Raw genomic sequence first — 196,012 nt, 5'->3', positions numbered from 1 at the left:
TGGTTTTATGGCGCAAGACTGCCCGGCGGCAGAAAATGCGGCGTTAATTTGTTCCATAATATTATCGCGCTAAGGCGCTAAGGCGCAAGGAGGGCTGGAAATACTTGTATATATATGGAGGGCGAACGAATATTTTTGGGCACTAGGGATTATCTGTACCTGCCCCTATTAAAGCGGCATGCTCTTAAGGCCTGCTTCCTGAAGCCCCAAATACCTATCTGGTCGATATCTGGGCAGGCCTTCCAATGGCCTGGGCTGAAAACGGACTTTGGCGGACTGAAACGCGTTAGGGATAGAAACGGCATCCTTTGTGCGAAGCTTAAGATGTGATAATTTATAATTTAGCAAAATGTTCATTGATTGGAGAGATCCCGAAACAGGTTCGGGACTGCTTCGCAGAAAGATATAGTGGATAGCCCGACCCTTTTTGGGGAACGCCCTAAAAATCATATTACAGAAAGAAATCCCAAACTACTCCGAATCTTATCGTGAAATCTCTATATGGTGTGTTTGGTGCGGCATAGTAATCGTAGCCTGTGAACGCGGAATTGAAATGTTCTGCTTTAAAAAAAATGCGTGTTTGCCTGATTTTGGCGTTCAGGAAGAAATCTAATCTTGGGAAACCCCCATATTCTCTGTCGGTTTGCACATAAAACTCTGCCAATACTGGATTATATGCATCCATATAATACTTTGTGAAGTAGTTTAGGGTTACTCCTGTTTGCAAATACATGGCTTTTTGAAATATTTGCGAACTGTAATAGAGGGTGTTCCTTGTGGTTAATTGAGGTACGTTGAGAACATTATTATCGTCTTGTACGTTTTGATATAATATGGTGTTGTTTAGTGCAAATTTCCCGACGCTGATTTCGTTTTCTAGTTTGGCTCTTAAATAACTGATGGTTTTATTGTTTTGAAACGCTTTTATGGATTGTGTTGCAGTTTCGTTTTCGTCTTGCTTGAAATAAACATGGTCTGATATTGTGGAATAGTCTATCGTGAGGTCTGCTATTTTTTTATACTTGATTTGAAATGCCAATTGTTGCGTTTCTATATTATTGAATTTATTTTGCCAATTGTAATTTTGATAATTACTTTGATAGAGCTGCGCGTTAAAATTTGGTGCTCTTGAACTGTGATTAATTGCCGCTTTTGCTAGAATGTCTTCGGTAAAATTGAATGATGCATCTGCCTTAAAGTAATTACCCGAAAAATCTCCCGTTACATTGACACCTAATTCGCCTTCTAAATTAAAACCCCTGTAATATTTATGGTATTTTCCGCCTGTGCTATAAATATTGCCTTTTAATCTGTTTACAACGGTATTATTGGTTAACACAACTACCTTATTATAACCATAGTTGTAATGGGTATTGCTTGCATTAACATAAAAGTCTCCCAATGCATTATTTAAATAGTGCAGTTCGAACTGGTTGTATAATTTTTCTAGTGTCACACGATCTCTAAAGCCCGAACTAGAAAATGCATCGCCAAAAAAGGAGGCGTTTGCACTACTACTCTCGTCGTACTGAAAGGATTTATCTTCAAATGATATGATATGCTTAAGTTCGAGTTTACTTTTTGATGTTGAGTCGTTTAGTGTTTTTGCTAGTGATTTCTTAACCACTCTATTAAAGAAGCTATAACTATGGTCCAGGTGAAACCGCTTTCCTTTTAAGATACTTTCCGCATTTTCAAAATTCACTTCTAATATGGAACGGTCTAAAAATTCGTCTACACCTAGTTCAAAATTTTCGGCGGAATCGGCCTGGAGTCCGCCATTTTCTTGATTTAGCAAATCTTGCATGACAATATGCCCTCGCATTTGATAGCGGTTATCTTTAGTTTTATAATTTGTAGTAAACCTAAAATTACCTGTGCTGGTTAAAATGTGCTGGTATTGTCCTAAGGAACGCATCCCTTTGTAGGCTATTGAAAAATTAAACTGGGGTGATGTGTTTACGGTAAAGAAGGAGTCGGCTAATTGTCCTTGTTCGAAGGCTGTTTTAAAAAACAATTCTGTTAATGGTGTTGGGACATTGTAATAATAAATGTCTTCAACTTCCATGTAGTTGAAATGCCTTGCCCTTGCTCCAAAACTTGGTAGAAGCTGAGTGTTTTCGAAGTTATGGGTTAAGCTATTATAGGTTTGCCCTAGATTTGAGAATGGCATTAAGCCGAAATTATCCCGTCTTAAATAATTGAACTTGTATTCCTTTTGGATGGTTAATGTAGTATCAACATGGGTGGTATCGTTTTTATGTGATATAATGAGGTAGTCCTTTATATTGGCTTTTTTACCTTGGGCTCCTTCGGGATCTAATCGGTCTAGTAGGTTTTTTTTTGGTTTTTGCCCTCTGGAATTAACGGCAATACTATCTTGGGCAGTAATTGAAACGGTATCTGCTTCCTTGATTTGCTGCTGCTTTTCAGTAATAGTTTGCCCAAATACAACCGATGAGAAACACACACAAAATAAAACGTAAACTAACTTCTGCATAAAATTTTAAAACGTTGCAAATGTAAATACAAAATATGATAACGTTGTAAAATGAGAAAATTATTTATTTTAAAAAATTTAACTAGATATTCAAATTGATGCAAACAAAAAAGTTCGTAATTTTTTACGAACTTTTTTTGTACTATAATTTAAACCATAAATTACTCATCCCAATAATTTATTTCTATGGTTGGATCTGCAACATTAATCATTGAGAATGTTCTATTGGCAAAACCTTCTAAGCTACCTGTATTATTTAAGTAAAAGCCTTCAGGACCTCCCATATAAAGATCTATCAAAGGTTGAAATATAGCTTTTGTACCTGGAGTTACGCCATTTGACAGGCCGTTATCAGTAATTACTACTATACCATCAGTAACAACAAAATCTACTCCAAATAAAAATGCACCAAAATTTGTTCCGAAGAAAAGCACAGGAACGTTTCCATCATTTAAATTATTATAAAGAATAAAGTCTATGGTAAGTCCATATGTGGTTTCTAAAAACGATGTATAATCTGCATAGAAACTATGATACGCTGTGCTCGATTTAAGTGGTTCCTCAAAATTAACCCAAGCTCTATTTCTTCTAACTCCAAAATCATAAGGATCGAGAGGTGTTACTGGGGTGCTACCATAACCTATTTTAGCAGTAACGCCATCAACAACAGAAACATATTCAAAGCCTGAAGAATCGTCAAACACAAAATCTTCAATTAAAACACCATTAACCTCTAAGGCAGGACTTATAGTTAATCCATCCTCGGTAAATGCGATTCCGAATTCTTCATCAGAAACAGTTCCATCATCAGCTTGTGTTGTTGGGTTTGCAAATAATTTTATATTGTCATAATTGAGGGCATATCTTTTAACAGAAGAACCATCATCAACACTCATAAAAGGGAAAGAGGTAACACTATCAGAATCTACAAATTCGTTCCTTCTATTTAATGACTTTTCTGCGCTAGCAATACTTTCACTTTCAAAATCAGAAAACCCAGTTGGCTCTAGCACAAGAAACCCTGTATCTCTACTTCTGATATCACGAAAGGTTAACACACCACTATCATTTGAAAAAAATTGAAAAACAGAAGTACCTTTAAAACCTGTACCAACTAATCCTGTAATTTCTGGATTACTTACTTTTTGAATATGGTTTCTTGTTGTGAAAACCAACTCTGTCGCGCTCCCTAGCCTAACATCATATGACGAAGTCTCGATATCTAGATTTTCATCAAAATCAGATGTCATTTCTACAGTACCGTCTTCATTGAACTTCATGTAGAATGTAAAACCACCAAATTCGTCATTTTTCGTGAAATAAACCCCTTTAAAACCACTTGTTTCAGATAACAACGAGTTTAAAAGTTCAGCATTTCTTTGAGTAGCCCGATCAGCTGGGGCTTCGTCAAATACAGACTCAGCTCTATCGACGTTGCTACAGGAATTTAGGATCACAAACAGCAGTCCAACAAACCAATATTTAATATTTATCTTTTTCATAGTTTTTAATTTACAAGTTCTAATGTTGCAGCTTCTGTTAAAGCCTGCAGCTCGTATATATCTATATTAAAATTAACTTTGTAATATTCTACAACCATAGACTCTTTAAGTCGTATTATTTCTTTAGCTCTTTCACTAGTGATACTTTCTATAATAGCATCAAAGTTTTCTTTAGAATTAGTTAACATTTCTGAAACCATTTCAACAAAATCTTCCCCAGCCTGACTTGATCCATAAGCTGTTATATAACCTAATTCCCTGGCTTCTTCATCCGTTCGGTTAAACCATTGTGCTGTATAATCAGCAGGATTAATTAATCCATAGTTTATATCGAATGGAATATTCTGGTTTAAGATATGCCCATACTCATGCTGAACTGTCTTTAGAGGTCTCTTAATATCATCTGCATTAGTGAAATCAAGAAAATCAATATTAAAAAGTGTGATTTTAGTACCTGCCTCAGCAACTCCAAGTGTTATGGTAGGACTATTTGGGTTATAATTAAAGCTACCTACAAAATTAAACTGTCTTGGCGCAATTTTCTTTATAAAATCTGCACCTCCAACTTGGGTGTATGGCTCTATCCAAACTTTTTGTAAAGCTTCTGCCACTGGTTGCACACTAGATTCTAAAGGCGGGTGCAAATATCGGGCAACATCAGTATCATTAATATCCCATTTGTACAGAACTTCTATATTATAGGGTGCCACAAAGTTTTGACGTAACCATATATCCAAATCATTAAGAATTGGCGGATTAGTATCTATTTGACTTTCGCCAACAGCATCAGAGCCATCATTACAAGATATTGCGAACAGCAAAATTGTGCTTGATAAAGCTATGTATATGTATTTTTTCATTTTGATAAAATTTATTTTTATTATCTAGGGTTTTGTTGAATTCCGAAAGACTGAGCAGATTCAGGAATTTGCAACTGTCTTCTGTTATCACCTTTTGGCAATGTGACTACATTTCCAAAAAAATCACGATGGTTTATGACCATATTGTGTCGTTTATTATCAAACCACCTTAACCCTTCAGCATAAAAAATTGTTCTTCTAATGGTTAAAACAGCATTAACGAATGCTAGAGATTCCGTTGGTATGGTGTAAAATGGCGTGTACAAACTAGTATCGGCAACAGCAAAACGAGTTTGCACGTCAGTAGGGTCTAATTCATCAAAAGCAGCAATATACTCTCTTGTTTTAACAGAATAGGATAAGTTAATATCATCTGTAGCTTTATCTAATTCGCCCAACATAGCATAAGCTTCTGCTCTGTTTAAAAGTGCTTCATCTGTTGAAAATAGCACATATCCTGTATAGTAAGTACCAATGTTTGCAGCCTGGTTTGTAACTTTAAAAAAGTCTTGAAATTTAGGAATATTGTTAACCAAATCCCCACTTCCATAAATAACATAGGACCAAGGTTGCCCGGTTCCATTCGCCGCTGGAAAAATCACATCCACTAAGGCTTCGCTTAACTGGTATCTCGATGTGGCGTAAGCATTAACTGAATAAATAGATACAGCAGATACCAATAGTAGATTAGCAGGTTCTTGTGTAGAAGAAGCAAATCTTAATTGTTGTTCTGAGTAGGTTCTTGGTCTATATTCGTTTTCCCAATCTCTAAGAACGCTTGCATCTCCAACACCTAAAGCTAAAGTACTATGATCTATAACTTTTTGCCATTCGGCAGTATTAAGGTAAAAACGAGATGCAAAGGCATGTGCTGCTCTTTTAGTGAAATGAAAGGCTGGCACATCATAATCATCTTTAATTAAAGGTAGGCCAACTTCTAAATCTTCTCGAATATTTGCATATACATTTTCTACAGTACCTCTTTCATAATCTCCCAACAAAACTGTTTCAGGCTCTGTAACATAAGGTATACCCAAGTCTGAACCTGCAGTAGATGGATTATAAGCTTTAGAAAATATATTAACCAACATATAATGTGCATATGCACGACAAATTAGAGCTTCACCTTTTAGATGATTTAATGCCTCACCCCCACCTAATTCTTCTATTGAAGCTAGAGCTTGATTAGCCTGTGCAATCGCTTTATATGCTCTATTCCAGTAATATGTAGGCGTTTCTGTATCTGTATCGTTAATGTCATTCCAAAAATACATCTCTTCATTGACTCTAATATTTTCGGCACTAGGCCCTTTATCATCAGCATTATCGCTCATGGGCTCCAAGAAAGGAACATAAGCAGCATCTGGATAAGCCCCTACCAATAATTCGCCTATTTTTTCAGCAGAATCTATTGTTGTTCTATTGTCTGGCGTTTCATCTAAAATATCGTTACACGACGACACTAATAAAACAAAAACCAGAAGTTTAATTAAATTAAAATTTATTTTTTTCATAGTATTCATTTATTAAAAACCAACATTAAGAGAGAACGTAAATAACCTTGAAATAGGATAAGCCACACCACCAGATCTGAAAAACTCTGGATCTTGACCTCCCAATTTAGAATCTGAATAGATTAGAAATGGGTTGGTACTTTGTAAACTTGCTCTCATACTAGAAATACCTAACCTATCAGTAACTTTTTTATCTAAAGTGTACCCTACTGTAATATTCTTCATTCTTACAAAACCACCATCGGCCACTCGTTCTGTAGAATAATTGTAGGCATTATATGCTCTACGTAAATCGTTGGGTTGATATGATTGCAATACACTTTGAGAAGGTATTACTGGAACATTAGTTATATTTTCGTCTCCGGGAAATAACCAACGGTTTACAAATTCCCTTGGAAATACACTTAAGTCATCATACCGTGAACTATAAGTTGGTGCCAATCTTATTTTATTCCCTGCGGAGAATGACACAAAGAAACTAAAATCCCAATTTTTATATTTAAAGTTGTTTGCCAGGCCTCCCGTTAAATTAGGTTCTGTTGAGCCTTCGTGCTTTAAATAATCCAACACATCTTCTGTATCTTGAAAATCTATCAAAGCGTAAGGATCGTTAGACTCAAACTCTGGATCTTGAGTTAAGAACTTAGGTAAACCAAATTCATCCAATCCTTCAAACCGAAATGAAAACAATGAACCTTTAGGAAAGCCAACAGCATTACCTCTACCAGTTCCTGTTACTAAATCAAAAACGTTAGCTTCTTGCTTAAGCGAAGTCACTTTTTGGTTAAAGTGCGAAATATTAAAACCAGATTTCCAAGAAAAGTTATCTGTGTCAACGTTTACGGTATTTAGCTGAAACTCTATACCATTGGTTTCCATTTCAGAATTATTACCTAGTTTGATAGATTCCCCACCAATCCCCGTAGTTCTTATTAAATCTATTAAATCTAGACCTTTTCTGAAATAGGCATCAAAATTCATCATGATGCGATTGTTAAAAAACCCAATATCCAAACCTAAATTTAGTTCTAGAGTTTTTTCCCAAGTCAACTCGCTGTTTTGTAAATCTTCGATGTTGATAAAGTTTTCTCTATCATCATTATCAAATCTATCCGTGATTTGATTTCTAAATACGGCTAAATTATTAGTTGCATTATCAGCCAATAGGGCAACTAAACCATAACTTGGTCTGAATGCCATACTTGAGATAACATCTGAATTTTGAATAAAATCTTCTTTATCAATGTTCCACTTTGCACCAATAGTATATGTTGGCAACCATCTAGACTCTCTCGATTTTCCAGCTCTATTAGACCCTTCGTAATTACCTGTTACATTCAATACGTATTTCTTATTATAATCATAAGTTACATTTGCGAAAAATGATGCTTCTCTTTGTCTGGTTTCTTGAGAAGAAAAATATGGATTACCCTCTAAAATAGCTTTCCTTAAAATATCCGGATCTGTAAACACTGTACCTCCACGAGTAAATTGGTAACCATATCCTGTATTACTGCTTGATGAACGGTCCGTATACCTATACTCTTGACCTCCATAAATTCTCAATCCGTGTACATCATCGTTAAAACGTTTTGTCCAGTCCAATGTGTTTCTTAAGGTATATGTAACAAGGGTATTTTTAGCGGTAATTAAAATACCTCCAACTGGTAATACTACTCTTGGTAATGCATTAGGAGTGTCTGGATCACTAAACAAAAAGGTATTCGCATTTCTTACAATAGTAGTTTCAGCAGACCTGTATGCCGCTGCAACATTAGAATTTTCAGTAATGGCATGCTCACCGTTTGATGTTACATAACGTGCAGAACCTAAAAAGCTGTAATTTAAATTATCGTTGAGCTTGTATTCAGCTTGTCCCTGAAACTTTATATCAGCAACATTCAATTCTATATTATTGTTCTCTAATTCATTTAAAATATTAAAGGGTGCCCAATTGTAACGCGAATATTCTAAATTACCATCATTGTCCCTTGGTCTTAGTGCTCTACTAGTATTCAATGAGTAGCTAAATGGGTTGATGTCAAACTCTCTGGTAAATGAACCACCAACCACATCTTCCTGTCTTGCAAAAGTACCAGGCGCTAACTGATTTCTGATAGAACCCTGTAATTGCGTGGTTATCTTTAATTTGTTATCGTTTAAGAAAAATGTATTCCTTAAATTTCCCGTAATTCTTCTCACTCTATCGGCAACTGTCCATCCAGCATCAGTATAATATCCTAAAGACGCATAAGTAGTAGAAGTTTCAGAACCACTTGAAAAACTCACAGTATGCGTTTGAGTAGGCGTTGCTCTAAATAAGGTTTTAAACCAATCTGTATTTGCCAATTCAAATTGTTGTAAAAATCTTGCACGAGCTTCTGGCGTATTTTCCAATTGGTAAGTACCAGTAGTTTCGTCAAAATTATTGATGGCTCTGTACATTATATTATAGATACCTCCATATCTTCCTTGAAAAGAAGTCGGTAAATCTAAAAACCCTTTAGATTCCAATTCTCTGTAAACAGAAACAGTTTCTTGAGAATTTAACAAATCATAATTGGTATATCTTGGGATGTCTCTAACGGCATACTCCGATTGATAATTAAACGTAGGTTTTTGATTCTTTTTACCAGACTTGGTAGTAATTACAATTACACCATTTAGTGCACGTGCTCCATATAAAGCAGAAGCCGAAGCATCTCTAAGAATTTCAAAACTCTGGATATCTGAAGCATTTAAACCTGCAACAGCTGAACTTAATAGTGTGGCAGGATCTCCTGAAACCAAATCTGAGACAGATAAGTTTACAATTTCCTCCTGAATAACCCCATCAATAATCCAAATAGGCTTAGTGTCTCCTAATATAGAAGATGAACCACGAATGGTAATTCTAGGCGCTGCCCCAAAAGTTCCGGTAACGTTTTGCACACTTACACCAGCTGCCCTACCCTCTAAAGCCCTGGAGATATCTGCAACACCATCTAGCTTAATTTCTTCAGCCTTAATGGTTTGCGATGCGCCTGTAAAAAGCTCTCGCTTTACGTTTTGATACCCAGTAATTACTACGGTATCTAAACTTTCAAGATCTTCTTTTAAAGTTACGTTTATGGTATTACTATCACCCACCGTAACCAGTTGCGTTTCCATACCGATAAAACTAAATTTTAGTGTCTCGCCAGATTTGGCATTAATGGTATAGTTTCCGTCAAAATCTGAAACTACACCTCTACGGGTACCATCAATAATAACGGTCACACCGTCTAATGGCAAACCATTTGCATCTGTAATTGTTCCCGTAACCCGGTTTTCTTGAGCATTGGACAATTGAATTGAAAACGCCAGTAAAAACGTCATCAACCAGGTCAACTTTAATTTCATATAAATAATTATTTGAGTTAGTCTTTGACGAATTTCTTAATATTATCTTAAAGAAACAAAGAATTAGTTTAAAAGTTATTATTTAAAATGAATTTTTAACATTTAAATCATTGAATTTTATTAGAAATAGCTTTAATCTATTAGTGAAAGTTTAATAAAAAAGCGGAATATGTAATTATTCCGCAATGCAAATTGAATATTCCTCATAAAAAACTTAAAAAATACTATGTATGCATAATATTTTTGATTTGTGTCTATTTTTATACTTTTGACGCATGCTTAAGATAAAAAAAACGGAATACGCCTACGAATGCGGCACAGACGAAGCTGGCCGAGGTTGTTTAGCCGGTCCTGTTACCGCTGCCGCCGTAATTCTACCTGATACTTTTAAGAACGCTATACTGAACGACTCTAAGCAATTAAGCGAGTTAAAACGTGATGTGTTAAAGCCCATTATTGAAAATGAAGCGGTAACTTTTGCGTTTTCACACGTGTTTCAAGAGGAAATTGACGAGATAAATATTTTGAATGCTTCCATTTTAGCGATGCACCAAGCTATAGAAAAGTTAAATCCTAAGCCAGGATTTATTATTGTAGATGGCAATAGATTTAAACCTTATCTCAAAATACCGCATGAAACCATCATAAAAGGAGATAGCAAATTTTTAAGTATTGCCGCGGCATCTATTTTGGCAAAAACGTCTCGTGATGCTTATATGAATAGGATTCATGAGGAATTCCCAATGTATAACTGGAAACAAAACAAAGGCTATCCAACAAAAGAACATAGAGAGGCCATTAGGACATATGGTATTACAAAATACCACAGAAAATCGTTTAGATTATTACCAGAACAACTGAAGTTAAAGTTTTAAGTTTTATATTTTTGCATAAATTGCTTCATCCATGAGATTTTTTTCTTGTTCCCTCCTACTTATCCTGTTTTTTAGTTGTTCTAAGGCTAAAGATAAGCGCAACCAACTTATAGATTTTGTGCCTAAAAGTTCTCAAATAATCGTAAAAACCACTCATCTCGAAAGTCTTAAAAACAACTTGGAAAACAATGCATTTTTAAATACCCTTTCTAAAACTTCAAATTATAAAGATTTAGAACGTCGTTTGAGACCTTTATCAAATTTTAATGCAGATGGCGAAGCCCTAATTTGTCTTTCAAAGTCTCAAAACGATAGTCTTCAATATACCTTCATCACTAAATATTCAAAAACACTTTTTCAAACAGATTCGTTGCAAAATTATATTGAAGAAACCCTTAAGTATAAAAACAAAAGCATCACAAAATCTAAATTGGAAAGTGATGAGTTCTACAGCACCATTATAGATAGTGTGTTTATAGTATCTTCCTCTAAAAACAGTATTGATAGTCTTTATATATCTTCTGAAAAAAATTCCGAATTTGAAAAGATGTATGCTGTATCTGGTAAAAACGAAAATGTATCTGTTCTCCTAAAAACGAATAACTCATTTACACCTTCTTTTTTTATTGAAGACGCATTAAAAACGAGTGAACTGACTGATTTTTTGACACTAGATACCGAAATCATTCAGGATGACATCCTTATTAATGGTATTGCAAAATCAGCGGATTCCTCAAAAAAGATTCTTGACATTTTTAAAAATACCGTTCCTCAAGAAAATCAAACACAACATATTGCACCATCCAATAGTGACGGTTTCCTAAGTTTTACATTCGATAATTTTGAAGTTTTTAATTCTAATCTTAAACATTATCATCATCGAGATTCAATAACAACTCAAACTCAATTGTTTGATAATATTATTGAAGTTGGTTTAATTTATGAAGACAATCAACGTGCCGTAGTATTAAACTCAGTTGACGTTATTGCTACCCAGGATGCACTACTTTCAGAACAAAATAAAATAGAAACTTACAGGGATATTGATATTTTTAATTTCTCCAAGACAAATTTATTTACGGATACTTTTAAACCGCTAATAAGCACTATAGAAACTTCTAAATACTGCACAATAGACAGTTATTTTGTGTTTGCAAATTCTATCGAGCAATTACAGAATATCATTGCCAATTATCAAAATAAAACGACACTAAGTTCTCGAACCCATTATACAGAACTCAGCAAAAATTTAAGTAGTGCCAGCTCATTGCTATTAGTTTCTAAACCAGATTTTCTTGAAAAAATATCATCTAAAAACCTGAAAGGAAACCATAACCTAAATTTAAATAGTTATGCGCTTTCTGCAACTCAGTTTATATACGACTCTAATTTTGCACATGTTCATGGTGCTCTTATAAAAAGTAAAAAGAGGGGCGTTCAAAATTCAGTCTCTGAAACTTTCAATATTAAACTTGATGCAGATCTCTTAAACACGCCCCAGTTCGTAACAAATCATGTTAGCAAACAAAAAGAAATTGTTGTTCAAGATATCAATAACAATCTCTATTTAATTTCGAATAAGGGAAAAGTGCTTTGGAAAAAACGACTTAACGGTGCTATTCTAGGTCCTATTGCACAAATTGACATGTACAAAAATGGAAGATTACAACTGGCGTTCACAACACCCCATAGTCTTTATGTACTAGACCGAAAAGGAAGGACGGTGTCTCCGTTTCCAATGAAATTTAATGATGAAATCACGCAACCACTTTCAGTTTTCGATTACGATAAAAACAAAAAATACCGTCTGCTAATTACTCAAGGGAAAAACGTTTTAATGTACGATGCCAGAGGACAAATTGTAAAAGGATTTACATTTAAAACCGCGAATGGCGACATTTTAAGTCCCCCAAAACATTTCAGAATTGGCTCAAAAGATTATTTAGCGTTAAAAACTAAAAACAAACTTTATATTTTAGATAGAACAGGAAAAATGCGTTTATCTCCGAAAATTAAAAGTGACTTATCTAAAGAGCCCATTTTTCTACATCAAAATAAATTCACTACTACAACTAGTAACGGAAAATTAATTAGTGTTGATACTAGGGGAAACACCTCGGAAGTGAATCTCAACCTGACCTCAAATCATAATTTAGAGACTACAAGTAAAACTCGCGTTACGTTTCATGACAACAAATTGGGCATAAAAAGTAGAGTTTTAGAGTTGGATTATGGCAACTATTCAAGACCGCGTATTTTCTACATCAATGATAAAATTTACGTTGCTATAACAGATTTACAGGCTAAAAAAGTGTACCTCTATGATAGCCAAGGACAATTAAGACCAAATTTCCCTGTTTATGGTAATTCCGCTATTCATATGGAAAATATTGATGCTGACAGTAATTTGGAATTTGTTGTAAAAGGGGATAATAATATCGTTTTACTCTATCAAATCAATTAGTTTAATTGTAATTAACATCTTAATGTTGATTAAAACATGAGAAGCTTTTTGTCGATAAAAAACTAATCTCTATCTTTAGCTCGCTATTAATCAAAAAATTAGAAATGACATTTCCAAAAAATGCGCAAAGCATCTTAGTTTTTGGGATATTACTATTATTCTTAACACCAAACATTTACGCTCAAACCAAAAGACTTAAACGCCCCAGTAGCCGGGTAGGCATCTATAGTGTAGATCAATTTGTAAGGGAGTCTTTCGATATATACGATAAGGTTTACAAATATGATGGTTATGCCGAAGCTGGAACACCACTTGACGATGAAGATATTGATGTCTTGGAAGATGCGCTGAATGATTTGGAAGGTTTAAGCGATAGTGCCCCAAATATTTTGGGCGATGTAGATAAGGGCAACGCTTTTAAAAAAGCAAAGGCTACATTGCAGATGAACAAGGCGCAAAAAGCCCTAAAATACAGTATTAAAACAACTAAGGAACTACTAACGAATCAACGTGAGCGGGATAAAAAAGATGACGATTCTGATGAAACAACTTCAAAAGACGACAATTCTGAAGATACTAATTCTACCGGTAGAGATACCGATGGTAAAACTGAAGACACGAAAGAAGACTCAAACATCTCTGACAACTTAGAAGTTTACAGCAAATATGATTTTGTGCCAGGAGACAAATTGTTGTTCTTTGATGATTTTGCCAAAGATTTTATAGGCGATTTTCCGAGTAAATGGAACACCAACGCATCGGGCGAGGTCGTAAAAATTGGTGATAAAGGGAAATGGTTTGAGTTGAAGACCGGTTATGGTGTTTATTATGTCCCGGATGTTGAAGATTTACCAGAAGATTACACCATTGAATTTGATATCCTAACAAAAGGTATTGGCCAGCAAACCTCATCAACAGCAAGGCTTCATGTTATTTTAAGCGATAACAATAAATTTAATGACGGAACTGCACATTACGCAAACGTTTCACTTCCGTTAGGGCAATATGGAGCGTTCTCGATTAGGGCAAAAAATTATTTTAACAGAGGCGGCGGCGCCGTTAACACCGACATAAAAGCAGATCTTAGAAAAGCCATACTAAATCAACCGCACATCGCTATTTCTGTTACTGAAAAACGTTATAGACTTTGGGTAAATGAAACTAAATACATTGATATCCCTAGATTTATAGAAGTAGAAAACGTTCTTAAATATTTAAAATTCCATCTTAATAATTTAAAGGATAACGAAGAGCATCTTTATATTTCTAATTTAAAAGTGGCTGAAGGCGGTGTAGATTTAAGACGTAAATTACTTTCCGAAGGAAAAATATCTACCAATGGTATTTTATTTGATTCTGGTTCGGCAAATATCCAACCCCAATCTTTGGGGATTGTGCGCCAGATTTCCCAGGTTTTAATGCAAGATGAAACTATTAGATTAAATATTGTTGGACATACCGATGCAGATGGGGCTGATGAGGCCAATTTAAAACTCTCTAAAGCGCGAGCTGCTGCGGTTAAGGATGCATTGGTCAACATTTACAAAATTGCTCCAGACCGACTTGAAACTGATGGTAAAGGTGAAAGTATGCCAATAGGCGACAACAGCACCAGCGATGGAAAAGCACAAAACAGACGCGTAGAATTTATAAAAATATAACCTTATGAAAACGAAACTATTAGTTTTAATCTGTGCTTTATTGCTAAGCTTTTCTGGTGTGGGCCAAAATGCCTGTAGTGTTTATTATCCATTTAAGGAAGGTGCTAAATTTGAAATGACCAACTACAGCAAAAAGGGCAAAAAAGAAGGTCTTGTAAAATACCATGTCTCTAAAATTGACGGCGATACTGCTACAATTGAAACAACAGTTTTAGATGATAAAGACAAGGAAATTACAACCACTTCATATGAAATAACATGTGTTGGCAATAACATTTCCATCGATTTTAAATCTATGATAAATCCAGATATGTTGAAGCAATATAAAGATATGGACATGGATATTTCTGGTTCTAATATCGAATTGCCAAACAATTTAGATGTTGGTCAAAAATTAAAGGATGCAAATCTCGTTATGGCAATAAACATGGGAGGCATGAAAATGAACATGACAATAGACATGGTAAATAGAACTGTTGATGCAAAAGAATCTATTACCACGCCTGCTGGCACCTATAATTGCTTTGCTTTGAGTTATGATTCACAAATGAAAATGGGTATAAAAACGTCTTTTACAATTAAAGAATGGATTGCCGAAGGTGTAGGCGTTGTAAAAACCGAAACTTACAATAAAAAAGGAAAACTACAGGGATACTCAGAGCTTACAAGCTTTAGTAACTAATTTTAATACCAAGATTCAAGTCCCCGAATTCTAGAGCGTCAAAGTTTTACTTTGGCGTTCTTTTTTTGTGCTAAATTTAAAAAACTCTAAACTTCTCGATAAAATTTTTCATCAAAAATCACTCGAAGTGACATAAGATTTAATAGTATTGTAGTCTCAATAAAAAACACATGATTTCAAGAAAAAACGCCTCCATTTCAAAATTCATCATCCACAAAGTTGGAAATAAGTTTAACGACACAAAAAATGCATTTTCGGAAAAGTTAGTCGATTTTGATGAAGCCAGTTATGATTTAATGCTGCCATTTTTATTAAAACCTTTTGGAAGCCTGGTGCAAAGCCATCGTTTTAATCATCATGCCAATGTTGCGCTTAATGAAATTAATAGTTATGCAGCGCAATTGTTTGATGCCGATAGTGACGCTTCTTTTATTGAAGTTTCAAAACATATCGTGATGCATTTATACGAGCAGTCCAGCTCTGCCCAGATAAAAACTGGTGATGTTTTAATCGTGCAATTTGAAGGCATTGAATTTAGGGACATGACAACCAATGCTATTGGCATTTTCAAAATAGAAAGCAAGGTCAACTTCTTTCAAACCTATTTAGAAAACAACAGTTACGATGTTTTGGTCCAAAAAGGCATCAATTCTAAAAAAGTAGATAAAGGCTGTTTAATTTTAAATCAAAGTGACGCAGAAGGCAATATTATTTTTACTGTGGACAATAATAGTTATGATGCGCAATATTGGATCAATCATTTTTTAAATATTAAATATGCAGATGATGCCAACAACCACACACAACAATACATAGAGCTGTGTAAGGACTTTTCAACCGAAATCTTAAAAACCAGTTATGGCGCACAAGAACAAAATATATTTTTAGCCAAAACCATCGACTTTTTTAAAGAAAATGAAATTGTAAATGTAGCACGTTTTAAGGATGAATTATTTGAAGACGAAAAACATATTAGAGAGTTTGAAAATTATAAAAAGGAATTTGAAGGCGAACAAAATTTAGTCATTCGCAATCAGTTTGATGTTGCCGAAGCGGTTGTCACTAAAGAAAAGCGAAAGATTAAAACTGATATTAAACTAGATACCAATATTCAAATTAAATTAGATATTGATGCGCCTGATGCTTCCTCAGAATATTTAGAACGTGGTTATGACGATGAAAAGAAAATGCATTATTATAAGGTGTTTTTTAATGCTGAGGCTTAGCTTGGGTTTGTAGAAATTTTCGATTAAATCTGCTTAAAAAAGATAAACTACCAGAATGATTTCACGTACGCATAATTTAAAATCAATTTAAGACATAGACATATTTAAAGAATTTTCCAATAAATACAATAAAAATGAGGATATAAAAAAAGCCTCAGAATCAGATATTAAAAATCTTGAATCAGAATTTAGTATTTACTTACCAAGTGATTTTAAAACATTCATTTTAAATTTTGGAGATTTATGGACGCCAGATATTCTTGATCTAGTTGTTGATAATGAAATAGATTTGAATGATGTTCAACAATTTTGGAATATTGAAAGCATCATATTTGATAAAAAAAACGAATGGACTTCGCAAATTTCAACTGACATAATTCCATTTGCTTCAGATTGTATGGGAAGTATTTTCGGATTCTTAACCTCTGACTTAAACGAAAGAAAAGAAAGTGTTTCAGTTTACTTTTTTGACCATGATTTCAATACGGTTGAGAAAAAATCTGATTCTTTTTCTGAATGGATTGATAATTTTAATCGGATATAAAAAACTTGCTTTTTTAGCTTAGCAAATAATCTGGGGTACTTCATTTTCTAAATATTTTCTTGTTTTATTTAGAAATTCACTCTTACAACTAAATTATTTATACGAAAGACTCTGGCAAAACAGGCCCCTACTCCTTAATTACCTTTTCACAAACCTATAAATCTTCAGCACTTTCAATCGTTGAATCAAATAAGCCAAAAGGAAATTATCGACAACTTAAAAAAACCCCACCATTATTTTGAGATTAAAACAATTTAAGATACATTTATAACCGAATGAACATTCAGTCTTAAATGAAAGCACAAACTATTGATAAAAGAAGTGAGGTATTAACAACTGCTTTAGAATTATTTGTAAAACAAGGTTTGCAACAAACATCTATGGCACAAATATCTAAAGAAAGTGGTGTTGCCGTTGGCACGATGTACCATCATTTTTCCAGTAAGGATGTATTGATAAATGGTTTATTTCTTGAGATTGAACAAAATTTAGGGAATGCCGTTCAGTTTTCTGATGTAGAAAAACAACTCTCCATTAAAAAAAGGTTTGAAATTTTATGGAGAAAGGCATACAATTTTTACGATCATAATCCGCAGCAGTTCATTTTTCAAGACACGCACAATTATTCACCATTAATTTCGAATGAAACTCGTGAAATTGCACGTGAAAATTATACAGATGCCATTGCTTTTATACAAGAAGCAATTGACAAAAATGTTTTTATAAAAACCGATATTCTGATTTTGATACGATGGTATTACAACTCTGTTGTGACACTAATTCAAATAAAATTATCACAAGAAGTTGAGATAACAGAAGATATGATAAATACCGCCATAAAAATGACTTGGAATAGCATGTCAAACAATTAAAAAAATTTGATCATAAAACCGAATGAACATTCATTTAACATAAAAACTAGATACTATGAAATTTATAGACTACACCAATCAATGGATTAAGGGCGAGTTATTTGAAGCAAGACTTATTGTTGCCTTCGCATTCATAATTATCGTAATAGCATTGCTCTTCTACTATTTAGGTTCTACACCAAGTGCTAAGGCATTAGTATTCCCTTTACTACTTGTTGGGATTTTATTCCTAGGAATTGGAGGTGGCATGTTATACTCAAACCCTAAACGTTCTACCGAATATGCTCAATTGTTCGGACAAAATGAAACTGAGTTTATTAAAACCGAAAAAGAAAGAGTTGAAAAATTCTCGAGTTGGTATCCAATTACAAGATGGATTATGGCTGGTTTGGGGGTTTTAGGTATTGGCATCTTCATATTTTGGGAAACACCAATAGGTAGAGCAATAGGGATTGCCCTAATTCTAACAATGTTGGCTACTTATGTAGTTGACCATTTTTCAGAAGAACGCGCAAACATGTATTATCAACATATAATTAATCATTAAATCCATATAAAAATGAGCAACAAAAATTTCAACACAGGAAAAAATACGGTTACCTATATGAGTGATGGTTTAAAACTGACAGCAAACCTTTTTATGCCTTCTGATTATCAAGAGGGACAAAAAAGACCAGCCCTAGTATTCACGCGCCCAGGCTCTGGAGTAAAAGAACAAACGGCAGGAATTTATGCCGAAGAACTCTGCAAACACGGTTTTGTAACCTTAGCTTTTGATGCAAGAGGCTACGGCGAGAGCGAAGGACACCAAGGCGTTGAAGATCCTTTTAACATTTGTGAAGACACCAAAAATTCTGTCAGCTATATGAGAACTCTAGACTGCGTGGATATAAACAATGTTTTTAGCGTTGGAGTTTGTATGGGCGCAGGATATGCAAGTTATGCAACTGCACTTGATGGCAGGGTAAGAGGTATTGGAATGATAGGTCCGTATTTGAACGCCGCACAACAGAATATAGATGCTGCTGGTGGGGTTGGTATGATTAGGAACACACTTTTACAAATGACGGGAAATGCCAGACAACAGTATTTTGAAAATGGCGAGGACATCATAATGCAACCCGTACCAAAAGATGCAAAAGAAGCGGAGCAACCAGGCACATTGCCAATTCAACACGGCATGATGACGTATTATCTTCCCGGAAAACCTGGAGGAACACAAAATTGTCCAAACTGGAAAAACGGACTTTCGCTTTACAATTTTGAAGCCTTGATTAGTTTTTCAGCATTTAATGTGTTGCATCTCATGGAGAATATTCCATTTTTTATGGCATTGGGAAGCGAAGCTTATACTGTAGAAAACAGTAAGGACTTTTACGAAAAAGTTCCTGGCCCAAAAGAATTAGAGTTTATTGAAGGCGCAGGACATTTCGACTTGTATTGGAAACCTGAGCACGTAAAACCAATTGGAGAAAAAATGAGCAAATTTTTTAAGAGCCATAGCGTTGAACCACAAGCCTAAAAAGCTGCATTTAAGAAAGATGTATAAAAGCAAAAATAGTTTGGTTAATGTCCAAACTATTTTTGCTTTTTAAGCATATAAATTTCTAAAAACTAAACACTTACTCCTTAACAACCTTTTTATAAGCCTGTAAACCTTCAGCACTTTCAATTTTTATAATATATAAGCCTGCAGCAAGTTGTTTTGTAGAAATAGTATGCGCCAATTGATTAATACCTTCTTTAGCAACTATTCTAGTACCGTCAATACTATATACTTCAACCTTGTTTAATACCACATCTGCCTTAATTTGAATAGCATCCTGAAATGGATTTGGAGATACCTTAAGATTGCTTGTAAACCAGTCATCAACTGATGCCACATCTACAGGTTTATAAACTCTTATCCAATCTACACTAAATGTATGATTTGCTGTATTTGCTAATTCGGCGTCTGTTGGTGTAAATGTATCAGACTGTTGCCCTGAACCTGGATTTGATCTCCAGTCTTGATCTTCAACACTAAAAATTATATCCATCGGCTTACTTAATCCAGTTCTTGTATCATTACTTGTATCTCCTTGAGTCCCAGAATTTGTGTAATATAAAGGATCAATTTCTTCCATGCCTTCTCGATACGTCACCATTACTCCATCTATGTAATAATATAAATGCGTTGGGTCTTTCCAATACACGCCATAGCGATGATAATCGTCTTTCCAATTGATATAACCAGCACCATCATCTCTCAGTATCCAAGTGGGTTGATTAGAATCAACGGGGTTACTTCCAAAACTATTATACTCACTAGGTTGCCAATCTTGGAAATTAGGAGGTCTAATAAAAACGTGGTGGCTCTGATGCATACGTTTTGCATAAAAATTATGATTTCCTGGCGAGCCTCCTGCACTTCCAGAAGTTACAGCTCCATAAGCTTCCATAAAATCAATTTCTTGGGTATTATCTGGACTTAACATCCAGCCACCATTAGCCAAAACGGAGTTCATGATTTTTGCACTAATTTCTATATAAGCTGGATATACCACAGTTTCATTAGAACTTATAACACCTGCATATACTTTATTTGGTAATTTTCTTGAAGCTATAAGTTTTAATTCATCCCCGTCAACAAAAGAATGATCTTCTTCCCAATCAGTAAGTCCTGGACCTTGCCAATTTTCATGATAAAATTCAATCCATTTGGACTCAAAAGTAGCGCCTTTGTTAGCTGCGGGTGCTACATAGCTAAAATCATCTGACACGTTATCCTGTAAATCCCATTCTTTTCCTATTCCAGGATCTGCAGGTACCGGTATTGCGCTCCATTCTTGTGAAGAACATACAAAAATTGAACAACAGAATAATAGAGTAAATATCTTTTTCATAGTAAAAGCAGTTACGTTGATTTATAAAAATAACTCTTTTTTAACATCTCTTTGGTAAAAAGTGTCAATGTCAAGTTATATTCTAGTCATTTTAATCAAAAACTTAGCTGAAATCAGTTTTCTTAAAAACCAATCCTAAATAAATATATTTATTTTATACATTTGAGTAGCAAAAATTGATTAAAAATGAGCAAAAACATATCGGTTTCAGACTACGAAAGTGCATTAAAGGAATTACATACAGATTTAGTACACCTTCAAGAATGGGTTAAAAAACAAGGATTAAAAGTGGTCATTGTTTTTGAAGGAAGGGATGCTTCTGGAAAAGGGGGCACCATAAAGCGTTTTACCGAACCTTTAAATCCACGTGTTTGTAAAGTTGTAGCATTGGGCGTGCCTACCGAAAAAGAAAAAACACAATGGTACTTTCAGCGGTATGTAGAACATTTACCATCTGCTGGACATATTGTGTTATTTGACAGAAGTTGGTACAATAGAGCTGGCGTGGAAAAAGTAATGGGCTTTTGTACTGAGGAAGAACACCGAGAATTTTTAAGATCCTGTCCTGAATTCGAGCGAATGTTGGTACGCTCTGGAATTGTAGTTTTAAAATATTGGTTTTCGGTAAGTGACGAAGAACAGGAAAAACGTTTTAAAAACCGTATTAAAAACCCATTAAAACGATGGAAATTTAGCCCGATGGATTTAGAGTCCCGTTCCAGATGGCTTGAATATTCTAAGGCGAAAGACACGATGTTTGCACATACCGATACCAAACAAGTGCCATGGTACGTAGTGAATTCAGATAATAAAAAGAAAGCACGTTTAAACTGTATTAGCCATGTTTTAAGTATGATTCCACACGAGAAAATGGACATAAAATCTGTGGAGCTTCCTGAGTTACCAGATTATAAAGCCTATGTGCGCCCACCTATGAATTATCAGACTTTTGTGCCTGAGAAGTATTAGGGAAATTTTATTAAATTTCACTCAAAATCACCTTTTTGATGCCCCTTTATATCATCAATTGAATCCACAAATTGTTGTTCTTTATAATTCTGAATGTACTTATAAAGCGCACTTTCTTCCAAAGCTAAAAACACTCCTAATAATAAAGTAAAGGCACAAATGCCGAATGGAAGCAAATAATCTAAATTTACTGGATCTCTTAAAGTATCGATTATGAGGTAAAAAGAGTAAAGCATGTATAGAGAAAAACAGAACAATACTATTGAAAACACTATATTTCCTATCCAAAACAATGAACCGCTAAATGCTTCAAAAGTAGATGTCGTCCTATAATATTTTAAAGTTTTGATATGGTAGATAATACTCAATATTCCTGAAAGCACAACAGCATAAACCATAAGCATACTATATTCAAATTTTTGATCTTCAATTATTACCAAAGAATAAAGTGCCGCCATTAAAAGCCCTACAACACTTACGCTACAAATTAAAAGCACTATTTTTAAACCTTGTTTTATTTTCATATCTCAAAATCACGCTGTTATTTTACTTTTTCTTGGGGTTATACATAATAATTATTTGAATGATGATCGCAAGAAAAATAAGAAGATAGATTTCTATATGCGTAAACAACTCTACAGTTTCTAAGGCTTTTTTACTGATTGACATCTGTCTTCTGCCTTCATTCAACTGAATTTTAGACAATTCAGAAAGGTTTTCCTTAACTTCGGAAATTTGTTCAACCAGGTTATTTTCATCCTTTGGATAAGACGCAATGTAACTGCCTTCAGCAATTTTTAAAGATTGAAAGTTGTCTTTTAAATCTTCAAAAACGCTGCTTTCCTCACTCGTAAGTTTTGTTTGCTCATATCTAGATATCAGACTTTGGACATCATTGTTGATCTTGTCGTTTTCTTGTAAAAAAAACAATGAATCTGATAAGGCCACCGCAACTTCTTTTTCATGAACCGCTTTTAACATTTCAAATATTAAATCTTTGGCTATTAATCTGTCCTCATAAATAGTTACCACAGCATCTCTTACTCTAGTGAAATTGTTTTTATCCACTAAGTTTGTAGTAATGATTAAGACAAAAACTATTAAAATACCAAGTATCCACTTAATTTTGTTATAGAACTTCATAATTATTGATGTTAATTTAAAAAACAAATTTTTGTAAAAATAATAAAGCTTTTATAAGAACTTTAAAACGAGTTTTTTTATCCCTCAACCATCTCCAAAAAACTTAGCCTCAAAAAGTTCCGAAAAATGTTTCAACAACTTTTCTTTAACTTCAGCTTCATCAACTTTTTCCAAACCTAATTCAACATTTAAAGATGTGACTGCCTTTCCACGAATTCCACATGGAATAATATGATCAAAATAACCTAAATCTGCATTTACATTCAATGCAAAACCGTGCATCGTAACCCATCGGCTAGCACGAACGCCCATAGCGCAAATTTTTCGAGCAAATGGCGTTCCTACATCCAGCCAAACTCCTGTTTCTCCTGGGCTTCTTTCGGCTTTTAAACCGTATTCCGCAAGGGTAAGAATTATCATTTCCTCTAAAAATCGTAGATATTTATGTATATCGGTAAAAAAATTATCCAAATCTAAAATAGGATAACCTACAATTTGTCCTGGGCCATGATAGGTAATATCTCCACCTCTATTTATTTTGTAAAATGTCGCGCCCTTTGCTTTAAGCTGTGCTTCATTCAACAGTAAGTTAGAGACATCGCCACTTTTGCCTAACGTATAAACATGTGGATGTTCCACAAACAAAAAATAATTTTTGGTTTCAAGATGCGCTTCTTCTCTCCTATTCTTGATTTTGGTAGCAACAATAGCTTTGAATAATGCTTCTTGGTAATCCCAAGTAGCTTTGTAGTCTTTAAATCCTAAATCTTGCAGCTCGATGTTCTTATTCATAGGGGTAAAATTACGGTATTTTTTTTTCTCGCAAAGTCGCAGAGACGCAAAGAATTATAGCTGAAAATGAAATTGCTTGTCTATAAATTTATAAATGCTAATTGAAGAAATAGTAGTACTTAAAATAGTCGCATAGAGGCACAAAGTTTTGAATACTTTTAACTGTAAACTACTCCTCCAATTTCAACAAAATTATAAATCTATCAATGTAAACAAATTTCCGCAACTGTTTACTGAGACTGTTTACTGAGACTGCGACTGTTTACTGAATACTGAATTACTGAAAACTGAAAACTAGCCCCTCGGATTATTAAGTATAACCAAAGCAGCAATAACACCCGGAACCCAGCCACAAAGCCATAGTAGAAAAACGATGATTATAGAGCCACAGCCTTTATCGATGACGGCAAGGGGCGGACAAATAATAGAAAGTAAAACTCTCCAAATACTCATAATTTTGTATTTAATTTACTTGTTTGACGTTTCAAAAACTTATTTGTTACATTTTAATAACTACCTCATCAAATTTATTTTTAAAAGAAATTATAGTAGTTTAGTACTGTGAGATATTTAGGTTACGTTTTTAGTGTTATGTTTTGTGGAAGCTATGCTTATGCGCAACATAATTTTAATGGTTATATTGATAATGAACGTTGGCAGAGTGATGTTTATCTATCTGTGATTGATGATTATCGCACACTTGAAAGCATCAATAATGAACAAATTATCTCCAAAGCCTCTCCAGATGATGAAGGCTATTTTCAATTTACAGGAAACCAATTAGAAGCTGAACAAAAAATTTATAAGCTCCATGTTGATAATTGTGCTTCTATAAATCAAGAAAGCAATCATTTTGAAGGGCATTGTCTCGATAGTAAAGACATTCTATTTATTGCAAAAAACACCGACACTATTAGCTTCCCGCTGTCTTTTGATGCACAAATGTTTTGTGATATCAATTCTACAAATCAAAAAACTGCTGCGTTTATAAAAATAGATTCACTAAAAGAAGACATGAAATTTGCCTATTCTGAATTCAGAAGTAAAGCAAATAGGGAGTTAAACAATAAAAAATGGTTTAAAAAGCTTCAAGATTTTGGGGAAAGTCTAAATGAACCACTTGCAGAATTATATATTTATGCGTTTTTATCAGAAAGAAGCAGCCAGTTTCACAATTATTATATTGAAGATTTACAAAACAGTACCTATTACGATGATTTGTTAGTGCGGTTGAAAACGAAGTATCCTAATGCTTCTTACACAAAACAATACGCATCAGAAATTGCTTCAGATAAATATATGGTTGCTTCTTCCGCTGAAACTTCGGGTTTTAATTGGACGTATGTATTAGTTGGATTATTAGCAATTTCATTCTTATTGAATCTTTGGTTTGTTCTAAATTCAAAAAAAAGAAAGGCTAAACGAAAAGCTGATGCCAAAGCGCAATTAACCAAGCAAGAGCAAAATGTATTGGAGCTTATTTTAGAGGATAAAACAAATAAAGAGCTTGCTGAAACACTTTTTGTAAGTGTAAGTACCGTAAAAACCCATGTAAACAATGTTTACAAAAAACTAGAAGTGAATTCCAGAGAAGAACTAAAATCCCTGTTTAACAAGTAGTTACAAAATTCAACCTAGGGACTAGTACCGATTTCAACCCATGTATTTCACGTTTTCTTCAATCTTATGCTGATGTTTGTAGCTGTATTAATCATTTAAAATTTACAACTATGAAGTATCAAATCATCAAACAAAAAAACAGTTTATCAGTAGTAGCTTTAGTATTCAGCTTATTGTTTTGCACCACTATTTATGCACAAGACGCTAAGGTTGGTAAACTCACATTTCAAACGGAAGTTATTGATTATGGCGAAATTGTACAAAACGCAGATGGCGAACGTATTTTTAAGTTTACCAATACTGGAGATGCTCCGGTAGTTATCTCGAAAGTAAAAACCACATGCGGATGTACAGTTCCAGAATATCCAAAAACGGCAATTCTACCAGGAGATTCTGGAGAAATCAAAATAAAATATGCTACAAGTAGAATTGGAGCATTTACAAAAGGAATTACTGTATTCTCCAATGCCAGTAACAAAAGTCAGACTTTGAAAATAAAAGGCGAGGTTTTAAAAGGTCCTCTTTAAGCAAAAAAAAGAGATATTCAAAACCCTATTTTATAACTCAATTTTCAATATAAGGCTTGAATAAATAGCATTTACACCTCCCTTAATCCCTCCTTATTAGGAGGGAAACTGTTACGCATGAGTTTCCACTCTAAAAAGAGGGGACTAAGGGGTGTGTTGTTAAAAGCCACAAAAACCTCATTTAATTCTAGTAATTGAAATTATAGTATGTGTTTCATTTTTATTTGAAGTCAGTCAAAAAACGAACTAAACGCTATAATTTACTTTCCCTTGTGTTAAATTGCAGGAGATAACAATTACTAGAAAGTAAACGAATTCTCCGTACATTCTATAACGGAGAATTCTTTTTATACAAATTCAACATTAAAGTTACCTGCTAATTTTTTCAAATAATGTAATTTTGCAGCTTCCTACCTAAAAAAAAAGGAAGGTATTAAAAATAGACATTAGCATGCAGCTTTCAGAACAAGAATTAGTAAGACGCGAAAAACTCGCAAAATTAAGAGCCTTAGGCATAAACCCTTATCCGGCAGATTTATTTCCTGTAAAACAAACTTCAAAGGATATTAAAACTAATTTTGAAGAGCAAAAAAAGGTGGTTATAGCTGGTCGATTAATGTCGCGCCGAATTCAAGGAAATGCTAGTTTTGCTGAACTTCAAGATAGCGAAGGACGCATACAGGTCTATTTTAACAGAGATGAAATTTGTACGGGAGATGATAAAAGCAAATACAACGATGTTTACAAAAAGCTTTTGGATATCGGCGATTTTGTGGGTATTGAAGGCGAATTATTCACGACCAAAGTAGGTGCTAAAACCGTGATGGTTAAAGATTTTACATTGTTAAGTAAAGCACTTAGGCCATTACCGCTTCCAAAAACCGATGCCGACGGCAATATCTATGATGAGTTTAACGACCCCGAATTACGTTACAGACAGCGTTATGCAGATTTGGTGGTAAACCCAAAAGTTAAAAACGTATTTGTTAAACGTACCAAGTTGTTCAATGCGATGCGCCAGTTTTTTAACGACGCTGGTTATTTTGAAGTAGAAACCCCTGTGTTACAGCCTATTGCCGGTGGTGCTGCTGCGCGTCCGTTTGTAACGCATCACAATGCTTTGGATATGCCATTATACATGCGAATTGCCAATGAATTGTACTTAAAACGCTTAATTGTTGGTGGTTTTGATGGCGTTTATGAGTTTTCTAAAAACTTTAGAAACGAAGGGATGGACAGAACCCATAATCCTGAGTTTACAGCTATGGAAATTTATGTGGCTTATAAAGATTACAATTGGATGATGGATTTCTGTGAGCAATTATTGGAACATTGTGCTATGGCAGTAAATGGCACTACAACAGCCACTTTCGGCAAACACAAGATAGATTTTAAAGCACCATACGCCCGAGTAACCATGGCAGATTCGATAAAGCATTTTACAGGTTTTGATATTACAAATAAATCTGAAGATGAAATTAGACAAGCTGCTAAAGATTTAGGTATCGAAGTTGATGCCACCATGGGCAAAGGAAAATTAATTGATGAGATTTTTGGTGAAAAATGTGAGGGTAATTACATCCAACCCACATTTATTACGGATTATCCGAAAGAGATGAGTCCGTTATGTAAAGAACACCGTGAGAACCCAGAATTAACCGAGCGTTTTGAGTTGATGGTCTGCGGAAAAGAAATTGCAAATGCTTATAGTGAATTAAATGACCCTATCGATCAACGCGAACGTTTTGAACATCAATTAGAATTGGCTAAAAAAGGGGACGACGAAGCTACGGCAACTATTGATGACGATTTTTTACGTGCTTTAGAATACGGAATGCCACCAACATCAGGCATGGGCATTGGGATGGATCGGTTAATCATGTTTTTAACCAATAATCAATCTATACAGGAAGTATTGTTCTTCCCTCAAATGAAACCAGAGAAAAAACCTTTAGCGATTAGTGATGATGCCAAAGCTATTCTTGAAATATTGACCAAAGCTGAAAAATTAGAATTGGCAGCTTTAAAAGGACAATCGGGTCTATCCAATAAAAAATGGGATAAGTCTATTAAGGAATTGACTAAAAACAGTTTAGCAAAGGTTGAAAAGACTGACGAGGGGTTGTTTGTGGAAATTGTTTAAATTATAAACTTTTTGATGTCAAATATATTTTTATTTAAAGATTAATCAATACTTGTTTATGATTTGGCTCCAGTTTCATCAATCTGTTTCTATTGGAAAACGAATATTTACATCCTTAAATTCAACTAATAAATACAACTTTTAGCTATGTGCTTCCAATTCGTAAACTATTTAAGATATATTTTTTGTGCTATAATAATACTTCTATCTACATCATGTACTAATGACAAAACACCAATAGCTGATCCGCTATCTGGAATTAGAATCAATGACTCTGAAAATAAATGGAAAAATAAAATTGATTCACTCGTTGATCAAAAAATATTAACGAATAAATATGAATTTAAAGAAGACAAATTTAGATTCAGAGAAGAATTAATTTATAGATACTACTTCAAAATCGGTCAAGATAGTATTCAATCAGACATCACTTATAATGCTGATGAATATACTTTTGGCAATCTTAGATCGGTAAAATTTGATCTCAGAAAAGACACAACCTACCTATATGATGGCACTAAATATTTTAATAGAAGCTATGGAGCAACTCCTGTAACTGACGTTCTCAACTTAAAAGAATGTTTAATCCAATTATATGGAAAACCTGATGACACCTTTGGCATATTTATTATTCCCAAAAATTTAAAAGACCCCATTAATAATGCTAATTATAAAGTTAAGGACACAAGTCGAATGGGTACTTTCTTAAATTTAGAAAAATTCATTAATAATGAAGGTGATTTTGACAGAAAACATCCAGAAAATGATTTCTTAAAATATTATAATTTAAAGAAAAAGCCTGGTTCCATAGTTTGGAATAAAGATGATTATACGATTGAGTTATATACTAAATTAGAAAAAGACACAAAAAAAAATGATTCTTTAATAAATGAATATGAGGAAGCCTATTTGTTGTTTAGATCTAATTCACTAATTAATAATATAAAGCTAATTAGTGATTCAATACAAAAATTATTGACCCCAAATGATATATTAAAATTAAAAATACACAACCCTTCTTGGAAGAATTTTCATGAAAACAATAGTACTTATGACACAAATATGTCTATAGAAATAAAAAGAATTATTTCTAAGACTAGAGAGGAATTAAGGTCAATTACCAACTTTCAATTTGACATCATAGTCTCAGATATATTTAATGATGAAATTTTTAGATTGAAGAATCTTAAAATCAAATTAAACCCGCCTGTTGAATTTCAAAACAGCATCTTCGTTAAAACTTATTCTAGTAATGAATTCAATTACAATTTAACCTACAACAAATATTCTTCTGAAAATTATAAGTTTGAAAAGGCTCGAAATTCAAAGAATCAACTAAAAATGAGCTATGATATAACAGCAATTGTCTTCAAAGATGGCACAGTTCTAAAAAGCAAAAAAAACTGATGAAGGATTGTTTGTGGAAATTGTTTAAATAAAAAAGTTACATTTGTTTTATGCAAAGAGCAAAACTGATAGTCAAAAATTTTGGTCCTTTAAAAGACATTAATATTGAAGTACGCGAAACTGTCTGTTTTATTGGAAAACAAGCTACAGGAAAAAGTACTTTGGCTAAACTATTGGCCATTTTTGAAGATGAAAATTTTAGAAAAAACAGAAACTCAAAGTTTATTTCAGAATTAAGCAAATATAATTTAAGAGCTTTTTTAAGTCCCGAAACATCTATTTACTACAAGCGAGACAATTATGAAGTATCATATTCCAAAAACAATTTGGAAAGATTGTCTAAAATGAAATTTGGCATACCTTTTAGCGATGATTCTTTATACATTCCCTCTGAAAGAAACTTTCTTCATTTAATTGCTGAAAACACTTTAGGCTTAATTAATAATGAAGTTTCAATTCCCAAACATATTTTGGACATAGGTCAAGAATACGAAAAAGCTATTAGTACCATAAAAGAACTTCCTTTAAAATTAATTGATAAAAACTACACATACAAAAGAGAAGGAAAAACGTCATACATCTATCATAATAATGATGAAAAGGTAAATCTCTTAGAATCTGCTTCTGGGCTTCAAAGTATTCTTCCAATATTATTGTTGGTTGAATATGCTAAATCAAAAACTGAAACACACAACTATAATTTTGTTATAGAAGAACCCGAATTAAATATTTATCCAGAAACACAGCACGAATTAATCAAGTATTTAATAAAGAATTGTCAGGATAACCAACAAAATCATATCCATAGAAAAAACTTAATTCTAACAACCCACAGTCCATATGTTCTTGCTTCAATAAATAATTTATTATTGGCTTTTGAAAAGGGTAAAACCTTCAATAAAGAGGTTCAGCGAATAATTCCAAAAGGTTCGTGGTTGAACCCAAATAATTTCATTGCTTACGAACTTAAAAATGGAAAAGCGAGAAAGATAATGGATGATAAACTTGGGCAAATAAAGAATAACATGATAGACAACGCATCTGAAAATTTCGCTGATGAGTTCGATAAAATTTTGTCTTTATGATTCAAGAAATTGGAGACAATATTCCTAATACTATTGAAAACAAATGTATTTCTGAATTAAATGAAAAACACAACTTTTTACTTGACACGGAAAACGGTGTTCTTATAGTGAATGCTACAGATTTTTATCATTTATATGTTGAAAAAACTAACAAAACAGTTGTCTATTCTATACAAAATGATAATTGTGTGATGATTAATTCAGAAGGTGGTCAATGTGATTTACTAATTCTAAATGAAGAAAAGCTATATTTCGTAGAAATTAAAGGCACTCAAGATAATAGAAGCAATCATAGAAAAACAGCATACAAACAAATAGAAAACACCTTTAAATATTATTCAAATTATATAGAATTCCCTAAAGATTACAAATTAAATGCGCTTGTTTGTTTTAAACATAAGCGACGAATTGTTCAAGCTAGTGCTTCTACTAAAAAGAAAGAATTCAAAGTAAAATACAATATAAATTTAGAAGAAGGTAATTATATAAATTTTGATTAATTTGAAAATTCCACAAAAAAGATAAAGCCAGCAATCAATCGATTACTGGCTTTTGTCTTTAACTAAACTAACCAAACTAAACTTTAATTTAAATCTATGTAAATCTAAATTCTATACAAATAGACGGTAATTAACCCAAATCATTACATCAATTTAGAAATGTTTAACAGCGCGAACTATTTTTTTATAGTTTCTTTAAGAGATGATGCCCCAGTATGTTAATTTTTTAAGAGAAAAGCTTATCGAGTTGGGTGTGGTAGTCTTCAAAATTAATTAAATCGTTATGGTTGCCTCCTTTAATAGTTATAAAAGTTGTGCTTGGTTTTGGAGCTACTTCGTATAGTTTTTTTGCTGAATTATAAGGTACCACCAAATCGTTTGTCCCATGAAAAATTGTAATTGGACAATCCACTTTTTCAATAAACTGATAAGTAGGAAACTTATATTTCAATAACTGTGCTACTGGTAATATTGGAAATCGAGATTTACCAACATCTGAAATACTGTGATAGGGTGTTTCTAAAATAAGTTGTTCTGGATTGTTTTTAGACGCTACATAGGTTGCAATTCCTGTCCCAAGAGAACGTCCGTATATTATGATGTCGTTTTCATCATAATGCTTTTTTAAATAATTATAAAACAGTTGCGCATCACTATAAAATACAGCTTCACTTAATTTCCCTGTACTTTTACCATAAGTGCGGTAATCCATAACCAAAACGTCATATTGCTTTTCAACAAAAAACTCGGCTACAGTTCCCCAGCGCGACAAATCGCCTGCATTGCCGTGAAAATATAAAATGACACCTTTCGGGTTTTCAACTTTAAAATGAATGGCGCTTAGCTTTGCACCATCATCTGTTTCAAAATTTAATTCTTCAAAATTATGGTTGAATTGAAACTCATAATTCTGTTCTAAAACCGTTGGAAAAAACAACAGTTTTTCTTGCATAAAATATAATGCGGCTGTAATCATAACATAAAGGCTTATTAAAACGAGACCTAACTTTTTAAGTCTTCGCTTTATCGGGTTTTGAACTGTGTTTAACATGTATGCTGGTAGTGGATAAATCTATATCCTGGGGTTTACTGTTTATTATCTCATGAATCATTTTATGATAGGATTCAAAGGTATTTAAGTTTTTATGTCCGCCACCAATAACGGTATGTAATTTGGTGAGTTTCGGATTTACTTTTGATAATTTCACACTTGTTTTATAAGGAATCAGCTTATCATTTGTACCATGGATAATATGAATGGGACATTGCACATATTTTAGCCATTTATAAGTTGGCAACGGATATTTTATCAAAATTGACAATGGCATAAAGGGCGCATAACGTTTGGTTACTTTTGTTAAACTATAGTATGGCGCATCCAAAATCAATAGTTTTGGTTGGTTCATAGAAGCCAGTTTTGATGCAAAACCAGAACCTAGCGAACGCCCGTATAATATAATTCTATCTTCGGTAGTATGCTCCTTAATTTTATTGTACACTACCTGTAAATCGCGCTTTATGGCTTTTTGTGAACGCTTGCCCGTGCTTTTTCCAAAGCCTCGATAATCTACCATCAATACGTTGTAATTATGGCGCGTAAAATCTACCGCAAATTTCCCCCAGCCTTTAATACTCTTTGAATTTCCTTTGAGATATAATACAATCCCTTTTGATGGTCCCTTAGGTTTAAAAAGCAATCCGTTAATAACGGCCCCATCTCTGGTTTCTAAATTATGCTCTTCTATATTTTGGTTTTCATAGTGGAACTCAAAATCTTTATGGAGCTTTTCTGGCTTAAACAACATATAATCTTGTAAATAATACAATGCAATACTAGTTGTTACGTAAATAACAAGTGCAATTATCAGGATGTATAACCAATATGGCATTTTAAAAGTAGTTTGAATACTAAAATACGATAAATACTGAAACTTAATTCCAATAGATACTTTACAAAAATTTAAAACCCCGCAACCAATATAGTCACGAGGTTTTGGGTTACTAACCAACCATCAAAACAACCCTTTTTTTTTGTTTTGATTTAATTTTAAGCCTATTTATCTTCTTCTACATTTCTATCTATATACTGCACATCCCTAGTGTTTTTCTGTACCGCAATAGCCGAAAATAAACTGAGCAGAAAAGACATGCCATAAAACCCTTTTTCGCTTAATAACAAATCTGCATTCCAAAGTCCGATAACCAACAATACAATTGATGCTAATGTCGTAAACCAACTGATACTATAATAAATATCGGTTACTGGAATATCCTCCATTTTATCCCGTACCGCTTTTTGAACGGAGATTACTGAAAAGAGCCCAAAGAGCAAAATTGTAAAATAATAGCCTTTTTCGTTTAATAGCATATCGGCATTCCATAAACCAATACAATAAGACGTCATCCCTATTAATAAGGCAGACCAAGAAGCTCCAATAAATGCAGCTGTTGGTTTTTGGTCGTAAACTTTAACTTCTTTCTTGGTATCGGTTTTTTTTATTTTGTCATCTACCGAAACTGTTGTTTGATAATTCATAATTTTTGTTTTAATGATTATGAGGCAAAACTCCGAAACTTTTAGTGTTGCCAAAACACAACTTTTAACTAAAACTGACGATATATTTTATACCATTAATTCTATTATTACTATTTTTATTGGATTATTAAATATTTTAATGACGATTAAATGAATGATTTAAACAGTATCGTTTCTGCGTTTTCAAAAGAAGAACAGCAGCGTTTTATTACATATCTAGAAAAAAAGAACAAACGCTCGGATACTAAAAACACGCAATTATTCAAACTTTTAAAAGATGGTAATTTAAATTCGGAAGACATTTGTTTTAAGCTTTACGGAAGCCCTAACAAAGCAGCATACCATGCGTTAAGAAAGCGGTTGTTTCAATCCATTATCAGTTTTTCTGCCAATTCTAGTTTAGAAGATGAAAATTCCATTCACATGGAAATTATAAAATACATTTTAGCAGCCCGAAATTATTTACAACAGAAACATTACAAAACCGCCTATAAAATTTTAAATAAAGCTGAAGGAATTGCTCTGGAGCATCATTTATTTGCGCTACTTAATGAAATTTATCACACTCAAATCCAGTTTGCGCATGCATGCCCTTCAATTGATTTAGATGAACTCATTTCTAAATTCAACAGTAATAAAGAAAAACATCAATTAGAAGCGCATTTAAATATTGCGTATTCCAAAATAAAACACAGATTAGCACATGATGACACATCCGATTTTCAGACGATTCTAAAAAATACACTTGAGGAATTCAATTTGGACATCATTGATAAATTATCATTTAAAGCCTTATATCAGCTCATAAGTATTGTTAGTGTTTCCGCTTTTGCGACTAATGGTTATCTTAAAATTGAATCGTTTTTAATCAGTTCTTATACCTCTATTGCATCCTATAAAGACAGGGAAAAACAACCTTTTTATCATATTCAAATTTTATATCTCATTGCGAACACATTATTCAGAAATAAAAAATTTGACGATTCCCAGTTCTATTTAAAGTTGATGAACGAACAGATGTTACAACAAAAAGGCAAGTATCAAAATACATTCCAATTAAAATATCATTTATTGCTCAGTTTAAATTACAATTTCACGAATAAACAGGATACAGCTATCTCATTAATTCGGCCTTTCTTAAAAACAAAACATCCCGATATTGAATCGCTTTTAGACCTTCATCTAAGTTTAGTCATGTTTTATTTTCAAAAGGAAGATTTTAAAAGCGCACATCACATCCTTTCAAAGTTTTATCATAGTGATAATTGGTACACCGAAAAAGCAGGCGTAGAATGGGTTATAAAAAAGAATTTGATAGAATTATTATTACACATAGAATTAGGGAATATTGACTTGGTAGCATCTAAACTTTTGAGTTTTAAAAGAAATCATTACAACTATCTGAAATCCATTGACCAACATCGAGTTATCACCTTTTTAGAGCTTGTAAACGTTTATTATAAGAATCCGGAAAACGTCGGTTTAATTGAATTTCAAACTTTAGTGGAAACATCATTTGATTGGATTGAACCACAGCAGGAAGATATATTCGTAATGAGTTTTTATGCATGGTTAAAAAGCAAAATGCATAAGGAATCCATATATTTTACGACTATGGAACTTATAAAAAGCACAAGAACACATGAAAAAAATAATTTAAATATTTCAAAAAAATGATAGTCAACACCATAATTGTAAATAAAAATCAGACCTACAAGGTTTTCAAAACCTCGCAGGTCTCATAAAAATGACACAGCTCCAAAATTAAAAATAGCATATATTTGCTCCATGCCCAGAAAAACCCTTTTTCTTCTTACCTGCTTATGCTTCAGCATTTTTTTAAATGCACAGGAAAAAGACAGTATTCCTTTTAAAAACGGCATAGACAGACCCAGTATTTTAGCGACCCACCATTTTGGGGTTTTTAGCTCTAGAATTAATCAGAATTTTAAATTAGCACCTCCTAAGCACAAAACCTTTTCTGTAAATTATACTAGCGGAAACAATTTCCATCCATTTGTTGAGTCCTATTTCCCCAAAGACCCCATAGTCAGGGAAGAATTGAGCAAGGTGATCTGGTACGCCAGAAATTATACGTTTATTGACCAAGAAACAACACCTGCCGATTATATGAACATTGTTATTGACGCAGTGATTAAAGAATTTCGTATTAATTATAATATCCCAATTAATAAAGAGCATGAACTTGGTTTTACAATCAGGTCTTATACTATCTCAAGGGGAAAATATCCGTTTTCTTTTTTCACCAGCGATGAAAGTATTGAGTATTTCCACACCAATGTCGCTGGTGGCGAAGACCCATATGGCAGACGGTATTATGGGCTTAATCAAGTTAATTTTAAATATACCGACAGAAACGGAAGAACTCTGGAACTGGATGAAAATGATTTTTTTATCGGAGGTTTTGAGTTCAACCATTTCTATTATCCTTCATTTTTAAAAAATGAAGACAGACATATTTACGCGAATTTTGGAAGTCATCTAGGGATAAACACTTCCAAATTTAATAAGTCACTCGATTATGGCGTATCCTTAAACGCCGTGAAGCGCATGATCCTAAAAAATAAAAATGAATTTAATGTCGGTCTTGGCACAAGTATTCTTCATAAAAACTTTATTGCTTCCAAAAATAATATTGACTTAGGAAACAATCCGTATTTGGGAACTTTTGAAGCAAATTTAGAATTTACGAAATATACCAAAAAAGGGAATTACCATGCTTTTAGCGTAAATTATCATCTGCAAACGCGTTACAACAAAAAAGAAGAAGCAGATTATTTTAAGCTCTTAGGCAAGTGGCGTGAAATAAATGGCGGTTGGCAAAATGGTGTCGCAACATTATCTGCAACTTTAACAGATTGGAATTTTATTTATACTTACGGAAGACCTAACTACAAAATATCGCTGTTCTTTAAAGAGGATTTAGTGGTAAATAATGCTCCAGATTTCCAGACAGGAATTAATCTTGAGGTTCCTGTTTTTAAAAAATAAATCCCAGTAGAAATGAAACAGCTACGTATCAGTTTCCATTCGCCTGCCTGCCAGGCCGGAGGGGATTAAGAGGCGGGTTATTCAATTATTTTACAGCACTATCCATATTACCCATTTGTTAATTTCCCGTTAAAAACATAAACGGTTTTAAACCATTCTTTTTTTTGCCTGTCCTAGCATAAAGAAACTTAAAATTTAAAACCATGAAAAAAATATTAATGATTGCGTTGGCAATTTGCGCCATTCAAATTACATCGGCCCAAGCGAACAACAGAGGTCAAAAGGCTATGGATTTAGCTCCTGAGGAAATGGCAACCTTACAGACCAAGAAAATGACCTTGCTTTTAGATTTAAACCAGTCTCAACAAGACGACATCTATAAGATAAATTTAGAGAACGCCAAATTGAGAAAAGCTCACATGGCAGAAAGAAAAGCCAAAAGAGAGCATGCAGAAGCTACAAAACCTTCTAAAGAACAACGTTTAGAAATGGCCAATAAAATGCTGGACCACAAAATTGCCATGAAAGCAAAGATGAAAAACATATTAAATGATGAACAATATGCCAAATGGGAAAAAGCCCAAGCCAAAAGACATGCTAAAATGAAAGGTAAAGCCAAGAAAAAGCATGCCGGCAAAAGAGATAAATAGATTGAGTTTTATTTAGTTTAGTGATTTTTATTTAGTTGAAAAGCATCTCTTGTGATTAGAGATGCTTTTTTTTATTGAACTCATTTACATCGTTTTAGCAAACTTATGTACCGCATTTATGGTAAAATCCAAATCCTCATAAGATAATGCATCTGTGATGAACCAAGTTTCAAAAGCACTTGGCGCAATATAAACGCCATTGCTTAACATACTATGAAAAAAAGTTTTAAACGTCCCGTTATTTCCTTTGGCTGCGGTTGCAAAATCAATCACTTCGCCTTCATCAAAATGAACGGATATCATGGAGCCTACACGGTTAATGGTATGAACCACTTCATTTTCAATTAAAACTTTAGAAATGCCCTTATGTAAATATGCTGTTTTCTCAGCTAAACGCTTAAATACTTTTACATCGTTGTTTAATTCTGTCAACATCGCTAAACCAGCTGCCATAGCCAACGGATTCCCACTTAAAGTCCCTGCTTGATAAACTGGCCCTAAAGGTGCTAAATGGTTCATAATTTCGTTTCTCGCAGCAAAAGCACCAACTGGCAAACCGCCACCAATTACTTTTCCAAAACAAACAATATCGGCATTGATACCGTACAATTCTTGAGCACCGCCTTTTGCCAATCTAAAGCCAGTCATTACCTCATCAAAAACAAGCAATATCCCATTAGCATCACACAAGTTTCGCAATGCTTTTAAAAAACCTTCTTTTGGAGGAATGCAGCCCATATTACCCGCAACAGGCTCTATAATGATACATGCAATTTCATTTTTATTAGCTTCTATAAGTTGCTTAACATTTTCAATATCATTATAATTTGCCAACAAGGTATCTTTTGCAGTTCCCTTAGTAACACCAGGACTATTGGGCGTTCCAAAGGTACTTGCACCACTTCCTGCTTGAATTAAAAACGAATCTGAATGGCCGTGATAGCACCCTGCAAATTTTATAATCTTGTCTTTTCCTGTAAAACCACGTGCTAAACGAACGGCACTCATACAGGCTTCCGTTCCAGAATTCACAAAACGGATTTTATCAATATTTGGCACCATCGCAACTGCCAATTCAGCAATTTGAGTTTCAATTTCCGTAGGCATTCCAAAAGAGGTTCCTTTTTGTGCTTTTTCAATAACGGCATTTACAACCGGCTCATGAGCATGCCCTAAAATCATTGGCCCCCAAGAGTTGATATAATCAATCAACCGATTGCCGTCTTCATCATATAAATAAGCGCCTTTTGCTTCTTTTACAAAAATTGGAGTACCTCCAACACCTTTAAATGCTCTAACTGGTGAGTTTACACCTCCTGGAATTACTCTTTCCGCATCTGCAAACAATGCGCTACTTCGTTTATAAATCATCCTAAAATTTATTCAGTTTTTATTTTAAGTATTTGTCCGATGGAAATGTTAGTGCCATCTATATCATTTTGAGCCTGTAATTCTTCAACACTAACATTGTGCAATCTAGATATGGAGTACAACGTGTCTCCTTTTGCAACTATATGAGTGACTTCATCTTCAGAAAAATTTCTAGCAGACGAATTCACGCCCAAAACCTCATCATCATATCTATACAACTGATAACGCTCAATTAAGGAAATTAATTTTTGCGGATATTTCCTGTCGGTTGCATATCCAGCGGCTCTTAATCCTCTAGCCCACCCTTTATAATTACTGATTTTTAAATCGAATAAACCAGCATAACGCTTTCTTGAGGTTAAGAATAATGAATGGTCTCTAAACGAGTATTTGGCGTTATTATATTTTCTGAAACACTCCCCTTTTGCATCATCATCGTGATAAATTTTTGCTCCTGTCCATGTATGGCATTTTATCCCGAAGTGATTATTAGCTTCAACCGAAAGTCTTCCCTTTCCAGAAGAAGATTCCAAAATACCCTGCGCCAAAGTAATACTAGCAGGAATATTATATAACGTCATTTCCTTTTGGGCAACTGTTTTGTATGTATTTATATAGTTTTGGGTGGTACTTAAGCTGGTGTTTATTGGTACAGCAACAACTTCTTTAACCTCATCTTTATCTTCTATAGGATCATTTTTTTTGACTACCTGAGTAGGTTTATTTCGTTTATTCTTTTTTGTGACTACATTCTTTTTAGAACCACAACTAAAAACGAAAACACTTATAAATAATAAAATCAGAATTCTTTTCATTAAACTTTAATTAAAGGTAATTTTTTCTTTTTCAACACGCTATTCATTCCGTCAATTCCCTGTAAACCTCCAGTATGAATTGCCAGTATTTTTGATCCTTTTGGAAAAAAATCTTTTTCAATCAAATCGAAAATTCCAAATAGCATTTTCCCGGTATAAACTGGGTCTAGTTGTATTTTATTTTCCAATTTAAACTGATTTATAAAATTGATTAATTCGGCGTCAATTTTAGCATAGCCTCCAAAATGATAATCGGTTATCAAGTCCCAATTGGTTTTGTTGACAAATTTACTAATATCTTGATGTAAAAACGAACCTTTTAAGGCTGGAAATCCTAAAACTTGTTGACTAGGTTTTGAACAATTTATAAGTCCAGAAATAGTGCCACCTGTGCCAACGGGACAACATATAAAATCGAAACTGGCATCCTTTTGAGTTAGTATTTCCTCGCAACCTTTAACAGCCAAGGTATTTGTACCGCCTTCGGGAATTACATAAAAATCGCTGTATTCCTCCTTTAAAGTTTTTAAGAAATGTTCAGTATTTTTACTGCGATAATCCTCACGAGACACAAACTTAAATTGCATACCGTTTTGTCTGGAAAATTTTAAAGTAGGGTTGGTTTCAATTTTATCATGCAATTCCTCCCCCCTAATAATTCCAATAGTTTTAAAACCAAGAATATGTCCTGCGGAAGCTACCGCTGCTATATGGTTTGAAAACGCACCACCAAAAGTTAGCAATGTTTTAAAGCCCTGTTTATCTGCCTCTTTAAGATTGTATTTCAATTTTCGATATTTATTTCCAGACACAAAAGCATGCAACTCGTCTTCACGTTTTAGGTATAATTCCATGTCCTTTTCCTTCGGAAGTACAATTTGTATATTTCTGGTATTTTCAAACTCAAAATTCATCATATGCGAAGATACTTTAAAAAGCTCCAAAAGGGTTTATTGTTGAGATACTTCAAATCAGATTCCTTATGATAAGCCTCACGTTCAAAAGAAATATTTCTATAAGCATTTTGCCATGTTTTATATTGAATCAGTCGTACCAAAAACTCAATAAGATACCAGAGATAAAAAGGGATTACCAATAATTCCAACTGCTGTTTTAAATGAATTTTTTCATGATTAACCAAGGTCTTGCTCAATTTCAATTCTTGCTTTCTTAAAAAGATAAACGGGAAAATTGAAATGCCGGCATAGCCTTTTGGCACTAGATATTTTGAAATGAGAATCATAATTTTAAAAATTCAATAACCCAGGGAAAACTCATATTTTTATTAAAATAAGTTAAGCCACTAATTCACGAATAAAACTAAAAACAGATCTAAAGTTAATTATCACGAATAAAAAATCCATAGATTTTTTAAATATTTGTGTAGATTATTTTTTTGCTAATCTATGATAAACAAAATCGTGATCCCGATAGCTATCGGGACGTGGCATTTTTTGGAAAACCTTACTTAAAACAATTCAAAAACCAAACCACAAATTAATTCTTTAAAATTAAATATCTTTGTATGAGATGAAAAAGAGCATCCCCATTGAAGAAGGTGACTATTACCTGACACCCGAAGGTTACCGCTGTTTTACAGAACAATACCATTTAAAACGAGGTTATTGTTGTGAAAGCGGATGCAGACATTGTCCGTATGGATACAACAAAAGCACCAATTCCATAAAGCGCTAATATATAAGGATGTGGTACGATTATTGATACTTTTATAGTTATTGAATTAAAGAAAAGAAATTTTAATACTCCACTTTATTGTTAAAAATAAAATATTGCAGCTATGAAAAAATTATTTAAAACACTACCCTTTATCGCGCTACTGATTGTAGCAACATCTTGTTCCTCAGTTAAAGTATCTACCGATTATGACAGAAAAGCTGATTTTAACTCTTATAAAACCTTTGCGTTTTTTAAAACGGGCATTGATAAAGCTGAAATTAGCGACCTTGACAAACGCCGTATTTTACGAGCTATTGAAGCTGAACTTTTAGCAAAGGGCTTTACAAAATCTGAAGACCCAGATTTACTGATAAGTATTTTTACAAAATCTAACCAACGTGTAGATGTTTACAATAATGCTTGGGGCATGGGTGCTTGGGGCTGGGGCGGTTGGGGCCCTTATGGAGGTTTTGGTCCTGGTTGGGGCTGGGGTTGGGGGTGGAACCAACCTGCTGTTTCTACAAGTACTCAAGGTGTATTGTTTGTGGACTTAATCAATGCCAAGAAAAAGGAATTGATTTGGCAAGGTATGGGCACAGGGTTCTTGAGTAGAAATATGGAGAAAAAAGAAGAACGCATTAAGAAATTTGTTTCTAAAATAATGGAACAATATCCTCCGGATGCTGAAAAATAAAACTAAATAAAAACGACTCAATTGAGTCGTTTTTATTTTACATCACAATATCATTTTTCCAAACATAAGACTCGGGAATATTGGTATCATCTATGAGTTGTCTGATATCAATTTCTATCCCTCTACTCATATCTGTAATAGGGATATCATTTGGCCCGCCCTCAAACGGATTTTCGGTATTTTCCCCAATCGCCTCCATGGTATGGAACACCCAAGAAATCAAGGCACTAAATGGTATGGAAAACCACACAAAATGTTTCGCAATAAACTCTTGAATCAAATGCCCAATTGAGGTATGTGATTCGTGGTTCGCCAAATCTTCTAAGATATGACTTCCAATACTATCAAATCCTTCCATGATTCCAAACGGTAAAAGAATGATAAAAATCCATACAAAAAGATAGTTTAAAGTTGCGAATTGCCTGGGATAAGGAAAGTTTTTAATACGCTCACTCTTACCCTGCAACGTATAAAACTCAACAAGCATATTTGTCATTTCCATATGTCGGAAATCTTCAATTAAACCGTCATTCATTAATGTTTTTAATCTCCGGGATTGAATCCCCAAGATTTGAGAGGGCTTGTTCCCTTTTGCAAATATTTCTGTAAAATCAGCATCAGACAGATAGTGTTTTATTTCACTTTCCAATGTTGTTTCATCTTCGCAAACCCTAAAGTAATTTTCTCTAAATTCTCTATTAGATTTTTTCGCTTTTAAATGCATTTCCCATGGCTTTTCTTCCCTCATTTGATAGCGTAATGCGGTTAACCAAGCCACATGCCTATGTACCAGTTCTCTTTTTATGCCTTGCAACTCAGCGTCAGTTCTTTTTTGTTTAGCATGGGTATTATCAATAAAGTCCTTTACCATAATAGTCCAAGATCGGGATGCATTAACGATGCCTCCCCAAATTTTTCTGGCTTCCCACAGCCTATCGTAAGATGCATTGTTTTTAAACCCTATAATGAATGCCACCGCAGTACCTAAAACACCCAAGGGTAACCATGGGACATGCAACCATTTTAAACCAACAACATCAAATAAAAATACAGGAATTAACGCTAGAAAAAGAAACAGGAATATATGGCGTCTCGTCCATTTAATAACTCCCATAACGGGAAATATACGTCTTGTGTACATAAATTTTAGATTGGTTTTTTAGAACACTAAATATAGGCAAATCTTTAATGCTCTTTAGAACCCACCATATTTCATTGCCCAACTAATGAAAGAAACGTTAAATACTTATCGTTTTAATGAATTATTCGTATTTTTAAATAAGTTATACACGTAAAATTTAAAGATGTCGCATTCATTTGAATCAAACGAAATACTGCAAAAGTTACCGAAGCACTTAAAGCAGTTTATAAAACCTCAAAATTATGAGGCCTATTCTGCAATAGACCAAGCTGTATGGCGCTATGTGATGCGTAAAAATGTGGACTTTTTAAGGAAAGTAGCACATAAATCTTATCTGGAAGGCTTAAAAAAAACGGGGATTTCCATAGAAAGCATTCCCAATATGTACGGCATGAACCGCATTTTAAAAGATATTGGTTGGGCTGCCGTTGCTGTAGATGGGTTTATTCCTCCCAATGCTTTTATGGAATTTCAAGCTTACAATGTTCTTGTTATTGCAAGTGATATTAGGCAATTGGAACATATTGAATACACTCCTGCTCCGGATATTATTCACGAAGGCGCAGGACATGCACCTATTATTGCAAACCCTGAATATGCGGAATATTTAAGACGTTTTGGGGAAATTGGCTGTAAAGCCATTTCATCGGCTAAAGATTATGAACTGTATGAAGCTGTCCGCTATTTATCCATCGTCAAAGAAGCTCCCAATTCCGATGAAGATGCTATCGCTTCCGCGGAAAAAAAAGTTGAAGATTTGCAGCAGAATATGGGCGAACCTAGCGAAATGGCATTGATAAGAAATCTGCATTGGTGGACTGTGGAATATGGATTAATAGGGACCGTTGAAAACCCTAAGATTTATGGCGCGGGCCTTTTATCGTCTATAGGAGAAAGTGCCTGGTGTATGACTGATAAGGTTAAAAAATTGCCATACAACATAAACGCAGCTTACAAAGATTTTGATATTACCAAACCACAACCCCAACTTTATGTCACACCAGATTTTGCACATTTAAGTTTGATTTTGGAGGAATTTGCCAATACCATGGCGTTACGAAAAGGGGGGCTTTCTGGCGTTGATAAGCTAATAATTTCCAACGCATTAGGAACTATTGAATTGAGTACTGGACTCCAAATTTCTGGCATTTTTAATACTGTTACCGAATATGAAGGCAAACCTATTTATATTCAAACTAAGGGAGCAACAGCTTTAGCTTACAGAGAAAAAGAACTGGTTGGTCATGGTAAAAACACCCATTCTAAAGGTTTTGGGTCGCCCATTGGGAAACTAAAAGGTATCAATATAGCCATTGAAGATATGAGTCCGCGGGATTTAGCGGCTTATGATATTTATGAGGAAAAAAATGTGACGCTAGAATTTGAAGGCGGTATAAAAGTTTCAGGTGAAATTATTACAGGGAAACGCAATCTTCAGGGAAAAATAATATTGATCAGTTTTAAAAATTGCACGGTAACCCATAAAGACGACCTACTTTTTAAACCAGAATGGGGCACTTATGATATGGCGGTAGGAAAAGATATTGTTTCGGCTTTTTCAGGACCAGCCGATTTAAACAGTTTTGACTTGATGACCCATGTGCCATCGACACAAACTATTCACATTAAAAAATCAAAAAAACGTTTAGAACTTGAAACCCTTTATCAGCAGGTAAGGGATTATAGGGAAGGTGAAAATAGAACCATTTCCAGAACCAAAGTTTTAGAGCAGCTTATTGAAAACCATCCTAATGATTGGTTATTACCTGTGGAACTCTATGAATTGGCACGCTTAGGAAATGAAACTGAGCTTTCTGAAAAGATATTGCAACATTTGGAAACTGTCAAACGAAATAAACCCGAGTTTGGGCATTTAATTGATGATGGGTTGGGGATTGTTGGGACAAGGCAAATTAGTTGAAGTTGATTTTGTTTTAGTTGTTATATATGCATGTTGGCAACTGGCTTTTTCTCTAATATTCTTGAACTAATACTTCTATAGGAATATTTAAACTAGCACTTAATTTCCTAATCATATTTAATGTCAGTTTACGTTTTTTATTAAGTATTTCGCTTACTCTACTAGTAAAACCAACAACTTCTGCCAAATCTTTTTGTTTCATTCCCATCTGTTCCATTCTGAATTTAATTGCCTCAATTGGGTCCGGAATTCCTATTGGATAATGTGCATCTTCGTATTTCTCAATTAGGATAGAGAGTACCTCCGCTTCATCTCCATCGGGTGTGTCAATTTCTGCGTGAAAAATAACTTCCAATCTTTCTAAAGCTTGATTGTAATCTTGTTCTGTTTTAATTGCTTTAATCTCCATATCAAATATTGTTTGCGTCAATTTTATCATAATTGTTGTGAGTTCCAATGAATCTTATAAAAACCCACTTTCTTGGGAAGTTAATTTCGACGATTAATCGATATTTATTTCCACAAATATTGAATACAACTCGACTGTTTTTTAAAATACTTGCAGATTTATATTGCGATTTGATTTCATGAGGACTATTCCAATCTGCTTTTGTAGCTTCTCGATACCAAACCATTAATTGTTGTTCGCTATCTGGATTTAATTCCCAAAATTCTCGTAAAGTTCTTTTTGCAATTACTCTCAAAAATATTCTAATTACTACAAAGATAATAAAAAATTACCAAATTGGTAACAATTTTACCTGCATGTTGCCAAAGTTCAGTACCAACTATAAAGAAGCGATATCCTTTCGGGTTAGCCACAAGCCAAAGCGTTTGAATTTTGTTTTTATCTTATTTTTCTAAAAGCCAAATCAAAAAGATATGGTGGCTTTATAACTACCTAAACCGTTTAAGCGTCTTTTTAGTAAACTTACTCAAAACCAATTTTCCGCTAATCTCAGCACGTTCAGCTAAAAGATTATCCCAATCCTCAGTTCCTTCCCAAAACACTTTTTTCATTTCAAAGAGTGCATCAGGATTATAACTTGCTAATTTTTCGGCTGAGGATTTTTCGGCAATGAGCTAAATTTATAAATTCGGCAATTTCTCAAAAGTACTCTAACCCTTTATTTAACAACAACACGCACTATGTTTCATATGCACTATTACCTTTTTTTATTTCGGTTCAAGTTGGTAGTTATTAACCAAAACTGAAGCTGAAATCTGAAGTAATTTTTCCAATTCCCGTATCATTTCAACGGTCAGTCTCTTTTTTCTATTCAAGATTTCTGAGACCCGACTTTTTCCACCAATTATTCCTACTAAATCTTTTTGTTTCATATTCAATTCCTCCATTCGAATTTTTATGGCCTCAATAGGATCAGGTGCTTCGATCGGATAATGTTCGTTTTCATAATTCTCAATGAGTAATGATAGTATTTCTGCTTCGTCCCCTTCTTTTGTGTCCATCTGTGCATCAAAAATAACTTCCAAACGCTCAAGTGCATTTCGATAATCATTTTCCGTCTTAATAGGCTTTAATTTCATTGTATTAATTTTAAATTGTTTCTGCATTTATTTTATCATATTCAGCATGTGTGCCTATAAAACGAATAAATGCCCATTGTTTTTCATAATTGAATTTTACAATTAGTCGATAAGAATTTCCCTTTATATTGATTACCTAAACCGCTTAAGCATCTTTCTAGTAAACTCACTCAACACCAATTTTCCGCTAATTTCAGCTCGTTCTGTTAGTAAATCATCCCAATCCTCAGTTCCTTCCCAAAACACTTTTTTCATTTCAAAGAGTGCATCAGGATTATAACTAGCTAATTTTTCGGCTAAGGATTTTACAGCAAGATCTAATGCTTCAACTGTATCAAAAATATCAGCATACAACCCTTTATCTCTGGCAAATTCCGAAGTAAAAAAAGTTTCTGCATCAATGGTCATTTGAGTCATGGCTGTTTTTCCAATTTTACGAAATACTGCCGGCTCAATCACAAACGGGCCAATACCAATACTTAATTCACTTAACCGAATGGAAGCGTATTTTGTAGCCAAACAATAATCGGTTGCCGCGGCAATACCAACACCGCCACCTACTGTTTTTCCTTGAACGCGTCCAATAATTAATTTAGGGCATTTTCGCATGGCGTTAATCAAATTGGCAAACCCTGAAAAAAACTGTTTACCCGTTTCAGCATCCTCAATAGCGATTAATTCATTAAAGCTTGCACCTGCACAAAAGGTTCTGTCGCCACCACTTTTTAAAACAATTACTCTTACTCCATCATTGTTACCCGCATCGCTAATAGTTTGTTCTAATTGAGATAAAACTTCACTTGGCATGGCATTCTTATTGGGATGAAAAAACTCAATAAATCCAACATTATTTTTTATTGTAAGGGTTACGTAAGGTTGCATAAAACTATAAATTATAAACGATGAATATACATAAAAATTTGTGCAATAGAATAGATAACACTTTCATAAGTTATTGAAATAATGATTAATTTTAAAGAAAAATAGTTCATGGGGTTTTTAAGTCGTTTTTTCAAAAGTAAACCTGAAAACATCAAGGCGTTTTTAAAACGTGATGCCGTAATTCTTGATGTGAGAACCGACCTTGAATGGAACGAAGGACATTTACCGAATGCGATTCATATTCCGCTAAGTGACTTAAAAGATAAAATAGAAGGCATTAAAAAACTGAACAAACCTGTTATTGCTCATTGCAAAAGTGGCGTAAGGTCTGCAAGAGCCACTAAGCTTTTGAAGTTCTATAAAATTGATGCTATAAATGGCGGAGGTATTGGAGATGTACAGAAACTTATAGTTTAATGTTCTGTAAAGCTTCTTGATTTTCTATTGGGGTTTCATTATATAGCAACGTCCAACCCAAAGAATTTGTGAGGATATAAAATTTAGCCAATTCGCTCATCAATCTGTTTTTTGCATTCGATTTTAAATCTGAAACCTCTATTTTTTTGGTTAACGATTGTTTTACGGTATTTTTTATATCGTTATAATCCTTGGCTTCAAAGGGGTTTAAATAATCGGCTTGCACATCATAGTATTCCAAATCGGGATTTATTCTTACCTCTTCTTCTGGAATGTTTGTTATGGTTAGCGTTTTATTTGCTTCATCTATGTTGTATTCAATTTTACTTAAATCGTAGGCAATGGTTACTTCGGCATTTACAACGACTAAAGCTTTCTTTTCTACGGAAATTAAATCGCCAAAAACATCTTAAAAAAATTTAAATCGCATTCTATTGGCTACGTACTGCTTTTTTTGCAAGAAAAATTTATACTTTATTAAGATACGTTCCTGTTTTTTAATTAAAAATACCCTGAGGTGGGTATTTTTTTAATTAATGAAATCGTTTAACTTGCCAAAGTATTTACCAAACCATGTGTTATGAAGAAGTTTTTATCCATTCTTGTCATTTTTTGTTTGACATTTTCTTGTATTCCTGATACTGCTAAGAATGACGAGCCTGAACCATCTAATAATAGTCTTGAAAATTTATTAATTTTTGAAACAGAAGACGCTCAATTTCCCTATGTTTTTGTGCATAAGAACAGAGAGCGTTTATTTTTACGTGATTTAGATGAAAACGGCAATTATGATGGTGTTTTCTACAAAAATGGTACTTATGAGGAGTACATTTTACTTGATGAGCTAACTGGATTGCCTAAATCAAAAAAGAATAATGAGGGACTTTCGGTTCTATACAATTATAAGGAGGACAATAAAATAGTTGACCTAGCCATAACACTAAATGGAGAAACTTCTTTTGTTACTAATCTTGACATGTCATCTACTATTGGTTTAATCGCTAATAAAAATGGAGCATTAAAAAAGACAGATAAGGAAAAAATACGCGATGCCGCTTCTGCCATAGAACAGGTAGCAGACGTAATTAGTTGTATAGAAGGTTTGACAATTTGGGGGGTTGGCTCTATAGGATCGGTTGGTGTAGGCACTATACCATTGGGGTGGCTTGCCACGTTCAAATGCACTCCCGTGGTCTTGGAAATAACTCAGGGCATACTTGAGGCAAGAGATACTGAAATAGGAAAAGCAATTGCAAACGACTTGGATAAAGTAAATGGATTTATCGATGTCTTAACATGCCGAACAGGTTTAATTGGTTGTACTGCTTTCGTAGTGGCGGAGGCTACAGAATTACAGTTAAAACTGGAAGAGTTACAACGAAAAGCCGAAGAATTACAAAAAGAATTAGAAGAAATACAAAAACGTTCTGCGGAAGTAGTAATTCTTGACAACTTAAACTTTGGGGAAGTAGAACTTGATGAAACTAAAACACAAACTTTACAAATTTTTAATAGAGGTGACGAACCTGTTACTATTACCAATTTAGAGATTAATAATAATATTGAACAATTTAAAGTAAATACCGCTTTTCCCTTTACTTTGAGTCCTACAGGAAGTGATGGGTTTAGTGCTGAAATAAGTGTCTCATTTGCGCCTAAAACTTCATCTGGTAATTTTAACACTTTCATAAAAATTTCGAATGACAAATATGAACCCTTTGATGTCAAGTCGATTACGGCTAGTGCAATTAATGAAGATGGAGCTAAAATTAAATTAAATGGAACTTTAAACTATAACGGGATAACCGTTAATCAGCCACATTCTGAATTCTTTGACATTCAAAACCCAAATCTTAATGACATACTGAACATTCAATCCATAGAATTTAATTTTGGTGATTTGCCTTCGGATAAGTTCTCTGTAAACGGATGGAAAAGTGGTGATATTTTACCTGGAAAAAAACAGGAAATTGAAGTTGTTTTTGAACCGAGTGATGTTATTGAATACAATGGTTTTGTTGTGGTTAACAATAACTTGGATGATGTCAATAATAAAATCCCTATTTATGGAAAGGGTAAGAAATTGGAAATCCGTTTGGCAGGGGATTTAGATTTCGGACAGGTATCTGTTGGACAAAGTAAAACCCTGTCTTTGGATATTGAGAACCCTAACCTAAATGATGACATCATAGTAAATAATATAGTCTTACCCCAAGGTTATGTAGCAGATTGGACATCTGGAACAATAAGACCTTCTATGCGGCAGCCTGTTAGCATTACTTTTTCTCCAGAACAGGCCACTGAATATTCTGGTGTTTTGGAGGTGCTTAATAATATAGATGAGACAAACAATAAATTAACCATTACCGGAAGGGGCGTTACAAATCAAAACATACTTGACGGTAATTGGATTGCCACATGGGAATTAACCACATGCGAACCTACAGCAACAAGTAATGATACTAGTTGTTTAAACCATCAAAACACGAGACCTTACGTATTTATACCTACTCCAAATGGTTCTTGTCAAGAATTACTTTGCGGAATAATGGATTTTAATAATATAAGAAATGGAAATTCAGATGGTGAAGTAATTAACAAATGGGAGTATGATGGCACTAATGTCACTGTAGATATAAGAAGTAATAGTAATGGGTTTTTCTTTTTGACCAGAACTTTTAAATATTCGGGTGTTTTAGACCAGAATACCAATACCATTATTGGTCAATATGAGTCTGAATATACAGGTGGCGGTACTGCAGGGTGGAAAAATAAGGCCACAGGTACTTTAACACTAAAAAAAGAATAAAATTCAAAACAATCTAAATCTGTTTTAATGAAAAGGTTTTTTCTGTTTCTTTGTTTAATGCCTTCGTATATATTTCCCCAGGGCGAAACAAATAATTGGTATTTTAGGTAATGTTGCAGGAATTCAATAGTTTTTTCATTTCCAGTAAATGTACAAAATAGGTTATTTAATTCGAACAACGACTTCTCAGTAACTTTTGAACTGAATGCTATTGATCGGATTAAAGCAGATGCTATTGTTATAGAAAAATTTAAAACTCCAAAAAGCTGATCTTCGCTATCAACACTCATATATTCTGAAGTAAAAATCAATCGCAAAGAATTCCTTATCTGGTAATTTCGGCTTACGTATTTGGTGTAAATAATCCATTTTAGAATTTAATGATTTTAAAACGTTGAGTATTTTATCATAATTTGCTTGAAAGTTGTAGATATAAATTATAGTGTGTTTACTAAAATTTACTCCATTTTTGCAGTTTGCACAACTTTTTCTAAATGCTCAACGGGTATAAACCTATTATTCTACATAGCAAATGCAAGAGCCACAAAGCTTTTGAAGTTCTATAAAATTGATGCTATAAATGGCGGAGGTATTGGAGATGTACAGAAACTTATAGTTTAATGTTCTGTAAAGCTTCTTGATTTTCTATTGGGGTTTCATTATATAACAACGTCCAACCCAAAGAATTTGTGAGGATATAAAATTTAGCCAATTCGCTCATCAATCTGTTTTTTGCATTCGATTTTAAATCTGAAACCTCTATTTTTTTTGTTAACGATTGTTTTACGGTATTTTTTATGTCGTTATAATCCTTGGCTTCAAAGGGGTTTAAATAATCGGCTTGCACATCATAGTATTCCAAATCGGGATTTATTCTTACCTCTTCTTCTGGAATGTTTGTTATGGTTAGCGTTTTATTTGCTTCATCTATGGTGTATTCAATTTTACTTAAATCGTAGGCAATGGTTACTTCGGCATTTACGACAACTAAAGCTTTCTTTTCTACGGAAATTAAATCGCCAAAAACATCTTTTGAATTTTTATAGGTGAACACTTCGCTAAAATGACCTTCGGTAACAATGAGTTTCCCAACATTGTTGATTTGTTCTTGAATTAAAGTTGAACTTTCTTTTAGAAATACCTTTTCGTCTTTTTTATCATCACAATATTTAAAAGTGAAAAGAACGATCAACGTGATAATGACACCAAATAAAATTTTTCGCATAGGTTTAATAAAATAATATTTTAAAGGTAGTAATTTTATTGAATGGGAACTGTTTTTTAAGAACAGATTAAGGGCTAAATCATACTTTATGAAAATGCCATGAAGCTGCCTGCTGGCAAGGCAGGTACACTAATTTTTTCTTTAATTTAGATTTTCATAAAAAGAATCTGCACTAATTTTTAAAAAATCTATAGATTTTTTTATTAGTGATAATTATTTTCACGTCTTCTTTTTAGTTTTATTCGTGCTTTCGTGGCAAAAACAAAAAAAACATTAGTTTCCTCCGACATATGAAGTCTAACCAATGCATTTGAGTCATTAAATTGTACACGACAAATTTAGGATGATATTCAAAGCAATATATTACCCCAAGATTAAAGAAACTTTAAATTAAGTTGTTCCTTTTGGCTTTTTGAACCGCTTCTAATTTATTATGAACTTGCAGTTTTTTATAGATGTTCTCAATATGTTTTCTGATGGTTCCTGTGGATAAAATTAAATTATCGGCAATGGCATTATAACTCAACCCTTTGCTTAAATGTTCTAAAACTTCGGTTTCTCGGTTGGTCAATGTTATGTCTTCTTTGTCTTTTTGACTTTGTATTTGGATAGGGTTACGCAACAGTTTTAGCGTTTTCATGGCGATGGAAGGATTCATTGCTGCCCCACCGTTTAAGGTTTCAACAATCCCGTCATGCAAATCTTTTGGGTTCACTTCTTTTAACAAATAACCATCGGCTCCTGCTTTTATGGCGTTGAATATATTTTCGTCGTTATCAAAAACAGTAAGCATGATAATTTTAATGTGAGGGTATTTTTGTTTGACAATTTCGGTAGTTTCAATACCGTTTAAAACTGGCATTTCAATATCCATTAAAATAAGATCAAGATTATGATTGTCCTGAAGTTTCTCCAATAAATCGGAACCATTCATTGCAGAAAACTTCACATTTAAATCCTCAAAAAAAGACAATTTCTCCTTTACTGCCGTAATTAAAAAGGAATTATCGTCTGCTATCGCTATTTTAATATTCATATCTTTTTTAAATCTACGTAAAAATCATCATTTTGTTTCTCTAATTCAATACGCAACCTATCGTATTTTATAGTAGTGATGACAGTTTTACGCTTGTTCCTTTATGTAATTCACTTTCAATTTCTAAAACTGCCCCAATATCCTTGGCACGTTTTTTCATATTATTCAATCCATTTCCGCTTTCAATGGTTTGTAAATCGAAACCTTTACCATCATCTTTTATTTCAACAAAAATTCCTGAATCATTCTCTGAAATACTTACTAAAACGTTGTTTGCTTCGGCATATTTAAACGCATTGTTTACAGCTTCTTGGATGATGCGATAAATGTTCATTCCTTTTAAAGAACTAAACTCAATAGCATTAGAAATAGAATCATCAACGTTAAACGTAAAAACCATACCTTCTGAATGTGCATTTGCTTTTTCAACAAAATTTGAAATTCTTACCTGTAAATCTTCTAAAGATATTTTACTCTTGTTCATGGCCCAAATGGTGTCCCGAAGCTCATAAATAGTATCCTTGGTAAATGTGCTGATGCTTTGTAATTTATGGGTCAGTTTTTCATTGGTGATTTTAAAACCATAGGGTAAATTTTCTATTGAAGAAATAATAAAGGTTAACTGCGCTCCAATATTATCATGTAAATCGCGGGATATTTTTAAGCGTTGTTCGTATAGTTTTTTCTGATAGGCGATGTTCTCTTGCATTAATAAATAATAACGGTGTGACATTGCAATGGTCAATACAAAAATCTCGAAAAAGATAACGAACTCCCACTCTAAAGGACTGTAGCCTGATGTTAATTTTAACGCTGTCAATATATAATGAACCACGACAAACATTAAAGGAAAATAGGCGATTACGAAATAATATGCCATTATTTCCTTTTTAAAACACAGTTTGATTGCGATGGTGTAAAAACCAACTGTAACCAGCAATAGCAGTATTTTAGCCGAATAATACGAAAGCGTATAAAACCACTCAAAGCGTCTTAAAAACAGGGCTAGGACAAAAAACGCCAAAATAATTAAGGCAGCGCGTTCTATGATGAAAAACAACTTTGGATAATAGGTTTTAAGTGAAAAGAAATACTTTAAGTACTGGATCACAAAAAAAGTTTGTAATAGCGTAAACATCTCCAAAAAATTATTGCCTAGAAACAAGTATTTTTCAAAATAAAGTGGCGACACAAAATAGCGCAACCCTAATAGATTTAAAAAAATAACTCCCACAAAACCAGCGTAATAAAGATACAACCGTTGCCTTGAGAAAAAGAACATTGCAATTGATATTATAATTACCAAAACTGTAAAACCCGCAAAGAACACCAAGTAGGTAGATCTTATTTGAATGTCTTTTTTTCGTTGTTGATATCCTGTCTTGCTCCATATTTTATTCATGGCCCTAAAAGCACCATCGTTAACTACGGCATGGATATAAAAGCTTAGGGTATCGTTTTTAGGAATATTTATTGGATAGGTATAAGCGTATTTATTGGCTAAATAGGAAGGTGTGTTATGAGATTCAAAATGCAACCCTTTTTTGGAAAAAGCTTTAATTATCTTTTTATCTTTCACAATGTAAAACTGCAGAGAATCGATGTAGGTTTGGTTAAATTCAAAAATAAAATCGCTTTCATTAGAAGTATTCAACACGTTAATTTTTATCCAATTGTAGGAGTTGAAAATACCAGAATTCAAAAAGGTTTTTTCTTGAAATTTAAATAGCGTATCATTTTCTAAAAGGTCATGAATATCAAGCGCACGCTTATCATTGCTATAGGTGAAATGCTTTGAAACTGTAAATTCATTAAAATTGTTTTGGAGTATGTTGACATCTGAAGTATTCTGTGCTAGAACACCACATAAAGCATTCAAACAAAAAAATAAAGAAATGATGTTTTTAAAATGAACCATATATTGCAACATTGCTCTAAAAACCAACTTTAAAACAAGTGTTAAAAAAGATTAAATTGTGATAAAAATTAACCCACAAAAAAAACACCAATCACTTATGTATTCTTACGAACCAAGTGACTGATGTTTTCTGTATGAACTGATTAATAGCAATGTCAATCTACAATTAAAAGTGATATGTTAATTAAATTTTCGACAAAGTGTTATTAAAAAAGATTAAGCGCAATAATTAAATTACTGCGCCCAATCAACAAATCTCAACAACAAGATTTATTTTGTAAGATTATACGCGTAGATTGTTTTATCGTTGAGTTTGTAATACAGGTAACCCCCAAATTTATCCACCTCATAATCAGGCTTTTTATCCTTTAGAAGAATTTCCTTCTCTATACTCCCCGTGTCTTTGTTCAATTTCATTAAACCAACACCATCGTCTAATTTTGTTAAAACAAATTGCGCATCTTGCGATGCAGATGTAGCTGTAAAACGTTTTAACATTTCAGCAACAGATGCGCTAGAAACATTAGCCATACCTTGAGCCATATTATTTAAACGATCGCCTCTTGCAGTATATTGACCAATATAATTACGCTCGCCACCTGCTTCATAGGATGCAGAAGCTGATGCTGCTGCCGAAGCCAAAGCCATTGCTCCTGCCAATGCTGCTCCAAAGGCACTTTTCCCTGGTGCCCTTTTGTATTCATGCCATTTTACCTTACCGTCCCAATCTAAAAGCATCATATTTTGATCTGATGATAGCAAAATTCCATTGTCTCTAATTTCAATATCAGTTGGGTCTTCCTTACCATCAAAATCAGCTTCCATTAATAGTTCGGAAGTTCCAGAATTAGCATCGATACTAAATAATTTTTCATCTGCAACAATTAGGTATTTATCATTTTTCTTATCATAATCTGAAGTTACCCTATTGGCTCTTTTAAACTTTAGTGGTTTTTTCCATACCTGATCTCCCGTATTCAAATTAACAATATTAGCATCTTCCGAAGTGATGTAAATCAATCCTTGAGGCGTTGTTGCCATGGTAAGGATATTTTCTCCAGTTTTTAAAGGCTTTTTAAACAACGTAGTACCATCATAAGCTACCTTATTGATCCCTCCTTCTTTAATTCCGAAGAGAATACCGTCGTCCATAATATAAAAATGCTGCACATAACCTTTAGTTTTTGGTGCTTTTTCCCAAAGATCTGTACCATTAGCTGCACTAAACATCGTAATTCTAGATTCAGCTTTTGCAGCAGCTAGTTTGCCTATACCCTTATTTGCTGATGGTGCTACATCACTAACAACTGCCAATCCTTGAGGTAAAATTTCAAAATTAGAGACACTTCCTTTTACTTTGCGCTCTTCAGACCAAGACGGCGTGCCATTTGCTCCAATTTTATAGATTCTTGTGTTTTTCCTATTTGAAGTTTGTGCAAAGGCATAAATATCTTTTTCGGTCTTATCTGCAACCATCCAACCAATATTCTTCAGTTCATTTTCCCAAACTATACGTCCAGAATTCATATCTACCTTCATCAAGCCTTTGGTGGTCGGAATAATAATCCCATCCGAAAGCACTAGAGGGGTTCCCATAACAGTCTTAGTCCCTTTAAAAATGTATTGACTTAGCTCTTTACCTAAAGCCAAATCGTATATTGCTAAAGCCTGGGGAAATAGCATCCCTACTTTTCGCTGTCCTGTCACGAGAAGTCTATTTTGAGATAATAACATCTGAGTTTTACTTATAGATTTCCAGCCGTTTTCTTCAGCATTGAAAATTATTTTACCAGACATATAATCTATTATAGACCTTTTTTTCACCAGTCCTACCCCAAAACCTGCTTTACTTACAATGACATAAGGTGACCCTGAAACAATCTCTAATTCTGTTTCTGGGTTTATTTTACCATAGTCCGTAAAATTAAATAACAAACCATCTTGCCCTGGTTTTATTGCTGCCAATCCATCATTTGTTGTTACCAAAACGGTACCACCATCAGTAATTGTCATCTCACCTATTTTTGCGCCCAAATCATAATTCTGATCTGGAGTTTCTGCCTTTTGTGCGTTTAACATTAGCGATCCTGCCAATAGAAAAACAACTGTTTTTAAATGTCTCATTGTTGATTTTGTTTTAAAAACAGTACCACACCTTATATTAAAAAGTGTAGTACTGCCAGTTAGGGTGTTATACTGTAACTTTTGATAAATTGAATTTTCCATCGGTAATATTCTTCACAGAATCGTCACCGCTATTTTTTCCTTTAAATGAAAACTCTCCTTCAACGTTACTATCCGTTTCATCTGTAATTTTAATAGATTCTACTGCGCTATCTTTATAAGGCGCACTCCATATTTGAGTGTTTGTTGGATTACTTACATCTGTTTCAGTATAAATTGCAGTATTTGCGTTTAGCCCCGTAGATTCAATTTTGTATGTACCTGGGCCGGTGTAATTCCAAATCACAATATTTATGGATTGTCCGTTAGAATTACTGCTTTGAATTACCAAGTTTTTCTTTCCATTTGTGGTAGCTAAAGTTGCTTGCCCCAAATTGTTGAAGTTTTTATAACTTGCACCATCTACATTAGCAGTCATAGTGCCAGAACCTACTTCTCCCCCGCCACTACTGTCATCGTCTTTTGAGCACGACGTAATTGTTAGTAATGATCCCATCATTACGAATAACATAATTTGTTTTAAATTTCTCATTGTTGAATAATTTTATTGATTAATAGTTCAACAAAACTGCAACAATAAGGAAAGGGAATCAATACGATGAATTACGTATATTACGATATACGATTTTAGAATTACGATTTACGAAAAGTGAATTGTTTTGAAAAAAGAGAAGAGAACAAAGAGAATAGAGAAAAGGATTCTTAAAATTTGAAATGAGGAAATGTTTTCTGAAGTTGTTTTTGCTTCTGGTTTAAATTTTGAAGAAACTTTTGGTGCGCCTCAGAATTAGGATTGAAGGGTTTGTGCTGAAGTCCTTTTTGAATGGTATCAACGGCGTCCATTATTTTGAAAGATGCATCAGAAATCCAAACGTCTTTAAATTTTTCCCAGATATAATTGACGGCGGTTTCATTAGGATGAATCATATCTTCTTTATAGAAACGATAATCGCGCAATTCATCCATCATGATTTCGTAGGACGGGAAGTAAAAAGAATTACGATTAACGATTAACGATTTTTGATTTAAGAACTTATGGATAGTCGAGATTAAATGGGCTTTACTTTGTGTGTTTTCAATAAAACCATCTTTTAAATGACGTACTGGAGAAACAGTAAATAAAATTGAAACTTTTGGGTTAATACTTTCAATTAATTTTGCAATTGTATTTAATGAATTATAGATATCGTCAACAGATTGTAATTCTTTCTCAAACTGTTTTTGCGGCACTTTATGGCAATTCGCAACAATAGTATCGGATTTTAAAAAGCGGTATCCCCACGCTGTACCTAAAGTAATTATAATGTGTGTAGATTCTTGGATTTGCTTATGAGCCGTTTGAATATTTTCATTTAAAGCTTTTAATAAATTTTCTTTTGAAGGGTTGCTCAATTTTGAGTGCGCATCAAAACAATGCCATTGTTCATTATGAAAGAAGCTATCTTTTTCATTATACACCTTCTTATCGATAACATTTTTGATGAATGTTTCAATGGCTTTAGGATGAAATAAGATTCCGAATGGATTTTGAAGGTTTTGAAACTTGAAATACTCTAGCTTATTTGCTATGTTTTCTGAAAAACACGAACCAACTAGTAAGATACTCGAATTGTAGTCTATTTGATTTTTAGACTGTTTTTTTAGTGGTATTTTCGTTTGTAATTCCATGATTAATCTCGCAAAATGTTTCTCGCAAAGGCGCGAAGACGCAAAGAGTTTCCGATAAATTGTAAAATACGGAAATTTATTTTACAATTTATTCACGATTCTTGTGATGCCATTTTTTATTAATACTTGATTGAAGTTGATGAGTAAACCTAATTTCAATTCCGAAATCTTTAAATAAGTCAGCAATTGTTTCTGATGGACTGGTGCTATTTTCTCTATAGATTTTAACTCAACTATTACTTTATTCTCAACTATTAAATCTGCTCTAAAACCAACATTCATTACTACATCTTTATAAAATACCGGTAAGTTTTTCTGACGTTTTACATCCAATCCTTCTTGAGTAAGTTCATAACAAAGTACTTCTTCATAAACAGATTCCAATAACCCGGGACCAAGTGCAACATGAATATGGTAACATTTATCAACTATTATTTTAGCAATTCCATTTTCATCCATAACTCTTTGCGTCTTAGCAACCTTTTGAGACTATTGTAAGTACTCCTGCTTTCAATTAACTATTTATAAACAATATCCAAGCAATTTCATTTTCAGCTAAAACTCTTTGCGTCTTCGCGCCTTTGCGAGACCATTTTATTTTGCGAGCTTATTTTAAGTACTCTTGCGCCTTCAACAAAGCCTCCTCAATCCCGGCAGGATGCTTCCCACCCGCAGTAGCAAAAAACGGTTGTCCACCACCACCACCTCGAATATACTTCCCAAGTTCTCTAACCACTTGTCCCGCATTTAAACCTTTACTCCCAACCAATTCTTTCGAGATATAACAAGACAATAACGCTTTCCCATTTTGTTCCGTAGCAAATACTAAAAATAGATTGTCAAACTGACTCCCCAATTCAAAAGCGACGTCTTTTAATCCGCCAGCATCCAAATCTAATTTCTTTGCTAAAAACTGAATGCCATTTATATCTTGTAACTCATTTTTAAGTTCACCTTTAATAGTTGCAGCTTTATCTTTTAGCAAGCCTTCAATTTGTTTTTTCAGGCTCGCATTTTCATCCAGTAAATTTTGAAGTGCTTTTACAGGTTCTTTTGCATTATTCAATAAATCTCGCATTTCGAAATAAGCACGGTTATTTTCAAAATAAAAATCCTTTACCGCATCGTTTGTAATGGCTTCTATTCTTCTAATTCCAGAAGCTACTGCGCCTTCAGACACAATTTTAAAATGCCATATATCAGAGGTGTTTTTAACATGTGTCCCTCCGCACAATTCAATAGACTTTCCAAAGCGAATAGATCTTACCGTATCTCCATATTTCTCGCCAAATAAGCTCATTGCGCCTTCTGCAATCGCTTCTTCTTTTGGGATATTTCTTTTTTCAATCAAAGGTAATTTCCCTTCTATTCGTCGGTTAACAAAATTTTCAACATCCCGTAATTCTTCGACTGTTAATTTGGAAAAATGCGAAAAATCAAAACGCAAATATTTAGAGTGAACAGCACTCCCCTTTTGCTCAATATGCGTTCCTAAAACCTCACGTAACGCTTGATGCAATAAGTGTGTTGCAGTATGGTTACATTCAGTTCTGTGGCGTTGTTTTGCATCAACTACCGCTTTAAAAGATTCATTAATATGCTTTGGCAAGTTTTTAGCAAAATGAATGATAACGTTGTTTTCCTTTTTTGTGTCCAATATATAAACCACATCGCCGTGGGTATCTTCTAAATAGCCTTTATCGCCAACTTGCCCGCCCCCTTCAGGATAAAACGGCGTTAAATTGAATACCAACTGATACATATCCCCCTCTTTTTTAGAAGTTACCTTTCTGTATCTGGTTAATTTTACATTTGCCTCTAAAGTATCATAACCAACAAATTCTTCCTCTGCATCGTCAACTAAAATTGTCCAATCATCGGTTGACATTTCACTTGCTGCCCTAGAGCGGTTTTTTTGTTTTTGAAGTTCTTCGTTAAATCCTTTTTCATCGAGTTTCAACCCTTTTTCAGACAGAATTAAAGCAGTTAAATCAATAGGAAACCCGTAAGTATCATACAACTCAAAAGCTTTTTTTCCAGAAACAGTATCTCCTTTTGTTTCTTCAACTATTCTACTTAATAAAATTAAACCTTGATCTAGCGTTCTTAAAAACGATTGTTCTTCTTCCTTAATCACATTTTCAATCAACTGTTTTTGAGCTTTCAATTCCGGGAATGCTTTTCCCATTTGATTGCTCAACACATCCACCAACCTGTAAATAAACGGTTCTTTTTTATCTAAAAATGTAAAACCGTAACGCACTGCACGGCGTAAAATTCTTCTAATCACGTAACCCGCGCCTGTATTACTTGGCAACTGTCCATCGGCAATAGAAAACGCCACTGCGCGAACATGGTCTGAAATGACACGAATAGCTATATCTTGCTTTTCCTCTTGTCCATACTTTTTATTCGTAATTGTTTCAATTTCACGAATTATAGGTGTAAAAACATCGGTATCATAATTGGACTTCACACCCTGCAACACCATACAAAGTCGCTCAAATCCCATACCGGTATCAATATGTTTACTGGGTAAAGTTTCCAAAGCCCCATTAGCCTTTCGGTTGTATTGCATGAACACCAAATTCCAAATTTCCACCACCTGAGGATGGTCCATATTCACTAAATCTCTTCCAGGAACTTTAGCTTTCTCTTCCGCGGAGCGAATATCTACATGTATCTCACTACAAGGGCCACAAGGGCCTTGATCTCCCATTTCCCAGAAATTATCCTTTTTATTGCCTTTTAAAATTCGGTCTTCACTAATATGTTGTTTCCAAAAATCATACGCTTCGGTATCCATTCCCAACTTATCCTCGTCACTTCCTTCAAAAACAGTAACGTATAGAATATCCTTATCAACGCCCAAAACGTCCACTAACAATTCCCAAGCCCAAGCAATGGCTTCTTCTTTAAAGTACCCGCCTGCCGGACGCTCAGGGTCTCCAAAACTCCAGTTTCCAAGCATTTCAAACAAAGTATGGTGGTACGTATCATAACCAACCTCCTCTAAATCGTTATGCTTTCCAGAAACACGTAAACATTTTTGGGTATCGGCAATCCTATTATTCTTCGGTGTTCCGTTTCCTAGAAAAAATTCTTTAAAAGGCACCATACCAGCATTAACGAACATTAGGGTAGGATCGTCTTTTAAAACCATGGGCGCTGAAGGTACGATACTATGGTTTTTGCCTTCAAAAAAACTTAAAAATTTAGATCTTATGTCTTGAGATTTCATTGCTATAAATATTCTCTTATTAGTTAAATTATAGTATTTGCAAAACAATCTTTATATTTACTCACCAATTTAAATTTTGGTGTTCGATAACCTAATTTTTTATAGCCATCAAGAAAATGGTTAAAATATTAAGACCATTTTATCGTTTAGCATAAAAAATCAACATTAAAAATTGAGTTTTGTAAGCTGCAAAAATAGTATAATTTAGGTAATGAGTAAGGTAAAATTTTATTACGATCCAGAATCGCTTTCCTATAGAAAAATTGAGCGCAAAAAACGAAATACGTTTAAGTTTATCTCTGTTTTTTTATTAGCTACAGCTTTATTCGCTTTTTTGTTTGTTTTTATTGCGGGTCATTATTTTGAATCGCCAAAAGAAAAAGCTTTAAAAAGAGAACTTACAAATATGCAATTGCAGTTTGATTTATTAAACAAAAAAATGCAGGAAGCCGAAACCGTTTTGGCAAATATTGAAGATAGGGACAATAACATTTATCGTGTTTATTTTGAAGCGAACCCGATTGCAGAAGAACAAAGACGTGCTGGTTTTGGTGGTATAAATCGCTATAAAAACCTAGAAGGTTATGACAACTCATCCCTAATTATTGAAACCAGTAAACGGTTGGATATTTTACAGAAACAAATTGTTGTACAATCTAAATCGCTTGATGAAATCACACAATTGGCGGAGGAAAAAGAAAAACTATTGGCTGCAATCCCGGCCATACAACCAGTTAGCAATGAAGATTTAACACGTATGGCTTCTGGTTACGGCATGCGCTCGGACCCATTTACCAAAGCACGAAAAATGCATTGGGGCATGGATTTTACAGCGCCTAGAGGCTCTCCGGTTTATGCCAGCGGCGATGGAGTTGTTGTACGTGCTGATTCTGGCTCTAGCGGTTACGGAAACCATATAAGAATAGACCATGGCTTTGGTTACACAAGTTTGTATGCGCATTTATACAAATATAATGTGAGGAAAAACCAAAAAGTAAAACGTGGCGATTTAATAGGTTTTGTTGGCAGTACTGGGCGCTCTGAAGCACCACATTTGCACTACGAAATTTTTAAGGACGGAGACCGAATTAATCCTATAAATTTCTACTACGGAAGTTTAACTGCTGAAGAGTTTAGTAAACTTTTAGAACACGCTACTTTAGAAAACCAATCCCTCGATTAATGCATATAGACCTACCAGAAAAAAGATATTACGGTATTGGCGAAGTTGCCAAGGCATTTGGAGTAAACACATCCTTAATTCGGTTTTGGGAAAAAGAATTTGATGTCCTCAAACCAAAGAAAAACGCCAAAGGCAACCGTAAGTTTACCCCCGAAGACATAAAGAATCTTAAGTTTATTTATCACTTGGTAAAAGAACGTGGCTTTACTTTAGAAGGCGCAAAAATTCACTTAAAAGAAGAAAAGCAAGAAGCTTTAAGCAATTTTGAAATCATCAGTAAATTAGAGGACATAAAAAGTCAATTGATTAAGATAAAAGCGCATCTTTAGTTGATCTTTCCGTTATAAACAATCCAGATTTTTTTATGCATCATTTAATACCGATGGTTGAATAAAAATTACACCTGTAGTCTGAAGCTGCTGAAACTTATTTTAAAAATATAAAAATAAAGCCTTTGAACGAAGTTTATAATCACTATAAAAAGTACTTAAAATAAGTAACTTTTATATAAAATGTGTGTCTTATCAATAACTATTAAAACAACTTATTAAATTAATTTATCATGAAGAAATTTTTACCATTAATTATTATCGGAATTTTAGTAATTGGTCTTTTTTCTTGGGGAAAAAATTTCAATAATACTGCCGTAACACTAGACGAATCTGTAAATGAAGCATGGGGTAATGTACAGACCTCTTACCAACGCAGAAATGACTTAATAGGAAATCTTGTAAATACTGTTAAAGGCGCAGCAGATTTTGAAAAAAGCACTCTAGAAGCGGTTATTAACGCTCGTGCTAAAGCAACATCCATGAATATTGACCCTTCTAATATTACACCTGAGCAATTAGCAAAATATAACGAAGTACAGGGAGGTTTATCTGGTGCCCTAAAAAGTTTATTGGTTACTGTAGAACGCTATCCAGAGTTAAAGGCAAATCAGAATTTCTTAAAATTGCAAGATGAATTAACTAGTACAGAAAACACAATTCAGACGGCGAGAACGCGTTTTAACGAAGCTGTAAAACCTTATAATAATCATGTAAGACAATTTCCAGGGAATTTAATTGCTGGAATCCTTGATTTTGATAAAAAACCTTATTTTGACTCTGAAGCAGGAGCAGATAAACCTGTAGATGTAGAATTCGACTTTAAATAATAGAAAGGATGTCAAAAGTTGAAGATTTCCTGACTACTGCAGAAGAAGAGGACATCGTGGAAGCGATTAGAATTGCAGAACAAAACACTTCTGGAGAAATTAGGGTTCACATTGAAAAAACAGCAAAAGTTGATGCCGTAAATCGGGCCATGGAAGTATTTCATTATCTAAAAATGGACAATACTAAACAGCAAAATGGTGTATTGATTTATGTGGCGGTTGAAGATAAAAATTTCGTGATTTATGGTGACAAAGGCATTAATGATGTTGTTCCAGACAATTTTTGGGAAAGCACGAAAAATGAAATGCAACATCATTTCAAAGCAGGAAATTTTAAAAAAGGATTGATAGCAGGCATTTTAAAAGCAGGTCAACAACTTGAAAAATTCTTTCCCTGGCAACATAGTGATGTTAATGAACTTTCTAATGATATTTCTAAAGGATAGAATTTAAGTATGCAGTTTTCAGTATTCAGTATTCAGTCGCAGTCGCAGTTTAACTTAAAACAAATAGCTACACTTACATTACTGATTGCTATAATATCTACTAGCTTCACTTATGCACAATTTAATATTCCCGAAAAACCCAAATTCCAAACTAGTGTTTATGATTATGCCGGCCTACTTTCTTCTGTTGAAAAAAGCAGCCTTGAAAATAAACTAATAAAATATTCCGATACCACATCTACTCAAATTGTTGTAGCTATTATTGCCACCTCCAAAGGAGAAAACATAGGGCTTTTGGCTCCCAGATGGGCACAAAAATGGGGTATTGGCCAAGCCAAAGAAGATAATGGTGTTTTTGTACTTTTAGCAAAAGATGATCGAAAAATCTGGATTTCCCCAGGTTATGGTGTGGAACATAAACTAACCGCTGGTATTACTGGAGAAATTGTTAGAAATGTTATTATACCAGAATTTAAACGTGGGGATTACTATAGCGGATTGGATAAAGGTGCTGATGCTGTTTTTCAAGTATTGAAAGGAACATATAAGGGCTCAAGAAAACCGAATAAAAAAGGTGGTTTCCCCATTGGATTTATTTTTATACTCATTTTTATTTTCATCATCATACTCATTTCTATTTCTAAAAATAGAAGAGGTGGTGGTGGCAATAGAGGCAACAGGTCTGGTGGGTCTGATTTATTAGAAGCTATCATTCTAAGTAATATGGGACGTGGTAGTTATCGCAGAGGATCTACAAGTGGTTGGGGCGGCAGTTCTTCTGGAGGCGGTTGGTCTTCAGGTGGCGGCGGTGGCTTTGGTGGTGGTTTCGGCGGTGGCGGTTTTTCCGGTGGAGGTGCTGGTGGTAGCTGGTAATTAAATCAGAATTCTTAAATTCACTTTAATAAAAATTACCTATTAAAACGCCCAGTCACATTTCCCTCGACAATACGAATAACCTCATCAATAGTGGCATAATTAACATCGCCCACATAAGTATGTTTTAGCGCACAAGCTGCACTTGCGAATTCCATAGACTTCGTATCATCATAATGCTGCAAACCATAAATTAAACCAGCAGCAAATGCATCGCCAGTTCCTATGCGATCTACAATATGGGTAATGTCAAAATCTTGGGTTTCATAAAATTTAGTACCATTCCACATTCTAGCACGAATTTTATGCCATGAGGAATTTATCGAAGTTCTTATTTTATCAAATACTTTTTCGATCGTTGGAAACTTTTCCATGAGCAATTTACTGGCTTCAATAAACTCCTCATTACTATAATCAAAATTGGTATCCAGCACTTCATTCATTTCATTGATACCACCAATAAATATAGTAGAACAATGCAATAATTCTGTTAATGCCTCTTTAGGGTTTGCACCGTATTTCCATAAACCACTTCTATACGTTGGGTCTGCCGAAACTTGCATGCCTTTCTTTCTTGCTAACTTCAATCCTTCTTTTAAGGTATCAAAACTACCTTGGGTTAATGCTGGCGTAATACCCGTCCAATGAAACCAATTCCCATTTTCAAGTGCTTTCTCCCAGTTTACCATATTTGGTTTTATTTCAGAAAAAGCAGAATGAGAGCGATTATATGAAATTGAACTTGGACGCATAACAGCTCCAACTTCCAAGAAATAAACCCCTAAAGGTCTATTGGAACGGACTATAGCCGTGGTGTCTAAATCAAATTTATTAAGATAAGCTAAGGCTGTGTTTCCGATAAAATCATCTGAAATGCATGTAATATGCTTTACGCTTTCCCCAAAATGGGCAATGGAAAGCCCTACGTTCAGTTCGGTGCCTCCGAAATAGAATTCTACTGTATTAGACTGAATGAATTTTCTATTGCCTCTTGGCGATATGCGCATCATTACCTCTCCAAATGTTATAATTTGATTCATCGATTGGTTGTTTTTAACGTTTAAAAATAACCAATATTAATGGATACTAAACTATAATTTAGGAAATGCTTTTTGAAATATTACTTCTTCCGCATATAAACACTAATAGGCACCCCATGAAACCCAAAATTCTCACGTAGTTTATTTTCTAAATAACGTTTATAGGAATCTTGTACGTACTGGGGTAAATTATAATATTTATGTATGTAATTACTTCGTTTTTTAATGGTAATTTAAAATTATAACGAATTATTTTTCTTATTCATTTTTTTTTTTTTTACATTTGAGACGGAAATTAAAACAATAACACATGAGATTTACTGTATTAATAGCTGCGCTTATGCTTACTGCATTAAGTTATTCGCAAAACAAACTACAAAGCACAGATAGTTTTCAAGATGGTTTGGAGACTTGGCAATATGGCACTTGGGCCTCTGAAACCGATGAACCAGGTGGTTTTATTAGTGCTGAAAGCACAGGAAAAGACGCTTTTGGAGGTTCCGCACGCATACAGGTAGATAAAACAACCGCAAATCCTAATAAGATATTCCTGCGTAGTTTAGGAGTACAATTAGAGGAAGGCAAACGCTACAGGCTTTCGTTTTGGGTTAAGACCGATGCAAAAGACAGTTCGATAAACGTCATGTTATATTCTGATTTCTATACAGGCAGTTTCAACACTTGGGGAGGTATTCTTTCTAAAACATTGAGCTTACAAAATAATAATACATGGGAAAATTTAGAAATAGAATTTGAAGCTAAAAGTGCATATAAGAACTCGCCAGTAGATTTTGATGCCATAGCCCTGTCCTTTGGTTTTGCTAAGCATAAGGGCACTTATTATCTAGACCAAGTAAGCATTGAAGCACTTTAACCTATTCCATTTTAAATTTATAACCATGCAAAAAAAATATAAAATACACATAAAAGCGTTGGCTGTATTATTAATTACAGTTCTAATCGCCGTAGGTTGTGCACAGGACGATATTATTAACTCCCCAAAAGCACAACAAGAAGTAAACCATAGCGAATACACCTTGCTAAAAACAGGAGATAGGCATTTATTAGAACTAAGAAGTACCTTAACAAACAGAAGAGAACAGCTGGCACTTGGCTATAAACGTGGGATAAATTATAAAAATGCACAATGGCATAGAGCAACCATAAAAAAGCATGGCCACCTAGAAATTATATTTGTACCTATTAAGGCAAGCGAAAGTACAAATACCCTCACCTATTTAAATTATGTTAAAAGAACTGGAGCAACAAGTAAAAAAAGTGTATCCCAAAAACAGTTTTTTGTGTATGAGATTGATGCACAAAAAAATATAAAGTTATATTCGTTATCTAAAAGGTTATTGGCAATAAAACCAATTGGAGAAAAGTTTAGGGATGTAACACGTAATTTGCAAAAAAGTAGCGATGAACCAGATAACTGGGAAATGGGAGGCGAATTGGAGACTGTAATTATTACAGCATATATACCAGTTGAAGACCCACCATGGGATCCATGTCCAGAATGTACCGCTGGAAACATTAATACAGACACCAATCCTTATGCTGGTTATCCGAGTTGTTTTTATGACCCTTATGGTTGTGGTGGACCGCCGAATACTAATAACAACAATACTAATAACAATACTTACAACAATAATAATGAAGATGAGGAAAAAGTTGACACTTCCGAACTAAAAGACAAGGAAAAATGTGCCTATGATAAACTAAAAAAAACTAATGGCAATTTATTTAAACAGACAATTGCTGAGTTTGATGTCGACGGTTCTTCATATAATTTAAAATTCGAGTATGGCACATGTTCCACAGGAGGAGAAGCCTGTACAGATGCTAGTGATTTGGGCAATAACAACATAACTATTAAAATTGCTGATACAGGACTATCTGTAATAGAACAAATAGCAAATTTTTTACACGAAGGAATTCATGCTGAAATATATAGATATGTTCATGAGAATGGTGGAAATATAGACCCTAATGATAGAGTTAATTTATATAATCATTACAAAGATTACAGAGTTCAGTCAGGAAGTTTAGACAATACTGATATCGCTCAACATCAGCATATGGCGGATAGATATGTATATCCTATAGCTAGAGCGATGCGGGAGGTTGACGGCAATAGGTTTCCACTTAGTCATTACATGGGATTTGGTTGGGATGGTTTAAGAGCCTATGGAGTAGATGGTTATTACAACGAAAATCTTGAATGGGTGTTTTTTGATAATAATGACAATAATTTTGAAGAAAAAAAGAAAAATATTATAAATACAACAGATGTTGGAAAAAATTGTGATAAATAAATATTTCGTTTCAGTTACATTCATACTAATATTCTTGGGTATAATTTCCTGCATTGAAGGAGAAAATAATAAAAGTAACATGTCATCTACCTATAGTGATAAATACAAAATTATAGGTATGACTATAGATAGTATTTCATCATATATCTCTCCTAGGAATCTTTGGCCTGTAAATCCACCTGCCAATAGAACTAAAAATAAACCTAGTCAACAGGACTCTTTCAAGCACAAAAAAAGTATTGAAAAATATCTTAATAAATATAGAATAATGGCAATTGACACCAGTATAGCTGTTTACATACCTAATCATCAATTTGGTAAAGAACTTATTTTTACCAATAATCGCTCCACAACACAAAAAGTTTACGATAGCTCAAGAGGAATTAAAATTGAGATTAATAAGATAAAATTAGAAAAAACTGACAACTCAATTCATTTTGACTCGATAACTTATTTCAATCCTCTAAAACACATTAGAAAAAGCAGAAGAGATACTTATCTAAATATCGATTACAGGTTTAATTTTTCAGAAATAACTTACAACAAAGATACTACCGAGGCTATAATCAAGTGTATTTACCGATTTGAAGATCGTTATCCAAATAGTGGACTTTTTTTATTTAAAAAAAACAAAGACAATTGGATAATATCTAAAGCTAGATTTTTATAACACATAACCTATCACATTACACCTAATACCCTTAAAAACTAAATTCAGCAAAATTATCCATAGAAAAATTCAGCAAATCCAAAAGGGAATAATTGTACTGATTAGTTCAATTATAATAATATTATGTTTTAGTTGTAAAACTAATAAAAAAATAGTTTCCCAAAAAGATGATATTGTATATCAAATCATATGTGAATTATTGAAAAATTATTATAATGTAACGCCAAAGCAAAAAGATACAATTATTATTAGACCCCCTATTTTAAAATTCAGTACAGAAGATTTTAAAAATTCCATTTTAAAATTTAAGCAAATTGAAAACCATGTAGTAAACTCAACAAAATGTGCAAACCCCATTCATAGTCAATTTGATTTTAATAAAGTTTCTAATTTTAAAGGTTTTGAAAGTAGCATTTGGGACATTAAAAAAATATCTTCTTTAAAAGCAAAGTTGCTACCTATTAATGAGATAACATTTGGTGATAGATATGTTTCTTTGTCATTTCCAATATTTAATGAAAATTTTGATTTAGCATTAATAAAAGTTGATAAGAGTAATGCAGGTGAAATAATATATTTCTTAAAAAAGAAAGAAAACATATGGAAAGTAGATTGTGAGTTGTATATAAGTCAATATTGAGAATAACACTTAAAAAATATGAGTATTGTCCAACTTAATAATTGAGTTTATATTTATGTAATAAATATAATTCTTAAAAATAAATTAATTATGACCTACACATTTGAAGCACTAAACCCCTTAAAAAGCTTAAGGGGTTTAGTGCTTATATTTTTAATTTTAAGTTGCACAAAAAGTAAGAGGATTATACCTGAGAGCACAGGCAATAACAGCAAAGAACTTTTAAGAGTAATAGATCATTTTAAAAAAAAGGATAGTTTAAAATATGTAGCAGCTAGATTTTTAATTAACAATATGGGTTTGCATTATGCAAACTCTAAAACAATAAACCCTATTCCTGTACATCAAGCTGTTTTTAATGAAGTAGACCATCAAGCGAAGTACAATTACAAACATGAATTAACACAAACAAAACCCACTACAAATATTAATTTCCTAAAGTTTGCTACCAAAACAGTTATCCCTAAAATTTTGGATAAGGCTCCAGAATTATCAGTAAGCTACGATACTATTTATGATGTTGAAACGATAACCAAAAATCAACTCATTACACATACAGATAATGCTTTTTATGTTTGGAAAAACTCTAGGTTTTGCAAAAATATGTCTTTTCAAGAGTTTAAACATACTATACTCCCTTACAGATATTTGGACGGAGAGCAATTAAAGTTATCGACTACTTTCAATAGAACGCTACTACACAAATTTATTACAGTAGACTCATTAAATACACTAAACAAAGTTATTGAGCGTTTTAATTTTTATGTGTCTAAAGTGCGATTTTTAACTGGCTTGGTAGATTTTAAAGACGATTTAGGGTTTTACAATGTGTTAAAATGGGAGAAATTAAGTTGTGAGACACAAGCAAATTGGACGGCCAATATATTGAACGATTGTGGTATTCCAACCGAAATCCATCAAACACCTAATTGGCTAAATAGAGACGGCGGACACACTTGGTGCGCCTCTCGTGATGAAAATGGAGTGTATCATCCTTTTTCGCCACAATGGCAAAATTTAGGCGATTCTCTCTTTTATAAAAGGGCTTCAAAAGTTTACAAGAAAACCTATGAAGAGCAAAAGGACACGCCCTATTTTATAAAAGACAACAAAGAGACTGTACCTAAATATTTAGATACTCCATTTTTAAAAGATGTTAGTGACCAGTACCATAATACAGTTACATTAAATATTCCAATAGACGCTATGCCTCAAAACAAAAATTTAGCGTATTTGTCCATATTCGCATCACAACATTGGAAACCTGTAGCATGGGGAAACATAAATAAAAAGACCAAAACAGTACAGTTTGATAAAGTGCCTGTAAACGCAACTTATATTTTTGGATTTTTTAATAACGATGTCTTTTCTCCCGTAGGGAACCCATTTTACGTATCAAAACATGGAAACAGACACTATTTTAATCCAAATAATAACAGTAAAACTACAATTCTGGTCAATGAAAAATATCCTCAAAAGGAACATTTAAAAAAATGGTTAGAACTTTTAAAAGGCGCAAAATTTACTGGTGCAAATAAACCAGACTTTTCAGATGAAGAAACCTTATATGAACTTAAAGAAACGCCTCTACCTATAGTTTATGACATTAATATAACGAGTAAAAGTAGATACAAATATGCGCGCTTTAAAACTCAAAATAACGCAGTTTCTTATTTGTCAATATTTGAGTGTTTTACAAGAAAAGCACCCACAGATTCCATATCATTAGGTACTAGACCTTATATTACAAAACCTTCTGACAAAGTATTAGCTCATGAAATAAAAACATATTCTAAAATTGAAGATATACCAAAAAAATGGAGCACTAATAACACCCGTGATAATTGTTTAGACGGAAACATAGAAACGTTTACCAACAACTTCAGGATAGGATTAAATTTTGAAACCCCAAAACGTATTGATAAAATTCGGTTTGCGTTCAGAAATGCTAATAACTATGTTAATTATAGAGACACCTATAAACTATCTTATTATGATAACGGATGGAAAACCCATAGGGTAAAGAAATCAAAATACAACTATTTAACATTTGAGAACTTACCATCAAACACAATTTACTGGCTATCAAATCTCACAAAAGGAAAAGAAGAACTACCGTTTATATATCATAACAGCAAACAATTATTTTTAAACCACGATAATATAAGCACTTACTTTGAAGATTAGACTCATTATTTTTGGTGTTTTTATTCTATCTACGCTCGTAACTAACTTTAATTGGCTTCCAAATGGCGCATTTTTAGGCAAAGAAATAGCACTAATTGGCGCTTTATCTTTATTAGCATTAGTAAGTCTATTTTATAAAGAATTCTGCATAAAAATTAAGAGCATAGATATAGTGCTAGGTGTATTTTTTATTTATATTTTCTTCACAATCTTATTAAAACCCAATTATTTCGATACAACTAAGTTTTTTGTTATATCCCTATTTTTTCTATTATATTACTACTTAGGAGGTGGTTTTTTTAAAGACAATAAACAAGTTAAGGATTTAATTATTATATTTTTAACAGCTTTTCTTTTTGAAAGCCTAGTAGGATTAATGCAATATTTTGGTAATTTATCAGTACCCCTTAGTGAGCGTTTTTTTTACGTAAAAGGTCATTTTTCAAATCCAGCTCCATTTGCCTGTTTTTTATCCTTTGGCTTTACTCTTGGTAGTGGATTATTACTCTTTTACCCAATAGGAAAACTAAATAAATACATTTTATTTTTGCTTTCTTTTTTATTTGTAGCAGTAATCATCTTATCAAAATCTCGAACAGCAGTATTGTGTTGTTTATTTGTACTCTTATACTCCCTCTATTGTAAATATCAGCATAAACTGAAAAAAAAGTTTGTCTTTTTGTTCTTTTCTGGAATTGGAATTATCAGTAGTTTATTCCTAATAAACCTAAATACAGATTCCATTTTAGGACGGTTTTTTATTTGGAAAATCTCTTTAAAGATTATAAAAGATAATTTTTTGACAGGTATTGGCTTTGGGAACTTTCAGCCAGTTTACATGGAGCATCAAAGTGAATACTTTGCATTGGTTTCTCATAATTCTAAGGAAGCATTACTTGCGGATACGATAAATTTTGCGTTTAATGAATTTATACAGTTGTTTGTTGAAACTGGAGTCATTGGATTTTTATTAGTGATAATTTTAATTACTATCATACTTTATAATTTGTATAAAATCAAGAATAGAGAAACGGTACTACTTTCGGCATTATTACTTAATTTCTTATTAATGTCTCAATTTTCATATCCTTTAAATGAGCTACCCTTATTAATTATACTTTGTACGCTGCTATTTTTAACAAGAAACTATTTTTCTACTATCTATTCTAAAAATTCACATTACGGTTTAAAACTTACTGTATTAAGCTTAGCGATTATAATTGGAATGTTTTGGAGCAGAAATACGATTAAAGCCTACTCTTCTTGGAGTTTATCAAAAAGTGAAGCATTTGGAGGCAATTTAAACACATCTATTCGGCATTTTAAAATAGCAAATAAAAGTTTAGGCAATAATGGGTTTTTCTTATTTAACTACGGTGCTTCGATAAGTGAGGAAGGAAAATGTAAAATAGGCAAACCTATTTTACTAAAAGCAAGCAAATTTTATAACGAGCATTATATATGGGAACTTCTAGGCGATTGTCAAAAAACTGAAAATTTTGAAGAAGCTGAGTTTTATTACAAAAAAGCAATTAATATGTTACCCAAAAAATTTGTTCCTAATTATAAATTATTTTTGCTCTATAAACTCCACGGAAAAACTAAAAATGCAGTTTATATGGCCAATAAAATCTTAAAAAAACAAATAAAAATCCCTTCTTCTGAAATAGAGTATATCAGATTAGAATGCTCTAATTTTCTGTCTGAACTTTAAATTTATAAAACCTCAATAACAAACCTACTTCTTCCGCATATAAACACTAATAGGCACTCCATGAAACCCAAAATTCTCACGTAGTTTATTTTCTAAATAACGTTTATAGGAATCTTGTACGTACTGGGGTAAATTACAGAAAAATGCAAATTGTGGCGTTGGTGTAGGTAACTGCATGATGTATTTAATCTTTACAAATTTACCTTTATATGCTGGTGGTGGATAATGCTCAATAATTGGCAACAGCACCTCATTCAACTTACTTGTCTTAATCTTTTTAGACCGATTTTTATAGACCTCAACCGCTGTTTCAATCGCTTTAAAAATACGCTGTTTTGTTAATGCTGAAATGAAAACAATAGGCACATCTGTAAAAGGTTCCATTTCTTTTCTAATCGCTTTTTCGAATTCTTTGACAGATTTATGGTCTTTCTCCACCAAATCCCATTTGTTAACTAAAACCACAATACCCTTTTTATTACGCTCTGCTAACCAAAAAATATTTTGAACCTGTCCGTCAAAACCTCTATTTGCATCTAAAACCAATAAACAGACATCGCTATACTCAATGGCACGCACACTTCGCATTACGGAATAAAACTCTAAATCTTCCTTAACTTTGGATTTTCTTCTAATACCAGCAGTATCTACCAAATTAAACTCAAAACCAAAACGATTATATTTTGTGTCAATAGCATCTCGTGTTGTGCCCGGAATATCTGTAACAATGTATCTATCCTGCCCTATTAAAGCGTTAATAAAGGATGACTTACCCGCATTTGGCCTCCCTACTACAGCAAACCTCGGTAGATCTTCTTCTACAACCTCTTCCTTTTCTGGAAGCGCTTCAACTAAAGCATCCAATAATTCTCCCGTGCCGCTGCCATTAATACTTGCAACGGTATAATAATCGCCCAATCCCAATGAATAAAACTCTACTGCATCTTCTGCTCGTTTGCCATTATCAACTTTATTGACCACCAAAAAAACTGGTTTGGAAACTTTTCTCAACAATTTCGCAACATCTTCATCCATTCCTGTAACTCCAGATTCTACATCAACCATAAAAATTATAGCATCTGCTTCGTCTATTGCCAACTCCACCTGCTTGTCGATTTCAGCTTCAAAAACATCATCACTTCCTTTAACGTACCCACCTGTATCGATTAAAGAAAACTCTCTGCCGTTCCAATCGGTTTTACCATAATGGCGATCTCTTGTTACGCCACTCACAGCATCAACGATTGCTTCCCGTTTTTGAATTAAACGATTGAAAAATGTTGATTTTCCAACATTTGGTCTTCCTACAATGGCTACTATATTACTCATAATCCTTAAATTGGCTGCAAAGGTAGTGTTTAATATTGAAGAAAAAATAGTAAATTCCCTAAGTAAACACAAAGATATGTCTGTTAAAAATGATATTGTATTAAGACCTCGTTTTAAGATTGAATTAAAGGAAAACAATGCGTCCGTTTTAAAACGTTTTGAGGATTTAAAAACATCCCAAAAGGATTTTAATGTGACAAGAATAGACAATCATGTTTTTATTAAGTATCTAAAGAAAGACCAACACTTTTGGTCGCCACAATTGCATCTTGAAATTGACGAAGTTGATGAAAGCTCCAGCTTATTGCACGGATTATTTGGGCCTAATCCAACAATTTGGACCCTATTTATGTTCCTTCATTTTATGGTAGCTACGCTTTTTATTGCTTTCGGAATTTGGGCCTATACCAATTGGCGATTACATACTGACTTCGCAATACAAATTGGCTTAATGCTGTTAATGGTTATTCTGTGGTTTGGTTTATATTTTGCTGGAAGAATAGGTAGAGATTCCAGCAAAAAGGAAATGATGAAACTCCATGAAGTTATGAACAACATTTTAAAACAAAAAAGTGCTATTTAAAGAAGAAACAACTAAATTATTTTACTTCTTAGTATAGCCAAAACGCTTCAATTGGTTTTGATTGCTACGCCAATTTTTGTTCACTTTCACATAAAGCTCTAAGTGAATTTTTTTATCGAAGAATATTTCCAAATCTTTTCTAGCTTCTACTCCTACTCGTTTTAAGGCACTCCCTTTATGACCGATAATAATCCCTTTTTGCGTTTCGCGCTCTACCATAATTACCGAACGAATTTTTATAATATGGTCTTCTTCAAAAAACTCTTCGGTATCGATTTCAACGGCGTACGGTATTTCCTTTTTGTAATGCATTAGGATTTTTTCTCTAATTGTTTCGTTGATAAAAAAACGTTCTGGCTTATCTGTTAATTGATCTTTTGGATAAAAAGCCGGCGACTCTGGTAATAAATCAATAATACGATTAAAAACTTCCTTAACATTAAAACCTTCTAAAGCTGAAATTGGAAAAATTTCTGCATTTGGCACTTTTTGGGTCCAAAGTTGTACTTGACTTTCCAACTGCTCTTGATTTGAAGTATCTATTTTATTCAAAAGCAGTAAAACAGGAATTTTAGAATTTGTTATTTTCTTGAAGAAGGTTTCATCTTTTAGAGTTTGTTCGCCAATCTCGACCATATAAATTAGAATATCGGCATCTTCAAAGGCAGATTTTACAAAATCCATCATAGATTCCTGCAGCTCATATGCTGGTTTTATAATTCCGGGGGTATCACTTAAAACCACTTGAAAATCGTCACCATTTACAATGCCTAAAATACGATGTCTGGTAGTTTGTGCTTTCGAGGTTATAATAGATAATTTTTCGCCTACAAACGCATTCATCAAAGTAGATTTACCCACATTAGGGTTACCAATTATATTAACAAAACCTGCTTTATGATTCATATTACACTTCTTTTCTATTTGCAAAGTTACAACCTAAACCGATAACGAAAACTTATTAAACAAAAAAACAGGAAGCATCTACATACTTCCTGTTTTTAATCTCTTTAGGAGTTCTATCCTTTACTTAACTATTTCTAATAATTCCACATCAAAAATCAACATAGAAAATGGTTTGATTGCACCACCTCTTGGAGTTGCGCCATAAGCTAATTCTTGAGGCACAAAGAATTTATACTTTGAACCAACAGACATTAACTGTAAACCCTCTGTCCATCCTGGAATAACTTGTGTTACTCCAAACTCAGCTGGTGTACCTCTATCTACAGAGCTATCAAAAACAGTTCCGTCAATTAACGTACCGTGGTAGTGTACTTTAACTTTATCGACAGGAGTTGGTTTTGCACCATCACCTTCTTCAAGCACAATATATTGTAAACCGCTATCCGTAGTCATCACGCCCTCATTAGCAACATTATCTTTTAAGAATTTTTCACCTTCTGCTTTAATAGGTGCAAATTCTTTTTCAGCTTTTTTTGCTGCAAGCTCTTGCTGTCTTTTCATTATCTTCTCACGATTTTTCTGAAAGTATGCCTGTACTAATCCCGAAGCTGCTGTTTTGTCCATTAATACATCCGAAGAATCAACTACATTTAAATATCCAGCCATAAACAAATCGTTATTGATATCTTCAAAATTAGCTCCAACGCTATTTCCAACATCCATCCCTATTGCATAACTTACTGAATCTATTTCAGTTTTTAATGCATCTTTAGAGACCGCTCCCGGTTTGTTCGTGCATGATGCAAAACTCATTATAAGTGCTAAGATTGATAATTTAATTAATTTCATAGTCTTGTTTTGTTTTTAATTGTCGGCAAAAGTAACGAAATTAAGTGCATAAAAAAAGAGGGGAATCTACATTTATGATAAATTTTAGATTTGGCTTACTTAAACTGTATTTATAGATGATTCTCTGATGTTTAACCTACCGCTCAAAACCAATACATATCCTCCGGACAAGCCCACAAGGTATTCAGCGGAAAAACCTTTTTCCATTCCGAAGCAAGCTTCAAGGCATTAAACTAAACCTGAGATCCCGCTGAAGAAAAAGCGGGATTAGTTCAACCATCAAAACGATTTTACTATTTTATAAATTAACGTTTTGTTCCGTAAATAAAAACATCCTTGTCCTTTATTAAAAATGAATTCATTTAGTTTTACTTCATATTAATTATTTCAAATGAAACTAAAATCAAAACGATTACCTATAATATGCTTTTTTCTTCTGCTAATAAATCTTAGCTATTCTCAGGATTTAACCATTCCGAAGAAAAATTACACCGATTCCGTAAATCTGGAGAAAGCAATTGTGAGACACAATGATAAATTTCCGCTTTCAGACCAAAACAACTCTGGGCAATGGAAATTACTCAAAAAATATTCAGATGAATTTGAAACCAAAAAATTGAACCAAACCAAATGGTATCCAAACAATCCGAAATGGAAAGGCAGACCGCCAACGTATTTTCATGGTTCTAACGTGAGTTTAGAAGATGGCGAATTGGTCATTAGAGTCAATAAACATGGTAACGAAAAACTACCTGAAGGTTTTACGCACTCTACCGGATTTATCAAAAGTAAAAACAAATTTTTATACGGTTATTTTGAAGCTGAAGCAAAATTGATGGATGCCCCATGGGTTTCTGGGTTTTGGATGACGAATGTTTCCACAAACTGGTGGACAGAAATTGATATTTGCGAAAATGCTCCGGGATTAGAATATAACCGGCATGACCTCAACTCAAACATCCATGTATTTAAAGCACCCAAAGATAAAGGCGATGTAAAAACCCATTTTTCAAGAAATAAAAAGTATTATTTTCCTGAAGAATTACAAGCAGATTACCATGTTTGGGGATTGGAATGGACCAAAGATTACATTCGGTTTTATATTGATGGTATCTTGTTTAGAGAAGCAAAAAACACCCATTGGCACCAACCGCTAGAAGTCAACTTTAATTGTGAATCCAATAAATGGTTTGGCGCACTTCCTGACAACAACCGTTTAAATGGCCAATACCATGTGAAATATTTCAGACATTGGAAGCAAAAATAATTTATATTAGTAAAAATTCTAAACATTATACATCAACTATGTCGTTAAAACAAACCATTTTAATTCTAGCATTACCCTTGTTTCTATTAAACTGTGAAACAAATTCCAAAAAAAATAATGAAAACGAAGTAGCAACAAATACTACTTCAAAAACAACCAAAGGGTTTCCATATGAATTGCCCATGCAAAAACCGGACATCCCTTTAAGTAGCGCTTTAGAAAGAAATTACGATGCCTATCTGGGGCCAACGCCTCAAGATAATGAGTTGTATTCCCAGTTTAAATATACCGAACTAAAAGGTTTTGACTACAGTAATCATGACGGGACAATTTCCAGAAGAGACCCTTCTAAAGTCATCTTTTATAACGGAAAATACTATGTTTATTATACCTATCGGAATACAAAAACACCTCCAGTTGGCACTAGTAATGCCGACAAGGCTACGGATGAAATTCCTTCTGCAGATTGGGACCTATCTGAAATTTGGTATGCCACTTCTAAAGATGGATTTACATGGGAAGAGCAAGGTGTTGCTGTTCCAAGACCACCAAAACCAGAGGTGGGTTGGCGTTCTGTAACCACTACTGATATCTTAGAATGGAAAGGAAAATATTATTTATACTACCAAGGTTTTATGGAAGTAAGCGGGAAACGTGGAGACGATTGTCCTGTTGCCGTTTCGTATGCCGATTCTCCCGATGGCCCATGGACACCACATAACAAAATCGTAGTTTCTAATGGGAATGAAGGCGAATGGGATCAATTTTCTATCCATGATCCATATCCTATAGTTTACAAAGGAAAAATTTATTTATACTATAAATCCGATTTTAACGGACAAAATATCATAAGAATGCAAGGTTTAGCAATTGCCGAAGATCCACTCGGCCCTTTTGAAAAACACCCTTTAAATCCCATAATGAATTCGGGGCATGAAACAACCATGTTTCCTTTTAAAGATGGAATTGCAGCTTTAGTAATTCGTGATGGAAATGAAAGCAATACCATTCAATTTGCTGAAGACGGTGTAAACTTCGAAATTGCTGCAATTAGTAATTTATTACCTAATGCCGGCGGGCCGTATATTCCTGATGCATTTACGGATACGAAGGACGGACGTGGTATTACTTGGGGAATTTCACATTTTACCAATGTCACTACTTGGGCTAAAAACCACGCCGTTCTAGCACGTTTTGATTGTGATTTAAGCCAGAATATAAACGACCCCGGCATGAAAAATAACCATGTGTATTACAAACCTGAGCATTATTATGAACACGGGTTGAATAAAGCACAAAGAGATAGAATTGCAACTGAAAACCTATCGCTTTTAGGGAACTAATTTCAGTATTTTAATTTAGATTTAAGACCTGACAGTCCCAAACTTCGGACACAAAACCTGTCAGGTCTTTAATTATCTGATAATTAAACCGAAAAAACAATTATTTATTCAGGGGCATATTCTAAATCTGAAGTCAAGATAAACGTATCAAATTTAAAACCATCTTCTCGCATTGAAAAGGTTATGATATGCGCTCCTGCCTCTTCAATATCTAAATAAATGGTCTTAGGAATCCCACAATGATTTTCAGGAACACGTTGTGCGGAAGTCCAAGTCCATTTATGTTTTCCCTCACATAATTGAATGCGCTGTCCGCTTTCTGGCCATTGTCCGTCCAAACCAACATGCAAACCATTGTCTTCAGATCCAGTAGAAAAAGCCTTAACCCAAACGCGATATTTCCCGGGCTTTTTAATATTGACTTTATACCCTACCATACCACCCATTCCAGGAACTGGAAAAAAGTTTTCTCCTTGAATTAAATCATGTTGATGTGTTACTCTACTATCTGGATATGCTTCAATATATGAATTATTACTCGCTGTGTTTGTTTGGTTATCTGAAGCAAAACTATGATTGTCATTATTTACGCGTTTATACCATTTGCGCAAACTTCCATTATTACTATTCAAATGATAATTTTCAGCTTCAATTTCAAAAACACTATTGGTTTCTTCAAAAGCCTTGGCGTCTTCCAACCCCCTATTTTTAAGTATTTTATTTTTATGTAGCTCTAAAGATTTCCATCTGCCACGAGACCAAGCAGTTTCATCGTCTTCAGGGATTTTTCCGTTGGAATGTGCTTTAGAACTCATTATTATAGTATCATTCGTCTTCAAATAAATAGCACCTAATGGTAACTTTACGCTTTTAAAAGATTCGTCCACCTCTGGAGTTGCCACAGTTTTAACCTTATCATTATTAATTTTAAGAATATAAACAGATTCCCCATCATGTTCTGCTACTGCATGTAAGACACCATAATACATACCTGTTTTACCTTTAAAAATGGTTTTTGCAGCTGCAAATTTACCGCGTTGGTTTTTCTTAGCTGCATTAATAGCAACTGTCGCTCTGTTAGCTTCTTTATAGTAAACGACATCGGCACTTTCATCAATTTCAAAATCTGATAAGGCATTTAAAACGATACCTTCAGTAGTTGCTATTTTTGTATTATTCCTTATTTTATTCTGAACAACAGCTACCCAATCTCCTTCTTTGGACGGAGGAAACCCTATTGCAATTTTAGCACCACCTTTAATGGTTTTTTTACTTCCGTAATGCAAATTTCCTCCAGTTCTGGGATTATACCATTTTACAGAAAACTTACCTTTATATCCTGATAAATCCAATTGAACAGCTTCAACTTTCGGAAAATAAATGGCATACGCATGTCCTTCATCTGCTAAAACATAATCAAGAGTATTATCCGTTAAATCATCCTGCGCTATCATTTTTTCAAAAGGAATATATGTGTTAAAAAACGCCAAGGCATATCTGGTTTGATCCCATAACACATCCCTTGAACGCCAGTCTTCACAGTTCAAATCATTGTGCGCATATTTATACCCAAAATACCACTCGACCCCAGCACCTCCTGCCATTAAATTCCCCCATAAAACTTCAGCTCTAATACCGTTATGTTCCGGATCGTCTTTATCAGGTTTTGCCCCTGTATCTGCTGGCCCAATTTCATCTTGACTTACCACCCATTGATGACCAAAATTTCCAGATTCCTCAATCCATTTTGCAGTAATATCATGAACATCATGTGGATGATGGGTTTGCATAGAAGGGCCATCTAAATATTGAAATCCCAAAAGCGGTGTTAGAAATAAATCTTGTGCATGGGTTGCTGCATGAGTGTGCAAAACCACAAGATTTTTATACGGATCGTGAGTTTTCAGATAGCGGGCCATCGCTTTTCTATCATCATCTGTTTGTGCTTTTGGCGTCCATTTTTGCCATCCGTTTTCTTCGCCTAAATTCCATGTCACCCCTAAATGATGTGAAAAACGCGCAATCAATTCCCTGTAATATAATTTCCGCTGTGTTTTAAGTTCTCCAATATCTAATAGCAATTCGTTTTCGGTTTCTTGGGTTACGATGTGCAACATCAACCCGAGATTGTCCATATGGTCGAAGACGATTTCCCATTGGTCCAACTTGCTACAGTCAAAACGGTAGCGTTCATTTTCATCCGTCCACGGCCATACATCTTTTCCATCACCTTGTACGTTCATGGTTAAAAAATAGACGGAATTCATCCCTTTTGAAGCTAAATAATTTAGAGCCCCTATAATATTTTTTCCTTTTCCGTTTTGCCATGCGGGATCTCCTGATTTATAATCTTGAGCGTGTGCTTCGTATTTATGTGAAGGTGGCGTTTGATCGAATTCATAATAGCCTAAGAAATTTTCAGGACTGTCGGCTCCTCCTTTAAGAAACGCCTCTTTTGTGTCTGCATATCTTAAATAGCGTTCACCTGTATATTGTAATCTCCCTTTTATTTGAAATCCAGAACCTGTTTTATCAGCTTCAACGATATTAAAAGTGCCTTTTGCTCCGTTAAAAGCTGTGGGCTCTCCTGCATACATGGCATCACTTATGGCAATGTTTTTTCCTTTTCTAAAAAACACCTCGTATGCCCATTCCCCAACTTCGTCTGGCATAAATCTAACCTTCCAAATTTTACCGGATTTGCCACTAGTTTCTCCTGCACTACCATCGGCAGCATAAAAACCCGGAACAGTAATCACTTTATTTTTATGTTTGAAAATTACATTTAACCTATAATTCAAAAACGGATTATCTTCATCGTTTTCGCTTAATGCTTCACCTTCAAAACTTAAGGTTACCTTATGCCATTTTTTTAATTCGCCTGTTATTGTGGTTTTAGCTCCTTGTGAATGAATTAAACCTACATTCAAAAAAAAGAACCCGATTAAAACATATAGTTTACTATTGGTTTTAAATAACGTTATCATGAAGTTTATGAGTTTTAAAGTTAAGTGATTAGCAAATTAATATTTTACTTTTAAAATCTACCTATAATTTTATACTTTCACTTTAAAATACTAGAATTATTAAATGAAACATTTAAGCGAGCATCTCCAAATAAAAAACATGAAACAAATTATATTCATTTTAATTTTAACGTCTTTTTGTTTTACAGAATTAGTAATAGCACAATCTGACATCTGGATTGATAAAAATGAAAACGAAAATTACACGGCGCGTCATGAATGTTCGTTTGTTCAGGCCGGAGACAAATTCATCATGTTTGGTGGCAGAGAGAACGCGCAGCAACTAGACATGTACGATTTTAAGAGTGATACTTGGAGCATTGGTGGAAAGACACCAAAAGAGTTTAACCACTTTCAGGCTACTTTTTATGAAGGTTTTGTATGGGTTATAGGCAGTTTTAAAACGAATAAATTCCCAAGAGAAATTCCGGCAGATTATATTTGGATGTACTTCCCACCTACCCAAACATGGATTAAAGGCCCTGAAATCCCTAAAAACAGAAGACGTGGTGGTGCTGGATTGGTCGTGTATAAAGATAAATTTTATTTAGTAGGCGGAAACACCATAGGCCATGATGGTGGCTATGTAAATTGGTTTGACGCATACGATCCGCAACGAAATACATGGACTATTCTAGATGATGCTCCCAACGCTAGAGATCATTTTAGTGCGCTTGCCGCAAATGATAAATTATATGCCCTTGGTGGACGACATTCCGGTGGCGAAGGTGGTGTGTTTGCACCTTTAGTAGCAGATGTTGATGTTTATGATTTTGACACTAAACAATGGTCTTCATTAATAAAACCATTGCCTACTCCTCGTGCTGCTCCGAGTGTTGCATTATTTAATAACGCTCTATTTGTAATTGGAGGTGAGGGAGAAAAACAAGGACCTGCTTATAAAATAGTTGAAGCTTATAATTTAAAAACCAACACTTGGGAAACAAAAGCAGATATGAATTATCCTAGACATGGGACCCAGGCTATTGTTTCTGGAAATGGGATTTATATTGCGGGTGGTTCTCCTAAGAGAGGTGGTGGACGACAATTACATATGGAGGTTTACAATGAAGATGCTCCTAAAGGACAAGAAATAGTTCCGAGTGAGTTAAGGGGGCCAAAAACAATATGTATAGAAAATGGTGAATTAGAAATCATTAAAATTAAAAATATGGCTGGTGATACTGGCAGTTTTATTAATTCAATCTCTATTTCAGGAAAGGATAAAGACCAGTTTAAACTTGTCTATGATTTTGACTTGACATTAATAGGCAGCAACGAAAGTGCTTATTTAAAAGTGGTTCACTTGGGAGAAAACCAAAAAGATACTGCGGAATTGGTAATAACCTATAATGGTATAATTGAAAAAGTGATACGCTTAGAATCTAAATGAGTGCTTTTGGGACTGCACATGGTAAAAAATAATATAATAGACTAAAACACTAATATTTATCAATTTACATGTGGATAAATAAACAGACCTTCATTATTTTAAAACATTAGAGTTCGGAAGAAAAAATAGTGACAAAAAAAAAAAAATGGGATCATATATAAAAGAGTTAGTGTGTGTTTTTTATTTAAAAACCAAACCGCATTTTAATTCCCAAGCCGGCTAGTCAACTAACGGGGCGTAAGAAATGAAACCCACCCCCTAGCCCCTCCGACCTGCCTCCCGGAGCGCATGGGGAGGGGAACAGCTTGTCAAAAATTATTAACTTACGAACAGTAATGTTTAAATACCTCGCAGAGATCTTGACCTTTATTATAAACTTTTTTATAAAATAAAAATATTTCCACAATTAAAAAGACCATCTGAAATTTTCAGATGGTCTTAAAATTATTAAATTCAAACTAACTAATAATTAGTTGTCTTTTTGCACATCCTTCTTTTTCTCTCCATCTGGAGTTGCTTCTCCTTTAGCGGCATGTGATGTTTTACGTTCAGAATCAAAACGCATAATGCTTTGGTAATTCCAATTATTGTAAACATGGGACAGTCCCCAATCAAAAATCTGCGTTGGATTGTCGTCCGGAGCATCCAAAGTTCTATTCAAACCAATAGCGTGTGGCATATTTGCGCCTTTTACAGCACCTCTAATTTCAAAATTAATGCCGTCTGGTGACCATTGAAATGTATTTCTTTCCGGCCCGTCTGTTGTAATTAAAGACGCTATGCCTCCTTGCGTTTTCCAAACACAAATTTCATGTCCTGAATTTGAAATCGGGTTATACTTAGACTTTACATAAGGGCCTTTTGGATGATCAGCAATAGCAACACCATGGCGAATTTGACGCCCTCCAAATAGAATCTCTTCTCCCATTTGTTCTCCTTTATAGTACAAATAGAATTTTCCTTTAAAAGGAATAATACAAGGGTCGTGTACCTTATGGGAATCGAAATCACCTTTTTTCTCAACCATAAAACGGTTTTGAGTCTCGCCTTTCCAGATGCCGTTATCGGCTGGACTTAAAATAGGCTCAGCACTTTTTGTCCAAGGTCCGTTAGGAGAATTGGACCATGCTAAACCAACTTGGTTTTTCACACGCACATTATATGGCGATTTCACGGTTTGATAACACAGGTAATATATCTCATCATGCTTCATAATCTCAACTGTAAACACAGAACGATCGTCATAAGCGCCTTTTTCACCTCTTGGGACAGCCAATCCCTCTTCTTTCCAAGTCCACCCATCCTCTGAAGTGGCATACCATATATCACATCTGTCCCATGGGAAAACTTTATCGTTTTCTATATCACCAGCAAAACCATCAGTTTCTCCCGTACTCCTTGAATACCAAACATAGTATTTCCCGTTTTCCTTAATCATTGCTGAAGGATCACGACGGACAACACCTTCTTCATAAGCCAAATCGCCCTTAAGCGGTTGCATTGGGTTAAATACACGATACCAATCATTTTCAACATATTTCCACTCAAGTGCTCTTTTTGAAGCGGCACTCAAATAGTCCCTGTTGGTAATTCCAAAACGGTCTAATTTTTCATCTGAAACTTCCATCTTTTCATCTTGATCTTTGTGATTGCACTCTGCTTTATTATTACATGAAAATAATGCAACGCAAACACACATGGTCAACAATTTTGTTATTTTATTCATAATTAACTTCTTTTATTTTAAACTATTACTGTAAGCAACGATAAGAATTCCTAAAACCATACAGGTTAATCCGAAGTACAAAAACCCTTTTGCCTTCCCCGATGCTTTAACCCATTCTTTTGTGATGATGCCACTAACTATTGCTGTTACTACACAAGCGGTGTTAAAAATGGCATATCCTACTGTGTTTCCACTCTCACCTAATTTATAAGCCGCGTAGGCAAACAAAGCAGAAGCTGCGTAATGGAATACTGCCATAATTAAAATAAGCACAAAGTTTTTACCAAATGCAGGGGTTTTAAATTCTCCCCACGCTTTTTTCTGTGATAATTGCCATAGGAAATAAGCCGTCATAACAATACCTCCACTTATGAATATTGGAAACATCACCGCTACTGCCGTTACCCATTCTGGATTGCCCGCTGCTTGGGAAGCTTCGTGTAAATAGGGTCTTCCGGCCGCGTTCGCATAACTAAAACCAGTTGCCAACAAACCACCTATTACTGCAATTAAAATTCCCGTAACCATGGAACCTTTGCCCTCTTCCTTTACTTTGCCCGCATCAACTTCATCTTTTTCCCTGATCAATCCAGCTTTACCATTGGCAAATACACCAATTAAAACGATAAACAGGCCTATTAAGATTGTTGTTAATACATTAATAGCAGGTAAAGCTTCTTCTAAATAAGGTAATAATGAACCTACTAGAATAATGGTTCCTATAAATAATGAAAACCCTAAAGACAATCCAATATGGTTTATGGCCTTACCCCACATCATTACGCCTATTCCCCATAGGAAACTTGTCAAGCCCATTTTAATCCAAATATCTGTTGGCATGTTGCCAAAAATATCCCCAAAGCCATCTATTAAAGCAATTGATGCAATGATAGGCACCACGAACATGGTCAATAAAAAGAATAAACTCCAAGTATTTTCATACTTAAAATCTTTGGTAAACTTTTCAGGAAGAGCATAGAGCCCCAACATTAATCCCGCAAAAATTGCTAGTAAAACGCCTTCAATCATAATTATTTAGTTTAGTTAGTATAAATGTTACCAGTTGAATTTAAACTGGGTGGTACTCTTAAATGTTTCGCCTGCCTTGGTTATAGACTTTGGTGAATTTTCAATATTTGGCCCATTTGGATAGCGGTGTGTTTCACAACAAAAACCTCTGTACTTACCGTACTGCTCTCCGTTTTCACGCTTTATAGTATCTGAAGTATATTTTCCGGTGTACAACAACATGCAAGGTTCTGTAGTCGAAACCGTTAAAGAACGTCCTGAATCTGGACAGGTAATTTTTGCAGCTTCAATAAAATCTGCTTTTTCATTATCAAGAATATAGAAATTCTCGAAGCCATCGCCCATGCCTTTATGTGCATCGCCAATTTTCTTTGGGCTTCTCATATCATCAGCAGCTCCTTCAACATTTATTGTTTTTCCAGTTGCAGCACCGGTATCATCACATTCCAATTTTTCATTGGCATTAACTTGTGCTTTATGACATTCTACATTGGAGTGAAACGCATTCAGGTTAAAATACGTGTGATTGGTTAATGACAAAGGTGTGTCTTGATCTGGTTTCGCAACGTAATCAATATTTAATGCATTGTCATCTGTTAAAGTGAAAGTTACCTCAATAGCAACATCCCCAGGAAAGCCCTCTTCTAAGTCTTTGCTTTTGAGTTTCATTTTTACGCCAGAACCATTTGAATTTTCAAATGATTCAGCAGTCCATATTTTTTTATCAAACCCAAGAGCACCACCGTGTAAATTATTCGGGCCGCAGTTGTCTGCTAATTGGTATTCTTTTCCGTTCAATGAAAATTTAGCATCTTTAATTTGAGAACAATAACGACCAATAGTACCTCCAAAATAAGGCGCATTTTCAACATAATCCTTTCCGAAATAACCATCAAGGGTATCAAACCCGCAAGCAATGTTTTCTATAACACCTTTACTATTCGGTACTTTTATAGTGGTAATCGTTGCACCATAATTTGAAATTTTCACTTCAACACCATGGGCATTTTTTAAAGCATATTCCTTAATTACCTCACCTGATAATTTTCCAAAATCTGAAATCTGTATACTCATTTATATCGTTTTTAATTTGGCACATGACAAAAATTATGAACATTTAGAATGTCAGTCTAAGCATTGCCGAGATCAAAATATATTTTGAACAAAGGTAGCTTATGAAATAAGTCAAAGACATTAAAAATATCGTTTTTAAAGGCATTTCGACTGCGCTCAATGTGACACACTTTTTAATTTTTCATGTACTGGGTGTTCTTAGATCAATTTATTTTTCCTCGTAAGGTGCTAATTTTTCCCAATTGAAAATGACGCCGACACCTGGATAATCTGGTGCTACCGCTCTATAATTTTCAACCACCAAAGGTCTTGTTGTGTATTCATCTATAGGAAAACTATGCACTTCCAGCCAACCTGAATTTGGTTGGGAAGATACTAAACTTACGTGTAATTCCTGCATACCGTGAGAACACGCTGGAATTCCATGTTTATCAGCTAATCGAGCTGCTGCCAACCAACCTGTTACACCTCCACAATTGGAAGCATCCGGTTGCACGAAAGATAGTTTTGCTTGATCGAATGCATATTCAAATTCGTGAATGGTATGCAAATTTTCCCCCATTGCCAGAGGAAAACCTGTTGCATCTGCTATTTCACCAAATCCTTTATAATTATCTGGAATAATTGGCTCTTCAAACCACGTAATATCGTATTGTTTGAAACCTTCAATAGCTTTTATGGCTTTTTCAACCGTCATGGAATAATTGGCATCTACCATAAAGGTCACATCTGGACCGATATATTCTCGTACTGCCTTGATACGGTCTAAATCTTCTTGAAGATTTTCACGACCAATTTTTATTTTAACGGCATTGAAACCACGTTCTAAATAATTTTTCATGTTCCCTAACAATTTTTCAATAGGAAACATTAAATCTATACCACCGCAATAAGCTTTACAGGTATTACCGTGTCCGCCTGCCATTTTCCATAAGGGTTGACCAGCTTTTTTACAACGGATATCCCACAATGCAATGTCAACTGCCGAAATAGCGAAAGATGCTATGCCTCCACGACCTACGTAATGTATATGCCATTCTAAAAAATCGTAAATAGCTTCGATATCTGTTCCATCTTTACCAATTAAAACATTAGTGAAATCATGTTCTACCATAGCTTTGATGGAAAAACCACCTTTACCACCTGTGTAAGTATAGCCTGTTCCTTCAGTACCATCTTCTAAAGTGATTGTAACTGTAACCAATTCAAAATGGTAATGATCACCGTGTTTTGCATCGGACATGACTTCGGGTAGTGGTACTGTAAATAAGCGTGTTTTTACACTTGAAATTTTAGTGCTCATAATTTATGCTTTATGTCTGATATAAAAAGTTTTCTTTTCTAAATATTGTTCAAAACCATATTTTCCATCTTCACCACCAGAACCAGACAATTTATAACCATTATGGAAACCTTGGTGTTGTTCGCCATGCCCTCTATTCACATAGATTTCACCATATTCCAATTCATCATTACATTTCATAATGGTATTCATATCGTTTGTAAATACCATGGCAGCCAGTCCGTACTCACAATCATTTGCAAATCCGATAACTTCATCAAAAGAACTAAATTTCAATACTGGCAAAATTGGCCCGAAAGATTCTTCGTGAACAATCGTCATATCCTGGGTAACGTTTGTTAAAACCGTTGGCTCAAACCAAAATCCTTTTTCGAAAGCTGCACCTTCTGGTCTTTTTCCTCCTGTTGCAATTGTTGCGCCTTCTTTTACAGAAACTGCTACTAAATGCTCCATGTGCTTTAATTCAGAACCATTAACTTTTGGTCCCATATCGGTATCCTCCAACATTGGGTCCCCAACTTTTAATGCTTTAGTTGCAGCTAAAAATTTATCCATGAATACATCATAAATAGCTTCATGAACATACATACGTTCGTTACAAGTACACACTTGTCCACAGTTATCAAAACGAGAATGTAACGCAGATTCTACAGCAGCATCAATATCGGCATCTTCAAATACTATAAACGGTGCCTTTCCGCCTAACTCCAATTGTACATGTGTTAAGTTTTGCGCTGCATTTCTAGCAATTTGTTGACCAACAGGTGTAGAACCAGTCATAGTTACCATTCTACATAATGGGCTTTCAACCAAAGCATTACCCATAGCGCGACCTGGACCAGTTAAAATATTGATAACCCCAGCAGGAATACCCACTTTATTTGCTAAATTTCCTAACTCTAATGTTGCTAGTGGTGTTTCAGAAGTTGGTTTAATTACAATTGTATTTCCTGCCACTAAAGCTGGTCCTAATTTACGACCTGCCAATGCCAATGGGAAATTCCATGCAGTAATAGCCACAACTACACCTCTTGGCACTTTTTGAATCCAGATTTGTTCGTTTGGATTATCAGAAGGAATAATATCTCCCTCAATGCGTCTAGCACCTTCAGCTGCATACCTAATGAATGAAGCTGTAACGGCAACTTCAAAACGAGCTACCTTTAAAAGCTTACCTTGCTCTTTAGTTAATAATTCGGCTAAATACTCTGTATTTGCATCAATTTCATCAGCTAATTTATATAACAAATCTGCGCGCTCACGAGCAGGTAATTTTTTCCATTCTTTTTGAGCTTTATCTGCAGCTTCCAAAGCTTCTATAGCTTCTTCTGCTGTTCCATTTTGAACCCTTGCAACGATTTCTTCAGTAGAAGGACTAACAATATCGATAGTTTCACCAGATGTAGATGTTTTCCATTCCCCGTTTATAAATAATTGATATTCTTTTATTTCTGCCATTTTATTCTATTTATTTTATACCTGCATCTTCACTTGAAACCTTGCAGGAAATTTACTTACAAATTTGCTAGTTCCCCCTTTGGGGGTTAGGGGGATTATCTACCCATCCATCCACCGTCAACAAGAACGATAGCGCCATTCATATACCCCGCTGCTTCTGAGGCTAAAAACACGGTTGGCCCAGCAAAATCTGTTGGTTTTCCCCAACGTCCTGCTGGTATTCTTGATAAGATAGATTCTGAACGTGCTGGATCATTTCTTAGAGCCTCCGTATTATCTGTTGCAATATATCCTGGCGCAATGGCATTTACATTAACACCTTTACTTGCCCATTCGTTAGCGAATGCCATCGTCATTTGACCAATAGCTCCTTTACTTGCTGCATATCCCGGTACTGTAATTCCACCTTGGAATGTTAATAATGATGCTGTGAAAATAATTTTACCATGACCTCTATTTACCATTTCCTTACCAATTTCCCTGGTTAAGATAAATTGCGCATTTTGGTTGACTTCAATGACTTTATCCCACATTTCGTCTGGATGTTCAGCTGCTGGAGCTCTTAAAATAGTTCCAGCGTTGTTTACCAAAATATCAATTTGTGGATGATCTGCTTTTACTGCCTCAATAAATTTATACAATGATTTTCTATCTGAAAAATCACATTGGTAAGCACTAAAGTTTTTACCAACTGCCTTCACTTCTTTTTCTACCTCGCTTCCATTTTCTAAAGATGCCGAAACACCAATAATATTGGCTCCTGCTTCAGCTAAACCAATAGCCATAGCTTTTCCAATGCCCCTTTTACAACCTGTTACTAAGGCTGTTTTTCCTTCTACACTAAATGTGTTTAAAATACTCATGTCTTAAATTTTTTGGTGGTTTATGTTATAATGAACAATCCATTAGCACTTTCATGCCATCAGGATTATTGTCTATATTCTCAAATACTTGTTGAATATTGCTTAATGGTTGTACATCTGTAATCATATCTTCAAACGGTAATTCATTTGCTGTAATTAATTGGATTGATTTTTCATAATCTTCCTTTTCGTAAACACGTGCACCAATCAATTTTAATTCTTTCCAGAAGAATTTAAATAAATTAACTGGTTTTGGTTGCCCATGAATGGCTACCATCAAGATTCTTCCTCTTATGCCAGCTACTTCAGTCATGATATCCAATGCTGGCTGCACTCCTGCAACTTCAAAAACCACGTCTGCCAAACGCCCTTCGGTTTGTTCACGAACATATGCAACTAAATCTACTTTTAATGGGCTTACAGCATTTAACCCCATGGATTTTGCCTTGGCAATACGTTTTTCATTTACTTCTGAAATAATCACATTTGCACCTACTTCTTTCGCAACCATAGCCACCAAAAGACCAATGGGCCCTCCACCTAAAACTACGGCTGTTTCACCTGCAACCAATCCGCTTAAACGCACATCATGAGTTGCTACCGAAAGCGGCTCGATTAACGCAGCTAATTTTAAATCGGTATCTTCTTTTAGTTTATGAAGTGTGAACGCCGGAACATTCCAGTATTCCTGCATGGCGCCAGGACTGTCAATCCCTATAAATTTTAATTCTTCACATATATGATTGAAACCTTTATCTGAAGGCTTTACTTTTCTATCGTCCAAAGGCCTCACCACAACCTTATCACCTTTAGCATAACCTGACACACCTGGGCCTATGGCATCAATAGTTCCAGACATTTCATGACCAATAGTTTCTGGCATGTTAACGCGCTTATCCATCATACCATGATAGATATGCACATCAGTTCCACAAACTCCAACATAGGCTACTTTGATTCTTACTTCACCTTGACCAGGTGCTTCCTGCTCTTTTTCGAAAACTGTAAAGGATTTATTTCCTTCGTACTGTGTTGCTTTCATTTTATAAATTTTAGTTTCAAATAATAAACTTGTTTCTTATTTGAAACCAAATATACAAATATTTTGAATGTTATGTTTTAAAAAAAAAGAAAATTACGTCCTAAATCCCAATGGATTTCATGGCTATAAACAAACATGTCGTCGCCCTCAAAAAAGGAAACAAAAACAATAACGTACCTGAAAAAGTCTAGGACTTGATGTATCCCAATTTCGAGGATATTTCCAAAGCGTATTTGGCTACAATATTTCCTTTTTTATTAAAATTGGCATTCGGCAATCTGCCATGCGGAGCTGCAATCCATAGAGAAGCCAGAGGGTAGCCATATTCATTGAAAATAGGTGCGCCCAGACAATTTATCCCTTCTATATCCTCGCCATTATCGATTGCAAAACCACGTAGTTTAATTTTTTCCAATTCTATTCTAAACGCTTTTTTAGAAACTATGGTATTATTAGTCAAAGGTTTGAGAACCATTTTTTTTAAAACCGCATTCAACTCTTCTTTTGGAAGAAATGCCAATATAGACTTGCCCCCAACAGAACCATGCAAATGGAAATGCGTGCCCTGTTCTACATATAATTTTACTGGGTAAGATGAAGATACCTGTTCTAAAATAATACCCTTGTTATCGATAATCACACCAAGCATTACTGATTCTTTTAGTTCATCACGTAAGGCTCTCATCACATCAATAGACATTTCAACGATACTTTGTTCGTTCATTGAAGAAATGCCAAGGGTAAGCAGTTTTCTTGATAGCGTAATTTTCTTTGTGGTTTCGTTTTTTTGAAGATAATTTTTGAAGATCAAGGTGCTCACTATCCGAAACGCACTTGATTTTGAAATTGATAGTGTTTCGATAATTTCCGCTAGGGTCAACCCTTGCGCGTGTTCCGCCAATAATTCAATAATTAATAGTCCACGCTTTAAATTTGGAACATTATAGTTAGATTTTAAATCTCCGCTTTCTTTATTCATTGTTAAGAGGTAATTAATGCGAATCAAGGGTTGAGAACAACAAAAAAACAAGCTTAATTAGTTGAAAACAACGCCTTTAACTCATTTAATACATTGGTTTTCAGTATCTTAATAATCAACTTCAACAAGATTATTTTGAATACAAAAACCAATAACAAGGATTACAAGTTAATGAAAATATATTATTATGTCTGTGAAAAATTCGAGGACAACCTACAATATAGATGTGAGCGCTTTAGCAACAATAAAGTACCCAAGTTAACAGACCAAGAAATTACAACCATATATCTTTTTGTCATGCAGCACCAAGGGATTTTTAAAATGAGCAAAATACATCAATTTGCAACGGAGTATTTATTGGACTGGTTTCCTGACCTAGGCAGCTATCATGCCTTTAACAATAGGCTCAACAGTATTTCCTGTGCAATGGGTTCACTTGTGGAAGCACTCTTGGGCGAGTTTGTCCCACAAGAGTGTTCCAGGACTTATAGCGCGCTGGATTCCATGCCCATTTTTACCTGTTCGGGAAACGCGAAGGAAAAATGACCAAAAGAGGTTGCGGCCAAAGGCTATTGTTCTACAAAGAGGATGTACTATTATGGCATGAAGCTTCATGCTTTGGGGTTTTGCAATATGGGCAAATTGCCACATCCAGAGCAGATCATATTTACACCAGCTTGTATCAATGACCTCAGTTTTTATAAAGAGGCTTGGCCTGAAATCAAAGGCCGCACGTTCTTTGGGGACAAAATGTATAATGATACTGCTTTTTTTCAAAATATGAACAGCAAGTTCAACTCCAAAATGCTGACCCCCGTAAAGGCTGTAAAAGGAATGCTGAGGTTTGTAAAGAAATTTGACAGAGCTTGGAATGACCTGTATTCAAGATCTGTATCTAGAATTAGACAGCCCATTGAAACCTTGTTCAGTTGGCTTATTGAGAAATCTGAGATACAGAGAACTAGCAAGGTCAGGGCTACAAAAGGACTGACACCGCATGCATACGGAAGACTGGCTGCGGCATTTATAGCCCTGATTTTTCAACCCTTGATTCGCATAACTAACAAAAATTTACTCCACTTTCAAAAACTCAACCCTAAACCTTCATCGCTCTCAAAGTAAAAATCAAAGGATACAATTTATCTTTTGTCACAAACATGCCCGATTCATTCTGTATCAAATTAGGCAACACATCATAAGGGCTTTCATCAAATTCCTTTAAATACTCAATATGTAATCCAGCTTCAGTTAAAGCAGAAACCACTTCGCCTAAACCATGATTCCAACCATATTCCTTACTTATCATTTTTGAGTCTTGATTAGCATAAGTGCCTTGATATTCCTCATAAATCACTTCGCTTTGCATGTAGCCATATTTCATAACGGGCTTATCCCCTAAATAATCAAACATCCAAACTATGGGGTGGAATTCTGCTATAAAAAAAGTGCCACCTTTTTTCAAACGTTCAGCAATCATTTTGCCCCAAGGTTTTAAATCGGGTAACCATCCAATAACGCCATAGCTGGTAAACACAATATCAAATGTATCTTTTATAAACTCCGAAGTATCTAAAACATTGCAACACACAAATTCGGCATCCAACTTTAATTCATCATTTAAGCCCTGCGCTAGCTCAATGCCTTCATCACTTATGTCAACGCCAGTACATTTTGCGCCTAGCCTGCTCCAACTCAACGTATCTTGCCCAAAATGACATTGCAAGTGCAACAACGATTTTCCGTTTACATTTCCCAAAGCATCCAATTCATAAGGCATTAAAGAAGATTTTCCATTTTTAAACGCTTCTAGGTCATACATCTCACTTTTGGCATGAACTTTGACTTTATCATTCCAAGTGGCTTTATTAGTATTAAAATATAGTTTCCCTGAATCCATTTCTGTAAGCTAAACGTCTGTCGAACGACTTATATCGTAAATATAATAAATAGTTTTTTCCGCATCTGCGTCTATATATATTAAAAGCGCCTCAACTATAAATTGAAGCGCTTTTTCCTTTTTAAATAATTTATTTTTAAGATGTAATACCCAAAAACTCTCCTCCCTTTCTTTTTTTTGAAATTTAGTATTTGCTTTTTGGAATTTTAGTATAATATTAGCCTTTAAACTCAGTTTTTACATGAGCACCATCGCAAAACGGTTTATTACTAGAAGCACCACATCTACAAAATGCCGTGGTCTTGCTTTTAGTTTCCTCAGTACCATCTTTATGCACCACATTTAAAGTGCCATAAACCAATAATGGCCCATTTTCTAAAACTTCTACTTTAGTATCAAGCGTTTCTTCCGTTTTGTCATCTTTATCATTCATATAAAAACTTAAAGCACCAGAAGGACATTGTTTGACTTGATTTACTAACGCCCCGGTTTCCGCAGCATTAATATCCACCCACGGTCTTAACTTTGGTCTAAACACATTTGGCAAACCTTTTACACAAATTCCTGAGTGGATGCATTTGTCGGCTTCCCAAACAATAGTTACCTCTCCGTTAGTATATTCTTTTTTTGCTCTTCCCATAACTTAAATATTTTACTAAATATACGAAAAAAATAGAGTTGAAAATCATTTACATTCTAAGGCTACGTACGGAAACAATACGCCCCGAGTTTCACTAATGACCACGAATAAATAATTGAAAACCATTTAAAATCAGTAAAGTGATACTTCAAAATAACACGAATAGAAAAATCTTAAGATTTTTCAGATATTAGTGAGATTCGTGGCAAAAAAAAAGAAATTTTTGGTTTTAATCCGCTCTCATTATTATCTCACTTTTAAGGCTTCTTTTCTACACTTTTAATTCTTATTTTTGTTTGAAACCGAAAATCAACACACTTTGTCCAAATATCAATTAGGTCTTGAATTCGCCAAGGAACAAGATAAAAATGACCCATTAGCAGTTTACAGAAATCAGTTTCATATTCCGAAAGATAAAAACGGAAATGATTTGATTTATATGACGGGAAACTCTTTAGGTTTACAACCGAAGCAAACCAAAGCTTACGTAAACCAAGAATTAGAAGATTGGGCAAACTTGGGTGTAGAAGGTCATTTTGAAGCTAAAAACCCATGGTTGGGCTACCATGAATTTTTAACTAACGCCATGGCAAAAGTTGTAGGCGCAAAACCTATTGAAGTGGTTGTGATGAATACGCTCACTGCAAACCTTCATTTTTTGATGGTGTCGTTTTATCAGCCTACAAAGAAGCGCTATAAAATTTTAATTGAAAGTGATGCGTTTCCTTCTGATAAATATGCTGTTGAATCTCAATTAAGACATCATGGTTTCGATGATAAAGAAGGCTTAGTGCTTTGGGAACCTCGTAAAAATGAAGAACTATTGAATTATGAAGATTTAGAAACTATTCTTGAGGAACAAGGCGATGAAATTGCAATGCTAATGATTGGAGGTGTGAACTATTACACAGGTCAGTTTTTCGATTTAAAACGTATTACGCAACTCGGACATAAACATGGATGCACCGTTGGTTTTGATTGTGCACATGGGGCAGGAAACGTACCATTAAACCTCCATGATTCTGGAGCAGATTTCGCAGCCTGGTGTACTTATAAATATTTAAACTCTGGCCCCGGAAGTTTAGCAGGTTGTTTTGTACACGAACGGCATGCACACAAAAAAGACCTAAACCGATTTACAGGTTGGTGGAGCCACAATAAAAACACACGTTTTAACATGCGTGGCGAATTCGACCAAATTCCAGGTGCCGAAGGTTGGCAATTAAGCAATCCACCTATTTTATCGATGGCAGCCATAAAGGCATCTTTGGATCTATTTGATGAGGTTGGCTTTAAAAAACTAACCGAAAAATCAAAAAAACTAACAGGCTATTTTGAGTTTTTATTAAAACAATTGGGCAATGACACCATAAAGATTATCACACCAAGCAACCCTGATGAACGCGGTTGTCAATTATCAATTCAAGTTAAAAATGCTGATAAATCGTTACATACCAAATTAACTGAAGCCGGAGTAATTAGCGATTGGCGGGAACCAGATGTTATTCGATGTGCGCCTGTACCGCTTTACAATTCGTTTGAAGATGTGTATAAAGTAGTGAAGAACCTCTCCCTGGCACTATCCGAAGGAGAGGGAACTCATACGGAACAAAACGACAAAAAATGAATGAACAGACCAAAAAAGACCTCTCCTTTGGAGAGGATTTAGGAGAGGCTCAGAACATACTAATCATTGGCGCAGGTTTATGCGGTTCACTTTTAGCATTACGCTTAGCACAAAGAGGCTATAACGTATCCGTTTATGAAATGCGCCCAGATTTACGAAAAGTAGATATTAGCGCAGGTCGTTCCATAAATCTGGCTCTTTCAGATCGTGGCATTAAAGCCATGAAACTAGTAGGTTTAGAAAATAAGGTTAAAGCATTGTGTATTCCTATGAACGGACGCATGATTCATGATGAACATGGCAATACCTTTCAATCCAATTACAGCGGACGTGATCATGAGTATATCAATTCTATTTCGCGAGGCGATTTAAACGCCTTACTTTTAGATGAAGCCGAAAAGCATGAAAACGTCAATATCTATTTCAATAAAAAATGTAAATCGGTTGACTTTGAAAAAACCACAGCACTTTTTAAAGATTATAACACCAAAGACGAGTTTGTCGAAGATGCAGATATCATAATCGCTGCCGATGGTGCTGGTTCTGCAATGCGCAAAAGTTATTATTTGGGCAAGAAATTCTTATTCAGTTTTTCCCAAGCCTATTTAACCCACGGTTATAAGGAATTAAGTATTCTACCAAAACCAAACGGCGATTATAAAATCCATAAAAACGCTTTACACATATGGCCTCGTGGGAGCTTTATGCTCATTGCTTTACCAAATCTAGATGGTAGTTTTACGGTAACGCTATTTTTAAGTTATGAAGAAGGCCCATACAATTTCAATAATTTAATTACTGAAGACATTGTCTTAGAATTTTTCCAAAAGGAATTCCCAGATGCTTTAGCAGTAATGCCAAATCTTTTGGATGATTTTTTTAAAAATCCAACAGCACCTTTGGGCACTATAAAATGTTCGCCCTGGCACTATAAAGGCAATACACTTTTAATGGGCGATGCAGCACATGCTATTGTTCCGTTTTACGGACAAGGTATGAACGCTTCTTTTGAAGATGTTGTAGAGTTTGATAAAATTTTAGACCAAAAATTAGACAATTGGGAAGCCACTTTTAAAACTTATGAAAGCACACGTAAAAAAGATACCGATGCCATAGCCGATTTGGCGATTGATAATTTCCATGAAATGAAAGGTCATGTAAATCATGCTGTCTTTAAAGAAAAGCGTAAATTAGAAATGGCTTTAGAAAAAACATTTCCTAGTGAATATTCCTCAAAATATTCATTAGTAACATTTAATGAAGATATAGGCTATAGAGAAGCTATGTTAAGAGGAAGAGCACAGGATAAAGCTATTCTAAATCTGCTTTCAGATAAAAAAATTGATATCAATGGAGACTTAAAAGACATTTTAGAAAAAGTAAAACAAGAAACCGATGCCATTCTTGAAGACGATATAGCCCTCCCCAACCCTTCCAAAAGGAGGGAGTGAGCAACGAATTAAAATAAAGTTTAACGAACTCTTTTGCTCCGGTTAGAGTTTCCTGATCAAAATCGGGATTAGGAGGGGCTTCTTTACTATGGATTTAAAACTAAACAACAAAAACGCCCTGGTTTGTGGCAGTACACAAGGCATAGGAAAAGCTACGGCAATTGCCTTAGCACAAGAAGGTGTTAACGTCACTCTTGTGGCCAGAAACCGAGAAAAATTAAAGGAAGTTTTAGCTGAATTGCCACAACACAGAAACCACAGTTACATTGTTGCCGATTTTTCTAACCCGAGAGAGTTGCAGGAACAAGTTATAAAATTCGTTGAAAGAGAGCATGGGTTTCATATATTGGTTAATAATACTGGAGGTCCAGGGAGTGGAGATATTCTAAATGCTAGCTTGGAAGCTTTTGAAAATGCGTTTACAATGCATTTAAAATGCAATCATTTATTGGCTCAAGCTACTATTCCTTTTATGAAAGATGAAGGTTTTGGCAGAATAATTAATGTAATTTCAACCTCCGTAAAAGAGCCAATACCCGGACTTGGCGTGAGCAACACCATTAGAGGCGCCGTCGGTAATTGGAGTAAAACATTATCTATTGAAGTCGCTGAATTTGGCATTACGGTTAATAATGTGCTTCCTGGGTTTACGGATACTGAACGCTTGGCAGAGATTATAAAAATAAAAGCAAAAATTGAAGGTACTTCTGAAGAAGAAATGACCGAAATCATGAAAAACTATGCGCCTACAAAACGCTTTGCACAACCTGAGGAAACTGCAAATGCGATTGTATTTTTAGCTAGTGAAGCAGCAAGCTATATAAATGGCATCAATCTACCTGTTGACGGCGGGCGTACAAAATCTTTGTAAGCCCTCCCCGGCCCTCCCAAAACGGAGGGAGAAATTAGCGTAGTATTAAGATGTTTCTTATCTTTAATTTAATTTTTTCAGTACCCACAAAAAGTTTAATCTTTATTGAACCGCAGATATGTTTCTGAGAATAAGACCCTTCAAGTTAGATACTGAAACAAGTTCAGCACATGAAACCTGAAGAGTCTAAAAACACTAAAGATTGTAAGCTAATAGACAATCAAAACTTAAGATATATATTTTAATTTTTGTGATGTATTAAATTATTTTTAAACTTTATTTAACACAAACTCGAATCCCCGTTTTGAGTTTTCCGATCAAGATCGGGATTAAGAGGGGCTTTTAACCATGAGCAATTTAACATCTCCTATAAATTTTAAAGCTTGGATTGAAGAAAACAGACACCTTTTAAAACCTCCCGTAGGCAATAAAGTAGTTTGGAAAGATGCCGATTTTATCGTGATGGTTGTTGGTGGCCCAAATAATAGAAAGGATTATCATTACAACGAAACCCCAGAGTTTTTTTATCAAGTTGAAGGCGATATCGTTTTAAAAATAATTGATAAAGGCACGCCTAAAGATGTGCACATTAAAGAAGGTGACATTTATTTATTACCTCCAAAAGTACCACATTCGCCACAAAGAGGGCCCAATACAGTTGGTTTGGTAATAGAATACAAACGACCAAAGGACATGAAGGATGCACTACTCTGGTTTTGTGAAAATTGCAATACGAAGCTCTATGGCGAAGAATTTACTTTAGACAATATAGAAACGGATATGCCCAAAATTTTTGATAAGTACTATGGCGACAAAGATAAACGCAGTTGCCCAAATTGTGGCGAAGTGATGCAAATACCAAAAAAAATATAGCTTAGTTTACGTATGATTGAAACTGCAAAAAAGAGTTTTTATAAACAAGGTTTTATGAACAAACTTGGAGCAAAATTAGTTTCAATTGAAAAAGGTGTTGTCATTATTGAATGTGAATTAAATGAAACACTAACACAACAACATGGTTTTTTTCATGCTGGCGTCATAACAAGCATTGCTGATGTAGCTAGTGGATATGCTGCATTAACAACAATGCCAAAAGGTTCTGATGTGCTTACGGTAGAGTTTAAAATCAATTTTATAAGAGCCGCCAAATCAAAAAAAATCAAAGCTACCGGCAAAGTTATAAAATCTGGAAAAACACTTGTTTTTTGTGAAAGCACGGTTACTGATTCAGAAAATGACACCATATTTGCCACAATGCAAGCCACAATGATTTGTTTAAAACCTGATTCACTATAAATGAAACGCAAACTTCGTATAAACGGTCATTCGCATTTATTACCTTATCCTGAGGAAATACCAGAATTCATGCGTGAAAAAGGTATTTTTTGGGTAGATAAGGACAGAAAATTTATGTTACAAAAAGATTGGAAACGCCCTGTAACGGATTCTAGTTTTTTTCTTGATGAAAAACTGGAATGGATGGAACGCTTTAAGATCGACCATGCGGTGGTTTTAAATTTATCTCAATTGTATGGCAATGGTTTGCGTGTTGAAGAAATGAAAAAAGCGTTGCGTTTCCAGAATGATTTTAATGCTAAAATACAGCATGAACATCCTAGTAAATTCACCTGCGGTTTTGTGGTGCACCCCGGTTTTATTAGAAGTGCGTGTTGGGAAATTGAACGTTGTGTAGAAACCCATGGCATGCGTTTATTGTGTTTACCAACACATTATATGGACACTATTGGCACATGGCGTTGTATTTTTGACGAAGAAAACGAACCGCTTTTTGAATTGGCAGATAAATATAATTTGGCAGTTGAAATTCATCCTTATGATGGCGAAAAATTTATCAATTTAGAAAATACATCATGGCGGTTTCATTTAATTTGGATGTTGGCACAATGTGGTGATGCTTATCATTTTTTAACGCTGAATGGTTATCAAGATAAATTCCCGAACATGCGCACTTGTTTTGCCCATGGCGGACAATTGGCACAAATTAATTTAGGACGACGCATTCAAGGTTTTGATGGCAGGCCCGATTTATTTGAAGGCAAACACCACCCAAGAAAAGCAGTTGGGCATAAAAATATTTTTTTCGACACTTTGGTACATGATACTGGTGGTTTGGAATTATTGATACGAAACCATGGGGCTAAACAAGTGCTTATGGGCTTAGACGATCCTTATCCACTTGGAGAAATGGAAAGTGAACCACAATCTTCTTATCCCGGAAAATTATTGGATTTAGCTATTGAAAGAAAAATTATTACCAAACAAGAATATGATGCTATTTGGGAAGATAATGTGTTGCAATGGTTATTTGGGGATGATGAAATTGGCAAAGAAAAATTGATACATAAAATTTTAAATTAACAAAAAAGAAGATCTAAACCATCATGCATTTTATTCCCGAAAACATAGATGATTACGTTGTAAAACATTCTGAAGACGAACCAGAATTATTACAACAATTAGCCAGAGAAACTTACCAAAAGATTCTACAACCCAGAATGTTGAGCGGCCATTATCAAGGGCGTGTTTTAAGCATGATTTCTAAATTGGCAAACCCTAAAAACATTTTGGAAATTGGGACTTATACCGGTTATTCTGCACTATGCTTAGCTGAAGGCTTGCAAGCTGATGGCGAATTACACACTATTGATATTAATGAAGAATTAGTTGATTTTCAAAGAAAATATTTTGATAAATCTGAACATGGGCATCAAATTTTTCAGCACTTAGGGAATGCTTTAGATATTATTCCAAAGTTGGATAAAACTTTTGATTTGGTTTTTATTGATGCTGATAAAGAGAATTACTCTCATTATTTTGAGATTGTAATTGACAAGCTAAACGTTGGCGGTATTATTTTATCTGATAATGTGCTCTGGAGTGGCAAAGTTTTAGAAACCACCTTTAAAAAAGAGGATACTGCTACCCCTGCTCTCATCGAATATAACGCCCTTTTAAAAAACGATAAACGTGTGGAAACCATTCTCTTGCCTATAAGGGATGGCTTAACAATAAGCAGGAAAGTATAAAAAAAGACATATTATTGTTAGATTTTTCATATTTTTATTAAAAACCAACCATGAAAAACCTAACCACCCTTTGTCTTGCCCTATTAGTTTTTGCTTTATACCCAACATTAAATCATGCCCAATGCGCTTTAAACAATGCGCCCCCAGGCGAATATATAGACACAGATATTTGTCAATATGTTAAAGCACCGGCAGGCACTTATAGCCCCGGTGGAAATATTACAGCACCAATAAACTGTGCGGCTGGAAAGTTTTCTTCTGTTTCTGGGAGTGAGTTTTGTATAGATTGTCCTGCGGGAAGGTTTCAAGCAAACGAAGGCAGTACCGAATGTGTTAATTGTCCCCCAGGAAGTTTCTCTAACCTTACCGGTAGTGTAGCATGCACGCTTTGTCCCGCTGGCAGGTTTCAAGCTAACGAGGAAAGTACTGAATGTGTTGAATGTTCTGAAGGCAGTTTTTCCGATTCTGTAGGTAGTGTAGCATGTACTGAATGTCCACCAGGTAGATTCCAAGCAAATAAAGGAAGTACCTCATGCGAAGCTTGCGCTGAAGGCAACTATGCAGCTACTTCTGGTAGCGTAGAATGTATAGCATGTGCACCGGGCAAATTTCAGGCTAATATTGGCAGTGTCGATTGTGAGGATTGTCCTCAAGGGAAATTCTCTAGCACCTCTGGAAGCTCATCCTGCATAGATTGTCCCGCTGGGAGATTTCAAGCAAACGAAGGAAGCACCGAATGTGAGGCTTGTCCTCCCGGGGAATTCTCTAGTACCCCTGGTAGTGCAGCATGTCAAGCTTGTGCTGAAGGTACATATGCTGCTACTTTTGGAAGTTCAGAATGTATAGCATGTGCCCCAGGCAAATTCCAGGCTAATATTGGTAGTGTCGATTGTGAGGATTGTCCTCCTGGAAAATTCTCTAGCACTTCTGGAAGCGCATCCTGTGTAGATTGTCCTGTAGGAACATTTCAACCAAGTTCGGGCAGTATGGAATGTATTAATTGTCCCGATGGTAGTTCTACCTCTGGTAGTGGTGCCATAACCTGCGACGTTACGCTAAACCTTAAAGAAAGTTCTTTTTCTGAAATTATTAAATATTATCCAAATCCTTCTAATGGCACTATTACTTTTGATCTGAACAAACCGCAAGACAACTTAAACGTGGAGATCATTGATGTGTACGGAAAAAAAATCCTTTCAAAACGTTATGAAAACATTCAAATGTTTAAAATAAACATGAACACTTTTTCAAACGGGAAGTATATTTTTAAAATTTGGACTGATCAAGAAACTGCTGTTTTTGGAATTTTAAAGCAGTAAAACTAAAATTTCCTATATCAAACCAAAACTAGATAAAACCTTTGATTTGATATTTATTGGTGCGGCTAAACAAAACTATTCGCTAAAATCAAGAGGCAATAACTAACTCAATATTATTTTCGTTTGCCTTTTGAATATGCGTTTCTATAGTCTGGAAAAATTCATGATTGTCAAAAGGCTTCGTAATAACATCATTAAAACCTACATTTTTATAATCTTGTCTAAAGGTTTCAATGTCTGCGGCGGTTAACGCTATAATTGGCACTATTTTATTAAATCCCCTAATAATCTTAGTGGCTTCACTACCATTCATAATCGGCATATTAATGTCCATTAATACAAGATCAAAATCATTCTCTTTTATACAATCAACTGCTTTTAAACCATTATCAACTATCTCACAGTAATACCCCTGATTCATCAATAAATTTTTGGTTACAATCTGGTTGATTTTATTGTCCTCAGCAATTAATATTTTATGTTTTTTTCCTTTTTTAGAGTTTACACAACTAATATTATCATTACATATTCTTTGAGGTTTTTTAGTTTTATCAATTTCAGAATTGATGTTAAAACTAAATTTAGTCCCTACTCCAATTTTACTTTCCAGCTCGATTTCGCTTCCGAATAATTCTAAAATATTTTTTGTTATTGAAAGTCCTAAACCTGTGCCTTGATATTTAACATTATTTTCATTGCTTAATTGAGAAAAATTATCAAAAATTGTACTGAATTTTTCTTTTGGTATTCCCACACCTGTATCTTCTATTTCAAATCGAAAATTAACCTTATCAGCCTCTAAGGTCAATAATTTAATTCTTATGTTGATTTCTCCGCTTTCCGTAAACTTAATACTGTTTCCTATTAAATTAATTAAAACTTGAGATAGCCTCACTTTATCGCATCTTATGTTTTCGGGGATAGCATCTGCAATTGATACTTTAATTTTATTGTTGGTTTCTTGCAATCTATATTCGAATGAATCCACAATTTGATAAATCAAGGATTTTAAATTTACGGATACATTTTTGAGTTCTATTTTTTGAGCTTCAATTTTATTGACTTGTAAAATATCGTTTACAAGGTTTAAAAGATAATCACTAGAATATTTTAGAGACTTTAAATATTTAATTTCTGTTTTATTAAAATTCTTGGTATCGTCAAGCAATAATGATGCTATACCAACCACACCGTATAGCGGAGTTCTTAATTCGTGGGTTACACTAGAAATAAATTTCGACTTTAATTCTGATGTTTTCAAGGCTTTATCCTTGGCAATTTCCAATTCTTCATTTTTTATTTTCAATGCATTGCTCAGTTTCTTTTTTGAAACATAACTAACAACTAAAGTAACCAGGGTTAAAAAAAGCAAAAACAATATGATTGATATAATTACATTAATTTTCCTTGTTTCCTGGGTCATTTCTATTTGCTGAAGTCTTTTATAATTAGCAAAATCTGCATCAAACTTATAGTCGGCAATAATAAATTTAGACTTGGCAAGAATATCTTGATTAATTTTTTCCTTATTTATATGTGCTTTTTTATAGTTATTATGTTTTAATAAGTTTGAATAAGCTTCATCACTATTTCCCATGTCAGAATGAAGTTTGGATAATTGCTTATGAGTTTTACTTAAAAGCATCAAATTTCTTTTTTGCTGCTTCGTTCCTAAAACAGAGATTGTGTTTTTAAACTTTAGAATAGCATCATTTTGACTGCCTTTAGAATCAAAATAAAGTCCATAAACATAATTAAAATACCCCTTGGTGTAAGAATCTACATTATTGTTCTTCACGTATTCTTTTGCACTAGTTAATGCAAGCAAAGCCTTGTCTGGCTCATTTGTTTTTAGCAATACCTCAGCTAGGTTTATTTTAATTTTTAATACTATAAATTGTAATTTCTTCTCGTCTTTTTTATTAAGAGCATCATCGTTTTTAGAAGTTTTGTGTTTTAATGCTTCTTCAAAATAAAAAACAGCTTTTTTAAATGCGCCTTTATTTTTATATAACTGTCCTAAACCTAAATAAGTCTTTGATATCAAATAATTATCCCCAATGTTTTTTGACGACTCTAAAGCTGAATAGTAGCAACTTACCGCAGACTCCTTGTTTTGCATTACATTGTAAATATTGCCTAAATTGTAGTTAGCAACTGCATTACCGTAAACATCTTGTATAGAATCTGACAATACTTTAGACCTACTAAATTCATTAAAAGATTTAGCAATTTGGTTATCGTTATAATGTTTTAAAGCGGAAGAATTCAAGTTATCAATATCTTTGATAACTCCTCTATCTCTTTGGCTACTCGCCAATATAGATATAGACAGAAAACATATGAGCAGGTTTATTTTCATGTTTATTAAGTTAGGTTAGGGACTAACAAATTATTTACATTTCGTAATAATAGTGAAATAATCGCTGAAAAGAACTATATTTCAGGTAAATAACTAAATGTGTAAGAAAACAAACTCTAAAATTTGCGTTTCACCGATCCAGTAAAGTCTTCGATATCATCTTTTACTTTATCAATTTCTTTTTTAACATCTTTGGTGATGCTAGTGTCCATGCCATGATTTTCGGCAGTTTTGGTGATTTCGTGTTTAATATCGTTGGTGGCATCCTTGAGTGTGCGCATGCCTTTTCCAAGACCACGAGCTATTTCGGGCAGTTTATCGGCACCAAAAACCATGATGGCAATAAATAGTATAAAAGCTATTTCGCCACCGCTGATAAATAAGAATGTTGCTTGATGTATCACAGTACAAATATAGTGACTTGTTTTGTTAGAATAAAAAAAAGCCGATTTTAAAAAACGGCTTATAATAAAACATAATTTTTATCCTTTTACCTTTTCTTTGAATTTTTCGAACTCTCCTTGCACAACCTTCTTTGGCCATGAGTTGTTTGCTGTATCTACATCGGCAGTTTCTAAATTTGGGTCTAATGTTATGTGCACTATTTCTTTATCACTTGCTATTGCTTTGGTGACTTCATTATCATTAAACCTCCAGATCTGAGCTGGATAGGTCTCCAATTTTTTTGAGCCATCTGCATAGGTATATTCTACTATAATTGGCATCACCAACCCTCCTGGCTTTTCGAAAGTAATATTATAAAAATACTTGGGGTTTTTAATGTTTTGGCGCTCTTGCTCGGTAAAATTATCCATCACATATTCCTTTACTGAAAACGCTTCTAATGTGTTTTGGTCTTTCATCGATGCTTCAAAATCCTCGCTACTTTCATCAACCATATAAACTAATGGTCTTAATTGACTCTTTTCAAGACCTTTTTCTTTCATCAATTTTTCAATAAATGTATTTGACAATACATGGAATTTTTTCACGTCCTTGATACCAATATCTACCCAATCGGTAGTGTAGAACCAACCTCTCCAAAACCAATCTAAATCTACAGCTGATGCGTCTTCCATGGTTCTAAAGAAATCTTCTGGTGTTGGGTGCTTAAATTTCCATCTGTTGGCATATTCTTTAAATGCATAATCGAACAGCTCTCGCCCCATTACCGTTTCTCTTAAAATATTTAATGCTGTTGCTGGCTTTCCATAGGCATTATTACCAAGTTGATATACATTGAGACCTTTGGTCATTATGGGGGCAATTTTATCTTGATTTCCACTCATATAAGGCACAATTAAACGTGCTGGGCCACGATCTACTGGATATGTATCGTGTTGTGGAGATAAAGCTTCTGGATAGGCTTCTCCAAATTCTAATTGGGACAGGTATTCTAAAAATGTATTTAAGCCTTCATCCATCCAAGCCCATTGGCGCTCATCACTATTCACGATCATTGGGAAGAAATTATGCCCAATTTCGTGGATAATCACTCCCAGCATTCCGTACTTTACACGGTCGCTATATGTGCCATCTTCCTTGGGGCGACCATAATTCCAACAAATCATAGGATATTCCATACCTTGATTTTTGGCATGAACCGAAATAGCCTTATGGTATGGATAATCAAAGGTCATTCGTGAATATGTTTTTAAAGTACTCGCTACAGCTTTGGTGGACCAGTCTTCCCATAACGGATTACCTTCTTTTGGGTACATAGATGCCGCCATAACATCTTTATCTCCAATTTTTACGGCCATCATATCCCAAATAAATTTTCTTGATGACGCAAACCCAAAATCGCGTACGTTTTCGGCTTTTAATTTCCATGTTTTTGTTTTATTCGAAAACTCTTTTTCTGCAGCTTCGGCTTCTTCTTGTGTTACAATAAAAATCGGTTCATCATAAGATTTTTTGGCTTTTTCATAACGCTCCAACATGGTTTTGGAAAACACTTCTTTTCTATTGGTTAATTTACCTGTGCCATCCAAAATATGGTCTGCTGGAACGGTAATGTTAACTTCGTAATCTCCAAATGGTAAGGCAAACTCATCACGCCCCCAAAACTGGGAATTTTGCCAACCTTCAACATCGCTATAAACCGCCATTCTTGGAAAAAACTGTGCAATGACATAAGCGCGGTTTCCGTCTTTTGGAAAATATTCGTAACCAGAGCGATCTCTTTTAATGACATGATCGTTAATGTTATACCACCATTTTATTGAGAACGAAAACTTATCGCCACTTGCTAATGGTTTTGGTAATTCCACACGCATCATGGTACGGTTAATCATATGTGATAACGCATTTCCGTTGGCATCTTTAACTTCTTGAATATGAAATCCGCCATCAAACGATTCCCTTACGAAGTCATTTACAAACTCTTTTGGAGATATTACTGGCGTTACAGAACTGCTTTCAATTAATGGCGATTTAGAATCTTTAGCGCGTTTATTTTGATCTAATTGTACCCATAAATAGTTTAAAACATCTGGAGAGTTGTTAGTGTATGTAATTGTTTCAAAACCTGAAAGTTTTGTGTTTTTATCATCTAAAACGATATCCATTTTATAATCTGCCTGTTGTTGATAATAGGCATGTCCTGGAGCGCCAGAAGCAGCTCTATACATATTAGGCGTTGAAAACTCATCATAAAGCTGCCTAAATTTGTTAGTATTTTGATGTCCCTTTTTTGGAGTTTGATGTTCTGGGTCTTGGGCATACATGGCCGATGAGATAAAAACAACGGATAAAAAATAATGCAGAAGATGTTTCATTGTTAATCTTATAATTTATTAAATAATTCAATAATATGGTAACAAATATTTAGTATTTACTACATAAAACATACAAAAATACAGTTTTTAAGAAGGATTAAACTTTAAATTAATTAAAATTTAACAAAGCAGTATCATTTTGTTTTGTAAGGATGCAACTTTTTTGTTTGGAGTTAATATCCAATTTTATAATATTTTGCTGTTCTGAGAATAGATCAAAAAGCGTTTGGTTTGAAATTTCGAAGGTTTTTACAGCTTCAACATTTTCAATTTCTAAATAAGATTTTACAATTCCCGTCTCCATTTCTTTTCCTATAAAGACAAAACTTACTGCTTCATCGTTAATCTTTATTTTAATTTTTGCATTCAGGTATTTTTCAATGTATAAATCGTTTGTTCTTGAATTTTCATCATCAAGAGTAATAGCTTCATCATAGCGTTCTCGTAATACATTTTCTAAATCATCAATAAAAATGCGTGTGATTATTTGTATTGATTTTTTTTCTCCTATATACTCTATTTGGGTGTTACTGATGTAGTATTTATGTAACGACACAAACGAGCTTAATGACACAAAAAGCAATAGGAACAAAATGGGTTTATAGGATTTCATAGTTTTAGAATGATGGCTAATGTAATTATTTTTGGATTTCAAAAGCTGTTCCAAAGAGATTTAATGAGGCGAAACTGAATAAAATATTAAGACACGGATTTCACAGATTTTCACGGATTTTAAAAAAAATCTAAAGATTTTTTCTTTTGTTTAATTCTTTAATTCTTGCTGATTTGCTTTGTATTGTCTGAGTTTTTCTTTTAAGAATTCCAAAACTTCTAAATCGGGTTTTCCTGCGCATTTTGAATAGAAATTTTCATCCATTTCGCAGAAATAGAAAAAGTCTGCTCTAAACGCTTCTTCTAGGGGATTTATGCTGAATAAAATCTCCGAAAATTTACTACGCAGTTTGTTCATAAGTGCTTCACTATTTTCATGTTTAACACGTGCTTTAAGCATTTTTGTTCTGCCTGTAATTTCATTTATAATTGGATCAATCGGAATTTGTCCTGTTAAAGGTGAATACCATTTTAATTTCTGCCCATTTGCTCCAGTAGTTGCCGCATTTAACCGCCTTTCACTCTGCGTTGCTGGTTTTCCTGTATAACCTGGAATGCCCAAGTCGTAAAAATTTATTGGTGCTTTTCCTTCAATATTATCAATATCTGATAGCAAATCTCCCGTTAAAACTTTACCAACTGTAACTTCGTCAAGTATGTTTACTTGTTCTTCTAATTTTACAATAACGGTTTTAGCATTAATTATTTCTTTTGAAACCACAATCTCTTTTGATTGATGTTGAACAGATGAAAAACTTAAGGTATCATTTAATTTTACTGGAATTGTAAATTCGCCATTTTTATCAGTAATCGTAAATTTTTGTGCCGTTTTATTAATGATGTGAATATTTTCAACATTATTCACGCCAACTACTTTTCCAGACATGTTTACAGTTTGGGAAACAACTAACTGTACAGAGAAACCCATTATAAAACACACTAAAACCTTCAAAAAATAAATTATTTAGAAGATAAAGAACGCTAGTTTCGTGTTAAAAAAAATAAAAATGGAATTTAAAGTTTTGTTAAATGAGCGCTCAATCATTTACTTCTTATTAAGAAACTCAACACTTTTTTGATTTAAAAGTTCTAAAAACTCTAGTTCTTTACCGTAATTTAATAATGAAAAATCGAAGTCGTCCCTGTGTACATAAGCAATAAAATCTTCCACACGATGTTCTGGAATCTTGAAATTATCGACCAAAAATTCCGAAGCAAAATAATATTTTATGGCTTTTGAAGGCACCTTAGGAATATTTGACGCTTTTTTCTCTTTAGCTTCAGAACGAAAAACCGGAAGCAACAATTGATCAACAACGTTTACAATATTAAGTCCGTTATAGAGCCTTACTTTTTCAGCATTTACCGTCATGTTTTTAACCTCTGTTTTATAATCGGTTTCAAAACTATATTCGCTACTGTGCTTTACACCAAAATACAAAGCGTCCAATTTTGGATTAAAAGTTTCAGAATCGCCAATATCCGTTTCTAAATTTCCTGACAAACCTTTCGTTTTAACAATAATTTCATCCAATTTATTAATCTCTTCAATTAAAAAAATCTTCATATTTCTAGAGGCTACAATGTCTTTATTTACCTTAAAACTTAAATTCTGGAATTGTAGCGCACTTACTTCTATGATATCGTTTAATGCTACGGCAATCTTAAATTCCCCATTGTTATCGGTAATTGTACCTTTATTGGAAGATGCATTAAAAATAGTAATCCCCGAAATATCGCTATGTTCTATCACTATTTTTCCTTGAACATCGGTTCTTGTGATATTTTGAGAATTAACTGTTATGGCCGAGAGAAACAATACTAGGCAGAATATCTTTTTCATAGGTTAGGTTTTGGTCAAAAATATAAGATTAAAAAGCATTTAGCAACTGCTTCATTTATTAAAAATACGACTTATAACTGGGTTTTTAAAATGCGAATGATTTAATTATCAAATAAAATTGTTTAGCTTTATCATAAAACATTTTTATAATGCGTCATATAATTATCGCAAGTACATCTACTATTCATGGATCTGGTTATTTAGACTATTTATTAGATGAATTAACTATTCTTTTCAAACACACCAAAACCATTGTTTTTATTCCTTATGCAAGACCAGGCGGTGTCTCACATGACGACTATACTGCTATTGTTTCGATGGCATTTTCTAAAATAGGAAAAACCATAAAAGGACTTCACACTTTTGAAAACCCAAAGGAAGCTATTAAAAATGCTGAAGGCATTTTTGTTGGAGGCGGCAATACGTTTGTTTTGACCAATCAACTCTATAAAGACGATTTAATTTCTACATTAAAAACCGTTGTAACTAACGGAACGCCCTATTTAGGCACTAGTGCTGGCAGCAATATTTGTGGTTTAACCATTAAAACCACCAATGATATGCCAATAATTTACCCACCCAGTTTTAACGCTCTAGGCTTAGTCCCTTTTAATATCAATCCCCATTATCTAGATCCTGACACAAAAAGCAAACACATGGGCGAAACACGAGAGACTAGAATAAAAGAGTTTCATCATTTTAATACGCCACCTGTGGTTGGTTTACGCGAAGGAAGCTGGTTACATGTTAACAATCAAAATATTACTCTAAAAGGAACGCTTTCTGCAAGAATTTTTGAATATAATAAGCCACCTTATGAAGTTGAAAGCGGCGCTTCTTTAAACGATTTAAAATAAAAAAGCTTCATCTTTTAAAATGAAGCTTTTGAGCGAGAGACCGGGTTCGAACCGGCGACATTCAGCTTGGAAGGCTGACGCTCTACCAACTGAGCTACTCTCGCAATAGCACCACAAATATATATAATCTATGTATTGAAATGCAAAAAAAATTACAATTTCTTTAAAAAATGAAAGCCCAAAATTTTAAAACCTTCGTTGAAATAAAATTTGTGCGACAAATGGTTGCTAACATAAGTATTTAACTCGATGGCTTCACAATTTTTAGATGTTACGTAATCATAAATCCAGTTAAAAAACTGTTTCCCAAGACCTTTACCCCTATACGCTTCATCAATATAAACATGGTCTGGCTCGACACTTTTACCTGAGTAATGGCGTGTACAATACCAAAGTCCGCAAACCCCAATAATTTTAGTGCCGTTAATGATGACGGCACACTCATAATTTTGTTCAGACATTTCTAAAAAACGTTGCTTTAGAATGTCCTGAGAAACTGTATAATTATCCAGTTTTTCAACCAATGGCACTATTTGTTCTATCTCTTCCTTTTTTAGGATTTTAAAACTGTAAGACATCTTTTTTTAATGTGAAGATAATATTTATTTAAATTTGAAGATACTTGATAAAAACTAAAAGTATTCAGGATTTTGAAACAGAATTATGATATAAAGCAAATTAATGCAGAAGACACCTATACCGTTAGGCACCCTATTTTGAGAGCGGGAAAACCAATTGCAACATGTGCTTTTGATGGCGATGATTTAGAATCGACCATTCACTTGGGATTATTTTCTAATAATAACCTCATTGGAGTTGCTTCATTTATGAAAAATAAAAATGAATGGTTTAATAATAAACTTCAATATCAACTTCGTGGAATGGCACTTTTAAAAGAACATCAAGGTTTAGGTTTGGGAAAAATGATGCTGTCTTACGGTGAAAACTTATTGAAATTAAGAAACATAAAAATAGTGTGGTGCAATGCTAGAGAAACAGCCTTAAACTTCTATAAACAAAACGATTATTCTACAATTGGAAAACCATTTGAAATCGCTGAAATTGGAGTGCATTACACCATGTATAAATATCTATAGCATAGGTTTCAAAATAAAGTGACAGTTTCACAAAAAATGTGTCACAAAATTATAAGTCAAAATTTTGTAATTTAATACCCTAAAACCACTTTAAAATGAGAGGAAGAAATTTTAAAATAAGACTGCTGATTGGTGCTGCGATAGCTTTATTTTTCGTTTTAAAACGTTGCAGCCAGCGTGAAGAAAACCCATATACAGGAAGAATGCAAACCATTTCTATGACTCCAGAAAAGGAAATTGCCATTGGTTTACAAAGTGCACCGCAAATGGCACAACAACATGGAGGTTTACATCCAGACAACCAATTACAAGCCATGGTTGACAATGTTGGCAACAAACTAGTTAACAGCAGTATCGCAAAAAAAACACCATACAAATACGAATTTCATTTATTAAATGACCCCAACACAATTAATGCCTTTGCATTACCAGGAGGGCAAGTATTTATTACTTATGCCCTTTTAAAAAAACTAGAAAACGAAGATCAATTGGCTGGTGTTTTAGGACATGAAATTGGTCATGTTTTAGGAAGGCATAGTGCTGAGCGTATAGCAGAGAGCGAATATTGGCAAGGATTAGCTACAGCCGGTTCGGTAGGCGCAGATATGGGAGGATTAGTTAGCGGTATTGGTCAAAACACACTCTTGACCAATGGAAGGGATGACGAACTGGAAAGCGATGATTTAGGTGTGAAGTTTATGATTAGAGCAGGTTATAACCCTCAAGAAATGATTGGTGTTATGGAAATTTTAAAAGACGCCGCAGGCCCAAATAGAGTTCCTGAATTTAAAAGCACGCACCCTGATCCAGAAAATAGAATTGAAAAAATACAGGAAGCTATAGAAAAATACAAAAATCTATAATTAAAAAAAGCCCTTTAAAAAGGACTTTTTAGAGTGACTAACTCAAAGTAATTATATAAAATATATAATTATTTTTTCTTCTTTGCCAATGCCTCTTTTAAAATAGCTTCGGCAGCTTTAGCCTTATGCAGTTTCGCATACTTTAAAGCTGTCATGCCTTTTTCTGATTTTACTTTTAACTTAGCACCTTTTGCAATTAACAGTTTTAAGATTTTAGTTCTATTGAACTTAGCAGCGTACATTAGAGGTGTTAAACCATTAGATTTTTGATTCACATCAGTACCCAATTCTATCAATTTTTTAACAGTTTCTATATCGCCCTTGGCAATTGAAACACAAAAAGGATTTACGTTTGTTACGGCTTGAACTTGAGTTGTGTGATAAGATTCAAATGAAGTTTTTGCATTAACACTTAAAACTGAAAAGCATAACGCGATTGCGGAAATAATGATTGTTTTTTTCATGATGAAAGAATTTTGATTTGATGAATGATTGTTTTTTGATGATACTAAATAGACGACTAAAAATTTAATTTGTTACACAAAAAAATCTTAAATAACTTTTTTTTAACGTTTGCATCAGAAAATTTTCTAATATAATATCACTTCAAAACATTCCTAATGAAACAATTATTTCAAAATTATTGGGACAGGTAATCGCTTTAAAATTCTTATATTTGCAGCCTAAAATTCAATAAAAATGAACAAAAAAGTCATCCTTATGATCCTTGACGGTTGGGGGAAATCTCCAGACCCAAAAGTTTCTGCAATTGATAATGCAAATACACCTTTTATAGATAGTTTATACACAAAATACCCAAGCGCTTCTCTTAGAACAGACGGTTTACATGTTGGTTTACCCGAAGGCCAAATGGGAAATAGTGAAGTAGGGCACATGAATTTAGGCGCAGGTAGAATTGTATATCAAGATTTGGTAAAAGTGAATTTGGCAGTTGAAAACAAAACGCTTAATACCGAAAAAGTATTGGTTGATGCTTTTGATTATGCCAAAAAGAATAACAAAGACGTTCATTTTTTAGGATTATTAAGTAACGGAGGCGTGCATTCCCACATCAATCATATTAAAGGTTTAGTGGATGCAGCTAATGAAGCTGGAGTAAAAAACTCTTACATCCATGGATTTACAGACGGTCGTGATGTTGACCCAAAATCTGGTGCTGGATTTGTAAAAGATTTGCAATCTCATATTGAAAATACAAATACTAAAATAGCTTCAATTTGCGGCCGTTATTACGCCATGGATCGTGATAAGCGCTGGGAGCGTATAAAGTTTGTTTATGATGCCTTGGTAAAAGGTATTGGCGAAGCATCAAAAAACTTAGTGGCTTCAATTGAAAACAAATATGCAAATGAAATAACTGATGAGTTTATAAAGCCACTAATTGCCGTTGATGATAAAAACATTCCAATCGCAAAAGTGAAAGATGGCGATGTTATTATCTTCTTCAACTTTAGAACAGACAGAGGACGGGAATTGACAGAAGCTTTAACGCAACAAGATTTTCCAGAGCATGACATGGAAAAACTCGATTTACATTATGTGACATTAACCAATTATAATGACACCTATAAAAACATCAATGTTATTTTCAATAAGGATAATTTAACTGAAACTTTAGGAGAAGTTTTAGAAAAGCACAATAAAAAACAAATTAGAATTGCTGAAACCGAAAAGTATCCGCATGTTACTTTTTTCTTTTCGGGCGGTCGTGAGGCACCATTTAAAGGTGAGGATAGAATTTTAAGAAATTCGCCAAAAGTAGCCACCTACGATTTAAAACCAGAAATGAGTGCTTTTGAGCTAACTGATGCTTTAGTGCCAGAACTTAAAAAAGGGGATGTTGATTTTGTATGTTTGAATTTTGCAAATGGCGATATGGTAGGACATACAGGTGTTATGGAAGCCGCCATAAAAGCATGCGAAGCTGTGGACAAATGTGTAAAAGAAGTTGTGAGTACAGCATTAGATAATGGCTATACCACCTTACTTATTGCAGATCATGGCAACTGTGAAACCATGATCAATCCAGACGGTTCGCCAAACACCGCGCATACTACAAACCCTGTACCTATTATCTTAATTGATAAAGATTTAAAAGATATAAAAGACGGAATTCTAGGCGATTTAGCACCTACAATCTTAAAACTTATTGGTGTTGAACAACCTAAAGCCATGACGCAACACCCTTTGGTTTAAGCAGATAGCACAAAAATAATTACCTTTGCAGAAATTTAACCTTGAATTGAAATGAATTTTAGTGATACTCGTTTAATAGCCGTAGATTTTGACGGCACCATCGTGGAAGATGCCTATCCTAGAATTGGGAAGCCTCAAATGTTCGCATTTGAAACCTTAAAAAAGTTACAGGATGAAGGGCATCGTTTGATACTATGGACTTACAGATGCGGAGATAGATTGGATGAGGCAGTTGCTTTTTGTAAAGAAAACGGCATCATTTTTTACGCCATTAATCAAAGTTTTCCCGAAGAGGAATATACACCCGAAGTAAGCAGAAAAATTAATGCAGATTTGTTTATAGACGATAGGAATATAGGCGGGTTTTTAGGATGGGGACAAATCTATCAGATGTTAATTGATACCAGGGAGCATCCCTTACCCGTAAAAAAGAAAAAGAGTTTTTTAGATATTTTTAGATCATGATTAAAGTAAAAACTAGAGAAGAAATAGAATTAATGCGCGAAAGTGCATTGATAGTATCTAAAACTTTAGGTGAATTAGCAAAAGTCATTAAACCTGGTGTGACAACATTAGAACTTGATAAAATTGCCGAAACCTGTGTTAGAGACCATGGCGCAATTCCAGGGTTTTTAGGATTGTATGATTTTCCCAATACACTTTGTATGAGTCCGAACTCGCAAGTCGTTCACGGTATTCCAAATAAAGACCCTCTTCTTGAAGGCGATATTATTTCTATAGATTGTGGTGCACTTAAAAATGGTTTTTACGGAGACCATGCTTACACATTTGCCGTAGGAGAAATAGACGCTGAAACTGAAAAGCTTTTACAAGTAACCAAGGAATCACTTTACGTTGGTATTAGAGAATTTAAGGCGAATAATCGTGTAGGTGATGTTGGTTATGCCATTCAAAAATATTGTGAAGCCCATGGTTATGGTGTGGTTAGGGAATTGGTAGGTCATGGTTTAGGCAGTAAAATGCACGAAGACCCAGAAATGCCCAATTACGGAAAACGAGGCAGAGGTAAAAAATTTATTGAAGGCATGGTTGTAGCAATTGAACCCATGATTAATATGGGAACTCAGCGTATAAAACAACATAGGGACGGTTGGACCATTACTACCCAAGATGGTAAACCTTCTGCACATTTTGAGCACGATGTTGCGCTAGTTGATGGGAAGCCAGAATTGCTTTCTACGTTTGCTTATATTTATGATGCGCTTGGGATTGTTAGTGATGAGGAGGTTGAGTTTAGACAAAGCGCAATGGTACTCTAATTTTTTTTAGACACGGATTTCACGGATTTTCACGGATTACTCACTCTTAACTTAACCTTTCATATTAATTAAATAGGCTATGGGGCAACTACTTTATAATGATGACACCTATAAAATTATCGGAATTTGTATGGACGTTCATAGAGAATTAGGTAAAGGATTTAGCGAAGTGGTTTATGGAGATGCTTTAGAGATTGAGTTGATAAATAATAAAGTAAACTATTCAAGAGAAACAAAATTCAATATTGTTTATAAAGGAAATTTATTACCACATAGGTATAAAGCTGATTTTATTATTGAAAACAAAATTGTTTTAGAAATTAAGGCAATAAGCATGCTCACAGACTCTCATATTAAGCAAACACTCAACTATCTTGCAGTTTCAAAATTAAAACTAGGTCTATTGATCAATTTTGGCGAAGATAGTTTAAAGCACAAAAGAGTCATTTTTTAAAAATCCGTAAAAATCCGTGTCAAAAAACTGTTCAAACTTATACCAAACATCATCCGCAGACTTTTCCAAATCAAACGAAATTAGAAGAATCATTTTTTTAAATCTGTGAAAATCCGTGAAATCCGTGTCAAAAAAACTCTTCAAATTAATATTAAATTCAGTTCCCAGACCTCTATTAATTAGATTAAGTTACATCATTCGTCCTGTTTTGGCATTCTTTTTAAAAGGAAATACATTTACCGACCCAATTGATGGAAAAAGCTTTAAAACCTTTTTACCATACGGATATGGCAAGCAACGTCATAATGTACTCTCCCCTTCCACCCTTTCCTTAGAGCGCCATAGATTATTGTGGTTGTATTTAAAGAATGAAACCGATTTCTTTTCTGCTAATTTGAAAATATTACATTTTGCTCCAGAGCAAGCGTTTTTCAAACGTTTTAGAAAGATGAAGAATTTAGAGTATGTAACAACTGATTTGAATTCCCCTTTAGCTGATGTAAAAGCAGATATTTGCAATCTTCCTTTTGAAGACAATGAATTTGATGTTATTCTTTGCAATCATGTTTTAGAACACATTCCTGATGACACTAAAGCAATGCAAGAACTGTATCGTGTTATGAAACCTGGCGGCTATGGCATTTTTCAAATCCCGCAAGACTTAAATAGAGCGACTACTTTTGAAGATGACAGTATAACGGATAAAAAGGAACGTGCTAAAATTTTCGGTCAATACGACCATGTTCGGGTTTATGGTTTAGACTATTTTGACAAACTTCGAAGTATTGGTTTTAAAGTTCAGGAAGTTGATTATACAGCAAAACTTTCCGCCGAAGCGATAGAAAAATATTGTTTGGCTGAAGGTGAAATTATCCCTGTGGCTTATAAATAGAACTGATTTTTTTGACGCAGATTACACGGATTTTCACGGATTTTTAAAAAAAAATAAATCTAGAATTCTACCACTTTACTAGTGTTGAAGAGGTGGATTATACGGCTTCTCTTTCCGCAGATGCGATAGAAAAATATTGTTTGGCTAAAGGCGAAATTATTCCGGTAGTTTCTAAGTAATTAATCCACAGGAAATCCATTTAAAGCTAGAGTTTCTAATTCTTTATTATCATTTTCAAAAATTAAAAACACTTTAAGTTCTGGATGCTTTTCTAAAAACGCTTTAACTTTTTCAATTCCCATGGCCTTAAATGCCGTTGCATAGGCATCGGCGGTCATACAATTTTCAGCAATAACAGAAATGCTCAATAAATTTGTTTTACTCGGGTAACCAGTATCCGTGTCAATAATATGAGAGTATCGGTTGCCGTCTTCATCAGTTTTAAACTTTCTGTAAGTCCCAGAAGTTGCCATAGCCTCATTTTTTAAACTTACAGCTTTCAAAACAGACTGTTTACTGTCAAAATTAGGCGCTTCTACCCCAACCTTCCAAGGTAATTTTTTTTCAATGTTTTCGCCTTTTGCGCGTATTTCTCCTCCAATTTCAACTAAATAATTATTGCTGTTTTGCGATTCTAAAAACTCACCTATGACATCAACTGCATAACCTTTGGCAATGGCATTAAACTCTAAATACACATTAGGGTTTGATTTGATAATTTCATCATCTTTTCTATAGGTTTTATCGTAACCTACATAGTGCATCAAACTATCAATTTTTAAACTATCTAAATTTTCAATTGCACGTTCTGCACCAAAGCTCCATGCATTCACAACGTTACCAATTGTAGGATCGAAAGCCCCTTCTGTAAGTCCGAATATTTCTTTTGAAGCATCATATACTTTCGCGAAATGCGCATCAATTTTAACGGCTTCATTTCTATTTAATTTCGAAATATCGGAATCTGATTGATAGGTAGATAATGATCTGTTCAACACATAAAATAAACTATCAAATTGCTTTTGATAATCCAATTCTGCATCATAAATAATAGAATAACCGGTACCAAAAACAGTACCTTTTAATTTTGTGTTTTTTGCATTCTTAGTAGCACAAGAAAAGCTTAAAACCAAAAGCGATACTCCAAATATAAATTTATTCATTTAATTTAAATTAGTTTCCAAAACTTGAATACCATTATATTCAAAAAGATATTCTTCGTCTAGGTAAATAGGTAATGATTCGCCGTTTACATTACCAATTCCAACACCAGCATAAAGCACTTTAGCTTCATTTTCCCTAGCATGCTTTTTAAAAGATTCCATCCAAACAATATCATAATTATTGGGGTTTTCTGGTAAAATTACTGCACGGACAATGACGAAAAAGTACTGAGCGTTTTTATCGATACAGACAAACTGCGGATGCTTTTTTAGTTTACTGTTTACTGCAATAAACTCGAACCCGCGCTGCTCTAAATCTTTCCCAACGTGGTTCATGGCCAAATTATGTAATTCTTGTTCTGTAAGCGGTTTATTCATGGTGCAAAAATACTATAAAAGATGTTTTGATGATGACATTTTTAAATTATTTAGATGTATAGAAAATAACCACAAACTAAACCACATGAAAACCTAAGAGCGCGTAATTCAAAAAAAAAAAAAAAATCAATTTCAATTTTAAAAAAAAGTTAAACCATTTATTTAAAAATCAAACAACATGAAAAAAGTTTATGCAACAGCAATCGTAATTTTAAGTATTGTATTTACCGTTAATGCCCAAGACATTAAATTTGGCGCAAAAGCAGGTGTGAATATTGCTTCTGTAACTGGAGATATTAATAATGCAAAAAGTAGAACAGCATTCCATATTGGAGGTATGGCGGAAATTCCAATATCTGCGGAATTTTTTGTACAACCAGAACTTTTATTTTCCTCACAAGGCTATAAAGTAGATAATGGAACTGGTGTGTTAAACTACATTAATCTCCCCATTATAGGCAAGTATTTTGTAACCGATGAATTAAGTATAGAAGCCGGCCCTCAAATAGGTTATTTACTCTCCGCAACCATTAAAGTAGATGAAGTAAATAATGGCGGGGGCAACGGAAACGAACCTTTACCAAATACTGCAACAAAAACAGCCAACACTAAATCATCAAGTGCTGCTAGTAGTTTATTGGATTCTGACATAAAAGAGTTTTTTAACAGCACAGATATTTCATTTGGTATTGGCGCAGGTTATAAATTAGAAAATGGTATTAATCTATCTGCTCGTTATAATATTGGGGTATCCAATATTTCTAAAGACAACAGCGATAATATTAAGAGCAGTATATTCATGCTATCTATAGGCTATTTTTTCTTTTAAAACCACGCAGATAGTGGTATCGAATTTTATTTGAGTTAGTCAAGAACATGTATAATTCCTGCTTCATCTACAAAGTGAAGAAAGAATGTGCATGTTTTCTTTTTTATTATTCTTCTAAGTACGTGACAAAAATTTGTTTAAGTCAATAGCTAGGAAACAAGACCTGTCAGGTTTTAAAAACCTGACAGGTCTTGTTAAATGACAGCAATGATTTGTCATGTACTAACTATTTTTTTATAAAGATGATGACATTTTAAAATAAACACGATGTGCTAGTATAAACATTTATTAATCTTAATACTAGCCTTATGAAAACGTCTATTTACCTCAGCATATTTTTTACAGTTCTGCTTTTTTCTTGCGGACAACAACAAAAAGAAAATAACGATTACGCGAATTTTGATGCTGATTATGAAGGTTATAACGACCTTGAAAACAATCAACAAAACAACTACCAATCTAACACGAACAGGCCTTCTAACAAAAACAACATGAAAGGCTACAGCGTCATGAGCAAGCAATTTGGTATGCCAGTTGGGGTCATGCCAATTCCAAGTTCTTGGGAAGTAAAAAACAATACTAAAGAAGGTATTTTATTTGAATCTGCCGATGGTGTTAAAGTTTATGGAGAGCGTTTTATTTCTCACTTCTATTCTAACAACCAACAGCTAAATTATTTTGCGCAACAAAACGGCACCAAAATTAAACCCGTTAAAAATATCCAACGAGTTATTAAAGAGGATATCCTTCCGTATGCTGAATCTGAAGGGATGCGTTTGGTAAATCAATTTCCACTTCCCCAACTTGCCCAATTCGACAAACGTTTTGACAGTTATTTGTTTAAAGGCATGCCAGAGAACAAACAATTTCAATGTATTGCTACAGAATGGATTGATAAGGACGGTGGTAAATCCATTGGTATTATTCGCTATTTTACCAATCAATATCCAACAACTGGCGGTATGGATTGGGGCTATACATTAAACTCTATGGGTGCTTCAAAAAATAATTATGAAGCAGCTAAAAAAGCGTTTATAAACTCATTGGTAAACTTTCAAATAAATCCGCAATGGGTGGAAGCTAACAACAGATATTACTCCCAACTTTCACAACAAAGCAATGCAGGCCATCAACAACGCATGGCGGCAATTAGAGCCCAAGGGCAAGCGTCTAGAAATATTGGCAACACATACAGTTCCATATCAGACAGTAATCATGAAAGCTGGAAACGTAGAAATGGTATGCAAGATGCAGGACACTCCAATAGTATAAATAGTGGTGTTTGGGAACGCAGCACAATTTCCAATCCTAACACGGATCAAAGCTATCAAGTTGAGGGGCAGTACAATCAATATCATATGAATAGCAACAATGAATATATAGGAACGGACAACACCTTATACGACCCAAATTTAGATCCGAATATGAACAACCAAAATTGGACACAATACAATAATGAAAACTAAAATGATGACATTTTTGTTTAATAACGATGATTATAAAAACTATTTACTGATAGAATTATGAAAGCAATAAAAATATACAGCCTTTTAGCAATACTCATTCTTTTAGCGTCTTGTAGCAAAAATAATGATGACGCAAATAATTTTGCTAATGCAATATCGCAACAAGGTTGCCCAAATGTAGTTGGACCAACTGCTGTGTATTGGGATTATGCCCATGGAATCCCTGCGCCTTTTAGTAGAGTACCCTTGATTACAAACCCTCAAGGTAGGTTTAATCATCAAGCGGTATTCACAAATATTTCGGTTTCAGTTCCCCAGGGCTATACCGCAACCCAAATTTTAGAACAAAACTTTACTTATGGTATGGATTTGAGAAGACGTAATAATAACCAAACCGAAGTCCTATGGCGCTATTATCCTATCACTACTTTTTCTGCCAATTTAACTGTAGATCAAATTAGAGCTTTGGTTATTAATCAATTAATGGTAACCGAATTTGGTTTCAATGGCACCCCAACAGTCGAGTGCGCTCCACCAAATCAAGCCTTAGATTTTGGTGGCGTTAGACGAGTTTTCAGTTCCAGATCAATAACATTTCAAAACACCAGAGCTATTATATGGATAGCGGTAACAAATGCAGGATTGAACACAAGCTCTGTGACCATATCGGTTTCCGCAGCACCAATCAACGAGTATAACACTATAGTAATGGACGTATTTTTTCCCTTAAGTTTTGAATTATTGATAAGAGACAAAGACTCCCTTTCTGATAGAGATAGAGACGGAACACCAGATATAGACGATCCAGAACCCGATAATCCTAATGTACGATAAGAATTTAAACAATATAAAAATGGAGGAGTAGCCACCAACCTTTCAGAGATGGCTCAGGGTTGGTAAGCGCAGCCCCCGGGATTTGTGAAATAATAACTAATAAAAAAGTTGATAATCGAATTAATAATCATTTAATAGTGAAGTGTTTGTTCTAAAATGAAATAATTGTATATTTCCTGTTGCTATTATTCGATGGGGAAAACAATACATTTACTAAATCAGTCTCAACTTGTTGACGGAATAAGATCTAATGATTCTGAGGTCTTAAAACATGTTTATACAACTAACTATCCTAAAGTTGAAGCTTTAGTATTAAAAAATAGTGGTTCTATCGCGCATGCTAAAGATGTCTATCAAGATGCTTTTATTACGGTATGGACACACATTAAAAACAACAAATTTGTACCACAAAATGATACTGCCATACAAGGTTATTTGTATAGGATATCAAAAAATAAATGGACAGATGTTTTAAGGTCAAAATCATTTAAAAACTCAAAACCACTAGTTGTTGAAACCTTAGCAGAAGTGAAAGACGACGAAGAACATAACGAACCTGATAGTAAAAAACTAAAAATTGCCATGACTGCCTTTGAAAATTTAGGGCAGCCATGCAAGCAGCTTTTAAAAACATTTTACTTTGAAAAAAAATCGTTAAAAGAAATTTCCATTGAATTAAAAATTGAAGAAACCACAGCTCGCAATAAAAAATACAGATGTATGCAAAAACTGAGAGCTGTTGTTCTTGCCTCAAAACAATAAACATTGAAAGATAATAGCAATAACATATCAGAAGAATTATTGGAGACCATAGAGCGTTACCTAAACGACTCTTTAAGCTCTATCGAACTCAAAGATTTCGAGAGGCTTTTGGATATTGATGAAGATTTTAAAGCTCAAGTAGATGACGTAAAAACCATGCTATTTGGTATTGAAACCCAATCTTTAAAAGAACAACTGGACGATTTTCACAAAGAGATGCCCCAAACAGATGTGCAAAAAAAAATAGTATCTCAAAAAGTTCGTTTTTTGAATTATAGCAAAATTGCTGCTGCGGCTGCCATAATAATCGCAGTAGGCAGTATTTGGTTTTTTAGTGGCTCACCAAATGAAAAATTATATACCAAACATTTTAAACCAGATCCGGGTTTGCCCACTACCATGAGTAGTACTGATAACTTTGATTTCTATGATGCCATGGTAAATTACAAACATGCCGATTACGACTTGGCTATTGAAAAATGGCGCGTACTAAGTGAAAGCCAACCTGAAAACGACACATTAAATTATTTTATAGGCGCAGCGTATTTGGCTAACAAAGATGCCGACAAAGCCATTCCCTTTTTAGAACGCGCCACAGCATCTGAAGATGACTTTGCTTTTTTAAACGATGCCTACTATTATCTAGGATTGGCATATTTAAAAGAAGGCAATATTGAACTGGCAAAAGAACAACTTAATTTAAGTAATACAGATTCGGCTAAAGAAATTCTCTCGAAATTGACAGATTAAAACTTTAATCAAAATGAAACGGTTTTTACCTTATTTTAAGTGCATATCCTTTCTAATAACCATCTTTTTCGCAACAAACTTCCAAGCGCAAAATGATTCTATTTCGGGTTTAAAATTACTCGATAAGCTTATTGAGTCAAAACAATTAAAAGAAGCAGATAGTGTTTTAAAGAGTAATATTGAAAAACTGATTTCCCAAAAGCAGTTTTATGAGGTAACAGATTATGTTTACTACCGTGGTAAAATTTCCTCTCTAATAAAAAACACTTCTTCCGCCGAAAAAGATGTTTTAGGCTTTGTAAAATATATTTCGAGCTTAACAAACAATCCCAAAGATTTAAGACAACTTTACATCGAGACAGGTTCTTTTTACGAAAACATTGGTAATGTACAAAAAGCATTAGAGTATAATCTTAAAGCCATAGATTACACAAAGCAAATGCCAGATGCCAAAGGAAAAGAGCTTGGCTTAATTCATAGCAACATAGGCGTTTTCTATAGCAGAATTGGCAGTATCGAAAAAGGCATATTTCATCATAAACAAGCAACCAAATTTTATGATGAAGATAAAACCACACCCCCTGAGAGTTATTACATGAACTATAATTCCTTAGGCGGTATGATGTGGTACACTTCAAAAATGGATAGTGCCTTGGTATATTATCAAAAAGCAGAAACCATATTAAAATCCATGGAATCCACCCCATGGAACAAATTCTATAGAGCAGCCATATTACGAAATAATATTGCAGGCATATACAGTATACAAGGTAATATTGATGCTTCTTTAACCTCTATGCAAAAAACGATTAGAAACCTTAGTGATTATTTAATAGAAGACGAAGTTTCTCAAATCTCAAAAGATCATGCCAAAGAGTTTCTTTTTCAAGCTATAGATAATTATGCTGGTATCTATAAAGATATAGGAGACTTTGATAAAGCAAGAGAGTTATTGGAATTTTCGTACCATAGAAAAGTATCACAATTAAATTCTGAAAGTCCAGAAATATCAAAAGGCAAAATTTTACTTGGTCAAATATATTTAGCATTAAAAGAATTTAATAAAGCAGAAAAATATATCGATGAGGCCATTTCTGAATTCAAGAACAACCCAACCAATTATTACCATTGGCTAGCAGATGCTCATTATTATAAAGGCTCTATTAATGACAAATTAAATAACATCGAATTAGCTAAAATTTCTTATGAAAAAAGTGAGGAGTACTTTAAAACTGCCCAAGGCGATTATTATGACGAACTCTACTTGGATTTTATATTAAAGGCTTCTAGTTTTTATGCAAAACACGGTTTTAAAGATAAAGCACTAAAGATGGCAAACGAGGCTTACACCTATATAGTAGACAACCAAGGCGAAAAAACATTACTGGAATATTATCAGGTTTTAAATTTGGCAGATATCCATTATAAGCTTGGTAATTATACACAAGCATTAGAAAAAAGTGAATTAGCCTTGAGCCTGCTAGAAGATCCAACCTTCACAGAAAATACTCGTCTTGGAAAATTAAAGATAGAGGGGCAAAAACCAGCGGCCATATTAACCAGAGCAAAAGCAAAATACCAATTAAACCAAAATAGGGATAGTCTTTTCTTAACATCCATTTTAAAAAATATTCAAGAAGCCATTTCAATAATAGAAAAACAAAAAACTATTATTACTGAAGATCAAAGTATTTCCATTTTACTATCAAATAACAATGACCTGTTCGAATTTGGTAAAAAAATCGCACTAGAATTGAATGAAAAAACAAAGGAAACAAACTACATTAAGACTGCTTTAGGCCTACACGAGTCTATGCTGTACAACAAAATTAGAAACAGGTTAAATTCCAAACCATCGATAACCTATAACGATATCCCCGACTCTATACTTGAACAAGAAAAAAAAATAAAATCCATACTTAATGAATCAATTGGAGAAAATGATGCCTTAGATTCTTTCTTTAGAGCTAATAATGATTGGAATAAGTTTTTAGAAGTCTTAAAAAAAGACTATCCTAAATATTATGAACTTCGTTATGCCTCAATTTCAAAATCAATTAATAACATAGAAAACAAAATCCCGGAGGACAAGACCATTATACGCTATACATTTATTAATAACCAGTTATATGTATTCGTAATTGACAATATAGAAATCCTTTCTTTCCAACTTAATGGAGAGCAATTACCTAAGCTTATGGACGACCTTCAAAACCTAAATACGTCCATTAATTACGACTATCAATTGCTGAATAATTTATATAACTTACTCTGGAAACCAATTGAGAATAAGGTTTCGACAAAAAATATCGTAATCATACCAGATCAAATATTATTCAACCTTAACTTTGAAATGTTAACACCTACCATAGTTTCAAATGGAAAGGAATTGAGTACACAAAGTTTACTATCCAAGTACGCCATATCTTATAATTATAGTTTGCTTTTAGTTGATAAAGATCGAAAAACCACTCATTTTGAAAACGATTTTATTGCCTTTGCTCCAGAGTTTAATACTAAAATGAAGCAAGACTATAAAGTTGCCATTACAGATTCCATTGCCATAGACAAAACGTATTTAAGTTTATTACCGCAACCTTTTAGTGTTGATTTGGCAAAAGAATATTCAAAATTATTTCATGGCGATTTCTTTATCAATGAAAATGCATCCAAACAAATTTTTAAGAATGAAGCCAACGAACACAAAATAATACACATTGGCACACATGCCGAATCTAATAATGTATCCCCAGAACTATCGCGATTAATATTTGCTAAGAATACTGAAGACGAAGACAACTCCTTATATACTTTCGAAATTTACAATGAAAACCTCAACTCTAATTTGGCAATTTTAACAGCTTGCGAAACCGGCAAACCAACGTATCAATCTGGAGAGGGCATGATTTCTTTGGCACACGCTTTCAATTATGCGGGTAGTGAAAGTATTTTAACAAGTCTTTGGAAAATAGACGAAAAATCAAGTTCGCAGATCATTGAACTTTTTTATAAAAACATTAAAAACGGTTTACCTAAAGATGACGCATTGCGCAAAGCAAAATTAGATTACATCGCTACAGAAGAAGGTCGCGTAATTGCACCACAATATTGGGCTGGAATGGTACTTATTGGAGATACTTCGCCCATAAATCTTAATGCTCCTATAGACTTCATATGGTACATTCTTTTTGGAATTATTGCAGTTCTTATTGCCTTCTACCTCATTAGTAAAAAAAATAAAGCCTAAAAAATTCAGTTATAGAAATGAACTTTTCAGGCTTTAATTAATTTCTGTTATTCAATTTTAGATTTCCTCTAATTAACTATTACTTTATGAGTTTTTATAACGGTATTCAAATTATCCTTAATTTGAAGTAAATATAAGTTTGATGGAAGCGATCTTACATTTATTCTAGCATGAGAGGTCTCTAATTTACCTTCTAAAACTTTTTGTCCTAAGTGATTTATCAATTCCCATTTTCCATTTAATGCAGTTGGTGTTTTAATATTTAACACATCTTTTACAGGATTAGGGAATACTAACAATTCATCTGTATTATAATCTCGAGACGAAAGCGTTGCTCCTGGGCCGTTTAAATATAATGTGTTATTCTGACAAATAACATCGAACGTATAAGGTGTGCCTCCAAAATTAGTAGTGATTTGTGATGGAAAATTGCAACTTGAAAGTGTTGTGGCTTTTAAAATTTCAAAACTTGCATCGTTTGCTGGTAAATAGCCCAAATCAATTTCAATGGTGCCATCCAAAACAGCAGTATCAGTTACTATTATTTGGTCATAAGCGGTACCGGCGGTCGGCCCATCTATTTCTATTTTGAAGGTCGCATCAGCACCCGTAGTCAAATCTTCTAAAATGGTTAAAACGCCCGGAGAACTACCAGGAAATATATCGCCGTCTAAATTATGTCCTGCAGGAAACCCAATAGTGCCACTTCCACTATAACTTCCGGTATAAAAATTAAAAATATCAACTCCAGTAGTTAATCCTCCATCTATGGCCAAGGTGCCCGTCTCGCAAATTACTTTACCATTATTGACCAAATTTGTTAAATTAAATGTTGATGTTCCAGTACTATTGTCTTTTTTAACCGTGGCCCTTACTCCAACTTCAAAATCATGCAAAGCACCACTACTATAGCCTATGGATACGTTATTGCCAACATTATACGCTGTGTCATTAAACAATCTTATTTTTCCGTTATTAATTTCAAGATTGCCTTGATCATGATTAATAACCCCTCCAAAACTCCAAATTTCAACATTACCATCTAGTTTTTTTAATCCAGAGCCCATAGTAATAGTCCCATAACTAATTAATAAAGATTGAATAGCAGGGTTTGATTTTGATAATTCTCCAGCATTCCAAACTATCGTGCCTTCAGGATTGTTATAAATTGTAGAAGTCATACTTAAATCGCCATTAATAGCTAAAGTATTATTTTTTCCAACTTTTATATTATAGGCCGTAGTTGTACCAGCACCATTAGTATTGGCATAGCCGCCAGCACCCGGTAAGTTAAAAATAAGTAATGAATTGGCTGGAGGTATGCCATCAGGATCCCAATTGGCTGGATTGTTCCATAAACCATCGCCACCTTCGCCATCCCATTGTATCGCAGTTGTATAATTTATATCGGTAACAACATAATTTACACCATCAGCTTCACATTGTGTTCCTAAAATTACCTGAAACCCTGTACTTGGACTATCAGCGGTAGTAACAGTTGTAGAAGTACCACAAGACCCTTGAGCACCATGGATAAATTCAAATTCATCACCAATTTGAGGCACAAACCCATTAAAAAAGATATCAATAGACCCATTGAAATAATAGTTCCCAGACTCCTCTTCTATCGAAACTTGATCAACTCTACCGTCACTACCTACACCAATACTAAGTGTACTTGAAGCATCTACCGTAAAGTCGCCATAAAGGTACAGACTACCACCTACAAGAAGATTAGCACCACCCCGTAATTCCACACTGCCAACACTTTCGATACCTCCATGGTAATCAACCGCATGTCCTTCGATTAAAACATCTTCGCCATCTGGTACTTCTCCACTGTCCCAATTAAAAGGATCATCCCAGGAATGTCCATCTCCTGCACCTGTAAATTCCGTTTGTGCATTTAAAATTCCGCCCAATGCAAAAAGCGTTAAAAAAAATAAAATTTGTCTCATAATTAATAGCTTTATATGATTTATATATCACTACATCGAAACAAATTAAAAATGTGAGCAGAAAATTTAGAAAAAACATCAATTATTTAAACCGAACAAATTTAGAACTACCAAATGTATAGTTGGAAACTGGTATCAAAACATCTTTTTCCAATTGATACCATGGAGAAATATGAGAATCTTCAAGATTTTTAACCAAATGAACACTTTGAGCAGGCGTATTCCCTTGGAACAATAAATACAACCTTTCTCCTTTATCATTAACAACCTCATCACAAATCATTACAATATGTCCGGGCGAACCTCCTTTTATCAGCATATCGCCAATTTTTAGATTTTTGGCATCGTTTATCTTTGGCAATTCATTATAAAGGGAGAGTGTGCCAGAATACATATAAATAAGGTTCAAATACCTATAAAAGTTTTCTTTGGAATGATTTTTATTCACCGTTTTGCGGAACGATACTTTATTACCTTTAACTTTTGGTCTATACCCTTCAGCATATTTAATCCAAGAACAATAATGACCACTTGTAAAATTAAACCCGATGTCTTCTTTTCGATTATTGTCCCATAGATATTCACTTCTAATTCTAATTAGAGCATCGGCACATTGTTGCAGTCCGTTTTTAGGCACGGGAATTTCTAAAATACCAATATGCCCGTATTGCCAATAATATTCAGAAGCATCATAATTTATAATTTTACTTCCGAAGGGTTTTAATTTATAATTTCTAAGATAGTCTTGAAAAGAGCCTGATGGATATACAACTCGTTTATAGCCAACAGGAATATTTACTCTGGATTTTATAGTAAGACTGTCTTTGTTTATTAAACTAGGTGTTTCAGTTACAGCAGCAATGGTTTTGACAACTTTTTCAGCAGGTTTAAACTTTATAAATAGTACAATTAAAAGTACTAAAACAACAATTCTTAAAATATTCTTCATTATAAATTAACGTTTGTAAAAACATGATTCGTACTTACTTATTAAAAATTTAAGAAGAATTTCACAGTTAAAAGCAATCTTTTTAGTAATTTGAGGTAAAACTACATGCTATGAAAACTACACCTCGTTTAGAATCCGCTTTAAAAAAACTCTATGTAGCTTTTCATAACAATGAATTGAATCCTGAATGTTGCAAACAATGTGCTGTTGGAAATATTTTGGACAGAACAGATAGTTGGAAACACTTATCAGATTCCCATGGCACTTTGGAACTAAATTATATTGGTAAAGTACATCAAGCTTTCGGAAGAAAATTTAATGGTTATTCGCCTTTGGAATTATTAAAGATTGAACATGTTTTCTTGAATGCCTGTGGCTATCAACTGCCGCTTCATTATAAAAACAGTAAACCTGAAAACCCTACTGATAAAGCTGTTTTGTTTCATGGGCTTTCGGCAGTTATTGCTTATTTATGCGAGTTGGATGGTGTTTCTAATGTGATGGATTACACTAAGTTATTTGAGTTTGAAAATGATGAAGCTCAGTCTATTTTGGAAACTAATATTCAGTCATAAAAAAAGCCTAACTATATTTTGGTCAGGCTAATATATACTGTTCATTGTGGTAACTTTAATAATAGCTATACTCAAAAACCAAGGATTGACTTGTGCTGCCTGCGGTGTAAGTACGAGATAACTTGGTTGGGTAATTTTGATTGTTCAATTCATAATTGAAAGTAACAGTACCTATGAGTTCATCTGTATCAGCATTATATTCCTCAGCTTTCGAAATATTATTTACAGTAGAAAACCCTAATAACGAACGAAAGGCTTTTGGCTTTACACTCGCATAAGGATGATTTGTGTTATCATAGGCATATTTAAGATAGGTAGGCGTAAAGAAGTATTCGCTATTTTGATATCTTATCATATTACCGTTTGAATCATATTCCAGACTTTCTGTGGCATCAATACTATCAACATCATCACAATCATTGAATTCTGCTTCCTCTGGAAAATAATGGGTAAACAATTCAACATTTCCAAAACTATCATAAGCAAAATCAATTTTATCTACCTCAGGATAGTCAAAAGATGAAGGTCCGTCTGGGTGCGTTATCTCCTGACAAATTTTAACCACCATTCCATTTTGATAATTGAAATTATTAATCTCAGTAGTAACATCTCCAAAAGGATCTGTGGTTACCTGCTCAAAAGAGGTAAGATCTCCGTTTGAATCATAAGAATAAGTAATGACATCTTTTTTTCCATAAGAATAGTCCTGAGAGGATTTTACAATATTTCCTTTTGAATCATATTCGTAATTTATTTGAAACTCTAAAGCTCCAGAAGTGATTTTTTTAAAAGATTTTAAAAGAGTTCCAGATGAATTTCCATTTGGCTCATCAGAACCACCATTGTCCGTAGAACAGGAACACAAAACCAATAAGAGCAACCCTAAAAAACTTTTTTTCATAATTCATGTAAAACACTAATTGTTAGTAGTTTATATTAAAAAAGAAACCCAACATTTCTGTTGGGTCTTACTTATTTTATTTGGATTATCCACCAAAGTCATCAAACCTGATGTGCTCATCTGGGATACCAAAGTCTTCTCCCATTTTCTGAACCGCTTTGTTCATTAATGGAGGGCCACAGAAATACAATTCTATATCTTCTGGCGATTCGTGTAAACTTAAATAATTATCTATAACACAATTGTGGATGAATCCAACAAATCCATCTCCTGGTGCATCAACATTTTCTTTTACTTTCCAGTTATCTTCAGGTAAAGGCTCTGATAATGCTAAGTAAAACTTAAAGTTAGGGAAATCCCTTTCCAACTCACGGAAATGCTCTAAGTAGAACAATTCACGCTTAGAACGACCACCATACCAATAGGTTACTTTACGATCGGTTTTTAAAGTTTTGAATAAGTGATACAAGTGAGAACGCATTGGCGCCATACCTGCTCCACCACCTACATATAACATTTCACTATCAGATTCATTAATAAAGAACTCTCCGTAAGGTCCAGAAATAGTTACTTTATCTCCAGGTTTCTGATTAAATATATAAGATGATGCAATACCTGGATTAACATCCATCCAGCCACCTTTGGCGCGGTCGAACGGCGGACAAGCAACACGAACATTCAACATAATCTCACGGCCTTCAGCTGGGTAAGAAGCCATAGAGTATGCACGCTCAATGGTTTCTGTGTTTTTCATGACCAATGGCCATAATTTAAACTTATCCCACTCCTCTTGAAACTTATCTGGTGTTTCATGTTCTTCAGGGTGTGCTGTAATATCCATATCTGAATATTTAACTTCACATGGCGGAATTTCAATTTGAATATATCCACCTGCCTTATAGCCCATATCCTCAGGAATTTCAACAACAAATTCCTTAATAAAAGAGGCTACATTATAGTTACGCACAACAGTTGCTTCCCATTTTTTAATTCCGAAAACTTCTTCTGGAATGGTAATATCCATGTCTTGTTTTACTTTAACCTGACATGATAAACGCGCTCCTTGTTGTAATTCTTTTCTTGAAAAGTGAGGTGTTTCAGTTGGTAAAGCTTCACCTCCACCGGATAATACATGACATTCACATTGGATACATGTGCCACCACCACCACAGGCAGATGGTAAAAATATTTTTTGAGCACCTAATGTAGATAGTAAACTACCTCCAGAAGCCACTTCTATTTCACGTTCACCATTAATCGTGATTTTTACTGGACCAGATGGCGATAATTTTTGTTTTACAAAAAGTAATAAACTAACTAGTATTAGCGTAATTATTAAAAACGCTACAACCGTTGCTATAATCGTTCCTGTTGTTCCTGCTGCTAAAATCATCATACTACTCAATTATTTTAGTGTTATCAGCTAATTCCTTAGCTATTTCAGTTTCTAATTCCTCAACGTCTATGGCAGTTTCTGTTGCTGGTTTTTCTTCTTCATCTCCACCAGTTAGCATACCACCAAAACTTAAGAAACCAATTCCCATTAGTCCTGTAATAATAAACGTGATGCCTAAACCTCTTAAAGGCGCTGGCACATTGCTATATCTAATTTTCTCACGAATAGCTGCGATAGCTAAAATGGCTAAAAACCAACCTATTCCTGATGAAACGCCGTAGTTAAAAGCTAAGCCAAAGTTTTCAATTTCACGAGATTGCATAAATAAAGAACCACCTAAAATAGCACAGTTTACCGCGATAAGTGGTAAGAAGATACCCAATGAATTATATAATGATGGCGAAAATTTTTCAACTACTATTTCTACTAATTGCACCATGGTTGCAATGGTTGCAATAAACATGATGAATGAAAGAAAGCTTAAATCGTAATCCGCATATTCAGGGCCTAACCAAGATAATGCCCCTGGTTGCAATAAATACTGGTCTAACAACCAGTTTAAAGGTACTGTAATAGCCAATACGAATATTACTGCTGCACCCAAACCTACTGCTGTTGCAACTTTTTTCGAAACGGCTAGGTAAGAGCACATTCCTAAGAATACCGCAAAAACCATGTTATCAATAAATATCGATTTGAAAAATAATTCTATATGTTCCATTTTTTTATAAGTCTTCAGTCCTCAGTCTTCAGTCTTCAGTAAGCATTTTGACTGCTTACCATTGACTGCCTACCGCCAACTCAATTAATGATCTTCTATTAAAGCTTTGTTTCTACTACGTTGCACCCAGATAATTAAACCTACAACTATTAACGCCATTGGAGGCATTAGCATGAATCCGTTGTTTTCATATCCAATCGCATACACACCTGTTTTCTCAATAGGATCTCCTAAAACAGGAAAACCAAATAAAGTCCCAGAACCTAAAAGTTCTCTAAAAAATCCTACTATAACAAGAATAAGTGCATATCCTAAAGCGTTACCAATACCATCTAAAAACGATTTCCATGGCCCATTTGCTAAAGCAAAAGCTTCAAAACGTCCCATAATGATACAGTTTGTAATAATTAAACCAACGAATACCGATAAGGTCTTACTTAATTCATAAGCAAATGCTTTTAATACCTGATCCACAATAATTACTAAAGCAGCAACCACAATAAGTTGTACAATAATTCTAATCTTAGAAGGAATGATATTCCGCATTAAGGAGATAACAACGTTACCAACACCTAAAACAAAAAGTACTGCTATACCCATTACTAGCGACGCTTTTAATTCTGCAGTAATAGCTAAAGCTGAACATATCCCTAATACCTGAATAGTAATTGGGTTATTATCCGCTAACGGGTCCGTGATTAACTTTGCATCTTTTTTTGAAAGTAGTCCCATAATTAGTTCGCTTGGTTTTTTAAGTTTTTAAAATACGGCACATACAATTTTAAATCTTTCTTTATCATTGCAGATACACCATCACCAGTAATTGTTGCACCAGCTAATGCATCAACCTCATAGTCGTCTTTTATGTCGTTTTTAGGATCGTTGTTGCCTTTAGCAACAGAAATGCCTTTAAAAACACCTGCATCAGTCAATAAATGCTCGCCATTAAAATCATCCATAAAATAGCGTTGTTTGATGTTTGCTCCTAAACCTGGAGTTTCTCCAGCATGATCAAAAAATGCACCTAGAACCACCATGTTTTCATCTAGTGCGACATAACCCCAAATAGCATCCCAAAGCCCTTTACCTCTTATTGGCGCAATGTAGAATGTTTTACCATCCTTCTCACCAACAAATAAAGGCAAACGTCTTGTTCCTCCATTTTTAGCTTTTGCTTGTTCCTTTTTTATATCTATTAAATATGCATTATCATCTTCTTTAGCGACACCATTTTCAATAACCAATTGCTTCTTGATGTACTTAGAAAATTCATCTGCAACTTTATCCGTTCCAACAAAAGTGATATCCCCAGTGCCTTCATTTCCATTTACGCCCATGGCATACAGAATATTTTGCTGCTTTTCCATACGCTTGTTTTCATCTATATTAGGTCTTAAAGATGATGCTGTAAACGCTAATAAAGAACCTACAACCAATACCATTGCCACAGCAAATAATATTGTATATGAATTTTTATCTGTGTTAACTGCCATAATTATGCTGTTTTAACTTTTAAACGTTTTAGTCTTTTCTTCACGTTACCTTGAACCACATAATGGTCTATAGTTGGTGCAAACACATTCATTAAAAGAATGGCTAACATCACACCTTCCGGATAAGCTGGATTAAATACACGAATCATAATAGAAAGAAACCCTATTAAGAAACCATAAATCCATTTTCCTTTATTTGTTTGGGATGCCGTTACAGGATCGGTAGCCATAAATACGGTACCAAACGCAAAACCACCAATGATTAAATGTTTCCAAAAAGGCGTGGTCATTAAGCCGTAAAAATTACTGCTTTCAGTAACCCATCCTAATGCTACAACTTGATTGAAAATTAATCCCATGACGATGGCTCCAATGGCAGAAGACAACATGATTCTCCAACTTCCAATTTTAGCGAAGATTAAAAACAACCCACCTAATAGGATGAGCAAGGTTGATGTTTCTCCAACCGACCCGGGTATAAATCCTAAAAATGCATTCCAAAGATCTTGAGTAGAATCAAGCATAGATGCGTTATTTTGTGCCAAACTTCCTAATATTGTTTCGCCAGAAATAGCATCAGGTTGAGCACCAGCTGCTAAATCTTGAACTCTAGGATCTGCACCATGCACCCAAACTTTATCTCCCGACATCCAAGTTGGATAGGCGAAGAATAAAAAGGCCCTAATGGTCAATGCAGGATTTAAGATATTCATCCCTGTTCCTCCAAAAACTTCTTTTCCGATAACCACACCAAAAGCAACTGCTACTGCCAACATCCATAACGGAATATCAATAGGAACAATTAAAGGCACTAACATTCCTGTTACCAAGTAGCCTTCCTCAACTTCATGTTTTTTAATAATCGCGAATAAAATTTCTATGGCCAGACCAACACCGTAGGATACAATCACTAGTGGTAAAACTTTAACCAAGCCAACAAAGAAGTTGTCTAAAGTCCAAAATTCCGCACTAAAAAACCCTCCGGAAACCGCTTGAATTTCACCTATTGCCAAATGGTGCTGATACCCGGCATTAAACATACCGAACAATAAACACGGCACCATTGCCATAATTACAGTATTCATGGTACGTTTTAAATCGTCCGCTGCTTTTATATGAGTTCCACCACCATGAGTAGTCTCATTTGGTAAGTATAAAAAAGTATGGATTGCGTTAAACGCAGGTGCCACTTTTTTGTTTCTATACTTTCTTTTTAAAATATGTAATCTCGTCTTTAAATTCATTACCCTATCTCTTTAAGCATTAAGTCTAAACCTTGTCTTATTATCTTTTGATGTGGTTGTTTAGACACACATACAAATTCGGTCAACGCAAAATCCTCAGGTGCAACTTCATACATCCCTAAAGCTTCCATTTCATCTAAATCCTGATACATACAAGCCTTTAAGATTTGCATTGGAAAAATATCTAAAGGAAAAACTTCTTCGTAAGTTCCTGTTGTAACAAACGCACGATGCTCACCATTGGTATTGGTATTTAAGTCGTATTTTTTCTTCGGATTTAACCAAGAAAACGTCAAAGCCCTAGATGTAGAAATCTTGTTAAAAATTGGCTTGTTCCATCCAAACAGTTCGTAATCGTCACCTTCGGGAATAATAGAAATCACATTACTGTAATAATCTAAATAACCATCAGGTTTTACTGCTTTTCCTGATAATACATTTCCAGAAATGATACGTGCATTCGCTTTTCTCTCAATATCTTTCTCTGAAATCATGGTAGCAACCTCACTACCTAATTTAGTCACGAAATAACGTGGCGCACTAACTTTCGAGCCTACTACTGCTACAATTCGTTCTGCATTAAATTTACCGGTTAACAATAGCTCGCCAATAATCACTAAATCCTGCGCATTAACCGTCCAGGCAACTTCTCCTTTGTTTATGGGATCTACTTTATTTATTAAAGTCCCCACGTTTCCAGAAGGATGCGGGCCAGATACTTTATGTAACGAAATTCCAGATAAACCAGCTAAAGGAGAATTAGAATTTTTACCGACCGACACATGTATTTTGCCTTCAGTCAGTTTACCAAGAGCTGTAACAGCAGCTTGTAATTCAGCTTCCTTTCCTTGTAAGGTAAAATCTAAATCTGCTGCTAATGGCGCACTTGCGTATCCTGAAATAAAAATAGCCTTAGGCGTTTTATTTGGATTAGCAATCACATCGTATGGTCTTTGCTTCACAAATGGCCAACAACCCGAAGCTAGCAAATGTGCTTTCACAGATTCAGCATCTGCGGATTCAGCATTAAACTTGCCATTATCTTGGAAAGTTTGCGACTTATCTGCTTGAATTTTTATTTCTAAAATTTTACGTTTTGCACCACGAGAAATTTCTATAATCTCACCAGAAACCGGAGAAACAAACTTTACGTTTTCGTTAGATTTATCGTGAAAAACAGGTTCTCCCGCTTTTACTTTAGTACCAACTTTAGAAATTAATTTAGGAATAACGCCGTGGAAATCTTCAGGTCTTAATACAAAAAAGTTACTTAAAATCGCCTTTTCAGTCGTTTTTTCAGCTTCACCTTTAAGATTAATATCTAGACCTTTTTTAATGCGAATGTCGTTTGACATATTTTTTCTCTATTAGAATTAGTTGTCTAAAAATCGGTGCAAAAATACGAATAAATCCCAAATTAGTTCTTCAAATAAAGACTCACTCTTTTATTTATATTAATTCTAAATAACTAAAATTCAATAGGCATGAATTTTGATTATATTTACAAAAAATAGCTACATGACCTTTAAATTCTATTTCGTTTTATCATTTTTCATCCTTTACCTAAACGCTCAGGCACAAGTTGAAGAAGTAAATCCACCAGATTATATAAAAACCGTTACCTTCAAAGGCACTAATAGTGATTTAGGCGAATTACCCATCTTAAAATTAGGCGAAACCTTCTATTTAGAATTTGATGCACTTGTAGCTGACGAACCCGATTTTTATTACAAAATTGAACATTACGATTACGATTGGAAAGAGTCCGTTTTGGTAAGGACCGAATTTCTTTTAGGTGTAGATAATTTCAGAATTCAAGATTACCGCAATTCGTTCAACACCTACCAACTCTACTCCCATTACAGATTAGCAATTCCAAACGACCAAACAAAAGCTCTAAAAGTTTCAGGGAATTACGTGATTTCTATTTTTGACAGAGACGACCATTTGGTGTTTTCAAGAAAGCTAATGATTTATGAAGATATTGTCACTCCAGGTATTCGAATAAAACGTTCTAGAAACGTTAAAACTATTGACGAAGTGCAAACCGTAGATATCGAGATTTTGACCAACTCACAAATCAACAACCCGCAACAAACCATTAAAACATTAATCATTCAAAACAGAAATTTAAACACAGCACTTAAAAATATTAAGCCGCAATATACTTTAGGCAACAAACTCATTTACCGCTATATAGACAAAACTGCATTTCTGGGAGGCAATGAATATTTATTCTTCGAAAACAAAGATGTTCGGGCAGCTGCCACGGGCGTGCAATACATAGAGCTTAACGATATTTACCACAGCTATTTATTTACCGATGTGGCACGCGCAAATCAACCCTACACCTATAATCCGGACATCAACGGACAGTTTAAGATCACCGCCATAGACCGCGACGATGTTTCCATAGAAGCCGATTATACCGAAGTTCACTTTTCGCTCCAATATCCGGAACTCCTTAACGGTGAAAGTATTTATGTTTATGGAAATTATAATAATTACGCTTTAGAAGACACCAATAAAATGGTTTTTAACCCAAAACGAGGCATTTATGAAACCACCATCACATTAAAACAAGGATTTTACAATTACAAATATGTGGTTGTAAATGCAGATGGTACTTTAGACGAAGGACGTATAAGTGGCAACTTCTGGCAAACCGAAAACAACTATAAAGTCTTGGTCTATTACCGCGATTTGGGCGGACGATATGATAGGATTATCGGTTTCAACGAAGTTTCATCGATAAATATCACCAATTAGTCCCTATTTATCGTTTTTTTACACGCTAAAAATTTAAAATTGTTATTTTAGCAACGCAAACCCATTGTATATCAATCTTTAACATGGTCCAACAAGTCACAAAAGGCATAAAAATTTCGGTCGAAACCAATTTTGAAGGCTCGTTTTATAAAAACTATAAAATCCAGTACGCCTTTGGTTATACCGTAACCATAGAGAACCAAAGTAAAGACTCTGTGCAACTTTATGCGCGCCATTGGGAAATATTGGATGCTTTAAATAACATCGAAACCGTTTCGGGCGAAGGGGTTATAGGCAAAAAGCCAGTTCTTAAACCGGGAGATTCCCATACCTATACCTCTGGATGTTTATTAACATCGCCATTTGGTGCGATGCAAGGGCATTATAATATGGTGAATTTTACCACTACCAAAAAGTTCCAGGTTGCTATTCCAACTTTTAAGCTGAGTGCTCCTTTTGCTATAAATTAATTTTATTCCCTGTGTTATCCCAAACATTCCTGAGGAGCAAAACATATTTTGCTTAGAAAACAATAAATAAAGGTTGCCGAAGGGCTTATTCACTACTTTCAAATATTTAAGCTTTACCTTTTGCTATGCTCATCCTGAGCTTTATTGAACAGTTTCGGGGGTCTAAACGTGGAAGAAAACTTTTTGCCAGTATGGATTTTTTTAATAATTTTATCTAACATTCACAAAAAAATCTATATAAATTGCAAAAATCAAAAATCATCAATGAGATTGCACAAAGTATTGATTGTGGATACGACTGCTATTACAATCCTAAAACAGGACGAATTATAGAAATCCCAGACTTATCGACTATTTATGATCAAGAACTGTTCGAAGAAGCTTTTCAATCAGATTTAGAAACGATCGAAACCTATGAAGACGATTTTATAAAAATAGAACCTCTAGAAAGTTTTGAAGCGTTTAAGATTATGGAACGTTTTGTGGATCAATTACCCGAAAACACATTGAAGTCGAAACTGGAAACTGCACTGCAGAGAAAAAAACCTTTCCAAAATTTCAAGTATTTAGTGGACCATTCAGATTTTAGAGAATCATGGTTTAAATTCAAACAAAACGAACTTGAAAAAATAGTTGCAGATATATTGGAATGAAAACTTTTATTTAACAGATTCTCACGGTCGTACCTCCCTCAGAATGACGCCATATCATTAAACTCTTCGAATTGATTTAGCGCCTCAGACCAAGTCAAATATCGGTATTCAAGAAACCCACAAACCCCTAAACAAAAAAAAATAAAAAAACTTTTGAATAGCAAAAAACACTAATTTTGTGTAAAATTAATTTGCTTTTATACTACATTAATGCAAAAATACATTGTTGTTAATCAACCCGAAAAATGGAATTTTTCTGTGGAAAATATTACCGTTATTTCATCCCAAGATTACTTAACAAATCCAAAATTTTCTTTACTAAAAAAAGCCCGGGTTTTTAACCTTTGCAAAGAATACCACTACCAATCTAAAGGGTATTATGTATCTCTTTTAGCCGAAGCTAGAGGACATTTACCAATTCCAACGGTAAAAAACATTGTGGATTTAAAAGATTTAAAACTCATCAGAATTGTATCCGATGAATTTGATGGTACCATTCAAAAAGGTTTAAAAAACATAAAATCCCAAGAATTCATACTTAGTATTTATTTTGGTCAGAATGTGGCTCAAAAATATAAGGAACTCAGTAATTTATTTTACAAACATTTTCAAGTGCCGTTTTTTCGTGTAAAATTTAATTTCAACACCAAGTGGCACGTACAAAACGTTATGGTTATTTCAGAATCTGAAATCCCAACCGATCATTTAGAAAGTGTACAACAATTTGCCAACGAGTATTTTTCCAAAAAGAGATATGACACGCCAAAATTAACCAAAAGTGATTTTGATTTGGCAATATTGGTAAATCCAGACGATCCCGCGCCACCAAGCAATCCTAAGGCCTTAAAAAAGTTTATTGACATTGCTGAAAAAATGAATATCTATGCAGAAATTATTCATCCAAAAGATTTAACACGCCTATCATCGTTTGATGCCTTATTTATCAGGCAAAGCACCGAAGTAAATAACGAAGCCTACGCTTTTTCACGTAAAGCCCAACAGGAAGGTATCGCCATTATCGATTATCCAGATGCGATATTAAAGTGCTGCAATAAAGTATATATGGCGGAGGCTTTGGAAAACGCAAACATTAACACGCCAAAAACAGTAATTGTCCATAAGGATAATTTAAACGATGTATTGGTGCAAACAGGCTTGCCATGTGTTTTGAAAGCACCCGATTCTACATTTTCTTTCGGCGTAAAAAAAGCGAAAACAACTGAAGAGTTTTTCGAGTTGGCAAATACCATGTTAAAAGCATCAGATTTAATTATTGCACAAGAATTTTGTCCGTCCACTTACGATTGGCGTATTGGAATTATAGATGGCGAACCCTTTTTCGCCTGTAAATACTATATGGCAAAAGGCCATTGGCAAATCTACAACTGGAAAGCCAAAAAGAAAAACGAGCAAGATGGAGACGCAGATTGTTTACCTATTGAAGATGTTCCTAAAAGCGTCATGAATATGGCAATTAAAGCTGGGAAACTAATGGGCAAAGGTTTGCTGGGTATCGATATTAAAATGGTGGACAAAACACCTATGGTCATTGAAATTAACGACAACCCAAATATAGATTTTGGTGTTGAAGATTTATATTATGGCGATATGGTATATACTAAAATATTAACCGCTTTAAAAAATAGATTGAACTAATTATGGGCAAAAAATACCACCTTTTTGAAGTCTATGGCATTGAATTGGAATATATGTTAGTCAACACTTCCAACCTCAGCGTTATGCCTATTGTTGATGAATTGTTAACCGCAAAAAACGGCGCATTAACTTCTGATATCGATAACGGAACTATTGCTTGGAGCAATGAATTGGTAGCGCATGTTGTAGAATTAAAAACCAACGGCCCAACAAAAAACCTTAACGAACTTTCTGATGAATTTCATAAAAATATACTGGAAATAAATACCCTTTTAAAACCATTAAACGCATCTCTTTTAGCATCCGCATCACACCCAATAATGAATCCTTTAACCGATACGCAACTCTGGAAACACAGTTATAGCGAGGTGTATGCGTTGTACAATCGTATTTTCAATTGTAAAGGCCACGGGTGGAGCAACGTGCAAAGCACTCATATAAATCTACCGTTTTTTGATGATTCGGAATTTGAAAAACTGCATGCCGCTATTCGAATAATATTGCCCTTAATTCCTGCATTATGTGCTAGTTCTCCGATTTTAGAGGGAAAAAACACAGGTTTTAAAGACACCCGATTAAACTATTACAAAACCAACCAAAAGGAAGTGCCCGAATTAACGGGAATGGTAATTCCAGAACAAGTTTTTTCAAAAGCGGCTTATCAAAAGGAAATTTTTGAGCCTATTAAAAAAGCTATAAAACCTTATGATACCGATAATATTCTAGATCATTTATTCCTGAATTCCAGAGGTGCCATTGCTCGTTTTGATAGAAATGCCATAGAAATTAGGTTGGTTGATATTCAGGAATGCCCAAAAGCGGATATTGCAATTTGTGTCTTAATTATTGAAGCTGTTAGACTTCTTGTAAATAACCAAACGGCAGCATTGGAGACTCAAAAATCATTTTCAAAAGAATCGCTTTTTGATATTTTAAATGAGGGTCTTAAAGAAGGAGAATCTTCAACTATTTCAAATTTAGACTATTTAAATGTATTTGGTTTAAACCAAGAAACGACCGCACAAAATACCTGGAAGCACTTATTCAATCTTACAAAATCGAAAATTGATACATCCCATTTTGAAGCACTGGAAACTATTTTAGAACAAGGGACACTATCTACGAGAATCCTTAAAGCCATTCATAATGATTTCTCTGAAAATAACATCAAAAAGGTATATGGCAATTTAGCACATTGCTTAAACGACAATAAACTATTTACACCTTGAAACTTGTTTTAACCTGTGAGCATGCAGGGAATACCATCCCAAAAGCCTACAACAAATATTTCAAAAATTCTGAAGCAATTTTAGAAACCCATCGCGCTTTAGATTTAGGTGCTCTTGACCTTTTTAAAACACTAGAACCATTAGCGGATTTTAAGTTATATTCTGAAACCAGTAGATTACTTATAGAATTAAACAGGTCTCTACACCACCCAAATTTGTTTTCGGAGTTTACAAAGCAACTTTCAGAAGTAGAAAAAGGCATTCTAATCAACACCTATTATTTAGATTACAGAACTACAGTTGAAAATGCTATTCTCAATTTCATTTCCAACAATGAAACCGTTTTCCATTTGTCTGTACATTCATTTACACCAATTTTAGATGAAGTTGAAAGAAACTGTGAGATTGGATTATTATATGATTCTAGAGTAACTAAAGAAAAAGCAATTGCAAGAGCAATAAAAAAGGCCCTAAAAAGTATAAATCCAGATTTGAATGTACGTTACAACTATCCTTATCTAGGAAAAGCGGATGGATTTACGACACATTTACGTAAAAAATTCACAAAAAATTATATTGGGATTGAACTAGAAGTGAATCAAAAATTTGCGGATAACAATAGTATGGATGAAGGTTTAAAACAGACGTTGCTGCTTGCTTTGAAGGATGTGCTTAATTCAACTTCATATTAAAACAAACATTTAGTCACTCCATATTTATAACTATATTTGTGTACATATAAGAACAATAAAGTATATAATTATGAACACCATAGAAATCATTGATGCATACAACCATCTTTTAGAGCGTTTGCAAACGGATATTAAGGCTAGTAATTTTAAAATTCAATTTTTTTTAGATGAACTAAATTTGAAACGTAGTTTTTTCTATAAAAAATTAAAAGAAAAAAGATTTACGCCTGATGAACTTCGAATAATTTCAAAACATCTATATCCCGAAGAATTCGAAGAAGACAAAAAGGAAACTGAAATTATCAAACTCCTTTTAAAACAATCAAGACAAGATTATGCAAAAGGCAAATTCGAAGATTTTGAAACTGTAATGAAAGAAGCTAGAGCAAAATATGGCTTATAAAATTATAATTTCTGAACTTGCAAAAAAATCTTTAAATGAAAATTTAGACTATTTAGCAAATCGTTGGAATACTAAAGTAACTCAACAATTTTTGGATAAAGTCGATATTATTGTCAAACTCATATCCAACAATCCTGATTTGTTTATTGCTGTAGATTTTAATAATCATTCATATTATAAAGTTGTAATTACAAAACACGTTACTTTATATTATAGTGTTGATGAGAACTATATCAAACTAGAATTATTTTGGAATAATTATAAAAACCCAAAAGCATTAAAGCGCATACTATTAAGAGAGTAATTATATATTCCGCTCAAATCTAAAAATCCGCTCCCCTTGTTTCACATGAAAAAATTTGCAATTGGAGTAATGCACAAACTCATAAGGTAAATCATAATTAAAAGCAGCATCTTCAACAGTAAAAGCAGCATCACAATCTACATTTCCATAAGGCGAAATACGTCTGAGCCTATATTCTGAAGCTTTTTCAGTTTTATGCAATTCAAACCAAGCTCCAGCCGCAATACCTGAGAGCCATTGCGCATGTTCAGCTATATTATCAACATGTCGCGATTCTAAAGTCCCAATAAAATTTGGTTCATGTCCTTTAACCTTATCTAAAAAATAACGGACATTTTCACTTTTTTGAGAGCCTTTAAATTCTGAAATCTCTCCTTTTTCAGAAACCTCATAAATATAATTTTCAGTATCTGCCAACAATACGTTTCCAACAGTACTTGGTGTAAACCATTTCGAATTAACAAGCTTCTTTTTAATAGCTCCATCGGTTACCGAAGCAATCAAACTATCGGTCACAAAACGCGCACAATTGGAAGCATCTTTAATAAATGCTGCATATCTAATAAAATGTTTGTTTTGCATATTGGTAATATGCGCTCTGGCTTTTCCGTAGTCTATAGCATTACAAACCGAAGCCACCAATTTTCCTTCGCCATGTGTTAATTTGGAATGTGTGCCTAAAAATTCTAAAATAGCGTCAAGATTTGTGATCGTATCATCCCCATTATTTTTGGAATCTATTATGGCCTTCAAAGGAAAGTCCAATTCATTATCGGTATCTTTTCCACGAACGCGCCCCATTGGTTCGGGTGTAATGTAACGTCCAAAATCATGATATTCCAAAATCCCAGTAGATTTATCAATCAATACCAAAGCAGCATGACCCGCACGTAAATAATTCTTTTTTCCAATTCCAAAATAACGCATGTAGGGCGCATACCATTCGTCAGGAACCATAACTACAGTTCCAGGATATGCCATGGTTAAAATAATGCCCGTACTATCCATTGACTATTTGCGGAATATTGAATGTTTTTGAAGACACTTCTTCAGTTACCAGATTTTCATAACGCATATTTATGGGGACACCTTGTTTTTCAACTTGAGTAATGCTCGTTGTCTTTACAAATCCACGATCCATAATTACGCCATAATCAAAATTCTCTTCATCTTTAGTGCTATGGAACTCTAATAAAGTTTCAGCAGTTAAACCCTGAAAAGCTTCAAGATTTTCAAACCATTGTTCGCGTTCTCTTTTCATCCCTTCAGAATATAATGTTGATGACGACCAAATTCTGGAATCTAAAGGCAATTCAATAAAGTGCTTGTATTTACCGTCCCAAACCAATTCGTAGAATTTTAATGTGGTGTTCCAATCTGCAATTACGATGGTAAAAGGTTCAATATTTTCAAAATCATCGCTTTCAATAGTTTTGACTATATCTTCAGAAACCATAAAATCATTAGCCACAATACCTCGGCTTTTTCTATAACTTGATTGTCGTTCATGTTTTACAAAGCCTCCATTAAGCACACATACCACACGGTTTTTTTCACTTACACCAATCCAAGTGCCACCCATTTTATCTTTCGGAAATAAAACTTGGGTTTCACCAATGGTATAAAATTCTGGAGGTAAAGACACACGACTGGGCGCTTCATCTCTATTGGAAGTTAAAATAAAATCGTTTTTTCCCTGGGGAACAAGAGTTACGGTACACATAAAAACAGTAGTCTAATCTGATTGCGGCAACTTACAAAAAATAAATAAATTTTAACGTGATTTTAAGGAAAGTCGCTCCAACAAACTATTTAATTATTCGTAAATTTGTAGCCAATTCATTGAAAATATTTTAACAAAAATAAGCAAATCATGGGAAAAGGCTTTTTTAATGCACCTATTGCGGTTAACGAACCTGTTAAATCTTATGCACCTGGATCTCCAGAACGCGATGCAGTTCTTAAAACCTACAAGGAAATGTTCAATAGCACTATTGATGTGCCTCTATATATAAATGGTAAACATGTAGTAACTGGAACTACCAGAAAAATGTCTCCCCCACACGACCATAAACACATCGTTGGCACCTATCACTTAGCTGAACAATCTCATGTAGAAGATGCTATTGCAACTGCGTTGGAAGCAAGAAAAACATGGTCTCAAATACCATGGGAACAACGTGCTGCAATATTTTTAAAAGCTGCGGAACTCATTGCTGGCCCATACCGCGCTAAAATAAATGCTGCAACCATGATTGCACAATCCAAAACCATTCATCAGGCTGAAATTGATGCGGCTTGTGAGTTGATTGATTTTTTACGTTTTAATGTACAGTATATGGCAGATATTTACAACGAACAGCCCGAAAGCACAACTGATACATGGAACCGTATGGAGTATCGTCCGCTTGAAGGATTTACCTATGCGGTAACGCCTTTTAACTTTACGGCAATTGCTGGGAATTTACCAGCTTGTATGGCTTTAATGGGCAATGTTGTGGTGTGGAAACCTAGTGATAGTCAGGTATATTCTGCAAAAGTAATTATGGACGTGTTTGAAGAAGCTGGTGTACCTCCTGGGGTTATAAACGTAGTTTTTGGCGACCCTGAAATGATTACAAATACCGTTTTGGCGAGTCCAGATTTTTCAGGATTACACTTTACAGGCTCTACATTCATATTTAAAGAACTTTGGAAACAAATTGGAAATAACATTCATAATTACAAAACCTACCCAAGAATAGTTGGGGAAACTGGTGGAAAGGATTTTATTGTGGCGCATAAAACGGCAAACCCTAAACAAGTTGCTACCGCTATTGTCCGTGGTGCTTTTGAGTTTCAAGGCCAGAAATGTAGTGCTGCTTCGAGGGCTTATATTCCAAAAAGCATATGGAAGGATGTGAAGAATTTTGTTATTGAAGACATAAACTCTTTTAAAATGGGATCTCCAGAAGATATGGGCAATTTTATTACGGCCGTAATCCATGAAGGTTCTTTTGATAAATTGGCGACATATATTGACCAGGCCAAAAATGATGCTGATGCGGAAATTATTGTTGGCGGCAATTACGATAAAAGCAAAGGCTATTTTATTGAACCGACAGTTATCGTAACTAAAGACCCGAAATACACCACCATGTGTACAGAACTCTTTGGCCCAATAATTACGATTTATATATATGAAGATGACGCTTACGCGGAAACTTTAAAATTGGTTGACGAAACCAGCGAGTACGCATTAACGGGTGCTATTTTGGCAAAAGATAGATTTGCAATTACACAGGCTACTGAAGCATTACAAAATAGTGCAGGTAATTTTTACATCAACGATAAACCAACTGGTGCCGTAGTGGGGCAACAACCTTTTGGTGGCGCAAGAGCTTCTGGAACAAATGATAAAGCGGGAAGTGCGCAAAACTTATTGCGTTGGGTATCGCCTAGATTGATTAAAGAAACGTTTGTGACGCCTGTGGATTATCGGTATCCTTTTTTGGGGGAGTAAACAATCCACAAAACAAGCTCTCAAGGCATAACCAGGCAGAGAATAAAACTAAATTTTTTTTAATATCTTAATATCATCTTTCTAAAAAATTTAATCATGGTAAAAAAATACATTCTTGGGTTACTGTTCTTTCCTATCATCGCTTTTTCGCAACCTGGTACTGAAAGTGCTGTGCTTACAATAAATTCGACACTTACTCACCTAGGCTTTGGTGAGGCTACCGCTCATGCTGGAACTGCTGAATATAAAATATATTACGATAATATTGATGGAGTTTTAGACAAACCCATTTTTATTTTGGACGGTTTTGACCCTGGAGACTCCAGAGGTATTACAACATTATTCAATTCATTTAATAATGCAGGAACAGCAGATAACATTGTAGAAGAAGTTAGAGATGAGGGTTACGATTTAATAATTGTAAATTTTCCATCCTATACAAGTTCTACCGATGGTTCAACTCTAATTGATGGGGGAGCCGATTTTATACAGCGAAATGCTTTTTCTGTAATTGCATTGTTACAACTGATTAATGGCATGACGCCTACAACGAATGAAAATGTTGTGATTGGAGCAAGTATGGGTGGGCTTATAGCTAGATATGCTTTACGCTATATGGAACAAAATAATATGACTCATGACACACGACTGTATATTTCTTTCGACTCGCCACATCAGGGTGCAAATATTCCAATTAGCATACAATATTTATTTAATTATCTGGTAAACGGCCCTCTACCTCAAGCTGCATTTCAATCTGGCTTAGATAATTTAAATAGTGCAGCCGCAAAGCAAATGTTAGTCGATCATTATTTAGCTCATGTTGGTGGTGATGGTGTAACGCAAACAGGTTCTAATCTGCCAAAAGGAGCTCCTGATTTTAGAGACGCATTCCAGTCAGAATTAGACGCCATGGGTTTTCCACAAACCGTTCGTAATGTAGCCATGATAAATGGTAGTGGTCTAGGAGCAACTTCTGGGAGTCCTGGAGCCAATATTATTAATCATACATTTTTTATAGCGCCTGTATCAATTGCCGTTAATCTCAACTTTGCACCAGCTGCTACACAAACCAATATTGCTACCTCTATTAATTTTGGACTTGGTGGTTTTACAGCAAATGCAGAATCCCCATCATTTACAGATGGCGTGGATAGTGCGCCAGGAGGCACCACAGATTTAAGCTCACTTGATGGAGATGGGAGTAACCCGACTCTTAACGAATTTGTTGCTAATTTGAATGAAACAGCATATTGTTTTATTCCTACGGTGAGCAGTTTGGCTATGTCTTCGACTAACAATTGGTATGCGTTACCTGATAATACTACCCCTTTTGCTAACACATATATTCCAGATGTAAATGAAGGACATGTTATGGTTACCAATGGCAATGTGGCTTTTGCTTTGTCTGAAATAAGAGAAGAAAACTTAAGTAATACAGATTTCTTAGCGGAACAAAGAGTTAAACTCAGTCTAAACCCTATTGAGAAATCACTTGTTTTGTTAAATAGATCATCTCAAACACAGGCTAAAATTTCTATTGTCGATATAACCGGAAAGTTAGTATTTCAAAATAATACAGCGCTTCAAGAACACACAACCATTCCTTTAAGTTTATCCTCTGGAGTGTATATCCTTGATGTGAAAGCCGAAAATGTTTCATTATTAAAAACAAAATTAGTGGTGAAATAAAATTTTAATGAGCCCTATAGAAACATAAGTCTTATAATTGAGAAAACTATGAATTTACAAGAGAAACTGTCTTAGTTTTGACAGTCTCTCTTTTTTATTGAATATACATTTGAGTTTGTCAGAAAAATTATCGAAATTCGTTTGACTCTAGATAAAAAATATTGAAACGATTTTTTATCAGTGAAATATGAAACGAACTTCCTAAAAAATCAGTTAAAATTTTCCAATCATTTTCTTTTTCCGCGTTAAGGATTGCAGCGGCATCCTTTTTTAAAGAAAGGAGAGACAAACCTTTATTTAGAACTTTAATTTAACCGATAGCCACGTCCTTCGTCCTCGCTAAGACGCTTAAAAAAGATATAGCGGAAAGCCTGACCCTTGTGGTAACGCCCAACTTCTTTAAATAATTCCTAAAAAACCTGAATTACTAGAAACAGCACAACCCTATCTTTCAAGAAAGAGATTCCTTTTTCCAAAGGAATTTTGATAAATTTGAAAAACCTGTCCCCTTTTCTATTTTGGCAAACGTCTTACAGGTATAAACTTAAAAATATATAATTATGAAAGAATTTATGATGATTTTCTTAAAAGCAGATTACATGGAATTGGGACTTTCTCCTGAAGAATTACAGGAACGCATGGGCAAATGGTTTTCGTGGCACGACAAAATGACCAAAGCAGGAATTGTGAGCCATGGTAATGCGTTAACACCGCAAATTCGCCGTGTTGTTGGAAAAAACCGTACCGTTACCGATTTGACTGCTGCCGAAGTAAAGGAGATTATTGGCGGCTACTACGTTGTGGAGGCGAAAGATTTTGACACCGTACAAAAAATTGCGGAGGATTACCCAGATTATGATTTGGGAGGTATTGTTGAAATTCGTGAAATTATGGTATTCGACCAATAATGGAATCACAGCACATAGACCATCTTTTTCGTTACCATAGCGGAAAGATGGTTTCTGTTTTAACCCGGATTTTTGGACTGAAACATCTTGATATTATTGAAGATGCGGTTCAGGACACCTTTATTAAAGCAAGTTTAAGTTGGCGAACTGAACAACCCGACCATCCTGAAGCGTGGCTAACAAAAGCCGCAAAAAACAGGGTTCTCGATATTTTCAGGAAACTAAAAACAGCACAAAAACACCTTCCAAACATCAATCAAGGTACGCACAGTATTGCTATAAACGATTTGTTTTTGGATACTGAAATTGAGGACGCCCAACTGAGAATGATTTTTACGGCGTGCCACCCAAAACTAGATCCGAGAGACCGGATTTCGTTTGCCTTAAAAACGGTTTCTGGGTTTAGCATAAAGGAAATAGCTTCGGCGTTATTGACCAAAGAGGACACTGTAAAAAAACGTTTGTCCCGTGCTAGAAAGACAATTCAAAATTCAAACATTCAATTTAAAATTCCACAAGGGAAATCACTCGAACCCCGATTAGAGAGCGTTATGGAGGTGCTTTACCTCATCTTCAACGAGGGGTTTCATTCCAATAAAAAAGAAATTTTAATTCAAAAGGAATTGTGCGGCGAAGCGATTAGATTAACGCAAATACTTCTAAAGAATAAAGTAACCAGAACACCTGATGCGTATGCGCTTTGTGCATTAATGTGTTTTCATGCGTCACGAATTGAAAGCAAAACCAACTCTGAAAACGAACTACTGGATTTAAAACACCAAGACCGCAGTACATGGTATTTTCCTTTAATTAAATCAGGCCATACCATGATGCATAAAGCTGTGGAAACCGATGCCTTTTCTTGTTATCATTATGAAGCTGCTATTGCCAATGAACATTTAAAAGCACGAGCTTTTGAGGATACAGATTGGAAAAACATATTACATTGGTACCAATGCCTAAATGCGCTGCGACCCATGCCTTCCCACCTATTGACCATGGCAGTTATTTGCTTGCAGACCAAAGATTATAAACTTGCAATAAGCTACTTGAATCAACTTAAACCTGAGGATTTAGGTCAACGCTGTTATCTTTTTTATGGTGCAAAAGCCGATTATTACGTCGCCATCAATAATAAAAAAAGTGCTCTAGAACACATAGAACTTGCCCTAAAGCATGTGACCAATGATTTAGAAAAAAAGTATCTTCAAAATAAAAAATCTAAAATTATTAGTAAATTAAATTAGTTGCCGTTTCGTCTTTAAAATTTCCTTAGTTTTATGTTTTAATCCATCATGGAATAATTTTTGATATTTGTGTTGTCAAAAACAATACTGAAAAAGGATTAACGTTTAAACATTGCATGAAAAAGACATTACTTATTTTTCTAATGCTTCCCTTGTTAACAATAGGGCAAGCCAATAAATTTGTGAGGCAAGCCTTAAGGCTTTCAAACCCACAGGAACAAATAGAGCTCCTCAATCAGGCTCTTGAAATTGACTCAAAACACCTTGACGCACTATTTTACAGAGGGATTGCAAAATCTAACTTAGAAGATTATGACGGTGCGATTTTAGATTTCACCAAAATTATATTTTTTGAACCCGATGCCGATAGTTATTACAACAGAGGCAACTGTAAATTCAATTTAGGAGATTATGATGGTGCTTTATTTGACTATGAAAAAGCACTTGAGCTAGATCCTGATTTAATTGGTGCCTACTTTAATTTAGGAAATGCTAAATTTCATTTAGAAGATTATAAAGGTGCTATTGAAGATTTCACAAAAGTGATTCGGGTGTTCCCCCAAGACGTGAAGTCTTATACACAAAGAGCTTTAGCGCATATGGAACTTAAAAACTATAAGGAAGCATTCAAAGATTTTGGTGCTTGTATTTTGATACGCCCTGATAGTGAATCTTATTATAACCGTGGTATTTCGCTGTTAGAAATTAATTACTATAAAGAGGCAAAAGTTGATTTTTTAAAAGCTATTGAACTAAATAGAAACAATAGTCCAGCTTATTTTTATTTAGGTGTAAGTCAGTTTTTATTGGGAGAATTCGCAGGAAGTATCAAGAGTTTAACAATTTCCACCGATATAGATGACATGGATTATGATGCGCATATGGGCTTAGCCATGGCATACCATTACGCAAATGATTATAAAAACGCAAAAGCTAAATTTGAAAAAGCTAAAAACATTCTTGCGATAAGCTCTAACGCTAAAGGCATCCATCTATTTAAAGACACTTACTGGTATGTCAACGAAAAGCAATTATTTACGGATATGTTTAAAAAGTTAAGTGCTCTTTAATAACATTTTTCTAAAAAAACCGCCTCCAAACCGCAAAAATCTTCTTAAAATTTAGCCTGAAAAGCAGTTGTTTTGTATCTTTAGATTGCGCACGCTAGTGCTTGAGCAGTTGTTAGATTAATTTAGATGCTCTTTTCCAAAAGAAAGAAACATTCTAGAATTCTTGTTGCTATGAACAAACCAGCTTTTACATATACTCTCATTATTATTTTTTTGATTTTTCCAGTAATTTCTTTTGGACAATCTAAAAAACTAGTTAGAAAAGGGAAAAGACTTGCTGACCCAAACCAGCGGATGACACACTTTACAAAAGCTATTGCATTAGATTCTGAAAATTTAGACGCCTATTTTTACAGAGGTTTAGCCAGAGCAAATTTAGAAGACCATTGGGGTGCTATTTTAGATTTTACTACAATAATTGTTAAAAAACCAGACGCTGACTCCTATTACAATCGAGGCAGCTCAAAATTTATTTTAGGCGATTATAAAGGAGCATACCATGACTATGCAATGGCAATTAGGCTTGATCGTGATTTTTTTCAAGCTTACTTCGACCTGGGAATCACTCTAATTAATTTAGAAAAATATGCTGAGGCATTACAATCATTTCTATTTCTAGCCAACCATTTTCCTAACGATGCGGAAATACAAAATCAAATAGGCTTAACACTTATGGAACTTAAACACTTTAAGTTGGCACTTTTGTTTTTCAACAAAAGCATAAAATTAAACAGAAGTAGCAATACATTTTACAATAGAGGAATGGCCTATTTGGAGATGAAACAGTTTAAAAAAGCATTGACCGATTTTGATAAGGCGATAAGTATAGACAAAACTAATGACGCTGCTCACTTTTATCATGGAATCGCACAACTGTTTTCCAGAAATTACGCAAAGGCTGCTGCAAGTTTTGAAAACACACTTTCTTTTAACGCTTTAGACCATGAAGCTTTGGTTGGTTTATCAATTGCATACTATCACACCAATAAATACGATAAAGCAAAACAATACTTTAGAAAAGCAAAAAACATCTTATGGTCTGAAAGCAACTATCCTATTGATGATGTTTCACTTTTTAATAATACCTCTTGGAATCTTGATCAAAGTAATATAATTCAAGCCTACTTTAATAAGTTAAACACACTCTAAATGAAGTAACCTTATCTTGAAAACTTCATCGGCAAATGCACCAATTTTTTAGTTTCAAAAAAATCTTCTTTATAAAAATCGGTTAGGTTATAAATTGATGCTGTTTTATATCCTTTAAGCTCTTCTGATAAATCGCCACCTTTTAGATATAAGATTCCATTTCTTAAATCGTGATTTTGCTTTTTGGCAATTTTACCTTTTGTCCAATGCACAAAGGTTGGCATTGCTGCAACGGCGCGACTTACTATAAAATCATAAGTCTCTTTGATTTCCTCAACTCGGGTATGTGTTGTTTTAACATTAGCAAGCCCTAAACCTTCGGCAACTTCATTAACCACTTTCAGTTTTTTGGCAATACTATCTACCAGATGAAACGAACATTCAGGAAACATAATTGCCAATGGAATCCCCGGAAAGCCACCTCCTGTTCCAACATCCATAATTTTACTTCCATCTTTAAACGAAACAGCTTTGGATATTGCTAAAGAATGCAATACATGGCGTAAATACAATTCGTCTATATCCTTGCGAGACACCACATTTATTTTCAAATTCCAATCCTTATAAAGCGTTTCTAACTGTTCAAATTTATGAATTTGGTCTTCGGTAAGGTTAGGGAAATACTTTAAAATGAGCTGCATAAATGTTAAATTTTCAACAAAAATATACTTTTCAAACACATAATTTTACAAAAAAATGGTATTACTTCAATTGGTTTATACCTATCTTTGCCGCAGGTATGATCAACTTTATATTAATCATATTAAATTAATAGCATGAGTAAACAAGCACTTTCATTTTCACGAAAAGATCCTGCGAAATTCTTCAAGACACTTAACAAACGTGTAAACAACTATTTTAAAGAGAATAACATAAAGCGTACTGGAAACTGGAAATTATACATCAAAACAGTCGTGATGTTTTCATTATTACTGGTACCTGCAATTTTAATTCTAACCATTAAAGACTTGCCAGGTTGGGCGCAAATTTTAGGGATGGTGGTTGTTGGCATTGGTATGGCAGGTGTTGGGATGAACGTCATGCACGACGCAAACCATGGCTCTTTTTCAAGTAAAAAATGGGTTAACAAATTAATGGGAAGTAGTATTTACATTTTAGCTGGAAACGACTATAACTGGAAAGTTCAACACAATGTATTACACCACACATATACAAATATTCAAGGGCACGACGAGGATATTGATGCCGGTAGAATTATTAGATTTTCAAAACACGCAAAATGGTACAGTTTTCATAAATACCAGAGATTTTACGCATTCTTCCTATACGGGCTTTTAACCGCAAATTGGGCCATAACAACAGATTTTATACAAACTTACAATTATCTTAAAAGAAAATTGGCTTACGGTAAATTACCTCATCCAGCTACACAATGGACAAAGCTTATCATTGGTAAAATCGTGTATTATTCGTTATGGGTGGTACTTCCATTATCATTAGGTTTTGCGTGGTGGCAAGTTTTAATTGGTTTTATAGTGATGCATTATACTGCTGGAATCATTTTAAGTGTGATATTCCAATTAGCACACGTCATGCCTAATACAGAAATGCCTTTACCGGATAAAGAAGGTAATATAAAAAATACTTGGGCAATCCACCAATTATTTACAACCTCTAATTTTTCTCCTAAAAGTTGGCTGGTTGGCTTTTATACTGGCGGATTAAACAGACAGGTAGAACACCATTTGTTTGCAAATATTAGCCATGTTCATTACAGAAAAATAGCTAAAATTGTTAAAGAAACTGCTCAAGAATTCAGTTTACCATATAACGAATACCAGTCGTTTTGGGAAGCTGTTGCCGAACACTACAACCAATTAAAAGTACTGGGACAAAAACCTAGTTTAGCCTAAACTAACATTTACCGATCATATAAAAACTACAATGCAATTACTATCAGATAGAATTTTAAACATGTCCACATCTGCCACATTAGCGATGGGAGCAAAAGCAAGAGAATTAAGAGAAGAAGGCAAAGACATTATAGGTTTAAGCCTTGGAGAACCAGATTTTGACACACCTGATTTTGTGAGAGAAGCTGCTATTCAAGCTATAAATGATGGCTATAACTCTTACACACCAGTTGATGGTTATGGAGAGTTAAAACAAGCTGTTATCAAAAAGTTTAAGCGTGATAATAATTTAACGTATTCACCGTCTCAAATTGTAGTATCTACCGGTGCTAAACAATGTTTGGCTAATGTTGCCGGAGTGATGTTGAATGAAGGCGACGAAGTTATTTTACCTTGTCCGTATTGGGTAAGTTATGCCGATATTGTCAAGCTATATGACGGTGTTCCAGTTGAAGTTGAAACTTCTATTGATACCGATTTTAAAATGACTGCTGAGCAATTAGAGGCTGCTATTACACCAAAGACCAAAATGATGTGGTTTAGTTCACCATGTAACCCAAGTGGTTCTGTTTACAGCAAAGAAGAATTAAAAGCCTTGGTTGCTGTTTTGGTAAAACACCCGAACATTTATGTGGTTTCTGATGAAATTTATGAGCATATCAATTACGGCCAAGGACACGCAAGTATTGCTGAATTTGATGAAATGTATGAGAGAACCATTACAGTAAACGGGGTGTCTAAAGCATTTGCAATGACGGGATGGCGTATTGGATTTATTGGTGCTCCAGAAAAAATTGCAAGAGCTTGTAATAAATTACAGGGACAAATGACAAGTGGTGCTAACTGTATCGCGCAACGTGCCGTAATTACTGCATTAAACGAACCACCATCGAGGGTACAATACATGATTGACGAGTTTAAAGTACGTCGTGATTTGATACTAGATTTAGTAAGTGGCATTGAAGGCTTTAAATCGAATACACCAGATGGTGCTTTTTATATTTTTCCTGATGTTACCCATTTCTTCGGAAAAACATTAAGAGGACAAAAAATAAATAATGCTACGGACTTTTCTTTGTATTTATTAAGTGAAGCTTTAGTAGCAACTGTTACAGGAGATGCTTTTGGAAACCCTAATTGTATTAGAATTTCTTATGCTGCGTCTCAAGACCAAATTATTGAGGCTATAAAACGCATTAAGGAAGTGGTTAGTTAAAATAACTGTTTTTAGGATAGTGTCGGTACTAATAACATATCCAGACCTTTCAGGTTTTAAAACCTGAAAGGTCTTTTTGTTTAACCAACTTCCAAAATCTGATTCCAAAACTCGCTATAAAAATTTTCATTCTGCATTAATTGGTGGTGGTTTCCCGATACTAAAGAAGCACCATTCTCAATAACATAAATTCTATCTGCAATGTGTTTTAATGAATGAAGTCTATGTGAAATAAATATAATGCTCATTTCAGTTTTCAGTTTGTTCAGCAAATTAACAACAAACTGTTCTGTATTTCTATCCATTGCAGAAGTAAATTCATCTAACAGCAACAATTGCGGCCTTTTATAAAGCACACGCATTAGTGCTAATAATTGTTTCTGCCCTCCAGATAAATTAACGCCTTCTTCCCCTAAAATAGTTCCATAACCTTGAGGTAGCGTATCAATAAACTTTTCGAAACCATAATCTTGACAAAACTTAATAATATTTTCTGGTTTGTCTTCTTTTCCTAAAACTATATTATCTACTAGATTCCCATTAAATATAGTGATATCCTGAGGCACTACTCCAATAATATTTCGCCAATCTTTTGTATTAATATCTTGTAAATGACTTTTAGTGTTAATACTAATTTCTCCACTTTCAAAAGTATAAAACTTTTGAATAATTTGACCTAAAGTGCTTTTACCACAACCACTTTCTCCAACTATGGCAATACATTCATTTTTTTGAACTTTTAAATTTATAGATTTCAACAACTGGCTACGTCCAGCAAAACGAAACGATAAATTTGCAATATTTAAGGATGTAAAATCTTCAATACGTTCAGTTCCTATAGATTCTTTTTCTATAGATGCAAATTCATACATTCTATTAAAAGCTACTTTGGCTTCACTAATTGGTATTGATATTAACGCTAAACTTGCAACCGACGGCAGCAAACTTCCTGCAATACCTAAAACAGCCATAAGTTCGCCTAATTGCATTGCGTCATGATAAACCTGAACACTAGTATAAAGTAAAATTCCAATCAAAAAAAGCACACTAAAAACTCCAGAAAAAACAGAAAGTCTAATATTGAGTTTCCCGAGGTTAAATACACTATTCTGGTAATTACCATAAATTAGCTGATTTATAGTTTTAAAAACACTTTGCCTGTTATTGTTTTTTATAGTGGCAATGCCTTGCATAGAGGTAATATAGTTGCTTTCGTTAAGCGCATAATTTTGCATCACTTCTTTTTGGATAACTTTAATAGGGGTATTAAAACTATAAACTAAGAAAAAATAAAAAGGCAAACTAACCAAAGCTATTACACCTGTTTGCCAAGAATAGTAAAATAAAAATATTAATGATATTATAGTTACCAAAATATTTATGATTACGCTACTTACCACCATACTTATAACCCCTTGCACACGTTGCGTATCGTTTAACCTTGCAACTAATTCTCCTATTTTTCGGGTATCAAAAAATAGTTTTGGCAAGTTTAATAATGCTGTGTAAAAATTATCAATAATTCTATTATTAAAATCTTTGGATTGCCGTATTAAAAAATAACTTCTTACTGAGCTAAATAGCACTTTTACTAAAAGTAAAAACGAAACTAAAACTATTCCAGTAATAAGCTTATTAAAATCTTTAGAGGGTAGAATATCATCTATTAACTTTTGCGAAAAAACAGCCATTGCCATTCCTAAAAGCGCAATAGCAATACCTAGCAACACACTAAATGCTAATAATTTATAATCTTCTTTTAGCAAATTTACAAACCATTTCTTTTTATTAGACTTTAAAGTTTGGTCCTTTATAAAATCTTTGTTTGGAGTTAAAGTCAAGCAGGTCTTTGATTTCCAAATGGCTTCTAATTCACTTTTTGTATAGTAGATAATTCCTTTAGATGGATCTCCAATAGTAAATTTGTTATTTTTAAAACCATAACACACTAAATAATGTTGTAAACGTTCGTCTATAACTACATGAATAATAAGAGGTGCTTTATGTTCCATTAAATCTTGAATACCTGCTTCATTGCCTTGTGCAGCAAACCCCAAATTATTAGCGGCTTGATATAAGCCTAAAAGTGTTGTGCCCTGTTTTGTTGTTCCACTTAATTCTCTAAGTTTTTCTAAGGAGTTTGAACCTTCGTAGAATTTAATCACGGATAATAAACATGCTACACCACAATCACTTTGGTCGTGTTGTAATACAAATGTTTTCTCTAGTTGTTTTTGAGAAAGATTAGTTTGGGAATTACGTTTCATAAATAATGTGATGCCGCAGCTGATTCTAAATAACTAGTTGCTCTTTTTAATAAGGTTAATAATAGTTTCAGCTTTTAGTTGTCCTTTATGTTTTTTAATAAGCTCTTGTTTACTATTATAAATTAGAACATAAGGAATAGATGTAGCATCAAATCGACGAGAAAAACTATGAGTTGTATCATTTAAAAATATAATATTTTGTGTGTTTAATAAATTGTATTTTTTAGCAAATGTTTCAATAATCTTAGCCTCTTCAGTAGAAACAAAAAGTAATTGAACGTCTTTAAATTCATCTAAAGACGCATTAATACTCTGCGCTTCGTGTTGGCAATAATCACACTCGGTATTAAAATATATAAAAACTGTTGGTGTATCTGAGGGTAAGTCTGCATTCGAAAAATTTTCATTTTCCAAAGTTTTAAAATTAAAATTAGGAATTGTTTGTAATGTGTTTTCAACATCAGACTTATATTTCATTTTGGTAATTACACCATATACTAAATAGGATGTAAGCCCTAGAACTAAAATTAGGACTGAAATTTTTATTGTTTTTCTCATAATTACTCTTCCTGTGAAAACAGGAATCTATCTTAACTCATATTTAGTGTAAAAAACATAACAGTTACAACCCAAATAACCAAACCAACACCATAGCTGCTCGCTACAATAGTTAGCCCCTTATCTGTATTTTCATTGAATGCTTTACCCAATAAGTAAGCGAGTATTACCCAATAGGCGAACTCAAATAAATTAAGCACTTGTAAAGGGTAAACAAACCAAGGTTGTAAATTATCATAGCCTGTAATATTTATCGCAGACAGGGGATAGAAAGACTGTAAATCTTCTAAAGTGTAATCTTGTTGAAATACATAAAACCAAGTGGTTTTAAAAACTATAACCAATAGAAACACAAATTCTGCTTTTACAACAATATTGAATAAGCTTTTATACTTTATGTCTTTGTTAAAAAAAAAGGAACCTGCATCCAAGATTGCTGCTATCACACTTAATTTCAATAAGAGCAACAAGGGTATAGTTAAATACCCTAACCACTTCCAAGTGTTTCTTATTTCTATTATTTCCAGTACTTCCTTAGAAGTTAAATACTCATAAGCTGAAATTTCTATCAAACCATCAATGTTGAGTATTGCTTTAGACATGATACTGAACAATATGGACAAAATAACAAGTATAAAAAACTGAAAAAAAATATTTTTAAAATGAAGATTATTCAATAATTGGATCTAATATAATTAATAAGACGTAAAAATTCAGTTGTATTTTACGTCTTATAATAATTAACAATTAATTTAGTTTGTAGAGCTTTTTTTACTAAAAGACATTAAAAACATTCCTATAATTATTAAAAGATGCATTACTACATCAAATTTTTTATAAAAATTAGAAATAGATATTTTTTCATCTAAATTAAATCTAGCAATTAAAAGACCTAGTAGCAAAAAGCCAATTAACTGTAATATAATTTTTCCTTTGTAACTCATAATAAAATTATTAGTTTGTACCTGAAACTTATAAACGATAGTTCTCTACTTCACCTTGATAAATAGATTTCTTTTCTGAAGAAAGCATATAGGCACAATGTCCTAAAGACCCACCTACACCAAATGCACTAATCATCATCCCGCCCCAAGCTAAAGACCCCACTCCTGCTGTTGTTGTAGTGATTGCTATTCCTAATCCAACCAAACCAATAGTACCAGCAATACAACTCCAATCTCCACCTTCTACATCTTCCATCTGTTTTAAACCCAATGTTTTCATAAAATTAAAATTTTTAAATTAAATGTCTACTCTTTTTTTAGGATTTTCGACATATTCCTTATTTATTTTACAAATCAACGGCTTTTTTTAACGTGTTCATTGTGGTTTTTCCACATATTTGTAAGAAATAAAACAATTAAAAAAAAAAAAAACCTACATTTGAACAACCGTAATAATTGAACTTAATGCCTACAAACAGAATAAACCTACTTATTATTGAAGATTGTCCTTTTACTTGCCAAGGTTACAAACACCTTTTAGAAAACAGCTTAAGCACGCCGCTACACATCACTTTTGCCAATAATTGTGATACCGCTGTACAACATATAAAATCTAAAACGTATGAATTAATAGTGCTGGATTTACAACTCCCTATTTCTAAAAACGAACACTATTTGTGCGGCGAAGATTTAGGACTTTTAATACGTAACACACAAAAGGACACCAAAATAATTGTATCAACTAATATCTCTGAAGGATTTAGAATTAACAGTATTATAGATGAATTAAACCCAGAAGGATTTATTATTAAAGCTAAATCAGATCCAAAAGATTTAAAGAAAGTAATAGAACTCGTACTAGAAGGTCATAAATATTTTTGTAAATCTGTAGAGGAATATACCCAACACACCTCTAAAAATATTACCATAGATGATTTCGATAGGCAGATTTTATACCATTTGTCTATGGGTGTAAAAACTAAAGACCTTTGCAAGCACATCACCTTATCCCATCGTACTATAGAGGTTAGAAAAGCAAAACTAAAATCGCTTTTAAATATTAATAATGCTAAACATTTTAGTCTTGTAAAAGAAGCTAAGAAATTGGGATTTATATAAGCACTAAACTAGAAATAAAAAAGAGAGCGTACACACTATAGAAATCACTTAATTTTACTAAATTAGGTCAACAATATACCCGTTATGGACATACAAGCTGAAAAAATTGAATTGGTTAAATTACTACTTGAAACCCAAAAAGAGTCTGTAATTAACAAAATTAAGCTGCTTCTTAAAAGTGAAAATGAAGATTTTGATGTTACAGAAGCTCAAAAGGAAGAACTAGATAATAGATTAGCTAGAATGGAAAAAGGAGATACTAAGTTTTATTCTTGGGAACGAGTTGAGCAAAATCTGAAACAAGCTTTATGACTTATACTGTTCTAGTTTCTGTGATGAAAGTATATTTTGATAAATCCTAAAAATTGAAGCGACAGATTATAAAGATTATCTATTCCTCCAGAAAAAAGGTGTAAACAAAACCAATACCGTAAACAATTCCAAACGCCCAATAAGCATTAAAAAAGAAGCCCACCATTTGGCTAAAGGCGGTAATGCGGCATAATTATTAACTGGTCCAAAATCGCCAAGTGCCGGCCCTACATTTCCTAAACTGGAAGCCGACAAACCAATAGCCGATTCAAAATCTATTTGAAAGGTCGCGAACACCAATGCGCCGATAATAAACGATAGCATGTACAAAATAAAAAAGGCTAAAATATTAAAAACGATATCACCCGAAATGGCTTTCATATTGTAACGTACTGGCAATATGGCACTTGGATGCAGAGAGCGCTTAAATTCCAAGAATCCATTCTTTATCAAAATTAAATGTCTTACCACTTTAACACCTCCAGATGTACTGCCCGCAGACCCTCCTAAAAACATCAATCCAAAAAACAATACTACCAAAAACGGTGTCCATAGGGTATAATCGGCAGTTACAAATCCCGTGGTGGTTATAATTGCCAATACCTGGAACAAGGCATGCCTTAAAGCACTTTCTCCCTCCCCCCAAACCATCGGATGTACTATGGATGATGCTGATACATCTGCTCTAAAATAGATTAAAAGTGCCGCTATTACAGTAAAAATGGCTATAAACTTAAAGTACAATTTAAACTCTTCATCCTGAATTACCTTTTGAACTTTACCTTTAAATGCAAAGTAGCTCAACACAAAATTGGCTCCCGCTAAAAACATAAATACAATGATGATATATTGAATTATTGGTTGCCCGTTCCAATAGGCGACACTTGCGTTTTTTGTAGAAAAGCCACCTGTTGAAAGTGTACACATAGCATGATTAACAGCATCGAAAAACGACATACCAGCAACTTGTAATAAAATAGTTTCGGCGGCGGTATATCCAAAATAAATAAGCCATAATCGCTTTGCGGTATCTGTAATTCTAGGGTGTAATTTATCGGCACTTGGCCCTGGGGCTTCGGCAGCAAATAATTCCATGCCCCCAATTCCCAATAATGGTAAAATGGCAATAGCGAGAACGATAATACCCATACCTCCTATCCAATGGGTTAAACTGCGCCAAAACAAAACACCTTCTGGCATCGCTTCAATATCATTTAATATAGAGGCTCCTGTTGTGGTATAGCCTGACATGGTTTCGAAAAACGCATTTGTGAAGTTAGGAATTGCCCCGGTAAACAAATACGGAACAGTACCTGAAAGCGTCATGATAACCCAACCAAAGGCTACAACTGCATAACCTTCTCGCCTATTCATTTCCTTTCTATGTTTTAATGAAGATAGCATGGAAATAGCACCTAAAACCAATACTAAAAGACCGGAAAAAACTAAATTTAAGGTAACACCATCGTCGTAAATAAAACTTATGAGCGCAGAGATGAGCATAAACCCACCATTGAACAATAACAGTAAACCGAAAAAGTGGACAATAATTCTGTAATTTAGTTTCACGCAGGTTTATATTAGGCTAATAGAAAAAACTTTCGACTTTTTTAATAGAGGTTGGCAGACAACAAACAACAACTCTATCTCCAGTTATAATTTTAAAATCACCAAGGGCAAGCATGCCTTTTCCATGTCTAATAACACCACCAATAATTGCGGTAAGCGGGAAATCTATGTCTTTAATGACTTTATCACAAATCTTAGATTTTGGCTTCACAATAAACTCTAAAAGTTCAGCATCCATACTGCTTAATTTTGTCATCGCAACTACATCTCCTTTTCTAATATACCTAAAGATACTATTGGCAGCTAACAGTTTTTTATTAATTAATGTATCAATTCCTATGGAATGCGAAAGCTCAAAATAATCCATGTTTTCTACTAGAGCAATGGTTTTTTTAACGCCTCTATTTTTTGCAACTAGGCTAGAAATAATATTAGTTTCAGAATTTCCGGTAACCGCAATAAAAGCATCCATTTCGGTAATGTTTTCTTCTTCCAATAGTTCAACATTTCGTCCGTCCCCATTAATTATTAACGTATTAGGCAAACGATCTGCCAATTCAAAAGCACGTTCTTTATCATTTTCAACCAACTTGACATTAAACCTTCCGTTTACTTTTGTTAAACCCTTTGCCGTTTTTCTTCCTATTCTTCCGCCTCCAAGAATCATTACATTTTTAATTTCAGTTTTAAAAAGTCCTGCCAATTTACACAACTCTTCGTCGCCACCTTTAGAGGTTATAAAAACAACATGATCGCCTTCGGAAAGCATCGTATCTCCTCTAGGAATGGTTGTTAAGTGCGAACCAAAACGCTGAATGGCAATGGGTACAAAATGCACATCTGGAAACATTTGAGCCGCATCCTTTACAGTTTTCCCTATAATTTGAGCTGGTTCTGTAAGGTTTAACCCCAACATGGTTAATGCGCCATTTTCAAATTCATAGGTGTCATTAAAAACAGATTGATTCAATAAAAGTTCAATTTCTTGGGCTGCCAATTGTTCTGGCGAAATCATTTCGTCAATGCCAAATTTGGTAAACCCTCCTTTGTTTTTAAAATCAATAAATTCGGTATTAGAAATTCTTGCAATGGTTTTATTTGCTCCAAGTTGATTGGCCAATACGCAAGCTGTAATGTTAGTAGATTGAGACGATGTTACTGCAATAAACAATTCGGCAGTACTTATTTTTGCTTCAGTCAATATTCTAATGGAGGTTGCATCTCCTTTTAAAACCTTTATGTCTAAATGAGAATCGGCATATACTAGACTATCTTTATTGGGATCAATTAAAGTGATTTCCTGAGATTCGTAGGACAATAATTTAGCCAAATGAAATCCAACTTCACCGGCTCCAGCAATTATTATTTTCATTATTAAATATTCATAAAAAGAAGTACAAAGATACTATAAAATAAATATCAAGACGCTAAATTGTATGATTATGATGGCCTTCTAGTTAGATACAGCCTTTCTAGGTAGAAATAATATAAATATGTAGATTTGCCAAAAAAACAGCAATTTGTCTAAAATTAAACCTTACAAGGATAGCGACTTAAGTAAAAAAGAACAGGTTTCTAAAATGTTTGATACCATTTCTGGAGATTATGATAATTTAAACCGCGTTATTTCTTTTGGAATAGATGTTAAATGGCGAAAAAAAGTTGTAAAACTAGTTAAAGCGCAGCAACCAAAAGCTGTTTTGGATATTGCTACCGGAACAGGGGATTTAGCGATTGCAATGGCTGATACTAATGCTGAAAAAATTATCGGTTTAGATATTAGTAGTGGCATGCTTGAAGTTGGAAAACAGAAAATTGATAAAAAAGGATTATCCGCTAGAATCGAAATGGTTTTGGGTGATTCTGAAAACATGCCTTTTGAAGACAACACCTTTGACGCTATTACAGTAGCCTTCGGCGTAAGAAATTTTGAAACATTAAAAAAGGGTTTAAAAGAAATTTTAAGAGTATTAAAACCAGGTGGCGTTTTTGTAATATTAGAAACTTCTATCCCCACAAAAACACCTTATAAACAAGGCTATAAGTTTTACACCAAAAATATTTTACCGTTAATAGGGCGTGTGTTTTCTAAAGATAGAAGTGCGTACAAATATTTATGTGAATCTGCATCTGTTTTTCCATATGGTGAAGCATTGAACAATATTTTACGCGAAATTGGGTTTATTAATGTTGAAGATTTTCCGCAAACATTTGGTGTAGCAACAATCTATAAATCGTCAAAATAATTATGAAGCATCTTATAGTTACTCTATTACTCTTAATTACTTTTCAAACGGCGCAAGCACAACTATTTAAAAAGGAAAAAATAACTTATGATGCCAACCAAGGTAGGGGCACAACCGATTATAAATTATTGCGTTGGGGCTATTTTCTAGGCATTAATAGTTACGATTTCAATTTTGATTACAATGAAGATTTACCTGATATACAAGTCATACGCAGCCCAGGGTTTAGTGTTGGACTGATAGGAAACTTAAGGGTTAACAGCTTTTTAGATTTACGTTTTGAACCAGGTTTATTTATCACTACCAGAGAATTATATTATAAACAGCAATATTTTCAAGGTGTGGCATTTAAAGCATCTGATTTAATACGCGAAGTAAAATCTACATATATACACCTGCCTTTTTTACTTAAAGTATCGACAAAAAGGATAAATAATTTCAAACCCTTTATAGTTGGGGGCTTTTCTACGGCGTTAAATTTATCAAGTAACGAAAACAATCCAGACGATAATAGTAAGGGACAATTTAGAACCACCAAAAGCCCACTATTTTACGAACTTGGGTTTGGAATCGATTTCTACTTCTATAATTTTAAATTCACACCTTCAATTCGAGGTTTATTTGGTATTAGCGATGAACTTGTTAGGGACAACGATCCTAATAGCCCATGGACAAGTAACATTACCAACATGAAAACAAGAGGTGTGTTTATCAATTTTACGTTTCAGTAGGTTTCTAAATTATTGCTTAACAATCACAAAATTCAGAAAAACCTCAGAGGATGCTCCCGTTTGATTTAACCAAACCGAATAACTCCCAGAAGGCAATGCGCCAGTAAACCCTTGAGCACCATTTAATGCCCCCATATCGGCTAAAATATCATTCCCCCTGTTTGGCAAACCATAGATAAGTCCGCCTAATAAATCACTTGCTTCGGTATTCGCCCTATCTTTTGGGAATGTACCTCCGTTTGCAATACCAATAAAACCAGCATCATCAGAAGATTGATAATCATCTACAACAATTTGGGTCAGCTCATGTCCAGATGGCACAGAAAACGTAAAATAATCTACGTCGCTAGAAGATTGATTTGCGTTAATTGTGTTTTGCCCCACAACAAAGGCAAGCGATGTTGGCGAAGTATTATCACTAGATAAATCGCCACTTAAATCTTCGTTATAATCAAAACTTAGTTTTGGTTGTTCGATAGTGTCATCATCGTTACCACAGGAGGTTATAAAACTTAAGGCCAATACTAAAAAAAAGATCTTTTTCATTTTGTTTTTTTTGGGGTTAACAAATTTACATTTGTGGAAAGCAATTAATTATTACGAAAATAACGTATAAAAACTTTGCAAATTGCAACCCGCCTTTTCAAAATATTTTCTTAAGAATCTATAAAGATCTTCTAAATTCACTTAATAGAATAGATGTTGCAGTAGCCACATTCAAACTTTCAGTAGCTTTTAAATCCCCAAATCTTGGAATTGCAATACGATGGGATACTTCATTTTCAACAGCTTTAGAAATACCATTGGCTTCATTGCCCATTACCAAAATTCCTTTTTCGGGCAATTGTGCTTTATACACGTTTTTTCCGTCCATAAAAGCCCCAAAAACTGGCAATTCAGTTGTGTTCAAAACCAAATCTAAATCCATATAACTAATAGTCACTCTCGCTATAGAACCCATTGTGGCTTGCACTACTTTTGGATTGTAACAGTCCACAGTTTGCTTACTACAGATTAAGTCTTTTACCCCAAACCAATCGCAAAGCCGTATAATTGTTCCTAAATTCCCAGGATCTCTAACATCATCTAAAGCCACAATTAAATTATTGAAGTCTATAGGTTTTGACTGCGGGATTTTAAATACCGCCAAAGCTTTATTGGGTGTTTTTAGAAAACTTATCTTTTTTAAAGCACTTTCTGAAATTAAAATTTCCTTTTTGGCATCAATATTGAAGGTTTCCGTGGTATATAATTGATGAAGCTCAAAAGTAGATTGCAAAAGTTCGTTGATGGTTTTAACACCTTCAACTATAAAAAAATGGTCTTGAAGTCTATATTTTTTTTGACCTAACCGCGTTATAAATTTAATCTCGTTTTTTGAAAGCATCCCTTTAGAATAGTTATACAAACATAAAGAAAAACAAATATCTTTAAGCCCTGTGAGGTTTTAAAAAACTAACGGTTATAGATTAGATGAAATAATGTATTTTTGAAGGCAATAGTTTAGTTTTAAAAACGCTTTGTTTATACCAAACAAATTTTATTTGGAATTTAAAGTTCTATCAACATCTGAAATGATTAATTGTAGCATATTTGAAACAGCACTCTCTTAAAATACTATTGCTTTTGGTTTACGTTAGTTGTTTTACATCTTGTAATAGTGTAAAACGAGTTGCTGATGACGAGCACCTTTTAATGAAAAACACCTTGATTGTTGATGACAAAAAGGACAACTCCGAAACGCTTAACAGTTTAATTTACCAAAAGCCCAATAGAACTATTTTAGGAACGCCCTTGCGCCTGCACATTTACAATTTGGCGCGTCCAAATATGGATTCAGTTGTGGCACATAACCTCATCGATTCTAGCAATCAAAACATCAAACAGTTCTTATCAAAAAAGCAGTTTTATAAATTTCAGGAATCTAAATTAGGATTTAATCAATGGCTGAAAAATACAGGAGAACCTCCAGTAATTTTTAATGAAGAAAAAACTAAAAAGTCTATTAAACGACTTCAGGACTATTTTGTTAATAACGGTTGGCTTAACTTTAATGCATCTTATGAGGTTGAAAAAACAGAAGACAAACGTGCCGAAGTAATTTATAATGTAGAAAAAGGCCCAGCATTTATTTTAGATTCCATTTCAGAAAATATTGCTTCGCCGGTAATAGAGCGTTTATACCCAAATATTAAAAAGAATGCACTAGTTAAAAAAAATGAGCAATATAGAACCGTAAATATTCAATTGGAAAGAGATCGTATAACTGGAACATTGCGCAATTCTGGAATCTTTCATTTTAAGCAAGACTATATTACCGTTGAAATAGACACCATTGGCACTAACCATAAGGTAAATGTAGATTTCAATATTCAAAATAGAGCCATTCGCACTCCCGATTCCGTAAGGCGCGAACCCTTTAAGGTTTTTAAAGTAAAAGAGATTAATATTTATACAGACCATTCTTTTGCAAACGAGGGCCAACCTTTTAAAGATTCTGTATCCTATAAAAACTACAATCTCTTTAGTTATAAAGATTTAAGATATAGGCCAAAAGCATTAACCGATGCTGTTTTTATAACACCAAATTCAATATTTAAAGATAGCGACAGAACTTATACTTACCGACACTTAAGCGAACTACGCACCTTTAAATATCCTGATATTGAATATATTGAAGAAAATGATTCCACGTTAACTGCCAATATTTATTTAACGCCATTAAAAAAATTCGGGTTAGGTTTTAGCGCAGAAGCATCTCAAAGTAATATTCAATCTATTGGTTTTGCTTTAAACCCAAGTTTATTGATACGAAATATTTTTAAAGGTGCTGAAACCTTCGAAATATCAGGAACTGCCGCTATTGGTGCCTCAAATGGAAAGACAATAGATAAAAATGTTGACGATCCTTTTTTTGATATTAACGAACTTGGACTAGATTTAAAATTAACAATCCCAAGATTATTTTCGCCATTTAATACGGAGAAGATCATTCCGAAATACATGTTTCCAACGACCAGAATTACCTTATCTGCATCTGGACAAACAAATATTGGTTTAGATAAACAAACCCTTAGCGGGACGTTTAATTATAATTGGCGTCCAAATAGCAAGCTAACCAATAGACTGGATTTATTGAATATTCAATACGTAAGAAACCTAAAAACTGATAATTATTTTAACATCTACAGTAATTCCTTTAACAGACTTAATGACATAGCTCAAGCTATTAATTATCCCCAGGAATTAAATCCAAAAGACCCTGTTGTAACAAACACTTTTATTCAAGATGTTTTAAACAATAATACAAGTATAAGTCCTAACTCAAACGATTATAAAATCATATCGGCCATAGACGAGCGCAAAACACGTTTAACTGAAAACAACTTAATACTATCCACAAGTTATAGCTTTATTAAAGACAACAGAAGAAGTTTGTTTGATGAAGATTTTTCGATTTTCAGACTAAAAATTGAATCGGCCGGAAACTTATTGGCAAATGCCTCTAAACTTATTGGTCTTTCAAAAGATCGTAATGACCGACACGAACTCTTTAATGTAGCATTTTCACAATACATAAAAACAGAGTTTGACTATGTGAAGCATTGGGATTTAGGTAAAAAAAATGTGTTTGCCGTAAGAAGCTTTTTCGGAATTGCAATTCCTTATGGCAACTCCACTAACATTCCGTTTGCAAAAAGTTTTTTTGCCGGGGGCGCCAATGACAATAGAGCATGGACTGCTTACGGTTTGGGCCCTGGAAGTTCTGAAACTACTAATGAATTTAATGAAGCCAACCTTAAAATTGCCTTAAGTGCAGAACAGCGCTTTAGCCTTTTTGGAGACTTATACGGTGCTTTATTTGTAGATATCGGAAACATTTGGAACGTTCTTGATGACGTTGAGGATGAGCGAGCTACGTTTTCAGGTTTTAATTCTTTAGAAGATGTCGCCATTGGCTCAGGCTTTGGCTTGCGCTATGATTTTAGCTTTTTCGTGTTTCGTTTTGATATCGGTTTTAAAACTTACGACCCTTCTTATAGAGACCAAAATCGTTGGCTTAATGATTATAATTTCAAATATGCTACTTATAATATTGGCATCAACTATCCTTTCTAGAAATTTGGGATTGTATCACTAAAACGTTTTAGCCCTTAAAATCTAATATTCAAGTCAATTAATTGACCTTAAATCTATAAAAATCACTATTTTTGTTTAATTAATTTTTTAATCATTTAAAATAAAACAATGGGACACAATATAAAACCGGGAGTTGCTACGGGTAAAGAAGTTCAAGCTATTTTTAACCACGCAAAAGCTAATAATTATGCACTTCCTGCCGTAAACGTTATCGGTTCTAATACAATCAACGGAGTTTTGGAAGCAGCAAGAGATTTAAACGCTCCTGTTATCATTCAATTTTCTAATGGTGGAGCGCAATTTAACGCTGGAAAGGGCTTAAATAACGACGGACAAAAAGCCGCTATTGCCGGAGGTATTGCAGGTGCAAAACACGTACATACTTTAGCTGAAGCTTATGGGGTTCCAGTAATTTTACACACAGACCACTGTGCTAAGAAATTATTGCCTTGGATTGATGGTTTATTGGATGCAAGTGAACTACATTTTAAAGAAACAGGAAAACCATTATATAGTTCTCATATGATTGACCTTTCGGAAGAGCCAATCGAAGAAAACATTGAAATTTGCAAACAATACCTAAAACGCATGAGCAAAATGGGTATGACTTTAGAAATTGAACTTGGTATTACTGGTGGCGAAGAAGATGGTGTTGACAATACAGATGTAGATGACTCTAAATTATACACACAACCAGAAGAAGTTGCTTATGCGTACGAAGAATTGAGTAAAGTAAGCGACCAGTTTACTATTGCAGCTGCATTTGGTAACGTACACGGCGTTTACAAACCGGGAAACGTAAAATTAACACCAAAAATCTTAAAGAATTCTCAAGAATATATCTCGAAAAAATATGGTGTAGAGCATAATCATATCGATTTTGTATTCCACGGAGGATCTGGTTCTACAGTTGAAGAAATTCGTGAAGGTATTAGCTATGGGGTTATCAAAATGAATATTGATACCGATTTACAATATGCTTTTATGAGTGGCATTAGAGATTACATGGGTGCCAAATCAGAATATTTAAAGGCACAAATTGGAAATCCTGATGGAGACGATTCACCTAATAAAAAATACTACGACCCTAGAGTTTGGTTACGAGAAGGTGAAAAAACCTTTGTAGCACGCTTAAAAAAGGCGTTCGAAGATTTAAATAATGTAAACACCTTATAATTTAAGGTGAATTTAATACAATTACACTCAAAAGGTTCTGCATGTAGCAGAACCTTTTCTTACTTATTACCCTGAAAAACAACCACTTAAAATAGCTGTGTTAAATAAAATCATTTAAGCGTTACCCCAAAGTTAAAAAAAGGTTTAATTTTGTATTTAGGTTTGTAATTTGTCTTCCCAAATTGAAAATTACATTCCTTTAAATCTATAGCGATTTTATAAAGATTCTTAAATCTAAAATCGCTTATCTAAAATCGTTAATCATATGTCTTGGTTTAAAAGAACAAATAAAGGAATACATACTTCAACAGAAGAAAAAAAGGACACCCCAAAAGGGCTTTGGTACAAATCTCCAACAGGAAAAATTGTAGATACCAAAGAACTTGAACAAAATTTTTACGTGAGTCCTGAAGACGGTTACCATGTTAGAATTGGTAGTAAAGAATATTTTGAAATTCTTTTTGACGACAACACCTTCAAAGAGCTAGATACTAAGCTAGAATCTAAAGACCCCTTAAAATTTGTAGATACAAAAAAATACCCTGATCGCCTAAAGGCGGCTCAAGCTAAAACCAAACTTAAAGATGCTGTAAGAACTGCGGTAGGAAAATCTAAAGGAAAAGATTTAGTAGTTGCCTGTATGGATTTTGGCTTTATAGGTGGGTCTATGGGAAGTGTTGTTGGAGAAAAAATTGCACGTGCTGCAGATTATTCCTTAAAACATAACATACCCTTAATGGTGATTTCCAAATCTGGAGGTGCACGTATGATGGAAGCCGCATTATCTTTGATGCAATTAGCTAAAACATCCGTAAAACTAGCGCAATTGGCAGATGCCGGCATCCCATATATTTCCTTATGTACCGACCCTACAACAGGAGGTACAACTGCTTCTTTCGCAATGTTGGGAGATATAAATATTAGCGAACCAGGCGCCTTAATTGGTTTTGCCGGTCCTAGAATTGTAAGAGATACTACTGGAAAAGAATTGCCAGAAGGCTTTCAAACTTCAGAATTTTTACTCGAACATGGGTTTTTAGATTTTATAACGCTTCGTAAAAATTTAAAAGATAAGGTAAATCAATATTTGGATTTGATAACAAATCAACCTTTGAGAGCCTAAGTAAAAAATACATTATTCTAAAATAGATTAAGACCCACTATCCTCAGATTCAGTTGGGTCTTTTTTTGCACTTTTAAAATATACAGAAAACTCAGAACCTACATTAACCTCACTAACTACCTCAACTTTCCCGCCCATAGATTCTATATGGTTTTTGGTAATAAAAAGACCAAGACCGATGGAGTCTCTATTAACATGAAAGGTTTTATAGAGTTGAAATAACTTGTCCCCATATTTTTCCAAATCTATTCCCATACCGTTATCCGCTATTTTAAAAACGATATAACCATTTTCTTGAGAAGATGTTAGTTCTATTTGAGGTTCTCTATCCTCCGACCTATATTTTATGGCGTTCGTTAAAAAATTGAGAATAATACTATCCAGATATGCAGGAATTCCTTTTATAAATAAGTCTTCGTTTATATCGTTTATAATGGTGGTATTTGTGTTTCTTGCAATTGCCGCTACATTATAAATGGCTTTTTCAACGTATTCGTATAAGTTTAATGCCTCTAATTTGGTAGCCTCAACAGGTTTAATTTTAGCAACTTCAGTGAGGTGCGATACTGTTTCTTCCAACGTATCGATAGCTTTTGCTAACAAAGCAAAGTTATCATTCTCTTTCATCCAAGGAAATTCATCTTCTAAAAAGCCTTTAATAGTTGATAGATTTCCAGAATGCGAGCGTAAATTATGTGTTATAATATCTGCAAATGATGTTAATCTTTCATTTTGCTCCCTTACAACTCGAAGCATTAATTTAAGCTTATCCTGATTTAGTTTTCTGCTTGTAATATCAGAGAATTGCCAAATCATCTGGCTTGGCTTACCATCTAAACCGGTTAACAATGAAACAGAAATCAGTACCCATATAATAGAACCGTCTTTATGAAAATAGCGTTGCATCACACGATATCTATCAATATTACCTTGCATTAAGCGTTCATACTTGGTGGCATGAACCCCTAAATCGTCTCTAAACACAATGTTTTCAATTTTCATGTTGTAAAGCTCATGCTTAGTATAGCCTAACAATTCACAAATACTATTGTTTACTTTAATCCAGTCTCCATCTAATGTCAAAATGACGATACCGTTATAAGTGTTGTTAAAGATTTTTTCTAAGGAGTCGTAGGAATCAGGAAAACTATTTTGAGAAAAGAGTGATTTCATATAGATAAGGCTATAAAGATATGTTAAAATTCAAAATTCTCTTAGGGAGAGCAACTTGTACCAAATATACTTCAAAATGATGGGTTAAATCCGTTTCTATTTCAATTAAAAGAAAATACAATTCAAATTTAACATCAATCTTTTCGATATTCATTTGCTATTGTCAAAATCACAGTAAAAGTTACGTAAAAAAATGTATAACACCAAAAAAGTATTATATTTGCCGCTCGAAAGAAAGGCTTTCGTGTACATAACAATCATTTACAATAATATTAGCATGTATTTATCAAAAGAAGAAAAAGAAAAATTGTTCGCAAAACACGGTAAAGGGAAAAACGATACTGGTTCTGCAGAAGGACAAATTGCGTTATTTACGCAAAGAATTGAGCACTTAACTGAGCATTTAAAAAACAATCGTAAAGATTATAACACAGAACGCTCTTTAGTTATGTTAGTAGGAAAGCGTCGTGCTTTACTAGATTACTTAACTAAGAAAGATATCTTAAGATATCGTGCGATAGTTAAAGAATTAGGATTAAGAAAATAAGAAAAGACCACGCTTATAGGCGTGGTTTTTTGTTTTTATATAACTCAAACGTAAGAGTTTAAAATTCGTAATATGAATAAGCATATCCTGAAACATTCCGATAGCAATCGGTTCAGGATTATCAGTTTTTCATTGGTCAAACACACAACAACTACATCTATGCTGAATTTATTTCAGTACACAACAACACAACCCTGTCCGTCCAGTAAGGCGGAGACCATTGTTTAACACAATTTGAGCATGATTATGCTTGAATTACAAGAAAAAATTTATGATTCCAAAAGTTTTTAAAGAGGTCATTGACCTAGGAGACGGTAGAGAAATTTCTATTGAAACCGGAAAATTAGCAAAACAGGCACATGGTTCTGTTGTTGTTCAATCTGGAAAATGTATGCTTTTGTGTACAGTAGTTTCCAATTACAGACAAGCAGATGTTGACTTTTTACCGTTAACGGTAGATTACAGAGAAAAATTTGCAGCTGCAGGTCGTTATCCTGGAGGTTTCTTTAAAAGAGAAGCAAGACCAAGTGACGGCGAAGTATTAACAATGCGTCTTGTTGACCGTGTTTTACGCCCATTGTTCCCAAAAGATTATCATTCTGAAACTCAGGTGATGATACAATTAATGTCTCATGATGATGATGTTATGCCAGATGCTATGGCAGGTTTAGCAGCTTCGGCGGCTATTCAATTATCTGATTTTCCATTTGAGTGCCCAATCTCTGAAGCTAGAGTTGGCCGTGTTAATGGCGAATTTATAATCAATCCAACACGTGCTCAATTAGAAGAATCTGATTTAGACATGATGATTGGTGCTTCTGCCGATTCAGTAATGATGGTAGAAGGTGAAATGGATGAGATTTCTGAAGAAGAAATGGCAGACGCAATTAAGTTTGCTCACGAAGCGATTAAAGTACAATGTGCGGCTCAGGTAAAATTAGCAGAAGCATTTGGAAAGAAAGATGTTCGTGAATATGAAGGTGAAAGAGAAGAAGAAGATTTAGCGCAAAAAATTCATGACATGGCTTATGATAAAGTGTATGCTATTGCTAAAGCTGGATCTTCTAAACATGAAAGAAGTGCTGCTTTTTCTGAAATAAAAGAAGAAATTATAGCTACTTTTTCTGAAGAAGAACAAGAAGATTTTGGAGATTTACTTTCAAAATATTACTCTAAAGCAGAAAAAGCTGCGATTCGTGATTTAACGTTAAATGAAGGTTTACGTTTAGACGGAAGAAAGACTGACGAAATTAGACCAATTTGGTGTGAGGTAGATTATTTACCTTCTACGCATGGTTCTGCGGTTTTTACACGTGGAGAAACTCAAGCTTTAGCTACTGTAACTTTAGGTACGTCTAGAGATGCAAACCAATTGGATATGCCATCTTACGAAGGTGAAGAACGTTTCTATTTACATTATAACTTCCCTCCTTTTTGTACAGGTGAAGCTAGGCCAATTCGCGGAACATCCCGTAGAGAGGTAGGACATGGTAACTTAGCGCAACGTGCATTAAAAGGTATGGTGCCAGATGAAAGTCCTTATACAGTTCGTGTGGTATCTGAAGTTTTAGAATCTAACGGTTCGTCTTCCATGGCTACTGTTTGTGCAGGAACTATGGCATTAATGGATGCTGGCGTACAAATGACAAAACCAGTTTCTGGTATTGCCATGGGATTAATTTCTGATGCAGCATCTGGAAAATATGCTGTATTATCTGATATTTTAGGTGATGAAGATCATTTAGGAGATATGGATTTTAAAGTGACCGGTACTGCTGATGGTATTACGGCCTGCCAAATGGATATTAAAGTAAAAGGATTGTCATACGAGATTTTAGTGAATGCGCTAAAACAAGCACGTGATGGTCGTTTACATATCTTAGGAAAGTTGACAGACACCATTGCTAAACCAAACGCAGAAGTTAAAGAGCATGCGCCAACAATGGTAACAAGACGTATTCCTAATGAATTTATCGGTGCTTTAATTGGCCCTGGTGGAAAAGTAATTCAGGAAATGCAAAAGGAAACGGATACGACTATCGTTATTAATGAAGATCCAGTTACTGAGGAAGGTATTGTTGAAATTTTAGGTGTTGGTAAAAAAGGAATTGATGCTGTACTGGCAAAAATTGATGCTATTTTATTTAAGCCTGAAGTAGGTAAAGTATATGAAGTAAAAGTAATCAAAATGTTAGATTTTGGTGCTGTTGTTGAATATACTGATGCACCAGGAAACGAGGTTTTATTACACGTAAGTGAATTGGCTTGGGAACGTACAGAAAATGTTTCAGACGTTGTAAATATGGGTGATGTTTTTGATGTGAAGTATTTTGGACAAGATCCAAGAACACGCAAAGAAAAAGTATCCCGTAAAGCAATTTTACCAAAACCAGAAGGTTATGTTGCAAGACCACCAAGAGACAATTCTAGAGATAGTCGTGGTGGACGCGATAACAGAGGTAGAGATAATCGCGGGCGTGACAACCGTCGTGATGATCGCAGACCTAGAGAAAATAAAAAGGAAGATTAAGTTCTTTTTTAATTTTTGATATTATGTCAAACCTGTCAGGTTTTAAAACCTGACAGGTTTTTTTATGATTTAAACTGCCAGTTAATTAAAGGAAATGATCGTTTGTCATTTTTATTCCAAAGTCCCAGTTGAATCCCTCGAAAGTTTTTGGCTGAATTAAAAATCCCTATTTGGATGCCACTTCCCGTTTCTAATATGTAATTTTCTGCACTAATTTGAAGACCATTAAAACGCTTGGAACCATTCCCCCAAACGGTTGCAAGCATTACGCCATTCCCTTGGTAAACTTCGTTTCCACCAAAGCCAATTACGATACCATTTGCTCTTTCAATTGAGTTCGTCAATCCTGCTATAGAAATTCCATTATTTTTTCTGCTATAATGCATGAATCCAGTAACAGAAATACCATAAGCATCAATACTTTCAAATGTGCCTGTTGAAAGATTTAAACCATAAATTTGTTGAGTAACCAATCCTATCATCGTTGACTTAAAAGCATCTTCATTTCCAGAAATTGGAGTTTTTGGAGCTAAAAAATAAACAAAAGACAATGGAAATGCTTCTAACCTAACACCAAAAGTTCTTGTTAGCTTATTCTTATTATTAAAATCTGTAGGAAATGCTCCAAGAGACAAACCAACAACATCAGTATTTATACTATGTGTAATCCAAACTGGAAAACGCAACTTCCTTTTCTTATCTATTTCGCTTTGCGCATAAGTTTGAAAAGAAAATAGAACTACAATTGTAATTAAAACATAATTTCTCATAAATTTAGTTTTTAAATTCAACTCAAAATTATTGCTATTATCACGTTTTAAAATTGTAAAATCACGAATTACTACATTATTTTTTGTGATTATCACAAATAGTAAGTAATTTTGAATATGTTTCAAGTCACATTTCTAAATTATTTAAAAGAAGAGTTACCAAAAAACACTTCTGTAATAGAAGCTGTTGCAACCGCTTTAGAAATAAGCTATGATGCTGCGCACAGGCGCGTTAGTATGAAAAGTAAATTCTCTTTAGATGAATGTGTCACTTTAGCGAAATATTATAATTTATCCTTGGACAGACTTTTTGGCACCACAAAAAATCAATTTTTGAGTGTTGAAAAAACGAAACACATTGAAAATGAAATTGAATTGAACGCTTATTTTGGAGACTCCTACGCATCACTTGCTCCTGTAATCAAACATCATGAAAGTCGGATTTTATATTCCGCAAAAGATATCCCTATTTTTTACAACCTTAATGGCGATAGGTTAAGCCAGTTTAAGTATTACGTGTGGCTAAAACTATTAAACCCAAAATTCGCAACCACAAGTTTTGAAACATTTTCTCCAAATGTATCTTTATTGGAATCCGGGAAGCAACTTGGTAACTTATATAAGGATTCGAATATTTCAGAAATTTGGGATATAACAACAATTAACAGCACGCTTAAACAAATTCACTTTTACTACAAAGCAGGGCAAGTAACAACAGAAACCACCCTATTACTTTGCGAGCTATTAAAAGATTTAATCGCTAATATTTCATTAAAAACAACACCTAACTCTTCTAAATTCAATATGTATTACAATGAATTGCATTTAATGAACAATAATGTGTTGGTAAGCATTCCCAATTCACAATTACTCTATGTGCCTTTTACGTTACTCTCATATTACATCACGAGCGACAAACAAACCTGTAAAGAAGCTGAATTATTTTTAAACAAACAATTACAAAACTCCAAATTACTGAACACCGCTGGCGAAAAGGAACGCAATACCTTTTTTAATAAACTCTATTCTAAAATAGATGCGCTAAGCCACTTAATTGAAGCCTCTGAACTTCTTGATTTTGAATAAATGGAATAAAGTGGATTTTAATGGAACCCTGAGTTATTAGAAAGCCCATCAAAACTCTTTAATGAGCTTTCTTATTTTAATTTGGAAATTGTATCCCATTTCCTAATTCTGGACCGGAATATGTAATTACAAAAAGACCTACAGTTAAAGTTATTATTAAAGTTGGCACAAATATAATAGTATAAACCATACTTAAATTTGGGTTATACAATCTTATTTTATTTAATTCGTCTTCATTTAAGAGTAGTTTGCCATATTTATTAGACCTTATTCCGTAATAAAGATTATTTTCAAAGACAATCTTTTTAAATTTTATAGTTTTATTGCCTATTGTTTTAATTTTCACTCGATTTTCTGTTTTTACAGCTTCTTCTAGAGTTACAGATTTATGATGATATACTCTACAGCTGTGAAAACAAATCAATATACTGAAAAGTACAGAAACTAGCTTAAATGATTTCATAATTCACAAATTAGTTAGGTTTATTAATTAAATTTTGAAGGTTTTTTTCAGTCCTTCACGATTCTAAATTGAACATTGTTCTCGGTATCATCAAACCCTATGAATCCTTGTTTAAAATCAAAATACACTTTATTAAAAGTATATTTTGTAGAAAAATAAGCCTCATTATTCTCAAAAACTGAAATAACCTTATTATAATTAACACCATTTATATTCATTACTTCTAACTCCAATGGGAACTCAAATTTTTGAGGTGGTATCGATCCATTTGAACATGGGTCAGGACTACGAGACGATAATAAATGGCAGACAAAATAACTTCCATTAGCATTAGAGAAATTAATTCGCTTCAAGTCACAATTTGGAGTTTTTCCACCTTCATCTTGAACCTTTAGTTCTATTTCTAAATTTTGATAGTAATGAAGTGGGGAAGACGTAAAATATCCACCAGCTTTTTCTTTGGTTAGCTTGTATCTTAGCACTTCGATTATGACTTCTTCATTTAATTGATTTTTAAACTTGAAAGTTTTCCCAATATCGCTATAAATGGTTGGTATATATTCATAATTAGATTGAGTAAATTGATAATATCTTGGTGATTCATCCCACTCCCATTCGCCACAAGAACTGCATATGAAAATTGAGATCAGTATAATTATTATTTTTTTCATAATAAAAAGCTTGATAGTTTATAAGTATAAAATTACTTGCAATATTTAAGTTAAAAGTGTCAAAAAAATCGAAATAAAAATATATTATTTGTGTTTTTCACAAATTCCTAATAATACATTTTTACATTTCTTGCTTTACACAAAGCTCTAGCAGTATCTACAAGAAAAAAGCAATAATACTTCATCTTATATTGAAAAAAAATGCCATCCGTTTTGGATATAGTTTAAGTGGCTTACAGATTTGTAAATCTAAAAACCAATAACCTTATAGCGAGAAGCACCACTTCTAATTAAGCGTTTTAATAAATTATTTTAAGCAGGCTCTAAAAGCACTATAAATTTCTTTCTTAAATAATTATTAAAAAAACATCTAAACTGAAGTTCTCAACGTAAATCAAAATGTAAGTAAAAACTAAAAAAATTATGTCCATCAAAGAAATATTCCCTCGTAAAATTAAATTGATTACAAAAAAGAAGACTAGAAAATTATCCTATTATATTAATGCTTTTCTTCATAGTAACGGAAAGACCGAAAGCCCTCAAAACAAATTGGTTTTATTCAGTACTTTTTTACTGATACTTGTCGGTCTGTATTCTTTCTCTGTTTTTCATAATGATTTTGAGCTAATGAACGTAAAACGCATGGGATCGACTTTTGGTGCTATATTTGGTGTCGTTGGCTTAATTTTATTAGCTTATAAAGCTATCATGTTTCTTTATATACTTTACAACTATTTTAAATATAAGCCCATTGCATCCGTTACCGATGACGAGCTACCAACCTGTACCGTTATTGTACCGGCTTACAATGAAGGCAAGCAAGTTTGGGACACTTTAATGAGTTTAGAAAAAAGTGATTACCCAAAGGATAAACTACAATTACTAGCAATTGATGATGGCAGTTTAGATGATACTTGGGATTGGATTCTGGACGCAAAAGACAAGTTAGGCGATCGTTTAGAAATTTTTAAACAGCCAAAAAACAAAGGAAAACGTCATGCTTTATACCGTGGTTTCAACGTTGGCACAGGCGATATTTTTGTTACTGTTGATAGTGATTCTATTGTAAATACAGATACCATTAGACATTTAGTAAGTCCGTTTGTGAATAATGAAGATTGTGGGGCTGTTGCTGGAAACATTCGTGTTTTAAACAATAAAAAAGCCATGCTTCCTAAAATGCTGGATGTGAGTTTTGTGTTGAGTTTTGAATTTGTACGCTCCGCGGAAAGTAATTTAAATTCTGTATTGTGCACTCCTGGAGCTTTGGCTGCATATCGCAGTACTGCTGTTCACAACTGTTTACCAGAATGGATCAATCAAACCTTTATGGGACAACCCTCTGATATTGGAGAAGACCGCGCCATGACCAACATGATCTTAAAACAGGGGAAACACGTATTGTTCCAAAAAAATGCGGTGGCATTTACAAATGTTCCTGAAGAATATCCAGGCTTATACAAAATGTTTATCAGATGGGGTCGTAGCAATGTTCGTGAAAACCTTGAAATGGCAAAATATGTGTTTACAGATTTTAGAGCAGGTTCAAAATTTGGAATTCGTTCGTTATTTATCAGTCAGTTTTTAAAAATATTGATGAGTTATCCAATGGTGTTCTTTATGCTGTTTTTCGTTTTGGTACACCCGCTGTTGTTCTTAGGTTCTACACTTGTTAGTATTTTAATATTTTCATCCTTTTCGGTATTGTTTTTTACAAATAAATACAAATCATTCGAAGGTTTTTGGGCATACTCCTATAGTATCTTATATACTTTTGGGCTGTTCTGGATTACACCTTATGCCATAGCTACGGCTAATAGACGCGGTTGGTTAACACGTGGTTTGGTTGAGAAGAAATAAATAAAAACTAATTTACCAAGACCTGAAGTTAAAAAAACAAGTTCTGCAAACTTCTAATGTCTCGGTAGTGGATAAAAACATAAACTGATGTTGTAAACCGTAAATTCTATGTGTTTTCATAATCAGGAAAAAAGAAAACCCCTATTTTTGGTGTTAATGCCAATTTTAGGGGTTTGTTTTTTGTTTTGGAAAACCGTCTATTTATCTTGCTCAAAATGAAAAAACTAATTTTCATAATTTCAATTTCACTTCTAATTTTGGCCTGTTCGGGTTCAAAAAACATAAAGAATACTTCTTTTTCTTCCGAAGAAAGCAAATTGATAATGAATGCCGATAGCATAACGCCAATGCGCGTTTATAAAATTACAGACAAAAAAGATTCCCTTTTACTTAGGCTGAAAAGCAGGTATGTAAAACCTGACCCTGATGACGTTGTATTGCAAAATTTCGTAAAACGATTATTTGCTACCGTAAGAGACAGCATGTCTTTAGGTGTTGGAATTGCAGCACCACAAGTAGGGGTTTCAAAAAATATTATTTGGGTGCAACGTTTTGATAAGGAAAATTTTCCGTTTGAAGTGTATTTAAATCCGAAGATTGTAAATTATTCCGAAAAAAAGCAAACTGTAAAAGAAGGCTGTTTGTCTATTCCTGACAGAAGCGACACCTTAAATAGTCGCTCCTACACCATCACAATAGAATATGATACTATGGAAGGTGAGCATACATCTGAATCTGTTGACAGTTTTACATCAGTCGTTTTTCAACATGAAATAGATCATTTGAATGGTATTTTATATTTGGATCATTTGGAAAAGGAAATCCATGATTCTAAAATAAAAAACTAACTACTTCTTCAGCTCCAACTTCTCAGCAAAATAATCACAAAAATCTTTCATGGTTGCCGTCATTTTTTCATCTTGTGTGGCGCGATTAAACGTATTTGCCATTGCTACCAACGTTTGATGAAAAAACACTTTCATATCATCAACGGGCATATCTTTGGTCCATAAATCGATACGTAGCATTTCCTTGGTTTTATCGTCCCAAACCGATAGCATCATCGCCTTAGCTTCGGCATTAGAGATGCCACCATCCTCGGCAGTCCAAGTCAACTTTTCTGGAACTCTGTTTTCATCCAATTCAACATTCAATTCAATTTTCGATGTTATTTTATTAGCCATTATTTATGGGGTTTAAACTTAGAATTATTAAAAATATCCTCAGGTTTCATTCGCAGCATATCCTTTAAAGCTACTTCATTATGATTCATATAAGCCTTCACAATTTGCCATCCCAAATATTGACCAATGCTTCCAGGAGAATTAGTATCAATTTCCTCTAAAAAGAACTTGCTAAAAGGCGCAGGGTTTATAAATCTTCGAGGTAATTTGGCATCCTTACTATACAACAATTCGCGCTCTACAAAATACCGCCAAATATAATTTTCATTGGCACGAGCCCAATCTATTTCAGCATCCGAATACCCTATGCGCTCAGCTTCAGTTTTATTGGGCAACATGACGTCTTTAAAATAAAGAACTTTACCAAAATAAATCATTTCATCCAGCAAGGTTTTTCGTTGTGGTTGGTAAATGTAACGTTCGGCATATTTAGTTGCCATATCAACTACAATCTGTTCTTTTTTAAAGTTTTTCCGAATAAACTTCTGGATCCCTTGGTAGAAATAATGATTTTCGCCCAAATAAGTATCAAGCGCAATGAGCGCAATGGTATCTGTAATTATTACGCTGTTTCTATAATCTACCATTGAGGTTGTAGTGATAACTCTTGGCGGATTAAACTCAGGAAAATAATATTTTAAATGATTGAATAGAGATTCTATTTCCAGTTCTTCTGCATCAAAATCAGGATATTTCTTTTGAACTTCTCTAACAAGTTCCTGATGTAAGGTATCCTCTATTTTTTCAATCCAAAATGAATCTTGAAATTTCTTATGGAACATAAACGGATATGCTTGCTTTAATTTAGGCAAATCGTTTATAGAGGCGTTTCCAAAAAATTGGTCAAAACGTTCTATCGAAATATCCGTATTAATAGCATCAATTGTTTCCTCTAGTTCACTTTCCTTTTTACAGGACATTATAATAATGATAAGCGAAAAAAACAATATCAAATTTTTCATAGAAACTTAAACGTTATAAATTTTTATAAATTGAGCGTATGGTTTATTTTTGTTTGCAAAGGTACTATTCTAAGATTAAAATTCACTTTATATGCAAACAGAAAAAGTTGTAGATCATATTGTAAATTGGTTAAAAAATTATGCTGCAAAAGCAGGCGTTAACGGATTTGTTGTAGGTGTTTCTGGTGGTATCGATTCTGCGGTTACTTCTACATTATGTGCTAAAACTGGCTTAGGGGTATTGTGTGTTGAAATGCCAATCCATCAAGCAGAAAGTCATGTGTCTCGTGCACATGAGCATATAGCACAATTAAAAACCCGTTTTGATAATGTGGATGATACGCGTGCAGATTTAACCCCGGTTTTTGAAGAGTTTAAGACTGAAGTATTTATGGATGGCGAACAAGCCGTTATTGATATGGCTTTGGCAAACACAAGAGCGCGACTTAGAATGACAACATTATATTATTATGCTGGATTATATGGGCTTTTAGTTGCTGGCACAGGAAATAAGGTGGAAGATTTTGGTGTTGGCTTTTACACTAAGTATGGTGACGGCGGAGTAGATTTAAGTCCTATTGCAGATTTAATGAAATCTGAAGTCTATAAAATAGGTGAGTTTTTACAAGTTCCTGATTCTATTATGAAGGCAGCTCCAAGCGATGGTTTGTTTGGTGACACAAGAAGTGATGAAGACCAAATTGGAGCTTCTTACCCAGAACTGGAATGGGCCATGAAAATGGATGATAACGGCAGCGCCGAAAATGACTTTTCTGGGCGGGAAAAAGAAGTATTTAAAATCTACAAACGTTACAATAACAACAACAAACACAAGATGATACCCATACCTATTTGCGAGATTCCCAACAATTTAATGTAAGCATTGCATTATCACTAAAAATTTAGTACTTTTACACATTAGAATTTTCTATTAGGGTTATGGTACTCTCAAAACTAACAATATCATATAATAATAGAAATTAATACCCTAAGAATTATGATTAAATTATTAATAGCAGACCCTCACCCAATCGTTAGAAAAGGATTAGAACATTTGTTTTCAGCTTCTTCTGATGTGAAAATTGTTGGTAATGTTGACAATGGCGAAGCCATTTTAGAATTCCTTAAAAAAGAAAAAGTAGATGTACTTCTTTCTGAAATTGATTTACCGAAATTAAACGGACTTACCGTTTTAAGACATTTAAAATCAGACTTTCCTGATGTAAAAGCACTAATGTTTAGTGCCCAACCAGAAAACGTTTATGGTTTTAATTCTATTAAAGCTGGTGCCGCTGGTTACATTTCTAAACTTGAAAACATTATTACTGTTAACGAAGCAGTTTTAAAAGTACATGATGGAGGTATCCATTTAAGCAATGCGTTAACTCAAGAATTGGCTTTTGGCAATAGAGTTAACAAAAACGGTACATTCTTTAAGAAATTATCTACTAGAGAAACTGAAGTTTTAAAACTTTTGGCTATCGGAAGAAAAAACAAAGAAGTTTCTAAGGAACTGGATATCAACGAAAAAACCGTAAGTACTTACAAAGCGCGTTTGATGAAAAAACTAAAAGTTGACAATATGGTTGACTTGGTAAATCAAGCGAAGTTTTTGGACTTATAGTACCCGACTAAGTTTTCTTGATAATAGCATCTTTAAGCTAGAGTAATCTTTTACTTCTTCTAATACAGATTTGTTAATTTCAGATTTGTGTTCCAATGTTTTTTGTTTGAACTCAATGACTTTTTGTTCAATTAAAAAACAACGAAGACTTAAAATGGTTTCGCTAACTAGCTGTGCTATGCTTTGAGTTTTCTCTTTCGGAAAAATATTCATGCGATGCCAATCATCTAATGCATACCGCTCATCTTCCATTAAGATGGTGGTTATTTCATTGGCTGTATTGGCATCGACTGTATTTATGAAGTTTTTCAACTCAAATTCCGAGCTTTGGTTCAGCTTGTCAATAATTGTATAATACAGATCCTTAAATTGCGGATTTGAAAATTCCATTTCATCATCCTGTAAATCCAAATATATTTTCTCAAACACTTTGGCTTTATGTATTACGGGTTCTAAAATAAGTTCTCCGCTAGCACTTTCTTTTAAAACTAAATCTTCAAAATCCTGTATTTTATTTCCGTAGAGTAACAGTATTTCTATTATTTTGCGCTCTAAGATATACTGAACGTCCACCTTTTTAACTGGCTGCTCATGTTTTATAACCTCAAAGCTTTTTTGTTCGTTCTTAAACTTTTTATGTTCTTCTTGAATTTCTTTTTTATTGATCTGTGCTAAAGTACTGAACAGTACCTGCTCACTAATATCCATAATTCGCGCACATTCCTGAATATAGATTTCCTTCTTTATCGTATCTGGAATTTTAGAAATACTGTTTACAATATCCCTAATGGTCTCCGCTTTTTTTATAGGATCGTTTTTAGAATCCTCATATAGAACCGATGCCTTAAATTGAATAAAATCCTTGGCATTTTCTTCAAGATAAACCGTTAATTCTTCAAGCGTGTTTTGTTTCGCAAAACTATCTGGGTCCTCGCCTTCTGGAAATGTACAGACCTTGACGTTCATGCCCTGTTCCAAAATTAAATCTATCCCACGCAATGATGCTCTCATCCCTGCTGCATCGCCGTCAAAAAGCACAGTAATGTTTTTTGTTAGACGATTTATTAATCTAATTTGATCTGAAGTCAACGCTGTTCCAGAGGAAGACACCACATTTTTAATCCCAGTTTGATGAAACTGAATCACATCGGTATAGCCTTCAACCAAATAACAATTATCCTCTTTTGCAATGCTCTGTTTCGCGTTATAGATACCGTAAAGCACTTTACTTTTATGGTAGAGCTCACTTTCGGGGGAATTTAAGTATTTGGCTGCTTTTTTATCTGCTATTAAAATTCGTCCGCCAAAACCCAACACCCGACCGCTCATACTTTTTATGGGGAACATGACACGCCCTTTAAAACGATCGAAACGTTTATCTTCCTTTACGATGGTTAATCCCGTTTTACTCAAAAAACCCAATTGATAGCCTTGTTTTAGAGCTTCATCGGTAAAGGCTTGCCATTCATTTAAAGAATAGCCTAAGTCGAATTTCTTTATCGTTTCATCTGTAAAACCACGCTCTTTAAAATAGCTTAACCCAATGGACTTCCCTTGGTCGGTTTTGTGTAATATTTTCTGAAAGTATTTATTAGCAAACTCGCTTACCAAATACATACTTTCGCGTTCGTTGGCAGCTTCTTTTTGCTCATTGCTCTGCTCGGTTTCCTCTAATTCAATATTGTATTTTTTTGCTAAATATCTAATCGCTTCAGGATAGGTAAAATGCTCATGTTCCATTAAAAAAGATACGGCAGTCCCTCCTTTTCCAGTAGAGAAATCTTTCCAGATTTGCTTAACTGGCGACACCATAAAACTTGGCGAACGCTCATCACTAAAAGGGCTTAAACCCTTAAAGTTACTACCCGCTTTTTTGAGCTGCACAAAATCGCCGATAACCTCCTCTACACGGGCGGTTTCAAAAACTTGATCTATGGAAGATGCTGCTATCAACTTAAAAAAATAAAGAGTATGTAAAAGTAAGTTAAAATTATTTATTGTGTATTATCCAAAAACACATATTGAAGACTTAAAACTAACGCGCCCAAAAGCATCAAAATTGCTACCTAATGTATTATCTCAAAATGAAGTGATACGTTTTGTTGAGCGTTATCCAAAACTTAAAGCATAAAACCATACTGGCATTAATATATACCGCTTGATTACGAATAAGTGAATTAATTGGCTTAAAGATTGAATACTTAAAAATTGACCGTAAACAAATACACCTAAACATACCCAGAAAAACTCGAACTTCAAATTAAATGTCGGGATTTTTTTTAATAGTGTCGCGTCCTGCTCACCGTAGTTCCTGATCGATGTCATAGCCCAGAAACAATAGGATGTACAACCGCATGCTGCAATGGGCTATCAACTTGAGGTCGCTTATGATGTTCTCCGGATAGCCCACCAGGCAGAACTTAAAGAACATAACGGGATCTATGCAGTTTTGCCCTGACGGACCATAATACCTTTTGCCTCTTTACGGAGGAATTCCAGATCTAAAACCGATGATAACCTGCTGTAAAAATTGTCCCTCGGGACTCGCGCGCTCAACTGGAAATTGTAGAACAATTTTTCTTGAAATATCTTGTTGCCTTGCATATGTTAATATAAGAAATTTCGGTATATTTACCAAAACGTTGTGCAACAGGCACATGGCTATAAGTAATTGCTTGTTCTAGCTTACTTCTGAAAACCCTTACGGATTTTCAGCTTGATGTGTACTTGCAAAAGTTAAGTGCTAACCCACGCAACTACTCATAGCCTAACCGCAACAAGCTGAAAAGAATTTAACTAAATTATCGAATACCTGTGGTTAAAAAAAAAATCATTTTTTTATTTTTCTCTATAGTAATGAATCTTCAAATTACGTATTCTCAAAATGAAGCTAATGTTTGGTATTTTGGATTTGGAGCTGGATTAGATTTTAGTACTGGCTCACCTATTGCAATTACTGATGGACAATTATATACACGAGAAGGCTGCGCATCAATTTCAAATAATTGTGGTAATATAATTTTTTATACTGATGGAGTTACAGTTTATAATAAGAATCATCAAATAATGCAAAATGGAACAGGACTATTTGGAGATAGTTCAAGTACTCATTCCGCCATAATAGTTCCTATGCCAGGAAATGAATTTGTTTATTACATTTTTACAGTTGATGATCAAGATGAATTTGAAAACAAAGGATTAAGATATTCGCTAGTCGATATGAATTTGGATAGCGGTCTTGGAGGCGTAACCACTAAAAATATATTATTATACGATAGAGTTCCCGAAAAAGTAACAGCATTTAAAAAACTAAATTCTGATTCATATTGGATAGTTAGTCAAAAATATAACACTAATGAGTTTATAGCTTATGAATTAAATTCTTCAGGAGTTATTCCTAATCCTATAATAAGTACAGTAGGTGTTAACAATGGACCACTAGCTAGACTTTCTGGTCAAATTAAGATATCCCCTGATGGAACTAAATTAGCATTAGCTAATGGATGGGAAGTTCAATTATTTAATTTTGATTCTGTAACAGGACTAATCTCAAACCCTATAACATTACTGCAAAATATAAACTCATACGGAGTAGAGTTTTCCCAAAATAGTGATTTGTTATATGTAGCTTATTACGAAGGAGTGTGCCAATTTGACCTTAGCCTAGGCACAGAAGCTGAAATAGAGAACTCAAAAGCAGTTCTTATATCATCTTCTGGGGAATCTTTTGGTTCCTTACAACTTGGGCCTGATGGAAAAATATATTTAACTAAAGTTAATGGTGAATATCTTGATGTTATAGACTATCCAGATAATGTTGGTTTATCGTGTAACTTTTTATATAACCATATTTATCTTCAAGGTAGAACTAGTTTTTTGGGATTACCCACATTTGTATCAAATAACATATCATCAGAAATAGGGAATATTACATTTCTAAACACATGTTATAACGAAGTAACCCAGTTCCAATTAAATAGTAGTTTTGATTCTGTATTGTGGGATTTTGATGATCCGACTTCGGGTCTAGACAATACATCTTCATTAGTTAATCCCAGCCATACTTTTACTAGTCCCGGGACTTACAATGTTTCTGCTTCAGTTAACTGCGGAAGTGAAACCGATACTATTGAGGTTGAAATTATTGTATCAGACATTCCCTTAGTTAATCAAATTGATAATTTATATAGTTGTGAAGACAGTTTTGGAAGCCAAATATCCAGTACTTTTGACACATCTACAGTAGAAAGTGATTTAATTGGAAATCTGTCAGACTTGACAATTAAATACTTTGATTCTAATGGAATTGAACTACCAAGCCCATTACCAAATCCAATGTCTAATTCTATCCTCGGGCAAGAAACTATTACAGCTAGAGTTTCAAACAGCAATAATTTAGCTTGTATCACAGAAATTACTTTTGACCTAATAGTTAGCCCTCTTCCACCAATTAATGAAGTTAATGATATTTATGCTTGTGATGATAATTATGATGGCATAACTGAGTTTGATATTAGTAACCTTGAAATTCTTATTTCAGACAATCAACCTGGAATGATAATAGAATTTTTCCGCGAAAATGGTCAACAGTTACCTAATCCATTACCTAATTCAGTTCAAAATATTGTCATTAATCAGGAAACTATTACGGCCAGAATAACCAATCCAAATACAAATTGTTATAATGAAAGAACTTTTGATTTAATAGTAAATCCTTTACCAGAAGTAAATCAATTACAAATAATTTATGGCTGTGACGATAATAATGATGGAATTTCAGAACATTTTGATACCTCAAATGTTGAAAGTCAAGTTTTGAATGGGCAAACTGGAATATCTGTAAACTATTTTGATCAGTTAGGTAATGAATTACCAAATCCTTTGCCAAACCCATACACGAACTTCTATACATTCAATGAATCAATAACCCTAAGGGTTACTGCTAATAATACAACTTGTTATGCTGAAACGACTTTGCAATTACAAACTGTAACACAACCCAACATAAATCAACCTAATAATTTGTATGCATGTGACCAAGGGAATGGTTATGCCGAATTTAATACATCGATTATAGAACAACAACTTATTGGAAATCAAACTGGATTAACCATACAGTACTTCGATTCCAATAATAACCCCCTTCCCAGTCCTCTGCCCACAATCTTCCAAAACACAGAACCTTTTTCTCAAACCATAAATATTAGAATTGAAGATGCCTCAAATCCAATATGTTATTCTGAGACATCATTTAACTTAATTGTAAATGAATTACCTGAAATTAACTTAGAAGATGAATACTTCATTTGTAATTTAGACCCATCAATTTCATTAAATATAAGTGCTGGTCACAATTCATATAATTGGTTCTTTGAAGATGGAACTCTAATTTCAGGTACAAATGGTGCAGAAATAACTGAAGAGGGCAGTTATACTTTAACCGTTACTCAAATTGAAAATGGTATTACTTGTGAAAATTCCTTTGATTTTAACCTCATTCGTTCTGTCTTACCAGAAATACAACAAGTAAACTATGGAGAATTAGGAAATAATTATATTGAAATTACTGCATCTGGTGATGGAGATTTTGAATACTCCATTGATGGAATTAATTACAAAAACAGTAATTATTTCTCAAATATTCAAGGAGGAATATATACAGTAATTGTAAGAGACAAAGATGGTTGTGGAGAAAATTCAGATGAAGTAATTATAATTGATTATCCAAAATTCTTTACGCCAAATAACGATGGATATAATGATTTTTGGCAAATTAAAGGAATATCACATTTCCCTAATTCAACGACATTAATTTTTGATAGATACGGGAAATTATTAGCTAGAATATCAGCAAATGAGTTAGGATGGAATGGACTTTATAATGGCAAACAAATGATGTCAAATGATTATTGGTTTAGAACAAACCTTGGTAATGGTCGAACTTTTTCTGGACATTTCTCATTGAAAAGATAGAAAGCCAGTTGCCAATCGAGTAGAAGGCTCTGCCAGAAACTGACAGAGTGCGCCTCTCATACCACCGAGCGTACGGGTCTCGTACTCGGCGGTTCGCAAAAAGACGGGTTGAGCTCTGTGCAAACATCCAACAATGACCGGTAACCTCACTGTTTAAAACGTTTGAGCGTGATAGTGGTTATCAAAATGGGAGATTGGGCAACTGTACACACCCTCAGGCATTCATTTGCAGCACATTGTATTGAAAACAACATAAACATGCGACACCTACAAAACATGCTGGGCCATAACTCCCCAAAAACCACCGAAATTTATACCAAAACCACCGAAATTAATAACAAAACCATTACCAGCCCCTTGGATAGCTTATTGAAAAATACTACATTGCAGACATAAACGATATAACAGCAACTGTATAGTCTAGAATTGTAGTTATACAGGTGTTGTGTGCAAGTTTGAGACGATAAGGAAACCCTGACCCGAGGATACCGCAAAGGTGGAAAAAAAGGTCTGTGCCCATCACCAATGTCACTTATATTTTTTAGGGATATGGCGCTAAAAATGCATAGCCAGCTTTTAGTGCACAGCTATGGTCTCTTGAACGCTCACCAGTACGGATATTTTTTTGGCCGGTACTTGTCCTGCAAGCTCAATACATAGCATTTTTAGACCAGAAGCCAAGGCCGTTGCTTTTCTGCTATGGCTTCTAAACAATTCTCTTTGCGCACAGGGTATGGTACCTGTCCGCATTGTTAAAAAATATAAGCTTGTGCCAGCCCCGATGGTCAACGGATATTTGCCAAATTGGGGGCTCTTGGAAAACCTGCACACAACAACGTGTAAAAATAATTGCTCGGCTAGTGACTTTTTGGAAAATTCCTGCGGAATTTTCTCTGGCTCGATTTTGTTTGCTAAATTAGTAGCTTAATCACGCAACTATCATTACACGCGGCACGTTGGCAGTAATTTAAGAACACAAACTATGATAAAACAAATTTCGAGATTTTTTCAATCTATTTTAATATTAATCGGACTTCAATCTTGCGGAGAAATAACCACAACGAAGAACTTTCAAAAC

183 protein-coding genes, 1 tRNA gene and 2 pseudogenes are annotated in these 196,012 nt (G+C 34.1%); 97 read left to right on the top strand and 89 right to left on the bottom strand.

The window, feature by feature from the left end; all coding sequences use genetic code 11:
* Positions 1-451: 451 nt before the first annotated feature.
* The 5 genes from ABXQ82_RS11785 to ABXQ82_RS11765 form a co-directional block, all read right to left on the bottom strand.
* A complete protein-coding gene (locus tag ABXQ82_RS11785; protein WP_367059613.1) occupies positions 452-2,500 on the bottom strand; it encodes a putative porin in 2,049 nt (682 codons plus the stop codon).
* Between the two features lie 161 nt (positions 2,501-2,661).
* Entirely contained in the window at positions 2,662-4,002 is a 1,341-nt protein-coding gene (locus ABXQ82_RS11780; protein ID WP_367059610.1) for a DUF4302 domain-containing protein, read from the bottom strand.
* A 5-nt stretch (positions 4,003-4,007) separates the two neighbouring features.
* Positions 4,008-4,862 (bottom strand): putative zinc-binding metallopeptidase, encoded by an 855-nt coding sequence (locus ABXQ82_RS11775; protein ID WP_367059607.1) that lies wholly within the window; start codon positions 4,860-4,862, stop codon positions 4,008-4,010.
* A 20-nt stretch (positions 4,863-4,882) separates the two neighbouring features.
* Positions 4,883-6,376 (bottom strand): RagB/SusD family nutrient uptake outer membrane protein, encoded by a 1,494-nt coding sequence (locus ABXQ82_RS11770; protein ID WP_367059604.1) that lies wholly within the window; start codon positions 6,374-6,376, stop codon positions 4,883-4,885.
* A 12-nt stretch (positions 6,377-6,388) separates the two neighbouring features.
* The gene (locus tag ABXQ82_RS11765; protein WP_367059601.1) at positions 6,389-9,757 is read right to left on the bottom strand and encodes a SusC/RagA family TonB-linked outer membrane protein; all 3,369 of its coding nucleotides are present in this window, start codon (positions 9,755-9,757) and stop codon (positions 6,389-6,391) included.
* A gap of 275 nt (positions 9,758-10,032) precedes the next feature.
* Here ABXQ82_RS11765 and ABXQ82_RS11760 point away from each other — a divergent pair, with 275 nt between their 5' ends.
* From ABXQ82_RS11760 to ABXQ82_RS11720, 9 genes are all read left to right on the top strand, one after another.
* The gene (locus ABXQ82_RS11760; RefSeq protein ID WP_367059598.1) at positions 10,033-10,632 is read left to right on the top strand and encodes a ribonuclease HII; all 600 of its coding nucleotides are present in this window, start codon (positions 10,033-10,035) and stop codon (positions 10,630-10,632) included.
* A 31-nt stretch (positions 10,633-10,663) separates the two neighbouring features.
* Positions 10,664-13,096 carry a ribonuclease HII gene (locus ABXQ82_RS11755; RefSeq protein ID WP_367059595.1) on the top strand — a complete coding sequence of 811 codons (2,433 nt, stop codon included), beginning with the start codon at positions 10,664-10,666 and terminating at the stop codon, positions 13,094-13,096.
* A 104-nt stretch (positions 13,097-13,200) separates the two neighbouring features.
* Positions 13,201-14,757 carry an OmpA family protein gene (locus ABXQ82_RS11750; RefSeq protein WP_367059592.1) on the top strand — a complete coding sequence of 519 codons (1,557 nt, stop codon included), beginning with the start codon at positions 13,201-13,203 and terminating at the stop codon, positions 14,755-14,757.
* Positions 14,758-14,761: 4 nt separating this feature from the next.
* On the top strand, positions 14,762-15,439 hold the full coding sequence (locus ABXQ82_RS11745) for a hypothetical protein (RefSeq protein WP_367059589.1): 678 nt from the start codon (positions 14,762-14,764) through the stop codon (positions 15,437-15,439).
* A gap of 170 nt (positions 15,440-15,609) precedes the next feature.
* Positions 15,610-16,665: a nucleoid-associated protein gene (locus ABXQ82_RS11740; protein ID WP_367059586.1), complete on the top strand. Its 1,056-nt coding sequence runs from the start codon at positions 15,610-15,612 to the stop codon at positions 16,663-16,665.
* 94 nt (positions 16,666-16,759) lie between these two features.
* Positions 16,760-17,209, top strand: coding sequence for an SMI1/KNR4 family protein (locus tag ABXQ82_RS11735; RefSeq protein ID WP_367059634.1), 450 nt, complete (start codon positions 16,760-16,762; stop codon positions 17,207-17,209).
* 293 nt (positions 17,210-17,502) lie between these two features.
* Entirely contained in the window at positions 17,503-18,081 is a 579-nt protein-coding gene (locus ABXQ82_RS11730) for a TetR/AcrR family transcriptional regulator (protein WP_367059583.1), read from the top strand.
* Between the two features lie 55 nt (positions 18,082-18,136).
* On the top strand, positions 18,137-18,628 hold the full coding sequence (locus ABXQ82_RS11725) for a hypothetical protein (RefSeq protein WP_367059580.1): 492 nt from the start codon (positions 18,137-18,139) through the stop codon (positions 18,626-18,628).
* 12 nt (positions 18,629-18,640) lie between these two features.
* Positions 18,641-19,603, top strand: a complete 963-nt coding sequence (locus ABXQ82_RS11720; protein ID WP_367059578.1) for an alpha/beta hydrolase — start codon at positions 18,641-18,643, stop codon at positions 19,601-19,603.
* 100 nt (positions 19,604-19,703) lie between these two features.
* On the opposite strand, the gene ABXQ82_RS11715 is transcribed toward ABXQ82_RS11720, so the two are convergent.
* A complete protein-coding gene (locus ABXQ82_RS11715) occupies positions 19,704-20,966 on the bottom strand; it encodes a T9SS type A sorting domain-containing protein (RefSeq protein WP_367059575.1) in 1,263 nt (420 codons plus the stop codon).
* Between the two features lie 186 nt (positions 20,967-21,152).
* On the opposite strand from ABXQ82_RS11715, the gene ppk2 reads away from it, so the two are divergent.
* Entirely contained in the window at positions 21,153-21,935 is a 783-nt protein-coding gene (ppk2, locus tag ABXQ82_RS11710) for a polyphosphate kinase 2 (protein ID WP_367059572.1), read from the top strand.
* 17 nt (positions 21,936-21,952) lie between these two features.
* Here the strand turns inward: ppk2 and ABXQ82_RS11705 are convergent, their stop codons facing one another.
* The 4 genes from ABXQ82_RS11705 to ABXQ82_RS11690 form a co-directional block, all read right to left on the bottom strand.
* The gene (locus ABXQ82_RS11705) at positions 21,953-22,459 is read right to left on the bottom strand and encodes a hypothetical protein (RefSeq protein ID WP_367059569.1); all 507 of its coding nucleotides are present in this window, start codon (positions 22,457-22,459) and stop codon (positions 21,953-21,955) included.
* A gap of 22 nt (positions 22,460-22,481) precedes the next feature.
* Complete coding sequence (locus ABXQ82_RS11700) at positions 22,482-23,078, bottom strand: MCP four helix bundle domain-containing protein (protein WP_367059566.1); 597 nt, start codon at positions 23,076-23,078, stop codon at positions 22,482-22,484.
* Between the two features lie 84 nt (positions 23,079-23,162).
* Entirely contained in the window at positions 23,163-23,870 is a 708-nt protein-coding gene (gene lipB / locus ABXQ82_RS11695) for a lipoyl(octanoyl) transferase LipB (RefSeq protein WP_367059563.1), read from the bottom strand.
* Between the two features lie 294 nt (positions 23,871-24,164).
* Positions 24,165-24,323: a YqaE/Pmp3 family membrane protein gene (locus tag ABXQ82_RS11690; protein WP_367059560.1), complete on the bottom strand. Its 159-nt coding sequence runs from the start codon at positions 24,321-24,323 to the stop codon at positions 24,165-24,167.
* 108 nt (positions 24,324-24,431) lie between these two features.
* Here ABXQ82_RS11690 and ABXQ82_RS11685 point away from each other — a divergent pair, with 108 nt between their 5' ends.
* From ABXQ82_RS11685 to ABXQ82_RS11660, 6 genes are all read left to right on the top strand, one after another.
* The gene (locus tag ABXQ82_RS11685; protein WP_367059557.1) at positions 24,432-25,490 is read left to right on the top strand and encodes a helix-turn-helix transcriptional regulator; all 1,059 of its coding nucleotides are present in this window, start codon (positions 24,432-24,434) and stop codon (positions 25,488-25,490) included.
* Positions 25,491-25,600: 110 nt separating this feature from the next.
* Entirely contained in the window at positions 25,601-26,017 is a 417-nt protein-coding gene (locus ABXQ82_RS11680) for a DUF1573 domain-containing protein (protein ID WP_367059554.1), read from the top strand.
* Positions 26,018-26,468: 451 nt separating this feature from the next.
* Positions 26,469-28,160: a lysine--tRNA ligase gene (gene lysS, locus ABXQ82_RS11675; protein WP_367059551.1), complete on the top strand. Its 1,692-nt coding sequence runs from the start codon at positions 26,469-26,471 to the stop codon at positions 28,158-28,160.
* Between the two features lie 147 nt (positions 28,161-28,307).
* Complete coding sequence (locus ABXQ82_RS11670; protein WP_367059548.1) at positions 28,308-29,567, top strand: hypothetical protein; 1,260 nt, start codon at positions 28,308-28,310, stop codon at positions 29,565-29,567.
* Between the two features lie 50 nt (positions 29,568-29,617).
* Entirely contained in the window at positions 29,618-30,652 is a 1,035-nt protein-coding gene (locus ABXQ82_RS11665) for an AAA family ATPase (protein ID WP_367059545.1), read from the top strand.
* Positions 30,649-31,152 carry a hypothetical protein gene (locus ABXQ82_RS11660; RefSeq protein ID WP_367059542.1) on the top strand — a complete coding sequence of 168 codons (504 nt, stop codon included), beginning with the start codon at positions 30,649-30,651 and terminating at the stop codon, positions 31,150-31,152. Before ABXQ82_RS11665 ends, ABXQ82_RS11660 begins: the two co-directional genes overlap by 4 nt.
* A 226-nt stretch (positions 31,153-31,378) precedes the next feature.
* Here the strand turns inward: ABXQ82_RS11660 and ABXQ82_RS11655 are convergent, their stop codons facing one another.
* The 3 genes from ABXQ82_RS11655 to yiaA all read right to left on the bottom strand — a co-directional run bounded on the left by ABXQ82_RS11655 (position 31,379) and on the right by yiaA (position 33,688).
* Positions 31,379-32,128, bottom strand: a complete 750-nt coding sequence (locus ABXQ82_RS11655; protein WP_367059539.1) for an alpha/beta hydrolase — start codon at positions 32,126-32,128, stop codon at positions 31,379-31,381.
* A 34-nt stretch (positions 32,129-32,162) separates the two neighbouring features.
* On the bottom strand, positions 32,163-33,041 hold the full coding sequence (locus ABXQ82_RS11650; protein ID WP_367059536.1) for an alpha/beta fold hydrolase: 879 nt from the start codon (positions 33,039-33,041) through the stop codon (positions 32,163-32,165).
* Positions 33,042-33,205: 164 nt separating this feature from the next.
* On the bottom strand, positions 33,206-33,688 hold the full coding sequence (yiaA, locus tag ABXQ82_RS11645; protein WP_367059533.1) for an inner membrane protein YiaA: 483 nt from the start codon (positions 33,686-33,688) through the stop codon (positions 33,206-33,208).
* 150 nt (positions 33,689-33,838) lie between these two features.
* On the opposite strand from yiaA, the gene ABXQ82_RS11640 reads away from it, so the two are divergent.
* From ABXQ82_RS11640 to ABXQ82_RS11630, 3 genes are all read left to right on the top strand, one after another.
* Positions 33,839-35,365, top strand: a complete 1,527-nt coding sequence (locus ABXQ82_RS11640; RefSeq protein WP_367059530.1) for a hypothetical protein — start codon at positions 33,839-33,841, stop codon at positions 35,363-35,365.
* Positions 35,366-35,476: 111 nt separating this feature from the next.
* A complete protein-coding gene (locus ABXQ82_RS11635) occupies positions 35,477-36,700 on the top strand; it encodes a hypothetical protein (protein ID WP_367059527.1) in 1,224 nt (407 codons plus the stop codon).
* Positions 36,701-36,903: 203 nt separating this feature from the next.
* Positions 36,904-37,350 carry a DUF4890 domain-containing protein gene (locus ABXQ82_RS11630; protein WP_367059524.1) on the top strand — a complete coding sequence of 149 codons (447 nt, stop codon included), beginning with the start codon at positions 36,904-36,906 and terminating at the stop codon, positions 37,348-37,350.
* Positions 37,351-37,434: 84 nt separating this feature from the next.
* Here ABXQ82_RS11630 and hemL read toward each other — a convergent pair whose 3' ends face one another.
* From hemL to ABXQ82_RS11610, 4 genes are read right to left on the bottom strand one after another with little or no spacing between them, the layout of a single operon-like run.
* Positions 37,435-38,721, bottom strand: coding sequence for a glutamate-1-semialdehyde 2,1-aminomutase (gene hemL / locus ABXQ82_RS11625; RefSeq protein WP_367059521.1), 1,287 nt, complete (start codon positions 38,719-38,721; stop codon positions 37,435-37,437).
* A gap of 8 nt (positions 38,722-38,729) precedes the next feature.
* Complete coding sequence (locus ABXQ82_RS11620; RefSeq protein ID WP_367059518.1) at positions 38,730-39,536, bottom strand: glucosaminidase domain-containing protein; 807 nt, start codon at positions 39,534-39,536, stop codon at positions 38,730-38,732.
* Positions 39,536-40,450, bottom strand: coding sequence for a pyridoxal-phosphate dependent enzyme (locus ABXQ82_RS11615; protein ID WP_367059631.1), 915 nt, complete (start codon positions 40,448-40,450; stop codon positions 39,536-39,538). The genes ABXQ82_RS11620 and ABXQ82_RS11615 overlap by 1 nt, the downstream gene beginning before the upstream one ends.
* Positions 40,450-40,779: a hypothetical protein gene (locus tag ABXQ82_RS11610; protein ID WP_367059515.1), complete on the bottom strand. Its 330-nt coding sequence runs from the start codon at positions 40,777-40,779 to the stop codon at positions 40,450-40,452. The genes ABXQ82_RS11615 and ABXQ82_RS11610 overlap by 1 nt, the downstream gene beginning before the upstream one ends.
* A gap of 287 nt (positions 40,780-41,066) precedes the next feature.
* On the opposite strand from ABXQ82_RS11610, the gene ABXQ82_RS11605 reads away from it, so the two are divergent.
* On the top strand, positions 41,067-41,231 hold the full coding sequence (locus ABXQ82_RS11605; RefSeq protein ID WP_367059512.1) for a DUF5522 domain-containing protein: 165 nt from the start codon (positions 41,067-41,069) through the stop codon (positions 41,229-41,231).
* Between the two features lie 103 nt (positions 41,232-41,334).
* Positions 41,335-41,907: a DUF4136 domain-containing protein gene (locus ABXQ82_RS11600; protein WP_367059509.1), complete on the top strand. Its 573-nt coding sequence runs from the start codon at positions 41,335-41,337 to the stop codon at positions 41,905-41,907.
* A 37-nt stretch (positions 41,908-41,944) separates the two neighbouring features.
* Here ABXQ82_RS11600 and ABXQ82_RS11595 read toward each other — a convergent pair whose 3' ends face one another.
* Positions 41,945-43,048 carry a bestrophin family ion channel gene (locus ABXQ82_RS11595; RefSeq protein WP_367059506.1) on the bottom strand — a complete coding sequence of 368 codons (1,104 nt, stop codon included), beginning with the start codon at positions 43,046-43,048 and terminating at the stop codon, positions 41,945-41,947.
* Between the two features lie 163 nt (positions 43,049-43,211).
* Here ABXQ82_RS11595 and ABXQ82_RS11590 point away from each other — a divergent pair, with 163 nt between their 5' ends.
* Positions 43,212-44,969 (top strand): aromatic amino acid hydroxylase, encoded by a 1,758-nt coding sequence (locus ABXQ82_RS11590; RefSeq protein ID WP_367059503.1) that lies wholly within the window; start codon positions 43,212-43,214, stop codon positions 44,967-44,969.
* A gap of 52 nt (positions 44,970-45,021) precedes the next feature.
* On the opposite strand, the gene ABXQ82_RS11585 is transcribed toward ABXQ82_RS11590, so the two are convergent.
* The 6 genes and pseudogenes from ABXQ82_RS11585 to ABXQ82_RS11560 form a co-directional block, all read right to left on the bottom strand.
* Positions 45,022-45,378 carry a helix-turn-helix domain-containing protein gene (locus ABXQ82_RS11585; RefSeq protein WP_367059628.1) on the bottom strand — a complete coding sequence of 119 codons (357 nt, stop codon included), beginning with the start codon at positions 45,376-45,378 and terminating at the stop codon, positions 45,022-45,024.
* A gap of 1 nt (position 45,379) precedes the next feature.
* Positions 45,380-45,673 carry a type II toxin-antitoxin system HigB family toxin gene (locus ABXQ82_RS11580; protein ID WP_367059500.1) on the bottom strand — a complete coding sequence of 98 codons (294 nt, stop codon included), beginning with the start codon at positions 45,671-45,673 and terminating at the stop codon, positions 45,380-45,382.
* Between the two features lie 193 nt (positions 45,674-45,866).
* Positions 45,867-46,028, bottom strand: a pseudogene (locus ABXQ82_RS11575) (enoyl-CoA hydratase/isomerase family protein); the annotation flags it as partial.
* Positions 46,029-46,145: 117 nt separating this feature from the next.
* The gene (locus ABXQ82_RS11570) at positions 46,146-46,517 is read right to left on the bottom strand and encodes a helix-turn-helix domain-containing protein (protein ID WP_367059497.1); all 372 of its coding nucleotides are present in this window, start codon (positions 46,515-46,517) and stop codon (positions 46,146-46,148) included.
* Positions 46,518-46,527: 10 nt separating this feature from the next.
* A pseudogene (locus ABXQ82_RS11565) lies at positions 46,528-46,653 on the bottom strand (type II toxin-antitoxin system HigB family toxin); the annotation flags it as partial.
* The gene (locus ABXQ82_RS11560; protein ID WP_367059494.1) at positions 46,650-47,399 is read right to left on the bottom strand and encodes an enoyl-CoA hydratase/isomerase family protein; all 750 of its coding nucleotides are present in this window, start codon (positions 47,397-47,399) and stop codon (positions 46,650-46,652) included. The gene ABXQ82_RS11560 and the pseudogene ABXQ82_RS11565, both read right to left, overlap by 4 nt.
* A gap of 108 nt (positions 47,400-47,507) precedes the next feature.
* Between ABXQ82_RS11560 and ABXQ82_RS11555 the strand changes: the two genes are divergently transcribed.
* The gene (locus ABXQ82_RS11555) at positions 47,508-47,816 is read left to right on the top strand and encodes a rhodanese-like domain-containing protein (protein WP_367059492.1); all 309 of its coding nucleotides are present in this window, start codon (positions 47,508-47,510) and stop codon (positions 47,814-47,816) included.
* Here the strand turns inward: ABXQ82_RS11555 and ABXQ82_RS11550 are convergent.
* Positions 47,806-48,207: a DUF4230 domain-containing protein gene (locus ABXQ82_RS11550; RefSeq protein ID WP_367059625.1), complete on the bottom strand. Its 402-nt coding sequence runs from the start codon at positions 48,205-48,207 to the stop codon at positions 47,806-47,808. The genes ABXQ82_RS11555 and ABXQ82_RS11550 overlap by 11 nt on opposite strands.
* Before the next feature lie 189 nt (positions 48,208-48,396).
* On the opposite strand from ABXQ82_RS11550, the gene ABXQ82_RS11545 reads away from it, so the two are divergent.
* The gene (locus ABXQ82_RS11545; protein WP_367059489.1) at positions 48,397-50,625 is read left to right on the top strand and encodes a choice-of-anchor D domain-containing protein; all 2,229 of its coding nucleotides are present in this window, start codon (positions 48,397-48,399) and stop codon (positions 50,623-50,625) included.
* Positions 50,626-51,235: 610 nt separating this feature from the next.
* Here the strand turns inward: ABXQ82_RS11545 and ABXQ82_RS11540 are convergent.
* The 8 genes from ABXQ82_RS11540 to alaS all read right to left on the bottom strand — a co-directional run bounded on the left by ABXQ82_RS11540 (position 51,236) and on the right by alaS (position 61,897).
* Positions 51,236-51,850, bottom strand: coding sequence for a DUF4230 domain-containing protein (locus ABXQ82_RS11540; RefSeq protein WP_367059486.1), 615 nt, complete (start codon positions 51,848-51,850; stop codon positions 51,236-51,238).
* Positions 51,851-52,235: 385 nt separating this feature from the next.
* Complete coding sequence (locus ABXQ82_RS11535) at positions 52,236-52,886, bottom strand: response regulator transcription factor (RefSeq protein WP_367059483.1); 651 nt, start codon at positions 52,884-52,886, stop codon at positions 52,236-52,238.
* Between the two features lie 67 nt (positions 52,887-52,953).
* Positions 52,954-54,804 (bottom strand): 7TM diverse intracellular signaling domain-containing protein, encoded by a 1,851-nt coding sequence (locus ABXQ82_RS11530; protein WP_367059480.1) that lies wholly within the window; start codon positions 54,802-54,804, stop codon positions 52,954-52,956.
* A gap of 270 nt (positions 54,805-55,074) precedes the next feature.
* The gene (locus ABXQ82_RS11525; protein WP_367059477.1) at positions 55,075-56,928 is read right to left on the bottom strand and encodes a PQQ-binding-like beta-propeller repeat protein; all 1,854 of its coding nucleotides are present in this window, start codon (positions 56,926-56,928) and stop codon (positions 55,075-55,077) included.
* 67 nt (positions 56,929-56,995) lie between these two features.
* Complete coding sequence (locus ABXQ82_RS11520) at positions 56,996-57,520, bottom strand: DUF6252 family protein (protein WP_367059474.1); 525 nt, start codon at positions 57,518-57,520, stop codon at positions 56,996-56,998.
* A gap of 170 nt (positions 57,521-57,690) precedes the next feature.
* On the bottom strand, positions 57,691-58,656 hold the full coding sequence (locus ABXQ82_RS11515) for a GSCFA domain-containing protein (protein WP_367059471.1): 966 nt from the start codon (positions 58,654-58,656) through the stop codon (positions 57,691-57,693).
* A gap of 81 nt (positions 58,657-58,737) precedes the next feature.
* On the bottom strand, positions 58,738-59,115 hold the full coding sequence (locus ABXQ82_RS11510; protein ID WP_367059468.1) for a GxxExxY protein: 378 nt from the start codon (positions 59,113-59,115) through the stop codon (positions 58,738-58,740).
* Positions 59,116-59,263: 148 nt separating this feature from the next.
* A complete protein-coding gene (gene alaS / locus ABXQ82_RS11505) occupies positions 59,264-61,897 on the bottom strand; it encodes an alanine--tRNA ligase (RefSeq protein WP_367059465.1) in 2,634 nt (877 codons plus the stop codon).
* Between the two features lie 211 nt (positions 61,898-62,108).
* On the opposite strand from alaS, the gene ABXQ82_RS11500 reads away from it, so the two are divergent.
* From ABXQ82_RS11500 to ABXQ82_RS11480, 5 genes are all read left to right on the top strand, one after another.
* Positions 62,109-63,080: a M23 family metallopeptidase gene (locus ABXQ82_RS11500; RefSeq protein WP_367059462.1), complete on the top strand. Its 972-nt coding sequence runs from the start codon at positions 62,109-62,111 to the stop codon at positions 63,078-63,080.
* Positions 63,080-63,409: a MerR family transcriptional regulator gene (locus tag ABXQ82_RS11495; RefSeq protein ID WP_367059459.1), complete on the top strand. Its 330-nt coding sequence runs from the start codon at positions 63,080-63,082 to the stop codon at positions 63,407-63,409. The genes ABXQ82_RS11500 and ABXQ82_RS11495 overlap by 1 nt, the downstream gene beginning before the upstream one ends.
* Before the next feature lie 233 nt (positions 63,410-63,642).
* Positions 63,643-64,239, top strand: a complete 597-nt coding sequence (locus ABXQ82_RS11490; RefSeq protein WP_367059456.1) for a LemA family protein — start codon at positions 63,643-63,645, stop codon at positions 64,237-64,239.
* Between the two features lie 8 nt (positions 64,240-64,247).
* On the top strand, positions 64,248-64,685 hold the full coding sequence (locus ABXQ82_RS11485) for a TPM domain-containing protein (RefSeq protein ID WP_367059453.1): 438 nt from the start codon (positions 64,248-64,250) through the stop codon (positions 64,683-64,685).
* A 9-nt stretch (positions 64,686-64,694) separates the two neighbouring features.
* A complete protein-coding gene (locus ABXQ82_RS11480; RefSeq protein WP_367059450.1) occupies positions 64,695-65,558 on the top strand; it encodes a TPM domain-containing protein in 864 nt (287 codons plus the stop codon).
* A gap of 35 nt (positions 65,559-65,593) precedes the next feature.
* Here ABXQ82_RS11480 and ABXQ82_RS11475 read toward each other — a convergent pair whose 3' ends face one another.
* Together ABXQ82_RS11475 and ABXQ82_RS11470 are read right to left on the bottom strand one after the other, a co-directional pair.
* Positions 65,594-66,598, bottom strand: coding sequence for a sugar kinase (locus ABXQ82_RS11475; protein WP_367059447.1), 1,005 nt, complete (start codon positions 66,596-66,598; stop codon positions 65,594-65,596).
* An 80-nt stretch (positions 66,599-66,678) separates the two neighbouring features.
* Positions 66,679-66,804: a hypothetical protein gene (locus ABXQ82_RS11470; protein ID WP_367059622.1), complete on the bottom strand. Its 126-nt coding sequence runs from the start codon at positions 66,802-66,804 to the stop codon at positions 66,679-66,681.
* A 104-nt stretch (positions 66,805-66,908) separates the two neighbouring features.
* On the opposite strand from ABXQ82_RS11470, the gene ABXQ82_RS11465 reads away from it, so the two are divergent.
* From ABXQ82_RS11465 to ABXQ82_RS11440, 6 genes are all read left to right on the top strand, one after another.
* Positions 66,909-67,472, top strand: coding sequence for a carbohydrate binding domain-containing protein (locus ABXQ82_RS11465; RefSeq protein WP_367059444.1), 564 nt, complete (start codon positions 66,909-66,911; stop codon positions 67,470-67,472).
* Positions 67,473-67,497: 25 nt separating this feature from the next.
* Positions 67,498-68,916 (top strand): hypothetical protein, encoded by a 1,419-nt coding sequence (locus ABXQ82_RS11460; protein ID WP_367059441.1) that lies wholly within the window; start codon positions 67,498-67,500, stop codon positions 68,914-68,916.
* 79 nt (positions 68,917-68,995) lie between these two features.
* Complete coding sequence (locus ABXQ82_RS11455) at positions 68,996-69,586, top strand: hypothetical protein (RefSeq protein WP_367059438.1); 591 nt, start codon at positions 68,996-68,998, stop codon at positions 69,584-69,586.
* 199 nt (positions 69,587-69,785) lie between these two features.
* Positions 69,786-70,226, top strand: a complete 441-nt coding sequence (locus ABXQ82_RS11450; RefSeq protein WP_367059435.1) for a hypothetical protein — start codon at positions 69,786-69,788, stop codon at positions 70,224-70,226.
* A 90-nt stretch (positions 70,227-70,316) separates the two neighbouring features.
* A complete protein-coding gene (locus ABXQ82_RS11445; RefSeq protein ID WP_367059432.1) occupies positions 70,317-72,413 on the top strand; it encodes a hypothetical protein in 2,097 nt (698 codons plus the stop codon).
* Positions 72,403-74,127 (top strand): O-antigen ligase family protein, encoded by a 1,725-nt coding sequence (locus ABXQ82_RS11440; RefSeq protein WP_367059429.1) that lies wholly within the window; start codon positions 72,403-72,405, stop codon positions 74,125-74,127. Before ABXQ82_RS11445 ends, ABXQ82_RS11440 begins: the two co-directional genes overlap by 11 nt.
* A gap of 24 nt (positions 74,128-74,151) precedes the next feature.
* On the opposite strand, the gene der is transcribed toward ABXQ82_RS11440, so the two are convergent.
* On the bottom strand, positions 74,152-75,456 hold the full coding sequence (gene der / locus ABXQ82_RS11435; RefSeq protein WP_367059426.1) for a ribosome biogenesis GTPase Der: 1,305 nt from the start codon (positions 75,454-75,456) through the stop codon (positions 74,152-74,154).
* 76 nt (positions 75,457-75,532) lie between these two features.
* Here der and ABXQ82_RS11430 point away from each other — a divergent pair, with 76 nt between their 5' ends.
* Positions 75,533-76,039, top strand: coding sequence for a GTP-binding protein (locus ABXQ82_RS11430; RefSeq protein WP_367059423.1), 507 nt, complete (start codon positions 75,533-75,535; stop codon positions 76,037-76,039).
* Between the two features lie 21 nt (positions 76,040-76,060).
* On the opposite strand, the gene era is transcribed toward ABXQ82_RS11430, so the two are convergent.
* Positions 76,061-76,945 carry a GTPase Era gene (gene era, locus ABXQ82_RS11425; RefSeq protein WP_367059420.1) on the bottom strand — a complete coding sequence of 295 codons (885 nt, stop codon included), beginning with the start codon at positions 76,943-76,945 and terminating at the stop codon, positions 76,061-76,063.
* A gap of 120 nt (positions 76,946-77,065) precedes the next feature.
* Positions 77,066-77,794 (bottom strand): FKBP-type peptidyl-prolyl cis-trans isomerase, encoded by a 729-nt coding sequence (locus ABXQ82_RS11420; RefSeq protein WP_367059417.1) that lies wholly within the window; start codon positions 77,792-77,794, stop codon positions 77,066-77,068.
* A gap of 391 nt (positions 77,795-78,185) precedes the next feature.
* Here ABXQ82_RS11420 and ABXQ82_RS11415 point away from each other — a divergent pair, with 391 nt between their 5' ends.
* Entirely contained in the window at positions 78,186-79,061 is an 876-nt protein-coding gene (locus ABXQ82_RS11415) for a family 16 glycosylhydrolase (protein WP_367059414.1), read from the top strand.
* Positions 79,062-79,099: 38 nt separating this feature from the next.
* Positions 79,100-80,404 carry a family 43 glycosylhydrolase gene (locus ABXQ82_RS11410; protein ID WP_367059411.1) on the top strand — a complete coding sequence of 435 codons (1,305 nt, stop codon included), beginning with the start codon at positions 79,100-79,102 and terminating at the stop codon, positions 80,402-80,404.
* A 104-nt stretch (positions 80,405-80,508) separates the two neighbouring features.
* Here the strand turns inward: ABXQ82_RS11410 and ABXQ82_RS11405 are convergent, their stop codons facing one another.
* The gene (locus tag ABXQ82_RS11405) at positions 80,509-83,391 is read right to left on the bottom strand and encodes a DUF5060 domain-containing protein (RefSeq protein WP_367059408.1); all 2,883 of its coding nucleotides are present in this window, start codon (positions 83,389-83,391) and stop codon (positions 80,509-80,511) included.
* A gap of 139 nt (positions 83,392-83,530) precedes the next feature.
* Between ABXQ82_RS11405 and ABXQ82_RS11400 the strand changes: the two genes are divergently transcribed.
* Positions 83,531-84,823 (top strand): kelch repeat-containing protein, encoded by a 1,293-nt coding sequence (locus ABXQ82_RS11400; RefSeq protein WP_367059405.1) that lies wholly within the window; start codon positions 83,531-83,533, stop codon positions 84,821-84,823.
* A gap of 469 nt (positions 84,824-85,292) precedes the next feature.
* Here ABXQ82_RS11400 and ABXQ82_RS11395 read toward each other — a convergent pair whose 3' ends face one another.
* The 8 genes from ABXQ82_RS11395 to ABXQ82_RS11360 form a co-directional block, all read right to left on the bottom strand.
* Positions 85,293-86,549 (bottom strand): family 43 glycosylhydrolase, encoded by a 1,257-nt coding sequence (locus ABXQ82_RS11395; protein ID WP_367059402.1) that lies wholly within the window; start codon positions 86,547-86,549, stop codon positions 85,293-85,295.
* A gap of 12 nt (positions 86,550-86,561) precedes the next feature.
* Positions 86,562-87,578: an L-rhamnose/proton symporter RhaT gene (locus ABXQ82_RS11390; protein ID WP_367059400.1), complete on the bottom strand. Its 1,017-nt coding sequence runs from the start codon at positions 87,576-87,578 to the stop codon at positions 86,562-86,564.
* Positions 87,579-87,605: 27 nt separating this feature from the next.
* The gene (locus ABXQ82_RS11385) at positions 87,606-88,652 is read right to left on the bottom strand and encodes an aldose epimerase family protein (protein WP_367059397.1); all 1,047 of its coding nucleotides are present in this window, start codon (positions 88,650-88,652) and stop codon (positions 87,606-87,608) included.
* A gap of 208 nt (positions 88,653-88,860) precedes the next feature.
* Entirely contained in the window at positions 88,861-89,955 is a 1,095-nt protein-coding gene (locus ABXQ82_RS11380; RefSeq protein ID WP_367059394.1) for a mandelate racemase/muconate lactonizing enzyme family protein, read from the bottom strand.
* A gap of 3 nt (positions 89,956-89,958) precedes the next feature.
* Complete coding sequence (gene aldA, locus ABXQ82_RS11375; RefSeq protein WP_367059392.1) at positions 89,959-91,413, bottom strand: aldehyde dehydrogenase; 1,455 nt, start codon at positions 91,411-91,413, stop codon at positions 89,959-89,961.
* Positions 91,414-91,508: 95 nt separating this feature from the next.
* A complete protein-coding gene (locus ABXQ82_RS11370; protein WP_367059619.1) occupies positions 91,509-92,270 on the bottom strand; it encodes an SDR family NAD(P)-dependent oxidoreductase in 762 nt (253 codons plus the stop codon).
* A gap of 31 nt (positions 92,271-92,301) precedes the next feature.
* Entirely contained in the window at positions 92,302-93,318 is a 1,017-nt protein-coding gene (locus ABXQ82_RS11365) for an alcohol dehydrogenase catalytic domain-containing protein (protein ID WP_367059389.1), read from the bottom strand.
* A 187-nt stretch (positions 93,319-93,505) separates the two neighbouring features.
* Positions 93,506-94,297, bottom strand: coding sequence for an IclR family transcriptional regulator (locus ABXQ82_RS11360; RefSeq protein ID WP_367059386.1), 792 nt, complete (start codon positions 94,295-94,297; stop codon positions 93,506-93,508).
* A 171-nt stretch (positions 94,298-94,468) separates the two neighbouring features.
* Here ABXQ82_RS11360 and ABXQ82_RS11355 point away from each other — a divergent pair, with 171 nt between their 5' ends.
* Positions 94,469-94,843, top strand: a complete 375-nt coding sequence (locus tag ABXQ82_RS11355) for a hypothetical protein (RefSeq protein ID WP_367059384.1) — start codon at positions 94,469-94,471, stop codon at positions 94,841-94,843.
* Positions 94,844-94,900: 57 nt separating this feature from the next.
* Positions 94,901-95,419 (top strand): hypothetical protein, encoded by a 519-nt coding sequence (locus ABXQ82_RS11350; protein WP_367059381.1) that lies wholly within the window; start codon positions 94,901-94,903, stop codon positions 95,417-95,419.
* Here ABXQ82_RS11350 and ABXQ82_RS11345 read toward each other — a convergent pair.
* Positions 95,394-96,194 carry a class I SAM-dependent methyltransferase gene (locus ABXQ82_RS11345; protein WP_367059379.1) on the bottom strand — a complete coding sequence of 267 codons (801 nt, stop codon included), beginning with the start codon at positions 96,192-96,194 and terminating at the stop codon, positions 95,394-95,396. The two genes, ABXQ82_RS11350 and ABXQ82_RS11345, sit on opposite strands and share 26 nt — an antisense overlap.
* 217 nt (positions 96,195-96,411) lie before the next feature.
* On the bottom strand, positions 96,412-96,834 hold the full coding sequence (locus ABXQ82_RS11340; RefSeq protein ID WP_367059376.1) for a (4Fe-4S)-binding protein: 423 nt from the start codon (positions 96,832-96,834) through the stop codon (positions 96,412-96,414).
* Positions 96,835-97,153: 319 nt separating this feature from the next.
* Here ABXQ82_RS11340 and kynU point away from each other — a divergent pair, with 319 nt between their 5' ends.
* The 8 genes from kynU (at position 97,154) to ABXQ82_RS11300 (ending at position 105,149) form a co-directional block, all read left to right on the top strand.
* Complete coding sequence (kynU, locus tag ABXQ82_RS11335; protein ID WP_367059374.1) at positions 97,154-98,461, top strand: kynureninase; 1,308 nt, start codon at positions 97,154-97,156, stop codon at positions 98,459-98,461.
* Positions 98,458-99,912 (top strand): NAD(P)/FAD-dependent oxidoreductase, encoded by a 1,455-nt coding sequence (locus tag ABXQ82_RS11330; protein ID WP_367059370.1) that lies wholly within the window; start codon positions 98,458-98,460, stop codon positions 99,910-99,912. The genes kynU and ABXQ82_RS11330 overlap by 4 nt, the downstream gene beginning before the upstream one ends.
* 88 nt (positions 99,913-100,000) lie before the next feature.
* Positions 100,001-100,783 (top strand): SDR family oxidoreductase, encoded by a 783-nt coding sequence (locus tag ABXQ82_RS11325; RefSeq protein WP_367059368.1) that lies wholly within the window; start codon positions 100,001-100,003, stop codon positions 100,781-100,783.
* 348 nt (positions 100,784-101,131) lie between these two features.
* Positions 101,132-101,656 carry a 3-hydroxyanthranilate 3,4-dioxygenase gene (locus ABXQ82_RS11320; protein ID WP_367059365.1) on the top strand — a complete coding sequence of 175 codons (525 nt, stop codon included), beginning with the start codon at positions 101,132-101,134 and terminating at the stop codon, positions 101,654-101,656.
* 54 nt (positions 101,657-101,710) lie between these two features.
* On the top strand, positions 101,711-102,079 hold the full coding sequence (locus ABXQ82_RS11315) for a PaaI family thioesterase (RefSeq protein WP_367059363.1): 369 nt from the start codon (positions 101,711-101,713) through the stop codon (positions 102,077-102,079).
* Positions 102,080-103,162, top strand: coding sequence for an amidohydrolase family protein (locus tag ABXQ82_RS11310; RefSeq protein WP_367059360.1), 1,083 nt, complete (start codon positions 102,080-102,082; stop codon positions 103,160-103,162).
* A gap of 23 nt (positions 103,163-103,185) precedes the next feature.
* Entirely contained in the window at positions 103,186-103,830 is a 645-nt protein-coding gene (locus ABXQ82_RS11305) for an O-methyltransferase (RefSeq protein ID WP_367059358.1), read from the top strand.
* Positions 103,831-103,880: 50 nt separating this feature from the next.
* Positions 103,881-105,149 (top strand): T9SS type A sorting domain-containing protein, encoded by a 1,269-nt coding sequence (locus ABXQ82_RS11300; protein WP_367059356.1) that lies wholly within the window; start codon positions 103,881-103,883, stop codon positions 105,147-105,149.
* Between the two features lie 88 nt (positions 105,150-105,237).
* Here ABXQ82_RS11300 and ABXQ82_RS11295 read toward each other — a convergent pair whose 3' ends face one another.
* The 6 genes from ABXQ82_RS11295 to ABXQ82_RS11270 form a co-directional block, all read right to left on the bottom strand.
* Positions 105,238-107,511 carry an ATP-binding protein gene (locus ABXQ82_RS11295; RefSeq protein ID WP_367059353.1) on the bottom strand — a complete coding sequence of 758 codons (2,274 nt, stop codon included), beginning with the start codon at positions 107,509-107,511 and terminating at the stop codon, positions 105,238-105,240.
* Positions 107,512-107,627: 116 nt separating this feature from the next.
* Complete coding sequence (locus ABXQ82_RS11290; protein WP_367059351.1) at positions 107,628-107,915, bottom strand: twin-arginine translocase TatA/TatE family subunit; 288 nt, start codon at positions 107,913-107,915, stop codon at positions 107,628-107,630.
* A gap of 78 nt (positions 107,916-107,993) precedes the next feature.
* Entirely contained in the window at positions 107,994-110,291 is a 2,298-nt protein-coding gene (locus ABXQ82_RS11285; RefSeq protein WP_367059348.1) for a M1 family metallopeptidase, read from the bottom strand.
* A 109-nt stretch (positions 110,292-110,400) separates the two neighbouring features.
* Positions 110,401-110,904 carry a DUF6702 family protein gene (locus ABXQ82_RS11280; RefSeq protein WP_367059346.1) on the bottom strand — a complete coding sequence of 168 codons (504 nt, stop codon included), beginning with the start codon at positions 110,902-110,904 and terminating at the stop codon, positions 110,401-110,403.
* Between the two features lie 150 nt (positions 110,905-111,054).
* The gene (locus ABXQ82_RS11275) at positions 111,055-111,789 is read right to left on the bottom strand and encodes a hypothetical protein (RefSeq protein WP_367059343.1); all 735 of its coding nucleotides are present in this window, start codon (positions 111,787-111,789) and stop codon (positions 111,055-111,057) included.
* Positions 111,790-111,948: 159 nt separating this feature from the next.
* Positions 111,949-112,746, bottom strand: coding sequence for a carboxypeptidase-like regulatory domain-containing protein (locus ABXQ82_RS11270; RefSeq protein ID WP_367059341.1), 798 nt, complete (start codon positions 112,744-112,746; stop codon positions 111,949-111,951).
* Positions 112,747-112,895: 149 nt separating this feature from the next.
* Between ABXQ82_RS11270 and pepE the strand changes: the two genes are divergently transcribed.
* The gene (gene pepE, locus ABXQ82_RS11265; RefSeq protein WP_367059339.1) at positions 112,896-113,603 is read left to right on the top strand and encodes a dipeptidase PepE; all 708 of its coding nucleotides are present in this window, start codon (positions 112,896-112,898) and stop codon (positions 113,601-113,603) included.
* Between the two features lie 31 nt (positions 113,604-113,634).
* Here pepE and ABXQ82_RS11260 read toward each other — a convergent pair.
* Together ABXQ82_RS11260 and ABXQ82_RS11255 are read right to left on the bottom strand one after the other, a co-directional pair.
* Positions 113,635-113,707 (bottom strand) — tRNA-Gly (locus ABXQ82_RS11260).
* 48 nt (positions 113,708-113,755) lie between these two features.
* A complete protein-coding gene (locus tag ABXQ82_RS11255; RefSeq protein ID WP_367059336.1) occupies positions 113,756-114,181 on the bottom strand; it encodes a GNAT family N-acetyltransferase in 426 nt (141 codons plus the stop codon).
* A 72-nt stretch (positions 114,182-114,253) separates the two neighbouring features.
* On the opposite strand from ABXQ82_RS11255, the gene ABXQ82_RS11250 reads away from it, so the two are divergent.
* Both ABXQ82_RS11250 and ABXQ82_RS11245 read left to right on the top strand, forming a co-directional pair.
* Entirely contained in the window at positions 114,254-114,700 is a 447-nt protein-coding gene (locus tag ABXQ82_RS11250) for a GNAT family N-acetyltransferase (protein WP_367059333.1), read from the top strand.
* A gap of 95 nt (positions 114,701-114,795) precedes the next feature.
* The gene (locus tag ABXQ82_RS11245; protein ID WP_367059330.1) at positions 114,796-115,563 is read left to right on the top strand and encodes a M48 family metallopeptidase; all 768 of its coding nucleotides are present in this window, start codon (positions 114,796-114,798) and stop codon (positions 115,561-115,563) included.
* 68 nt (positions 115,564-115,631) lie between these two features.
* Here ABXQ82_RS11245 and ABXQ82_RS11240 read toward each other — a convergent pair whose 3' ends face one another.
* Entirely contained in the window at positions 115,632-116,027 is a 396-nt protein-coding gene (locus ABXQ82_RS11240; RefSeq protein WP_367059327.1) for an ankyrin repeat domain-containing protein, read from the bottom strand.
* A gap of 235 nt (positions 116,028-116,262) precedes the next feature.
* On the opposite strand from ABXQ82_RS11240, the gene gpmI reads away from it, so the two are divergent.
* From gpmI to ABXQ82_RS11215, 5 genes are all read left to right on the top strand, one after another.
* Positions 116,263-117,780: a 2,3-bisphosphoglycerate-independent phosphoglycerate mutase gene (gene gpmI / locus ABXQ82_RS11235; RefSeq protein WP_367059324.1), complete on the top strand. Its 1,518-nt coding sequence runs from the start codon at positions 116,263-116,265 to the stop codon at positions 117,778-117,780.
* A 51-nt stretch (positions 117,781-117,831) separates the two neighbouring features.
* The gene (locus ABXQ82_RS11230) at positions 117,832-118,245 is read left to right on the top strand and encodes a BT0820 family HAD-type phosphatase (RefSeq protein ID WP_367059321.1); all 414 of its coding nucleotides are present in this window, start codon (positions 117,832-117,834) and stop codon (positions 118,243-118,245) included.
* The gene (gene map / locus ABXQ82_RS11225; protein ID WP_367059318.1) at positions 118,242-119,060 is read left to right on the top strand and encodes a type I methionyl aminopeptidase; all 819 of its coding nucleotides are present in this window, start codon (positions 118,242-118,244) and stop codon (positions 119,058-119,060) included. Before ABXQ82_RS11230 ends, map begins: the two co-directional genes overlap by 4 nt.
* 79 nt (positions 119,061-119,139) lie before the next feature.
* Positions 119,140-119,514, top strand: a complete 375-nt coding sequence (locus ABXQ82_RS11220) for a GxxExxY protein (RefSeq protein ID WP_367059315.1) — start codon at positions 119,140-119,142, stop codon at positions 119,512-119,514.
* Between the two features lie 124 nt (positions 119,515-119,638).
* The gene (locus tag ABXQ82_RS11215; protein ID WP_367059312.1) at positions 119,639-120,406 is read left to right on the top strand and encodes a class I SAM-dependent methyltransferase; all 768 of its coding nucleotides are present in this window, start codon (positions 119,639-119,641) and stop codon (positions 120,404-120,406) included.
* Between the two features lie 179 nt (positions 120,407-120,585).
* On the opposite strand, the gene ABXQ82_RS11210 is transcribed toward ABXQ82_RS11215, so the two are convergent.
* Together ABXQ82_RS11210 and ABXQ82_RS11205 are read right to left on the bottom strand one after the other, a co-directional pair.
* Positions 120,586-121,569: an FAD:protein FMN transferase gene (locus ABXQ82_RS11210; RefSeq protein WP_367059309.1), complete on the bottom strand. Its 984-nt coding sequence runs from the start codon at positions 121,567-121,569 to the stop codon at positions 120,586-120,588.
* Positions 121,570-121,947, bottom strand: coding sequence for a Na(+)-translocating NADH-quinone reductase subunit F (locus ABXQ82_RS11205; RefSeq protein ID WP_367059306.1), 378 nt, complete (start codon positions 121,945-121,947; stop codon positions 121,570-121,572).
* Between the two features lie 178 nt (positions 121,948-122,125).
* Here ABXQ82_RS11205 and ABXQ82_RS11200 point away from each other — a divergent pair, with 178 nt between their 5' ends.
* From ABXQ82_RS11200 to ABXQ82_RS11175, 6 genes are all read left to right on the top strand, one after another.
* Positions 122,126-122,776, top strand: coding sequence for a porin family protein (locus ABXQ82_RS11200; RefSeq protein WP_367059303.1), 651 nt, complete (start codon positions 122,126-122,128; stop codon positions 122,774-122,776).
* Positions 122,777-123,084: 308 nt separating this feature from the next.
* On the top strand, positions 123,085-124,242 hold the full coding sequence (locus ABXQ82_RS11195) for a hypothetical protein (protein WP_367059300.1): 1,158 nt from the start codon (positions 123,085-123,087) through the stop codon (positions 124,240-124,242).
* Positions 124,243-124,299: 57 nt separating this feature from the next.
* A complete protein-coding gene (locus ABXQ82_RS11190) occupies positions 124,300-125,076 on the top strand; it encodes a hypothetical protein (protein WP_367059298.1) in 777 nt (258 codons plus the stop codon).
* Between the two features lie 192 nt (positions 125,077-125,268).
* Entirely contained in the window at positions 125,269-125,838 is a 570-nt protein-coding gene (locus ABXQ82_RS11185) for a sigma-70 family RNA polymerase sigma factor (protein WP_367059295.1), read from the top strand.
* A 3-nt stretch (positions 125,839-125,841) separates the two neighbouring features.
* Entirely contained in the window at positions 125,842-126,588 is a 747-nt protein-coding gene (locus ABXQ82_RS11180; RefSeq protein ID WP_367059292.1) for a tetratricopeptide repeat protein, read from the top strand.
* Positions 126,589-126,601: 13 nt separating this feature from the next.
* Entirely contained in the window at positions 126,602-129,835 is a 3,234-nt protein-coding gene (locus ABXQ82_RS11175) for a CHAT domain-containing protein (RefSeq protein ID WP_367059289.1), read from the top strand.
* A gap of 68 nt (positions 129,836-129,903) precedes the next feature.
* On the opposite strand, the gene ABXQ82_RS11170 is transcribed toward ABXQ82_RS11175, so the two are convergent.
* Together ABXQ82_RS11170 and ABXQ82_RS11165 are read right to left on the bottom strand one after the other, a co-directional pair.
* Positions 129,904-131,793, bottom strand: a complete 1,890-nt coding sequence (locus ABXQ82_RS11170; protein ID WP_367059286.1) for a T9SS type A sorting domain-containing protein — start codon at positions 131,791-131,793, stop codon at positions 129,904-129,906.
* A gap of 82 nt (positions 131,794-131,875) precedes the next feature.
* Positions 131,876-132,742, bottom strand: coding sequence for a DUF4846 domain-containing protein (locus ABXQ82_RS11165; RefSeq protein ID WP_367059283.1), 867 nt, complete (start codon positions 132,740-132,742; stop codon positions 131,876-131,878).
* Between the two features lie 110 nt (positions 132,743-132,852).
* Between ABXQ82_RS11165 and ABXQ82_RS11160 the strand changes: the two genes are divergently transcribed.
* Positions 132,853-133,317, top strand: coding sequence for a Na(+)-translocating NADH-quinone reductase subunit F (locus ABXQ82_RS11160; RefSeq protein WP_367059280.1), 465 nt, complete (start codon positions 132,853-132,855; stop codon positions 133,315-133,317).
* A 55-nt stretch (positions 133,318-133,372) separates the two neighbouring features.
* Here ABXQ82_RS11160 and ABXQ82_RS11155 read toward each other — a convergent pair whose 3' ends face one another.
* The 7 genes from ABXQ82_RS11155 to ABXQ82_RS11125 all read right to left on the bottom strand — a co-directional run bounded on the left by ABXQ82_RS11155 (position 133,373) and on the right by ABXQ82_RS11125 (position 140,427).
* Complete coding sequence (locus tag ABXQ82_RS11155) at positions 133,373-134,218, bottom strand: hypothetical protein (protein ID WP_367059277.1); 846 nt, start codon at positions 134,216-134,218, stop codon at positions 133,373-133,375.
* An 85-nt stretch (positions 134,219-134,303) separates the two neighbouring features.
* The gene (nqrF, locus tag ABXQ82_RS11150; protein WP_367059616.1) at positions 134,304-135,611 is read right to left on the bottom strand and encodes an NADH:ubiquinone reductase (Na(+)-transporting) subunit F; all 1,308 of its coding nucleotides are present in this window, start codon (positions 135,609-135,611) and stop codon (positions 134,304-134,306) included.
* A 4-nt stretch (positions 135,612-135,615) separates the two neighbouring features.
* Positions 135,616-136,335 (bottom strand): NADH:ubiquinone reductase (Na(+)-transporting) subunit E, encoded by a 720-nt coding sequence (gene nqrE, locus ABXQ82_RS11145; RefSeq protein ID WP_367059274.1) that lies wholly within the window; start codon positions 136,333-136,335, stop codon positions 135,616-135,618.
* 84 nt (positions 136,336-136,419) lie between these two features.
* Positions 136,420-137,067 carry an NADH:ubiquinone reductase (Na(+)-transporting) subunit D gene (locus ABXQ82_RS11140; protein ID WP_367059271.1) on the bottom strand — a complete coding sequence of 216 codons (648 nt, stop codon included), beginning with the start codon at positions 137,065-137,067 and terminating at the stop codon, positions 136,420-136,422.
* 2 nt (positions 137,068-137,069) lie between these two features.
* Positions 137,070-137,828: a Na(+)-translocating NADH-quinone reductase subunit C gene (locus ABXQ82_RS11135; RefSeq protein WP_367059268.1), complete on the bottom strand. Its 759-nt coding sequence runs from the start codon at positions 137,826-137,828 to the stop codon at positions 137,070-137,072.
* A 2-nt stretch (positions 137,829-137,830) separates the two neighbouring features.
* On the bottom strand, positions 137,831-139,072 hold the full coding sequence (locus ABXQ82_RS11130; protein ID WP_367059265.1) for an NADH:ubiquinone reductase (Na(+)-transporting) subunit B: 1,242 nt from the start codon (positions 139,070-139,072) through the stop codon (positions 137,831-137,833).
* Complete coding sequence (locus ABXQ82_RS11125) at positions 139,072-140,427, bottom strand: Na(+)-translocating NADH-quinone reductase subunit A (protein WP_367059262.1); 1,356 nt, start codon at positions 140,425-140,427, stop codon at positions 139,072-139,074. Before ABXQ82_RS11125 ends, ABXQ82_RS11130 begins: the two co-directional genes overlap by 1 nt.
* 163 nt (positions 140,428-140,590) lie before the next feature.
* Between ABXQ82_RS11125 and ABXQ82_RS11120 the strand changes: the two genes are divergently transcribed.
* The 8 genes from ABXQ82_RS11120 (at position 140,591) to ABXQ82_RS11085 (ending at position 147,248) form a co-directional block, all read left to right on the top strand.
* The gene (locus ABXQ82_RS11120) at positions 140,591-141,841 is read left to right on the top strand and encodes a type IX secretion system plug protein domain-containing protein (protein WP_367059259.1); all 1,251 of its coding nucleotides are present in this window, start codon (positions 140,591-140,593) and stop codon (positions 141,839-141,841) included.
* A gap of 83 nt (positions 141,842-141,924) precedes the next feature.
* Positions 141,925-142,311, top strand: coding sequence for a Co2+/Mg2+ efflux protein ApaG (gene apaG / locus ABXQ82_RS11115; protein WP_367059256.1), 387 nt, complete (start codon positions 141,925-141,927; stop codon positions 142,309-142,311).
* A 242-nt stretch (positions 142,312-142,553) separates the two neighbouring features.
* A complete protein-coding gene (locus tag ABXQ82_RS11110) occupies positions 142,554-142,964 on the top strand; it encodes a UPF0158 family protein (protein WP_367059253.1) in 411 nt (136 codons plus the stop codon).
* Between the two features lie 210 nt (positions 142,965-143,174).
* Positions 143,175-144,620 carry a RimK family protein gene (locus ABXQ82_RS11105; RefSeq protein ID WP_367059250.1) on the top strand — a complete coding sequence of 482 codons (1,446 nt, stop codon included), beginning with the start codon at positions 143,175-143,177 and terminating at the stop codon, positions 144,618-144,620.
* 2 nt (positions 144,621-144,622) lie between these two features.
* Positions 144,623-145,849, top strand: a complete 1,227-nt coding sequence (locus ABXQ82_RS11100) for a glutamate-cysteine ligase family protein (protein WP_367059247.1) — start codon at positions 144,623-144,625, stop codon at positions 145,847-145,849.
* Positions 145,846-146,541: an N-formylglutamate amidohydrolase gene (locus ABXQ82_RS11095; protein WP_367059244.1), complete on the top strand. Its 696-nt coding sequence runs from the start codon at positions 145,846-145,848 to the stop codon at positions 146,539-146,541. Before ABXQ82_RS11100 ends, ABXQ82_RS11095 begins: the two co-directional genes overlap by 4 nt.
* Positions 146,542-146,611: 70 nt before the next feature.
* On the top strand, positions 146,612-146,944 hold the full coding sequence (locus ABXQ82_RS11090; protein ID WP_367059241.1) for a hypothetical protein: 333 nt from the start codon (positions 146,612-146,614) through the stop codon (positions 146,942-146,944).
* Positions 146,934-147,248: a type II toxin-antitoxin system RelE/ParE family toxin gene (locus tag ABXQ82_RS11085; RefSeq protein ID WP_367059238.1), complete on the top strand. Its 315-nt coding sequence runs from the start codon at positions 146,934-146,936 to the stop codon at positions 147,246-147,248. Before ABXQ82_RS11090 ends, ABXQ82_RS11085 begins: the two co-directional genes overlap by 11 nt.
* Here the strand turns inward: ABXQ82_RS11085 and ABXQ82_RS11080 are convergent, their stop codons facing one another.
* Both ABXQ82_RS11080 and ABXQ82_RS11075 read right to left on the bottom strand, forming a co-directional pair.
* Entirely contained in the window at positions 147,249-148,256 is a 1,008-nt protein-coding gene (locus tag ABXQ82_RS11080; protein WP_367059235.1) for a DUF6695 family protein, read from the bottom strand.
* Positions 148,249-148,971, bottom strand: a complete 723-nt coding sequence (locus ABXQ82_RS11075; protein ID WP_367059232.1) for an NRDE family protein — start codon at positions 148,969-148,971, stop codon at positions 148,249-148,251. Before ABXQ82_RS11075 ends, ABXQ82_RS11080 begins: the two co-directional genes overlap by 8 nt.
* 150 nt (positions 148,972-149,121) lie before the next feature.
* Between ABXQ82_RS11075 and pruA the strand changes: the two genes are divergently transcribed.
* From pruA to ABXQ82_RS11045, 6 genes are all read left to right on the top strand, one after another.
* Positions 149,122-150,750 carry an L-glutamate gamma-semialdehyde dehydrogenase gene (gene pruA, locus ABXQ82_RS11070; RefSeq protein WP_367059229.1) on the top strand — a complete coding sequence of 543 codons (1,629 nt, stop codon included), beginning with the start codon at positions 149,122-149,124 and terminating at the stop codon, positions 150,748-150,750.
* Positions 150,751-150,846: 96 nt separating this feature from the next.
* Entirely contained in the window at positions 150,847-152,442 is a 1,596-nt protein-coding gene (locus ABXQ82_RS11065; RefSeq protein ID WP_367059226.1) for a T9SS type A sorting domain-containing protein, read from the top strand.
* Positions 152,443-153,002: 560 nt separating this feature from the next.
* On the top strand, positions 153,003-153,350 hold the full coding sequence (locus ABXQ82_RS11060; RefSeq protein WP_367059223.1) for a YciI family protein: 348 nt from the start codon (positions 153,003-153,005) through the stop codon (positions 153,348-153,350).
* Positions 153,350-154,597: a sigma-70 family RNA polymerase sigma factor gene (locus ABXQ82_RS11055; RefSeq protein ID WP_367059220.1), complete on the top strand. Its 1,248-nt coding sequence runs from the start codon at positions 153,350-153,352 to the stop codon at positions 154,595-154,597. The genes ABXQ82_RS11060 and ABXQ82_RS11055 overlap by 1 nt, the downstream gene beginning before the upstream one ends.
* 116 nt (positions 154,598-154,713) lie before the next feature.
* Complete coding sequence (locus tag ABXQ82_RS11050; RefSeq protein ID WP_367059217.1) at positions 154,714-155,667, top strand: tetratricopeptide repeat protein; 954 nt, start codon at positions 154,714-154,716, stop codon at positions 155,665-155,667.
* 171 nt (positions 155,668-155,838) lie between these two features.
* Entirely contained in the window at positions 155,839-156,816 is a 978-nt protein-coding gene (locus tag ABXQ82_RS11045; protein ID WP_367059214.1) for a tetratricopeptide repeat protein, read from the top strand.
* 11 nt (positions 156,817-156,827) lie between these two features.
* Here the strand turns inward: ABXQ82_RS11045 and rsmG are convergent, their stop codons facing one another.
* Positions 156,828-157,457 (bottom strand): 16S rRNA (guanine(527)-N(7))-methyltransferase RsmG, encoded by a 630-nt coding sequence (gene rsmG / locus ABXQ82_RS11040; protein WP_367059211.1) that lies wholly within the window; start codon positions 157,455-157,457, stop codon positions 156,828-156,830.
* A 135-nt stretch (positions 157,458-157,592) separates the two neighbouring features.
* Between rsmG and ABXQ82_RS11035 the strand changes: the two genes are divergently transcribed.
* Together ABXQ82_RS11035 and ABXQ82_RS11030 are read left to right on the top strand one after the other, a co-directional pair.
* Positions 157,593-158,690 (top strand): acyl-CoA desaturase, encoded by a 1,098-nt coding sequence (locus ABXQ82_RS11035; RefSeq protein WP_367059208.1) that lies wholly within the window; start codon positions 157,593-157,595, stop codon positions 158,688-158,690.
* 31 nt (positions 158,691-158,721) lie between these two features.
* Entirely contained in the window at positions 158,722-159,906 is a 1,185-nt protein-coding gene (locus tag ABXQ82_RS11030) for a pyridoxal phosphate-dependent aminotransferase (protein ID WP_367059205.1), read from the top strand.
* 80 nt (positions 159,907-159,986) lie between these two features.
* Here ABXQ82_RS11030 and ABXQ82_RS11025 read toward each other — a convergent pair whose 3' ends face one another.
* The 5 genes from ABXQ82_RS11025 to ABXQ82_RS11005 all read right to left on the bottom strand — a co-directional run bounded on the left by ABXQ82_RS11025 (position 159,987) and on the right by ABXQ82_RS11005 (position 163,955).
* Positions 159,987-162,173, bottom strand: coding sequence for a peptidase domain-containing ABC transporter (locus tag ABXQ82_RS11025; protein ID WP_367059202.1), 2,187 nt, complete (start codon positions 162,171-162,173; stop codon positions 159,987-159,989).
* A 33-nt stretch (positions 162,174-162,206) separates the two neighbouring features.
* The gene (locus tag ABXQ82_RS11020) at positions 162,207-162,731 is read right to left on the bottom strand and encodes a redoxin domain-containing protein (protein WP_367059199.1); all 525 of its coding nucleotides are present in this window, start codon (positions 162,729-162,731) and stop codon (positions 162,207-162,209) included.
* Between the two features lie 32 nt (positions 162,732-162,763).
* A complete protein-coding gene (locus tag ABXQ82_RS11015) occupies positions 162,764-163,333 on the bottom strand; it encodes a hypothetical protein (protein ID WP_367059196.1) in 570 nt (189 codons plus the stop codon).
* A 150-nt stretch (positions 163,334-163,483) separates the two neighbouring features.
* Positions 163,484-163,675 (bottom strand): hypothetical protein, encoded by a 192-nt coding sequence (locus ABXQ82_RS11010; protein WP_367059193.1) that lies wholly within the window; start codon positions 163,673-163,675, stop codon positions 163,484-163,486.
* 28 nt (positions 163,676-163,703) lie between these two features.
* Positions 163,704-163,955 (bottom strand): hypothetical protein, encoded by a 252-nt coding sequence (locus ABXQ82_RS11005; protein ID WP_367059190.1) that lies wholly within the window; start codon positions 163,953-163,955, stop codon positions 163,704-163,706.
* Between the two features lie 185 nt (positions 163,956-164,140).
* Between ABXQ82_RS11005 and ABXQ82_RS11000 the strand changes: the two genes are divergently transcribed.
* Both ABXQ82_RS11000 and ABXQ82_RS10995 read left to right on the top strand, forming a co-directional pair.
* Positions 164,141-164,794, top strand: a complete 654-nt coding sequence (locus tag ABXQ82_RS11000) for a response regulator (protein ID WP_367059187.1) — start codon at positions 164,141-164,143, stop codon at positions 164,792-164,794.
* An 84-nt stretch (positions 164,795-164,878) separates the two neighbouring features.
* Positions 164,879-165,106, top strand: a complete 228-nt coding sequence (locus ABXQ82_RS10995) for an addiction module protein (RefSeq protein ID WP_367059184.1) — start codon at positions 164,879-164,881, stop codon at positions 165,104-165,106.
* Positions 165,107-165,181: 75 nt separating this feature from the next.
* Here the strand turns inward: ABXQ82_RS10995 and ABXQ82_RS10990 are convergent, their stop codons facing one another.
* The gene (locus ABXQ82_RS10990) at positions 165,182-166,675 is read right to left on the bottom strand and encodes a potassium transporter TrkG (RefSeq protein WP_367059181.1); all 1,494 of its coding nucleotides are present in this window, start codon (positions 166,673-166,675) and stop codon (positions 165,182-165,184) included.
* A gap of 16 nt (positions 166,676-166,691) precedes the next feature.
* Entirely contained in the window at positions 166,692-168,047 is a 1,356-nt protein-coding gene (trkA, locus tag ABXQ82_RS10985; protein WP_367059178.1) for a Trk system potassium transporter TrkA, read from the bottom strand.
* A gap of 148 nt (positions 168,048-168,195) precedes the next feature.
* Here trkA and ubiE point away from each other — a divergent pair, with 148 nt between their 5' ends.
* Both ubiE and ABXQ82_RS10975 read left to right on the top strand, forming a co-directional pair.
* Positions 168,196-168,921 carry a bifunctional demethylmenaquinone methyltransferase/2-methoxy-6-polyprenyl-1,4-benzoquinol methylase UbiE gene (gene ubiE / locus ABXQ82_RS10980; RefSeq protein WP_367059175.1) on the top strand — a complete coding sequence of 242 codons (726 nt, stop codon included), beginning with the start codon at positions 168,196-168,198 and terminating at the stop codon, positions 168,919-168,921.
* Positions 168,922-168,923: 2 nt separating this feature from the next.
* Positions 168,924-169,652: a porin family protein gene (locus ABXQ82_RS10975; protein ID WP_367059172.1), complete on the top strand. Its 729-nt coding sequence runs from the start codon at positions 168,924-168,926 to the stop codon at positions 169,650-169,652.
* A 9-nt stretch (positions 169,653-169,661) separates the two neighbouring features.
* On the opposite strand, the gene ABXQ82_RS10970 is transcribed toward ABXQ82_RS10975, so the two are convergent.
* Both ABXQ82_RS10970 and ABXQ82_RS10965 read right to left on the bottom strand, forming a co-directional pair.
* Positions 169,662-170,198, bottom strand: a complete 537-nt coding sequence (locus ABXQ82_RS10970) for a hypothetical protein (protein ID WP_367059169.1) — start codon at positions 170,196-170,198, stop codon at positions 169,662-169,664.
* A 118-nt stretch (positions 170,199-170,316) separates the two neighbouring features.
* Positions 170,317-171,039: an RNA methyltransferase gene (locus ABXQ82_RS10965; protein ID WP_367059166.1), complete on the bottom strand. Its 723-nt coding sequence runs from the start codon at positions 171,037-171,039 to the stop codon at positions 170,317-170,319.
* A 206-nt stretch (positions 171,040-171,245) separates the two neighbouring features.
* Here ABXQ82_RS10965 and ABXQ82_RS10960 point away from each other — a divergent pair, with 206 nt between their 5' ends.
* The 3 genes from ABXQ82_RS10960 to accD all read left to right on the top strand — a co-directional run bounded on the left by ABXQ82_RS10960 (position 171,246) and on the right by accD (position 176,091).
* On the top strand, positions 171,246-173,771 hold the full coding sequence (locus ABXQ82_RS10960; protein ID WP_367059163.1) for a BamA/TamA family outer membrane protein: 2,526 nt from the start codon (positions 171,246-171,248) through the stop codon (positions 173,769-173,771).
* Between the two features lie 129 nt (positions 173,772-173,900).
* Entirely contained in the window at positions 173,901-174,968 is a 1,068-nt protein-coding gene (gene fbaA, locus ABXQ82_RS10955) for a class II fructose-bisphosphate aldolase (RefSeq protein ID WP_367059160.1), read from the top strand.
* Between the two features lie 265 nt (positions 174,969-175,233).
* Positions 175,234-176,091 (top strand): acetyl-CoA carboxylase, carboxyltransferase subunit beta, encoded by an 858-nt coding sequence (accD, locus tag ABXQ82_RS10950; RefSeq protein WP_367059157.1) that lies wholly within the window; start codon positions 175,234-175,236, stop codon positions 176,089-176,091.
* Between the two features lie 27 nt (positions 176,092-176,118).
* On the opposite strand, the gene ABXQ82_RS10945 is transcribed toward accD, so the two are convergent.
* Positions 176,119-177,264, bottom strand: coding sequence for a PAS domain S-box protein (locus tag ABXQ82_RS10945; RefSeq protein ID WP_367059154.1), 1,146 nt, complete (start codon positions 177,262-177,264; stop codon positions 176,119-176,121).
* A 277-nt stretch (positions 177,265-177,541) separates the two neighbouring features.
* On the opposite strand from ABXQ82_RS10945, the gene rpsO reads away from it, so the two are divergent.
* Positions 177,542-177,811 (top strand): 30S ribosomal protein S15, encoded by a 270-nt coding sequence (gene rpsO / locus ABXQ82_RS10940; protein WP_367059151.1) that lies wholly within the window; start codon positions 177,542-177,544, stop codon positions 177,809-177,811.
* 271 nt (positions 177,812-178,082) lie between these two features.
* Positions 178,083-180,341 (top strand): polyribonucleotide nucleotidyltransferase, encoded by a 2,259-nt coding sequence (locus ABXQ82_RS10935; RefSeq protein ID WP_367059148.1) that lies wholly within the window; start codon positions 178,083-178,085, stop codon positions 180,339-180,341.
* A 62-nt stretch (positions 180,342-180,403) separates the two neighbouring features.
* On the opposite strand, the gene ABXQ82_RS10930 is transcribed toward ABXQ82_RS10935, so the two are convergent.
* A complete protein-coding gene (locus ABXQ82_RS10930; protein WP_367059145.1) occupies positions 180,404-181,111 on the bottom strand; it encodes a hypothetical protein in 708 nt (235 codons plus the stop codon).
* A gap of 117 nt (positions 181,112-181,228) precedes the next feature.
* Between ABXQ82_RS10930 and ABXQ82_RS10925 the strand changes: the two genes are divergently transcribed.
* Positions 181,229-182,197 carry a hypothetical protein gene (locus ABXQ82_RS10925; protein WP_367059142.1) on the top strand — a complete coding sequence of 323 codons (969 nt, stop codon included), beginning with the start codon at positions 181,229-181,231 and terminating at the stop codon, positions 182,195-182,197.
* A gap of 76 nt (positions 182,198-182,273) precedes the next feature.
* On the opposite strand, the gene ABXQ82_RS10920 is transcribed toward ABXQ82_RS10925, so the two are convergent.
* Complete coding sequence (locus ABXQ82_RS10920) at positions 182,274-182,660, bottom strand: hypothetical protein (protein ID WP_367059139.1); 387 nt, start codon at positions 182,658-182,660, stop codon at positions 182,274-182,276.
* Between the two features lie 47 nt (positions 182,661-182,707).
* The gene (locus ABXQ82_RS10915) at positions 182,708-183,331 is read right to left on the bottom strand and encodes a hypothetical protein (RefSeq protein WP_367059136.1); all 624 of its coding nucleotides are present in this window, start codon (positions 183,329-183,331) and stop codon (positions 182,708-182,710) included.
* Positions 183,332-183,754: 423 nt separating this feature from the next.
* Between ABXQ82_RS10915 and ABXQ82_RS10910 the strand changes: the two genes are divergently transcribed.
* Both ABXQ82_RS10910 and def read left to right on the top strand, forming a co-directional pair.
* On the top strand, positions 183,755-185,191 hold the full coding sequence (locus ABXQ82_RS10910) for a glycosyltransferase family 2 protein (protein ID WP_367059133.1): 1,437 nt from the start codon (positions 183,755-183,757) through the stop codon (positions 185,189-185,191).
* Positions 185,192-185,406: 215 nt separating this feature from the next.
* Complete coding sequence (gene def, locus ABXQ82_RS10905) at positions 185,407-186,039, top strand: peptide deformylase (protein ID WP_367059130.1); 633 nt, start codon at positions 185,407-185,409, stop codon at positions 186,037-186,039.
* On the opposite strand, the gene gldC is transcribed toward def, so the two are convergent.
* Together gldC and gldB are read right to left on the bottom strand one after the other, a co-directional pair.
* On the bottom strand, positions 186,040-186,375 hold the full coding sequence (gldC, locus tag ABXQ82_RS10900) for a gliding motility protein GldC (protein WP_367059127.1): 336 nt from the start codon (positions 186,373-186,375) through the stop codon (positions 186,040-186,042). It abuts the gene before it with no gap.
* A complete protein-coding gene (gene gldB, locus ABXQ82_RS10895; protein WP_367059124.1) occupies positions 186,375-187,337 on the bottom strand; it encodes a gliding motility lipoprotein GldB in 963 nt (320 codons plus the stop codon). The genes gldC and gldB overlap by 1 nt, the downstream gene beginning before the upstream one ends.
* Before the next feature lie 91 nt (positions 187,338-187,428).
* Between gldB and nadE the strand changes: the two genes are divergently transcribed.
* Positions 187,429-188,217, top strand: a complete 789-nt coding sequence (gene nadE, locus ABXQ82_RS10890) for an NAD(+) synthase (protein ID WP_367059121.1) — start codon at positions 187,429-187,431, stop codon at positions 188,215-188,217.
* Between the two features lie 117 nt (positions 188,218-188,334).
* Complete coding sequence (locus ABXQ82_RS10885) at positions 188,335-188,961, top strand: response regulator transcription factor (RefSeq protein ID WP_367059118.1); 627 nt, start codon at positions 188,335-188,337, stop codon at positions 188,959-188,961.
* On the opposite strand, the gene dnaG is transcribed toward ABXQ82_RS10885, so the two are convergent.
* Positions 188,956-190,914: a DNA primase gene (dnaG, locus tag ABXQ82_RS10880; protein WP_367059115.1), complete on the bottom strand. Its 1,959-nt coding sequence runs from the start codon at positions 190,912-190,914 to the stop codon at positions 188,956-188,958. The genes ABXQ82_RS10885 and dnaG overlap by 6 nt on opposite strands.
* 46 nt (positions 190,915-190,960) lie before the next feature.
* On the opposite strand from dnaG, the gene ABXQ82_RS10875 reads away from it, so the two are divergent.
* The gene (locus ABXQ82_RS10875) at positions 190,961-191,092 is read left to right on the top strand and encodes a hypothetical protein (protein ID WP_367059112.1); all 132 of its coding nucleotides are present in this window, start codon (positions 190,961-190,963) and stop codon (positions 191,090-191,092) included.
* A gap of 168 nt (positions 191,093-191,260) precedes the next feature.
* Here the strand turns inward: ABXQ82_RS10875 and ABXQ82_RS10870 are convergent, their stop codons facing one another.
* Positions 191,261-191,392 (bottom strand): transposase, encoded by a 132-nt coding sequence (locus ABXQ82_RS10870; RefSeq protein ID WP_367059109.1) that lies wholly within the window; start codon positions 191,390-191,392, stop codon positions 191,261-191,263.
* A gap of 425 nt (positions 191,393-191,817) precedes the next feature.
* On the opposite strand from ABXQ82_RS10870, the gene ABXQ82_RS10865 reads away from it, so the two are divergent.
* Together ABXQ82_RS10865 and ABXQ82_RS10860 are read left to right on the top strand one after the other, a co-directional pair.
* Positions 191,818-194,934, top strand: coding sequence for a T9SS type B sorting domain-containing protein (locus ABXQ82_RS10865; protein ID WP_367059106.1), 3,117 nt, complete (start codon positions 191,818-191,820; stop codon positions 194,932-194,934).
* A gap of 168 nt (positions 194,935-195,102) precedes the next feature.
* A complete protein-coding gene (locus ABXQ82_RS10860; protein WP_367059103.1) occupies positions 195,103-195,330 on the top strand; it encodes a tyrosine-type recombinase/integrase in 228 nt (75 codons plus the stop codon).
* Positions 195,331-196,012: the final 682 nt, after the last annotated feature.

The sequence above is a fragment of the Algibacter sp. 2305UL17-15 genome (assembly GCF_040720935.1).
Lineage (GTDB): Bacteria > Bacteroidota > Bacteroidia > Flavobacteriales > Flavobacteriaceae > Jejuia.
The sequence above is the reverse complement of the archived record's forward strand: the minus strand, read 5'-3'. Positions and strand labels throughout refer to the sequence as shown.

What these genes read in the sequence shown, in the direction of transcription:
- ABXQ82_RS11105 (WP_367059250.1), top strand. Translation starts at nt 143,175, where the DNA reads ATGCAAAAATACATTGTTGTTAATCAACCCGAAAAATGGAATTTTTCT.
- ABXQ82_RS11140 (WP_367059271.1), bottom strand. Translation starts at nt 137,067, where the DNA reads ATGGGACTACTTTCAAAAAAAGATGCAAAGTTAATCACGGACCCGTTA.
- yiaA (WP_367059533.1), bottom strand. Translation starts at nt 33,688, where the DNA reads ATGAATTATCAAACAACAGTTTCGGTAGATGACAAAATAAAAAAAACC.
- ABXQ82_RS11000 (WP_367059187.1), top strand. Translation starts at nt 164,141, where the DNA reads ATGCCTACAAACAGAATAAACCTACTTATTATTGAAGATTGTCCTTTT.
- ABXQ82_RS11725 (WP_367059580.1), top strand. Translation starts at nt 18,137, where the DNA reads ATGAAATTTATAGACTACACCAATCAATGGATTAAGGGCGAGTTATTT.
- ABXQ82_RS11705 (WP_367059569.1), bottom strand. Translation starts at nt 22,459, where the DNA reads ATGAAAATAAAACAAGGTTTAAAAATAGTGCTTTTAATTTGTAGCGTA.
- rpsO (WP_367059151.1), top strand. Translation starts at nt 177,542, where the DNA reads ATGTATTTATCAAAAGAAGAAAAAGAAAAATTGTTCGCAAAACACGGT.
- ABXQ82_RS11165 (WP_367059283.1), bottom strand. Translation starts at nt 132,742, where the DNA reads ATGAAGAATATTTTAAGAATTGTTGTTTTAGTACTTTTAATTGTACTA.
- ABXQ82_RS11200 (WP_367059303.1), top strand. Translation starts at nt 122,126, where the DNA reads ATGAAAAAAGTTTATGCAACAGCAATCGTAATTTTAAGTATTGTATTT.
- ABXQ82_RS11535 (WP_367059483.1), bottom strand. Translation starts at nt 52,886, where the DNA reads ATGAATATTAAAATAGCGATAGCAGACGATAATTCCTTTTTAATTACG.
- ABXQ82_RS11060 (WP_367059223.1), top strand. Translation starts at nt 153,003, where the DNA reads ATGAAAGAATTTATGATGATTTTCTTAAAAGCAGATTACATGGAATTG.
- ABXQ82_RS11670 (WP_367059548.1), top strand. Translation starts at nt 28,308, where the DNA reads ATGTGCTTCCAATTCGTAAACTATTTAAGATATATTTTTTGTGCTATA.
- map (WP_367059318.1), top strand. Translation starts at nt 118,242, where the DNA reads ATGATTAAAGTAAAAACTAGAGAAGAAATAGAATTAATGCGCGAAAGT.
- ABXQ82_RS11610 (WP_367059515.1), bottom strand. Translation starts at nt 40,779, where the DNA reads ATGATTCTCATTTCAAAATATCTAGTGCCAAAAGGCTATGCCGGCATT.
- ABXQ82_RS11775 (WP_367059607.1), bottom strand. Translation starts at nt 4,862, where the DNA reads ATGAAAAAATACATATACATAGCTTTATCAAGCACAATTTTGCTGTTC.
- ABXQ82_RS11640 (WP_367059530.1), top strand. Translation starts at nt 33,839, where the DNA reads ATGAATGATTTAAACAGTATCGTTTCTGCGTTTTCAAAAGAAGAACAG.
- ABXQ82_RS11665 (WP_367059545.1), top strand. Translation starts at nt 29,618, where the DNA reads ATGCAAAGAGCAAAACTGATAGTCAAAAATTTTGGTCCTTTAAAAGAC.
- pepE (WP_367059339.1), top strand. Translation starts at nt 112,896, where the DNA reads ATGCGTCATATAATTATCGCAAGTACATCTACTATTCATGGATCTGGT.
- ABXQ82_RS11230 (WP_367059321.1), top strand. Translation starts at nt 117,832, where the DNA reads ATGAATTTTAGTGATACTCGTTTAATAGCCGTAGATTTTGACGGCACC.
- ABXQ82_RS11190 (WP_367059298.1), top strand. Translation starts at nt 124,300, where the DNA reads ATGAAAGCAATAAAAATATACAGCCTTTTAGCAATACTCATTCTTTTA.
- ABXQ82_RS11350 (WP_367059381.1), top strand. Translation starts at nt 94,901, where the DNA reads ATGAAGCTTCATGCTTTGGGGTTTTGCAATATGGGCAAATTGCCACAT.
- der (WP_367059426.1), bottom strand. Translation starts at nt 75,456, where the DNA reads ATGAGTAATATAGTAGCCATTGTAGGAAGACCAAATGTTGGAAAATCA.
- ABXQ82_RS10995 (WP_367059184.1), top strand. Translation starts at nt 164,879, where the DNA reads ATGGACATACAAGCTGAAAAAATTGAATTGGTTAAATTACTACTTGAA.
- ABXQ82_RS11075 (WP_367059232.1), bottom strand. Translation starts at nt 148,971, where the DNA reads ATGTGTACCGTAACTCTTGTTCCCCAGGGAAAAAACGATTTTATTTTA.
- ABXQ82_RS11660 (WP_367059542.1), top strand. Translation starts at nt 30,649, where the DNA reads ATGATTCAAGAAATTGGAGACAATATTCCTAATACTATTGAAAACAAA.
- ABXQ82_RS11055 (WP_367059220.1), top strand. Translation starts at nt 153,350, where the DNA reads ATGGAATCACAGCACATAGACCATCTTTTTCGTTACCATAGCGGAAAG.
- ABXQ82_RS11475 (WP_367059447.1), bottom strand. Translation starts at nt 66,598, where the DNA reads ATGAATCAAATTATAACATTTGGAGAGGTAATGATGCGCATATCGCCA.
- ABXQ82_RS11765 (WP_367059601.1), bottom strand. Translation starts at nt 9,757, where the DNA reads ATGAAATTAAAGTTGACCTGGTTGATGACGTTTTTACTGGCGTTTTCA.
- ABXQ82_RS11170 (WP_367059286.1), bottom strand. Translation starts at nt 131,793, where the DNA reads ATGAGACAAATTTTATTTTTTTTAACGCTTTTTGCATTGGGCGGAATT.
- ABXQ82_RS11620 (WP_367059518.1), bottom strand. Translation starts at nt 39,536, where the DNA reads ATGAAAAGAATTCTGATTTTATTATTTATAAGTGTTTTCGTTTTTAGT.
- ABXQ82_RS11085 (WP_367059238.1), top strand. Translation starts at nt 146,934, where the DNA reads ATGGCTTATAAAATTATAATTTCTGAACTTGCAAAAAAATCTTTAAAT.
- ABXQ82_RS11080 (WP_367059235.1), bottom strand. Translation starts at nt 148,256, where the DNA reads ATGGATAGTACGGGCATTATTTTAACCATGGCATATCCTGGAACTGTA.
- ABXQ82_RS11155 (WP_367059277.1), bottom strand. Translation starts at nt 134,218, where the DNA reads ATGAAAAAAAGTTTTTTAGGGTTGCTCTTATTGGTTTTGTGTTCCTGT.
- ABXQ82_RS11130 (WP_367059265.1), bottom strand. Translation starts at nt 139,072, where the DNA reads ATGAATTTAAAGACGAGATTACATATTTTAAAAAGAAAGTATAGAAAC.
- ABXQ82_RS11025 (WP_367059202.1), bottom strand. Translation starts at nt 162,173, where the DNA reads ATGAAACGTAATTCCCAAACTAATCTTTCTCAAAAACAACTAGAGAAA.
- ABXQ82_RS11405 (WP_367059408.1), bottom strand. Translation starts at nt 83,391, where the DNA reads ATGATAACGTTATTTAAAACCAATAGTAAACTATATGTTTTAATCGGG.
- ABXQ82_RS11715 (WP_367059575.1), bottom strand. Translation starts at nt 20,966, where the DNA reads ATGAAAAAGATATTTACTCTATTATTCTGTTGTTCAATTTTTGTATGT.
- ABXQ82_RS11160 (WP_367059280.1), top strand. Translation starts at nt 132,853, where the DNA reads ATGAAAACTACACCTCGTTTAGAATCCGCTTTAAAAAAACTCTATGTA.
- ABXQ82_RS11570 (WP_367059497.1), bottom strand. Translation starts at nt 46,517, where the DNA reads ATGAAATTAAAGCCTATTAAGACGGAAAATGATTATCGAAATGCACTT.
- ABXQ82_RS10970 (WP_367059169.1), bottom strand. Translation starts at nt 170,198, where the DNA reads ATGAAAAAGATCTTTTTTTTAGTATTGGCCTTAAGTTTTATAACCTCC.
- gldB (WP_367059124.1), bottom strand. Translation starts at nt 187,337, where the DNA reads ATGAAAAATTTGATATTGTTTTTTTCGCTTATCATTATTATAATGTCC.
- nqrF (WP_367059616.1), bottom strand. Translation starts at nt 135,611, where the DNA reads ATGATTTTAGCAGCAGGAACAACAGGAACGATTATAGCAACGGTTGTA.
- ABXQ82_RS11135 (WP_367059268.1), bottom strand. Translation starts at nt 137,828, where the DNA reads ATGGCAGTTAACACAGATAAAAATTCATATACAATATTATTTGCTGTG.
- ABXQ82_RS11680 (WP_367059554.1), top strand. Translation starts at nt 25,601, where the DNA reads ATGAAGTATCAAATCATCAAACAAAAAAACAGTTTATCAGTAGTAGCT.
- ABXQ82_RS11615 (WP_367059631.1), bottom strand. Translation starts at nt 40,450, where the DNA reads ATGAATTTTGAGTTTGAAAATACCAGAAATATACAAATTGTACTTCCG.
- ABXQ82_RS11010 (WP_367059193.1), bottom strand. Translation starts at nt 163,675, where the DNA reads ATGAGTTACAAAGGAAAAATTATATTACAGTTAATTGGCTTTTTGCTA.
- ABXQ82_RS11400 (WP_367059405.1), top strand. Translation starts at nt 83,531, where the DNA reads ATGAAACAAATTATATTCATTTTAATTTTAACGTCTTTTTGTTTTACA.
- ABXQ82_RS11195 (WP_367059300.1), top strand. Translation starts at nt 123,085, where the DNA reads ATGAAAACGTCTATTTACCTCAGCATATTTTTTACAGTTCTGCTTTTT.
- ABXQ82_RS11785 (WP_367059613.1), bottom strand. Translation starts at nt 2,500, where the DNA reads ATGCAGAAGTTAGTTTACGTTTTATTTTGTGTGTGTTTCTCATCGGTT.
- ABXQ82_RS11590 (WP_367059503.1), top strand. Translation starts at nt 43,212, where the DNA reads ATGTCGCATTCATTTGAATCAAACGAAATACTGCAAAAGTTACCGAAG.
- ABXQ82_RS11635 (WP_367059527.1), top strand. Translation starts at nt 35,477, where the DNA reads ATGCCCAGAAAAACCCTTTTTCTTCTTACCTGCTTATGCTTCAGCATT.
- ABXQ82_RS11275 (WP_367059343.1), bottom strand. Translation starts at nt 111,789, where the DNA reads ATGTCTGGAAAAGTAGTTGGCGTGAATAATGTTGAAAATATTCACATC.
- ABXQ82_RS11520 (WP_367059474.1), bottom strand. Translation starts at nt 57,520, where the DNA reads ATGAGAAATTTAAAACAAATTATGTTATTCGTAATGATGGGATCATTA.
- ABXQ82_RS10915 (WP_367059136.1), bottom strand. Translation starts at nt 183,331, where the DNA reads ATGAAAAAAATAATAATTATACTGATCTCAATTTTCATATGCAGTTCT.
- ABXQ82_RS11300 (WP_367059356.1), top strand. Translation starts at nt 103,881, where the DNA reads ATGAAAAACCTAACCACCCTTTGTCTTGCCCTATTAGTTTTTGCTTTA.
- ABXQ82_RS10865 (WP_367059106.1), top strand. Translation starts at nt 191,818, where the DNA reads ATGAATCTTCAAATTACGTATTCTCAAAATGAAGCTAATGTTTGGTAT.
- ABXQ82_RS11380 (WP_367059394.1), bottom strand. Translation starts at nt 89,955, where the DNA reads ATGAGCACTAAAATTTCAAGTGTAAAAACACGCTTATTTACAGTACCA.
- ABXQ82_RS11595 (WP_367059506.1), bottom strand. Translation starts at nt 43,048, where the DNA reads ATGTACACAAGACGTATATTTCCCGTTATGGGAGTTATTAAATGGACG.
- ABXQ82_RS11330 (WP_367059370.1), top strand. Translation starts at nt 98,458, where the DNA reads ATGAATGAACAGACCAAAAAAGACCTCTCCTTTGGAGAGGATTTAGGA.
- ABXQ82_RS11245 (WP_367059330.1), top strand. Translation starts at nt 114,796, where the DNA reads ATGAGAGGAAGAAATTTTAAAATAAGACTGCTGATTGGTGCTGCGATA.
- nadE (WP_367059121.1), top strand. Translation starts at nt 187,429, where the DNA reads ATGCAAACAGAAAAAGTTGTAGATCATATTGTAAATTGGTTAAAAAAT.
- ABXQ82_RS11065 (WP_367059226.1), top strand. Translation starts at nt 150,847, where the DNA reads ATGGTAAAAAAATACATTCTTGGGTTACTGTTCTTTCCTATCATCGCT.
- trkA (WP_367059178.1), bottom strand. Translation starts at nt 168,047, where the DNA reads ATGAAAATAATAATTGCTGGAGCCGGTGAAGTTGGATTTCATTTGGCT.
- ABXQ82_RS11410 (WP_367059411.1), top strand. Translation starts at nt 79,100, where the DNA reads ATGTCGTTAAAACAAACCATTTTAATTCTAGCATTACCCTTGTTTCTA.
- ABXQ82_RS10920 (WP_367059139.1), bottom strand. Translation starts at nt 182,660, where the DNA reads ATGAAATCATTTAAGCTAGTTTCTGTACTTTTCAGTATATTGATTTGT.
- ABXQ82_RS10965 (WP_367059166.1), bottom strand. Translation starts at nt 171,039, where the DNA reads ATGCTTTCAAAAAACGAGATTAAATTTATAACGCGGTTAGGTCAAAAA.
- ABXQ82_RS11280 (WP_367059346.1), bottom strand. Translation starts at nt 110,904, where the DNA reads ATGAAATCCTATAAACCCATTTTGTTCCTATTGCTTTTTGTGTCATTA.
- ABXQ82_RS11015 (WP_367059196.1), bottom strand. Translation starts at nt 163,333, where the DNA reads ATGTCTAAAGCAATACTCAACATTGATGGTTTGATAGAAATTTCAGCT.
- ABXQ82_RS11760 (WP_367059598.1), top strand. Translation starts at nt 10,033, where the DNA reads ATGCTTAAGATAAAAAAAACGGAATACGCCTACGAATGCGGCACAGAC.
- nqrE (WP_367059274.1), bottom strand. Translation starts at nt 136,335, where the DNA reads ATGGAACATATAGAATTATTTTTCAAATCGATATTTATTGATAACATG.
- ABXQ82_RS11125 (WP_367059262.1), bottom strand. Translation starts at nt 140,427, where the DNA reads ATGTCAAACGACATTCGCATTAAAAAAGGTCTAGATATTAATCTTAAA.
- ABXQ82_RS11495 (WP_367059459.1), top strand. Translation starts at nt 63,080, where the DNA reads ATGCATATAGACCTACCAGAAAAAAGATATTACGGTATTGGCGAAGTT.
- ABXQ82_RS11585 (WP_367059628.1), bottom strand. Translation starts at nt 45,378, where the DNA reads ATGGAGATTAAAGCAATTAAAACAGAACAAGATTACAATCAAGCTTTA.
- def (WP_367059130.1), top strand. Translation starts at nt 185,407, where the DNA reads ATGAAAAAACTAATTTTCATAATTTCAATTTCACTTCTAATTTTGGCC.
- ABXQ82_RS11700 (WP_367059566.1), bottom strand. Translation starts at nt 23,078, where the DNA reads ATGAAGTTCTATAACAAAATTAAGTGGATACTTGGTATTTTAATAGTT.
- ABXQ82_RS11175 (WP_367059289.1), top strand. Translation starts at nt 126,602, where the DNA reads ATGAAACGGTTTTTACCTTATTTTAAGTGCATATCCTTTCTAATAACC.
- ABXQ82_RS11540 (WP_367059486.1), bottom strand. Translation starts at nt 51,850, where the DNA reads ATGCGAAAAATTTTATTTGGTGTCATTATCACGTTGATCGTTCTTTTC.
- ABXQ82_RS11090 (WP_367059241.1), top strand. Translation starts at nt 146,612, where the DNA reads ATGAACACCATAGAAATCATTGATGCATACAACCATCTTTTAGAGCGT.
- ABXQ82_RS11320 (WP_367059365.1), top strand. Translation starts at nt 101,132, where the DNA reads ATGAGCAATTTAACATCTCCTATAAATTTTAAAGCTTGGATTGAAGAA.
- ABXQ82_RS10925 (WP_367059142.1), top strand. Translation starts at nt 181,229, where the DNA reads ATGTTTCAAGTCACATTTCTAAATTATTTAAAAGAAGAGTTACCAAAA.
- aldA (WP_367059392.1), bottom strand. Translation starts at nt 91,413, where the DNA reads ATGGCAGAAATAAAAGAATATCAATTATTTATAAACGGGGAATGGAAA.
- ABXQ82_RS11240 (WP_367059327.1), bottom strand. Translation starts at nt 116,027, where the DNA reads ATGAAAAAAACAATCATTATTTCCGCAATCGCGTTATGCTTTTCAGTT.
- ABXQ82_RS11780 (WP_367059610.1), bottom strand. Translation starts at nt 4,002, where the DNA reads ATGAAAAAGATAAATATTAAATATTGGTTTGTTGGACTGCTGTTTGTG.
- ABXQ82_RS11270 (WP_367059341.1), bottom strand. Translation starts at nt 112,746, where the DNA reads ATGAAAAAGATATTCTGCCTAGTATTGTTTCTCTCGGCCATAACAGTT.
- ABXQ82_RS11030 (WP_367059205.1), top strand. Translation starts at nt 158,722, where the DNA reads ATGCAATTACTATCAGATAGAATTTTAAACATGTCCACATCTGCCACA.
- ppk2 (WP_367059572.1), top strand. Translation starts at nt 21,153, where the DNA reads ATGAGCAAAAACATATCGGTTTCAGACTACGAAAGTGCATTAAAGGAA.
- ABXQ82_RS11210 (WP_367059309.1), bottom strand. Translation starts at nt 121,569, where the DNA reads ATGAATAAATTTATATTTGGAGTATCGCTTTTGGTTTTAAGCTTTTCT.
- ABXQ82_RS10885 (WP_367059118.1), top strand. Translation starts at nt 188,335, where the DNA reads ATGATTAAATTATTAATAGCAGACCCTCACCCAATCGTTAGAAAAGGA.
- ABXQ82_RS11770 (WP_367059604.1), bottom strand. Translation starts at nt 6,376, where the DNA reads ATGAAAAAAATAAATTTTAATTTAATTAAACTTCTGGTTTTTGTTTTA.
- ABXQ82_RS11515 (WP_367059471.1), bottom strand. Translation starts at nt 58,656, where the DNA reads ATGGAATTACAAACGAAAATACCACTAAAAAAACAGTCTAAAAATCAA.
- ABXQ82_RS11420 (WP_367059417.1), bottom strand. Translation starts at nt 77,794, where the DNA reads ATGAAATTAATTAAATTATCAATCTTAGCACTTATAATGAGTTTTGCA.
- ABXQ82_RS11485 (WP_367059453.1), top strand. Translation starts at nt 64,248, where the DNA reads ATGTCAAAAGTTGAAGATTTCCTGACTACTGCAGAAGAAGAGGACATC.
- ABXQ82_RS11205 (WP_367059306.1), bottom strand. Translation starts at nt 121,947, where the DNA reads ATGAATAAACCGCTTACAGAACAAGAATTACATAATTTGGCCATGAAC.
- ABXQ82_RS11655 (WP_367059539.1), bottom strand. Translation starts at nt 32,128, where the DNA reads ATGATTACAGCCGCATTATATTTTATGCAAGAAAAACTGTTGTTTTTT.
- apaG (WP_367059256.1), top strand. Translation starts at nt 141,925, where the DNA reads ATGGTCCAACAAGTCACAAAAGGCATAAAAATTTCGGTCGAAACCAAT.
- ABXQ82_RS11500 (WP_367059462.1), top strand. Translation starts at nt 62,109, where the DNA reads ATGAGTAAGGTAAAATTTTATTACGATCCAGAATCGCTTTCCTATAGA.
- ABXQ82_RS10935 (WP_367059148.1), top strand. Translation starts at nt 178,083, where the DNA reads ATGATTCCAAAAGTTTTTAAAGAGGTCATTGACCTAGGAGACGGTAGA.
- ABXQ82_RS11560 (WP_367059494.1), bottom strand. Translation starts at nt 47,399, where the DNA reads ATGCAACCTTACGTAACCCTTACAATAAAAAATAATGTTGGATTTATT.
- ABXQ82_RS11690 (WP_367059560.1), bottom strand. Translation starts at nt 24,323, where the DNA reads ATGAGTATTTGGAGAGTTTTACTTTCTATTATTTGTCCGCCCCTTGCC.
- gldC (WP_367059127.1), bottom strand. Translation starts at nt 186,375, where the DNA reads ATGGCTAATAAAATAACATCGAAAATTGAATTGAATGTTGAATTGGAT.
- ABXQ82_RS10910 (WP_367059133.1), top strand. Translation starts at nt 183,755, where the DNA reads ATGTCCATCAAAGAAATATTCCCTCGTAAAATTAAATTGATTACAAAA.
- ABXQ82_RS11315 (WP_367059363.1), top strand. Translation starts at nt 101,711, where the DNA reads ATGAACAAACTTGGAGCAAAATTAGTTTCAATTGAAAAAGGTGTTGTC.
- ABXQ82_RS11100 (WP_367059247.1), top strand. Translation starts at nt 144,623, where the DNA reads ATGGGCAAAAAATACCACCTTTTTGAAGTCTATGGCATTGAATTGGAA.
- ABXQ82_RS11745 (WP_367059589.1), top strand. Translation starts at nt 14,762, where the DNA reads ATGAAAACGAAACTATTAGTTTTAATCTGTGCTTTATTGCTAAGCTTT.
- ABXQ82_RS11460 (WP_367059441.1), top strand. Translation starts at nt 67,498, where the DNA reads ATGCAAAAAAAATATAAAATACACATAAAAGCGTTGGCTGTATTATTA.
- ABXQ82_RS11750 (WP_367059592.1), top strand. Translation starts at nt 13,201, where the DNA reads ATGACATTTCCAAAAAATGCGCAAAGCATCTTAGTTTTTGGGATATTA.
- ABXQ82_RS11255 (WP_367059336.1), bottom strand. Translation starts at nt 114,181, where the DNA reads ATGTCTTACAGTTTTAAAATCCTAAAAAAGGAAGAGATAGAACAAATA.
- ABXQ82_RS11360 (WP_367059386.1), bottom strand. Translation starts at nt 94,297, where the DNA reads ATGAATAAAGAAAGCGGAGATTTAAAATCTAACTATAATGTTCCAAAT.
- ABXQ82_RS11415 (WP_367059414.1), top strand. Translation starts at nt 78,186, where the DNA reads ATGAAACTAAAATCAAAACGATTACCTATAATATGCTTTTTTCTTCTG.
- ABXQ82_RS11555 (WP_367059492.1), top strand. Translation starts at nt 47,508, where the DNA reads ATGGGGTTTTTAAGTCGTTTTTTCAAAAGTAAACCTGAAAACATCAAG.
- ABXQ82_RS11345 (WP_367059379.1), bottom strand. Translation starts at nt 96,194, where the DNA reads ATGGATTCAGGGAAACTATATTTTAATACTAATAAAGCCACTTGGAAT.
- lysS (WP_367059551.1), top strand. Translation starts at nt 26,469, where the DNA reads ATGCAGCTTTCAGAACAAGAATTAGTAAGACGCGAAAAACTCGCAAAA.
- ABXQ82_RS11740 (WP_367059586.1), top strand. Translation starts at nt 15,610, where the DNA reads ATGATTTCAAGAAAAAACGCCTCCATTTCAAAATTCATCATCCACAAA.
- accD (WP_367059157.1), top strand. Translation starts at nt 175,234, where the DNA reads ATGTCTTGGTTTAAAAGAACAAATAAAGGAATACATACTTCAACAGAA.
- ABXQ82_RS11020 (WP_367059199.1), bottom strand. Translation starts at nt 162,731, where the DNA reads ATGAGAAAAACAATAAAAATTTCAGTCCTAATTTTAGTTCTAGGGCTT.
- fbaA (WP_367059160.1), top strand. Translation starts at nt 173,901, where the DNA reads ATGGGACACAATATAAAACCGGGAGTTGCTACGGGTAAAGAAGTTCAA.
- ABXQ82_RS11365 (WP_367059389.1), bottom strand. Translation starts at nt 93,318, where the DNA reads ATGAAAGCAACACAGTACGAAGGAAATAAATCCTTTACAGTTTTCGAA.
- hemL (WP_367059521.1), bottom strand. Translation starts at nt 38,721, where the DNA reads ATGATTTATAAACGAAGTAGCGCATTGTTTGCAGATGCGGAAAGAGTA.
- ABXQ82_RS11310 (WP_367059360.1), top strand. Translation starts at nt 102,080, where the DNA reads ATGAAACGCAAACTTCGTATAAACGGTCATTCGCATTTATTACCTTAT.
- era (WP_367059420.1), bottom strand. Translation starts at nt 76,945, where the DNA reads ATGAATCATAAAGCAGGTTTTGTTAATATAATTGGTAACCCTAATGTG.
- ABXQ82_RS11455 (WP_367059438.1), top strand. Translation starts at nt 68,996, where the DNA reads ATGTCATCTACCTATAGTGATAAATACAAAATTATAGGTATGACTATA.
- ABXQ82_RS11720 (WP_367059578.1), top strand. Translation starts at nt 18,641, where the DNA reads ATGAGCAACAAAAATTTCAACACAGGAAAAAATACGGTTACCTATATG.
- ABXQ82_RS11445 (WP_367059432.1), top strand. Translation starts at nt 70,317, where the DNA reads ATGACCTACACATTTGAAGCACTAAACCCCTTAAAAAGCTTAAGGGGT.
- ABXQ82_RS10945 (WP_367059154.1), bottom strand. Translation starts at nt 177,264, where the DNA reads ATGAAATCACTCTTTTCTCAAAATAGTTTTCCTGATTCCTACGACTCC.
- ABXQ82_RS11510 (WP_367059468.1), bottom strand. Translation starts at nt 59,115, where the DNA reads ATGGATGAAAATGGAATTGCTAAAATAATAGTTGATAAATGTTACCAT.
- ABXQ82_RS11035 (WP_367059208.1), top strand. Translation starts at nt 157,593, where the DNA reads ATGAGTAAACAAGCACTTTCATTTTCACGAAAAGATCCTGCGAAATTC.
- ABXQ82_RS11730 (WP_367059583.1), top strand. Translation starts at nt 17,503, where the DNA reads ATGAAAGCACAAACTATTGATAAAAGAAGTGAGGTATTAACAACTGCT.
- ABXQ82_RS11045 (WP_367059214.1), top strand. Translation starts at nt 155,839, where the DNA reads ATGAACAAACCAGCTTTTACATATACTCTCATTATTATTTTTTTGATT.
- alaS (WP_367059465.1), bottom strand. Translation starts at nt 61,897, where the DNA reads ATGAAATCTCAAGACATAAGATCTAAATTTTTAAGTTTTTTTGAAGGC.
- ABXQ82_RS11385 (WP_367059397.1), bottom strand. Translation starts at nt 88,652, where the DNA reads ATGAGTATACAGATTTCAGATTTTGGAAAATTATCAGGTGAGGTAATT.
- ABXQ82_RS11650 (WP_367059536.1), bottom strand. Translation starts at nt 33,041, where the DNA reads ATGCCATATTGGTTATACATCCTGATAATTGCACTTGTTATTTACGTA.
- ABXQ82_RS11545 (WP_367059489.1), top strand. Translation starts at nt 48,397, where the DNA reads ATGAAGAAGTTTTTATCCATTCTTGTCATTTTTTGTTTGACATTTTCT.
- ABXQ82_RS11430 (WP_367059423.1), top strand. Translation starts at nt 75,533, where the DNA reads ATGTCTGTTAAAAATGATATTGTATTAAGACCTCGTTTTAAGATTGAA.
- ABXQ82_RS11295 (WP_367059353.1), bottom strand. Translation starts at nt 107,511, where the DNA reads ATGAAAATAAACCTGCTCATATGTTTTCTGTCTATATCTATATTGGCG.
- ABXQ82_RS11390 (WP_367059400.1), bottom strand. Translation starts at nt 87,578, where the DNA reads ATGATTGAAGGCGTTTTACTAGCAATTTTTGCGGGATTAATGTTGGGG.
- ABXQ82_RS11285 (WP_367059348.1), bottom strand. Translation starts at nt 110,291, where the DNA reads ATGAAACATCTTCTGCATTATTTTTTATCCGTTGTTTTTATCTCATCG.
- ABXQ82_RS11305 (WP_367059358.1), top strand. Translation starts at nt 103,186, where the DNA reads ATGCATTTTATTCCCGAAAACATAGATGATTACGTTGTAAAACATTCT.
- ABXQ82_RS11525 (WP_367059477.1), bottom strand. Translation starts at nt 56,928, where the DNA reads ATGAGACATTTAAAAACAGTTGTTTTTCTATTGGCAGGATCGCTAATG.
- ABXQ82_RS11120 (WP_367059259.1), top strand. Translation starts at nt 140,591, where the DNA reads ATGACCTTTAAATTCTATTTCGTTTTATCATTTTTCATCCTTTACCTA.
- ABXQ82_RS11600 (WP_367059509.1), top strand. Translation starts at nt 41,335, where the DNA reads ATGAAAAAATTATTTAAAACACTACCCTTTATCGCGCTACTGATTGTA.
- ABXQ82_RS11005 (WP_367059190.1), bottom strand. Translation starts at nt 163,955, where the DNA reads ATGAAAACATTGGGTTTAAAACAGATGGAAGATGTAGAAGGTGGAGAT.
- pruA (WP_367059229.1), top strand. Translation starts at nt 149,122, where the DNA reads ATGGGAAAAGGCTTTTTTAATGCACCTATTGCGGTTAACGAACCTGTT.
- ABXQ82_RS10870 (WP_367059109.1), bottom strand. Translation starts at nt 191,392, where the DNA reads ATGTTCTTTAAGTTCTGCCTGGTGGGCTATCCGGAGAACATCATAAGC.
- ABXQ82_RS11490 (WP_367059456.1), top strand. Translation starts at nt 63,643, where the DNA reads ATGAAGAAATTTTTACCATTAATTATTATCGGAATTTTAGTAATTGGT.
- ABXQ82_RS11755 (WP_367059595.1), top strand. Translation starts at nt 10,664, where the DNA reads ATGAGATTTTTTTCTTGTTCCCTCCTACTTATCCTGTTTTTTAGTTGT.
- ABXQ82_RS11220 (WP_367059315.1), top strand. Translation starts at nt 119,140, where the DNA reads ATGGGGCAACTACTTTATAATGATGACACCTATAAAATTATCGGAATT.
- ABXQ82_RS11530 (WP_367059480.1), bottom strand. Translation starts at nt 54,804, where the DNA reads ATGGTTCATTTTAAAAACATCATTTCTTTATTTTTTTGTTTGAATGCT.
- ABXQ82_RS11185 (WP_367059295.1), top strand. Translation starts at nt 125,269, where the DNA reads ATGGGGAAAACAATACATTTACTAAATCAGTCTCAACTTGTTGACGGA.
- ABXQ82_RS11325 (WP_367059368.1), top strand. Translation starts at nt 100,001, where the DNA reads ATGGATTTAAAACTAAACAACAAAAACGCCCTGGTTTGTGGCAGTACA.
- rsmG (WP_367059211.1), bottom strand. Translation starts at nt 157,457, where the DNA reads ATGCAGCTCATTTTAAAGTATTTCCCTAACCTTACCGAAGACCAAATT.
- ABXQ82_RS11465 (WP_367059444.1), top strand. Translation starts at nt 66,909, where the DNA reads ATGAGATTTACTGTATTAATAGCTGCGCTTATGCTTACTGCATTAAGT.
- ABXQ82_RS11050 (WP_367059217.1), top strand. Translation starts at nt 154,714, where the DNA reads ATGAAAAAGACATTACTTATTTTTCTAATGCTTCCCTTGTTAACAATA.
- ABXQ82_RS11605 (WP_367059512.1), top strand. Translation starts at nt 41,067, where the DNA reads ATGAAAAAGAGCATCCCCATTGAAGAAGGTGACTATTACCTGACACCC.
- gpmI (WP_367059324.1), top strand. Translation starts at nt 116,263, where the DNA reads ATGAACAAAAAAGTCATCCTTATGATCCTTGACGGTTGGGGGAAATCT.
- ABXQ82_RS10930 (WP_367059145.1), bottom strand. Translation starts at nt 181,111, where the DNA reads ATGAGAAATTATGTTTTAATTACAATTGTAGTTCTATTTTCTTTTCAA.
- ABXQ82_RS10975 (WP_367059172.1), top strand. Translation starts at nt 168,924, where the DNA reads ATGAAGCATCTTATAGTTACTCTATTACTCTTAATTACTTTTCAAACG.
- ABXQ82_RS11395 (WP_367059402.1), bottom strand. Translation starts at nt 86,549, where the DNA reads ATGAATAAAATAACAAAATTGTTGACCATGTGTGTTTGCGTTGCATTA.
- lipB (WP_367059563.1), bottom strand. Translation starts at nt 23,870, where the DNA reads ATGAATAAGAACATCGAGCTGCAAGATTTAGGATTTAAAGACTACAAA.
- ABXQ82_RS11630 (WP_367059524.1), top strand. Translation starts at nt 36,904, where the DNA reads ATGAAAAAAATATTAATGATTGCGTTGGCAATTTGCGCCATTCAAATT.
- ABXQ82_RS11355 (WP_367059384.1), top strand. Translation starts at nt 94,469, where the DNA reads ATGAAAATATATTATTATGTCTGTGAAAAATTCGAGGACAACCTACAA.
- ABXQ82_RS11340 (WP_367059376.1), bottom strand. Translation starts at nt 96,834, where the DNA reads ATGGGAAGAGCAAAAAAAGAATATACTAACGGAGAGGTAACTATTGTT.
- ABXQ82_RS11480 (WP_367059450.1), top strand. Translation starts at nt 64,695, where the DNA reads ATGCAGTTTTCAGTATTCAGTATTCAGTCGCAGTCGCAGTTTAACTTA.